This window comes from Neobacillus sp. D3-1R (assembly GCF_052180215.1).
Lineage (GTDB): Bacteria > Bacillota > Bacilli > Bacillales > Cytobacillaceae > Pseudoneobacillus.
In genome coordinates this window covers 3,919,981-4,150,666 of the sequence record NZ_CP197471.1, presented here as the reverse complement: position 1 = coordinate 4,150,666, position 230,686 = coordinate 3,919,981, and the positions used below count along the sequence as shown (strand labels likewise).

General features: G+C 37.2%; 187 protein-coding genes, 2 pseudogenes and 2 riboswitches (2 of these 191 running past the window's edge). Of the genes and pseudogenes, 121 read left to right on the top strand and 68 right to left on the bottom strand.

The window, feature by feature from the left end:
- Both ACSBPO_RS20940 and ACSBPO_RS20935 read left to right on the top strand, forming a co-directional pair.
- Positions 1-1,675: the final stretch of a S8 family serine peptidase gene (locus ACSBPO_RS20940; RefSeq protein WP_442596761.1), read on the top strand. The gene continues 2,933 nt to the left of window position 1, outside the view; 1,675 of the gene's 4,608 nt are visible here — the last part of the coding sequence; its start codon lies off the left edge, out of view; its stop codon occupies positions 1,673-1,675.
- 324 nt (positions 1,676-1,999) lie between these two features.
- Positions 2,000-3,790 (top strand): hypothetical protein, encoded by a 1,791-nt coding sequence (locus ACSBPO_RS20935; protein WP_442596759.1) that lies wholly within the window; start codon positions 2,000-2,002, stop codon positions 3,788-3,790.
- Between the two features lie 106 nt (positions 3,791-3,896).
- On the opposite strand, the gene ACSBPO_RS20930 is transcribed toward ACSBPO_RS20935, so the two are convergent.
- Positions 3,897-5,297, bottom strand: coding sequence for a DUF4179 domain-containing protein (locus ACSBPO_RS20930; protein ID WP_442596757.1), 1,401 nt, complete (start codon positions 5,295-5,297; stop codon positions 3,897-3,899).
- Positions 5,287-5,844 (bottom strand): sigma-70 family RNA polymerase sigma factor, encoded by a 558-nt coding sequence (locus ACSBPO_RS20925; RefSeq protein WP_442596755.1) that lies wholly within the window; start codon positions 5,842-5,844, stop codon positions 5,287-5,289. Before ACSBPO_RS20925 ends, ACSBPO_RS20930 begins: the two co-directional genes overlap by 11 nt.
- A 401-nt stretch (positions 5,845-6,245) precedes the next feature.
- Here ACSBPO_RS20925 and ACSBPO_RS20920 point away from each other — a divergent pair, with 401 nt between their 5' ends.
- Positions 6,246-6,884, top strand: coding sequence for a Spo0E family sporulation regulatory protein-aspartic acid phosphatase (locus ACSBPO_RS20920; protein ID WP_442596753.1), 639 nt, complete (start codon positions 6,246-6,248; stop codon positions 6,882-6,884).
- Positions 6,885-7,099: 215 nt separating this feature from the next.
- The gene (locus tag ACSBPO_RS20915; protein ID WP_442596751.1) at positions 7,100-9,160 is read left to right on the top strand and encodes a methyl-accepting chemotaxis protein; all 2,061 of its coding nucleotides are present in this window, start codon (positions 7,100-7,102) and stop codon (positions 9,158-9,160) included.
- Positions 9,161-9,485: 325 nt separating this feature from the next.
- On the opposite strand, the gene ACSBPO_RS20910 is transcribed toward ACSBPO_RS20915, so the two are convergent.
- Together ACSBPO_RS20910 and ACSBPO_RS20905 are read right to left on the bottom strand one after the other, a co-directional pair.
- Positions 9,486-12,080: a metallophosphoesterase gene (locus ACSBPO_RS20910; RefSeq protein WP_442596749.1), complete on the bottom strand. Its 2,595-nt coding sequence runs from the start codon at positions 12,078-12,080 to the stop codon at positions 9,486-9,488.
- 24 nt (positions 12,081-12,104) lie between these two features.
- Positions 12,105-13,376, bottom strand: coding sequence for a class I SAM-dependent methyltransferase (locus ACSBPO_RS20905; RefSeq protein WP_442596747.1), 1,272 nt, complete (start codon positions 13,374-13,376; stop codon positions 12,105-12,107).
- A 295-nt stretch (positions 13,377-13,671) separates the two neighbouring features.
- On the opposite strand from ACSBPO_RS20905, the gene ACSBPO_RS20900 reads away from it, so the two are divergent.
- The 24 genes from ACSBPO_RS20900 (at position 13,672) to ACSBPO_RS20785 (ending at position 40,723) form a co-directional block, all read left to right on the top strand.
- Complete coding sequence (locus tag ACSBPO_RS20900) at positions 13,672-14,415, top strand: YveK family protein (protein WP_442596745.1); 744 nt, start codon at positions 13,672-13,674, stop codon at positions 14,413-14,415.
- The gene (locus ACSBPO_RS20895; RefSeq protein WP_442596743.1) at positions 14,405-15,106 is read left to right on the top strand and encodes a CpsD/CapB family tyrosine-protein kinase; all 702 of its coding nucleotides are present in this window, start codon (positions 14,405-14,407) and stop codon (positions 15,104-15,106) included. Before ACSBPO_RS20900 ends, ACSBPO_RS20895 begins: the two co-directional genes overlap by 11 nt.
- A 95-nt stretch (positions 15,107-15,201) precedes the next feature.
- The gene (locus ACSBPO_RS20890) at positions 15,202-15,966 is read left to right on the top strand and encodes a tyrosine-protein phosphatase (RefSeq protein WP_442596741.1); all 765 of its coding nucleotides are present in this window, start codon (positions 15,202-15,204) and stop codon (positions 15,964-15,966) included.
- Positions 15,967-16,390: 424 nt separating this feature from the next.
- Positions 16,391-18,214, top strand: coding sequence for a polysaccharide biosynthesis protein (locus tag ACSBPO_RS20885; protein WP_442596739.1), 1,824 nt, complete (start codon positions 16,391-16,393; stop codon positions 18,212-18,214).
- A gap of 77 nt (positions 18,215-18,291) precedes the next feature.
- A complete protein-coding gene (gene galU, locus ACSBPO_RS20880; RefSeq protein WP_442596737.1) occupies positions 18,292-19,182 on the top strand; it encodes a UTP--glucose-1-phosphate uridylyltransferase GalU in 891 nt (296 codons plus the stop codon).
- Positions 19,183-19,962: 780 nt separating this feature from the next.
- Positions 19,963-20,592, top strand: a complete 630-nt coding sequence (locus tag ACSBPO_RS20875; protein WP_442596735.1) for a sugar transferase — start codon at positions 19,963-19,965, stop codon at positions 20,590-20,592.
- A gap of 28 nt (positions 20,593-20,620) precedes the next feature.
- The gene (locus tag ACSBPO_RS20870; RefSeq protein ID WP_442596733.1) at positions 20,621-21,520 is read left to right on the top strand and encodes an SDR family oxidoreductase; all 900 of its coding nucleotides are present in this window, start codon (positions 20,621-20,623) and stop codon (positions 21,518-21,520) included.
- A gap of 23 nt (positions 21,521-21,543) precedes the next feature.
- The gene (locus tag ACSBPO_RS20865) at positions 21,544-22,650 is read left to right on the top strand and encodes a glycosyltransferase family 4 protein (RefSeq protein ID WP_442596731.1); all 1,107 of its coding nucleotides are present in this window, start codon (positions 21,544-21,546) and stop codon (positions 22,648-22,650) included.
- A 17-nt stretch (positions 22,651-22,667) separates the two neighbouring features.
- A complete protein-coding gene (locus tag ACSBPO_RS20860) occupies positions 22,668-24,050 on the top strand; it encodes a nucleotide sugar dehydrogenase (RefSeq protein ID WP_442596729.1) in 1,383 nt (460 codons plus the stop codon).
- Positions 24,051-24,052: 2 nt separating this feature from the next.
- Entirely contained in the window at positions 24,053-25,027 is a 975-nt protein-coding gene (locus tag ACSBPO_RS20855; protein WP_442596727.1) for an SDR family oxidoreductase, read from the top strand.
- Between the two features lie 42 nt (positions 25,028-25,069).
- On the top strand, positions 25,070-25,585 hold the full coding sequence (locus ACSBPO_RS20850; RefSeq protein ID WP_442596725.1) for a DapH/DapD/GlmU-related protein: 516 nt from the start codon (positions 25,070-25,072) through the stop codon (positions 25,583-25,585).
- 17 nt (positions 25,586-25,602) lie between these two features.
- On the top strand, positions 25,603-26,697 hold the full coding sequence (locus ACSBPO_RS20845) for a glycosyltransferase (protein WP_442596723.1): 1,095 nt from the start codon (positions 25,603-25,605) through the stop codon (positions 26,695-26,697).
- A gap of 80 nt (positions 26,698-26,777) precedes the next feature.
- A complete protein-coding gene (locus ACSBPO_RS20840) occupies positions 26,778-27,953 on the top strand; it encodes a hypothetical protein (RefSeq protein ID WP_442596721.1) in 1,176 nt (391 codons plus the stop codon).
- Between the two features lie 42 nt (positions 27,954-27,995).
- Positions 27,996-29,048, top strand: a complete 1,053-nt coding sequence (locus ACSBPO_RS20835; protein WP_442596719.1) for a glycosyltransferase — start codon at positions 27,996-27,998, stop codon at positions 29,046-29,048.
- 92 nt (positions 29,049-29,140) lie between these two features.
- Positions 29,141-30,019 carry a glycosyltransferase family 2 protein gene (locus ACSBPO_RS20830; RefSeq protein ID WP_442596717.1) on the top strand — a complete coding sequence of 293 codons (879 nt, stop codon included), beginning with the start codon at positions 29,141-29,143 and terminating at the stop codon, positions 30,017-30,019.
- 53 nt (positions 30,020-30,072) lie between these two features.
- Positions 30,073-31,275, top strand: a complete 1,203-nt coding sequence (locus ACSBPO_RS20825; protein WP_442596715.1) for a glycosyltransferase — start codon at positions 30,073-30,075, stop codon at positions 31,273-31,275.
- 44 nt (positions 31,276-31,319) lie between these two features.
- Complete coding sequence (locus ACSBPO_RS20820) at positions 31,320-32,849, top strand: hypothetical protein (protein WP_442596713.1); 1,530 nt, start codon at positions 31,320-31,322, stop codon at positions 32,847-32,849.
- A 633-nt stretch (positions 32,850-33,482) separates the two neighbouring features.
- Entirely contained in the window at positions 33,483-33,905 is a 423-nt protein-coding gene (locus tag ACSBPO_RS20815) for a transposase (RefSeq protein ID WP_442596711.1), read from the top strand.
- A gap of 38 nt (positions 33,906-33,943) precedes the next feature.
- Positions 33,944-34,243 carry a hypothetical protein gene (locus ACSBPO_RS20810; protein WP_442596709.1) on the top strand — a complete coding sequence of 100 codons (300 nt, stop codon included), beginning with the start codon at positions 33,944-33,946 and terminating at the stop codon, positions 34,241-34,243.
- Positions 34,244-34,272: 29 nt separating this feature from the next.
- The gene (locus tag ACSBPO_RS20805; RefSeq protein WP_442596707.1) at positions 34,273-35,799 is read left to right on the top strand and encodes a YifB family Mg chelatase-like AAA ATPase; all 1,527 of its coding nucleotides are present in this window, start codon (positions 34,273-34,275) and stop codon (positions 35,797-35,799) included.
- A gap of 106 nt (positions 35,800-35,905) precedes the next feature.
- Positions 35,906-36,415 carry a hypothetical protein gene (locus ACSBPO_RS20800; protein ID WP_442596704.1) on the top strand — a complete coding sequence of 170 codons (510 nt, stop codon included), beginning with the start codon at positions 35,906-35,908 and terminating at the stop codon, positions 36,413-36,415.
- Positions 36,416-36,693: 278 nt separating this feature from the next.
- Positions 36,694-37,068, top strand: coding sequence for a hypothetical protein (locus ACSBPO_RS20795; RefSeq protein ID WP_442596702.1), 375 nt, complete (start codon positions 36,694-36,696; stop codon positions 37,066-37,068).
- A 312-nt stretch (positions 37,069-37,380) separates the two neighbouring features.
- Positions 37,381-39,225, top strand: coding sequence for a hypothetical protein (locus ACSBPO_RS20790; RefSeq protein WP_442596700.1), 1,845 nt, complete (start codon positions 37,381-37,383; stop codon positions 39,223-39,225).
- A gap of 235 nt (positions 39,226-39,460) precedes the next feature.
- Entirely contained in the window at positions 39,461-40,723 is a 1,263-nt protein-coding gene (locus ACSBPO_RS20785) for a hypothetical protein (protein WP_442596699.1), read from the top strand.
- A gap of 137 nt (positions 40,724-40,860) precedes the next feature.
- On the opposite strand, the gene ACSBPO_RS20780 is transcribed toward ACSBPO_RS20785, so the two are convergent.
- Entirely contained in the window at positions 40,861-42,195 is a 1,335-nt protein-coding gene (locus ACSBPO_RS20780) for a transglutaminase domain-containing protein (protein ID WP_442600421.1), read from the bottom strand.
- A gap of 469 nt (positions 42,196-42,664) precedes the next feature.
- Between ACSBPO_RS20780 and ACSBPO_RS20775 the strand changes: the two genes are divergently transcribed.
- From ACSBPO_RS20775 to ACSBPO_RS20765, 3 genes are all read left to right on the top strand, one after another.
- Entirely contained in the window at positions 42,665-43,261 is a 597-nt protein-coding gene (locus tag ACSBPO_RS20775) for a type IV toxin-antitoxin system AbiEi family antitoxin domain-containing protein (protein WP_442596697.1), read from the top strand.
- Between the two features lie 188 nt (positions 43,262-43,449).
- Positions 43,450-43,593 carry a hypothetical protein gene (locus ACSBPO_RS20770; protein ID WP_442596695.1) on the top strand — a complete coding sequence of 48 codons (144 nt, stop codon included), beginning with the start codon at positions 43,450-43,452 and terminating at the stop codon, positions 43,591-43,593.
- A gap of 277 nt (positions 43,594-43,870) precedes the next feature.
- A complete protein-coding gene (locus ACSBPO_RS20765) occupies positions 43,871-45,976 on the top strand; it encodes a DUF5050 domain-containing protein (protein ID WP_442596693.1) in 2,106 nt (701 codons plus the stop codon).
- A gap of 259 nt (positions 45,977-46,235) precedes the next feature.
- Here the strand turns inward: ACSBPO_RS20765 and ACSBPO_RS20760 are convergent, their stop codons facing one another.
- Complete coding sequence (locus tag ACSBPO_RS20760) at positions 46,236-46,568, bottom strand: hypothetical protein (RefSeq protein WP_442596691.1); 333 nt, start codon at positions 46,566-46,568, stop codon at positions 46,236-46,238.
- The gene (locus ACSBPO_RS20755; protein WP_442596689.1) at positions 46,549-47,187 is read right to left on the bottom strand and encodes a hypothetical protein; all 639 of its coding nucleotides are present in this window, start codon (positions 47,185-47,187) and stop codon (positions 46,549-46,551) included. The genes ACSBPO_RS20760 and ACSBPO_RS20755 overlap by 20 nt, the downstream gene beginning before the upstream one ends.
- Before the next feature lie 424 nt (positions 47,188-47,611).
- Between ACSBPO_RS20755 and ACSBPO_RS20750 the strand changes: the two genes are divergently transcribed.
- On the top strand, positions 47,612-47,761 hold the full coding sequence (locus ACSBPO_RS20750) for a hypothetical protein (protein WP_442596687.1): 150 nt from the start codon (positions 47,612-47,614) through the stop codon (positions 47,759-47,761).
- Between the two features lie 180 nt (positions 47,762-47,941).
- On the opposite strand, the gene ACSBPO_RS20745 is transcribed toward ACSBPO_RS20750, so the two are convergent.
- Positions 47,942-49,207 (bottom strand): outer membrane protein assembly factor BamB family protein, encoded by a 1,266-nt coding sequence (locus ACSBPO_RS20745; protein WP_442596685.1) that lies wholly within the window; start codon positions 49,205-49,207, stop codon positions 47,942-47,944.
- 328 nt (positions 49,208-49,535) lie between these two features.
- Between ACSBPO_RS20745 and ACSBPO_RS20740 the strand changes: the two genes are divergently transcribed.
- Positions 49,536-49,679 carry a hypothetical protein gene (locus ACSBPO_RS20740; RefSeq protein WP_442596683.1) on the top strand — a complete coding sequence of 48 codons (144 nt, stop codon included), beginning with the start codon at positions 49,536-49,538 and terminating at the stop codon, positions 49,677-49,679.
- Between the two features lie 195 nt (positions 49,680-49,874).
- On the opposite strand, the gene ACSBPO_RS20735 is transcribed toward ACSBPO_RS20740, so the two are convergent.
- On the bottom strand, positions 49,875-50,660 hold the full coding sequence (locus ACSBPO_RS20735) for an SDR family NAD(P)-dependent oxidoreductase (protein WP_442596681.1): 786 nt from the start codon (positions 50,658-50,660) through the stop codon (positions 49,875-49,877).
- A 237-nt stretch (positions 50,661-50,897) separates the two neighbouring features.
- On the opposite strand from ACSBPO_RS20735, the gene ACSBPO_RS20730 reads away from it, so the two are divergent.
- On the top strand, positions 50,898-51,041 hold the full coding sequence (locus ACSBPO_RS20730; RefSeq protein WP_442596679.1) for a hypothetical protein: 144 nt from the start codon (positions 50,898-50,900) through the stop codon (positions 51,039-51,041).
- A gap of 199 nt (positions 51,042-51,240) precedes the next feature.
- On the opposite strand, the gene ACSBPO_RS20725 is transcribed toward ACSBPO_RS20730, so the two are convergent.
- Positions 51,241-51,708 (bottom strand): phage tail protein, encoded by a 468-nt coding sequence (locus ACSBPO_RS20725; RefSeq protein ID WP_442596677.1) that lies wholly within the window; start codon positions 51,706-51,708, stop codon positions 51,241-51,243.
- A gap of 21 nt (positions 51,709-51,729) precedes the next feature.
- On the bottom strand, positions 51,730-52,209 hold the full coding sequence (locus ACSBPO_RS20720; protein ID WP_442596675.1) for a GyrI-like domain-containing protein: 480 nt from the start codon (positions 52,207-52,209) through the stop codon (positions 51,730-51,732).
- Between the two features lie 102 nt (positions 52,210-52,311).
- Between ACSBPO_RS20720 and ACSBPO_RS20715 the strand changes: the two genes are divergently transcribed.
- From ACSBPO_RS20715 to ACSBPO_RS20690, 6 genes are all read left to right on the top strand, one after another.
- Positions 52,312-53,274, top strand: a complete 963-nt coding sequence (locus ACSBPO_RS20715) for a helix-turn-helix transcriptional regulator (protein WP_442596673.1) — start codon at positions 52,312-52,314, stop codon at positions 53,272-53,274.
- A gap of 242 nt (positions 53,275-53,516) precedes the next feature.
- Positions 53,517-54,455, top strand: a complete 939-nt coding sequence (locus tag ACSBPO_RS20710; protein ID WP_442596670.1) for a hypothetical protein — start codon at positions 53,517-53,519, stop codon at positions 54,453-54,455.
- A gap of 248 nt (positions 54,456-54,703) precedes the next feature.
- Positions 54,704-55,735 carry an S-layer homology domain-containing protein gene (locus ACSBPO_RS20705; RefSeq protein ID WP_442596668.1) on the top strand — a complete coding sequence of 344 codons (1,032 nt, stop codon included), beginning with the start codon at positions 54,704-54,706 and terminating at the stop codon, positions 55,733-55,735.
- A gap of 162 nt (positions 55,736-55,897) precedes the next feature.
- Positions 55,898-56,233 (top strand): hypothetical protein, encoded by a 336-nt coding sequence (locus ACSBPO_RS20700; RefSeq protein WP_442596666.1) that lies wholly within the window; start codon positions 55,898-55,900, stop codon positions 56,231-56,233.
- 182 nt (positions 56,234-56,415) lie between these two features.
- A complete protein-coding gene (locus ACSBPO_RS20695) occupies positions 56,416-56,550 on the top strand; it encodes a BA3454 family stress response protein (protein WP_442596664.1) in 135 nt (44 codons plus the stop codon).
- 544 nt (positions 56,551-57,094) lie between these two features.
- Entirely contained in the window at positions 57,095-58,276 is a 1,182-nt protein-coding gene (locus ACSBPO_RS20690; protein ID WP_442596662.1) for a sulfite reductase subunit alpha, read from the top strand.
- A gap of 211 nt (positions 58,277-58,487) precedes the next feature.
- Here the strand turns inward: ACSBPO_RS20690 and ACSBPO_RS20685 are convergent, their stop codons facing one another.
- Positions 58,488-59,687: an aminotransferase class I/II-fold pyridoxal phosphate-dependent enzyme gene (locus ACSBPO_RS20685; RefSeq protein WP_442596660.1), complete on the bottom strand. Its 1,200-nt coding sequence runs from the start codon at positions 59,685-59,687 to the stop codon at positions 58,488-58,490.
- 251 nt (positions 59,688-59,938) lie between these two features.
- On the opposite strand from ACSBPO_RS20685, the gene ACSBPO_RS20680 reads away from it, so the two are divergent.
- Positions 59,939-60,463, top strand: coding sequence for a hypothetical protein (locus ACSBPO_RS20680; RefSeq protein WP_442596657.1), 525 nt, complete (start codon positions 59,939-59,941; stop codon positions 60,461-60,463).
- Positions 60,464-60,479: 16 nt separating this feature from the next.
- On the opposite strand, the gene ACSBPO_RS20675 is transcribed toward ACSBPO_RS20680, so the two are convergent.
- The gene (locus ACSBPO_RS20675; RefSeq protein ID WP_442596655.1) at positions 60,480-60,689 is read right to left on the bottom strand and encodes a hypothetical protein; all 210 of its coding nucleotides are present in this window, start codon (positions 60,687-60,689) and stop codon (positions 60,480-60,482) included.
- Positions 60,690-60,955: 266 nt separating this feature from the next.
- Here ACSBPO_RS20675 and ACSBPO_RS20670 point away from each other — a divergent pair, with 266 nt between their 5' ends.
- On the top strand, positions 60,956-61,138 hold the full coding sequence (locus tag ACSBPO_RS20670; RefSeq protein ID WP_442596653.1) for a hypothetical protein: 183 nt from the start codon (positions 60,956-60,958) through the stop codon (positions 61,136-61,138).
- Here ACSBPO_RS20670 and ACSBPO_RS20665 read toward each other — a convergent pair.
- The gene (locus tag ACSBPO_RS20665) at positions 61,116-61,547 is read right to left on the bottom strand and encodes a cupredoxin domain-containing protein (RefSeq protein WP_442596651.1); all 432 of its coding nucleotides are present in this window, start codon (positions 61,545-61,547) and stop codon (positions 61,116-61,118) included. The genes ACSBPO_RS20670 and ACSBPO_RS20665 overlap by 23 nt on opposite strands.
- 388 nt (positions 61,548-61,935) lie before the next feature.
- Between ACSBPO_RS20665 and ACSBPO_RS20660 the strand changes: the two genes are divergently transcribed.
- The 6 genes from ACSBPO_RS20660 (at position 61,936) to ACSBPO_RS20635 (ending at position 68,430) form a co-directional block, all read left to right on the top strand.
- On the top strand, positions 61,936-62,841 hold the full coding sequence (locus ACSBPO_RS20660) for a zinc metalloprotease HtpX (RefSeq protein WP_442596649.1): 906 nt from the start codon (positions 61,936-61,938) through the stop codon (positions 62,839-62,841).
- Positions 62,842-62,936: 95 nt separating this feature from the next.
- Positions 62,937-63,659: a CBS domain-containing protein gene (locus ACSBPO_RS20655; protein WP_442600420.1), complete on the top strand. Its 723-nt coding sequence runs from the start codon at positions 62,937-62,939 to the stop codon at positions 63,657-63,659.
- Between the two features lie 180 nt (positions 63,660-63,839).
- Complete coding sequence (locus ACSBPO_RS20650; RefSeq protein ID WP_442596647.1) at positions 63,840-64,424, top strand: DUF4145 domain-containing protein; 585 nt, start codon at positions 63,840-63,842, stop codon at positions 64,422-64,424.
- Positions 64,425-64,443: 19 nt separating this feature from the next.
- The gene (locus tag ACSBPO_RS20645) at positions 64,444-66,516 is read left to right on the top strand and encodes a hypothetical protein (protein WP_442596645.1); all 2,073 of its coding nucleotides are present in this window, start codon (positions 64,444-64,446) and stop codon (positions 66,514-66,516) included.
- A gap of 13 nt (positions 66,517-66,529) precedes the next feature.
- On the top strand, positions 66,530-67,660 hold the full coding sequence (locus tag ACSBPO_RS20640; RefSeq protein WP_442596643.1) for a hypothetical protein: 1,131 nt from the start codon (positions 66,530-66,532) through the stop codon (positions 67,658-67,660).
- 29 nt (positions 67,661-67,689) lie between these two features.
- Positions 67,690-68,430 (top strand): SH3 domain-containing protein, encoded by a 741-nt coding sequence (locus ACSBPO_RS20635; RefSeq protein ID WP_442596641.1) that lies wholly within the window; start codon positions 67,690-67,692, stop codon positions 68,428-68,430.
- Positions 68,431-68,465: 35 nt separating this feature from the next.
- On the opposite strand, the gene ACSBPO_RS20630 is transcribed toward ACSBPO_RS20635, so the two are convergent.
- Positions 68,466-69,815 (bottom strand): hypothetical protein, encoded by a 1,350-nt coding sequence (locus ACSBPO_RS20630; RefSeq protein ID WP_442596639.1) that lies wholly within the window; start codon positions 69,813-69,815, stop codon positions 68,466-68,468.
- A 21-nt stretch (positions 69,816-69,836) separates the two neighbouring features.
- Positions 69,837-70,835: a hypothetical protein gene (locus ACSBPO_RS20625; protein ID WP_442596637.1), complete on the bottom strand. Its 999-nt coding sequence runs from the start codon at positions 70,833-70,835 to the stop codon at positions 69,837-69,839.
- A gap of 214 nt (positions 70,836-71,049) precedes the next feature.
- On the opposite strand from ACSBPO_RS20625, the gene ACSBPO_RS20620 reads away from it, so the two are divergent.
- From ACSBPO_RS20620 to ACSBPO_RS20600, 5 genes are all read left to right on the top strand, one after another.
- Positions 71,050-71,601, top strand: a complete 552-nt coding sequence (locus ACSBPO_RS20620; protein ID WP_442596635.1) for a hypothetical protein — start codon at positions 71,050-71,052, stop codon at positions 71,599-71,601.
- A gap of 30 nt (positions 71,602-71,631) precedes the next feature.
- On the top strand, positions 71,632-72,969 hold the full coding sequence (locus tag ACSBPO_RS20615; RefSeq protein ID WP_442596633.1) for a hypothetical protein: 1,338 nt from the start codon (positions 71,632-71,634) through the stop codon (positions 72,967-72,969).
- A gap of 349 nt (positions 72,970-73,318) precedes the next feature.
- Complete coding sequence (locus ACSBPO_RS20610) at positions 73,319-74,566, top strand: hypothetical protein (protein ID WP_442596631.1); 1,248 nt, start codon at positions 73,319-73,321, stop codon at positions 74,564-74,566.
- 338 nt (positions 74,567-74,904) lie between these two features.
- On the top strand, positions 74,905-75,066 hold the full coding sequence (locus ACSBPO_RS20605; RefSeq protein ID WP_442596629.1) for a Spo0E family sporulation regulatory protein-aspartic acid phosphatase: 162 nt from the start codon (positions 74,905-74,907) through the stop codon (positions 75,064-75,066).
- Between the two features lie 129 nt (positions 75,067-75,195).
- On the top strand, positions 75,196-76,635 hold the full coding sequence (locus ACSBPO_RS20600; RefSeq protein WP_442596627.1) for a hypothetical protein: 1,440 nt from the start codon (positions 75,196-75,198) through the stop codon (positions 76,633-76,635).
- A gap of 101 nt (positions 76,636-76,736) precedes the next feature.
- Here the strand turns inward: ACSBPO_RS20600 and ACSBPO_RS20595 are convergent, their stop codons facing one another.
- From ACSBPO_RS20595 to ACSBPO_RS20585, 3 genes are all read right to left on the bottom strand, one after another.
- Positions 76,737-76,937: a cold-shock protein gene (locus ACSBPO_RS20595; protein ID WP_442596625.1), complete on the bottom strand. Its 201-nt coding sequence runs from the start codon at positions 76,935-76,937 to the stop codon at positions 76,737-76,739.
- A 259-nt stretch (positions 76,938-77,196) separates the two neighbouring features.
- Complete coding sequence (locus tag ACSBPO_RS20590) at positions 77,197-78,264, bottom strand: hypothetical protein (protein ID WP_442596623.1); 1,068 nt, start codon at positions 78,262-78,264, stop codon at positions 77,197-77,199.
- A 200-nt stretch (positions 78,265-78,464) separates the two neighbouring features.
- On the bottom strand, positions 78,465-81,194 hold the full coding sequence (locus ACSBPO_RS20585) for a tetratricopeptide repeat protein (RefSeq protein WP_442596621.1): 2,730 nt from the start codon (positions 81,192-81,194) through the stop codon (positions 78,465-78,467).
- A 469-nt stretch (positions 81,195-81,663) separates the two neighbouring features.
- Here ACSBPO_RS20585 and ACSBPO_RS20580 point away from each other — a divergent pair, with 469 nt between their 5' ends.
- Complete coding sequence (locus ACSBPO_RS20580) at positions 81,664-82,440, top strand: REP-associated tyrosine transposase (protein WP_442596619.1); 777 nt, start codon at positions 81,664-81,666, stop codon at positions 82,438-82,440.
- A 264-nt stretch (positions 82,441-82,704) separates the two neighbouring features.
- The gene (locus ACSBPO_RS20575; RefSeq protein WP_442596617.1) at positions 82,705-84,672 is read left to right on the top strand and encodes a DUF4855 domain-containing protein; all 1,968 of its coding nucleotides are present in this window, start codon (positions 82,705-82,707) and stop codon (positions 84,670-84,672) included.
- A 67-nt stretch (positions 84,673-84,739) separates the two neighbouring features.
- Here ACSBPO_RS20575 and ACSBPO_RS20570 read toward each other — a convergent pair whose 3' ends face one another.
- Entirely contained in the window at positions 84,740-85,681 is a 942-nt protein-coding gene (locus ACSBPO_RS20570; protein WP_442596615.1) for an aldo/keto reductase family protein, read from the bottom strand.
- A 546-nt stretch (positions 85,682-86,227) separates the two neighbouring features.
- Here ACSBPO_RS20570 and ACSBPO_RS20565 point away from each other — a divergent pair.
- The gene (locus ACSBPO_RS20565) at positions 86,228-87,253 is read left to right on the top strand and encodes an acyltransferase (RefSeq protein WP_442596613.1); all 1,026 of its coding nucleotides are present in this window, start codon (positions 86,228-86,230) and stop codon (positions 87,251-87,253) included.
- A 63-nt stretch (positions 87,254-87,316) separates the two neighbouring features.
- Here the strand turns inward: ACSBPO_RS20565 and ACSBPO_RS20560 are convergent, their stop codons facing one another.
- Positions 87,317-87,469 carry a hypothetical protein gene (locus ACSBPO_RS20560; RefSeq protein ID WP_442596611.1) on the bottom strand — a complete coding sequence of 51 codons (153 nt, stop codon included), beginning with the start codon at positions 87,467-87,469 and terminating at the stop codon, positions 87,317-87,319.
- Positions 87,470-87,716: 247 nt separating this feature from the next.
- Here ACSBPO_RS20560 and ACSBPO_RS20555 point away from each other — a divergent pair, with 247 nt between their 5' ends.
- The 5 genes from ACSBPO_RS20555 to ACSBPO_RS20535 all read left to right on the top strand — a co-directional run bounded on the left by ACSBPO_RS20555 (position 87,717) and on the right by ACSBPO_RS20535 (position 94,911).
- A complete protein-coding gene (locus tag ACSBPO_RS20555) occupies positions 87,717-89,069 on the top strand; it encodes a hypothetical protein (protein ID WP_442596609.1) in 1,353 nt (450 codons plus the stop codon).
- Positions 89,070-89,195: 126 nt separating this feature from the next.
- A complete protein-coding gene (locus tag ACSBPO_RS20550; RefSeq protein WP_442596607.1) occupies positions 89,196-91,091 on the top strand; it encodes an S-layer homology domain-containing protein in 1,896 nt (631 codons plus the stop codon).
- A gap of 91 nt (positions 91,092-91,182) precedes the next feature.
- The gene (locus ACSBPO_RS20545; protein ID WP_442596605.1) at positions 91,183-92,232 is read left to right on the top strand and encodes an LLM class flavin-dependent oxidoreductase; all 1,050 of its coding nucleotides are present in this window, start codon (positions 91,183-91,185) and stop codon (positions 92,230-92,232) included.
- Between the two features lie 202 nt (positions 92,233-92,434).
- Positions 92,435-93,487 carry an HD-GYP domain-containing protein gene (locus ACSBPO_RS20540; protein WP_442596603.1) on the top strand — a complete coding sequence of 351 codons (1,053 nt, stop codon included), beginning with the start codon at positions 92,435-92,437 and terminating at the stop codon, positions 93,485-93,487.
- A 704-nt stretch (positions 93,488-94,191) separates the two neighbouring features.
- Positions 94,192-94,911: a YwaF family protein gene (locus ACSBPO_RS20535; protein WP_442596601.1), complete on the top strand. Its 720-nt coding sequence runs from the start codon at positions 94,192-94,194 to the stop codon at positions 94,909-94,911.
- Between the two features lie 72 nt (positions 94,912-94,983).
- Here ACSBPO_RS20535 and ACSBPO_RS20530 read toward each other — a convergent pair whose 3' ends face one another.
- The 3 genes from ACSBPO_RS20530 to ACSBPO_RS20520 all read right to left on the bottom strand — a co-directional run bounded on the left by ACSBPO_RS20530 (position 94,984) and on the right by ACSBPO_RS20520 (position 104,584).
- Complete coding sequence (locus ACSBPO_RS20530) at positions 94,984-99,198, bottom strand: GGDEF domain-containing protein (RefSeq protein WP_442596599.1); 4,215 nt, start codon at positions 99,196-99,198, stop codon at positions 94,984-94,986.
- A 54-nt stretch (positions 99,199-99,252) separates the two neighbouring features.
- Positions 99,253-101,163 (bottom strand): EAL domain-containing protein, encoded by a 1,911-nt coding sequence (locus tag ACSBPO_RS20525; RefSeq protein ID WP_442596597.1) that lies wholly within the window; start codon positions 101,161-101,163, stop codon positions 99,253-99,255.
- 289 nt (positions 101,164-101,452) lie between these two features.
- Entirely contained in the window at positions 101,453-104,584 is a 3,132-nt protein-coding gene (locus tag ACSBPO_RS20520; RefSeq protein WP_442596595.1) for a S8 family serine peptidase, read from the bottom strand.
- Between the two features lie 807 nt (positions 104,585-105,391).
- Between ACSBPO_RS20520 and ACSBPO_RS20515 the strand changes: the two genes are divergently transcribed.
- On the top strand, positions 105,392-110,563 hold the full coding sequence (locus ACSBPO_RS20515) for a carboxypeptidase regulatory-like domain-containing protein (RefSeq protein WP_442596593.1): 5,172 nt from the start codon (positions 105,392-105,394) through the stop codon (positions 110,561-110,563).
- A 340-nt stretch (positions 110,564-110,903) separates the two neighbouring features.
- On the top strand, positions 110,904-112,127 hold the full coding sequence (locus tag ACSBPO_RS20510) for a M20 family metallopeptidase (RefSeq protein WP_442596591.1): 1,224 nt from the start codon (positions 110,904-110,906) through the stop codon (positions 112,125-112,127).
- A 77-nt stretch (positions 112,128-112,204) separates the two neighbouring features.
- On the opposite strand, the gene ACSBPO_RS20505 is transcribed toward ACSBPO_RS20510, so the two are convergent.
- Positions 112,205-118,042 carry an OmpL47-type beta-barrel domain-containing protein gene (locus ACSBPO_RS20505; RefSeq protein WP_442596590.1) on the bottom strand — a complete coding sequence of 1,946 codons (5,838 nt, stop codon included), beginning with the start codon at positions 118,040-118,042 and terminating at the stop codon, positions 112,205-112,207.
- A 237-nt stretch (positions 118,043-118,279) separates the two neighbouring features.
- Here ACSBPO_RS20505 and ACSBPO_RS20500 point away from each other — a divergent pair, with 237 nt between their 5' ends.
- Entirely contained in the window at positions 118,280-119,500 is a 1,221-nt protein-coding gene (locus tag ACSBPO_RS20500; RefSeq protein ID WP_442596588.1) for a HupE/UreJ family protein, read from the top strand.
- Between the two features lie 87 nt (positions 119,501-119,587).
- On the opposite strand, the gene ACSBPO_RS20495 is transcribed toward ACSBPO_RS20500, so the two are convergent.
- Positions 119,588-121,495, bottom strand: coding sequence for an alpha/beta fold hydrolase (locus ACSBPO_RS20495; RefSeq protein ID WP_442596586.1), 1,908 nt, complete (start codon positions 121,493-121,495; stop codon positions 119,588-119,590).
- A gap of 314 nt (positions 121,496-121,809) precedes the next feature.
- On the opposite strand from ACSBPO_RS20495, the gene ACSBPO_RS20490 reads away from it, so the two are divergent.
- The gene (locus ACSBPO_RS20490) at positions 121,810-123,222 is read left to right on the top strand and encodes an S-layer homology domain-containing protein (protein ID WP_442596584.1); all 1,413 of its coding nucleotides are present in this window, start codon (positions 121,810-121,812) and stop codon (positions 123,220-123,222) included.
- An 86-nt stretch (positions 123,223-123,308) separates the two neighbouring features.
- On the opposite strand, the gene ACSBPO_RS20485 is transcribed toward ACSBPO_RS20490, so the two are convergent.
- Positions 123,309-124,409, bottom strand: a complete 1,101-nt coding sequence (locus ACSBPO_RS20485) for a hypothetical protein (RefSeq protein WP_442596583.1) — start codon at positions 124,407-124,409, stop codon at positions 123,309-123,311.
- 467 nt (positions 124,410-124,876) lie between these two features.
- On the opposite strand from ACSBPO_RS20485, the gene ACSBPO_RS20480 reads away from it, so the two are divergent.
- From ACSBPO_RS20480 to ACSBPO_RS20470, 3 genes are all read left to right on the top strand, one after another.
- The gene (locus ACSBPO_RS20480) at positions 124,877-125,764 is read left to right on the top strand and encodes a hypothetical protein (protein WP_442596581.1); all 888 of its coding nucleotides are present in this window, start codon (positions 124,877-124,879) and stop codon (positions 125,762-125,764) included.
- A 38-nt stretch (positions 125,765-125,802) separates the two neighbouring features.
- Complete coding sequence (locus tag ACSBPO_RS20475; protein ID WP_442596579.1) at positions 125,803-127,311, top strand: hypothetical protein; 1,509 nt, start codon at positions 125,803-125,805, stop codon at positions 127,309-127,311.
- A 454-nt stretch (positions 127,312-127,765) separates the two neighbouring features.
- Positions 127,766-127,849, top strand: a riboswitch (cyclic di-GMP riboswitch).
- A 144-nt stretch (positions 127,850-127,993) separates the two neighbouring features.
- Complete coding sequence (locus tag ACSBPO_RS20470) at positions 127,994-129,088, top strand: S-layer homology domain-containing protein (protein WP_442596577.1); 1,095 nt, start codon at positions 127,994-127,996, stop codon at positions 129,086-129,088.
- A gap of 353 nt (positions 129,089-129,441) precedes the next feature.
- Here ACSBPO_RS20470 and ACSBPO_RS20465 read toward each other — a convergent pair whose 3' ends face one another.
- A complete protein-coding gene (locus ACSBPO_RS20465; RefSeq protein ID WP_442596575.1) occupies positions 129,442-130,467 on the bottom strand; it encodes an S-layer homology domain-containing protein in 1,026 nt (341 codons plus the stop codon).
- A 312-nt stretch (positions 130,468-130,779) separates the two neighbouring features.
- Between ACSBPO_RS20465 and ACSBPO_RS20460 the strand changes: the two genes are divergently transcribed.
- Positions 130,780-131,448, top strand: coding sequence for a C40 family peptidase (locus ACSBPO_RS20460; protein WP_442596573.1), 669 nt, complete (start codon positions 130,780-130,782; stop codon positions 131,446-131,448).
- Positions 131,449-131,563: 115 nt separating this feature from the next.
- Here ACSBPO_RS20460 and ACSBPO_RS20455 read toward each other — a convergent pair whose 3' ends face one another.
- Positions 131,564-133,192: a stalk domain-containing protein gene (locus ACSBPO_RS20455; RefSeq protein WP_442596571.1), complete on the bottom strand. Its 1,629-nt coding sequence runs from the start codon at positions 133,190-133,192 to the stop codon at positions 131,564-131,566.
- Between the two features lie 135 nt (positions 133,193-133,327).
- Between ACSBPO_RS20455 and ACSBPO_RS20450 the strand changes: the two genes are divergently transcribed.
- The 3 genes from ACSBPO_RS20450 (at position 133,328) to ACSBPO_RS20440 (ending at position 136,836) form a co-directional block, all read left to right on the top strand.
- A complete protein-coding gene (locus tag ACSBPO_RS20450) occupies positions 133,328-134,578 on the top strand; it encodes an outer membrane protein assembly factor BamB family protein (protein WP_442596569.1) in 1,251 nt (416 codons plus the stop codon).
- 412 nt (positions 134,579-134,990) lie between these two features.
- Complete coding sequence (locus ACSBPO_RS20445) at positions 134,991-135,896, top strand: ABC transporter ATP-binding protein (protein WP_442596567.1); 906 nt, start codon at positions 134,991-134,993, stop codon at positions 135,894-135,896.
- A 1-nt stretch (position 135,897) separates the two neighbouring features.
- On the top strand, positions 135,898-136,836 hold the full coding sequence (locus tag ACSBPO_RS20440) for an ABC transporter permease (protein ID WP_442600419.1): 939 nt from the start codon (positions 135,898-135,900) through the stop codon (positions 136,834-136,836).
- Between the two features lie 15 nt (positions 136,837-136,851).
- Here the strand turns inward: ACSBPO_RS20440 and ACSBPO_RS20435 are convergent, their stop codons facing one another.
- Together ACSBPO_RS20435 and ACSBPO_RS20430 are read right to left on the bottom strand one after the other, a co-directional pair.
- Positions 136,852-137,376 (bottom strand): hypothetical protein, encoded by a 525-nt coding sequence (locus ACSBPO_RS20435; RefSeq protein ID WP_442596565.1) that lies wholly within the window; start codon positions 137,374-137,376, stop codon positions 136,852-136,854.
- Positions 137,354-137,842 carry a hypothetical protein gene (locus tag ACSBPO_RS20430; protein WP_442596563.1) on the bottom strand — a complete coding sequence of 163 codons (489 nt, stop codon included), beginning with the start codon at positions 137,840-137,842 and terminating at the stop codon, positions 137,354-137,356. The genes ACSBPO_RS20435 and ACSBPO_RS20430 overlap by 23 nt, the downstream gene beginning before the upstream one ends.
- A gap of 192 nt (positions 137,843-138,034) precedes the next feature.
- On the opposite strand from ACSBPO_RS20430, the gene ACSBPO_RS20425 reads away from it, so the two are divergent.
- A complete protein-coding gene (locus ACSBPO_RS20425) occupies positions 138,035-138,952 on the top strand; it encodes an alpha/beta hydrolase (RefSeq protein WP_442596561.1) in 918 nt (305 codons plus the stop codon).
- A gap of 223 nt (positions 138,953-139,175) precedes the next feature.
- Here the strand turns inward: ACSBPO_RS20425 and ACSBPO_RS20420 are convergent, their stop codons facing one another.
- On the bottom strand, positions 139,176-139,520 hold the full coding sequence (locus ACSBPO_RS20420; RefSeq protein WP_442596559.1) for a hypothetical protein: 345 nt from the start codon (positions 139,518-139,520) through the stop codon (positions 139,176-139,178).
- 312 nt (positions 139,521-139,832) lie between these two features.
- Between ACSBPO_RS20420 and ACSBPO_RS20415 the strand changes: the two genes are divergently transcribed.
- The 4 genes from ACSBPO_RS20415 to ACSBPO_RS20400 all read left to right on the top strand — a co-directional run bounded on the left by ACSBPO_RS20415 (position 139,833) and on the right by ACSBPO_RS20400 (position 143,447).
- Entirely contained in the window at positions 139,833-140,675 is an 843-nt protein-coding gene (locus tag ACSBPO_RS20415) for an aldo/keto reductase (protein WP_442596557.1), read from the top strand.
- 676 nt (positions 140,676-141,351) lie between these two features.
- Positions 141,352-141,435, top strand: a riboswitch (cyclic di-GMP riboswitch).
- A gap of 27 nt (positions 141,436-141,462) precedes the next feature.
- A complete protein-coding gene (locus tag ACSBPO_RS20410; RefSeq protein ID WP_442596555.1) occupies positions 141,463-141,960 on the top strand; it encodes a hypothetical protein in 498 nt (165 codons plus the stop codon).
- 478 nt (positions 141,961-142,438) lie between these two features.
- Entirely contained in the window at positions 142,439-142,585 is a 147-nt protein-coding gene (locus ACSBPO_RS20405; RefSeq protein WP_442596554.1) for a hypothetical protein, read from the top strand.
- A gap of 187 nt (positions 142,586-142,772) precedes the next feature.
- Positions 142,773-143,447 carry a hypothetical protein gene (locus ACSBPO_RS20400; protein WP_442596553.1) on the top strand — a complete coding sequence of 225 codons (675 nt, stop codon included), beginning with the start codon at positions 142,773-142,775 and terminating at the stop codon, positions 143,445-143,447.
- Between the two features lie 574 nt (positions 143,448-144,021).
- On the opposite strand, the gene ACSBPO_RS20395 is transcribed toward ACSBPO_RS20400, so the two are convergent.
- Together ACSBPO_RS20395 and ACSBPO_RS20390 are read right to left on the bottom strand one after the other, a co-directional pair.
- On the bottom strand, positions 144,022-144,375 hold the full coding sequence (locus ACSBPO_RS20395; RefSeq protein ID WP_442596552.1) for a helix-turn-helix domain-containing protein: 354 nt from the start codon (positions 144,373-144,375) through the stop codon (positions 144,022-144,024).
- Positions 144,372-145,310, bottom strand: coding sequence for an ImmA/IrrE family metallo-endopeptidase (locus ACSBPO_RS20390; RefSeq protein WP_442596551.1), 939 nt, complete (start codon positions 145,308-145,310; stop codon positions 144,372-144,374). The genes ACSBPO_RS20395 and ACSBPO_RS20390 overlap by 4 nt, the downstream gene beginning before the upstream one ends.
- 213 nt (positions 145,311-145,523) lie before the next feature.
- Between ACSBPO_RS20390 and ACSBPO_RS20385 the strand changes: the two genes are divergently transcribed.
- A complete protein-coding gene (locus tag ACSBPO_RS20385) occupies positions 145,524-147,224 on the top strand; it encodes a methyl-accepting chemotaxis protein (RefSeq protein WP_442596549.1) in 1,701 nt (566 codons plus the stop codon).
- A gap of 140 nt (positions 147,225-147,364) precedes the next feature.
- Positions 147,365-148,822 carry an IS1182 family transposase gene (locus tag ACSBPO_RS20380; RefSeq protein ID WP_442595587.1) on the top strand — a complete coding sequence of 486 codons (1,458 nt, stop codon included), beginning with the start codon at positions 147,365-147,367 and terminating at the stop codon, positions 148,820-148,822.
- Positions 148,823-148,967: 145 nt separating this feature from the next.
- Here the strand turns inward: ACSBPO_RS20380 and ACSBPO_RS20375 are convergent, their stop codons facing one another.
- The 5 genes from ACSBPO_RS20375 to ACSBPO_RS20355 form a co-directional block, all read right to left on the bottom strand.
- Entirely contained in the window at positions 148,968-149,306 is a 339-nt protein-coding gene (locus ACSBPO_RS20375; protein ID WP_442596548.1) for a hypothetical protein, read from the bottom strand.
- Between the two features lie 240 nt (positions 149,307-149,546).
- Positions 149,547-150,074: a chromate transporter gene (locus tag ACSBPO_RS20370; RefSeq protein ID WP_442596547.1), complete on the bottom strand. Its 528-nt coding sequence runs from the start codon at positions 150,072-150,074 to the stop codon at positions 149,547-149,549.
- Positions 150,074-150,649, bottom strand: coding sequence for a chromate transporter (locus ACSBPO_RS20365; RefSeq protein ID WP_442596546.1), 576 nt, complete (start codon positions 150,647-150,649; stop codon positions 150,074-150,076). Before ACSBPO_RS20365 ends, ACSBPO_RS20370 begins: the two co-directional genes overlap by 1 nt.
- A gap of 877 nt (positions 150,650-151,526) precedes the next feature.
- Complete coding sequence (locus tag ACSBPO_RS20360; protein ID WP_442596544.1) at positions 151,527-153,125, bottom strand: glutathione ABC transporter substrate-binding protein; 1,599 nt, start codon at positions 153,123-153,125, stop codon at positions 151,527-151,529.
- A 286-nt stretch (positions 153,126-153,411) separates the two neighbouring features.
- On the bottom strand, positions 153,412-154,497 hold the full coding sequence (locus ACSBPO_RS20355) for a M24 family metallopeptidase (protein WP_442596542.1): 1,086 nt from the start codon (positions 154,495-154,497) through the stop codon (positions 153,412-153,414).
- A gap of 208 nt (positions 154,498-154,705) precedes the next feature.
- On the opposite strand from ACSBPO_RS20355, the gene nikC reads away from it, so the two are divergent.
- The 7 genes from nikC (at position 154,706) to ACSBPO_RS20320 (ending at position 161,552) form a co-directional block, all read left to right on the top strand.
- Positions 154,706-155,614, top strand: coding sequence for a nickel transporter permease (gene nikC, locus ACSBPO_RS20350; protein WP_442596540.1), 909 nt, complete (start codon positions 154,706-154,708; stop codon positions 155,612-155,614).
- A gap of 79 nt (positions 155,615-155,693) precedes the next feature.
- Entirely contained in the window at positions 155,694-156,614 is a 921-nt protein-coding gene (locus tag ACSBPO_RS20345) for an ABC transporter permease (RefSeq protein WP_442596538.1), read from the top strand.
- A gap of 17 nt (positions 156,615-156,631) precedes the next feature.
- Positions 156,632-157,663: an ABC transporter ATP-binding protein gene (locus tag ACSBPO_RS20340; RefSeq protein ID WP_442600418.1), complete on the top strand. Its 1,032-nt coding sequence runs from the start codon at positions 156,632-156,634 to the stop codon at positions 157,661-157,663.
- Positions 157,650-158,630 carry an ABC transporter ATP-binding protein gene (locus ACSBPO_RS20335; protein WP_442596536.1) on the top strand — a complete coding sequence of 327 codons (981 nt, stop codon included), beginning with the start codon at positions 157,650-157,652 and terminating at the stop codon, positions 158,628-158,630. The genes ACSBPO_RS20340 and ACSBPO_RS20335 overlap by 14 nt, the downstream gene beginning before the upstream one ends.
- 114 nt (positions 158,631-158,744) lie before the next feature.
- Positions 158,745-159,500, top strand: a complete 756-nt coding sequence (locus ACSBPO_RS20330) for a sensor histidine kinase (protein WP_442596534.1) — start codon at positions 158,745-158,747, stop codon at positions 159,498-159,500.
- Between the two features lie 95 nt (positions 159,501-159,595).
- Entirely contained in the window at positions 159,596-160,294 is a 699-nt protein-coding gene (locus tag ACSBPO_RS20325; RefSeq protein ID WP_442596533.1) for a response regulator transcription factor, read from the top strand.
- A gap of 1 nt (position 160,295) precedes the next feature.
- Complete coding sequence (locus ACSBPO_RS20320) at positions 160,296-161,552, top strand: hypothetical protein (protein ID WP_442596531.1); 1,257 nt, start codon at positions 160,296-160,298, stop codon at positions 161,550-161,552.
- 15 nt (positions 161,553-161,567) lie between these two features.
- Here ACSBPO_RS20320 and ACSBPO_RS20315 read toward each other — a convergent pair whose 3' ends face one another.
- Entirely contained in the window at positions 161,568-162,359 is a 792-nt protein-coding gene (locus tag ACSBPO_RS20315) for a 5'-nucleotidase, lipoprotein e(P4) family (protein WP_442596529.1), read from the bottom strand.
- 641 nt (positions 162,360-163,000) lie between these two features.
- Here ACSBPO_RS20315 and ACSBPO_RS20310 point away from each other — a divergent pair.
- Complete coding sequence (locus ACSBPO_RS20310) at positions 163,001-163,105, top strand: YjcZ family sporulation protein (RefSeq protein ID WP_442596528.1); 105 nt, start codon at positions 163,001-163,003, stop codon at positions 163,103-163,105.
- 243 nt (positions 163,106-163,348) lie between these two features.
- On the opposite strand, the gene ACSBPO_RS20305 is transcribed toward ACSBPO_RS20310, so the two are convergent.
- The 4 genes from ACSBPO_RS20305 to ACSBPO_RS20290 are packed head-to-tail and all read right to left on the bottom strand — an operon-like array spanning position 163,349 to position 167,402.
- Positions 163,349-163,507 carry a hypothetical protein gene (locus ACSBPO_RS20305; protein WP_442596527.1) on the bottom strand — a complete coding sequence of 53 codons (159 nt, stop codon included), beginning with the start codon at positions 163,505-163,507 and terminating at the stop codon, positions 163,349-163,351.
- Complete coding sequence (locus tag ACSBPO_RS20300; RefSeq protein ID WP_442596525.1) at positions 163,507-164,778, bottom strand: Ger(x)C family spore germination protein; 1,272 nt, start codon at positions 164,776-164,778, stop codon at positions 163,507-163,509. The genes ACSBPO_RS20305 and ACSBPO_RS20300 overlap by 1 nt, the downstream gene beginning before the upstream one ends.
- Entirely contained in the window at positions 164,775-165,869 is a 1,095-nt protein-coding gene (locus ACSBPO_RS20295) for a GerAB/ArcD/ProY family transporter (RefSeq protein WP_442596523.1), read from the bottom strand. The genes ACSBPO_RS20300 and ACSBPO_RS20295 overlap by 4 nt, the downstream gene beginning before the upstream one ends.
- Positions 165,870-165,878: 9 nt before the next feature.
- Positions 165,879-167,402: a spore germination protein gene (locus tag ACSBPO_RS20290; RefSeq protein WP_442596522.1), complete on the bottom strand. Its 1,524-nt coding sequence runs from the start codon at positions 167,400-167,402 to the stop codon at positions 165,879-165,881.
- A 254-nt stretch (positions 167,403-167,656) separates the two neighbouring features.
- On the opposite strand from ACSBPO_RS20290, the gene ACSBPO_RS20285 reads away from it, so the two are divergent.
- The 3 genes from ACSBPO_RS20285 to ACSBPO_RS20275 all read left to right on the top strand — a co-directional run bounded on the left by ACSBPO_RS20285 (position 167,657) and on the right by ACSBPO_RS20275 (position 169,765).
- Entirely contained in the window at positions 167,657-168,553 is an 897-nt protein-coding gene (locus ACSBPO_RS20285) for a multicopper oxidase family protein (protein WP_442596521.1), read from the top strand.
- Positions 168,554-168,643: 90 nt separating this feature from the next.
- Positions 168,644-169,555: a YIEGIA family protein gene (locus ACSBPO_RS20280; RefSeq protein ID WP_442596520.1), complete on the top strand. Its 912-nt coding sequence runs from the start codon at positions 168,644-168,646 to the stop codon at positions 169,553-169,555.
- Positions 169,556-169,558: 3 nt separating this feature from the next.
- A complete protein-coding gene (locus ACSBPO_RS20275) occupies positions 169,559-169,765 on the top strand; it encodes a capping complex subunit for YIEGIA (RefSeq protein WP_442596519.1) in 207 nt (68 codons plus the stop codon).
- Positions 169,766-170,542: 777 nt separating this feature from the next.
- On the opposite strand, the gene ACSBPO_RS20270 is transcribed toward ACSBPO_RS20275, so the two are convergent.
- Positions 170,543-172,036 carry a peptide MFS transporter gene (locus tag ACSBPO_RS20270; RefSeq protein WP_442596518.1) on the bottom strand — a complete coding sequence of 498 codons (1,494 nt, stop codon included), beginning with the start codon at positions 172,034-172,036 and terminating at the stop codon, positions 170,543-170,545.
- Between the two features lie 377 nt (positions 172,037-172,413).
- Here ACSBPO_RS20270 and ACSBPO_RS20265 point away from each other — a divergent pair, with 377 nt between their 5' ends.
- Positions 172,414-173,349, top strand: coding sequence for an ABC transporter permease subunit (locus tag ACSBPO_RS20265; RefSeq protein WP_442596516.1), 936 nt, complete (start codon positions 172,414-172,416; stop codon positions 173,347-173,349).
- Between the two features lie 2 nt (positions 173,350-173,351).
- Positions 173,352-174,332 (top strand): peptide ABC transporter permease, encoded by a 981-nt coding sequence (locus ACSBPO_RS20260; protein WP_442596512.1) that lies wholly within the window; start codon positions 173,352-173,354, stop codon positions 174,330-174,332.
- A 3-nt stretch (positions 174,333-174,335) separates the two neighbouring features.
- Here ACSBPO_RS20260 and ACSBPO_RS20255 read toward each other — a convergent pair whose 3' ends face one another.
- On the bottom strand, positions 174,336-174,458 hold the full coding sequence (locus ACSBPO_RS20255; RefSeq protein ID WP_442596511.1) for a hypothetical protein: 123 nt from the start codon (positions 174,456-174,458) through the stop codon (positions 174,336-174,338).
- Between the two features lie 144 nt (positions 174,459-174,602).
- On the opposite strand from ACSBPO_RS20255, the gene ACSBPO_RS20250 reads away from it, so the two are divergent.
- The gene (locus ACSBPO_RS20250; protein WP_442596509.1) at positions 174,603-174,857 is read left to right on the top strand and encodes a hypothetical protein; all 255 of its coding nucleotides are present in this window, start codon (positions 174,603-174,605) and stop codon (positions 174,855-174,857) included.
- A 344-nt stretch (positions 174,858-175,201) separates the two neighbouring features.
- Here ACSBPO_RS20250 and ACSBPO_RS20245 read toward each other — a convergent pair whose 3' ends face one another.
- Positions 175,202-175,792, bottom strand: coding sequence for a flavin reductase family protein (locus ACSBPO_RS20245; RefSeq protein WP_442596507.1), 591 nt, complete (start codon positions 175,790-175,792; stop codon positions 175,202-175,204).
- Between the two features lie 98 nt (positions 175,793-175,890).
- On the opposite strand from ACSBPO_RS20245, the gene ACSBPO_RS20240 reads away from it, so the two are divergent.
- Positions 175,891-176,568 carry an ArsR/SmtB family transcription factor gene (locus ACSBPO_RS20240; protein WP_442596505.1) on the top strand — a complete coding sequence of 226 codons (678 nt, stop codon included), beginning with the start codon at positions 175,891-175,893 and terminating at the stop codon, positions 176,566-176,568.
- Positions 176,569-176,617: 49 nt separating this feature from the next.
- Here ACSBPO_RS20240 and ACSBPO_RS20235 read toward each other — a convergent pair whose 3' ends face one another.
- On the bottom strand, positions 176,618-177,613 hold the full coding sequence (locus ACSBPO_RS20235) for a DUF3231 family protein (protein WP_442596503.1): 996 nt from the start codon (positions 177,611-177,613) through the stop codon (positions 176,618-176,620).
- A gap of 297 nt (positions 177,614-177,910) precedes the next feature.
- Between ACSBPO_RS20235 and ACSBPO_RS20230 the strand changes: the two genes are divergently transcribed.
- The 6 genes from ACSBPO_RS20230 (at position 177,911) to ACSBPO_RS20205 (ending at position 182,864) form a co-directional block, all read left to right on the top strand.
- Entirely contained in the window at positions 177,911-178,636 is a 726-nt protein-coding gene (locus ACSBPO_RS20230) for a hypothetical protein (protein WP_442596501.1), read from the top strand.
- A gap of 88 nt (positions 178,637-178,724) precedes the next feature.
- A complete protein-coding gene (locus tag ACSBPO_RS20225) occupies positions 178,725-179,297 on the top strand; it encodes a kinase (RefSeq protein ID WP_442596499.1) in 573 nt (190 codons plus the stop codon).
- Positions 179,298-179,460: 163 nt separating this feature from the next.
- Positions 179,461-180,363, top strand: coding sequence for an ABC transporter ATP-binding protein (locus tag ACSBPO_RS20220; protein WP_442596497.1), 903 nt, complete (start codon positions 179,461-179,463; stop codon positions 180,361-180,363).
- 3 nt (positions 180,364-180,366) lie between these two features.
- Positions 180,367-181,104: an ABC transporter permease gene (locus ACSBPO_RS20215; RefSeq protein ID WP_442596495.1), complete on the top strand. Its 738-nt coding sequence runs from the start codon at positions 180,367-180,369 to the stop codon at positions 181,102-181,104.
- Positions 181,105-181,110: 6 nt separating this feature from the next.
- On the top strand, positions 181,111-182,265 hold the full coding sequence (locus tag ACSBPO_RS20210) for a histidine kinase (protein ID WP_442596493.1): 1,155 nt from the start codon (positions 181,111-181,113) through the stop codon (positions 182,263-182,265).
- A complete protein-coding gene (locus ACSBPO_RS20205) occupies positions 182,262-182,864 on the top strand; it encodes a response regulator transcription factor (protein ID WP_442596491.1) in 603 nt (200 codons plus the stop codon). The genes ACSBPO_RS20210 and ACSBPO_RS20205 overlap by 4 nt, the downstream gene beginning before the upstream one ends.
- 61 nt (positions 182,865-182,925) lie before the next feature.
- Here the strand turns inward: ACSBPO_RS20205 and ACSBPO_RS20200 are convergent.
- The 4 genes and pseudogenes from ACSBPO_RS20200 to ACSBPO_RS20185 all read right to left on the bottom strand — a co-directional run.
- Positions 182,926-183,153, bottom strand: a pseudogene (locus ACSBPO_RS20200) (sensor histidine kinase); the annotation flags it as partial.
- Between the two features lie 113 nt (positions 183,154-183,266).
- On the bottom strand, positions 183,267-184,886 hold the full coding sequence (locus ACSBPO_RS20195) for a sensor domain-containing diguanylate cyclase (RefSeq protein ID WP_442596489.1): 1,620 nt from the start codon (positions 184,884-184,886) through the stop codon (positions 183,267-183,269).
- A gap of 719 nt (positions 184,887-185,605) precedes the next feature.
- On the bottom strand, positions 185,606-186,667 hold the full coding sequence (locus tag ACSBPO_RS20190) for a GGDEF domain-containing protein (protein WP_442596487.1): 1,062 nt from the start codon (positions 186,665-186,667) through the stop codon (positions 185,606-185,608).
- Between the two features lie 149 nt (positions 186,668-186,816).
- Entirely contained in the window at positions 186,817-187,344 is a 528-nt protein-coding gene (locus ACSBPO_RS20185; RefSeq protein ID WP_442596485.1) for an NUDIX domain-containing protein, read from the bottom strand.
- Positions 187,345-187,707: 363 nt separating this feature from the next.
- Between ACSBPO_RS20185 and ACSBPO_RS20180 the strand changes: the two genes are divergently transcribed.
- The 7 genes from ACSBPO_RS20180 to ACSBPO_RS20150 all read left to right on the top strand — a co-directional run bounded on the left by ACSBPO_RS20180 (position 187,708) and on the right by ACSBPO_RS20150 (position 195,642).
- Positions 187,708-188,160 carry an Lrp/AsnC family transcriptional regulator gene (locus ACSBPO_RS20180; RefSeq protein ID WP_442596483.1) on the top strand — a complete coding sequence of 151 codons (453 nt, stop codon included), beginning with the start codon at positions 187,708-187,710 and terminating at the stop codon, positions 188,158-188,160.
- Positions 188,161-188,242: 82 nt separating this feature from the next.
- On the top strand, positions 188,243-189,445 hold the full coding sequence (locus tag ACSBPO_RS20175) for a M20 family metallopeptidase (RefSeq protein WP_442596481.1): 1,203 nt from the start codon (positions 188,243-188,245) through the stop codon (positions 189,443-189,445).
- 21 nt (positions 189,446-189,466) lie between these two features.
- A complete protein-coding gene (locus tag ACSBPO_RS20170) occupies positions 189,467-190,486 on the top strand; it encodes an ABC transporter ATP-binding protein (protein ID WP_442596479.1) in 1,020 nt (339 codons plus the stop codon).
- The gene (locus tag ACSBPO_RS20165; protein ID WP_442596477.1) at positions 190,483-191,496 is read left to right on the top strand and encodes an ABC transporter ATP-binding protein; all 1,014 of its coding nucleotides are present in this window, start codon (positions 190,483-190,485) and stop codon (positions 191,494-191,496) included. Before ACSBPO_RS20170 ends, ACSBPO_RS20165 begins: the two co-directional genes overlap by 4 nt.
- Before the next feature lie 43 nt (positions 191,497-191,539).
- Entirely contained in the window at positions 191,540-192,490 is a 951-nt protein-coding gene (locus ACSBPO_RS20160) for an ABC transporter permease (RefSeq protein WP_442596475.1), read from the top strand.
- 75 nt (positions 192,491-192,565) lie between these two features.
- Positions 192,566-193,429 (top strand): oligopeptide ABC transporter permease, encoded by an 864-nt coding sequence (gene opp4C, locus ACSBPO_RS20155; protein WP_442600417.1) that lies wholly within the window; start codon positions 192,566-192,568, stop codon positions 193,427-193,429.
- A gap of 581 nt (positions 193,430-194,010) precedes the next feature.
- Complete coding sequence (locus tag ACSBPO_RS20150; protein ID WP_442596473.1) at positions 194,011-195,642, top strand: ABC transporter substrate-binding protein; 1,632 nt, start codon at positions 194,011-194,013, stop codon at positions 195,640-195,642.
- A gap of 236 nt (positions 195,643-195,878) precedes the next feature.
- Here the strand turns inward: ACSBPO_RS20150 and ACSBPO_RS20145 are convergent, their stop codons facing one another.
- From ACSBPO_RS20145 to ACSBPO_RS20135, 3 genes are all read right to left on the bottom strand, one after another.
- Entirely contained in the window at positions 195,879-196,022 is a 144-nt protein-coding gene (locus tag ACSBPO_RS20145; RefSeq protein WP_442596471.1) for a YvrJ family protein, read from the bottom strand.
- Between the two features lie 71 nt (positions 196,023-196,093).
- Positions 196,094-196,312: a DUF2922 domain-containing protein gene (locus ACSBPO_RS20140; protein WP_442596469.1), complete on the bottom strand. Its 219-nt coding sequence runs from the start codon at positions 196,310-196,312 to the stop codon at positions 196,094-196,096.
- A 39-nt stretch (positions 196,313-196,351) separates the two neighbouring features.
- On the bottom strand, positions 196,352-196,570 hold the full coding sequence (locus tag ACSBPO_RS20135) for a DUF1659 domain-containing protein (RefSeq protein WP_442596467.1): 219 nt from the start codon (positions 196,568-196,570) through the stop codon (positions 196,352-196,354).
- A gap of 111 nt (positions 196,571-196,681) precedes the next feature.
- Here ACSBPO_RS20135 and ACSBPO_RS20130 point away from each other — a divergent pair, with 111 nt between their 5' ends.
- The 3 genes from ACSBPO_RS20130 to ACSBPO_RS20120 all read left to right on the top strand — a co-directional run bounded on the left by ACSBPO_RS20130 (position 196,682) and on the right by ACSBPO_RS20120 (position 200,397).
- On the top strand, positions 196,682-197,245 hold the full coding sequence (locus ACSBPO_RS20130) for a hypothetical protein (RefSeq protein ID WP_442596465.1): 564 nt from the start codon (positions 196,682-196,684) through the stop codon (positions 197,243-197,245).
- 95 nt (positions 197,246-197,340) lie between these two features.
- A complete protein-coding gene (locus tag ACSBPO_RS20125) occupies positions 197,341-199,038 on the top strand; it encodes a M3 family oligoendopeptidase (RefSeq protein WP_442596463.1) in 1,698 nt (565 codons plus the stop codon).
- 594 nt (positions 199,039-199,632) lie between these two features.
- Positions 199,633-200,397, top strand: coding sequence for an alpha/beta hydrolase (locus tag ACSBPO_RS20120; RefSeq protein ID WP_442596461.1), 765 nt, complete (start codon positions 199,633-199,635; stop codon positions 200,395-200,397).
- Positions 200,398-200,438: 41 nt separating this feature from the next.
- Here ACSBPO_RS20120 and ACSBPO_RS20115 read toward each other — a convergent pair whose 3' ends face one another.
- The 4 genes from ACSBPO_RS20115 to ACSBPO_RS20100 form a co-directional block, all read right to left on the bottom strand.
- Positions 200,439-200,657, bottom strand: a complete 219-nt coding sequence (locus ACSBPO_RS20115) for a DUF2922 domain-containing protein (protein WP_442596460.1) — start codon at positions 200,655-200,657, stop codon at positions 200,439-200,441.
- Positions 200,658-200,697: 40 nt separating this feature from the next.
- Positions 200,698-200,916 carry a DUF1659 domain-containing protein gene (locus ACSBPO_RS20110; RefSeq protein ID WP_442596458.1) on the bottom strand — a complete coding sequence of 73 codons (219 nt, stop codon included), beginning with the start codon at positions 200,914-200,916 and terminating at the stop codon, positions 200,698-200,700.
- A gap of 352 nt (positions 200,917-201,268) precedes the next feature.
- The gene (locus ACSBPO_RS20105; protein WP_442595184.1) at positions 201,269-202,186 is read right to left on the bottom strand and encodes an IS3 family transposase; all 918 of its coding nucleotides are present in this window, start codon (positions 202,184-202,186) and stop codon (positions 201,269-201,271) included.
- Between the two features lie 23 nt (positions 202,187-202,209).
- The gene (locus tag ACSBPO_RS20100; protein ID WP_442596456.1) at positions 202,210-202,467 is read right to left on the bottom strand and encodes a helix-turn-helix domain-containing protein; all 258 of its coding nucleotides are present in this window, start codon (positions 202,465-202,467) and stop codon (positions 202,210-202,212) included.
- 389 nt (positions 202,468-202,856) lie between these two features.
- Between ACSBPO_RS20100 and galE the strand changes: the two genes are divergently transcribed.
- The 3 genes from galE to ACSBPO_RS20085 are packed head-to-tail and all read left to right on the top strand — an operon-like array spanning position 202,857 to position 204,977.
- Positions 202,857-203,846 (top strand): UDP-glucose 4-epimerase GalE, encoded by a 990-nt coding sequence (galE, locus tag ACSBPO_RS20095; RefSeq protein ID WP_442596454.1) that lies wholly within the window; start codon positions 202,857-202,859, stop codon positions 203,844-203,846.
- Positions 203,847-203,876: 30 nt separating this feature from the next.
- Positions 203,877-204,602: a CBS domain-containing protein gene (locus ACSBPO_RS20090; protein ID WP_442596452.1), complete on the top strand. Its 726-nt coding sequence runs from the start codon at positions 203,877-203,879 to the stop codon at positions 204,600-204,602.
- 27 nt (positions 204,603-204,629) lie between these two features.
- Positions 204,630-204,977 carry a YkgJ family cysteine cluster protein gene (locus ACSBPO_RS20085; protein WP_442596450.1) on the top strand — a complete coding sequence of 116 codons (348 nt, stop codon included), beginning with the start codon at positions 204,630-204,632 and terminating at the stop codon, positions 204,975-204,977.
- Positions 204,978-205,052: 75 nt separating this feature from the next.
- Here ACSBPO_RS20085 and ACSBPO_RS20080 read toward each other — a convergent pair.
- A pseudogene (locus tag ACSBPO_RS20080) lies at positions 205,053-205,118 on the bottom strand (YjcZ family sporulation protein); the annotation flags it as partial.
- A gap of 315 nt (positions 205,119-205,433) precedes the next feature.
- Between ACSBPO_RS20080 and ACSBPO_RS20075 the strand changes: the two are divergent.
- On the top strand, positions 205,434-206,432 hold the full coding sequence (locus tag ACSBPO_RS20075) for a C40 family peptidase (protein WP_442596448.1): 999 nt from the start codon (positions 205,434-205,436) through the stop codon (positions 206,430-206,432).
- A 38-nt stretch (positions 206,433-206,470) separates the two neighbouring features.
- On the opposite strand, the gene ACSBPO_RS20070 is transcribed toward ACSBPO_RS20075, so the two are convergent.
- Together ACSBPO_RS20070 and ACSBPO_RS20065 are read right to left on the bottom strand one after the other, a co-directional pair.
- Positions 206,471-206,917 (bottom strand): hypothetical protein, encoded by a 447-nt coding sequence (locus tag ACSBPO_RS20070; RefSeq protein ID WP_442596446.1) that lies wholly within the window; start codon positions 206,915-206,917, stop codon positions 206,471-206,473.
- A gap of 180 nt (positions 206,918-207,097) precedes the next feature.
- Complete coding sequence (locus ACSBPO_RS20065; RefSeq protein ID WP_442596444.1) at positions 207,098-207,304, bottom strand: small, acid-soluble spore protein, alpha/beta type; 207 nt, start codon at positions 207,302-207,304, stop codon at positions 207,098-207,100.
- Between the two features lie 310 nt (positions 207,305-207,614).
- Between ACSBPO_RS20065 and trhO the strand changes: the two genes are divergently transcribed.
- Positions 207,615-208,562, top strand: a complete 948-nt coding sequence (trhO, locus tag ACSBPO_RS20060; RefSeq protein WP_442596442.1) for an oxygen-dependent tRNA uridine(34) hydroxylase TrhO — start codon at positions 207,615-207,617, stop codon at positions 208,560-208,562.
- A gap of 157 nt (positions 208,563-208,719) precedes the next feature.
- On the opposite strand, the gene ACSBPO_RS20055 is transcribed toward trhO, so the two are convergent.
- Positions 208,720-209,268 (bottom strand): hypothetical protein, encoded by a 549-nt coding sequence (locus ACSBPO_RS20055; protein WP_442596440.1) that lies wholly within the window; start codon positions 209,266-209,268, stop codon positions 208,720-208,722.
- A gap of 280 nt (positions 209,269-209,548) precedes the next feature.
- Here ACSBPO_RS20055 and ACSBPO_RS20050 point away from each other — a divergent pair, with 280 nt between their 5' ends.
- Positions 209,549-209,968, top strand: coding sequence for a VanZ family protein (locus ACSBPO_RS20050; protein WP_442596438.1), 420 nt, complete (start codon positions 209,549-209,551; stop codon positions 209,966-209,968).
- 90 nt (positions 209,969-210,058) lie between these two features.
- On the opposite strand, the gene ACSBPO_RS20045 is transcribed toward ACSBPO_RS20050, so the two are convergent.
- Positions 210,059-211,897: a sensor domain-containing diguanylate cyclase gene (locus tag ACSBPO_RS20045; RefSeq protein ID WP_442596436.1), complete on the bottom strand. Its 1,839-nt coding sequence runs from the start codon at positions 211,895-211,897 to the stop codon at positions 210,059-210,061.
- 237 nt (positions 211,898-212,134) lie between these two features.
- Entirely contained in the window at positions 212,135-212,926 is a 792-nt protein-coding gene (locus tag ACSBPO_RS20040; protein ID WP_442596434.1) for a metal-dependent hydrolase, read from the bottom strand.
- A 271-nt stretch (positions 212,927-213,197) separates the two neighbouring features.
- Between ACSBPO_RS20040 and pulA the strand changes: the two genes are divergently transcribed.
- A complete protein-coding gene (pulA, locus tag ACSBPO_RS20035) occupies positions 213,198-219,596 on the top strand; it encodes a type I pullulanase (protein ID WP_442596432.1) in 6,399 nt (2,132 codons plus the stop codon).
- A gap of 267 nt (positions 219,597-219,863) precedes the next feature.
- Here pulA and ACSBPO_RS20030 read toward each other — a convergent pair whose 3' ends face one another.
- The 3 genes from ACSBPO_RS20030 to ACSBPO_RS20020 all read right to left on the bottom strand — a co-directional run bounded on the left by ACSBPO_RS20030 (position 219,864) and on the right by ACSBPO_RS20020 (position 224,829).
- On the bottom strand, positions 219,864-222,245 hold the full coding sequence (locus ACSBPO_RS20030) for an immune inhibitor A domain-containing protein (protein ID WP_442596430.1): 2,382 nt from the start codon (positions 222,243-222,245) through the stop codon (positions 219,864-219,866).
- 193 nt (positions 222,246-222,438) lie between these two features.
- Complete coding sequence (locus ACSBPO_RS20025) at positions 222,439-223,464, bottom strand: ATP-binding protein (RefSeq protein ID WP_442596428.1); 1,026 nt, start codon at positions 223,462-223,464, stop codon at positions 222,439-222,441.
- 162 nt (positions 223,465-223,626) lie between these two features.
- Positions 223,627-224,829, bottom strand: coding sequence for an AimR family lysis-lysogeny pheromone receptor (locus tag ACSBPO_RS20020; RefSeq protein ID WP_442596426.1), 1,203 nt, complete (start codon positions 224,827-224,829; stop codon positions 223,627-223,629).
- A gap of 526 nt (positions 224,830-225,355) precedes the next feature.
- On the opposite strand from ACSBPO_RS20020, the gene ACSBPO_RS20015 reads away from it, so the two are divergent.
- The 4 genes in view from ACSBPO_RS20015 to ACSBPO_RS20000 are tightly spaced (at most 21 nt apart) and all read left to right on the top strand, a layout consistent with a single transcriptional unit that may run on beyond the window.
- Entirely contained in the window at positions 225,356-228,325 is a 2,970-nt protein-coding gene (locus ACSBPO_RS20015) for a right-handed parallel beta-helix repeat-containing protein (protein ID WP_442596425.1), read from the top strand.
- A gap of 14 nt (positions 228,326-228,339) precedes the next feature.
- Positions 228,340-229,104 carry a Mov34/MPN/PAD-1 family protein gene (locus ACSBPO_RS20010; protein ID WP_442596423.1) on the top strand — a complete coding sequence of 255 codons (765 nt, stop codon included), beginning with the start codon at positions 228,340-228,342 and terminating at the stop codon, positions 229,102-229,104.
- A gap of 21 nt (positions 229,105-229,125) precedes the next feature.
- A complete protein-coding gene (locus tag ACSBPO_RS20005) occupies positions 229,126-229,689 on the top strand; it encodes a hypothetical protein (protein WP_442596421.1) in 564 nt (187 codons plus the stop codon).
- Positions 229,690-229,701: 12 nt separating this feature from the next.
- Positions 229,702-230,686: the 5' portion of a HesA/MoeB/ThiF family protein gene (locus tag ACSBPO_RS20000; protein ID WP_442596419.1), read on the top strand. It continues 29 nt past the right edge of the window; 985 of the gene's 1,014 nt are visible here — the first part of the coding sequence; its start codon is at positions 229,702-229,704; its stop codon lies off the right edge, out of view.

Sequence of the window (230,686 nt, the reverse complement as noted above, 5' to 3'; positions counted from 1 at the left end):
GGAAAGACATGTGGAGTTTTACCTGCCAGATAATATTTTTCCAAACGGCGAGAGCCGATTAGTAATCCGTGTGAAAGATAAAGCAGGCAATTCCAATGAGGAAAGCTATCAGGTGCAATATCTTCAAAATACAGCCGTTGAACTGATCGGCGGTAATGATGTGGAAGTAGGGAAATCATATGAAGTAGCCCTTCAGGCAAACCAAGTGAAGGATATGATTGGAGCAGAATATTTGGTTTCCTATCCATCTAAAGTTCTATCCCTTCCTAAAATACAGCCGGTTGCTGGGTTCCCAGCTGCTACCTTGGAGGTTGAAAAAGTGAAGACCTTTAAGGATGAAGCAGGAACGGAGTACACAACTGTAAAAGTGGTGACGGACTTACGAAAAAAACCTAAGGAACATATGAAACCGAAAAAAGATGAAATTCCTGTAACCGGAAATATTTCGACGGGCAAGCTCATATTTACAGCCAATGAAAATATCGAAAATATCGGAACCTATCAACTGAAAGCGGCCCCGTCCATTTACATCAACAAAGGCTTGGAGAAGAAACCATTAATGGCCAGTGAAAAAGCAGTAGAAATATATACGCAAGCCGGTAGTATCTCCGGATTCATCAAGCCAGAGGCACTTCTAGACGGAAATGGAAACCTCAGAAAAGATATCAACTACGGTGATAAATTGGGGACTGTATTAGAGGTATTCTATACAGACAAAGGCGGTTACAGCATTGGTGAAGCGGCAAGAGTAGGCATGTTAGATGGTTACAGAACCGACATCGGCTGGGCATTAGAAAGAGATGGCAGCTTTAACATTTACGGATTAAATCCAATGGTAAAATACGATATTGTGATTACTTTCCCATCACACTTTACAGGAGTGATGACAGGGGTTCAACCTGTGAAAAATGTTAACGGAAAACTAAGGCCTGCCGATTTACAAATGGACTTTGGGGAGTTAAAAGCAGGTGATGTAGAAAACTATAACCCATATGATGAGAAGATTACGATTATGGATGTTGTAAGAGTGGCGAGACACCAAGGTAAAAAAGCGGTTAATGGCTATTACGAAAGCTTCGGACTGGAAAATTATGATATGGATAAAGACGGACAAATCAATGAAAAAGATTTATCCTTCCCTATCAAAAATTTCGGTCTTGATAACGCAGCACAGGATGGTATCGAAACGACACCGCTGCCAGACAATCCTCCAAATGAGTTTGCACCTATTATCAAGTTCAATACTGAAAAAGCAACAGTGAAAAAGGGGGATATCATCCCAGTAACTGTGGATTTAGCGAATACACAACAAGTCTATGCCCTTCAATACGGATTCACCTATGATTCATCGGTCCTTCAATTAGTGGGAGCAGATGGAACAGAAGTACAAGGAGGTCAGGTGGGAGAACTATTTGGCGGCAACACCATCGTTCTGGCCAATAAAAACGGAGACAACCGTGTTGAATTTGCAGCAACACATAAAGGGGATGCAACAGCAGAACTAAAAGATACCGGAACAGCGGTAACCTACTACTTCAAAGTCCTAAACGACTCCGTAAGCAGCACATCACTCACATGGGATCGCTCATTTACAAAAATAATCAGAGAATCCTATGGAGATGCTTTGGAAGAATGGCAAAAAGCAACCGAAAATTTAGAAATAGTGATTGAATAAAGCAAAAGTGCTGGCTCTTTTGCATCACGGGGGCGGTTCAATGAAGCATGGGGACGGTTCTCATGCTTCATAAATGAAGCAGAAGAACCGTCCCCATGCTGCTTTTATTCGGATTGCGAATGTTTCATTATTTATTGCTACACCGAAAAACCCCTTATTTAGGGGTTTTTATTTTAGATGTAAAAGATACTAATGGAGCAAAGGAACCGTCCCCATGCTTCGCCCAAACCTCCTATCAATTGTCGACCGTTTTTTGTGTCCTGTTTGCACTCCTGCCATTTAGAATGAATAGGTAGATATTTACAATTTATTAGGAGGTAAGGCATGAATAAGAGCAAAGCATTTCTATTAGTAGCTCTCGTAATACTCTTTTCTACTTTCTTGGCAGGAAAGGATAGTTTTGCGAAGGATGGTTCCGATAAAGGAATTCCATCTCAAATAGAAGATTTACAAAAACAGATTAACACTCTATCAACAATGGTCTCAGAGCAACAGCAATTATTAAAAGATCTGACAACCAATCATAATCAGGAAATCACGCTATTAAATGAAAAAATTCAGAATCAAAGCACCGAGATTAATACTCTATCAACTAAAGTAACCGAACAGGAAAAAACACTCTCTCAACTAGAAACATCTTCAAAGGAACAAGATGACAATATAAAAAACATAAGCAGTCAACTTGCCTCATTAAATGAGTACATCACTCAATTCATCTCAGTTCAATTCAATACTTTTAAAACTACAATTGAAACGCAAATAAACCAAATTCTTAAGGATATTTCGGATTTGAAAAACAATCCACCTTCTGAAAATCAAAAATATAAGGTAACAGGAAGATTGCTAGATTCAGAAGGGAAAGCCTTCTATACTTATTTTTATTTAATGGATGAAAAGAATAATACGTTCCCTTCCTTTGGTACGCAAAATGGAGAGTATTATATTCCAGACCTTCCAAACGGTAAGTATAAGATTAGATTTTGGATAGAACCGTATCAGAGCTTACTTATTTCCGAAGATGAAATTGTGATTAGTGGCAGTAATATAGAAGAATTGGAATTAAAAATAAGTGAACCAACATTTACAGCTTCAGGTGTAGCTCTTGGTAGTAATGGATCGCCGTTAGGAAATCAAAGAATTCACATCTTTGACCCTAATAATACGGGATGGGGTGGTTATATAGAAGGAGGAAGACCGAAGACCGATTCGGATGGATCTTTCTCCGTAACAGGACTACCTAATGGAACTTACAGATTTAACGTGGGTTATGATTGGAAAAATCCATTAGCAACTGGTGTTATTACCATTAACAATGGTAATGCTGAAGGTATTATCCTAAAAGGGACGGAAGAGACAGGGACAGGTTATACCGTTACAGGAAAGGCTCAATTCAAAAATAATCAGGCACTAAGCTTTGCTAAAATTTATGTGATAAATCAAAATGGTCTAATGGCCCAATTTCAAACAGGTTGGCATGGGGATTTTACTTTAAGCAATTTACCGAATGGAGAGTATGTCATCAAATTTGGAAGTATGGAGAATCCATTAATCGAGCAATCGATAAACATTAATGGTCAAAATCAATCAGGTTTGATTTTAACTTCCAATGCTCCTTTATATGATGTTTCAGGAAATATGTATGATGTAAATGGGAAAGAAATTTATGCTGGAATCATTTTGGTTGATAAAAATACGGGAGTTACTTATTCAGAGTATCCAAGAAATTATCAATCCTATCATTTCCAGGTTCCAAATGGTACTTATGAAATTCGTTATCATGTACCTGGTTTTGATGTTTCAACACCAACTGAGTTTGTTGTAAATGGAGAAAATATAAATGAAGATATCCACCTTTCTGTTCCTACCTATTCTATAAAAGGAAAAGCGATTGATAAGGATGGAAATCCATTAGCACGGCAGCCGATATCAATGGGATACGGCAACGGAGGTTCTTTCGGATACAATTTCATGACGGATGAAAATGGGAATTTTGAGATAGATAGTTTAGTAGATGGTCAATATATCATTAAAATTGGTAATTTTGATAATCCTAGAGCAACTAAACCAATTACCATTTCTGGTTCAGACTTAACGGATTTAGTAGTATCAGAGTAAAGCACAGGGACGGTTCTCATGCTTCATGGCCCAGGGGGCCAATGAAGCAGAAGAACCGTCCCCATGCTTCTTCCCATGCTTCTTCCCATGCTTCTTCCCATGCTTCTTATTTTATTGGTACCGTTACTTCTAACTCCTTAATCTCTCGATAGTCGGTTTTCATTGTACCAATAAATAGTTGGTCAATCGGCTCATTATTCAGCATGGCCTTATCAAATTTAGCCACATGATTTCTATTATAATAATCCATTTCCAAATAGTTGGATGGTCGGATTTTTTGGTTATTCTTTTCACTTAAAAGATAGATAGAGTTCCTCATTAGATGTAAGTTTCCTTTAATCTCATAGTGTACTTGTATTTCATCCTTCAGATCCTCCACCTTTGTCACAAATAGTCCTGCATTTTCTTCTTGCTTAACCAAATATGGGGTAGGAGTGAGTAACAATTGCTTTTCTTCAAACGGATGTGGTTTTCCTTCAGTCGATGCTCCCCAAGCGCGATGAATAATGGTCTTGACTGTTAGCGTTTTAGGTAAATAGGAAAGGTCCTCATAGGGCATTACTTTAATAATAGGAGAACTAATCCAATTATCAGCTGCAATATAGGGTAAGACATATCCCTGGTCATCCATAACTTCAAATTCAATAACTGGGAATCCGTCTTGTATATCTCCTTTTGGTATCAAATTTTGAACCATTTCCGTCGAATATAAAGGATTCTTCACATTTGTCTTAATCGCAATGGCAGTAGGGGAGAAGTTAACCTCATTAACCGTCATTGTAGTACCTGTTTCATCATAGGTGGAGGAGATATTGGTCTTAACGGTATGCGTTAGTTTCTCATTCTTTACAACAGGTATTTGGAATTTCCAATCACCAGCTGTTTCACCAATATTCGAAAAAGATATGCCCAAATCGAACTGGTCCGGTAATGACTTACCAGGAATAATCTCAAGTAAAAGCTCTTCTTTATTTTCTGTGTTTTCCTGGTGCCCAGATGAACTAAGACGGTAATTTAAATCTTCTCCATTAATGGTCAAAAGCATATTACCAGGAGCAGCATTGTCACCGCTGACGTTTTTGGTGTTGGACTCAGCTGTATACCTGATGATAAAGCGACTTCCATCATATAATAACTCATTGACTGACACCGAAATACCATTGCTAGTGTTTTTTTCATTAAGCGAGTGAAATAAATCTTGTTGTTTAGCTTTTTGCACACCCTCATCGGCAAATAGAGTAAAAAGGTAATGTACCCCCGGAACCTTTGCTAATGCTACTTGTAATTGTGGATAAAAGAATATAGAGCATATAACAAATAGACTTGCTGCAATAGTTGGTATTGCTCTTTTACTATAAACGAAATTTTTCACAGGTCTCCTAACAACACTTTGATTTTGTCTAATGGATTGAATTACTTTTTCACGATCATTCTGATGAAAAGCTAGTGTCTTCCGAATCTCAGGTCTTTTCAACTCTCTCTTTAATTCCAAAAGTTTATTCTCCATGACTAAAACCCTCCTTATCTAAAATCCTATTTAAACGTGCCTTTGCTCGACTTAACCTTGTTTTTAACGTGTGACTGTTGATCGTAAGGGTTTCAATTATTTCTTGATGAGATAGATCCTGTATGTAAAACAATAAAATGACTTCACGGTACTTAGGTGGAAGTTGTAAAACATAGTTCAACATTTCTTGCTGCTCACTTTTTGCGAGTAAGTCTGTTTCGGGAGAGTGTGTTGATTGATGATGTTCTTCCCTTAATAACCCATTTGGAATAACCCTCCTAAAAAAGGCGGATCTTAAATAGTCTTTGCACTCATTAATGGTGATTCGGTATAGCCAAGTTTTGATAGAAGAATGCCCTTGAAACGAATGTAAATGTGTATAACATTTAATGAAGACGTTTTGGGTGATATCTTTTGCCGTCTCTATATTTTTTACATACGTGTAAGCTAAAAAACTAAGCTCCGTGCTATACTCAATCATGATGGCTTCTAATTGTGATTCCGTGTTTGTTTCTATCCAATCTTCTTCATTTAATGAAGTTTCCATATCGATTGCCCTCCTTATAAAGTCACTATTTAGACGTTAAGACTATTGATGAGGAATTCAAATTTAAAAATAAAAAATTAATCACTTAAAAAAAGAAATGATTCCACAAGTCATAAGCACGGGCATAAGCACGGGGACGGTTCTTCTGCTTCAAAATGAAGCAGAAGAACCGTCCCTCTGTTTCCCTCTGTTTCCCTCTGTTTCCCTCTGTTTCCCTCTGTTTCCCTCTGTTTCCCTCTGTTTCCCTCTGTTTCCCTCTGTTTCCCTCTGTTTCCCTCTGTTTCCCTCTTTTCTTGAAATTTTTGTCGAATAGATTCTCTTTGCTAACGTACTAAAGTATGTCATTATAGTAACAATCTATATAGTAATATTTTACTAGTGATTAAGGGGGAGACTTTAGCATGTTAAACCAATTAATCGAGAGAACACGCATTCAAATGTTTGAAGAAGCTAGAGTGAATGGCTTTACAGGAACTAAAACGGTTCAAATAAGTCAGGATCTGGATCGTTTACTCAATTGGTTCCAGAATAAATATATCAATCAGACCAATAGAATAATAGATGACTTTCAAGTACACGGAAGTATCATTCAGAATATTAATAGTGGTTTACAATATAATGGATTAAACCATGAATTACTAGAAAAAGACACTTCCCATTGGCATTCTTTAAACGACATCTATCAGGTGTTATTGAAGTTAGAAGAAGAATATGATGAGGGACTGATCAGGGATATAGGGAAGTTCGTACCGGAAAATAGCCTTTTCCCGGGCGAAATAGATTCCTTTGAAAAGGGACTTTTAACCTTGGATATGGCCTATAAATTGAACCACTCTGATGGTATAGAGGGTTATTATCAAGTGTATTTTCAAGGAAGAAGAGAAATTTATGTGATATGCAATACCCTTTACTATTCGGCTTCCTTTAATGAGGGAATCATTAAGGGATTGGCGGAAAAATTTAACCTGCCGATTCAGATTACAGTAATGGATCATAGAATGGGTGGAGAATTTAAGATTAGTTTATTGAGTACGTATTAAGCAACAAAAAACACGGTCAGAAGACTGTGTTTTTTTCGTGCAACAGGGGGACGGTTCTCGTACTTCATTAGCGGAGCTAATGAAGCATGAGAACCGTCCCTATGCTTCAAAAAAATGGTCCAATTTACCACTAGGAAAAAAGAAAAATCCCTATTTTCAGACAAAATTCGACATGGTATGCTTAGGATAAAATACCTAATAAAGGGAGTATTCTCATGTCGCTTAAAAGCCGCTTTATACTAATGTTTGTTGCCATGTTTCTTGTGTTTTTTGGGACAACGACGACCTCATTATTACTCTTCAAATCTAATCTTTCTAAAGACGTCAAACAATCTGATGTTCAAATGGCTGAGAATACGAATGTTTATGTAAAAAGTCAGTTATCTCAATTAGCTACTTCTATTGGCAACAATTTAGTAAAACAAGAAGAAGTGATTGATCAAAGTATGTTAAATGCGGCTTATGTCGTTCAGAATTTAGACCAACAAAAGCCACTTACAAACGAAGATTTAGCTAAGTTAGCAAAACAAACCAATATGACTGATATTTATCTAACTGACAAAGAGGGTATTTTTACAACGGCGACAGAACAAGTTTCGATTGGAACCAATTTATTTTCGATCTGGGACGGATATAAGATGCTTCTAAATGGAGAAGCTACGGTTCTTCCTTCTACGCTGAAGGTTAAAGTGGAAACCGGGGAAATCTTTAAATTTATGGCGATTCCACGATATGACCAAAAGGGAATTATCGAAACGGCTATAAATTCATCTGACATTGAACTTCTATTATCAAAATCCATTCAACCTGAAAGTGGAGTGAAACAAATCTATTTGGTTGATAATTTTAATACGGTTTTAACGGAATCATTGGCAGATGGGGAAAAAAGTGAATGGAAGAAAGGGTCCCAAATTGAGAACTCTACAATCAAGCAAGTGTTTGATTCTAAAAAGCCACAAATCTCTATAGATGGAAAGCAAGGGAAAATCTATTATCCGATTATCGATAAACAAAGCAATGTTCCCTATGTGTTATATATCAATTTAGATACAACACCATATGCTAAAAATAGTGATACTGGTAGAGACACATTACAGGACATTGAAGTCCATTTTACAGAAACGTTCTATATCATCTTAATTGTCCTTGTGGCGATGAGTGTTCTGATTATCGGTGGGACTGCGTGGTATGTGGGAAAACATATGAATAGATTAACGAGATTGAAGGACTCGGCGATTCGCATCTCTCAAGGTGATTTGTCATTTGCTGAGGCTGTGGAAAAAGAAAGCAAGGATGAAATTGGACAGTTAAGACAGGCTTTTCTTGTGATGAAAAATAACCTAGTGGATATGATAACGAGATTAAAAGAAACATCATCCCAGGTTGCTTCTTCCTCCGAGGAATTAATTGCAAGCTCTGAACAAACGAGTCAAGCAGCAGAGAGTATCACCGTTACGATACAGGAAGTAGCAACGGGCACAGAAAAACAAACAGTTAGTGTTTCTCAAGGTGTAGAAGTTATTCATCAAATGTCCCATGAGGTGGAACAGGTTTCGGCCAACGCTCAAATGACAGCTACATTGTCAGAGGAAGCATTCCGAAAAACTATAGATGGATCGCAAATCGTAAGCGAAGCACTAAAACAAATGGAATCCATCTTTAGCAAATTTGCAACCTTATCGAGTGCGATTGATCGAATGAATAACCGTTCGAAAGAAGTAGAAAAGATTATTGATGTGATTGGAAGTATTGCCGATCAAACCAATCTATTAGCTTTGAATGCGGCTATCGAAGCAGCAAGGGCGGGTGAACATGGAAAAGGTTTTGCCGTTGTTGCAGATGAGGTTCGTAAGTTAGCGGAACAATCCGGTGCTTCAACGAAACAAATTGCTCAGTTAATTACAACAATCCAAAGTGATACCGTTGAAGTCGTCAACGAAATGGATTCTGGTAAAGAGGAATTAAACAAAGGATTAACAGTGGTAGAACGAGCAAATGAACTATTCGTTGAGATTAAAAACGTTTTGCATGAGGTAAATGCAAAAATCGTGGATGTATCACAATCCTCGGCTCAAATCTCAACTAATACCAGAAAAGTAGTCGATTCCGTCACGACGATTGCGGAAATCTCAGGTGTCGTAGCAGAAGGAACACAAACCGTATCTGCAGCGACAGAAGAACAATTAGCTACAATGGAGGAAATCTCCGCATCTGCTGTTGCTCTATCAAAGTTAGCACTAGAATTAGAGGAAATGATTCAGGAGTTTAAACTATAAAAAAACAGATAGGATTGTTAATGAGCATTTCCGGCTCGCAAAGTCTCTTGCGAGCCTTTTTATATGAAAAGCACGCGGGCAGTTCTTCTGTTTCATGGCCAGGGGGTTATCTAGTATTTAAACTTATCCGACTTTTTGAAGCAGATATCCGGATTTTCCCCCTACTTATCCGTCTAAAATGGCCACTTATCCGACTTTCGGCACGATGTTTCCGACTTTGTCACAATTCAATGATGCATGGGGACGGTTCTCATGCTTCATTGCCCGTGGGCAAATGAAGCAGAAGAACCGTCCCTCTGCTTCAAAACCGCCCCCCACTCCTGCCTCACAATCTTGGGTCAATTTCACTTTTTTGGCTTTCTTCGAATAGTAGGTTAGCGATGGTTTGTTTGTAAGCTGTATTTTCTGGTCCAATTTCGTCCAATCTAGTTTGGAGCATTTCCATGCCCAATTTGTATTCAACTAACGACTTTTGGACTTTTTTCTTGATGCTTTTTTGCTTGATGAGCTTTGCGTATTTGTGCGGGAACCGGTAGTCATATCCGTAGACGAGCGTCAGGTATTCCGAGTTACGCACTTTCATAAATGGAAGCAGTCCATCTTGTTGCACCTCTGGCTTGATAACGACACCTTCCATGCCGTGTTCAAAAGTCAACTTTTTGAAAAACTCCAAAGCACCGTCATAGGTTTCCTCTAAATTCATAATCAAAAAATCATCTTCACTAATAAATGAGAACATTTCGGATGTTTTCATCTTCGGAATTTCTTCCTCTCCGTTAACATAAACCATCTTTAAAATTGAGAAGGGCTTAAACTCCAACTCGTTGTCCTTCGCATAGATTTCAAGCTGTTTCCGGTATACCTGATAAGCTTTGTCCTGCTCATCTAGGCTGTGTGTCGCCGCCAAAATATCCTTCAAATCTTTAAAGTTATGATAATTATTCAAACCATAGTGGGAGATGAGGTCCTTCTTGGAATGCCGCGACTTTTCTTCTTCAAAGCCACTCGAATCGTATCGGTTAGCTAACTCCTGTAAACTCTCTTCAAAGCCAAACTCCTTCAAAAAGCTAATTTCCGTTTCAAGCGCTTTGGTGACGACATCAAATTGGCTCTCAATCAAGCCTTTTCCTAGTGCCTGCCAGGGGAGAAGCTCGCCATCAAAAATAACGATATCGATCGCTTTTTCATCCATCCACGGAAGAAATTTTGCATGTAAACGACCAAACACTTCTGTTAAGTCAATATGATTCATTTTATAGCCATTCCGACTGACCGCATAGCACTGCTCCAAATCGCGTGACAAGTACAGATTGCAGCGGGAGCCCATATATTTAGGCTGCAGCACCACTTCACGGACGCCATTTTCTTTGAAAAAATCAAGCCCCTTCGTCAAACTTTCAAGCTCATTCTTTCTTACATCCTTATCGGCAGGGCTCATCGTTCCAGAGATAAAATTAACCTTATTATGGAGTATATAATCTAAACGCTTTTGGTCGCTTTCACTCAACTCAACGAGCTTTACTTCATTAGACTTGCGTAAGAAAGGTTGTGACAACTCCTCTACTGGTTGATCTGTTAGTTCCGGCTCACCCGCAGCCAATCCACTTGCAGGGACGCTCTTAAAAATAGGCTTTTGTGCATTCAAAGCTACACTCGTTAACGCATTTCCAGTCACACACCCTGTATCAATGCCAATTTTATTTTTCAAACGAATCACTTCACGAGTGGCGACATGCCCGAATACATGGTAGGGAAAATTGTTCCCACTTTCTTTTTCCAAAAATTGCAGCTGCTCTTGGAGATCCGCCTCAAAATCCGTGGCAAATCGGCGCTGATTTCGGCGCGAGGTCGTGTCCATTTTTCCGATATATGGATTGCGGCAAGGAGCGTGTGTAAGGTAGTAGCTATTATATTCCTTGCCGATGAAGCGGTAGAAATCGCGCGACAAATCCACAAGTGCTTGGAACTTTGTTTGTAACTCCAAATCAGCTGTCAAAACAGGAATCGAATCGAAAAAGGTCTCCAGCAAATGAGGATCAACATGGTCAATCTCATCCTTCAGATATTTGGAAACAAAGTTTTCGTGGTTGCCTTTTACAAAATAAAAGTAGTCTCGATTTTCATAGAGAAATTCAACGGTAGCCGCGGTGTTTTTTCCCTTATCGATAAAATCGCCAATTAGTACGAACTTTTTATCGCCACTTTTGGAGGTCCGCTCTATTTTGCCATCGACAATCTCAAAACCATGTATGGTAATCATCTTCTGCAAAGCATCTAGTGATTCATGGACATCCCCAATGATAATGTAAAAGTGGCCGTGCGGAAGAAGGTGATTCAAATATTCCTCTCGATTTTCGACCACAACCTCATACCCATCAGAACTCAGAAAGTTTTTCTCGCGAATACGATGAATATCATCAAAGTCGCTCCGTCTCAAGGTTGGCAGCACATCTCGACGCATGCGGTTGACGTGAGTGGCGATGACCTTTTTACTGCGCTTGGATGCGTAATAGTCTCTTATATTTTTATAATCAAACACAATGGCCTCTAACCGATAATGGTTTTCTTGGGCAATCGTGATCACTTTTTTTCGAAAATCCTCAGCAAGCCCAATCGTGTCGACAATAACAAAATCAGCATTAATCGGAAAACTTGTCACGGCCCGCAGCTTGTGAAAAAGCAGATCAAACGCCTGGACGGAGGATTCCATCATCATCGAATCATATTTATCGTATGGATAGCCAAGCAGCTCCTGGCGAATTTCATCACTGGAAAGGTACTGGACATTGCTGCGATAGTTTTTTTCATCATCATGAAACTGCAGTTGGGGGAGGAGGACATTCTTCGCAAACGTCGATTTCCCACATTCCGTCGGTCCAATCAGCATGTAAATCGTATGTAGTTTCGTCTCAATTATCATGAGTTACACCCTTCAGCAAAATAATCATGATCGCTGATCATCCTTTCTCGTAATGACTACTCCTTGAGTCGTGTGAATCCCATTGACCCTGTCGCCAATTCCTTGGTGAAAAATATCCCAGCCATCGGGAAAGATTTTATGAATCCAGCTTTTGAATTCCGCTTCATTCATTTCCCATTGATGATCCTCATGACGCCTTTCGATTTCGTAAAATTGGTTGAAATCACGGTTTGGGGTGGTGATGATCAGTTTATGAATAGGAATGTTTTGAATGATTTTTGCGATCAGTTCTTCAGCTGCTTTTTCACTCATGTGCTCGATGACCTCGGTTAGGAGGACGTCTGCTAATTCCCTAGAGTTATTTTTCAAAAAATGGTCAATGGACTCGTAAAGAATGATGTTTTCAATATCTTGACGTTCGGCTTTTTGAGCTACTTTTAAGCGTGCTGTTTCATCGATATCGATGGCATGGACAAAGTGAGGAGTGATCTTTTGACTAAACGGTATAGCATAAGCACCCTCGCCGCAGCCGACATCGATAATCGGATGCTTAAACGGAAGCTGACGGGTAATCCATTCCCTGCGCTGCTTTGCTGTGTTTCCGAAGGCAAAATCGATTTCGTATCTCGACGTGTCTTCCAACATGCTTTTGTAGCGACGAAACCAATCCATCTTAGTCAGCACATTCCGAGCAAATAAATAGCGAATGAAAAAAGGTGCATCAATGGCGTTCATGCTTCGGATATACTTCTCAATGGTATCGGGCGTCAAATCGAAATAGGAACGATTCATTAAAGATAAGAGCAAAAACAAGGTATTACTATAATTAAACAACTCAAAAAGTGTTTTCTTAGTTTTAATCGTCATCCGATAGTTTTGATGTGCGAGCTCCTCCCAAGCCAGCTCGAAGTCCTTAAAGTGGTGCTGGAAAAAGTGGAGATATCTAATAAGGTCAACTTGAACAAGATTCACGGTCATTTGGTGCTCATAGCCTTCTGTATCATCTTCTTGCAGCTTTTTTGAGGACGTCCCAAAATAATCCGCTACCACATTTAACGGGAAGATGGGAGTGTTATAACGCGAAACATTCAAATACTCAAACTGCTCCTCCCGATCTTTCGGGTAGGAGACCTCATTTTCAGCATCCTTGAAATACACATTGTACGTATAAGAATCCGAAAACCAACCAAACGACTTCCCCTTGCGTACACTCTTTACCAACATTCCAGAACTGGGATTTTTACCAACAACATAAGAAAGCCTTGGGTTCGAGGACCGTAATTGGAAAATTGCCAATATAGTACACCTCCAGAGATTCAGTTTTAATGGGATTAGTATAGCCATTTTTTGGGGTGGAAATAAGCATGGGGACGGTTCTCATGCTTCATTTGACTGGGGGCAAATGAAACAGAAGAACCGTCCCTAAGTTTCGCATGCTCTTGCGAGCCTTTTTTTGTTTCCAATGGAGAAGGGAATAGTTCGATAGGTGGTAGGTTCGACAAATAATTTAACAAATTTACAAAATAACGGAAAATTCGGGTCCCGAATATGGTATAATATCCTAGAAATTTAGCAATTTATGGAGGCAGCTATGGAAGAAACGATTAGTTTAAGAGAACTGTTTCAAACATTACGTAAGAGATTATGGTTAATTACGTCCATTACCTTGGTCGCGGCCATAGTGAGTGGGGTAATTAGTTTTTTTGTTTTAACACCTATTTATTCCTCATCTACTCAGCTATTGGTAAACCAAGCGAAGAATGATCAGCCGGTTTACAATATTGGGGAAATCCAAACAAACCTACAGTTAATCAACACATATAACGTCATTATTAAAAGTCCAGCGATACTAGAACTAGTGATTAAAGATTTGGACTTAGATGCTACAACCGAACAATTAAATTCAAAAATCACTGTTGGCAGTGAGAGGGATTCACAAGTCCTGGCCATTACCGTTCAAGATCCAGATCCGTATATGGCTGCAGATATTGCCAATACAACAGCTAATGTGTTTCAACGTGAAATTGTAAAAATAATGAATGTCGATAATGTTAGTATTCTAGCAAAAGCAGTTGTAAAAGAGGTACCATCACCAGTAAAACCGCAGCCAGTACTAAACATTGCGATCGCCATAGTGGTCGGATTAATGGCAGGTGTAGGTTTAGCGTTTTTACTAGAATACTTAGATAACACGATCAAAACAGAGCAGGATATTGAAAAGTTACTAGAGTTACCTGTATTAGGGGCCATTACCACGATAGAAGACAATTCAAAAAGTAAAAAATATGCTAGAAAAAGAAAGTCAGAAGTAAGAGGTGAGACGTATGGCGCTTAGTCGTGAACATAAGAAGATGGCAACCAACAGGAGAAATCTGATTACCCATAACGAACCACGCTCACCGATTTCCGAGCAATACCGAACAATCCGAACAAATATCCAGTTCTCTTCAATAGATGAAACGATTCAATCCTTAATGGTGACATCTGCAGGACCAGGGGATGGTAAATCAACGACGGTTGCGAACTTAGCCATCGTGTTTGCCCAACAAGGGAAAAAGGTCCTTTTAGTGGATGCGGATTTACGTAAACCAACCGTTCATTATACGTTTCTATTAGATAATAATAAGGGTTTAACCAATGTACTAACGAAGCAAGTCACTCTAGTAGATGCAGTTAATCAATCAGATATAGAAAACCTATATCTATTAACTTCAGGACCTATTCCGCCAAACCCAGCTGAACTCCTAGGCTCAAAATCGATGGAGGATCTATTAGAAGAAGCGCATCAGCAATTCGATCTTGTCTTATTTGATACGCCGCCAGTATTAGCCGTAACCGATGCGCAAATTTTGGCGAATAAATGCAGTGGCACGATTTTAGTTGTGAATAGCGGAAAGACAGAAATTGAAGGTGCGACTAAGGCGAAAGAACTACTTCTAAGTGCGAAAGGGAAGTTGCTTGGAGTAGTGTTAAATCAGAAAAAAGCAAAGGATAGCCAGTATTACTACTATTATGGAGGAAAATAGACGGGATTCGACAATTTTCCTCCCTTTACAACAAATGCTAGTCATATGTTACTATTAAAGAGGTAAGAATGTGGGAATAATAGGGGGTATTGGTAATGGTTGATATACATTGTCACATTTTGCCGAATGTAGATGACGGCTCACAAAGTTTAGCGGATAGTATCGCAATGGCAAAAATGGCAGTGAGCGAAGGCATTCATACCATCATTGCAACCCCTCATCATAAAAATGGAAAATATGAAAATACAAAAATGGGCATTCTTGAACAAGTTGCTCATTTAAGTGAAGAGCTTCAAAATGCTAATATCAATCTACGAATTTTGCCTGGTCAAGAGGTTCGAATATATGGTGATTTACTAGAGGATTTACAAAAGGATGAAATTCTTTCTTTAAACCATAGTAAATACCTATTTATCGAACTCCCATCTGGACATGTTCCTCGATATACCGAACAACTTCTCTTCGATATCCAAATGAAGGGTCTCGTACCGATTATCGTTCATCCAGAGAGAAATCAGGAATTAATCGAACAGCCTGAAAAACTCTATCAATTGGTGAAAAAGGGTGCATTAACCCAAATAACTGCTTCCAGTGTAGCGGGTTATTTCGGGAAAAACATTAAGAAGTTTTCCCTTCAATTAATAGACGCAAATCTTACCCATTTTGTTTCATCTGATGCACATAATATTTCCAATCGTTCCTTTAAAATGCTAGAAGCCTTTGAAACGATTGAAAAGAAATATGGAATGGATATGGTTTATCTGTTTCGAGAAAATGCAGAATTATTAGTTAGTGGGAAAAATGTATATAAAGAAATACCTGATAGGATAAAAAGAAAAAAAGTGCTGGGTATTTTTTAAAGTGATCTATTAACAAAAAATACTAGTTCCTTCTATATATATTGTTGCTGATAACAGATAGAGAACCTTTACAACAACAAGAAGAAGTCAGGCATCCGACCTGATCGGCAATGTCTCCTATCCGATATCGTTGGAGGCACTCGGCTATGCTGTGGGTATAGAACTTTTGTCATAGGTTTTATTCCTTAGACGCCAGTCGTCAATAGCATGGTGTGAGGATGGGTTAGATGCCCATAATAATTTATATATAGGAGAAATAGGAAAACGTTGTCCACAATAGTTTACTTTTGGGACTAAGAAAACAATACGATTTTAATAATAATCTAAATATCTAATGAAAGTATGTGTGTAAGACACATGTGTTTTCATTAGATATTTATTTTTGGATAAAAAGTGATTCGAAATAAATCTTGGGGGGAAATGGATGAGTTATCGAAGACGCTTGGCCTTTTTAGCAGGTTTGGATTCATTAATTGTTATAGTCGCCATGTATTTAAGTTATGGACCACTCAATCCATCTATTATTTTTCAGTTTGAAAGTCTAGTCATTAGTTCAGCTATTTTACTCATTAGTCACCATATATATGCTTCATTTTTTCATTTATATAAAAAGGCATGGGAATATGCAAGTATTGGTGAATTAGTTGCGATTGTAAAGGCTGTTACCTTTTCGATTGTGGTCACAGCATGTTTTCAATATTTTGTAGGGTTCGATCTTTATATGAGAGCATTAGTGACAGCTTGGATGCTGCATGTTCTCTGTATCGGTGGAACGAGATTCTCATGGCGAGTGTTCCGAGATCATTATGTAAAGCCCCATCGGGAAATGAAGAAGGTATTGATTGTTGGTGCTGGGAAAGCAGGAACGTTAATTGTTCGCCAACTATTAAATAATCGAGACTTAGGCTTAAAGCCAGTTGCGTTCATTGATGATGATAGAAAAAAAGTAAAGCTGCAGATATTAGGCATTCCGGTAGCGGGAACATCAAAGGAAATTGGGGGAATCGCTGGGAAGTATCAAGTCGATAAAATTGTGATTGCAATCCCTTCCTTAAATAAGACGGAAATGAGTCGGATTTTTAATGAATGCTTAAAAACTAATGTAAAAACGCAAATCATGCCAATGATGGAAGATATCATGCTGGGGAAAGTAGCGGTCAACCAGTTCCGTGATGTCGAAGTAGAGGATTTACTAGGACGAGAACCGGTCGAGTTGGATATTGAAAGTATTTCGGGGTATGTGACTGGGAAAACAGTGTTAGTAACGGGTGCAGGTGGTTCGATAGGTTCAGAGATTTGCAGGCAGATTGGCCGATTCTCACCTCAAAAAATTGTGTTGGTTGGGCATGGGGAGAATAGTATTTATCTAATAGACATGGAGCTGAGGAATACGTTTCAATCTTCAATTGAAATTATTCCGGTTATTGGAGATATTCAGGATCGGGCTCGGATGTTTGAAGTGATGGAGGAGCATAAGCCAGATGTCGTGTATCATGCCGCGGCGCATAAGCATGTGCCGTTGATGGAATATAACCCTCGTGAGAGTGTGAAAAATAATGTGTTTGGTACTAAGAATGTGGCTGAGGCAGCTGACACCTTCGGTGTGGATACGTTTGTTCTTGTTTCGTCTGATAAAGCAGTAAATCCTACGAATGTGATGGGGGCTACGAAACGAATTGCGGAGATGGTGATTCAGCAGTTATCAAAGGCAAGTAAAACGAAGTTTGTGGCAGTGCGGTTTGGGAATGTGTTAGGAAGTCGAGGGTCTGTTATACCGTTGTTTAAGAAGCAGATTTTGGCTGGGGGGCCAGTGACGGTGACGCATCCGGAGATGACTAGGTATTTTATGACGATTCCGGAAGCATCAAGGCTTGTGATTCAGGCGGGGTCTTTGGCTCGCGGTGGAGAGATTTTTGTTTTGGATATGGGTGAGCCAGTGAAGATTGTGGATTTGGCTAAAAACCTGATAACCCTTTCGGGTTATACGGAAGAGGAGATTGGGATTCAGTATTCTGGTATTCGACCTGGGGAGAAGATGTATGAGGAACTGCTAGGGCAGGATGAGGTATTTCCTGAAGAGGTGTTTCCGAAGATCTTTATTGGAAAGGCACGGTTTGAGCAGGAGGATGAAGTGCGGTACTTACTCAACCAGTTTGAAAGTTTGAAAGAGATAGAGTTGAAGGAATATGTGTTGGATTTGGCTAATCGGAGGGAGAATGGGGTTTATTTGATGGCTGGGAATCAGTGATTGGGTTGAGTTAGACTTGGGAAATGAATGAAACCTTCGGTTTGTAGGATGGATGGTAATAGATGGAGGGGATTGGATTGAAAAAGGTTCGGAAGGCGATTATTCCGGCGGCTGGTTTGGGGACGAGATTTTTACCAGCTACGAAGGCGATGCCAAAGGAAATGTTGCCGATTGTGGATAAACCGACTATTCAATATATAGTGGAGGAAGCAATTGCTTCAGGGATTGAGGATATTATTATTGTAACGGGTAAGGGGAAGCGTGCAATTGAGGATCATTTTGATTTTGCACCTGAGCTTGAGCAGAACTTGATGGAGAAAGGAAAGTTTGAGCTACTTGACAAGGTTCAGTATTCTACTAGGTTAGCAGATATTCATTATATTAGACAAAAGGAACCAAAAGGACTAGGGCATGCTGTGTGGTGTGCACGTAATTTTATTGGGGATGAGCCGTTTGCAGTGTTGCTTGGGGATGATATTGTTCAGAGCGACACCCCATGCTTGAAGCAATTAATTGATATATATGAAGGAACACGTTCATCAGTGATAGGGGTTCAAAGTGTTTCGGATGAAGAGACTCATCGTTATGGAATTATTGAACCTTCGGTTCAGGATGGACGTAAGTATCAGGTAGAGAATTTTGTGGAGAAGCCTGAACCAGGTAAAGCGCCTTCTAATTTGGCGATTATGGGTCGTTATATTTTGACTCCGGAGATTTTTATGTTTTTGGATCAGCAGGAAAAGGGTGCTGGTGGGGAAATCCAGCTGACGGATGCAATACAGAAATTAAATCAGATCCAACGAGTGTTTGCTTATGATTTTGAAGGTAAGCGATATGATGTTGGGGAGAAGTTGGGGTTTGTAAAGACGACGATTGAGTTTGCTTTGCAAAATGAGGAGATTAAGAGTGAGTTGTTGGCGTACTTAGAACGGACTGTTGAGGAGATGGGTGTTCGGAAGGGAAAATAATAGTGAGGGTTTGTAACTATTTTCTTTTTGAATAAAGACTAGTTTCTTCTGTTATATATGTCATTAATATAAGCTGTTATTTCTGTAGGTGCTTAATAAGGAAAATTAATATCATCTATTATAGTATTTTATTTGATACTCTTCGAGCATCTTATATTTTGGTGATTAATAGAGAAATAAGCGGAATAGCCCCTATTCATATGAATTTTGATATGAATAGGGGCTATTGTTTTGTTGGATTTTGTGTGTTGTAAGTTCAAAGGAAAATGAGCGCTCGCAACTTAGGGAAAGAGCACTGTCCTATACATGTGGTGATAAGTTATGTTGATGGAGAAGTTGGGTGTAGTGTGCATCCTAAGGATAGAGGGGGTGACGGTGAAGAAGGCGAGAATAATGGAATTCCTTATTTATGATCATGATATTGATAGACAGTGTTAGGTATTCGAGCTAGTTTTTTTGAGAGGTTGCCTCACTTTGCTTTTGATTGAGTGTGAAGGGGGATGGAATATCATAGCCAGATAAGATGCTGAAATCCTTGGTTTGAGGCATTTTTAGTGGAAATTATAGATTGATTGAATGGTATATATAATAGGAAGAAACTCGGTTTGAAGTGATTATGGATTGAATATCTATTTCGTATTTTTTAGGTAGATTGTTTCGATATTACGAGGTGACTATTTGAAGTAGATGGAGCTTAGTGGGTTAGTAGTTAGTTGGAAGATAGTGGTTTTCAATTAAGTCCTAACTTACTAAATAACTTATCAAGGAGTGTTACATGGCATGTATATGAAAATTAAAAGATTGATAGATATTATCCTTTCATTAATTGGACTTTTAGTATTAACACCGGTTTTTTTAATTCTAATTATTGCTATTAAGTTTGAATCAAAAGGTCCGGTTCTATTTAAGCAAAAGCGGGTTGGAATTAATAAGATTCATTTTAATATACTGAAATTCCGTACTATGAGAATAGATACGCCCAAGGACACTCCAACTCATTTATTAGAGAATCCAGAACAGTACATTACAAAGATAGGCAAGTTTCTAAGAAAGACCTCACTTGATGAGCTTCCTCAGATTTGGAACATTGTTATTGGACAGATGAGTATTATAGGGCCAAGACCGGCTTTGTGGAACCAGTATGATCTGATCTCTGAACGAGACAAATATGGTGCTAATGATGTACCACCTGGACTTACTGGATGGGCGCAAATTAATGGACGTGATGAGCTTCCAATTGAAGTAAAGGCTAAGTTAGATGGCGAGTATGTTGAAAAGATTAGTCTCTGGATGGATGTTAAGTGTTTCTTTGGAACCATCGTGAGTGTAGTGAAGAGTGATGGGGTTGTTGAAGGTGGTACTGGTGTTAAGAAGGAAGTTGCGAGTGTTAAGGAAACGGGATATTCATGAAAGTAAATAGAGTAATAGAGGTGTTGAAATGCTATTAGTCACCGGAATCACCGGTCATACGGGAAAATACTTTTTACAAGAACTTATTAATAATAAATATGAAGGCTCTATTCGCTGTATTGTTAGGGAAACATCCAATACTTCTCTTCTGGATAACAGCGGCTTAAATATTGAAAAGGTTGTAGGAGATTTAGATGATCCAGACTTTATTGATAGTGTGATGAATGGTGTTGATACGGTAATGCACATCTATAATATTCATCATTCACCAATGATAGTGCAATCTGCTATTAAGAATAAAGTGAAATGGGCTATATTAGTACACACTACAGGAATTTATTCTGAATTTAAGTATGCCTCAGAAGGATATAAAAAAATAGAACAAAAGATTAAAGCACTAAAAAGCGATACTAAATGTCTTACGAAAATTACAATCTTAAGGCCATCTATGATATATGGAGATCTCTGTGATAGAAATATGAGTAAGTTTATTAAAATGATAGATAAACTTAGAATCATGCCTGTTATTAACGGTGGAAATAGTTTAATTCAACCTGTGAATGCTAGAGATTTAGGAAAGGCATTTTTTACTGTGTTAATGTCTCCTGTAGTGTCAGATGGAGACGCTTATGATTTAACTGGTGAACGGCCTATTAAAATGATAGATGCTTTCAAGTTAATAAGCAAACAACTCAATAAAAAAACTGTCTTCATCAGCGTACCATTAAGTTTAGGTGTACTAATGGCAAGAGCTATTAAAACTATGACGTTAGGAAGAATCGATTATATAGAACGGGTTCAGAGAATGGGAGAAGATAGAAACTATTCCCATGAAAATGCAAATAGTGATTTCGGTTATAATCCCATGACTTTTGAAAAAGGAATACGAATAGAAGTGCAAGAGTACTTGGAGAAAAATAGAAATTAGTATATATGAGTAGGAGCATTTATATGAAAATAGCTGTACTTTCTAGTCATACATCATCATTGTTTTGGTTTCGTATGGATATGATGAAAGACTTTATAGAAAATGGCCATACCGTAATTGCATTAGGCTCTGAGCCTGAAGTGGAATGGAAGAATAAGTTTCAAGAGTACAATATTGATTATAGGCAGATATATGTTGAACGAAATGGTATGAATCCACTCAAAGATTTAAAAACTTTAAGGTTTCTTTTTACATTCATGAAAAAGGAAAGGCCAGATAAAGTGTTCGCATATCAAGCAAAAACTGTTGTTTATGGAAGTATAGCTGCAAAGTTAAATGGTGTTTCTGAAGTGTACCCTTTAATAGCTGGACTGGGCTCGGTATTTAGAGGGGAAGGTTTTAAAAACAGAATAGTAAAAACAATAATGAAAATAGAATACTGGGCTGCTTGCAAATGTAGCAAGAAAGTATTCTTTCAGAATCAAGATGATAAAAATGAGTTTATTCAAAATGGTTTAATAAATGATAATAAGACAGTAATAATTAATGGTTCAGGAGTTGATCTTGAAAAATTCAAACCAACAAAATTTCCGGAAGAACCAGCATTTCTTTATATTGGTAGGCTTATTAAAGATAAAGGAATAATGGAATATTTAGAAGCTTGTAGAGAGGTTAAAGAAAAACACCCTAAGGTTCGTTGTTTACTAGTAGGGCCATTTGACAGTAATCCTTCTGCCTTAAACCCAGATGAGTTAAAACCCTATATAGTAAATGGTATTATTGAGTATTTTGGAGAACAAACTGATGTGAGACAATTTATCTCGCAATGTAGCACCTATGTATTACCATCTTATCATGAAGGTACACCAAAAACGGTATTAGAAGCCATGGCAATGGGGAGGTCAATCATCACGAGTGATGCTCCCGGTTGCAGGGAGACGGTTATTGAAGGGCTAAATGGTTATTTAGTAAAGGTCAAGGATATCAAAGGGTTAATAAATAAGATGGAATACTTGATATCTAATCGTGAGATATGCAAAAACATGGGTCAAGAAAGCGAGAAGATTGCTAGAGAAAAATATGATGTGAAGGTTGTTAACCAATCAATTAGCCAGACTATGGGTTTATAAAAAAAGGAGAATTCAATATGAACTTATATGAGAAGATTGTTAAGAGAGAAGAGAAAATTTCATTAGTTGGACTTGGCTATGTGGGGATGCCAATCGCTGTTGCCTTTGCAAAAAAGGCTGACGTGATTGGCTTTGATGTAAATAAACAAAAAATTGAACTTTATAAGAATGGCATAGATCCTACAAAAGAAGTGGGAAATGAAGTAATAAAGAATACAACTGTTGAGTTTACCTCAGATGAGGCAAGAATTAGAGAAGCGAAGTTTCATATTGTTGCCGTGCCTACACCTGTAAAAGATGATCACACACCTGACTTAACACCGGTTGAATCAGCAAGTCGCACTTTAGGTAGAAATTTGACAAAAGGTTCAATAGTTGTCTTTGAATCTACAGTTTATCCTGGTGTAACTGAGGACATCTGTGTTCCAATTTTAGAAAAAGAATCAGGGTTAAAATGTGGTATAGACTTTAAAGTTGGTTATTCACCAGAAAGAATTAACCCTGGTGATAAAGTTCATAGACTAGAGACTATTATAAAAGTTGTGGCAGGCCAAGATGAAGAAACATTAGATAATGTAGCAAAGGTATATGAATTGGTCGTTGATGCTGGTGTTTATAAAGCAGCAAGTATTAAAGTGGCTGAGGCTGCAAAGGTCATAGAGAATTCACAACGTGATATTAATATTGCTTTCATGAATGAACTCTCTATCATATTTAATAAAATGGGAATTGATACAAAAGCAGTACTTGAAGCAGCGGGAACGAAATGGAACTTCCTTAATTTCTCTCCAGGATTAGTTGGTGGTCACTGTATAGGGGTTGACCCATACTATTTAACATATAAAGCAGAGCAAATGGGTTATCATTCCCAAATCATCCTTTCAGGAAGAAAAATAAACGATGATATGGGTAAATATGTAGCCGAAAGTACGGTAAAGAAAATGATTAAAGCAAATAAGCAAATAAATGGTGCGAAAGTAGCTATATTTGGTGTTACGTTTAAAGAGAACTGTCCCGATGTCAGAAATACAAAAGTAGTTGACGTAATAAAAGAATTAGAAGAATACGGAGTAGACGTTAAAGTTGTAGACCCTCAAGCAGACAAAGAAGATTTATGGCGTGAATATAGGATTAACCTTTGTGAAATAGAAGATATCAAAGAAATGGATGCAGTAATCTTTGCAGTTTCACACGATGAATTTAAAGATATTCAATTGGAAGATGTAAAAATGATGTTTGGGCCAACTGGATATGTAAATTTAGAAGCTATGAATGAAGTAGCAGCAACATCTGAGTTTGATATAGAAATTGATAGAAAAGATTGTGTACTAATGGACCTTAAAGGAATATTTAATAGAAAAGTAGCAGAGGATACTGGATTTGTATATTGGAGGTTGTAAAAATGGGATATGAAAATATTAAGTTTCCAGAGGGCAGTAAATTCTTAGTTACTGGCTCAGCAGGTTTTATTGGTTCCAATTTAGTAGAAGCCATACTTAAATTAGGCTATAAAGTTAGAGGGCTCGATAATTTTTCAACTGGAAAAAAAGAAAATGTAGAAGAGTTTTTAGGCAACCCTAATTACGAATTTATCGAAGGAGATATTCGTGATCTTGACACATGTATGAAAGCTTGTGAGGGAATCGATTTTGTTTTAAATCAAGCTGCATGGGGGAGTGTTCCAAGAAGTATTGAGATGCCTTTGTTTTATGAAGAGGTAAACATAAAAGGTACACTAAATATGATGGAAGCAGCAAGGCAAACTGGTGTAAAGAAATTTGTCTATGCTTCAAGTTCATCAGTTTACGGTGATGAGCTTAATCTTCCGAAAAAAGAAGGCGTAGAAGGAAATTTATTGTCACCTTATGCTCTTACTAAAATGGTAAATGAGGAGTATGGAAAATTATATAATAAGTTATATGGTCTTGATACCTATGGTCTACGATACTTTAATGTATTTGGTAGAAGGCAAAATCCAGATGGTGCATATGCCGCAGTAATTCCAAAATTCATAAAACAATTGCTTAATGATGATCAGCCAACTATTAATGGGGATGGTAAACAGAGTCGAGATTTTACCTATATAGAGAATGTTATTGAAGCTAATTTGAAAGCTTGTAAGGCATCTCATGAAGCTGCGGGTCAAGCATATAATATAGCATACGGTGGCAGAGAATATTTAATTGATATCTATTATGGTTTATGTAAAGCATTAGAGAAAGATACCAAGCCAATTTTTGGTCCCAACCGAAAAGGTGACATTAAGCATAGCAATGCGGATATTAGTAAGGCCAGGGATTTGATCGAATATAATCCCGAGTGGAGTTTTGATGAAGGAATAGTAGCTGCTATAGATTGGTATAAAGAAAATTTATAAAAGAGTATTTTTCACTTAAATAGGTGTACCGGGGGGACTTAGATGATAATAAGGATTATTAGAAAGCTAAAGAAATACTTTTTTGCCAAAAAAAATATCAAAGTTGGGCAGAATACTAGAATTTTAACTAAATTAAGTAATTTTGGCTCTGAGCCTTTCTTAGTTGAGATAGGAAATAATTGCACTATTACCCCCGGGGTGAATTTTGTTACCCATGACGCCTCTGTTGACATAGCTTTAAGATATATGAATAAAGACAGAATCGTTAATGGGGAGAAGTATGAGATGATGGCAAAAATAAAGGTTCACGATAATTGTTTAATTGGGCTTAATAGTATTGTTCTACCAGGAGTGAGTATTGGGCCGAATAGCATTGTTGGAGCTGGATCGGTTGTAACAGCAGACGTACCAGAAGGGGTTATAGTTGCTGGTAATCCTGCTAAGGTGATATGTACTCTTGAGGAATACATTTCAAAAAGTGAAAAAAAAATGGTTTTAATTCCTATAGAGAATAACTTGGAGAATAGAAAAAAGGCAATAATAAGTAATATAAAGTAGAGGTATTGGTGATTAGAGTGAAAAAAAAAATATTGTTTGTAGCCCCTAATCTTCAACATGGAGGAGCAGAAGCTGTATTAGTAAAAATACTAAATAATTTAGATTTATCTAAATATGATGTCAAATTAGCTTTGGTAAAAAAAGAAGGAGATCACCTATCCAAACTAACAAAGGCCATTGATGTAATTGATTTAAATTCAAGTAAATCAATCTTAGCAATACCCAAATTGATAAAATTGATAAAAAATATAAAACCTGATTTTGTTTTTTCCATTATAGGGCAAGTTAATATTATCCTAGCAACAATTAAAACTTTATTTTTTAAAAAAACGTGTTTTATAGGTAGAGAGAATGCGGTGTATAGTGAATGGCTTTTTAAAGACTTGACAATAAAAAAGAGGATCTTTTCAATTGTTTATAAAATTCTATTGAGAAAGTTAGATTATGTAATTGTACAATCAAACTTTATGGCAGGACAGGTCAAAGAATACTTTAATGTTAAGGATAATCAAGTTATCATTTTAAATAATCCTATAGAAGGCAGTAAAATATCGGATTTAAGCAATGAAACTAATTTAGGTAACATTTGGGATGAAAATAAAATAAATCTTATTGCAGTGGGAAGAATTGAACAGGTGAAAAATTATAGAGAAATGGTAGATATAGTAAGTATGTTACCAGAAAAATTTCATTTAAATATTCTCGGTGATGGAAGAGAGAGAGAGACTTTACAAGAATATATTAATCAAAAAGGATTATATAATCGTGTAACGATACATGGATTTATTGATAACCCTTATAAATATATGAAAAACTCTCTAGTTCTTCTAATAACATCTAAAAGGGAATCTTTTCCAAATGTTGTTTTGGAATCAAATGCTTGTGGTACTTATGTGGTTTCGTACAACATGCCAGGTGGGATTTCTGAAATTATTACAAACGGTAAAAATGGGGATTTAATTCCTGAAGGTGACAAAGCTTTGTTTGTACAAAAGTTAATAGGTATATATAAACGAGGTTACGATCCGAATATATTAATTAACTATAGTAGAAAATATTCTATAAAGGAATATATCAATAAACTTGATTTTATATTTGAAAGATCAAAATAGCTTATTGAAAAATAATATGGAAAGAGGTAGTTTTTTTTGTATTGGGTACTAAACTTTTTAGAATAAGAGAGGCTAATAAATTGCAAGCTGTAAAGGTAATTATAATATTTTTTGCACTATATGATCTAAGCTTTAAGATAGCTCCTTCACTTTCTTTGGGCAAAATTACAGTAATTTTATTAACTATTTACTATCTGTTTGGTTGTAAAAATAAAACAGTAATATTTAAAAGTGAAGCTAAAGTTTTTATTTTATACTTTTTTATACTTTTACACGTCATAGTTATTTATGTACTTAATGGAATGCCAGAAACCACAACTTTAGCAAGAGTAATATATTATTTTATTTATAGTATATGGCTTAGCATTATTTTCGCATCTATTTTTAAAAATAAAGATGAATTTTTAAAATTATTATCTATTGCAATTTTTATACAAAGTTGTTTTGTATTAATTTCATGGATATCAATTGACTATCGTATACTGATTGACAACTTACTTGTTCAGACTGGCAATATATCGTTGTTTAGTGGAGAGCGCCCACCTGGCCTAATGAATAGCGCAGGTGCCAAAGCATCAGTAATTTTAGGAATTGGAGCTTCGATTTGTCTTTACCAAATAACAGTTGCTCGTAATTTTAAAAGTGTAGTGATATATGCATTAATGCTTCTTGTTAATGCCATAGCAACTTTTATTATTGGAAGAACCGGTCTTTTAATATTAGCAGTTCTACTCTTATCTCTTCTTTTGCAGAAAAGTAAAAAATTATTACTTAATAAGAGATTTATATTCATTGTGCCTGCTATTTTCCTATGTAGTGTACTGGTTTCTCGAAATATTCCAGATGATATTCAAAATAAACTTGACTATAAGGTGAAATGGGTTCAGGATGAGTTCTCACAAGGGTTATTAAAATCTGATACAGTTATTATTTTAAGGGAGATGCCAATAAAAGAACTTGGATTAGATACTTTAATAGGTACATCCCAAATCAGACCACCTGGTTTTCAAAATGATTCTGGATATATTCAAAACTACCATTCTATAGGGTTTATTTTTACTATTATTTTCTATATCACCATAATTATCCACATTATTTCGTTTATGAAGTTAAAGAAAAATCGGGAATTTGTCCAAAAAAATATATTATTTATCATGACATTAATACTTGGTTTGTTTGTGGTAGAAATAAAAGAGCCGTTTATATTTTCATATTCCTATATGTTTATCATATTATCTATGTTGAGAATTAATTAATACCAACGTTACTATTAATAAGAAAGTGGGTTAATATATTCGATGATTAAAAATACCTTTAGCCAAGCTGATAATAATATTTTAATTTCAGTTGTTATACCCCTATATAATGTTGAAAAATACATGGAAAAGTGCATTGATTCTGTTTTGAATCAAACCCTCTCCTCTATTGAAGTAATTTTGGTAGATGATGGGTCACCAGACTCTTCTGGTGATATTGCGGATAGTTATTTAGAAAAAGATAGCAGAATCAAAGTTATTCATAAAGAAAACGGTGGTTTATCTTTAGCAAGAAACGAAGGTATTCAAGCTGCAACAGGAAAATATATCATCTTTATTGATAGTGATGATTGGGTTGATAAAAATTTATTAAAAAAAGCATATGATAGGATTGAAGAAACAAACTCAGAAATATGTGTTTTTAATGTAATTAGAATTCATGAAGACTCTAAAGAAACAATAGTACAAGGAAAGGATATGGACGAAGAAATAGATATAAATTCATATGGTGTTGAAAATTATATAAATAGCTTTATGCTAAATCCAAAATCACATAGATATTCTGCATGGAATAGGTTGTATAATTTGCAATTTTTAAGGGAAAATCGTTTGTTTTTTGAACCGAATAATGAAATTCATAGTGAAGACATGTTATTTAATTTAGAATGCTGTCTATATTTAGAAAAGGTATGTAGTATCAAAGATCCTTTGTATTTTCATCTTTTAAGATCTGGGACAATATCAAGTTCTAAAAAACCTGATATCACTAAAAAATTAATGAACCTTTGTAAAAGGTTTATTGAGAAAGCGCATCGAGAAGCAAAGTATAGTGAAGTAGAAGGTGTAGTTCCAAATATAGTTCAATATTTATTCTTTATGTCGATGGGATCCGAAATAAATTCTAATAAAGGTAACTTTAAAGCTGTTTATACATCATTAAATTGGTGTTATAACTATAATTTTTTTAAGCCTTCGATGAAATTGATGGGCAAAAAAAAATTAAATAAACGAAACTTTATTTCGTTTTTATTGGGAAATAGGCTTAAATTTATATCATCAGTAGTTGTTTATAATGTAATTAGATCCAAGTTGTAAGATGACGTAAATTTCAAAGACAAAATAATTCTTATAAGTTATAACAAAGGGTTGTTTTGTCAGAGTATATATATATGTCAAGGAGGCTTAATATGTCTAGTCTTACAATATTCACCCCAACTTATAATAGAGCAGATAAACTACATGTCTTATATGAAAGTTTAAAGTCTCAGACGAATAAAGATTTTATATGGTTAGTAGTAGATGATGGATCTACTGATTATACCACTGAATTATTTAATAAATGGCAAAATGAAAATAAAATTAAGATTAGATATGAATATCAGAAGAACCAAGGTAAGCATGTAGCACATAACTATGGAGTAAGTCTAACAAAATCAGAACTTTTTTTATGTGTAGATTCGGATGATTATTTAATAAAAGAAGCTGTCGAAACTATCATTAATCTATGGGGAAATAGAATCCATAAAGCAGATAGTTTATGTGGCATTGTAACACCCCGTGTTGAAAATAATAAAGTAGGTGAATTACCTAATATCCCCATATCAACTTTAGGTAATCTATACAAGAAATATGGATTTAAAGGAGAGACATGTTTAGTATACAAAACAAACATAATAAAAAAATTCCCTTTTCCAGTTTTTGAAGGTGAGAAGTTCTTAAGCGAAGTAGCAGCCTATGATTTAATAGATATAGAATATAAATATTTACTTTATTCTAAACCTCTTGCATATGGAGAATATTTAAATGATGGATATACAAAAAATGTTGAATTTCTAAAATATAAAAACCCTAAAGGATATGCATATATTCACAAGAATAAAAGTAAACTAGTAATTAATTTTAGGTTAAGAATATATCATTTAATTAGATATGGGGTTTTCTCTAGACTTTCAAATAATAATAGATATATAAAGCAAAGTCCATATCCACTTTTAACAGTCTTATTAATACCAGTTATATTTTTAAGGACCAAAAATTTTTCAAAAAAATGTAAGCAGGCAAATTAATAATAAATTATCCTATTGGATTAATAAATACAGCATTGGAGGATAGGACGTAAGTGGATAATAACACTACCAGAAGCAAAGTATTATTTGTAATGCGAAATTTAAATGGGGGAGGAGCAGAAAAAAGTCTTCTTACGGTCTTGTCATTATTTGATTATACTAAGTATGAAGTCGATTTATTTTTACTGCAACAAGAAGGTTTGTTTCTAGAGTTATTACCCAAAGAAGTGAATTTATTAAATTTACCAGATTACAATATACTGAAAACATTCAATAAATCGCTTAAAAAAGCATTACCTATATTTTTAAAAGGAAAAAAGTTTAAAGTTTTATACTATAGAACAAAAATGTTTTTAGATGATGTATTCTTTAAAAGGAAACATATATATGTTAGAAGATGGAAGAATATGAAAGAGGTAGTCCCCACCTTGCGAAAAGAGTATGATGTCGCAATAGGATATATGGAAGGGCTACCTACTTATTTTGTAATAGATAAAGTAATAGCAAAAAAGAAAATTGGTTTCGTTCATGTAGATTACAAAGGTGGGAAATTGCCAAGGCAATTTGATAATTATTATTTTGAACAGTTAGACCATATTGTTACTGTATCAGAACAATGTAAGAAAATTCTAAATGAATGTTTCCCGCAATATTCAAGAAAAACCACAATTATAAAAAATATTATATCGACAAAAAGTATCAAGTTTTTAGCTAATCAACACAAAGGATTCGAAGATAATTTTAATGGTGTAAAAATATTATCTGTAGGTAGACTCCATAAATCTAAGGGATTTGATTTGATAATACCTGTATTAGAAATGCTAAAAAAAGATAAATATAATATTAAATGGTATGTGATAGGTGATGGTGAACAAAGAGAAATGCTAACTGAACTAGCCAAAAAATACAAAGTATCAGACAGGGTAGTTTTTCTTGGGATAAAAGCGAATCCATATCCATATATAAATAATTGTGACATCTATTTACAACCGTCGAGGTGGGAAGGATATGGGATTGCAGTTGCTGAGGCTAGGGCATTAAATAAACCTGTTATTGTTTCTTCATTAGAAGTTTTTAGAGAGCAAATTCTTGATAAGGTAAATGGAATACTGGTAAAAGGTGATGTAGATGGTATTTTCAAGGGGATAAAAGAATTATTAGATAATACAGAGTTGTATAATCGGATAATAATAAATAGTAAAAAGGACATAATAGGAAACGAAAATGAAGTTAACAAAATATATAAGTTATTTTGATTTTTTTTATAAAGGCTTTCGTTAAACCTAATTAGGAGGCCGAAATGAGATCTAAAAAGGCAATTTTATCAATAATCACAGCACTATCCACAACTGTAATACGGACTGTTATGGGAATATGGTTTGCTAAATTATTTCTAGAAACATATGGATCTTCTATTAATGGATTGGATGCTACTATAACACAATTACTCTCTTATTTGCTACTTGTTGACGGGGGGATGGGAGCATCAATAATTTTTTCTTTATATAAACCTTTAGCGAACAAAGATTGGAAAGCAGTTAGTGAAATTCTTTCAGCGGCAAGAAAGATTTTTCGCTGGATCGCTTTAATTATTTTTATACTTAGTATTCTATTAGGATTTTTAATTCCTTATTTTATTCATGATAATACTATTCCATCAACTACAATGTTTTGGATCATGGCTCTTGCAGGGTTAAATGTTTCATTGGATTACTTAGGAGATTCACTTTATCGTCTCTTATTAATGGCTGATCAAAGATCATATATTATAAATTTGATAGCTGGGATATTACATGTTTTAATTCCTTTAGTTTCAATAATCTTTATAAAACATGGTGCAAGCGTGATAGTAATAAAAATGATAATACCTATATTTACCATCCTTAGAATTATAATGGTATTATCTTTTGTTAAAAGGAAATATACTATGCTTGATTTTAATGTTTCCCCAAATTGGGCAGCTGTAAAAAAGACAAAAGATGTATTAGTTCATAAGATTAGTGGTTTAGTTGTATACAACACTGATATTGTAGTGATAAGTGTATTTCTAGGATTGAAAGAAAGTAGTATTTATGCTGTCTATAATATGGTTTTTACTATGTTAAAAAAGTTTATTACCCCGATTTTTAGAACAGTTGAGCATACGTTCGGTAACATGATGGTTGGAGAGTTAGATGACAATTTTCAGAAAACTTATTCTTCGTATGAAATAATGGTTTTGATGATGATTACAATTACTATGACAGTATCTTATATAATGGTATTACCCTTTATAAAACTTTATACTAGTCGTTTGGGTGATCCAAGTTATATAAGTACAACATATGCAATGCTTTTTGTGTTAATAAACATACTTGATTATACTCGTATGGCCCCAGGTAATTTAATATCTGCAACTGGTCAATATAAAGAAACGAAACTATACTCTATGATTGAAGCTGCGATAAATATAACTGTAACCCTAATTCTAGTTAAAATATTAGGGATTACGGGCGTACTAATAGGAACAATATGTTCATTTGCGTATAGAACAACGCAGATAGTACACTATACTTATAAAAAAATATTAAATCAACCTCTGCGTAGGTTTGTTTATAGATTTATTTGGAATTCATTGATAGGTATTATTTTGTCTCTATCTTTTCATGCATTACCTTTTAAAATTGATAATTTTATTGAGTGGTTATTAATTTCAATTTTAGTTTCATTATCAGTCTTTAGCATAGTTTTAGTATTGAATATGCCGTTTGAAAAGGAAAATATAAACTATATTTTTAATAGAATAAAACCTGTTTTTTTAAAGTTCGTCACCAAGGGGAAATTTGAATAATATTATTAAGGGACAAGGGGACAGGTCCCTCGTCCCAATTCGAATTGGTCCAAGCAACCTGTCCCTCCGTCTCTTCTAGGATTAATTAGAAGGGACAAGGGGACAGGTACCTTGTCCCGATTTGGGTGTCATTTATGTCAAATTAGGTAATTCTTAAAAATATTTATCAAATCAATATAGTTAATAGGAAGGATTTCTAGTTTTCTTGCAGTATAATTTAATATGTAAACTCTTATATATGAACTGCCTCTATTTTCTAAAAGCTATAATGTATTACCAGTTATGGCTTAATGATTTTCTTCTATTTTTTTTCATCCTTCAAATTCTACTCAATTGTTCATTATCCATTTGTTTGATACCTCCATTATTACTACTAAAACCTAATGACATTCGTATCGTTATATCTACGCGCTAGTTCTTCAAATGAATTTTAAACCTCCTCCATCTTTTTTACACCATAAAGGTAAGTATACTTTTCCGTATCGATAGAACTATTTTCTCCAATCGACCATCATCATTACCATGTACTCTCCATACTAAATCAGTAACAATTCAATAAATTCTTAGATTCAGATTAGATAACCTGTTTAGTTTGTTAGTTAAATAGAAATTAAACCTTGAGGTGAATGCTTTATGTCAAGGAAAGGCAGAAGGAAAAGCCAAAGTGGAGTGTATCATATTATGTTGAGAGGGATTAACCGACAAACCATCTTTGAGGACGATGAGGATAGGCAAAAGTTTTTAGAGACGTTAAAAAAATATAAAGATATCAGCCAATTCCAGCTATACAGTTACTGTTTAATGGATAATCATGTGCATTTATTGGTAAGGGAAATGGAGGAAACGTTATCAGATGCTATAAAACGAGTTAGTTCTAGCTATGTTTATTGGTACAATTTTAAATATGAACGGGTTGGCCATTTGTTTCAGGAACGTTTTAAGAGTGAAAATGTCGAAAATACTTCCTATTTTTTAACGGTGCTTAGATATATTCATCAAAATCCAGTAAGGCAGGGCTGGCGAATAGTGTATGGGAATGTAAATGGACAAGTATAAATGAATATATCCAGAAAGAAGATATGGTGGATACTGATTTGGGGTTAAGGCTATTCTCCGAAGATAGAATGATAGCTATATCATTATTTATCGAATATATGCAGCAACAAAATCATGATCAATGTTTAGATGATGAGTTAAAAGTTAAAATGTCCGATCGTGAAGTAAGGGAGCACCTAAATAAAATGGGAATCAGTAACAGCAGTATATTACAACAATTAGAAAAGGATGAAAGAGACCAAGTGTTAAAGAAGCTTACTCAATTAAAGGGTGTGAACTTACGGCAACTATCTAGAGTCACTGGGATATCCAAAAGTGTGATTCATCGAGTTTATTAATAGGGCAAAATAATAAGGAGAATGATGGTATGGTAACAAAAATCATGAGTATTGGTTTAAAGGGAGTAGAAGGTTACCGTGTCCAAGTTGAAGTACAAGCATTAGAGGGAATGGAGACTTTTGTCATCGTTGGTTTGCCGGATGCGTCTGTAAAAGAGTCAAAGGAACGAGTGGCATCTGCTCTGTACTCTTTAGGTTATCCGTTGGTAGATCAAAAAATTATTGTGAATTTATCACCAGCAGAACAGAAAAAGAATGGCCCACTATTTGATTTGCCAATGGCTATTGGTATATTAAAGAGCCAGGGCTTTATAAAGGAGAGAATATTACCTAACGCGTGCTTTATAGGTGCCTTATCATTAGATGGTTCCATTCTTCCATTTGAAGGAATGCTAGCTGCAGCCTTGTCTGCAAAAAGACTAGGGTTTGCTGTTTTATATATGCCATTTTACGAAGATTTGCCAGAAGTTAAGATGGATGGATTTGAGATTATTTTTGTTTCTTCCTTACATGAAGTTCTTCAACATTTGTCAGGACAAACCATTCTTCCCTTTTTTGTGAAAAAGCCATTGAATGATAAAGAAATCATTTTTGAAAAAGATTTTAACCAGATTATTGGTCATTCCTTTGCAAAAAGAGCCCTGGAAATTGCAGCTGCAGGAGGGCATCATGTGTTTATGACAGGACCGCCTGGCTGTGGAAAAAGCATGTTAGCAGAAACTTTTCCTTCCATTCTTCCTCCATTATCGAACGAAGCCCAGCTTGAAAAAATTAGCTTGTATCAACTAGCTGGCGTTGAGTTTGAAAATATTCATCTTCCTTCCATTCGTAACCGGCACCATTCAGCCTCTAGTGTCTCTATTATTGGAGGAGGACAAAATCCAAAACCCGGAGAAATATCATTAGCCCATCATGGAGTTTTGTTTTTAGATGAGATGGCTGAGTTCTCTAAGAAGACATTGGATATGTTAAGACAGCCTATTGAAACTGGAAAAGTCACGATTAGTCGTGCGAGATCCATTGTTACGTATCCTGCTTCATTCCATCTCATTGGTGCGATGAATCCATGCCCTTGTGGATACCTGGGATCAAGCACACATTACTGTACATGCTCACCAAAACAAATTCAATCCTATCAAAATCGTATTTCCGGACCAATCCGTGATAGGTTTGATATCTCCCTTCCTATTCAACACGTTAATATTGAAACTTATAATGACTATAAAAGTGAGTCATCCGCAGAAATTAGAAAACGAGTCATTAAAGCTCGAGAACGACAAACACAAAGATACAGCGTAGAAATGAGTAATGGCAGAGTGTCCTATGAAACTCTGATGTTGACCAACAGCATACCAGAAAAAGTTAAGCAACTGATCACACAAATGACGATGAAAAAGAAATGGAGTAATCGTGTCCAAATCAAAATAATTCGATTAGCACGAACGATTTCAGACTTAAAAGATGAAGAACAAATAACAGAAGAATCGCTATGGGAAGCCATGTCATTAAGTAGAGCACATGATGACCAGAGGGTAGGGATGAGGAAGCGGGGGTGAATAGCCGGGACAGGGGACCTGTATCCTTGTCCTCATTTTGGTAATAAAATGTTTGCAAGAGTGAATTTGAAACTATGATATAATCTAAAAATAAGGAGTGGGAACGGTGGAAGAACTACTAAAACAGTTATTGGAAGGGCAGGAAAGAACAGAGAAGCAACTATTGGAAGGGCAAGAAAAAACAGAAAAGCGACTATTGGAAGTGCAGGGAAAAACAGAGAAGCGACTATTGGAAGTGCAGGGAAAAACAGAGAAGCGACTATTGGAAGTGCAGGAAAAAACAGAAAAGCGACTATTGGAAGTGCAGGAAAGAATAGAGAAGCAACTATTGGAAGGGCAGGAAAGAACAGAAAAGCAACTATTGGAAGGGCAAGCAAAAACAGAAAAGCGACTATGGGAAGTGCAGGAAAGAACAGAGAAGCAACTAAGTATGATGCATAATGATATTCAAGATATTAAGAAAACGGTTTATCGTATTGAACATCACCAAGAAGAAACCATTATGAGTATATTGCATCATATTAAAAAGCAATCAGAAAAAAAGGATTACCAAATTCAAGTCTTAAACAAAAGGCTCTTTGAAGTAGAATCTAAAACAGAACAGGGACAACAATGATAAGAGATATACAAACGCGTCTCCCATGAGTGGACGCGTTTTTTTTATTATTCTTCTGACAGAATCCCCCTTGAAGACAAAATGGAGCAGCAACCTATGCAATACAGAATATAGGTTGATACAGCCGAAATATCGGGACAGGGGACCTGTCCCTTTGTCTCGTCCTATTTTTGTTAAAACTTACGTAGGTATTTAAAATCTGGATAAAAATATTATAATAGTTCTAAAGTCTCGATTGTAAAATTAAAAATAATCGACGTATTAAGGGAGGAAGTTCAATGGGATCCAATCCATTGGTAGTATCTGAGTTAAGTAAAATCGCAACAGAATCAATCAAAGTATTTGGTGATTATATGAAATGTCGTGAAGTCGAGATTACAGAAAGAACTAGAATCCGTGCAACGTTGACTGCGATTAACAAAAAAATAGAAGCAGAAAAAGAAATTTTTTTAAGATTTATTGAATCTAGCTTTGCTGACAGAGAGAAACTTTACCAGCGTGCAGACATTGTCTTAAAAACAGCCGTTGAAAATGGAGACGTAGAAATGGTAAGGGTTACCCTTAACTATCTGGCAGTTGTTTCTAGTAGAAATCCATTAGAGGGCTTTAATCAAGTGGACATGTTATCGCATGGGATGAAATCCTTAGTTTAGTCAGGGGAATGTGACGATGAATTATGACCAACACTTAAAAAAAGTGAAGAAGGAATACTCGGTTCGGTAATCCAATAATCATTGGTTAGAGGGTATTAAGGCCATGAAAGATTTTGTTGTGCAGACCATTGAAGAGGATAAGAGCGCACGATAGATAGCCGTGGAGAAGAAAGAGCAAAGTAAGAATATAAAACTGGTAGAATTTGATCAACATTTAGATGCTGCTATAAAGTCTTATGATCAGGTGAAGGTTGCCGGAGCCCTCCAATTATTGATCAACACACTATATCAGTTGAAGGCAGGGGAGACAAGGTGGGATTTAGATCAAGTAGGTTCATTCAATTTGTTAAGGACTTAGGAGAAATCGCTAGTGACGCTAAAAATATTGTCAAAGAAGGTCGACAAGAATTTACCGAAATCATGACTGATGGGTTTAAAGAAATGGTCATTAAAAATAATAATGATTACAAAACTTCATTTGAAAAAAAAGATCAGGCACATGCAATCATGCAAGGCGCAAAAAGCCGTCTTAATGCTAAGTTTGAAGAAGTCGATACATACGCTAGGGAAACTGAGGCCATAATTACTAAATTTTATGATTATAAATTAAAAATCACAAATGACGCGATTCATTCCGCTAAAATAACTATGGATAACTTCAAACAAAATGATTGGCAGCGCAAAATCATTCTAGAGGCAACGTTTTTACAGACTCCAATTAATGGGTTGTCTGTGTCTAAAAATATCACTAAAATAGGATTATTAAATCTTGTTGACGATTTGTTTGTGCAGTCACGTCGCGTCCAAGCGGCCAATGAGTATTTGGAGGACGCTAAGGATTTCAAAACCCAAGTTGATTTAGAAATTGCGAGATTGGATTCTCTGAAGGCGAGAATGACCTACATCCGAAACGTGGTAAAGGATGAACAAAGAGTGCTTGACTTAGTGAATCGGGAGCTTGAAAAAGTTACGAATCTATTAAACGGTTTAATTAGTAGGGATACGTTGTCAGAGGATGATGCCAAGACAGCGAACCAGTTTTTTCTGATTACGGAGATGTTATATCAGTTTGTTAACGAAAAATTTGTCTCAAAAGATCTTGAAGTGGCAGCCAAGTATCTTCAAGATCTGGCTAAATTGGAACGTTTAATCCTTAATTCAAATGATTCTCAAAGCCATGGGTCCGTCAGCCCGGCAAAGTATGAAAAGCAGAGTCCCGTTCTTTTTAAGGATATACCCAATCAAGCTTCAGTGTTAGAAACAGATATAGGAACTGTAGACGTTTTGAATTTGAATTTAGTCCATACAGTGAAAGAATACGAGGACAAATCTACTTTTATAAGAAAATGGTTCACAGATATACGAGTTTTGGATGATGAAAGGTTGGTCGCTATATATGGCATTGATCTGATCCTTCTTGATATAGTGAAAAATCGGAAGTTCATAATTGGCCAAATTAAAACGAACAACGGACCATATGTTCTAGAATCTTCTGAGCCACTGGACTTATATAAGAATATACTCGCATATTATAACAATAGTAACTACCAATTCCATTTATACGATTTAGCAAACAATCGTAATATTATTAGTTTTCGGACTAAGAGCGATGCTCCGAACCTAATTAGACTAACGGAAGAGTACATTTATTCTATTCATTACTTACAAAACACATATGGGAAATTCTCCGTGTCCATTATTATTTATGATTATAAGGGGAACGTTATTTCGAATGTACTTAATGACCCTATATATGTGAAACTTCGTAATAAATACAACCGATTGTTGTCTCTCGAAGAGACCTTTTCGGTTGGAAGGATCACAACGTCCGAAGCAGGTGATTTGTTAGCGGGAATACGTAAGATGGGGAGTAATTCATTCCGAACCAACAGTATGTTGAAGGACAATGAGGTGGTTATTTCAACTAAGGATAGAAATACCCAAAGAATTGCTTTAACACGTACTGCAGAGTGTATTCAAATAATCGGTAAGAATTTGTTTGTAGCTACTCGAGAGTCCCTCTTTATTTATGACGCCCAGACGCTAAGGCTTCTTAAAAATATTAGGCTTCCGCAAAACGACTATGTTTCAAATATTTTAGTAAAGAACCATCGATTATATGTTGTACAAGGTGATCAAATTCATATTTACGAATAATTTTGTTTGCTATATATTTGTTATCGGTACCAGTGCTATTAAAAAGAGAATAACAACAAACTGTAATAAGGAGTCTCAAAAGTATATGCTTTTGAGACTTTCTCTTTACTATTTGTACAGTATTTTTAACACGTACCTTTTTACTGATTTGTCCTTTGTCGGTACCTGACACCGATGCTTTCTAACAAAAGTGGAAGGCAGCACATACAATAAAATAGCTTAATGGAGTATGGAGGTGTGTCGTATAGAAATCAACTATAAGTCTTTGTACAAAAATATGAAAAAGGAAAATGAAAAATTAAAAAAAGCCTTAAACCAACAAAAGAATAAAGAAAAGATGGAGCAAAATGATTCCCTATCTCTCCTACAAGAACTTTCCAATAAAAAACAACAATTATTTGAAACTCAGTCTTTACTAACAGAACAAAACAAAAAAATGGTGGAAATGGAACTGGTTATCCAACAGCAAATGGCGCAATTGGATAAACAAACGATCCAAATAGAAAAATGGAGAGTAGAAAAATCGAAGTTGAGCGCTAGTATTACGAAAATGAAACAACTTAAAAGTCTTGCTACTGCTGATAAATTAGCCGCTCAAAAACAATCGAATCTTCTTAAGGAAAGCCAAAAGCTTTTACAAGAAGAGCTCAGTAAATGTCAACAAACGATTCAAAAACAAGAAACAAAATTAATAGAAATGGAAACAATGCTTAATCGTTTTCTTTTACTGGAACCCTCTCATCTGATAAATCATCTAACTAATCAATTAAATATAACCTCGTTTAACCAATTTGAAGACTTACCATCTCTCTACAAACAGTATGTTCAATACCATTCACTGAAAAAAGTAAGTCCAAGTTCTAATAAGTCTTCATCGGAAAATAAAGTGGAGTACGGCTTTCTTGTTAAGAATCCACTTTTACCACAAGGTAAATGGCAGTTTGTTACAACGAATTCTCTTTCCTATGAAGTGGCGGGAAAAGTCAAAGGGAAAATGAAGATAGGCACTCCTGTTTCTGCGGTTGTCAATGAAGCTAAAAAGAAGGCATATATCTGTTGGTTTTATCAGACAGAAAGTGAAATGGAGCATGACAGAAAAACAACTAATCCACAAAACCTTTTAACTCCTCACTATAAAGACGATAAGGTGTATCTCCCAATAGCACCCATCAGCGTTCTGATTGTAACGAGTAAAAACGGCGTCCAATATCGCGACCGACTAACCAAACATGGTGTTCAAGCAGATTGGGTGAACCCTTATGAAAAAAGTCTTACACATATTCGAAACCTGTCACACTCTTATGATATTGTTCTTTTACTCGAAGATGCGATCCCACACGAAATGAGGCATCTAATTAAGGATTTTGAAGAAGATCATCCTGATAAAATCCAAACTATTTATAAACACAATGAGGACATCATTGTTGCAAGAGTTCGATATTTCGCTATAAACAATGGTTTGTTATCCTTAACGAACATTGAAACAGGAAAGGAATAACTGCCGCCAATTAAATGGAACAAGAACCCTCCGATAACTTTCTTTCTATAAACTAAAAATGGAGTCTCAGAAGCGTATGCTTTTGAGACTTTGTTTTATAGGAACAATATCGGTACGGCAAAGGCCAATTAATATTTTTATTTGAACTTAATATTTATTGTGAGTTCTAAGTTCCAGAGTCCCTCATCAAATGAACGAAAATTAAGTTCGTAGCTTACATTAGAATTTACTTTTTCTTTTATCTTTTTAGATAGATTATTAGTAATTAAAATATTCATTTTATCTTCAAGTGTTTTATTGAGATTTGGAAGTTTGGTAGATGAAAGTTTTTCTGATACTTCCTTAACAAATGAAAGGTAATTTTCATCAAAATTAGCTTCGTTTGAAAAAGGAATATTTAGTACACTCTCGCTTACATATTCCTCAAAACTAAAACTTAATTTTTTTTCATTGTCAGACACAATATATGATCGATATCCATTTTTATCCTCAAGTGCATTTGGCTTAATGGAAAAATTATATTTTTTTGCAACTTGACTAAAAACACTGGCGTTTTTTTCTAAGATGCTTTTATCAACTTGTTCTTGAAAATTGACATATTTAGTACTTACAGCTTTAGGATATTGGGCAACCACCCAGTAATGATCCTTAGAAAGCATATTTTGAGGGACTAAAAAATAATTATAATTAAAATTATGATCGTTTTCATCATCAAAAGTAGCATCTAAATAATAGAATTCACCATCTAAGTAAATTAAATTCCAAGAATGCGCAATCCCATCCCCAGCTTTTCCCTCAACTTCAAGAGTGGGGATATTTAACTTATTTAATAGAAGAGACATGGTCGTAGAGTAACCGTCACAAACAGCTGTACCATAAAGTAAAGGACCATTAGGAGTATGGGATGATTTAGGGACAGTTTTCTTATAATAGTTATCTAAATCATATTTGGTATGGTTCATTATGTAATCATGTACATATTTTATTTTTTCTAAATTTGTAGGTTGTTTCTTTGCCTCTTTAAGTATACTATTCTGGTGATTTACCAAACGTTTTAAATCATTTTTTGATATCATATTTTTTATTTCTTTATCTATTTCTCTTTTTTGATCTATGATACTTAAAAAGAAATCTTGATTTACTACTGGTTGTTTTATTATTTTCTTAAGTTCAGTTTTATTAACCATATAATGAAATTTAACCGTTTTACGACTCTCAACATCCTCAATATATACATATTTATACATAGGATAATGGTCATCTATTACTTGGTTGGCAATCCCGAATAATTCATTTTTTTCCTTTTCCTTATAATTAGTTAAAGTAACCTTATCTTGTAAATTATTTATAGCTTTTAAAATCCCCTGATAGGCTTCTTTTTTTGTCATAGATTTAGCTGCAGCAGTTGTGTTGCTAGTAGGTGTTAAAATAAAATTTAAAACGAAAATAATCATAATTACATATCTAATCATCTTGATCAAAATAATTTCTCCTTTAGATTTTAAATATTTATAAGATAAGTATACTTTATTAACGTATGAACATGATACCAGAAAGTGGAAATATGTTGGCCTGAAAATTGGTGTTGGAGGAGAAAAGGAAATTAAATGCTCTTAGCGTCATGATATCAAAATTTCAAGGTATAAACTCATGGTCACAGTGATGCCCCGATAAAACTAGTTTCACAGATATGTTCCGACACAATTAAGAATTAAATAGAGAGAGCGTCATTAAAGAAGACGCTTTCTCTTGATATTACACATAGATTATTAAATGGGCTTGATGACTATATTAAGAATCATAGTAGTTAACAGTTTACGGGGATAACGGAGCCGAAGCAGGAAATTATTGATGTTGTTATTCCAGTGAGATTATAAATATTTTGCGTTTATGCTCAAATAATATATAATTAAAGCACAAATGCAAAAAGAGGTCGAAAATATGAATTATCGAGAACAATTAGAGAATTTAATTGCAGATAACAATGGAATCGTAGTAACGAATGAGGTGGAAGAACAAGGTATCCCACGTCATTATCTAACTCTTTTTTTGAGAGAAGGAAAGTTGAATCGAGTATCGCATGGAGTTTATGTAGCACCTGATGCGTTTGAAGATAAAATGTATATGCTTCAGATGAAAAGTCCTAGAGTGGTAATTTCTAATGAAACCGCTTTATTCTTCCACGATTTAACGGATAGAGATCCACTAGAATGGTCCGTCACCGTACCTTCTGGGTACAATGCTTCAAAATTAAGGGGCTTAGGTATTCAAGTATATTCTGTTAAAAAACAGCTACATTTAATGGGAACTACTGAGGTTGAAACTTTGTTTGGAAGAAAGGTTACAGCCTATAACAAGGAAAGAACTATTTGTGATATTATTCGAAACCGAAATAATATGGATATCGCTATCTTAAATGATGCATTGAAGAGATACCTCGCAAGTAAAGATAAGAATATTTCCTTATTAATGAAATATGCGAAAGAGTTACGAGTCCAAAAAATTCTAAGAAGTTATATGGAGATTCTACTAACTTAATCCTTATTAAGTGGTCTGTACGATTAGTACGTAGTTTGTAGTGATTCACTATTTGAAATATGTCATGATTTTGTCGAAGTGTGTTCGTCTTTTCAATTTGAATGAAATGATAGAATAGAGTTGCAACTGAAATTGTGAGGGTGGTTGGTTGTCACTCTTCTTTCTTTTTTAGAAAGGAGGTGATAATCATGGAAACATTTCTGGAATTTCTGAAAGAAGTTTTGAAGGGGATTGTACGTGAAATAAGTGCGTATTATTTTCGGAAAAGCCTTTTAGAAACTAGAAAACCACCCCGCCGTCGTAAGGTTAAGGGTGGTTCTCGTAAAAAGTAACTAAACTTGACAACCACCACCCTGACGGTAGAGGTTGCAGGGAGAAGTGTTAGTAGCACTTCTCTTTTTTATTATATGTCTATTATACACAATAAAATTCATTTTTAGAAGTGACAAATCTGTATCAGGTGAAGCATGGTGAAGCATGGGGACGGTTCTTGTGCTTCATGAATTACTGCTGGAGAAGCAGAAGAACCGTCCCCATGCATCATACCCATGCATCATAATTTAATGGTAAAATGTACCTATCAAATATTTTAGTAGCTTTGGAGGAAAAATGAAATATAAGAATAGTAAGGTTTTCATTAAATCACTAATACTAGCAACTTCTGTACTTTTTACAAGTAATATCCTTATGGCGGAAGCAACGGAAGTAAAACAAGAGGATGCAATACAAAAGACTTATAATGACTTCGAAGAAAACCAATACTGGACAAACGATATGTTGTGGGCTATGGATAAGGGGTTAATAAGTGGCTACCTTAATAGTAAACATCCGGTAACAGGGAAACTAGGAAACTGGTTAAACCCATATGGTAACTTAACAGAGGGACAACTTCTCACGATCTTATTTCGTTACAAGAGTCCTGACGAATTAAACAACACAAAAGCAGAGAGTAACTTTTGGGCATCCGTACCTTATCAACTAGCCAAAAAATATAAACTACCTGTAAAGGGTAGCTTAACAAACCAATCTCCAGCAGGTAAAGCTGTTACGAGAGGGACAATGGCGAAGGTAATTGCTTCTTTATATTTCGGTAAAGAGGTAACGGAAGAACAAGCGATAAACTTCATGTACCAAGGGAAGCTATCTAATGGGTACAAAGACAAGAACGGTAACTATCCAATGACGGTAGAATCTTTCGGCTCGAAGGATCCTTTAAAGCGAGCTCATATTGTGACATTTATTAAACATTATGACGACCTTATTCAATCGGGGGATAAAATAAACTATGAAGATATTATACAGCTGAAAGATACATTATTATATGACGCTATATTAAACGCATTGCTAAAAGCTGAGAGTGTGTTGGACTATAGCAGATTTACACAAGATTTTAACGAGGTATATGATACTGTTTATGAAGTTTTAAAAGATCACCCAGAAATTATTTATTTTAAATCTATACCTTTGGGCACTGATTCGAGTGTAGGATTTAACTATTCATACCCAAAATCAGAAATCATTGAAATGAACAATAAGTTAGAGAAACTAACAGACGAGATTATTGCTGAACAGATTCAACCCGGTATGAATGAATTTGAAAAGGTAAAGGCCATTCATGATTATGTCGTTTTAAATTCTGCATATGATTATGAAAACTATAAAAACAATACTATTCCTAAGCTGTCCTACACGGTCTACGGATTGTTAGTGAATGGCACTGCCGTTTGTGATGGGTATGCCAAAACGATGTTTTATTTACTAAATAAGATTGGAATTGAAACTTTATATGTTGTTGGAAAGGGACATGGTGAAGACCATGCTTGGAATAAAGTGAAAATCGATGGACTTTGGTATAATCTCGATGCTACTTGGGATGATCCAGTGCCGAATCTAGAAGGGTATGTCAGATACAAGTATTTTCTAATATCTGATAGTAAACTACGAGAAGACCATATATGGGATAATTCTGAACTTCCTGACGCATCTAATTCTACTTATAGTTATATCCCTGAATTTTTTAGTCCATCTGATTTATTTGGAGATAAAAATAGAAACATAGTCTTACATGAGGGTTATTTTTATTTCATTAACCAAACAAATATTTTTAAAATGAAAACAGATGGGACGAATAAAAAGAGTTTACTATCAGTGAAAAATGGTTATTTAAGTAACTTTGTCATAAACGAGGGTTGGATTTATTCTTTAACCAGTGAAGATAACGGGCCTAAGTATATTACCAAGATGAAGACAGATGGTTCGGACAAACAAACTATCTATTCTATAGAAAAAGGTACGATAAGTAAATTTAGTATAAATGAGGATTGGCTACTCATTGTTACCTCTAACGGCCTTATTAAAATGAAGTCAGATGGAACTAGTAAAGAATTATATGAGAATGTTCAGGCATATAATGTTATCTTATATAACCAGGGCATTTATTATAATGATCTATCTAATAATAGACAACTTACTAGAATAAATATGGATGGAACAAACAAACAGATGCTTGGAGATATTGCCATGGATTTCGTCATTTATGAGGATTGGATTTATTATCTCGGAGAATCTTATCATTTGTTTAAAATAAAATTGGACGGAACACAAAAAACAAAATTAACTAATTTTAATACAGAAAATTTAAGATTATCGGGCTCAACACTATTCTATATGGAAACTTATCCGGAATTCAAAATGCATAGGTTGGAGTTGGAGTAGTTACCAGTACAATGGACAAAATCAGTTTCGGTTGGACAGAGGGAGAAAGGTCTCTCTGTCCGATTTTATTTTTTTATGAAAAATGTAGGTCAAGATTTACTATTGGTGGAGTATCCAACGATTAGTGCGACTTGCACAAAAAAGGAGTGCGCCAAAGTTCTACTGTTGGGACATCCCCTTTCTTTTATATTTAAGAGAAAAATAAGTTTTTCAATACATAACAAACTGTTATGAATCTCCATATTTTTATCAAAAATTATCATTTTTCCTTTTGATTTACTCTACTTTTATTTGCCCAGTCTTGGATCCATTTATCTAATAGAACTATGTACTTTTTAAAAATCGTGAGGCCAAGTAATAGTAATATAACGACAAATATACTAAAAAAATGAAATGTCCCATATTTTAAAAAGTCTAAAATAAGTAATGTAATATGGGGGAAGTACCCCGTTATGATCGCAACGGTTCCCCAAATGATAAATTGGGTTTTGGATTGCAGCCAATATCTTGCAAAGCACATATAGATAGTAGCTAACCAAGCAATTATTTCAGAAAGTAATAATATCCACCATTTATATTCCATTAAAAACAAGATCATTTTTCACCTTTGGCTGAGTTAGATTTCGATTATGGATTAATAGATCAAGACAATTAGGGCAGGATACTTGGTTGAAATTATGTATTCCTTTATGGGTTGATTTTTGGCTCCAAGCAATCCTTTCTGTTTTGGCTACTTCCTTGTTACAGTATGAGCATGTTAGTAGGGGGGAAGATTGATAATAATTAGACAGCCATTTGTAATTGTCTAAATTTGATAGAGTGTGATGGACATCAATAATGATGGGGACCAAGTTGGTTTTTCTATAAGGTATGCTTTTATGTAATTGATAAATGGCAGAAGGATAAAATTTATTCATCGCTCTGAATAAACCATAATCAATAGTAGCTATGTAATATTTAAAATTATGCGTTCTTATATATTCAAAAACAGTTAGAAGAACTCTAACTAAATTCTTTAACCCCCTAAATTCCTTCAGGATAGCGAGATTTTCAATTTCTGCAATACTTCCTATGTTATTTTTAATCATTTCGTTTTGTTTAAACGGAAAGACATGATCAATGGTAGAATCATAGTTGTATGGACGGAAAGATACGGACCCTATAAACTGATTTTCATCATTTCGTACAAGGTAACGTTCAACTGGCCCCAATAATCATTCTAAATCAAACCCTTTTTCTTGCCACGCAGGCATCCAAATCGAATCGAATATTCTTAACTCTTCTTCTGTTTCTACTCTTTTGTACATAGTTCCCCCTTGATTTTTAAAACATAATCATATTTTACTATTAATTACCATATTTTTGGGAGATATTAAGACGACAATATTTGCAGGTGCTTGTTTTATGATATCTGTCTAGATAGCTCCAAAAGGGTTATTAGCATTTTGTACAATCCATTTACAAGAGTATTCCAATAGATAAGTATTATTAAATGATTTTAGAAATTTAGTCATAACTTTGTCGAATTAGAATGGGTAATTTTATATTTATGAAATGATAGAATAGAGTTGCAGCTGAATTGTGAGGGTGGTTGGTTGTTGCTCTTCTTTCCGTTCTGGAAAGGAGGTGATAATCATGGAAACATTTCTGGATTTTCTGAAGGAAGTTTTGAAGGGAATTATACGTGAAATAAGTGCGTATCATTTTCGGAAAAGACTTTTAGAAACTAGAAAACCACCCCGCCGTAGAAAGCTAAAGGGTGGTTCTCGAAAAACTAAAAAGTAATTTGACAACCACCACCCTGACGGTAGAGGTTGCAGGGAGAAGTGTGGGTAGCACTTCTCTTTTTTATTATATGTCTATTATACACATTCAAATACATTTTTTGAAGTGACAAAACTGGAAGCAGGGGGACGGTTCTCGTGCTTCATAAATGAAGCAGAAGAACCGCCCCTATGCATCGCACTATTTTTTTAATTTATACTGAATAATATTTATATATGGACCAGGCGCTTCGTACGGAGTAGTTGTACCATCGTCATTTTTTATTTTCATGATTTTTGAGCTCTCTGCCATGATGCTGCCGTTCCGTAAGGTATCTGGCAGTAAGCTTAGGATTTGTGGATTGGTGTTGGCATAAAGGATTTTACCGTTCAATGTATCTAATAAATATAATTCACTTGTTTCTTTTACTCCATTTCGATGCAGAAAATACATTATTCCATTGGTATCTATAATCGGTTCATTGCTTGAAAGTAGTTCTGCATTTTGGAAAACGGTTTTCCAAATTTCTTTCCCTTCTTTATATCCTTTGAGCATAAGTAGTGCTTTAAAGTTACCGTTTGGATACACCCCTTTCAATTCTCTAATCGTTTTGACAATGGGTGTGTCGTTTAAGCCTAAACTTAAACGGAGATAAGAATTTGGAGTGTCATAGATTCTTTTTTTCCATTTAAGATTACCATTCAAATCTAATGCATATAAGTTTTCACCCGTTATAAAATAGACTGTATTTTTAGAAACGACAGGTACATCAAAGATGATTTCATCTGTTGAATATCTCCATTTTTCTTCCCCATTTGGTGTTAAGGCAATTAACCCTGTACCGTTCACATTCTGATAAATGGTCTCATCTTGATAGACAGGGTGTCCATAGGTCACATAATCTAAATGGTATTCCCATACTTTCTTTCCATTGAAATCGATCTTAGTGATTATACCGTGAGCATTCCACTTTGTATTTTTCGGCACAGTAAACAAAATCCCATCTTTTAGCATAACTAATTTATCTGGTCTAGATGGTAATGAATATTTCCATAATACGTTTCCATCATATGTGTATTTGATGATGTAATTTTCATTCTCTAATGCATACTCATAATTCTCATATATCACTTTCTTCTGTGGGTCTAACAAATCTGGTTGAATGGAATTAAATCTCCCATCCACCAATACTTTCTTTTTCCATAAAAATTTATTTTTTTGGAAACGACCATAAAAATCTAAATTCAAATTTCGTACATGGTTGGCTTTAACCATATATGTTCCGTCATTCAACGGAGTTGCTTTACATTCAAAGTTGGCAGGACAGATGCTTTTTGCATTGAATCCTACTTTTTTGATTACCTCTAATTTCTTAACAGGTTGGTTTGCCTGAGAATGTACGGGATTGATGGTACCATTTAATAATAAAATAACAACTAATAGAATAACCGAGATTAATTTATTCATGATTTCCCCCTAATCATTTTATCCAGGTGCCTGGCCTCCGGAACTTTAAAGAGTATATCTTATAGTATTCTTCAGAAATATACCAAATTCCTTTAGGAGGTGAAGCATGGGGACGGTTCTTGTGCTTCATGAAACATTTAGCTGCTGAAGTGTAAAGGGACGCTCCTACGAATCACATCTTTAGTCCCTATTGTCGTAATATTGTCATATTTTGTTGAAGTGGTAGCCTTTTGTATTTCTATAAAATGATAGAATAAAGTTGCAACTGAAATTGTGAGGGTGGTAGGTTGTCGCTCTTCTTTCCTTTCATGGGAAGGAGGTGATAATCATGGAAGCATTTCTGGAATTTTCAAAAGAAGTTTTGAAGGGGATTGTACGTGAAGTAAGTGCGTATATAACTCGGCAAGCTCTTTTAAAAACTAGAAAACCACCCCGCAGTCGTAAGCAAAAGGGTGGTTCTCATAGCAAATAACTTTAATTGACAACCACCACCCTAATGGTAGAGGTTGCAGGGAGGAGTGTTACCAGCACTTCTCTCTTTATTATATTCCCATTATACAACAAAAGATTCCTAGGACGCTAGAAATATGTAGAGAGTTAGATGTAACATCATATGTTTGTAAACTTTACAAAGTTTATTAAACAAACCAAACTATAAGGGTTTTTTCTAAAGTGTTTTAATCTTTTTAGCAATAATGTCCGTTGCCTTTTTCGGATTTAGTCGATATAGAAAGTCCATTATTTTTGCATCGTTTCCAGCTAATACCCGGTATTTTTTATTTTCCATCCCATTAATAATGGTTGAAGCTGCTTCAGTTGGGCTGATCATCTTATAGGAGTGGTTGTTGGCGCCTTCTAGTTCAATTCCAGCATTTTTGACGAGGTTCGTGTCGACTCCACCAGGAAAGACGACCGTTACGCCCACATTAGTATTTCTAAGTTCTAAATGTAGGCCCTCCGTTAACATTTTGACGGCTGCTTTGGAAGCGGAGTAAATCGATTGGAGTGGTACAGGAAGAAATCCACCCATACTTGATACATTGGTAATATGAGCTTCTGGTCGATTTAATAGGTGTGGTAAAAACGCTTTACACATATAGAGCGTCCCGTAAAAGTTGACATCCATCACCCTTTGGATTTGTTCATAATCAAGGTCATTCACGCTGCGAAAATTTTGTAGAATTCCAGCATTATTAATGATTCCGTCAATGCATCCGTGAACGGCGAGGATCTCTTCTGGAAGCTTTTCCACATCCTCTTTATTAGCGATATTCGCCCTGTGGGCCGAAATCTTGTCACCATAGACGGGTGTTAATGACTTGATGTCCTCTAGACCGGATTTGTGGATGATGGCTGCGACTCTTGCTCCTTTTTCTAGAAGTTGGCGAACAAGCTCTTTTCCAATCCCGCCGCCAGCACCGGTTACGACAATGACTTTACCCAATACCTTCATACGATTCCCCCATATTTTTGGAATGAAAAAAGAACCTATTCACTATACATATGTGGGATTGGTGTATGAAATTCTACCTATATGATGTACTTTTAATAAATGCCAAATTTGTCAACATTTTGTCGAAATGTGGTAGCCATCTGGGATTAAATAAAATGATAGAATGAGGTTGCAACTGAAATTGTGAGGGTGGTTGGTTGTCGCTCTTCTTTCCGTTCTGGAAAGGAGGTGATAATCATGGAAACATTTCTGGAATTTCTGAAAGAAGTTTTGAAGGGGATTATACGTGAAGTAAGTGCGTATGTAACTCGGAAAACTCTTTTGAAAACGAGAAAACCACCCCGCCGTCGAAAGCATAAGGGTGGTTCTCATAAAAAATAACTAAACTTGACAACCACCACCCTGACGGTAGAGGTTGCGGGAGAGAAGTGCGTCAACACTTCCCTCTTTTATTATATGTCTATTATAAACAAAAAAATTCGTAAATAAAAGAATCAAAAAATGAACTTTTTGGAGCATGGGGACGGTTCTCATGCTTCATCAGCCATACCTGTTGAAGCACAAGAACCGTCCCTATGTTTCAATATGCTCCCCTAATGACAAAGAATGAGCCTCGAATGGTTCCAGCTAGTTTAGACTTCTGTCTAGCAAACTTAAACTTTCCTTCTAGCTCTTTTGGTACTTCCATTCCTTCAGAGAGCTTAAAACCAACGGCCCGCTTCGGCTTATCTCCATCAACTGTATACAGGACGTTGACCGCTAGACCATCCTCAAAAAAGACGAAAGCCCAATTGATATTTTCCACTTGAAAACGTGATGTTTCTAAAGGTTTGGCCGCAAACTCAATACCGCGTTCTTCTTTCAAAATACGGTTCACATAATCAAGAGTATCTTGACTTTCGCTCGCCGGTACAACCGTAAATTCATGCTTGTATTTGTTCATAAAGTAGCGAGCTTCATTCGCACGTAAACCAGCAAGCGCATCGGTTACAGGTGAAGACTCTAAACCAACCGTAGATACATTTTTAAAATCTACTAAATAGGACAATTTCAACCCTCCAGTTCTTCTTTATTTCCTAACAACAGGAATCCACATTTCACCAAAAACTAAGCCGTTGTGATGCCCCATCTCAACCGATGTATTTGGCCCGCCAACATAGGCGAAGTTCTTTGCTTCTGGCAAGACTTGACCAAAGGCAATACCAGTAAGCATATTACTCAACGCATCAGACGTCTCTGCTTCTCCTTTTACAACCAGGTATTCTCCCTTAGGAAACTGAATGACTCTGGTTGCTTCTGGTAATGTTTCCTCTGTCATGACGCCAGCATAATGCATCATCTTGTGATTCACCGCTTCGTTCACGGCAAAAATGTAGTCGTTTTTGGCTACGGCTATTAAAGTGTCAAGTCTTCCATCTTGTTTGACTTCTTGCCAAAAGTCTAGTTTTTCCTTGTTGATGCCAGCGTAATCTGTATAATCGCTCTTAAGCTCCGTTCCAATACCTAAAACAGTAAAGCTTTCTTTTTCTTCTAAAGTATAATTTGCCATATTCATACCTTCCTTTTTAAAAAAATATGATTGTCTTCTCACTTACTAAGTTTATAATAATCTTTAATCATGTCAAAAAATGATACTGTTTAGGAGACTCAGATGAAAAAAGTTGAACGGATTAATATCATCATGCGGTATATCAATAACCGCTCCCATTTTACCATTTCTGAGATCATGCAGGAATTCAACATTTCTCGTTCGACCGCGATTCGAGATATTAGAGAAATTGAAGCCATGGGGATGCCGCTCGTCGCTGAAGTAGGACGGGATGGGGGTTATTTTGTTATGAACAATTCGGTCCTGCCCACCGTTCGTTTTACCGATAATGAGATTAAAGCTCTTTTTATAGCCTTTATGGCGACAAGAAATCAACAACTCCCTTATTTAAAAAGCCGTCAGTCTTTAGCGGAGAAATTACTAGGACTCATTTCAGAAAACCAGCAGGATGACCTAGTTCTATTAAATCAACTCTTGCTTTTTGAAGGGACCAACCCGAATAATCCCGATTTGCTTGAACTGTCAGACCTACCACATCCTATATTAGAAAAACTGATCCAGATCCTTCTATTAGATAGCTATTTATTGATTACCATTGAAGAAGGGGAGGACATCAAGTCTTATCCCATCTATCTTTTGCATCTTTATCGTGAAAAAAGCCTTTGGCTGATTGAAGGCTTTGATTTAAGGGAGGAAAAGAGACAGATTTTTCCCGTCGACAACCTCATCGATATTGAACCATACTCCACGAAAAAAAGATTAAGTAAGAAAAAGATTATGGAAAAACTAAGTAAGCAGGAAGAAGTAGTCAACCTTGTCCTTGAACTTGGCCCAAAGGCGATTGCCCAGTTCAAAAAATACCATCCTTTAAACGTTTCCATATCCTACACTAATCCTTACCAAACCACAGCCATTCTAAAAACGTTTATCAATATTCATCATTCAGAAGAACTAACCGAAATGATCAATTGGCTGCTTTTCCTAGGGAAGGATATCAAAATAAAGGAAGCTCCGGAAGAAGTCTTAGAAGGTTTAAAGGAGAGATTATTTCTATATTGCCCATGAAGCAAGGGGACGGTTCTCGTGCTTCATCAGCCGTAGCTGATGAAGCAGAAGAACCGTCCCTATGTTTCATATCAAATTCGTCCAACTTTTCAAAAAAACGCTTCAAATTTGGTTTTTGAAGCCATTTTTCGTAAAGTTGGCCAAATTTGGACGATGAAAACGATTTTGGTTCATTCGCCCAAATTTTGGCTTGTTCGGTATCGTAGAGTCAGAACTTTTTCCTAGAAAGAAGGAAGTTGCGAATGACCTATATACCGAAATTAGCACTCGAATTACAATCCTTTTCTTCCATTGAGGAGATGAACCATCATATGAATCTACATTATGTCGCTTGGAAGGGTCAGCTAACGAAAAGCAGCGATTCCATTTTTCATTTAATAAAGAAGTTCTCTTGTAAGGTAGCGGGAGTGTGCTGGCTAAAGCAAGAGAATCTATCAGAGTATGCACGGGTTTCGATTAAAACTGTGGAACGGGCGATTCATTTTTTAAAAGAAAAGGGAATTCTCAAAATCTATCATACGAAACGGAGCAACGGGTTAAATGGGAATTGCTATTACGTGCTGCAGCCGTTTCAAGGGGAACTGGTGACCGATGTAGAAGAAATCATTTCAGTCGAAGAGGGAAATGTCGGAGCGGTGGGGGGTGCTGGAACCGTTGATACAACTGGTGTGGTTGGAGGTCAAAACAAGGACAAACTCTTTTTAAGCTCTAATCAAGCTCTTGAAAACTCTTTTAAAGCATCTGAAGAAGAAAAAATAAATAATAGTGCGCGTGTAGGTTTAAAAGAAAATAGAGTAAAAGCAGACGTGCGAGAAGACCTAGTTCAATTTTTAATAACAAATCACTTTTCAAAAGAGGCGGCCAGGGACATTACTAATAGAGTTTTACAATCATGTACGAACATGAATCCATACACCATTTTGAAATCATACCCTTGTGCTTTGGCAAAATTCCGGAAGCGGTTAGCCTACTCCCAACCTATCATTTCCGTCGTGGACTACTATGTGAGATTAGTGTTGGAGGAGATTCAGCCAAGTTATCATGGAGAACGAAATGAAGGGAATCTACCCATGGTAGACTTGGTGGAAAGAAATGCGCGTAAGGAAAAAGCTATAAAACATTTGATGGAATTTAAGGAGTGGTTGGAGGAAAAGTCTAGTAAAAGTTTCGGGAGGGGATAATAGGATTTACTATAAAAGAATGAATTCCTAAAAATGTTTGGATCCTTTCCCTTTGTCCCTTGGGGTTTTTTGGTTCATCCAGGGGGACGGTTCTCGTGCTTCATCAGCCCCATGGCTGATGAAGCAGAAGAACCGTCCCTATGCTTCCCTATGCTTCATTACTGGTATTTTCCAATATAAATTTAGCATTACACTAGATATAATTTAGAGGGTAAAGATTTATTTAAAGAAGGGGCGATATTGACAACATGAGATTGATTCGACTTTTATTCGTTCTGATTTTAACAATCGCCACTTTTCCTGTTTCAGCCTTTGCTGATCAGAAGACAAGTTGGGATTATGTTCCTGATGATATTGATGAGAAATTTTGGGCATATAATGAAATAACAGATTTTATGAGTGCGGATATTATGGATGGCATTCAGCAGTATGATCCAATCGAGAATTATAAATATATATGGGCCAATCCAAATGCGAATATTACTCGTGCTCAATTTACTAAAATGATGGTAAACGCGATGAATTTAAAACAGGTAGGAGAGCCGAAAGAATTTATCGATGTGAAACCATCTGATTGGTACGTTGATTATGTAAATATTGCTAGTAGCAATGGGGTTGTCAAAGGTGTTGGCAATAAGTTTAATCCGAATGCGAAAATTACACGGGACCAAATGGCACTTATGATTTATCGAGCGTTTAAGGATTCCATTGAATTTGGCCCTTATACAACCTATTATACCGATATTGCAACAGGTATCGAATCAGAACAAGCGATTAACTATTTAACGGTAAATCGAATTATGAAAGGGTTTGGGGCGAGTACGTTTGGTCCCAAAAATTTTTCAACAAGAGCGCAGGCCATTGTGACTATTCATCGTGCGATTCATCAAGAAACAAGTCATTTGCCAACGGATGAAGAGGTAATCGGTTTTATGACTGAATATTTAACAAAGGAAAGAGAACTATTTTTATCTGGTAATTGGCAGGAATTAGCACCTTTGTATAAACAATATGAAACAGGTTACTCACTTGCGGCTTCACTCGAACAATTCAATGATGGAGAATTCATTGGTGGTGCCACTTTTAAATCAGTCGGCGACTTTACCATATCTGTTGTTTCCAAAAACAATAACTATGCCGAAGTTCAAATCGATAACCTAGTTTATCAACTTTCCAATATCAATGGTGAAGCGGGTGCTACCCAAACTCTTGATTTATCTAGCAAAGTAATGTTAAGAAGAGATACTAATGGCAATTGGAAAGCTTATGATTACAAATAAAATGTGAAACAAGGGGACGGTTCTTGTGCTTCATTAGCAATGAAGCACAAGAACCGTCCCTATGCTTCAAAAACCTTCTCGAAAAATTCCTGAAAAGGAGAACCAATTCCATTCGCTTGGAATATTTTACAATTGCAGTTAATTAGAGGAGGTATTATAGATATGACACAACCGTATGTTAATCAGAATACTTATGCCCCAAGGGATCATCACCACCATGAACATCACCACCATCATGAAAAGTGCCGTAAACATTTGTACCAATTTATCCAATTGGAGATGAATGATGGTACTGTTTATCAAGGAATTCTTCATAGCTATGATCATGACAAAATGTATATTATTATGCCGAGTATGAATCAAACCACCACAACCATGCACACTCACGATGAAAGCAGCGAAAGCCGATTCTTCCCTTTCTTTGGACCATTTGGATTATTTGGGTTCCCTTTCTTTGGCATTAGAGCCTTTGGTCCGTTTTTTCCGTTCTTCTGGTAGGAATTATAATAGAAGGGCTATCTATTATCCTTTCATGATTAAACGCCAAGATATATCACAGACTTTATGACAATTTTTATCAAATAGCTTAATAGAGTGTCGAAATTTTTAGATAACTTTAACATGTAACTACTATTCATAGAGGGTACAATAGATAAAAAGGGCGTAAGGAGAAAAATAGAATGTTTCAGTACACGATTTCAGTTACCCTAAACGGGATCAACTATCTTACAAATGTCATTGTAGATAAACATGCCACGGAGGAAGAAATTCTTCAACTTGCTAAGGAGCAAGTTGAAAAACAATGGCTTCATTAAATGAGAATGGTAGTGGGGGATGAGTGTTCTTTCAACTCATCCCTTTTTTTGTAGAAGAGGACCTTATCGCTTTTTCGAGGGAAGAGTCAGCAATAATCCATTTTATATGTTTATATCGAAGAACAACATATCAACTTAAATGGTGAAATCTTGCTATATAGGGCGATGAATTTGAAAAAATAAAATAAAGTACCCAATGAGAGTTTAAACTCACTCCTGTTGGGTATTTTATTTTTGCAAAAATAACCATTCACCATAGAAGGCTTTTAGGATAAACTAAATCATTCCTTGTTGTTGCTTCATATACCTATAATAGGAGAAAAACAATAACCTTCTTGTCCCAATTTTTATTTATGATAAACTAGTAAAGGGTAAGAAAAAACCATTAAACTAAGGCAATCAATAAGGTGTGGAAAAATACACAAGGCTAAATAAAATGGGTGTTCTTGGAATCAAAATTATTTTAATCTTGCGATAAAATTCACATCTTAATACGGTTTTCAATGTTACTATATTTATATATAACTTTTGGAGGTCAACAAACATGCAAAGTACTATGGATAATTCAAACAATGTCCAAAAGGATCAGCTTGTTCCAACTTATTCAAGAACGAATCCGTTTCAAGCCAAAATCCTTAAAAATGTTAATTTAAACGGAGAAGGCTCTAGCAAAGAAACACGCCATATTGAATTGTCACTTGAAGGCTCAGGCCTTTCATATGTGCCGGGGGATGCGCTTGGTATTATGCCATCCAATGATCCAGAACTTGTCGATGCCATTCTGGAGGAAATGGATTGGGATGGAATTGTGGCTGTTACAGTTGGTAAAGGAGACGAAGTTCTTCCTTTAAGGGAAGCGCTAACAAATTATTTTGAAATTACGCTTCTTACGAAAAAGATTTTACAAGGCGCAGCTGCGTTTACAGAAAATGAAGAGCTTCAAAGACTGCTGTTGGTAGAAAATGCAGCTGAAGTGAAAGAATATTGCAATGGCCGTGACTTACTTGATATGTTACGTGAATTCGGTCCATGGAAAATGACACCGCAGGAATTCGTAACTCTTTTAAGAAAAATGACAGCTCGTCTTTACTCGATTGCAAGCAGTATTGCAGCTAATCCAGGTGAAGTTCACTTAACAATCGGTGCTGTACGCTACACTGCTCATGACCGTGAACGCAAAGGGGTTTGTTCGGTACAATGTGCGGAACGTGTAACAGAAGGAGATACGCTTCCTGTCTTTGTTCAAGCGAATAAACATTTCCATCTGCCAGAGACTCATGATACAGATATCATCATGGTTGGTCCTGGAACAGGGATTGCACCATTCCGTTCCTTTATTCAGGAACGTGCTGTGAATAAAGCAACAGGTCAGGCTTGGTTATTCTTTGGGGATCAGCATGAAGCTTGCGATTTCCTTTATCGAGATGAGTTGGAAAAATACCAACAAGATGGAGTACTAACAAAGTTAGACACAGCCTTCTCCCGCGACGGAGATCGAAAAGTCTATGTTCAACATAAAATGCTTGAACACGGCAAAGAATTATACGAATGGCTAGAAAAAGGCGCCTACTTCTTCGTTTGTGGAGATAAAGAGCATATGGCAAAAGACGTTAACGAAGCGTTAATTACCATCATTGAAAAAGAAGGCGGGCTAAGCCGCGAAGATGCAGAAGCACATCTAAAAGACTTACAAAAACAAGGCCGTTATCTACGTGATGTTTATTAAGAAAGAAATGAAGCAGGGGAGCAGATCTCCTGCTTCTTTTTTTATGGAGCATGGGTGCGGTTCTTTTGTGAAGCATGGGGACGGTTCCTATGCTTCATTGAATTTTTTTGTAAGGTTTATTCAAAGTTTGTTTTTACCGAAAGGTGCAATAGAAGAGAATGTCAGGTTCTTCTCAACCTGTATTTTTCAATATGTTGGATTGAGCACTTATTTAGCTTACTAAGATACTATTCTTAACCTTTGAGAATGCCTCTAGTATACTGTCAATATGCTCTTCCTCGTGCGTAGACATGAGACATATACGAAGTAGTTGGTGTCCTTCAGGTACGCCCGGGCTGACAGCAGCGTTGGTAAACACTCCATGTTCCATAAGTGCTCCCCATGTTTTAAACACGAGCATATCATCACCTAAAATGACAGGAATAATTGGAACGAATCCTTCAGGTACGCGGTAACCGAGTGATTGAAGGCCCTTTCGAAGTCTATTGGCAAGAGTTTGGAGTTTTTCCATACGTTCCGGTTCAGCAAGTAGAATGTCGATTGACGCCATCGTTGCTGCAGCTTGGGCTGCTGGTAGGCTAGCAGAGAAAATATGAGCTGGACTTGTATATTTTAAATAATGAATTAGCTCCTTACTTCCTGCCACAAAGCCTCCGATGGATCCGAAGCTTTTGGAAAACGTCCCCATAATCATATCAACCTCATCGTCTAGACCATAATGACTGGCTGTTCCGGCACCACTTTTTCCAATAATTCCAATGGAATGAGCATCATCCAACATAATCCTCGCTCCAACTTCCTTTGCAGCCCGCACCATGTTGGGAAGGTCGACAATTGCGCCAGACATGGAAAATACACCATCGGAAACAATCAATTTCCCCGCATCCATTGGCGCCTGTCTTAAACAACGGGTGAGGTGATTCATATCATTATGTTTGTATCTGACGATTTGATTCTTGTTTAAAAACATTCCACGGGAGATGAGAGTGGCCTGAACAATACTGTTATGATTGTCTCGATCACTGAATATGAGATCTTTTCGACCAATCAAAGGAACAATGGCGCCTTGGTTGGTTTGATAACCAGTTGTGTATGTTAGTGCCGCTTCTTTTCCAACGAACTTGGCTAATTTTTCTTCCAATTGTTCATGAAGATCTAAGGTACCATTATGTAAACGGCAGCCGTTGTTACTGACTCCATATTTTTTTATGGCTGTGGTGGCTGCTTCTATCACTCTTTCATCATGAGACAGACCATGATAATTATTGGAACCAGCCATAATGACCGTTTTCCCATCCATTTTTACAATAGGTCCGTTATTCTCCTCAATGGCCCGATAATAGGGAAAGAGCGAAGTGTTTAAAATCTCCTTACCCCTCGAATAATTCCTTACCTTCTCAAATAAATCCATAACCCATCCTCCGTATTTTTTTGTTTATTTTTCCTAATAATTCTATTTAAAGGTCTTTGATTCCTTCTGGAGCATGTGGTGTGTGAAGCATGGGGACGGTTCTTGTGCTTCATGAAGTGAAAGGGACTGTTTTCTTGTTTTTACAAGGGGAAAATGCAGGCAAATTGGATAGCACCATACTTTACGCTTATTGAAAATCAGTAGGATGGATATACTAACCAAAAATTGGTTTTTCGTTTAGGGGATGTGTGATGAGTAAGGAAAAAAGTAATCATAAGAGTCGTTTAGTTTTTCTACTTTTTCTTCTATTTGTGATGATAATGGGTGCTTGCTCAATAAGCGATAAAGAAAATAGCAAGAAAGAAGAAGGCCAAGAGAGTCAGAAGTTGGATTGGCAAAAAAAAGTAAAGAGTACCGCTGCATCCAAAAAGACAAAATCTGAAAAGGCTGATGAAGTTTCTTTATTGGCAAGCAGTTATCAGCCAAGTGAAGAAGAGTTACATGCATTTGAGGAGGATATTATAGAAGAGTTTTCTAAGGACCGATATTTAAGTGACATCAATAATCACGAATATATGTTAACGAATATGTTTAAATGTAGAGTTATAGATAATTTTTATGATGACCAAGAGCAGCAACCGATGGATAAGTTCGCTTATGATTTCTTTCAAAATACAAACTACACATATCGGGGGTCGATGAAAGTAGAGAGTGGAGAAATCAAAAGAAACGAAGACAAAATGAACAAATCGTTATCAGAAATGGAGAATGAATGAAGCATGGGGACGGTTCTCATGCTTCATTTTTAGGGGCTGATGAAGCAGAAGAACCGTCCCTTTGCTTCTTTTCAAAGTATTGATCAATAAGGACATTATGCTTAACACTGAGTGAGATGTAGTCTGAACTATTTGGTCCTTTTTCATTATATAGGTCTTTTAGTAGTTCTCTGGTCGTAAGGATTTCGATTAATAGATTTTTAGATTCGGTTTCATGTATTTGCATCGTACACCTCATATATTACTTTAATGATTCTAAACCTTTCTGATAATAGCATTTTATAGGATGGATGAGTAGGCACAAATAAAAAGTTAAATAATTTAAAAAAGTTATAAATGATACTACTATATTAAATATTTAAACGTAATCGCTTTAAATAGGTATCACTATTAAATTGCTTGTTATCTTCTAAAAGTATTAAAAGAAAAAGTAAAACTATTTTCAAAAATGCAAATAAAAAATTACGAGAGTTAGAGCAGGGGGATATGGGATTGGAGCATGGGGACGGTTCTCTTGCTTCATTTATTGGTGGGTGGGGTGATGAAGCAGAAGAACCGTCCCTTTGCTTCAACACTGCTGAAGCAAAAGAACCGCCACTTTGCTTCAGCAAAAAGCCAGAGGTTCCCCTCTGGCTACTGTTGATGATATTGATTAGTCTACAACTTTTAGAGTGATTTTCATTCCTTCATGGTCTTTCATCGCACCACAAATTTGATTACACTTCAACTCGAATTCCCCAGTTTTATCTGCAGTAAATTCAGCAGGTGCATCTGCAGTTAGATTAATTCCAAAATCATCGTTTAAAATGGTATGAACGCCCTCTGCGTTCACTAAATTCAATTTAACGGTTGTTCCTTTTTTAACTGTTAACTCTTTATCTGCAGAAAATTCCCAGTTTTTTGCTGTGATTGTAAATTCTTGTGCATCTGTTGATGTTGTGGCTGCTGTTGTTCCTTCATCTTGCTGAGTGGTTGTTGTATCTGCGCTAGTGTCTTCCGACTTTGACGCTTCATCTGATCCTCCGCAAGCAGTTAAACCTAATGTTAATGCACCTGCTAATAAAAATAATCCTAGTTTTTTCATATTGTATTTCCCCTTTCTGTTTTTTCTTCTTTATTTTAAAGGGGATTTTTTTGACTTTCCTTGATTCAGGTCAAGGAAAAAAATATTTTCGTGTTGGAAACCTAAAAGGAAAGGAAATTTTTACATTTTTGAGAGTCTCCATTGTGGTCGTTGTTGCACTGATTAAAAGTTTGATTATCTTTTTTTCATATTTTTATGATTAATAACTAATAGATTGATATGAAGCAAGAGAACCGTCCCTATGCTTCATAGTTCCTTTTTCTTATGTAAATTTACAATATTTTAAATAAAAAGTCCTATTTTCGATATTTTTCGACAATAAGTTTGTCGAAAGTATGATAAATTAGGGCTAATTTAATTGTTATGTAAATTGAAAAGGAGGTTAATTATGACATATATTGTCGATTTTGCAGGTAGGCTTAAAAGTAAGAGCAATATTGGAATTGTCGTATATCTTATTATTAACATTTTAATTGTCATGTGGTTATTTCAAAATGTCTTACTTGGTTTAGCAATTTATGTTGCATCTCTAGTCATTGCCCTATCACCGATTGGGGAATGGATATTAAGGGTTCAAAATGGGTGTAAACCAGTTGTACGAAAGGATCATATTGCTCGATTGAAGCCACTATTTGATGAAGTTTATACAAAAGCAAAAGAGCTTGATCCTTCACTACCTGAAGATGTAAAGTTGTTTATCTCCAATGATAAATTTCCTAATGCCTTTGCTACTGGTAGGAAGACGATTTGTTTAACCAAAGGGTTTCTGGAGTATGATGATGAAGAGATTAAAGCAACATTAGCTCATGAATTTGGGCATTTGTCTAACAAAGATACGGATTTAATCCTTGTAGTGACTGTAGGAAACTTAATTGTCTCATTATTATTTATCTTGTATCGCTTTTTCTTTTTAATTGCGGCTGCTTTCGTTGGAGGTGCAACTAAAGGTCTAGGTGGATTTGTTGTTTCCTTTTTTGTTGATCTTATTTTAGTTGGAATGATGTGGCTTTGGACAAAATTAGGTACAGCCTTAGTCATGCACTCAAGTAGACAGAACGAATACCAAGCAGATGCCTTTGCTTTTAAAGCCGGATATGGTCATAAATTAATTAAGGTATTAGATAGCTTTAATGAATTTGAAGGAATACATACTAAAGGATTATGGGCAAACCTTATGTCTAGTCATCCAGAACCTGACATTCGTATTGCAAAATTACAAGAACTGATGGATCAACTCGAAGAAGAATCAAGTGCCTTGATTGTGAAGTCAACTGAAAAGGCAGAAATTTTATAAAGCATGGGGACGGTTCTCCTGCTTCATTAATAGTTGGCTGATGAAGCAAGAGAACCGTCCCTTTGCTTCATAGGGAGAGAATCGTTTTGGAAGATGTGATGACGAGAACACCTCTGGCTGAGAGGTTTGAAGCGGCGTTTAATCGTATTCATAAATGTTTAGTGAGAATGGTTCCGAATGCTAGAAGTGATGCTTTTAAAGAGTTATTAAATAGTGGAAGTGCCCATGCGATTATTCGTACCTATAGGCAGGACCTCTCGCAATATGCGAAGCTTCGAAACTCTCTTGTTCACGAGAAAGTAAAGGCTAAATTTTATATCGCAGAACCGCATAAAGAAATTGTCCTCCATATTGAAAAACTTGCTATGTTGTTTGAACAACCAAAAAAGGCTCTGCAAATTGCTAGTAAACCGGTCCTCTATTACAAAGAGGAAACGTCATTGAAGGATATGATGAAAGTGATAGATAAGCTTTCTTACACAATGTTCCCCATTTATGATGCTTCAGGCTATAAGTGGTTATTAACTTCTGAAGGTATTATCCGGTGGCTGTCAAAACAACCTTTATCAGCCAATACTCTTGAAAAAGCACCTGTCTCTGCCGTTTACCCATTTGAACGGACACATATAGTTCTATACGTTAATAGAGAAATAGATATATATGAAGTGGAAGAAATGTTTGAAGATTATCATTTAGCGCATAAGAAGCTGGAAGCCGTCATTATTACGGAAAATGGACTTGAAAGTGAAAAACCGTTGGGGATCATCTCCGCATGGGATTTGGTTGAAATCGATGCTATGGAGCAGGAATTGGAATGATTAGAATCATATTAAATTCAAGCACTTCACCGATAATAGGTTGAAGTTTTTTTAGAAAGAACTCCTTCCTGAATTATCCACAAATTCTAACAAAATGGTTACAAAGTAGTCACAATATACTAAAATAAAAGAGAAATTAACCACTTATTCATCATATTTACCTAGAAGCGAGGTGGGCGAATGACCCAGTTTTTATTTCGGCAGATAGAACGGTTCGAACAACAACTTGAGCTGTTAAAGGGAGAAATGAAGCAAGCCTATCATTATTTAGAAGACGATCCAATGGCGGCTTTGCAAAAGACGAGAACGATTTTAGAAAGAATTCTAAAAGATGTGTATGAAAAGGAAATGGGCAAACCCCCTAAAGCAAATGCCATGATCGGAACATTAATTGATAAGGGTAATCCTAAAAATATGGAGTTTATTCGTAAAATTGATGTACCCATTTTTAATCAAGTTGAGTTTATTCAGAAAATGGGCAACTTTGCTTCTCATGACCAGGGAGACAAGACAGAACAATTGAAAATTACTCATGTTGTCTCGACCCTTACAACCCTATGCGATATTCTCGATTGGTATGCCGAAAAATATATAGGTGAAACTACTCCCCAATCGAATCTCTCTACAGCCTCTTTTGTTAATAGAGAAAGCACAAAGGTGATAAAAAATATACATAATGTTCAAACCGATATTAGTGGACCCATGACAGGAAATTTCCACTTAGGTATTGGAAATCAAATTGTGAATAAAGAAGTAAAAAAATAAAGAGTAGGAGGTTAATTGGATGGAAAATCATTCACCGGTTGAAGAACAGGAAGAAACCGTTGAAGAACAAAAAGATGATGAAGTAGAATCAGCTTTTTCTATAGACGAGGAAGAAGAAGAAATTCTCCAACTAGCTGAGCAAACGGATCGGAATATTAACCTTTATAAAATGTATTACAACTTTAACGGGGAAATCAATGGTTCCATTCAAACCGGAAAAGGAGATCAATATGTTACAGGAGGAAGCGGTGGGCAGAGCAGTGATATTAGCTTATATGAAATAAAAGCGGAAGAACTTGAATTTATACGATTCGTATATGAAAAAGTCCCTGCCTACAGTGAGAAGCTATCAACATTATCGATCCATCATTTATTGATTTTAACAGGTGAAAATGGTGTGGGGAAATTTTCTACAGGGATCCATCTTCTCCTTCAAAATGGTGTTGAAAAGATCTTTGAAATATTTCCCGAAGTCACCCTAGAGGATCTTATCCATTTTCCTTTTAAAGAAAATACCGGCTATATCATTGACCATTATATGACATTATCTATTCAGTCAACCGTTGAACACCAGTTAAAAGTTTTGGCTCAAAAGTTAGCGAATTTAAATAGTTTTTTCATATTTACACATGCCAATCCATTACATTTACATATGGCATCTAGCTGTGAAATACCTGAAAAAAGACATAAGATTTTTATCAATCACTTAAATTATCATTTTCATCATGATCATGAGTTGCTGGGTAGTTATCTAGAAGTGGCTAATGATTTACATTTTAGAGAACAGCTTAACCAATATCTTATCCCTAAAGAATCTGATTTGCTCATAGAACAGGTAGTGAAATATAAGCAAAATCAAATTACCTTTGATGATATTTTTTCTTCTCTTCGGTCTCATGTTGATCGTCAAATTGAAAATTGGTTTTCTAAAAGGCCAAGCTTAGAGAATCTATCTTTTTTTATCACGATTGCGCTTTTTAATAAAATGCCTTTGGATACCGTTTTACATGAGAAAAAACACGTTGAGGGTATATTGGGTCCATTTATGACAACGGATGATGAAACCGTAGACGAATTTTATGAAGATGAACGTGCCAAATTGAAGGGGTTACATGCGTACTTATACGATGAACTTAAGCAAATGGAATATGGGGCGGATACCATTAAACATATTTCCTTTCACCATGATACTTACTCAAAATCGATCCTCCACTATGTATGGAATTCCTTTCCGCGAATTCGCAGGCCTTTGCTAGATTTGCTCCGCTCTTACGGAGAAAGTTCAGAACCTTTGATTTTAAAATCAATAGAACGAACCATTGTAGATTTAGCACCCCTTGATTTTAAAACCTTTAAAGACGATGTTATTCAAATCTGGGCTACCCATCCACATCCTAAAGTACGATATCTTGCGGTGGAAACATTAGTGAAGCTTGCTATGAATGAGGCTACTTTACCAAGAGTTCGTGGACTTATTCATCATTGGTCCAGATTGAATCATTCCTTTTTAACCTGGACGGCTCTAGCGGTCTATGGAAAAATTGGTCCAATGCTCCCAGACTTTGCATTTGAGGATTTATCCTTTGTCATTGAAAAGCAAAATCGATCCTTGCATCCTATTATACGTTCTACCGCATTATCACTTTATCGTTCTGGGCATGAATTCCCAGTTATGTTTGAAAAAAGCTTAGCCTTTATCATGAACCTAATGATCAAGATGGAAAATTCAGATTTTCCTTTCTTCTTATTTTTACAATTCATGGAGCAAAAGGAAGCCCAATATCCCATTGCCTTGCATTACCTTGAAGAGATACGTGTAAGGAAGGAATATCTCGTTGTTCTTTTTAAAAAAGGAATGGAAAAACAATCGACTAGAAAAAGCACCATGGAGCTTATTTATAAGTGGCTTGATATCGCATCTTATCACCAACAATGGTTGAAACCAACTGGTATTTTCATTCTGGAGATTCGCCAGGAATTGAGCATTTCTTATCGTGAAAAGCTTTACAATCAATTAAAAAAATGGTCATTGAATCCTAGAAAAACAAATAGTGCGATACAAAAGATCATTCATATTATCGATAATCAATAAAGGGGAGTAGTAAATGAATACATATCCAATCGAACATGATGAAAAGTTAGGAAAAATGGGGTTATTTTCACGTAATGTGCCTACAGCTCCTAGTGGTAAATCGCTTGTACTTGTAGGAAATAGTGAAAAAACAGTGCTTTACCCCAATCAAAAACCTACCCGTGGTGAGATTCGTTGGGGAAATTACCATACTGCTTATACGGTAGATATGGCTACCAAATTTTTAGAAAAAACCTTTGAAGTGGATTCGAAAGATCCTTTAGAAAAATATAAGGTATCGCTTGAATGTTCAATAGTAGTAAATTCACCTATTAAGATTATTGAAAACTATGTCACAGATGCAGAAAGTCTCATTTTTAATATTGTTTCTAAAAGAGTAGAAAGAGTCACATCTCTTTATTCGATTGATCAGGTCGAAGAAGCAAAAGAGGCTGTTTTGAAATTAACTGCTGACTCATCCTTGATAGACCGAATTGAATCTCAAGGGTTTGAAGTTCAGGATATTTATTTGAAACTAAACTTAAGTGATAGTGCTCTACTTTTACAAAAAAATCGAAGAGAAGAAAAAGAGCGTATGGCATTTGAGCGTGAACGCGAAAAAATGAAACAAGAGTTTGAGAGAGAACTAGAGCTTCAACGTAACGAAGAAGAAAGAGAACGTCAACGCATGCGTCAACAATTTGAAAAAGAGTTAGAGATGAATCGATTGAAAAATGAGCAAGAATTAGAAAGAGAAAGAGCAACCCTAGGCAAAATCAAGGTTGAGACAGAGCTTTCGGAGAAAGAAATGAAAGCAAATCACATGAAGAAGCTTATTTCTGAAAGTAATGATAAAACTGAGCTTATGATGATCTTTAGCGAAAACAAAGAAGATATCTTAGATGTATTAAAAACAGTTCGTCAAGAGAATAAAGAGGACCGAAAAGAAATCCTTGATATGTATGTGAAATTAAAACAATTAGATATGCTTGATGAAGACTCTGAGATTGTTGAATTTTTCAAAAATATGGCCGTCAGTCAAACATTCCAAAATAGTGGTGTTCTACAGATAGCAGCAACCACAGCAGATGATTCCAAACATTTATTAAATGAGCCAAAGCATGTAAAGGAAATTGATATTGATAATGTCGAATGGGAAGATTAATGATTTCGAAATGATAAGAGGGGGATGGAATGGAATTTATTAAAGAGATATTGGCCACCATTTGGGTTGTGTTTGTTGGGTGGCCACTTTTCGCTCGTGTTACCTTATTTTTATTAATCATTGGCTATTTTGCATTGCGTCTAGTTAATCGTTTTTTTCCAAGTCTTATTCTTTTTCTATTAAAAGTATTAACGAAAGTACTAGACATTGTATTTTCTATTTTATTATATCATGAGTTTTTGCTGACCCGTTTTTTAAGAAAGAAAAATGAAAATCCAATTGGTTTTGCTTACTCAGTTGGAGAAGGCTTCCATAAAATTTTGGTGATTTTTACAGATTTAAAAATGTTTCCAATAAAATGGTTGGAAAATCGCAAACTCATTTTTAGCCGGTCGAGAAATACTTTCATCGCTATTACGCTACTTTTGGCAGTTTTGCTTTGGATTAACCCCAATGGAAACAATGGAATCGTAAAAAAATGGAGTGACTTTGAAGGTTGGTTCATGTCCTATCATGATGGGAATTACAAGGTTAATGCTGCGGGCATTTGGAAAGAAACGACCTATTATCGATTAATAGAAAAGTATAATGAAGTGCCGCTAAGAGATACACCAAGTATAAAAGGTAAAACGGTGATCATTGTCAAACAAGGTGAAAAGCTGGAATATATGAATGAAGATACCTTTGATAATGGGAAAGTATGGTATAAGGTGAGGAATCCACAAGGGAAAATTGGGTGGATTGGCGATCACGCGATACAGAAATATTAAAAAAATGAGAAGGTGCTCTTTGCACCTTCTTATTTTTATCGATCTTTTCGCCTTTCTTTATATAGAAGAAAGGCTAGCACGCATGGAAAGTAAAATAATATTAAGGCATAAAAAAAGTGTAGATTCGTTGAGTGCTGTGTTATGAAGGGAATATTCATTCCAAATATTCCTGATAATACTGATATCGGTAAAAATACAAGTGTAATTAATTGAATCATTAAATTGGTGCTGGCTTCTTTTTTCCTATGTTCGCGATCTTCCTTAATGTCTATGAAGCTTGAAAGTGCTTCAAGTTCATTATGTAATTCTTCCAATAGCTCATCGATACCTAATCGTTGTCTGATGATTTTGTATAGATCGGCATGATGAGTGATATAAGAAGCCTGTCTATAATTACCTCTTACTATAAAACGAATGACTCTTTCTTTAAAGTTGTTTACCGTTTCACTCTGTTCTGAAACTGTCAATTTTGATATATGCTCATGAAGGCTGCCAGCTTCAATCGATAGTTTCAATAGAGTGTATTTCTGTTGAAGAACTAATAGGTAAAGATAGAAATAAGTTTGTTCTAGATTATCAAAGAAACTTTTTTCAAAAAACTGATCTGTCTCTTTATCCCCTGTTAAAAAGGCTATATTCGATAATCCTTCTAATGAGACGCCCCAATAGCTATTTTCAAAGGCTTGAAAAATATCAGGATTGTTCTCTGTATCTAAATCCCATTTGCTAGGAAGATAGTTTTGTGTAAATGATTTTCTCATCTCATATAAATAGGTTGGAAGTGCTTTTTGATTAGCTTCATTTTTATCAAGAAGAATAGAAGAGAACATTAATGCATGATGGGGTTTATCCACTTTTTCAAAAAAGGATTGTACATTCAGTTCCTTCGTTATTTGGTTAATTAATACTTTCAAATCCACTTTTTGATTCTCATAGCCTAACGTATTTTTACCATAATAAAATCTTTTTAATTGGTAACTTGTGTTTATAAATTCCTTTATCGTTGGGGCTTCCGAGTTTTCATTTCCTTTAATGGTCAGTTTTATCGAGATAAAGCCTATTTGTGTTTCAAAAAGATAGACATCGATATCTTCTAACGTAATAAAATGGGATTCTTCCTTTCTTTCAAAGCTGAGTATCTGATTTATATGATCCGTAAGTCCAAATTCCCCTCTTCGATTGGTATGGAGGGAAAAGGCCTTTCCTATTTTCCCCTTCGCATCATCATTATTGGAGATTAAGTTGGAAACATGATCAAATACCTTACTTTTCTTCACCTTTTTTTCGTGAAAGTGTTTCATCCTATTAATAGATTGATAGTCTTTCCCATAAACGAAAGGAAAAATCATATACGTAAGTTGTTGCTTGATCAATGGCTGGTCCATAAGTCCTCCTGGTCTTGATTTTTAAGCATTTAATGATTCTTTTGTTCGTGTAACCCAATTATTTAATTTTTTAAAGAAAACCGCTAATTGTCCTGTTTCTTCAAACATACTCGTAATGGCATCAATATCACGGTTACCAAAATCAATCTCAATTACTGGATAGGTATTCCATGAACGATCAAATACCCCATCACTACATATATCATTTTGGGCAATAACAAAAATATCTTTTTGTAAGGCGTTGGCGATTCCGGCTTCTAAGTGCAACCAACCTGATGTATATTTCGTATGGATTTTATCTTCCTCTTTGGACCCACCTACTCGGTCTCTTAAGAAGTAGGCGTGACTTCTTTCTAGACCAATGACAATCATAGCCTCTGTTTCTGCAACAAATTGCCGAATTTTTCCGATAGGATCATTTTTATCATAATCATCTAGATCAGCCCTAATCGGTTTAATTCCCATTTTCTTGAGGTGATACATAAATAATTCTAGAAAAAATTTATGATATTCCGTGTCTGGGTTAATGGTACTAATAAATACAGGTATGTGACCCTCTTCATTTGTGGGTTCTTGGTCATTCTGATTGTTTACTGTTTTTGGAGGGAATTTAGTTATGTACCAATCTAAGATCACTCTTAAATATTCCACAATAGACTGTGCATCTAATTGCAAAGTTTCTTTACCATGGCCTGTAGCATGAACTAAGCGATTCCGTTTCTGACGGATTTCATCACATCTCTTAGCAATTTCATCTGGAACCGTTAATTCTGGATTGTTGGCAATCTTATCGTATTTGTAGAGGGCGGTGATGTACTCATTTAAGTCTTTAAAATCATGCTTTTTTACATCAAGCTCTTTTACAAGATCCACCAGAAATCCCTCTAGAAATACCGCACCCCAAACAGCAGATGATAGATACTGCTTTTCTCTAAATGAAACAACACAATGCTGCAGATTATAAAAATTTATCTCTGATAAATAAGGCTCATATTTGAAAATATTTATTTTAAGTTCCATTACTAAACTCCTTCTAGGCTAACTTACATTTCTTCCTATATAAATTTTACATTTAACGACAATACGAGGCAAGAAGAAGCATGGGGACGGTTCTTCTGCTTCACTAAAGTGAAGCAAGAGAACCGTCCCCATGCTCCAAAATTTTTACTATACTGGTATAAAAGTCTAGTAAAATAGAAGTAGAAGATTGTGTTTTTTTTAGGAGGAAGGATGAATGGCGAAAATGATTTTTAAGGATGAAAAGAGTCTGCAGAGCATTGATGAGGTGTTTCGTTTTGCTAGTCAAGCGTTAGGAACGAATCGTCCTGTGTTTTTAGACGGTAAAACGATTCCTCCTGCAATTGGGATAGCCCTTGGAGGAACCATTGGTGCAGGAATAGGAGTGGCAGGGTTAGGAGCAGGTGTAGCGGGTGTAGCTGGAACCGCTAGTTTTATCGGTGGTGCTTCAGCAGCTATTGGTACGGCAGCGTTGTTACCTTTTGTAGCTCCAGTTGCCATCTTAAGTGGAATTGGCTATTTCATTTTTAAAGGAAAAAGACAAAAAGATTTACATAGAAAGAAACTGACCAGGTATAAAGAAGCGATTAGTAAACAAAATGACGTGATTAAAAAATACCAAGAAATCGATAAGCAAAGGGTAGAATCCGAGGAAAAGCTTAACAAGGTCAATGAAGAGCTTAGGGCTAAAATTAATGAATTATTAGCCATTAATGAAGCTTTGCTTAAAATTATCAGTGAACTAGGAAGCGACTTGCAGGTTGCCTAATGGATAGGTGATAGATTGGGGAATATGAGGATGGATGAGGATCAACAGATATTAAATTTATTAAAATTTAATCAAGATCAATTAAATAAGCTCACTAGTGATACAAAAGACAACATTGTCCATATGGAAGGTTTAGTGAAAAAAGGCCATGACCAAATGATGGAGATGGATGAATCTATCTCTAAATCAATGACTCTTTTAAAAAAATATGGTTTAGGTCATATTGAAGTGAAGAAAACAACGAACGAAGTGGAAGAGGACAATCCAACCGTAGGTGTAGATGTAATGACGGAGGCCCCTTCCTGGGAAGAGTTAGTCCTTCAAGCAAATCAAGCTGGATATGAACATACCCTCATTGAGGACATTTTGACTCCAGAAGAAATAGCCAAAGCGGATCAAAGGTATGAAGAAATTGAGCAGGAATTTGCCAGAAAGACGAAACTAAATAAGGTAGATATTTCGTTTTTATTATTAGCAACTGCTTTACAGTGTGCCAGACAATATATTTTTTCAAATGAAAAATTTAGATTTAATAAAGCTGAAGATGCCGATAAAGCGATAAAGGATCCTTTGAAAAAAAGAGTACCAAAAGATTGGCAAGATATTCTATTTGGCAGTGTTCCCTATGATGCTGTTAAAAGACTTGATAAAAGTAAGGATACAGGAATAAGTGCCAATACCCACAGATACCGAACGTTAGGACATGATCCTATCCTTGGATGGTTTTTTGGACCGGTGAATATTTTATCCGATTCCTTAACGAAAAGTGATTTTTTTACAACCTATGAAGTAACCAATTATCAAATCGGCGATCCTTTTCCGAATGGTACATGGGGTGCAATCACGACCGCACAGGAGGTTGCTCAAGAAAATAAATATAATCTGCCGGCGGCTGTTATCAAACAAGCGATTCATTTTGGCACCGATTATTTTACCAAACAAGGTCTGCCTATTCCTTTTGTAAGTACGCTAGATAATGATTTATCCAAGGTGCTCATTAATCAATTTAATATAGACACTTATAGTGTCACAAGAGGCGCAACCCTTTCCGTTCTAATTAATACCATTATTAGTTTCATACACAGGTTATTTTACGACGAAAAGAAATATGGAAGTCTTGAAGCTTTTGAAGTCAAAACAAGAAAAATTCTACTATTATCTAACGCCATTGCCACCACTAGCAATGTCATTTATGTTGCTCTGTCAAAAGACTTAAAGAAACTTGATGCAGGTGGAATACTAGTCACCATCTACCGCCTCATCAGCGACACCCGATTTATAAGCAGAGTCAAAGAAGAATTCTTTCAAACCAAACTCCAACAAGACCTCCAACACGAACTAGATTACTTGGATCGTGTTTTGGGGTGAAGCGTGGGGGCGGTTCTTCTGCTTCACTTTTTTTAGAATATTTTAGGGGAATTTAAAGTAATGGAGAAGCCATGTTGTTTCTCTATTTTTTTTTACATATTTTATAAATGATTAAATTTTGAGTGTTTAACATTTTCTAACAAAATACTAGCTTCATAGTATCGAAGAATAAAGATGTAATAAATAATGATTTGGTATAATATTACATTTATAATTTGTGTTTTATGGAGTGAGTTTATGGGCATTATCCGTAGAGGAGATCTAAAAAAGTAAAACGAAGTAAAAACAGACCTATAAAGTAAAAAGAAAAAAGATGTTTCTTTTTGTTTTTTAGTAAGGAGGGAATAAATTGAAAAAGAATTGGTTAATAACCCTAATAGTAGTTTTTCTTATTTTTTCAATAGCAACACCACCCGTCTTGGGGGCGACGAAAGGTTCAACAATGGCAGAGGTACAAAAGAAAATAACTTCTTTAACTAAACAAGTAAAGGATTTAAAGAACAAACTGGGTTTGAAAATAAAAGAAACCGATAAGCTAAAGAAAGAAAAATCTGCATTGCAAAATCAAATTAAAACTAAAGATTTAAGCAATAAAAATAAAGATATTCAGATAGTTAATTTAAATAAAGCAATTAAAGAGAAGGATATCAATCTATTAGATTTAACCGAATCTATTAATGATAAAAATATTGAGATATCAGATTTAAGTGAATCTATTGTAGAAAAGGATGAGACAATAGAAGAACTACATAAAAAAATTAAACAGCTTGAACAATTAAGTAGTGTAAATTTTATTTATACAGATGAAAAAGGAAACTTACTATCAAGTAACTCAAAGAATGCTATAAAATGGTATGAATTTAGAACAGATCAAATAACTATTTATCTAACGGCAAAAGCATTTAATGAATTTGGATATATAATTGATATTTCAGATGAAGTTGTAACGGACATTTGCCAATATTTTAATGGTAATCAATTACCACAAAATATGGCTGTTTTTATCTCTTTTAATGATACGGTATCAAAAGCAACATCTGGGGAGTATTTTGCAGGCGAGAAGAGAGCTTTTATTAGAGGGGAAAGTTTCTATCCACATAACAGATATACACAAGAAAGCTTGGTTGATGTATATGTCCATGAACTTACACATGCATTTCAAGATGCTTTAGCGCCAAACCTATTTAATGCAAACGTATCAAGTGGTGGATTATATTGGTTAACTGAAGGAATGGCTAGCTATGTAGAACACCAATTCATACCATATGAAAACTACGCTATTCCTGAGGGACATTTAACATCCGAGCATAAATATAATAAAGAAGAATATAGAGCAAAGATTTTAAGAAGTATAAAGGAAAACAACATAGATATGGACAGCTTCACGAAGCTTCCAGAAAGAATGAAAATGTACAAAAGCTATGAAATATATGAGTCTTTAATATATTTTATTGAAAACAAATATAACCATAATACATTACTTACCTATACCAAATCTCTCGAAACACAAGATCCAATCAACTCCTTTATGCCTACTTTCAAAACTACCGAAGAACAATTCATTAATGATTGGAAAGAATATTACTCACTGAAATAGTGAAGCATGCTAGCGGTTCTCATGCTTCAACATTCTTAATATCTTCATATTTCATAAACTCTCGGGTAAAGTATTCAAACATTTTAATACTTTACCCGAGAGTTTTTTATTCTATTAAAGCTTAGTAAAGAAGAGTAAGGTTTTAATATAAAGATAATAGAATTAGTGAAGCAAGAGAACCGTCCCTATGCACCAATCCCCACCATCCACCATCGAAAATTGTAATATACTTAGAGTGTTTGTCGAATCTCTTTTCTTCTTGTAAATAATTGTTCATAATATTCTCAGGAATAAAGGATTTAAATAAAGAAAATGAAATAGAAGAAAGAGTGAAACTAGTGAACCAAAGTGAATGTTTAAATCAAATCAATCAGATTAGGAAAAGAATGATTGAAATTGGACTTCATAAAGGTCTGAATAGTACAGAAACCATAAGTATTAGTAAACAACTGGATCAATTATTATTTAATTATCAGTTACTTATGTTAGGAAAAAGATAAGACTTTCCTCTTAAACATCTTTGATATAAACCTCTAGTACGTGCCACTTTATAGAAGTAATTCTCTCAGAAAAAACGACTTCCTATAGAATTTAACGAAATTCAGAAAATAATAAAGGAGGTAGGAGCAATGGGCTGTTCAGCGGATACCATAAAAAGACGGACATTCTTCATTTTTAAAAAGGCAATTAGAACTGGAATCATCGCAGCTGCTTTTTTTACATCAAGTTCCGCGTTTGCAGATGAACCGGATGCCGTAGAAAAAACGACTGCTACTCCAGTTGTAAGTATGGAGGAATCAGATTCCTCAGAAACGCTAGAGGGAACCAATGCAGAATTGCCTTTATTAGAGGAATACGCCGACTCAAAGGAAATGTCAGAAAAAGAAAATCCAGTTAACGAAGAAAACGATTTAGAAGTAGAAGAAGAAAACCCAGTTAACGAAGAAAACGGTTTAGAAGTAGAAAAAGAAAAACCAGTTAACGAAGAAAACGATTTAGAAGTAGAAGAAGAAAAACCAGTTAACGAAGAAAACGATTTAGAAGTAGAAAAGGAAAAACCAGCTAACGAAGAAAACGGTTTAGAAGTAGAAGAAGAAAAACCAGTTAACGAAGAAAACGGTTTAGAAGTAAAAGAAGAAAAACCAGCTAACGAAGAAAACGGTTTAGAAGTAGAAGAAGAAAAACCAGTTAACGAAGAAAACGGTTTAGAAGTAGAAGAAGAAAAGCAAACTAACGAAAAAAGCGACTCAGAGTTAGAAAAAGAAAAACAAGCTAACGAAGTAAGCCATGATGGTGTAACAAAACTTATAGGAGATAGCGAGAATTCAACACAAGATGAATCCATAATAATGCCGGAAGATCATTTTTTTATAGAAGCTGTACCAACAGAAAGTGACACAACTACGATAATGGAAGAGAATCCGAAAGAGGAAAAAGTGCAAAAAGCAACACCGAAGCAAGCCGAAAAGGAAGAAGCGAAGGTCCAAAAAAGGACGAGTATAGAAGTAGAAGTGGAGTCACAAATCAAAGAGTTAATCAGTGCAAAAGTAAATGCACAAATTGAAGCCGAACGAAAAGAGCAATTAAACCTCTTTATTAAGAAAGTATCTACTGCTCAAATCCAGATGGATAAAAAGCTTAAGGACTGGTCAGTAGCTATCAAACAACTAGTGTATGTAAATAAAGCAGCTAAAGCCATAAAAGTCAAAAATGGAAAGCCAGACATGAATCAAGTTGCTATAATCATTGGTCAATATCAAGCAATAGCCAATAAATTAGCAGCTGCTGATAGAGATCCTGACTTCGTAAACATGGTAACCATTGCAGTAGAAATATTGAAGAAAAAAAAGGTTGAAGCAAACATCACCGTCCAATTTGTGAAAGAAACCATTCGCACCTCTAATGATCTAAATATTCTTGTGAAAAACTTAAATAAACAACATTTAGTCTTGAGCGAGTTAGTAGAATATCAAAAAGAATTAAAGGAAAAGGAAGAACTCCTTAAGGAAATTGATAGCAGTTCAAGATTACCCCTGTATAAAATAGCATTATTGCACTTTGGGGAATGAAGCATGGGGACGGTTCTCTTGCTTCATTCTGAAGCAAAAGAACCGTCCCTGTGCACCACAACAAAAAAGGACTCTAAAATTAGAGTCCTTTTACGCGCTTATTAAGCTTTTTTAACGTTAGTAGCTTGAAGTCCACGTTGACCTTGTTCTGTGTCAAATGTAACTTTTTGGCCTTCGTCTAAAGATTTAAATCCTTCGCCTTGGATAGCTGAGAAATGTACGAATACGTCTTCTCCACCTGCAGTTTCGATGAAACCGAAGCCTTTTTCTGCGTTAAACCATTTTACTGTACCTTGTTGCATGTGTGTTTCCTCCTGTGTGGATTAATTCCACGTTTTATTACTATTGTTGCTCAATTAGATATCAAAGGCGAAAAATTTAAATACTTATTCATTCCTTACATATCGAACAAAAATAATTCTTTTTAAGAATAACAGATATAACATATAAAAGCAAGGGGACGGTTCTCATATGACCCCCAAAAGTTAGATTTTACTCTAACTTTTGAGGTGCAGTACATTCTCATGCTTCATTTTGAAGCATGAGAACCGTCCCTGTGCATCACTGAATTTTGTAGGAGACTAGTTTTCCGTTTACTAGGTTAAGCAAGATTCGGTTTTTTACTTTTACGATGGAGAATATTCGATCTGGGATTGGATTTTTTAAGATCGTTTTTCCATTTTTATCGATGATGATTAGATATGCTTTGTAGTCTTCAATATTTTTAGGATTGAGAACCGCCGTACCCATATAGCTAATGCCATTTTCAACAAATAGATCGTCTGCATGCCCAAGTTTATTAACTTCGATTAATTTTTTCCCATTTGAGGAGAAGGCAAACAACGTTGAGTCACTGTATTGAAGCCCTGATTTAGAAACGATTTTATCATTTTGAAGATAATATAACGTTTTCGGCTCATAGAAAAAGTGACCACTTGTCATCGACCAATACCCATTATATTTTTTAGCCCTTTCCCGGTAATCCTTAGGGTTAATCTGACCTTGATCATCCATGTGAGGGTCTAAATATGAATAAGCTTCATTTGGGACCACACCATCAAGATTAAAATGCTTTTCCATTTGAATGAGTTTGTCCAGTTCTTCTTGACCTGTCATCCATTTTTTCTCTTTTGTGGTTAGATTGATGGATAGCATTTTTTCATAATCATTTGAGACATAATAAACAGTATTCGTTTGATCATAAAACAGTGGAGATAAATTTTGAACCTCTTTATCCGTTACTTTAATCTTCTTTTTTACCTTCCCATCCTTCATACCAATAATTTCTATTTCTTTAGAGTTTGGCATCAAATAAAAAGCATCTTCAGAATAATAGCCAAATTGGTATCCATATTTTAATAGTTCCTTTGTTTTGTATTGCCATTTCAATTTTCCGGTGCTAGAAATTAATTTGAATCCTGATAGAGTATCATACATGGATCCTAACGCAACTAAAACCGAACCATCGCTTGTTATGTGTAAAATCTCCTTTAACTGAGAATGTGTTAGATAAGGAGTTTTATATTCAAACTCCTTTTTAATTGAAACTCCTGCCGCCGATGCCTGCTCTACGCCTCCAAAAAGACCAAATAGCACCGACATTATTGTAAGTACAATTCCAAACCTCATTTAATAACCTCCAAAAAGTAAATAATCATGGGGACGGTTCTCCTGCTTCATTTATGAAGCAGGAGAACCGTCCCTCAGCATCCCTCAGCATCCCTCAGCATCCCTCAGCATCCCTCAGCATCCCTCAGCATCCCTCAGCATCCCTCAGCATCCCTCAGCATCCCTCAGCATCCCTCAGCATCCCTCAGCATCCCTCAGCATCACAACTGACTAATTAATATTTTGATTTCTTCCTTGTATCGCAGAGCTAATTTAGAATGTGGTGATTTTACTAAGGAAGTTTCAAAGCAGGATTGTGCTTCTTTATAATATTTCCGTGCATTTGCAGTGTCTTGAATTTCTGAATAGCAATCTCCCATTTCTTTATAGAGCTTCCCTCTACTATTATGGGCATAGATATATTCAGGGGCATTGATTAGAACCTGGTCACTTTTTTGTACGGCTAATTCATAATTTTCTAGAGCTAACGAATAATTTTTTTGTTTCCGATATAATTTTCCAAGCAGTCGATAGGAGGAACTCAATCGATTAAGAGAGCTGCCCTGTTTATTTGATAAGGCAATAGCCCCCTCAAAGGACTGAACCGCTAGTTGAAAGCTTTCCATCCCTTCTGAAAAAAGCTCTAACTCTATTTGAAGTCTAAGCAAGTCTGCAGCAGCATGGCCCCTCATTTCATGTCCATTGACATAATCCGGCGCAAGCCTAATCACTTCATTATAAATCTCTATGGCTTTATGAAAATGATCTAGTTTTTCCTTTGCCTGTGTGTCTTTTGAAAAATATTCAGCTAACCTTTTATGAGCGAGTCCTTTGTGAGCGAGAATCGGAATATAATCGACCATGTCTTTATCTTGTAAGGCCACGTCATATGCCTTTATCGCTTCAACTAAATAGTTAATCGAGTTGGCATCTTTCTCTTTTTCCTCGTCACTTATCATTTCAGCTAATTTTTCATAGGATTCGCCTAAAATAGCATAGATCGCAGACGGGGCATTATTGGACAGAATGAGTGGGTTACAAAGCTCAAGAGCATTCTCATAATATCTCTTTGCTTGGACATAGTCAGATAGCAATTTATAAATTTTTCCTAAACGGATGGAGATATAACCCATATCTTGAACGGCTCTGATATCGTCTCTAAATTTTTCAAGATTCAGTAATGCCCCTTTAAATGCTTGAATCGACTTTTCGTACTTGCTTGTATTTCGATATAAATCACCCAGCCTCTTTTGGATTTGGGCTATATTTTTAAAACGATGGGTTTCTAAACCATCTTCATGGAGTTTAATCGCTTCCATAAAGTGGTTTTCTGCCAAATCATATTGACCTCTAAGTGTAAGAATCTCTCCAATATTTTGCAGGCAATAGGCGTGAAGCTTTTTGCTCGGATGATGTTTTAGAAGTTTCTCTAATTCATGTATCAGGCTAGCCCATTTACCATGGTTGATTAATATAATCGTATATTTAGCGAGCCATTCTACCAATTCTTCTTCCTTTAAAACCATCTCCCCGTGATACAACCCTTCCGCAAAAAAAGTGACGAGTTGGTTTGATGATGGATTCGGTTTGTCCAATTGTTTCGTATAATATTTATATAAAAAGAAATGGACTTGTTCAAAGATTTGAGGAGATTCCTTTATTAGTTGATCCTGCAGGCCAACCCGCATAAGTTTATGCATGGACCAGTAGTCATTTTCGTTATGTTCATCGATGAATGAAAATTGACAGAGATCATGAAACGCCGTGATAGGATAAAAGGTATTGAACTCCGTCACTAAATCGGCAAACAAATCCTCTGACCAAAATCGAGTGAAGGATAAGATTTTTAACGTTTCTTGTTCGGGTCGATCCAGATATTTTAAGAAGCGGTTCAGAACCTCTTCCGGTCTTTTGGAAAAGTCATCGATAACCGGTGTCCGCGTTCGTTGGATAAGCTGATAGGTGTCTACCATTAAATCTAAATAGTAGGGAAGCCCTTCGCTTCCTTTAATAATCGTATCTTGGATAAGCTCGTCTGTAATCCCGCATGAATTAAGGAAACTTTTACAATCCTTGATAGATAGTTCTCCTATGAGATGTTGTTCGACATATTGGTCCCATTCCGGATTGTATTTACCCCAATTAATTTTTTCCCTACCGCAAATGATATTTAAAACGTTTACCTCTTCGAATTGAAGGATAAGGTCTCTGATCCATTCATCTTTTTCGCTATAAGAGCCAACTGTCCGATTTTTTTCCCAAAGTGCTTCGTATGTATCAAAAAAGAAAATGGCCTTCCGATTATTCTGTTTGAGCCATTCGATTAAGTCGGACGCCCAATACACTAAGAGCATATCCTCGATGTCCTTAGGATGCATATCTTTTAAATCGTTTAAGACATTTTTTCCTATACCACTCCACCATTGAATCATTTCTTTGTATTGAGATAACCCGTTGATAAATTTAAGCGTTTTCGGTATCCACTGAACCACTGGAAGATGTTCCAGCTGGTTAATGAGCTCCCCGATAAAATCGCCTTCTTCTAAAAATGGGATATTTTTTTGCTCTGATTTTAATGTAAGTTGAGGTTTAATTTTGCTCCAATACACCCCGTAAGCTAGATCAAAGGTTGTAAATTTAATCTTGTACTCTTGTGTTAATTGTTGTCTAAGCCATATAAGAGCTTCCGAAGGTTCGCGGTGCTTCTCATCACGAAAATCAATGGAAACTTTGATGGCCGTTTCATCTAAGCTGCTTGTTAACGTTTGCAATTCTTTTAATAACCTCGATTTTCCTATTCCCCCAACTCCATAGAAAACGAGTACTTTAAATCTGTCTTCCTGTATCGAGTGAAACGCCTTTAAAAAAGACTGCTTCGGCGCCTCCCGATCCGTAAACTGCCTCGAAGCCGTCTCCTTAAACCTCTGCAATGAACGTTTAGCCCGTAACAAAACATCCCCTCCCCAAGAAATACCAATATCTGGCTCTATTTTACTATTAAATAGTAGTCATGGAAAGAGTGGGGGCGGTTCTCGTGCTTGAAGCATAGGGACGGTTCTCATGCTTCATCAGTGGAGCATGAGAACCGTCCCTATGCTTCATTCCTATGCTTCATCTTTTGCAAAAAGTGGTGTATGATAGATTTGTAAAACACATTGTTAACAAAGGAGGTAATTTTTATAAAGAAAGGTTTACTAAGAAAATTCTGCGTTTATATTCCACATTTCTATCTTTTCGCTACACTCCCTCGTTTTCCTAAAAACATCATTTAACTACCAGCAATATAAACCATTTATCAGACCCTATTAAAAAATCCACTAATTTTGCTACTAAATGTCTTCTATTCTTCTACTAAAATTTCTGCAAGTCCATTCTTATTTTTTCTAAAAAAAAACTAAATATCGCTTAGAGGTGTTGATTATGCCACGCAGAGCTAGGCTTAAAGGCAATAGCGGAATATACCACGTTATATCAAGAGGTGCGAACAAACAGGAAATTTTTCACGATGATGAGGATTGTATGCAGTTTCTTGATATCGTTGAAAAATATAAAAAGAAAGCGAACGTTAGCATCTATGCATGGTGCTTGATGAATAATCATGTGCATCTTTTGTTGAAGGAAGGAACAGAGGAACTTTCTATTACAATGAAACGGATAGGCGTAAGTTACGTCTCATATTATAACTGGAAGTATCAGACAACGGGCCATCTTTTTCAGGATCGATTTACAAGTGAAAATGTTGAATCGAATCGGCGTTTGTTTACCGTGATTCGATATATTCACCAAAATCCAGTAAAGGCTGGGATGGTAAGAAGAGTGAATGAATGGAAGTGGAGCAGCTGCCGGGGCTATTATGGGGAAAACAGTTATCTTAAGAAGTTGGTGGATGCTGAATTTATTTTAAAGAAAATTTCACCAGAGAGTGCAAAGGCAATTTACCTTTTCAAAGAGTTTAATGAGAGAAGTCATCAGGATCAATGCTTGGATGTCCACTTACCTAGAAGAAGACTATTGGATGGAGAGGCGAGTCAGGAGATTAAGAAATTACTTGGAGTAAATGAGATTGCCCAAGTCAAGAGCTTACCGAGGCTGGAAAGAGATGAAGTCCTTCGAAAAGTAAAAGAAATCGACGGACTATCACAACGACAAGCGGCAAGAATATTAGGGATTTCTGCTAGTTTGATCTTCCGGGCGTAAAGGTGGAATATGGGCACGAGTGTGGTGCATGGGGACGGTTCTCGTGCTTCATCACCAAAGAGTGATGAAGCAGAAGAACCGTCCCCATGCTTCACTAAAGCGTGGGAACCGCCCCATGTTTCAAGCAGGTGAACGGCTCCATGCTTCAGTGAAGCAACCTCAACCCATGCCCCAGCCCGCGCTTCCCCCCGTGACTTTTTCCCCTCGACTTGATTCCAGTTTATGGTATAATAACCGAATGTTAGCGGAGAGGATGGGTTTGTTTTGTTTAGATTTGCTTCAAGGTCGATACTTGTTATGTTTACGCTGGTTTTAATGATGAATGTTATCACGATGAAACCGGCATTGGCTGCGGCTGCGGCGGCGACTGATTCCAACGCCAGTTTATCAGAGTCGCAGTTTCTGACTTTATTTTTAAAAGAGTTCGCGGCGGAAGAGTTGGCAACGATGCCGACGGACGGTACGTATACGAAAGCAATAAAAGAATATCATCTTGCCAAACGCCTTGGTCTTCCTGTTATAGGGACAAGCTATACTCCGTTTGGGGATGACAAAATTACTCGAAAAAAAGCGGCCCAAATCATGGCACAAGGGTTTACGGGCAAATTATATACAGAGAAAGAATCGGTGGATTGGCTGTACACCCAATTTTTTGCGAAAAATAGCTATTTTAAATATGAAGACTTCGCACCAAATGATTTTTTAACAAAAGAAGACGCCCAACTATATATCAACCTATTAAAAAACTTTGGCCATATAAAACTAGTAAAAACGCCAAATAAAAAGGTAGGACAGTATCGCGTTGATTCTTTTTCAACACCGGTTGCTTCCTATACTACTTACGAACAGGCTTACAATCATGCCAAGAAGTATTCCTACACAAAGGTAGTGGATACAGCGAATGGCATGGTCCTGTGGTATCCACCAACCAACCCGAAAATTCTTTTCCATCTATATGTAGAAGGTAAGCGAGTAGCAGGTTTTGATACAAAAGAGAATGCCATTGCCTATGCGAATAAGCTGGAAAACTATCAATCCCGCATTATGGAGGGGAACAGGAATATATCTGTTTGGGAAAATTACAATCATTATGTTGTAAAAAATGGTGCTGGGAAAACAGTCCCATTCAAAACGTGGGATGAAGCCTCTCAATACGCATTGGATAATGATAGACAAAGAAGTTATATCCAATCCATTGATGATGATGTGAACAAATATAAGAATGCCTTTCAGACAAAGGACTCAGCGAATATTGGAAATGGTGTATTAATATACAACGGTTATGAAATTGACCGAAAGAACCAAGATAGCTATGAGTTAGGAACGCATGGAATATTTCCGCAAGACTTTTTCAATCCTTATATTGCTTATAAAAAAAATGGAGAGTATGTCGATTCGTTTTTTGACACTTTTATTATATTAGGGCGTTTTTACTCAGATACAGGTAGGTTTGAGGAAACCGTTATGAATCAAGCAAACTATCAGGAGTGGAATTGGTATAAAGAACGAACGCTTCAACCTGGCGGAGTGATCGATAGTTTAAATCTCGATGTTTCCTCTATCCCGGTTGTGGACAAAATTAAGGTATATATCGGGATTCCGTATCCAAAAGCAAGAGGCGAAATCATCAAGCTTGATGGAACCTCTGTTGCGGCCGATTATGATAACCGATTTGAGCTTGTAAAATGGTATGTGAACGATATTGCAGAAGTTTTTGAAAGTGGAAAGTTTGATAATATTCAATTCGAAGGCTTTTACTGGATCAACGAAACGGTCAGAAGCAAAGATGATGAGAGACTTGTAACGGAAACGGCGAATCTCATTCATTCGAAACAGAAAAAGTTTATCTTCTCGCCCCATTCAAAAGCAACCAATTATAAAAATTGGAGCCAATACGGATTTGATGCTGCCTACTTCCAGCCAAATGCAAGGAGCGTAACCGATCCGTTAGAACTTAAAAAGAGATTACATTGGGGCTACACGAATGCTTACCAATACGGAATGGGAGTCAATCTAGAGATGGAGGATATCTCTTTTTCTAGTATTGATTCACTAAAAAGAAGCTTTGATCAGTATATGGAAATCGGTGATCGTTACGGCATCCAAAAAAGCAGCACAATCATGTACCAAGGCACCGTCATGATCCACCGCCTCGGCGACGGAAACACACCAAAATTCGAAGAACAATACCGGGATTACTACGACCGGGTTTATCAGTTTTTGAAAAAATGAAACAAGGGGACGGTTCTCCTGCTTCATCAACTTTCAGTTGACGAAGCAAGAGAACCGTCCCTATGCTTTATCCATTCAATATCTCATCTATTTTCTCAAGTGTGCTGCCAGATAATTTTACGCCAGAGGCTTTTACGGTTTCTTTTAATTGGTCTGGGCGGCTTGCTCCAACAAGGGCACTGGATACATTGGATTGTCTTAAAATCCAAGCAAGGGCAAGCTGGCTCATGGTTAGATTTTCTTCAGCGGCAATTCCTTTTAACTGTTCTACTTTAACAAGGTTTTGGTCCGTTAGTTGCGAAATTTTTAAATGATTTTGGGCTGCACGTGTTCCTTCAGGAGCGGCCTCACCCTTTTGATATTTTCCTGTTAGAACCCCTTGTGCTAATGGGGAAAAGACCACTTGGCCAATCCCATGTTTTTCACTGACAGGAATGATTTCACTTTCAATTTTTCGATGAAGCATGCTGTAGTTAGGCTGATTTACAATGATGCGGTCTAGAAGTTTTTTATCGGCAAGATGTACGGCTTCTGTTATTTGCTCTGCGGTCCATTCACTTACCCCGAGGTAAAGAACCTTTCCTTGTCGTACTAAATCATCTAAAGCACGTAAAGTTTCTTCTAATGGTGTTTCCTGGTGGTATCTGTGGCAATAGTAAACATCGATATAATCCATACCAAGTCGCTTTAGGCTCGCGTCACATTGCTCCATAATGTGCTTGCGTGATAAACCTTGGTCATTCGGTCCATCCCCCATTTTTCCAAAAACCTTTGTTGCCAGTACATAAGATTCTCTCGGATATTTGCTTAATGCCTTCCCAACCACTTTTTCAGCTTCACCACGTATGTATACATTGGCTGTATCGAAAAAATTGATTCCTAACTCATAGGCTTGATCAATGGAAGATACCGCATTTTGTTCCTCTACATAGCCACCGTATGTAAGCCAGCTTCCAAGACTGATTTCACTTACCTTCAAACCAGAATTCCCTAAGCGACGATATTGCATAATCATTACCCTCCTCCATTTGGTTTTAATTTGAGATTTTCTATTTTAGAAATAACCTTAATATTCAAACTATACTATAAATTTTGGATGACGGCTATATCGTAAACCATCATTTATAAACATATAAATTAATAGTATAAAAGACTATAAATTAGCCAATACTTATACTACTTGGATTACCTAAGTGATGGTGAAACACGAAACCAACCCCAAAAAGAAAAGGGATGATCTTGATGTGGAGCATGAAAACACTATTCCTATTACCCGTAATCATCATCTGTGCGATATTAGAAGTTTTTAAGTTATTAAAAAAGAGGATAATGAAGCAGGGGGACGGTTCTCGTGTTTCGTAAACGAAATGTTGACGAAGCAAAAGAACCGTCCCCTTGCTTCAACCCTTGTTTCATCATAATAGATACGCTAAACTAAATGAAGATTATAAAAATAGAGAGCACGAAGCAGAGGGACGGTTCTCGTGCATCATCACAAATAAGTAAAATGAAGCAGAAGAACCGTCCCCATGCTTCTTCCAAGGGGTTTTATAAAGTGCAAGGAAGAGAGCAGATTGTTTATATTGATTTTTTGAGGATTTTTGCGGCGTTTGCGGTTGTGATGCTGCATACTTCCGCGCCTTTGCTTTTAAAAATGGGGCAGGGGGATACGGTTCAATTTTTGCAGGGGAATTTAATAGATAGCGCCACGAGATGGAGTGTACCGATTTTCTTTATGATAAGTGGAGCCTTACTTCTTAATTCAAAAAGAGATTTTGATTTAGGCTTTTTCCTAAAGAAGAGATTCAATAAAATATTAATTCCCTTTTTATTTTTTAGTGTCTTTTATTTTATTGTGGAACATAAAGGGTTTGCTCTTGTTCCTTTCCTTTTAGACTTAGCCAACAATAAGATTACGGTACATTTGTGGTTTTTTTATGCACTAATAGCGGTTTACTTATTTTCACCGGTTTTAATCTTATTTGTGAAACAGTCTAACCAAAAACTGAATATCTTCATCCTGATTGTTTGGTTTCTCTTTTGTTCACTGGTTCCATTTCTAAATGGGACGTTTCCTACCGTTTTTAAAATTAATTTTTTCAAACCGTTTGGAACTTACTTAGGTTATTTTCTATTAGGCTATGTTTTATTCCGCCAATCTTTTTCGAAAAAGCAACAATTCCTCATCTATTTTTTAGGAGCTTTGAGCTATTTCATCACTTTTTACGGGACCTATATATTCACTAGACGACAGGATGGCCAATTCTTCGGTATGTTTTACGAGTATAATTCACCGAATGTACTCATGATGTCCATCGCCATTTTTGTCTTTTTTAAATACGTCGTCAATTTTAAAATGAAAAATACCAGTATCCTAACTAAAATAAGTTCCTTAACCTTTGGTATCTTTTTATTACATCCGTATATTCTGAAGCTGATGAAATCAAAAAGTGCCTTACTTTCATTATTCAACCAAAATGTTTTAATCAACATCCCATTAATATGTCTCGCCATCTTTATCATTTGCCTAATCTTATCCTTAATTATTTCATGGATTCCAGTATTAAAAAAAGTCATTTAATGAAGCAGGGGGACGGTTCTCCTGCTTCATTCCATTTCTCACGGTTAATTCCATTTTTCACGGTTATCCAAAGAGTTTATTTAATTTTGGAATCATCACCGATGTTTTTCCTGCAACTATATGCAATAGACGCTGATTTATAAATATTGCCACGGTTAATATCTCCTTTGCATCGGCTATGACTTTGTAAGAAACCTCTACTTTCCGCTCATCCATGTTGATCTCTCCCTGTCCGTCAAGATACTTGTAACCTATATTATGCTGATTAACGAATAATATTTCCGAAAGGGAGAGTTCTTTGTAAAAGAGAAAGGTTTTTGTGAAGCATGAGAACCGTCCCTCTGCATCTGCTCCTGCTTCTGCAAGAAGATGGATTGGTGAAGCAAAAGAACCGTCCCCATGCTTCACTTTTGTTATAATATGGAATAGGTATTTTATTTATAATGGAAAAAGGGGTTTCGTAATGCAGGAGTTAAAAGATTATCTGGCTTCACAGGCTGTGGTTGGGCCGATTTTAAAGCAATTGGTGGAACAACCGGTCATTGGTGTTATAACATTGATTATTTTATTGTTATTGGTGGTAAACTCAGCCATTAAACGCGTATTAGATGTGAATTTATTAAGAATAGTAGTTTTGTATTTTCAAGGGAAAGATAAGGAGGAACGATATAAAAAGGCTAGGGAGGCGTTTTATAAGCATTCAACGGAAAAGAAATTTGTAAAATGGCAGCATCAAATTCTTAAAAAAATATATGCTGATCTACCTTTAGTTCATTTGTTTCATGATACCCATTTGGTAATCGTACATAAAGCAGCAAATAAAATCCTATATCCCTTCAAAGAAAATATGAAAGAATTTGGGGAACTATTAGACTTGAATGTGCCTGATTTGAAGTTGGATCGCAGGCAGAAACATTATTTTAAAATTATGAGAGGTACAATTAGAAGACCTAATTTAGTTGGATTTGAGTTAGATGAATATGTACTCAATGATAAGAACGAGATTACAGGCTTTAAGGCGAACGTCTGCCAATATAAACACACCGTTTTAACTAGTCATATTTTAGAATATGAACTCTTTAAAACGTACAAAAAAACCAAAATGAAATTAACCCATCTTTCAAAAGATGAAATTGTAAAAAAGTTACCCTACCGAAATCAAATTCACAAGGGACAGACCAATAATGACCTCATTATAAAGGGGCATAATCGTCATTCACTCCTAAGCGTTCAAATGATGGTAGTCGGTTTTCATGAAAAATATAATCAATACTGTACGTTAATTTTTAAAAGATCAAAGGAAGTAGCTATTAAACCTAACTACTGGCATATTATTCCTGCCGGTGGCTTTGAAATTTTTGAAAAAGAAGGAACGGTCAATAAATATATCATCAAACAAAATTTTGATGTCGAACTTGCCTTGTTTCGGGAATTGATTGAAGAAGTTTTTAATGGGAAAGATTATGAAGCTAACGAGACTGGTGAAGTCAATGAAATCATTCATCGTCATCCGGATATTGTAGACCTGGAAGCAATGTTACAAAATGGTGAGGCAAAACTGGAGTTTCTCGGGAATGTGACTGACCTCCTATCCTTACGACCAGAACTTTCGTTTTTATTAGTCGTTGATAATCCAGCCTTCTTTAAGAAAAATTTTAAAATAAACTTTGAAGGAATTGACCTCCAAGTAGTCCCTGTCAATGATCTCCAAAACTTACTGGAAGACGAACTTCTCTATCCAAGCAGCGCCGGCCTTCTTGCCTTAGCCAAAGAATCCGAATTAATGAAAGAAAGAAACTTACTGCAGTCACTATAATGGAGCAGAGGGACGGTTCTTTTGCTTCATTCATCCAATTCTTAAAACCGCTTATTTTGAGTTTACGAGTTTACTAAATGAATAGTGAGGCAAGAGAACCGTCCCCATGCCTCAAAGGAGCCAAATATGAAAAAATTGACCATGCGTATGATTGTTGTTTTAGTTTTAGGATTTTTAGTTTCTAGCTTTACAACGGCTCAGGCTTCTACAAGGTTTATTGATGTTCCTGAGAACTATTGGGCGAAGATGGAGATTGAGTACTTGGTGGATACGGAGATTATTAAGGGCTATAGTGATGGGACCTTTAAGCCAGAGCGCCTAGTTACTCGTTTACAGGCGGCCATTATGGTAGTTCGCGCTTTACAGTTAGATACTACTAATCGACCTGATCCTGGATTTTTAGATATGAAAAAAGGTCAGTATGGGTACGAGTATGTAGCAGCGGTCACTGATTCTAGCATTTTCTCCTTCAAAGGGAAATTCAATCCTAATCAAACGTTGACGCGTGGAGAAATGGCAGGAATTTTAGTAAAAGCTTTTGAAGTAAAAGGAAGCTATGATGGAAAAATTAGTGATGTTTCTGGTGAACTGTTAAGCTATGTCAGTGCCTTAGCATCGACTGGGATTACGAAAATTTACGCCGATCATACGTTTAAACCGAATGACCCTATCAAAAGATCGTCATTCGCTGTTTTTTTCGCTAGAGCCAAAGACCCTTCGTTTAGAGTTGTCAATGAAATGAAAGCAACGACTGAATTTTTACAAGGAGAAGGTTATTTAAAGGGAAAGTATGATTTAATGGCCATTCAGCCAACCTCTAGTAACTGGACGCGCCAATCCAGATTTGTCGGCCCTGAAAATTCTACTGTGAATTGGACATTTGATGGTTATGGTTTTCATGGAGGGTTATCCATGGGGCGGGATGGGACGATTTATGTCGGAGATAGCCTGGCTCGTCAAATCATTGCCCTGCATCCAAATGGAAGAGAAAAATGGGCTTATTTATTAGATGATGAGGTAGAAATCTGGACATCACCTGTTATTGCAGAGGATGGGACGATTTATGTAGGAGTTTCCTTACAATTTGCAACAAAAGATACAAGTATATGTAAATTAAATACTTGCAAAGGCGCTTTATTGGCTTTAAACCCTGATGGAACTTTGAAGTGGCAGGCCACTTTTGCAAAGGATATCTCCGGATCCCATCCGGTTATTGATGATAAAGGAAATATTTATGTGGGTACGGGAAATTATTTTGATGAAGGCGGCATCCTTTATGCTATCGATTCTGCTGGTAAAATCCTTTGGAATTTTGATACTTTAAATTATGGCGGTGAAGGTATCTATACTTCGCCTGCTCTCACAAAAAGCGGCTATATGTTTGCACATAACCTCTATTTTAAAGAGCGTAACTTTTTAAAACCATATTACATGACTCAAACTAGCTTTTCTTCCCCTGCCATTGGTTCGGATGAAACGATTTATTTTGGAACCTATACAGGACTTCTTGGAGCGATGAATCCAAATGGAACACCAAAGTGGCGCTTAAGGTTAAATACCACTGTATCTGATTACACTCAAGATGATGGCAGTACCGTCATCGTTACTTCCGGTGCCAATATTTCCGCCTCACCTGTGATAAGCGAAAAGGGAATCCTGTACATCGGTGATGAAGAAGGAAACTTGTTTTCTATCAAGTTGAAGGATGTCGAAAATGCACCCAAGTATGAAGAAACCTTTAATGGTGAAAAGCTTTATGACGAGTTGGCGTTTAGTGATATCACAAAGAATGACGAGAATTGGATTGTCAAAACAGGTGGATGGATTACATCAGCCCTAATCGGTAAAGACGGCACGATTTATGCAGGAGACATGGAAGGGAATATGAATGCCTACAGACCGGATGGCAGTTCTATCTTTAGTGAAAAATTAAATTCTGGTGTCATCGATATGGCTATTGGCAGCGATGGAAAGCTTTACGTCTTAACGACATATGCCGTCTATAGTCTTGGAAGTAATTAATTATAATCTCCCCATTCTGAACGGTTGGGGAGATTCAATAAGAAGTGAAGCATGAGAACCGTCCCCCATGCTTCATAGGGAGGATTAATGAATGGAGATAGGAATAAGTACGTTTGTTGAGACTACGCCTGATGTGAAGACGGGGGAAGTGGTTAGCCATGCGCAGAGGTTGCGTGAGGTTGTGGAGGAGATTGTTTTAGCCGATCAAGTTGGTTTGGATGTTTTTGGTGTTGGTGAGCATCACCGCCAGGATTTTGCGGCTTCTTCACCAGCGATGGTGTTGGCGGCAGCTGCCTCACAGACAAAACATATACGGCTAACGAGTGCGGTTACGGTGCTTTCTTCCGCCGACCCGGTACGTGTGTTTCAGGATTTTGCGACGCTTGATGGTATTTCGAATGGACGAGCGGAAATTATGGCGGGGCGCGGTTCATTTATCGAATCCTTTCCGCTGTTTGGTTATGATTTACAAGATTATGATGAGCTATTTGATGAAAAGCTTGAGCTTTTGTTAAAAATTCGAGAGTCAGAGAAGGTAACATGGAGAGGTGGCCATCGTCCCGCTATCCATAACTTAGGCGTCTACCCAAGACCAGTCCAGAACCCTTTACCTGTATGGATTGGCAGTGGGGGTAACCCTCAATCGGCCATTCGTGCTGGTGTCCTTGGCTTGCCAATCGTTCTAGCGATTATCGGTGGAAGTCCGTTGCAGTTTGCATCCATTGTAAAATTATATAAAAGAGCGGCTGCTCAAGCGGGTCATGATCCAGCCAAGCTGCCGGTAGCTTCGCATTCACACGGTTTTATTTGGGATGATACCCAAACGGCAGCGGATAAATTTTTCCCGTCGACCCAGCAAGTGATGAATGTGCTTGGTCGAGAGCGAGGCTGGTCTCATTACGACCGAAATAGCTTTGATATGGCTCGAAGCTTTGAGGGAGCCCTATATGTGGGCGACCCAGAAACCGTTGCTCAGAAAATCATTCATCTTCGAAAAAATGTTGGTATTACAAGATTTATGCTGCACGTTCCAGTTGGCTCGATGCCGCATGACGAGGTGATGAGAGCCATCGAGTTGTTGGGAAAAGAGGTAGCTCCAAGGGTAAGAGATGAAATCACCAAATGGGAAGCAGCACAATAAACAAATGCCTTCTGTGTAGGGGAATAGCCCTTATACCGAGGGCATTTTTTTAAAAAAAGATATGTCAATTTGGTGAAAAATAAATTTGATTACCATAATCATCAATAAACGTGCAATTTCCTATTTAAAAAATAGTCCCCAATCACTATAATTAAACTAGTTTGATAAAAGGTTATTTTAATAATAGTAGAGGGTGGGCATCGTGAGACTAGTTTCGATACATAATTGTGAAGAAGGCTTGATCCTAGCGAAGCCCATTCTTGATTCAACCGGTAGAATTCTATTAAATCAAGGCAGCACCCTTTCATCTACCTTTATTGCTAGATTAAAGATGATGAATATTCCTTTTTTATATGTTCAATCGGAATTGACGTCCGATATTGAAGTGAATAAAACGATTTCGCCGCAAATACGACTAAATACATCCTCAAAGCTAAAAGAGGTCTTCTCCTCCATTACCGATCAAAAAGCATCTAAAAAAGAGGCGATTGGGCGAGTAAGGTTAATCAAAGATTTATCCACGGTGTTCGAACAGATGATGAAAGATTTAAATTCATCGGACAGTTTACTAGACTTACTGAGCGACATGCAAACGCCTGGAAATGCCATATTTGAACATTCTATTAATACGTGTCTCTACTCTATTTCAATGGGAAAACAGTTGAAAATGAAAGAAAATGAGCTGCATCTACTTGGAATGGGCGCTCTATTTCATGATATCGGTAAGCTTAGCCTTCCTGAGGACAGCGATCAAAGTGAATTAAGAAAGCATCCTGAAGTTGGGTTCGATATGTTAAGAAAACAAGATATGCACCTACTAACTGCTCATTGTGCCTACCAGCATCACGAAAATGTGGATGGTACGGGATTTCCTAGAGGCCTAAAAGGAAACCAAATACATATCTTTGCCAAAATTATTTCTGTGGCGGAGGCATTTGATCATTTAGTGATGAAAAAATCCTTTTTGCCTCACGAAGCAATGGAGATGATTCTAGCAAGATGTTACACCCGTTTCGACCCCGAAGTCGTAGAGGCGTTTAAAAATTCCATTGCCATCTATCCTATTGGATTAACGGTCCTACTAAACACCGGGGAAACGGGAGTGGTAATTGGGAATAACGCGAACTTCCCACAGCGACCTAAAGTTCGTCTCTTTAAAGATAAATCTGGCCAAAAACTGAAGGAGTTCATCGATATCAATCTAATGACCTCTTTAAGTACGATGATTGTGAGATGTGACGCGATTATTGCTTAGGTAATAAGGATGGTATTTCCCTTTAGCAGTGGAAATAGAATCTTCAACAATTATCTAGTATCGGAAAAAATTAGTTTGCTGAAAAAACTGGGTGATTTGCATTCCGATAAATGTTTCTACAATTTTTATCGGACACAGGATACGCTATGTGTGTCAAATACGCTCTTTTGGAAGGGCTATCGGACACAGGGTACGCTATTGGCTTATTATCACGCAAAATTGGGCACCTTTTACCTCGATAGCGGAACGTGTGTCCTATAAGAGTGTGAAAACACCCATATTTTTAAAAATAACGGATTGTAGGTCCGATACATGTTTCTTCTAATTTTTATCGGACACAGGATACGCTATTTGTGTCAATTAAGCTATTTTGGAGGAGTTATCGGACACAGGGTATGCTATTAGCTAATAATAGAGCAGGTATGGGCACCTTTTACCTCGATAACGGATCGTGTGTCCTATACGAGCTTGAAAACACCCATATTTTTAAAAATAACGGATTGTGTGTCCTATAAATGCTATTCTCCCTCTCACCGAACCTATTATGTTTCCCACCCCGTTATTTTGTCGCCAGACAGCTTCATTTTTTCCGTACCACCCAACTATCTGTCTCCAAAACTACCCACCAATGAACGGAGTCACACTCATGTATGTTGCTTCCCCCCAATAGGGAATAATGACAAAAAAAATAGTTGGTGATGAAAATGGAAAAGTATTTTCAGCAAGATGGTGAAGCTTCCTTTGTTTTATTTTCTCTTGTTCATTTAATAACTCTTGCTGCACTTCTATTAAGCATCGTTTGCATCTATCTTTTTCGAAAAACGTTAAGGAAAGAACGTATCAATTTAATGGTACGGGTCGCGATAGCTGCCATTCTCATCTTATCTGAAATTTCCTTACATGTTTGGTTGTGGAGGATTAAAGAATGGACGATTCAATATTCCTTGCCGTTTCATTTAAGCAGTATTTCGGTTATCCTTTCAGCGGCAGCAATACTAACGCGAAGCTTTCCTTTATTTGAATTTACCTACTTTGCAGGAGTAGGAAGTGCCTTACAGGCGATGATTACACCGGATATTAGTGCGTATACCTTCCCACACTTTCGCTATGTCCATTTTTTTATCTCACATGGTGGAATTGTGGTTGCTAATTTGTTTCTCGTTTTGGTGGAAAAATATCGCCCCACCCTTCAAAGTTTGTGGAGAGCCTTTTTGTATCTCAACATTTATACCCTGTTTGTCTTTATCTTGAATGATTTTATTAAGGGAAACTATATGTATATCTCGGCAAAACCAGTTAACCCATCGATATTGGATTATTTAGGTCCATGGCCGTATTATATTTTTTCATTGGAACTCATTGCTCTTATGACCTTTTTTATTCTGTATCTTCCTTTTTGGCTCATTAAAGGTAGACAAAAGTGACCGCTCCACCAAGAAAAGGTCAGACTCACAAAGGTCCTAAGAAAACCTTATGAGTCTGACCTATTTATTTTCCTAAAACATCCACGAAGCGACGACCTTGTTTTTACCTGTGGTTTTCGCTTGGATTTCCGCGTTGTCCGCATAACTGATTAAATCCTCAACCGTCTCTACCTTACATAATTCTAGAGAGGAAACTCCCACACTAACCGTAACTGTATAAGGGCGTCCAACCGAAAATTCTTGTTCGATTTGCTCTCGGATTTTATGGGCAACTTGTAAAGCGGCTTGTCCATCCGTTTTCGGCAGGATTAATAAAATTTCCTCACCGCCGTATCTTCCTGGGATATCATTTTTACGTAAGTTAGACTGGATGATCTCTGCTACCTCTTGTAAAACTCGATCGCCTTCTTGGTGACCAAATTCATTCACTTTTCGGAAGTCATCAATATCGATCATGATCAAGCTAAGGTCTAACCCATATCGTTTGGATATTTCCAGTTCCTCTTTAATTTTTTCGATAAAATACCTTTTTAAGTAATAGCCGGTTAAATCATCGACCACCATTTCTCTGTACAATAACGCATTTCCGAAATGCGGTTTAATAAAGGAAAGGAAGTGATCCATATGCTGTAATTTGATTGGGTCTGTATCCTTTATATAGACATCCATGAATACAGATTGATTCCCTTGTTGATAAAGCGAGTATTCCTTCTTCATCATTTGATTATCAGTTGATTGATAATAAAGTAGTTCCGTATTATCGACCAGCCCTGAATTTGAGAAGAATTTTTTTTCTTTATGATGAGAAAGATTAAATGTGACCACAATCTGAGACACTGGAAAATAATCGAAAAGAGCTTGGGATAAACGATGAACCGTCTCGGATAGTTCAAGCTTCTCGGTAATTTGTTCACTTAAAAGGATAATGACTTGCAATTCAAGTGCTTGCTGGAGCCAGTATTGTCTGTCATGTAACAAGCTATCCACGATAAGCGGATCTTTTATATCCGTCATCGTCTGCATGATTTCCGGTGCAATCGTTTCTTCTAATTTTTCTGACATAAAATCTTGCCATCTCTTTTTGTCGATGAGCTGATAACCATTCACAGATCGTCGAGCGAAAAGAAGGGTATTTTTAAGGTCTCCATTCATTTTGGCCCATAGTGCCGAAAAGCGATAATAGTCTGGCCAAAACACATCATACGAAAACTTTTTCAAATAGGTTTTAAATTCCCCGAGCCAATAGGCAATCTCGTTTTGTTTATATTTAAATTGTAAGTTCAGAATCTCTCGATAAGACCAGCCTGCAATCATACCAGCCTGATTTTTATCGATACTGGCCTGGAATAAGCGACAGGCAGATTCCACAAATCCTTTTTCCGCCTCATAAAGAGCATTTAAAAATAAAGACTCTTCATTCTCAATCTCCAAATGAATCGGATCGGGAAGTGGTTCCTTTTTACGGTAGGCTGCGTAGCGTTTGTATACCTCCCATAAGGATTGATTGGTTGTGGTGACGGGCTGACTAGATAAATGGGTATTTTCCTCTTCGAATAAATCCCATCTTTCCCATTCACAAGCAAGCAATAAGTGATGAAGAATGTATCCTTCCGCTAAATCTTTCCGCTTGATTTCATCGACTGCCACCACTTGTTCATTATGATAGTGGTAGCTAGCCAGATCCCCTTGATATAAGGAAACTTCCATCCCGTTTAGATGGCCAACTTGTTCCTTTAGGGTAAAGCCTCTTCGTTTAGACCCTTCAATTCCAAGATGAATATATTTGAAAACGAGCTTCATATTGCTTTGGAAGCTATAGGCATCGTATAAACGTAACTTTAAATCTTGATGAAAAGATGTCTCTAAAATAGATTCTGTTTTTTCAAGTAAGGATACGCCCCATTCCTCTTTTTCAGGAAAGTATTTAAAAATGATCAGACAAATCACAATCGTCAGTTCACAGAAATATCGGGGAGTGATGCTGCTGCGATTAAAATAAGCATTCAGGATATAAAAATTTAATACTCTTTCGGCTTCTTCTCGCTGCAAAGGGATATAAAAATTACTCCATGAGATAAAATAAGCAGCCCTAACCTTATCGTCTAAATGATGGTCACTTTCCAACATCTCAAACATTTCCTTGCGAGTGGAAAGAAGATCAATTTCATTTCGATTCATTAAAATTAATAGCCACTCGATCCGATCGGCTTGTCTGCCAGTTCGATGAAAGACGGACGAAGCTAACTCCGCTGCAGGAGCAAATTGATTCAACCATTGATTTAAACGGCAAATCATTCGATCTAGCCATATACTAGGTCGGCGATTTAGCTTTTGGTGTAATACCTTAATTCTTTCTAATAATGATTTTCTTTTTTCATAGGTCAGAAAAGCATTGATCGGTCTATAATATCGAAGCAATAAATAATATTCCACCCGTTCCATTTTTGCTTTTTGAGCAAGAACAATTAACGGAGGAAGTACATTTGGCTGATGATGATATTGGAGCGTAAGGGCTTTTTGATAGAAAGCCCTTTGCTCTTCTTCCGATAAAAGGAGTTGGATTTGTGTAACCACTTCTTTAGGGACAAACATGCATTCATCATTACATACAAATAATAAGCCTAATTTTGAAAGCTTTCTTAAAAATGTAGGCAGGATTTTTAAATCCATATGGTTAGCGATAAATAGAGAACGAATCGAAATAGGCATAGGTAGACAAGCCAACACATTTAGTAATTCTAAATCTTCGTTTTCTAACTCTTTTAATCTATTCGCAATGATTTTTTCCGGAGATAGTGAATCCCAGTCTAATAAAAGAGAAGGGGAGCTATTCCAGTAGTTTTGATTAAAAATTAACTGTTCCTTTTGAATTAATTCCTCTAAAATCATTGAGCAATTGCTATAATTCACTTCCTTTTGATTTAACCAATCAGAAAGTTCAAAAAGAAGGGAAGGATGGGCTCTGCCAAGTTGATAGCTTAATAAATTTTCATAGATATCAGGCTTTTTTTCATCCAGATTAAGAATCGATTGTAAGCTCTCCGTTAATTCAATCGGGAGTGTCTTTCCGCTGAAAAAGAAATGCAAGCCAGGTATATCCTGATGATATTGTTTCCAAAAGGACTGTAAAATGAGCTGTGAGTCGTTATCAAAGTCCTCACATTTTTCAAAGGCATAATAAAGCTCTTGTAAAGGAAGCTTAGGTGTCACTTCTTTGAAAAAATGAAATAACCAATCGGTTAGGGAATAAAAAATATCATTCCCTTCAAAATGTCTTTTTAAAAGTTGGTCAAATTTCCGATTTAGTGTTCTTAAAAGTGTATGTGAATCGGGTGAATACTTTAGGACCACTCTTGTCGTATTTGAAATAAGATCACGTAAGGTAGCAAAAGCACGGTCCTTACAAATCAATCTAAAAAAGATATTATGCTCTAATACTTCATTAAAGCTTTGACTATAAATATCATAGAGAATTGTTTCATCCTCACAAATCAGTCCAATAAATCGGAATTCATCAGAACGTAAAAATGAGCTCAACACCTTATGATTCTCACCTGAAATAGGGAGAGGGGCTGGATGCAGCCAATTTGGTGTAGGTTCCATTCCTATTAATGGTGACTGGGCTGACATATTTAATGATTTCCGTAAATCCGCAGCAATTTCTTCCGCAAATAGGTACATATTGGGAGTATGAATTAACTGATGGAAAATGGACTCGATATGAGTTGGAATGGTTGGAAATAACCATTCTAAAAGCAAACCAACCGCATAATAATCGGAAATTCGAGCCATCGAATAACTACGGGAATAGGTAGACAAAAACTGATAAGAATAGACATCTGTCAGTTTATTAACAAACGGAAACGAAGTAGGAAATGGCTGAATATCGATTAAAATAGACCCATTTTCCGGGTGGAAATAAATCGATTCCGGCAAGATAAAGCCTAAAATAAAGTCATTTTTATGCAAAATACTTAATGCATCACATAACTCAACCAATAATTGTATTTTTTCGTTCTCTTCTATTGGTTGGGTATGAATCTCTGAGATAGGTATATAGCCTTTAGGTAGAGGTGGGAAATAAACATACAATTCATTTTGCTTCATTTCCCATTCTACAGGTAAACGGAACCTATCACCCTTTGCCGCATCTAACCAAGCTACCAATCTTTCTTCAATCTCTGAATGATGAAAAAAATCCCATAATCCATCATGGAAGCGGATCTCAGAAAATAAGGAGTGGTTAAACGCCGTTTTATATGAATTAGATTTTAATTGAATACTCATAATGTCCTCCAACAAGCTCCGACTCTTTTTGTAGCTCAAAGATGCAAAAATGATTTATGTAAGTTCTTTGATACAAAACGATTTTATCCGATCTTCCTTTGTCATCGTCTCTTGAAGCCAAAGCATAAAATCTCGTTCAGGCAATGGACGGCTCAACAGATATCCTTGTATTTCATCACAATGATGTTCGGTAAGGAAACGAAGTTGCTCCTGATCTTCCACACCTTCTGCGATCACGTTCAACTTTAAGCTGTGTCCTAAGTTAATGAGAGCTGTGGCAATCGCCGCATCTGTCGAATCTTGAGCAATATCACGAATAAATGGTTGAGCAATTTTTAATGTATCTAATGGGAAATTTTTTAGATACATTAAGGTCGAATATCCTGTTCCAAAATCATCTATTGAAATTTTAATTCCTTTTTCTCGCAAACTATTTAAAATCACAATAATGGATTCTTCTTTCAGCATCAGAATGCTTTCGGTAATTTCAAGCTCTAACCATTGGCCATCTAGGCCTGTCTCCTTCAGAATCGTATTGACGGTATTCGTTAGGTCATGTCGAAATTGTAAAGCCGATAAATTGACCGAAACCATAAAAGGCGGGATCCCAGCATCCTGCCAAGCTTTATTTTGACGGCACGCTTCTCTTAATACCCATTCGCCCATCGGGACAATTAAGCCCGTTTCTTCAGCTAACGGGATAAATTCGGCTGGTGAGATCATTCCTAGTTCAGGATGATTCCAGCGAATGAGTGCTTCTACACCTATGAGTTTTCCTGTTTGGAGATTCATTTTTGGCTGGAAGAATAATAGAAACTCTTCATTATCTATCGCTTTTCGAAGCTGATGTTCAAGCATTAACCGCTTAGATGTTGTTAATTTTTGTTCGGGCTTATAAAAGCGATAGGTATTTTTTCCTTGATCCTTTGCTATATACATAGCGGTGTCTGCTTGTTGGACAAGTTTTTCCGCAGTGGCACCATCATAAGGATATACGCTAATCCCAATACTAGGAGTAATCACAAATTCATGGCCTTCTATAAAAAGAGGTTTAGCTAGTTCGTCAATTACTTTTATCGCGACTAATTCGGCTACATCATAGTCTCCATTGGGAAGAATAATCGTAAACTCATCCCCAGCAAGACGGTAGAGTTCATAGGTAGAATCTAAGCATTCCCTTAAACGAACCGAAACCTCTATTAATAAAGTGTCACCAATACTATGTCCAAGTGTATCATTAATCAGTTTAAATCGATCTAAGTCGATAAAAAGTAAGGACACATTTAGGTTGTTATTTTCAGCTTTCTCTAAGTGCCCCTTTAAGGCACTATAAAATTTCAATCGATTAGGCAGTCCAGTTAGTCCGTCATAATGGGCTTGCTGATACACGATTTCCTCATGCTGCCTTCTTTCGGTAATATCCGTTGCTACGCCAAGCAGATACTTGTTTCCCTTATGAATAATCGGTAATTTGATCACATGAAGCCAACGGTCTTCTCCTTTAGAATTTTGAAAAGCACACTCGTAAACTATTTTATCTTTCGTGCCATTCATTATTTCTCTATCTTCATCCAACCGTTCCTCTATATCTGGAGCATTGGAGTTAAAATCCTTTTCGGACTTACCGATAATATCCTTTGCTGTCACACCGAACGCCTCGGCAAAGGAAGCATTCGCTAAATAATAATGGCCGTCCCAGTCTTTTGCATAAATCATACATGGATTTTTTTCGATGATTTTTTCACTGATTTCTGTGCGAAAAAGCAAATCTTCCATTTGGTGTTTTAACAAACTCAGTTTACGAGATTGTCTTAGACTATTTATCGCAAAAAGAACCGTTGGGATCAAAAGAAGGAGGAGACTAAAACTCCAGTTCATAGGGTTTATGGAAACACTTACAACCGTAAAGCCAACTGATAAAATGGAAAGAAAAAGTAGTATACCGTGTTCTCTATGAACCTTCATCGTTGTTTTCCCCCTGGAATGTTATTCAATAAATAATATTTTAAATGAAATTTATAAGAGTAAATTTTAAAAAATGGTATATTTTACACTAGAATTTTCATTTTTTAGAACTATTTTAATTATTTTTTAATTATAAAAAAATGTCGGATTTTGTTATATAGTACAAAAGTACTATATTCAACGTAAATAAGCTACAATATATTCGAAAGGTTTCTCCTAGGGGAGATTAGATGATTATTAAAAAGGCTAGTAATCAAGAAAGATTACTAGCCTTTTTGTTACTATTCTATTATTTTCTCTGATTTCCCGTTGTTCCGTTGTTACCTTCACTGCCAATTTTTACAGTATTAGTAGATGTGTTACCTGCGTTGTCGACTGCAACGACGGTTACGGTTTCACCTTCTGTAGCCGGCTGAGCAAGCACGTAGGCTGTTTCGCCGTGGACATACGGAGTTTCAGTTGCGGGTTGTCCGTCAACTAATACATACCAGTAAGCAACACCACTTGTTTTATCGGAAACATCTACGGTTACGGTTTTACCGTCTGTTCCTAATGTAGTTTTTAATTTAGGTGTTGTTACGTCAAGCTTCACTGGGAATTTATAGCTTTGGGCTTTTGCACCATCAAAGTCAAGAGTAGCATCGACTTCCATGTAGTATTGGCCCTCTGGTGCCATCTTACCGTTATGCATTGTACCATCCCATGTCCAGTTGGAGAATAGGTAGTACATAGCTCCTCTTCCGCCATCATAGTAGTTTTTAGGTACATCTTCTTCGGTCATAATTTCTTTTACAACCTTACCTTCTTCATTCACCACTTTTAACGTTAATTCTTTTGCGTTACGAAGTAGGGATAGTAGGTAAGTGGCGCTGTCGTTATTGCCATCACCATTTGGTGAAATGGCGATTAATTCTGGATCTAGGTCGCCAGTTGCCTGGTCAACTCCCAACCAATCGTAGCTTCCTCCACCCATATGGGTAAGAAGACCTGTCATTCCGTAATATGACATCGGATCCCAAGCTGGAGTGTCTAGGATTGGTGCTGCATTCCAATCACCTTTAAATCCAACGTAAGGGACAACCAAATCTGGATTTGTATCAGTAGGGTCCGTTAGTTTTACAAAACCTTCTAACCAATAACCATTCGTGAAATAAGATTTTAAAACTACATCCAAATCGCTAACATCAACTGAAACATCAAATGATGTTTGACCCTTAGCAGGAACTTCGATCGTGCTAACTGCTTCACCATTCACTTTTGTTATTGCTCCTAAATCAATAGCACCAAACATGTTAGGCGCCGATACCCATACACCGCCACCGTTTACAGGACTATCTGTTTGAGCACTTGCACTTACTTGATAGGTTGCTGCTTTGTCAGAGTAGTTTTCTGCTGTTAAGGTGAATGTTACAACATTGCCCTTTACTTCTTTAAGTGCCACTTTTGCTTCTCCAGTCACTGAGTCTGATACTGTTACCGGTGTTGAGAGTGCTGCATGAAGCTGCATTAAACCTGAACCTTCACGGCGAGGAGATACAGGTGCACCATCAAATTCAACTGGTTTAGCTGTGTTTAATAAGAATTTTTTCGCAAGTTTAGATCTTGCTGCTCCATCTAGACCAAATTCTTCATCAACTCGCTCTAGTACTAATGCTGATCCACCTGACACGTGTGGAGCTGCCATGGATGTACCACTTTTCATACCATATTCGTTGTGATTAAGGGTAGAGTAAATTTGTCCACCTGGTGCTGTGAGTTCTGGTTTGAAATCAAGGTTAGGAGTAATCCCCCAAGAAGAGAAAGAACTCATTTTACCTGCTTCAACGTTTGGAATCGTCATTTTTTCGCCACCGAAGGTAACCTGAACAGATTTACCTGTGTTTAGTGCAGAAGCAAAACGGTCCCCATCTGCTTTTAACATGAACAATTGCGGAATAGTGATTTTAGCATCCGTTGCCATATTAACGGTTCCATCTGTACTATTGTAGATAATGACTCCAGCTACTCCAGCGTTTTGAGCATTTAGTGCTTTATCAACAAACCCTATGGTACCGCGTTTAACTAAAGCAAATTTGCCGTTGAAGTCCTTACCTTCAAAATCAGCAGGGTATCCTAACCCGGCAGGAACCAACTCAAAACTAGTTCCCACTGTTGGAGCATTCTGACCAGCCGATAAGAACATCACTTGGTCTGCCTCGCCGCCATCAATAGAAACCCCAGCTGCATCTACATCCATGAAGGAGTTTTCATAGGATGCGACGGAAATAGAATCATAGGCAACACCTGGTGAACCGACTACTCCATAGTCAGGATTCGATGCATATGGATAGAAATAGCCGTTTCCAAAGTACGTAGAGTTACCTGCGGAAATGGACATGACCACTCCGTTATCAACGGCACGTTTAATGGCTTGTTGTTCAGGTGAATCCGCATCAACGAATCCCGCAGTAGAACCAAGGCTCATGTTCAGAACATCCGCCCCAAGCTTCATTGCATCATCAATGGCTTTGATATAAATATCGCCATATGTAGTGGCTTCATTTTCACCGAATACACGTAGAGCTAATAACTGCGCTTCAGGAGCAACCCCTTTAATACCGCCGTTTTCTTCGTCACCGTTAGCTGCAACAGTTCCAGCTACGTGCATCCCATGCATTCCCGTGTCTACATTGTCATCAACAACGTCATCGTTATTATCATAATAGTTCCAACCGTAAGGAACTTTTTCAGTTAGAAAATGCCCTGGCAGTTCAAACTCAGTAATGGCACTATTTACCTCATCCGCAGATAATTCAGCGGAATCACTATCTGTTAATTGAAAATCTTTATGTGAAGAATCAATACCAGAGTCAATGATCCCAACAACCATACCTTCCCCTTCATAGCCAAAATCGCGCCATGCTTGTTGTGCTTGAACTAATTCTTTGCTGTACTTCATATCTGGTTCTTCGGTTGGAAGTTCATATTCGGTTGCTAGGTAAACATCTTTTACTTCTGCTACTTCCTTAATTTTTTCAATATCGCCATATTTTACAGTGGCACTAAAGCCATTTACAATAGCTTCAAAATCTTGATGGAATTCAATGTTAATGTTTTTTCCTTTGATTTTATCCTTTGTTGTTTTTTGTTTGCTTTTAGCTGCGTTTTCAAGTTGTTTTCGTTCTGCTTTGGATAGCTTGTCGTACTTTACACCCTTCATTGTTGCGGTTTCAACCGGTGTACTGCCGTCCAACTCCACGACAACGCGAACTTCTTTATTTGGATCTATCTTTTGTAGATCCGTAGCTAAAAAGTTCTTGATTGGAAGCTGCGGTTTTTGGGCATCTAATGGCAGTGGAGTGATTCCTCCTGTTACAGCAGAGCCGCTACTGCCAAATGCTAATAAAGAAACTAGTGAAATTGCCGTAATTCTTTTTAACATGCCTTTCCTCCCCAAAAAAAATATTTAAAAAGAAACAAAGAATAATAGATCTAATCCCCCCTTTGAATATACTGAAAAATTATAACTTTCAGTATATTCATACTATACTAAATTACTTATAGAGGGACTAGCACATCCAACCTAGGAACGAAACAGTAGAATTGCTCGAAAAAGTAGATTTATGTCTTTTTCTTTAGCTGAAAATGGGGCGATTTATGTAAGGAAATGTTGAAACGGCATGATATTTGACTGAAAATCAAATATTTTAGGAGAAAAAAGTATATGAAATAGATCGAACTTTATCGAAAAGTTTTGTAGTACAAAAGGTTTATTGGTTTGAGTGCGTGGTAGAATTTGTGAATTTCACTAGCTGTTTTTCAGCCTTGATTCCTATTTTTAAAAAAGGAATGTTTCTGAAAAGAGGATATCAACCGTTTTATAACATTTATCAACCGATTTAAAAATTTATCAACTTCTATGGATATAGGTATGAGTTTAACTCTATTTAAAAAATGGAATTTAATTCCTCTTTTATATTTTTTAGATAGACTTCTAGAAAATAATTGCTTAAAAAATAAATCTACTAAAAATCCTCATCTTATCCTCGAATCCTCACACTCTGTAACTCGAAAAATTCTCATCTTTCAACAGCTAATTTCGACAGTTTCTACATATCTATATAGGGATAATTAACTACGAAATGTAAAAATTTTACTATGTATAACAAGGGGGAGCTTACCGGCCATTCTTAGACTTTTTAAATTTATAAAGCACGGGAAAATTCATTAAGAGGAGAAAAGGATATTAATGAAAAAGATTTTAAGTAAAAAGATATTATCTATTCTATTAATCGTTCTACTAATTGGAAATGGCTTTACATCGTTTCAATTAACGGCCCAAGCTGAGAAACTAGTATCATCTATTCAGCTTTCAACTAGTGGTAAGGTAGTGAATCATGCTTTTGGGGATAGAAGTTATGATTCAGATTACTATGAAAAACTATCCTTGCAGGTGACGGCTGCTTTTTCAGATGGAACATCAAGTAACATCTCAAATGAAGCAATTAAAACCAGCACTGATAATGGGATTGAAGTTAGCCAAGATGGAACCCTCACAGGGAATTCCGATACATCCGGCTATGTTACGGTCACTTATCAGAATAAGCAAGCTACATTATTCGTTAACTCGAATTGGGATTATGTTAGTGGGTCCTATGTATTAAACGTGTTGAGTGAACCTGAATATGGCGATGTAACCAAAACTAATGTAGGTTTTAAAGATTCAAATTTGGAAAAAGTGGTTCGTGAACAATTAAATAAGCAAGCAGGGACCATTACAGAAGAAGATATGAAGCTATTAACCACACTGGATGCTGATTATGAAAATATCCGAGATTTAACAGGAATGGAGTTTGCTGTTAATCTGGAGGACTTACATCTAGAAGGAAATCAAATTAACGATCTCATTCCGTTACGGAAACTAAATAATCTTAAAAAAATATGGTTAAGTCATAATGACATTAATAATTTGGAACCTTTAGGTGGTTATACTCATTTGACAGAACTTTACGCTGCTGAAAACCAGATTTCTCATTTAAAAGGGTTAGAGAAACTTTCAAACCTTCAAATCTTAGATCTACATAATAATGATATCAGAAATATTGACTCTCTTAAGGGGGGAGCCTCGTTATCAGAACTTAATTTGAATCAAAATCAAATTACAAGTATAACTCCTTTATCTAAGTTAACTTCTCTAGAAAACGTACAACTAAATCATAACCAAATACCTAACTTAGATGCGTTAGATCATTTGAGTCATTTGCAATGGGTGGATGTAAAATGGAATCCTCTTAATGCAAAGTCTGTTAAATCCATAGAGGAATTAGAAACAAAAGATGTTTATGTAGATTTTACGGATTATAATAGAACACCAATTAAATTTGCAGATTCTAAATTAGAGCAAGCTATTAGTGAAGTTTTAAACTTATCCATTCCTATTAAAAAGGGAGATTTGGAAGATGTTCAGAATTTAGACTTGAGTAATAGAGGGATAACCAATTTAAAGGGATTAGAATATGCTACAAGCCTTCATTCCATTGATCTTAGCTCAAACTTTCTTAAAAATATAGATGTCCTTTTACCACTAAAGGAACTGGATTGGGTCGAGGTTAGTAGAAATCCACTTACGGCCGATGCCATGAACACTATCCAGAGTCTAGAGGATAATGGTTCCTATATTGAATACCATCTAAATTACGACTCAACGCCGGTAAAATTTGCAGATGCTAACTTAGAAAATGCGATCAGTGATTTTTATGAAATTCCTAAACCTATTACCAAAGGCGATATGAGTCAGTTTGATTATTTAACTTTAACTAGCAAGAATATTTCTAGTTTGAAAGGTTTAGAAAATGCAACTAATTTAAATGAGCTATCTATTTGGGATAATAAACTTACTAGCATTAGTGAGTTGGAGCAATTAGAGCATTTAACATCTGTTGATATAACAAGGAATCCTTTGGATACGAATGAGGGGTCAGAAGTATCTCAGGTTATCAAAGGATTAGAAGCGAGAGGTATAACGGTTTCCTATGACCAAGGCGATTCAACTTCTATTGATTTTGCTGACCCAAAATTAGAATATCGTATAAAAGAAATTCTTAATATAGGAACAACCATAACCAAAGGTGAATTTAGTCAGCTTGAATCCTTATATTTAAATAGATATCCTTCTGGTGAGATTATTCGTTTGAATGGAATGGAAGAGGCAGTTAGTCTAAAAACGTTATTTTTAAATGATCATTTAATAACAGATCTTTCTCCTCTATCGGGTATGGAGAAACTTACAGAATTGCATTTAAAAAATAATGAAATAACGGATCTATCCCCTTTATTGGCACTGCCAAATCTACAGTACTTAGATGTTAGAAACAATTTTTTTGAAGCTGATTTAGATTCTCCTGCTAGAAAAATTCTTTCTTCACTTGAGGAAAGAGGAGTGAAGGTCGAGTATAATCTGAGACCTGATACGATGGTTAAAGGTTATGTGTTGGATGAAACGGGAAGTAAACCTGAAAAGTATTCCTATCTGACGATCAATGATGAGAAAAATACGTATCAAACCGCATGGAATCCTCACGGTGAATTTACTTTAAAATTAGGTGATGGTTCTTATCATGTAACTAGCTATTCAACAAGGGTGTTAGAAAATATGGAGATTATTTCTCTAAACATGGATTTTGAAATCAAAGAAGGTCAATTATTTGTCAATGGAAGCCCAAAAGAAACGTTGGAAGTGAAAATACCACCTATTTCTTTAAAAGGTAACGTTCTGGATGAAAACAGCAATCCAGTAGCGAATGCCAGTGTGACTATAGAGAGTAATACGAATAGATTTGAGATTAATACGGATTCATATGGAGACTTTAGCTCTCGATTGCAGGATGGGGCTTATTCGATTTCTCATATTTGGACGGGTCAAGAAGGTATCCCGTTACAGATTTCATTTGAAATAAAAGAAGGAAAACTTTATGTTGATGGGCAGTTAAAAGACCTCCTTGAAATAAAACTACCGCCAGTCACCTTAAGAGGCAGTGTATTAGACGAGAATGGTATACCTGTAGCTAATGCAAATGTGCAATTAGAGAGTAAAAATGAAAGATATTATACCAATACAGATGACCTAGGTAATTTTAAATTCCGCTTGATAGATGGAGTTTATAGACTAACCCAAGTTACAATGGGCAATGAAGGAGCCCCATTAGATATTTCTTTTGAAATTAAGGAAGGCAAGGTTTATATCAATGGAGCCCTTAAAGAAACCCTTGAAATAAAACTTCCGCCTATTACGTTAAAGGGTACTTTAAAAGATGAAAATGGATCCTTGATATCAAATGCTGATATTTCCATTGATGTAAATAACAGAGGATACGGAGTAAGAACGGATAGTCAGGGTAACTTTAGTTTTCGATTAATGGATGGAATGTATCGAGTATCCTATCTCTGGAAAGATAATGAAGGCATACAGCTTCATATTCCGTTTGAAATCAAAGATGGAAAACTAATGATCAATGGAGAACAAAGGGAAAACCTAGAGGTGGCCTTACAACCTATAACGTTAATCGGTAGTATAGTTGATGAAAATGGAACATCTGTGATGAATGCAAATGTGCAGGTTTTGGATAATAAGCTATGGTACAATTCGAACACAGATTCGAAAGGTCATTTCACCTACAGATTGGTTGATGGAACGTATCGAATTTCCCGTGTTTCGGTGAATAATGAAACAGTTCCTCTAGATATCCCATTTGAAATTAAAGATGGCAAGCTTTATATGAATGGGGAATTAAAAGAAGAGTTAGATATTCAATTACCACCTGTCACTTTAAAAGGTAATCTAAAAGATGAAAATGGGACACAAATATCAAATGTTGACCTTTTTATAGATATGAATGGTCAGGGTTACGGCGTTAGAACGGATAGTCAAGGTAAGTTTAGCTTTAGGCTAAATGATGGAATGTACAGAGTGACTTATTTAAGGAATGGGGAAGAGGGAACACCATTAGATATCCCATTTGAAATTAAAGATGGGAAACTATTAATCAATGGAGAGCCAAGGGATAACCTAGAAATAAAGTTACAACCTCAAACCTTAACCGGTAGTTTGGTTGATGAAAATGGATCACCTTTGTCGAATGCATATATACAAGTTGAGGGAAATAACCAGTGGTATAATCCTAACACAGATGCACAAGGTCATTTTACCTCCAGATTGGTTGATGGAACCTATCGAATTTCCCAGGCTTCGATGGATCATGAAACAGCCCCTCTAGACATACCATTCGAAATTAAAGATGGCAAGCTTTATATAAAAGGTGAACTTAAAGAAAAGTTGGACATTCAATTACCACCTGTCACCTTAAAAGGCAGTCTAAAGGATGAAAATGAAGTACTTATATCAAATGCTGAGATTTTTATAGAAATGAATGGTCGGGGTTACGGGGTCAGAACGGATAGTCAAGGTAACTTCATTTATCGGTTAAATGATGGAATGTATCGAGTATCCTATCTCTGGAAGGAAAATGAGGGCATACAACTTAATATCCCATTTGAAATTAGAGAGGGAAAACTATATGTAAATGAAGAGCAAAAAGAGAGCCTTGATATTAATCTACTTCCAATAACGTTAAATGGTAGCTTATTAGACGAAAATGGGTTGCCCGTCGCAAATGCTAGTGTTCAAATTGAGGGTAGTGATGGGTGGAAGGTCATTAACACAGATTCACATGGTCACTTTGTCTATAGATTAGTAGATGGATTCTATAAAATAAAACATGTATTTATAGGAAATGAAGGGGAATTCTTTGATACTCCATTTGAAATCAAAGAAGGAAAATTGTATGTCAATGGAGAGCCAATGGAGCAATTAGTTATAAACTTATTGCCCATCGCACTTCAAGGAACTGTAGTAGACGAAAATGGAGTAATAGTTTCTAATGGGGTTGTATATGTTCAATATGAAAATATGGAGCAGCAAAGCAATTTGGATAACCAAGGTAATTTTAAGTATCGATTAGCTGATGGCGAGTATAATTTGACATATATTTGGATGGGAAAAGAGGGTGCATCGATAAATATTCCCTTTCAAATTGTGGATGGAAAACTCTATGTGAATGGAGAAAGGAAAGAAAAATGGGATATTCAGCTATTGCCGGTTACCTTTAATGGGAAATTAGTAGATGCAAATGGGCAACCCATTTCAAACGCTGATGTCTTTATTGAAATTAATAATAGAGGATATATTGCTCGTACAGATGCGCAAGGAAACTTTAGTTACAGATTACCTGAGGGAACCTTCCACATAACTTATATCTGGAAAGACCAAATTGGTAAACCAGTCTATATTCCTTTTGAGATTAAAGAAGGTAAACTTTATGTGGATGGTGACCTTAAAGAACAATTAGAAGTCTTGTACAACTAACCATACGTTAAAATTAAATTTTAAAAGGATTACAGGTCAACTGATCTGTAGTCCTTTTTTTAAATCACCTGTTTAAACTTGTGGATATCAACCGGGTTTAAGTGTTTATCAACCGAATTGGGGCATTTATCAACCGAAACGAACTATTTATCAACCGCTTATAAAATTTATCAACATCTAGCGTTTTAAGAAGCCCTCTCCTGAAAAAAATATTTCTACTCCCGAAACATTTTGGTTGACTATCTTCTGAAAAGTCATAATATTAAATAATAGTTTGGTTATAGCCAGTCCTAAAAATAATCCAAGCTGTAAAAAATTAATCAAATAGAGGAGTGGAAGTATGAAGGACTTTTTAAATGAACTTTTTAGATCAATTGATGAACTAGAAGAAGAGATGATTGACATTAGAAGGGACCTTCATCGCCATCCAGAACTTGCCTTTCAAGAGGTGAGAACGCCTGAGTTTATTGCGGATTATCTTGAGAATTTAGGCGTAGAAGTGAGACGAAATGTGGGAGGACGAGGGGTTGTCGGAACACTGATAGGTGGATTACCTGGAAAGACCGTGGCTTTAAGAGCAGATTTTGATGCCTTGCCAATCCAGGACGAAAAAGAGGTAGATTACAAGTCTACCGTACCAGGTATCATGCATGCCTGTGGACATGATGGGCATACAACGGCTTTACTGGCAACGGCAAAAGTTCTATCAAAGCACCGTAACCGATTACCGGGAACAGTCGTATTCATCCATCAATTTGCGGAGGAATTAGCGCCTGGTGGAGCTAGACCAATGATTGAAGATGGATGCTTAGACGGAGTGGATGCCGTTTTTGGCTGCCATCTTCAAAGTACCATGCCATTAGGAAATGTTTATTACCGTAGCGGATATATTCAGGCAGCTGCTGACAAGTTCACGATTAAAATTGTAGGAAAAGGCGGACATGGGGCCGTTCCTCAAGAAACGATTGACCCTATTATTATTGGTTCTCAAGTCGCGTTGAATCTGCAAACCATTGCCAGCCGAAGAGTGGACCCATTAAAGGAACTGGTTGTTTCGATTGGAGCGTTTCATTCAGGCAAAGCCTTTAACGTCATTCCTGAATCGGCTGAACTGATCGGAACTGTTCGATCATACGATCCAGAGGTAAGAAATATGGCCGAACGTTCTCTTATCAAAATTGCTACTTCGGTTGCGGAGGCAAATGACGCTAGTGCAGAGGTTGACTATGAAAGAGGATATGATGCCGTCTACAATCATCCTGAAGAAACAGAGCTTGTCAAAAATGCCCTTCAGGATGTACCTGGTGTTCATTCGGTATTGGAGACACCTCCAGTAATGCCTGGTGAAGATTTTACCTACTATACGCAAAAGGTACCTGGCTCCTTCTTCTTCACAGGTGCTCAAATGGAAAATCCAAAAGATGTATTCCCGCATCATCATGAAAAATTTGATTTTGATGAGCGCGCAATGGCGGTTACAGCTAAGAGCTTTTGTTCTATTATTCTATCTTATCAAAAACAACATAATGGCAATTTAGAAGCAGTAGGAACATCACAGGAATAAATACTTAACAATTCCATATCTATGAAAAAGGACTGCCCCGAAGGAATATTTTCATCCCTTTGAAGCAGTCCTTTTTATTATTTATTCCCTTTTGGAACGGTTACAGTTGCTGTAGCTTTTGTCTTGTTTCCTGCTTTATCTGTTACCGTATAGGTAATTGTATAGATACGTCCATCACCATATCCATTTCTTTCAGCACGAAGACTAAATTCTGTATCCTGTGTTCCATAAGCTGCACCTTCGATATCGCTAGGTAAACCATTGACTTCATTGATTGTAATAGATTCTAATACGACAGATTCTATTTCAGAAGTGACATCGCTGAAATCTAGTATTGCCTTAATATCCACCATCTTATGGTTTGGTACAGGAAGGATTGGCTTATCAACCGAAACCTTTAATGTTGGTGCTGTCTTATCGATTTTCACTTCGATAGACTTGATTTCTTCGATATTACCTTTTTGATCGATACTTTGATATTCAATCGTATAGACGCCATCTTCAGTCAATTGAATTGGTTCTTTATACGTTACCCAATCTTGACCGCCCATTCGGTATTGTGTTGATTTTACTCCAGTCATATCATCTGATGCTGTGAAAGTGATTGTTACATCGGAAGTATACCAACCGTTTTTACCTGTCGAGTCAGTTGGATTCGCAACTGCTGTTGTTACTGGAGCAGTCGTATCTTTTATTCCAATCAGTTCCTTTGTGTCTCTAACACGGATTCGTTCACCCTGTGCAAAGGCACCGGAAATACCAACCGCTTCTAAAATATCTCCAGGTTCTAATGCTGGTAGTGGGCCACTTTGGTTAACGATGTATCCGTCCGTAAATACTAACACATCACCAGATCCATCATTGATGATATAGGAGTTTTCATCAAACTTCGACACCACGGTTCCTTTTACCTTCACTAGAAGACCTTGGTTGGCTGTAGAAGTAGCTTCACCAGTCGGAACTAGCTTAGGTTGTAGCGGTTCACCTGAACCGATTTTAATGACATCTTTTGCGTAGCTTGTAAACTCTAACTCTATATTGTTATCAAATTTCTTAATATGGCCATACACGCGCACTTTATCACCAGGTTTTAGGGACGGATCTGTCACTTCTTGGAATGCCATAATACCGCCGGTTTCATCCTGCAGATTGAAGGCATCGAAGAAGACGCCAGCTCCAGTTGTGATGGTACCTTCTACTACTACATCTGTACCTTCTGGAAGTTTACGTGCATCGGCGATATCCGTCACCTTGGTTTCACGATGCGCTAACCAGTTTAACGCATTTAAGGAGAATTCATCATTTCCTTTTGGCTCGTATGACTCATCCATTTGTTTATCGTTAAAGATGTTCATACCGGATACAATGATACGTCCGTTGTCACCAATTTTTTCAGATGCGATCATCGGAATCGCTGAACCACCGGTTTCATCTGAAACTGTATCGTAAGTGTAGCCGCCTTTAACGCTTCCTTGGTAAGTCGTTTCGTTACCTTTTGCCAGGATTACCACGTTATCTTCTGAACCTGTTAGAGGTTGATCGTTCGCTCCAGATAAACTGGTTCCACTGTAGTAATCAATAAACGATACGCGATCCGTGATATAGTTTGAAACTAATCCAGGATGCAATCTTACTGCATATGGGCTAACTTTCGGATCTGACCAGAAATTACCTGTCTTACTATCATCAAATACTCCATCATTACCCATTCGGATAGCTGATCCAATATCTGCAAGAAGCGGGTTGTTAATGGTCGGATCATTATTGTAATTGCTCTTTCCAGCCATTAATAACGAACCGCCATTTTTTACAAATTTAGCAACGGCTGCTCGTTCTGAATCTGTCAGTGGTTTTGTTCCATCTGTGATCATAACGATTTTCACATTGCTTAATACTTCATCTGTAAATGCTGATTTATTTTCTGATACAGTGTAGCCTTCTTTTTGTAAAAGAAGAGTGAATGCTTTTAAGTTATCTTTATACGAACCACTGTCCCCACTTGTATTTTCGTTTCCATGGTAAGCGTCGATTAAGACTTTAATTCCGAGCGGCTCTTTAATTTTAACTGGTAAAGTAAATTTCACATCACCGATATCAAGACCGTCTAAAGAGGTGACAACGGCCATAATCGTATGGTCGCCATTTAGTGGGCTCTCCCATGTAGCCGTAGCGGTTGCCGAGCTCTTTGTTAAAATCGATGAAATGCTGTTTGTACCAATAAAGTGATCTTGGTTGATTTCATCATAATAGAAGTCAACTTTCAGGTTTTTAATGACTTGAGTACCATTGTTCGCAATCGTTGCCTTTAATGTAGCAGGGTTACCGCCAACGATCACACCACCATCTACTTCAATGCCACTTACTTTTACATCAACGGATTCCTCTTTTGACCAAATAGGGGAGGAGTAGATCTGCTCGCCATCCATTTGAGTTACTTTCACGACAAACCATTGCTGACCGCCAGTGACCGTAACAGAAGGAGACCATGTAAATTCTTTTTCCATTGGTTCCGTAGACTGAACCACTTTTCCACCATTGCTGATTAATTCAACCTTTGCAATTCTGTCATCAGACTTGTAGGTAGTTGGCAGATAGCTATAATCACTGTCATTATGTGTTTCTGCTACAAAGTCACTACCAGAGATGTCAAAGTTTAACGTTTTGCTGTCAACCGTTGAACCCATATAGTAACCATTTGCTTTCACATCTAATGTAAAGTTTGGATCCTCTTCCATATAGACACGCATATTACGCATTGAGTGAAGAAGGGATTCTTGTGTTAAATCATCCGCTACAATAACGGTACGAGCATTGACTTGACCCCATGTTCCTTCATGGTTGTCTTCACCATAAGTTGGAGCCACATGCCAGCCTAAGTCTAATGCAGCAAAATACTTACTTTGAGCATTTGCATAGCCATAATGACCAGAACCGTTACCTACTTCTAACATCGTAAATAATTGATCTACTTCTTTGTTGTATGGCTTAAAGTTGTTAAATGCATTATTAGACATATCAGGGTGGTTAAATTGACCAACGATATCATCGTATGTCATAACCCACGCATAATACTGATTTAAATCTTGGTATTGCTTTCCATTAATATTTCGGTCGATAAAATTATCTGTACCAAAGATATTAGAGTGACCCCATGTTGTCGAAGTCATTTCAAAAGCAGGGAAGACCACATAATCTTCATTGGTATATTGTTTTGCTAGATCTTTGGTTAATTGCCAATCCGATCCGCCTGTACGTTCCTGCATACCATCACGAACGACTGTATCTGTTCCCAATTTTTCTGGGTCGATATCATGTGAGTGATCAGAGAACGCAAACCAATCATAATGATGGGCTTTCCCAGCTTTTAAGGCATCTTCTGGTGTACCAGCTCCATCATGTGAAATATTCGTATGGTTATGTGTTGTACCACGGTAATGGTTTCCACCGTCAAAACGAGGAACCACTTCAAATGTCCATTCCTTTTCAGTCGTGTTACCATTTACGTCTTTTGCGGAAACCTTCACCGTATGAGTTCCAAGTACAAGGTCACTTGTTGGAATATATTTGACCTGTGTTTTGCTGATGGATGCAGCTGGTGCTGTTAGCTCTTGGCCATCCAGCCACATTTGAACCGACGTTTCGTTCACACCACTTGGATCTTCAATAAGAGCTGAAATCTCAGGTGTTGGGCTTTCTACTTTTGTTCCGTTTTGCGGTGTTTCACCTGAAATTTCAGGTCCAAAAGAGTCATTAATTAAAGTAACGGCGTAAGGAACCGTGCTTGTTCCTGCTGTTTGAGTTTGAGTGCCAGCTTTTGCTTCGATATAGTACTCGAAGCCGTTTTGTGGTACATTAGCTGCCTCTAGTGTCGCCGTGTAACGTCCTTGGCTGCCTTTTACCATTGGTATAGCCGTATAGTCAGTGGTACCAGTTGCTCTGTAGTATACCGTTACAGATTCTGCACCATCTGCCATCGCCTCAAATTCAACGTTAGCATCCTTATATACTTCCGTTAAAGCTGTATGCGTAATACCAAGGATTGGAGCGATATCTTTTACATCTCGCGGATAAATTTGATATCCAGATGTCAGTTGAGTTTTATTCGTTGTATATTGACCTAGAATTCCGGTAACGGTGTAGCTTTTTCCAATAACTAAGTCTGTATCAGGGTTAATGCCTGTTGCTCCCATTACCCTTAATGTTGTGGCTTTATTATTTTCATCAACGAATGTAACATTGTAGTTTGCACCAGTAGCGGTTGTTGCTGAAACTTTACCTGTTACAGTAACAAGACTGCCTTCAAGTGGTTCAGCTGTTGCGAAGGTAGTTGATTCAACAATTGTTAAATTTTTGGATGCAGGCAATGCACTACCTTCACCAATCTTTTCAATAGAAGTAGGTTCAAATTCCATTAAGCCATTGTAAATGAGAACCTTACCAGTAATTCTTAATTTATCGCCTTTCGTCACTTTAAAAGGTGTTTCATAATCGTAGCTGAAAATGTCAATTCCAGCTGTATCGTCTTGAAGGAAAAAGTATTGCTTTTGAGTTCCTAAAATTTGATTATCAACGGTTGCGACACCTTCGATGGTAAAATATTTGTTTAGATTTAAAGGTTGACCGTTTGAATCATAGGAGCGAACCTCGCTAATTTTTGTAACCTGAGAGGTATCCGCTTTTGTCACGGATACGGAAGCACTTTCCAACATCATCCCTTTAGGAGAGCTTGAAGTTTGTGTAACATAAACGGTGTCTGGTGCATTAGAGATGGTTGCAGAGAAATCTCCTGATGTACCGGCTTTTATTTCTTCGTTTGTTAAATTAGTTGCAGTTGTTTCATCACCGTAAACATGAATGATGGCATTTGCGTAAGCAGCCCCTGCACTTCCAATTAATGTACCAACACCATCCGCTACTACATAGCTTAATTTGGTTTGAGTAACTTCTGCACTTGGAACGGCTAGGTTTACTTGAATGGCAGCACTTTCATCTAAACCATCCTGTTTTGCAGCAACATAAACACTTGTAAATGTTTTATCAGTTGTAAAAGAAATGTCAAAGGATCCATCAGCTCCAGCAGTACCACTAGCAAGGGCAGTACCTTTAGAGGATGTCTCATAAATAGAAATAATAGAATTTGCTTCGGAAGCTTCGGTTTGACCTGTTACCTTAACGGAAGTTCCTTCTTGTGTAAATTGAATATTCATTCCTTTAGGTTGTAGACTTGTTACCGGAACCATAGGGGCTTCCGTTGGGCTTTCTGTGTTTCTTGGAACCGGAGCTGCAGCTACAAAATCTGCTTTATTATCATCCGTATCCCAAGCATTCCCTTTGCCAGGTGCCGGGTCAACGTTGGCATATGGTCGGCGTTGAACGCTTTTTGTATTGGAAGGCGCACTAGTTCCACCAGAGCCTTCATAGGCATTTGCACTACCAAAGCCTACGAAATCTACAGTACCATCCGGCTTTGCACCAGATGCAGCAGTCGTTTTGTCGTTGAATAATGCTATTTTTCCAGAAGAAGCAGACATGGAGATTGCCCCAGAAGCATCTGGAGTAGGTAGATCCACACCTGTTGCACCGCCGCCTTCTGAAATGAGGTAGTATCCGTGAGCTTTAATGGTGCCGGCTAAAGGTGTTACCGACCATGTACTTCCACCAGAGGAAGCATACTGAACGGACCAGCCATCTAGTGCAATATCCTGTTCAGTAGGATTATATAACTCAATAAAGTCCTTATTGTACGGAGCTCCTGAGTTACCTCCACCACCATATACTTGAGAAATAACGACATGATCAGCTTGTTCTGCATGAGCATTGCCAATGAAACTGCTTGGCAAGAAGGTGCTGATCAATAGAAGAGCTGCCATGAACGTGCTTGTCCATCGCTTAAACTTCTTATTTCTAGCTATCATTTCTTCTACCACCCCTTTAGGATTTTTAAAAATCTACTACTCTTTTATTCTATAGACCTGTAAGCAATAAGACATGTGCCAAATTATTCAAATTATTATATGATTAGTTCAATTGAAATATGATGTACTGTATAAAAAAGTAGATGAATTGTGCTATATTAAAGTAAATTACTTACAGGTAATGATGGAGTAATGGTGTAGTTATTATACTGATATAATAAAAACAGGAGGGGTATATTGGATATTAGTACTTGTAAAATAAGAAAAAAACCTTTTTCTTCAACATATCGTTTTCTTTTGGTTATGCTTCTTATTGTTGGAATTTCCTATCCTAGAGTAGCCCAAGCTCATGCTTATAGTGCAAGCTACACCCAAATAACAATGGATCATGAAAAGACAGAAATCGTGTTTTCAATCGATACATTATCCATCCTAGAACTACTTCCGAAAATAGATAAAAATGAAAATTGGGTACTTGAAGAATCAGAAATTAAAGCAGAGGAACACCATCTAGAAGAGTTGATTACGGAAGGGCTTACTCTTGATAAAGATAATCGAGAACAAACGCCTGAAATAGAAAAAATGGAAATCGTGAAGAAGGAAAATAAAATTTTTCTTTCTACTTATATGAAGTTTCCAGCTTTTTCTCCAGGTGACACGATTGTCTTTAACGATGGTTTTTATGCCAATGATATCGGAACGAATTATGTTGATCTGATTACTGCGTCTTTTTTTGGACAAACAAGCGAGGGAGTTTTACAAGGTAACGAGCGGACATGGACTGTTCTTTTAACGGAAGTGCAACAGGAACAGGGAGCAGAAAATCCTGAAAACGGACAAGCTTCTCAGCCTGAAACTAATCAAGTCCAGCCAGACCAGTCCCAATCAAAACAGGTTGCAGCACCATCTACTACTTCATCGTGGTATTCTTTTTTCAAACTTGGAATGTTTCATATCTTAACTGGTTACGATCATCTCTTATTTCTATTTGCTTTATTATTTAGAAAACAAACCTTTAAACAATATGCAGTCATCATCACAGCTTTTACCATTGCACACAGTATCACCCTTACTTTGGCTGTTTTAGGTTGGGTAACCTTGCCTTCTCGTTTTGTGGAAGCGGCCATCGCGTTCAGTATTTGTTATGTTGCTTTGGAGAATATTTTTAAAAAGGAAATCCGTTATCGCTGGGGGATAACCTTTTTATTTGGGTTAATCCACGGACTTGGCTTTGCGACGATTTTAAAAGAAATGGCTATTCCCAAAAGCCATCTTGCAGTAGCGCTTCTTAATTTCAATCTTGGAATTGAGTTTGTTCAACTAGTTATTGTTTTACTACTACTACCGATACTTTCTTATCTATTTAAACAAAAATCCTCTGGGAAAATCGTTCAATACGGATCTTTTGTGATTGCAGGATTAGGAGCTATTTGGTTGGTGCAACGTATTTTCTTTTGATTTGGATATTTTAGATTTTTTTCCGGACACCTGGAAATGAATAAAAAAGGAGAGCCAAACGTTTGGCGCTCCTTTTTAAAACGATATTTAGAAATGGCTAAAACCTTTTTCATTCAAATGCTTGAATAGCATGACTACCTCACCTCTAGAGATAGATGCCTCTGGCTTAAAAGATTCTAAAGTTTTTGGATAATTTCCGTCTTTATCCGGATAACCATGCGAGATGCCGTTATCATATAACCATTGAACGGCTTCTTCAACTGACATCTTTTTCTTTGTTTTAATCAAACAATTCACAAGTAGTTGTGCAGCTTCTCCTCTTGATAGGGAGGCATTTGCTTTTCCTGTGACAGCAAGGCCCCTTTCTTTTGCGAGTTGGTAGATCAATTTTGTGAATTCATCTTTTAACTCTTCGCCTAACGTATAACGGAAAAAGACTTTTAAGAATTGACTTTCGCTCATAGCAGCCTCTGGCTTTAATACTTTCTCTGTTGCAAACCCTTTAATGATTCCTTTTTCAAGAGCCCAAACAAATGCATCCGACCAAGCTTGATTTGGTTTGTAATCTTTATAAATAGTTGGGTCGACTAATGCACCAAATTTCACCCAGTTTGAAAGATCGGAAATGAATTCTTCAGAAACATTTCCTGGTGTCATATATTCGGACAAGCCATCTGGTTGACCTTGATAATCAACTAATAGATGGAACATATTTGGATACAGTTTATAATCGACATTTTTTCGATTCTGTAAGGCATCCTTCCAAAGTTCAAACTCCGTTACTGGTACTTGTACATCTTTACCACCTTGAATAAGGAGTAAAGGTATCTCTTGATTTTTTGCCAGTTCAGTAGGTTGATAGTCTCGTAAATCATACCACCAATAAGGATTACCTAGCAGGAAGTTTGGTGGAAGGTGATCTTTCGAATAGGTAGGATCATTAATTAACGCTACCTGTTGCCGGATAAGTTCCACATTGGCTTCAAGAGCTTGAATTTGCTCAGCAGGTGTTCCCATATCTTTCATTCTTTTTAAAATTTGTTCCATTTGCCATAAATACAATTCATGAAATTTGCTAGCATTTCCGGCAATGCCGACAGCCCCTTTGATATCATGGGTTTTGTCATCATTTAAGATAAGGGGGAGGGCATAGGCACCCTGACTATGACCGACAACATATATATTTTTTGTATCAATCTCGGACATGTTTTTCAATGCTGTTACCGCTAAATTAGCATCCATTACGGTCTCTTCTTGTATAGAAAAATTTGGAGTGGAACTAACCTTTAAGGGGTGAGTGTTGGTTCTTTTGTCATAACGAAGAACCGCAATCCCTTTATTGGCAAGACCTACTGCGATATCTCTAAACGGTTTAAAGGCATATGCCGTTTCATCCATATCATTTGGACCAGAGCCATGAACTAACACCACCACAGGGAAAGGTCCTTCTCCTTTAGGGACCGTTAAAACCCCTGGTAAAGCGAAAGTTCCTTCACCAATCACTACTTGTTTTTCAGTATAATTTTCAGTATGTTGATAGGAAGGATTTAAAAAGTGATTTGGCGGATAAACTTGATTGACATTCAAATCATCTAATTGCCCTACATGGTTAAATAATAAAACCACTTCCAATGGACCTTTTTCCGTTGTAAAAAGATAAGGTACCTTCGTATGTACTCCGTTAAAAGTGATATCCCCTTGCTTCATATCGATCACTTTCCCGTATGGGGCACTAATACTAGCCCAAATGACAGATAGCGACTCCTTTGTAACCAATGGCTGCAGATTGGTACTTAGCATGGCATAAGCCTGATCCCACTTATTTTCTTTCGTAAAAGAAATGAACTGATCCCCAAGCTTATGAAACTCTACTTCCTTTGTTAAATCCTCTGCATGAACAAGGTATGATGAAACTGGAAAGTTAGCACCAATAGTAGTGAAGCCGATGGACCCTGCTAATACCATTTTTCCAAGTGATTTAGAAAAAATATTCATTTATCTTTCCTCCTAAACTAAATAACTACTTATAATACGGATGAAATAAGGAAATGGTTCATTTTGGAAATATTTAATATAAACATTTTTAAACCTCACATTTTTTTATGAATTATTGTCAAAAAACGAAAAAAGAAGCCGAGGAAATCCCCGGCTCCAAAATCATCAATTGTTATAGTATTATTGCCTATTATTGAATTAAATCATGCGTGAAAGAATGAAAAAGTGAAACTAAAATTTAAATAGGAAAAAAGAGGGAAATCCATAATTATACAGAATAATATATATTTGCACTATATCTTTAGGAGGAAAGTATGAAAAAGTTATTAACGTATTTTACTAGTTTTATGCTGTTGTTTTCATTTGTTGCAACCTTTGAAAAATCAGTAACTGCAGCTGAGAACAAAGAGATTTGGGAAAAGGAATCTAATAACTCAACTGTAAATGCCACCGTAGTAGATTATGATTATCAGACAACGATAAGAGGTCAAATTTCAGATTTAAATGATTATGATTATTTTAAAGTGAAGGTAAAGCATGGAGTATTAAACATTAAAACGAAAGGTTGGGATAACGTTAAATACCCTATGGGTTTCAAAATGAATATTATAAAACAGGAGGATAACGCTTTTACTTTATACAGTAGTAAAGATGATTTTGGATCATCCATGGTAACTGGGGAGGAAGCTTATTCGATTTCACTTGAAAAGGGAGATTATTACTTAGAAGTACACCCAATGAGTTACCCAGGGGTGAATTATTCTATTTCGATAACAGATCATGAGGATTCGGAATTTGAATTAGAAAATAATAATAGTGAAGCAAAAGCAAATATTATTTCAAAAATTAACCAAAAAACATCTGGATATATTCATTATGGTGATGTGGATTATTTTACTTTCACTTCACCTAGTTCAGCTAAATCTAATATGATTGAACTTTCTTTTATGGAAAATTTACCTGATGGTACGAATTTAGAAATCTATGATAAAGAAGGTTATGAATATACCTATTCAAAATTTGAAGGAAAATCAAGTGATGGAGATCTTAATATCTATTCTATAGATCTTCCTGAAGACACAGATTTCTATATTAAGGTTAGTGGAACTCCCTATATAGGGCCAACTTATTTTTACCAATTTGGTCTGTTTGAAAAGAGCTTTCGTGACCTTGCTCCAAAGCATTGGGCTTATATGGATATCGAAAAGTTAAGTAGCCTTGGAGTCATTAAAGGTATGGCAAATGGAACATTTAAAGCAGAGATGAATGTGAAGCGTTCACAAGCGGCGGTGATGATTGCAAGACAGCTTAAGTTAAATCTCAATAATCGACCAAACCCAAATTTCAAGGATGTACCATCTACGTATTGGGCTTATAAAGAGATTGCTGCTTTAGTGGATGAAGGGATATTACCTAAACAAACAAGATTTAATCCAGATAGCCCATTAACTAGAGAGGGTATGGCACAAATATTAGTTCGTGCTTACCATTTAAAGGACTACACTGAAAAAATAGCTATACCCAAGGACTATACGGATGTTGCTAAAACTAATGCCTATTATCAAGACATTAAAATTATTTCAACTTTAGGTATTACCTCTGGGTACGCAGATGGAAGTTTTAAACCTAAAAAGGCAGTAACAAGAGCTCAATTTTCCGCCTTTATTTCACGTACACTTTTTTACGTAGATAGAGACTTTGTTATAAAGCAAGTATTAAAGCAATAATAAGGAATACTAAAATCCTGATAATATTAAATAATATCTATCTAAAATAAGAAAATGGATGGTGCAAAGGCACCATCCATTTGTAACTATTTAAATAAAGTAACTTTGTAGATTAGATTTTGTTTTGAGACCATCACAGTTCCATTAGGAAGAATCGTATATTCATAGAAATCAGAATCAAGTTGTTTGCTTAATTTCACTTTTCCACTTTTTTCATCTAACACTTTAATAAGCATATTTCCAGAGAATTTATCCACGATGAATAACCCTTTTTGGTGATAGTTAAAATCCCCCATCGCTTTAACTTTCCAATTTAATTTACCTTTTGAAATCGATAATATATTTCCGCCACTTGAAAGAAACACCGTACCAGTGGATGTGACATATTCAATGGAGGTATCTTCTGTCACTTTATATGACCAGAGTGTTTTTCCTTTTTTGTCTAAAGCTTTTAATGTGGAAGTTTCTACATCAATGAAATAATCACTCCATACTTTATTGGAGTAACTAAAAGTTTCTTTAGAGGATAGTACTTTTCCAGCCTTTGATATAGTATAGTTCCAAACTAATTCATCATTTGTACTAGGGAAAACAAGGTTTTGATTTTTATCAAATTGGATTGTACCAAAAATGCTATCACCATTGATGTTAACACTCCAAAGCTTCTTCCCTTTAGGTGAAACAGCATAGAAATTACTTTTACCAAATGGTCCTACACTATCAGTAGGATTACCTGATCCAAAATAAACATTTCCTACTTTATCAATAATAGGAGCTCCTGGACCATAAGGATTGTCTAATTTATATGCCCACGTTAAACCACCTTTTGAGTTCAACTTAGCTAAATAATATTGACTGTTTTTTTCAAAGCCAAAATAGAGATTTCCCTTTGAATCTATCGTTCCCCCTGTTTTATAGGACAAATATGATGTTTTTGGAAGTTTATAAGTCCATAATTTTTTGCCTGAAGAGGAAATAGCGTTAATTTTAGAAGAATCATATAAATATTGATAAACAACTCCATTTGGTGCTGAAGCTAGCTGGGAGCCACAGCGGTCACAATTGACTGGATCTTTAAAAAAAATAGGGAGTTTTGTTGCAGCCGCTTCAGCCGAGATAGAGAAAAACAAGAGAAAGACAAGAGAAAAAAAGAAAAATCTACTAAAACCCTTTTTTGACATCTTCATAAATTACTCCTTCATAAAAAATAGTAAGCACTTTCTTTCGTGCCTATAAAATTATACCATTTTTTACATACTTTTCCATTAAAATCTTTGAAGCGTGCGGTTCTTGTGCTTCATTCGTTGAAGCATGGGGACGGTTCTTATGCTTCATTGATAATAGTAAGTTGAAATTTTCAGGGAGGTGTAGCAATCCCTTATATAGTCATTGGCTCTATTAAAAAGTAATGTTGAGTTTCTATTACAATTAGCAATTAGATAGCTATTTCTTTTCTTGCCATTTAATTATTTCTCAAAAAGAGGACCTCTATTGGACAGTTTGGAGTGAAACCGAAGTCAGGGCCAAATGTATCAAAATACTCTAGGCGAAAAGAAGGGTTTCTTTCAGAAAAAGTACAAACACGGTCACAAAAATGGAGAACATCACGAATCCTGTCCACAGATGATTCTAAATAATGGAAGGAGGTGAAAACGTGCAATTTAGGCATTTTCTTCTATCAGGTCTAATGGTTGGGGCAGCCCTATTATTACCGAACAATGCCTTTGCTGAAAAGAATGATCATAGTGGACAGGAGAATTCTCAAAAAACTTCCGTATTAACTGAGGTATCAGAAAAAATGGAAGAGGTCCAAACTAAAGTTCAGACAAAAGCTGAAAATGCAAAATCTATGAAAAATACACCAGTTGAACCTGCCTCAAAGCCTAAAGCTGAGATAAAGGAGCAGCCGATAAAAGCTTCCTCTCACAAAGCGGCTGAAACTCTCGAAAATTTACCCGAGAAAGCGAAAGGGAACCTTCAATCTGTGATAAAAAAGACTGTAAAAGACATTAAGTCTCCTGGGCTTGAACAAGTTGAAGTGGTAAAGAAGCATGTTAAAGGGGTAATAAAGAATAAAAAAGCTTCCCAAAAGAAAGCTGGAAATTCTACCTTAGATTCTTTACACAACACGGATACAGTTGGAACTAATATTCAAACAGAGGATGTCGTTCAACAGACAAAATCTCAAGGCAAATCCCTTTTGGCATCTCAAAAAGAAAGCAAACCTAAGACTCTTGTATCAGAAGAGGATCATGAGAAAAAGGTTCCAACTAGTAAAAGAGAGGTACCAGAGGCCGATCAAGCACCAACTCCTACCCAACGTACGAACAGTACGGGGGGAACGTCGCATGATCGAGCAGGTCATGGATTGAGCACAGTTAGCTTTTTTGATAAATGGTTCGAATGGAATAAGTTTTATGAAATAGAGCTTATTCAGCCTTTTCTTTCTCGAAAGGCGTTCATGAATAATCAATGGGTTAATGCACCACCTGCACCGCCACCAAAAGAAGCTCCTTTTTATAAAAATGTAAACCGCTGCTAACGCCGCTGGAACATAACCTAAAAGGAGCGAATTAAATCATGAAACATTACTTAAACACAAATAAAGTTGCTAAATCCCTTGTTGTTGCTGGAGCATTATCAATCGGAGTATTAGTTGGAGGACATTTTACGCAAGCTGCTGGTCTTGATAAAGCTAATGTTGAACATAACAATCATGTGAAAACTGAAATTAGCGTAAAAGCAAATGTTAAGGCGAAGCCAATCGTAAAAAACCAAACTGAAGAAACGGTTCAAGCAAAAGATGAAGTGGAAGTAACGGTAGATCTTAAAGAAGAAAAAGTAAGCAAGTCACAGGCTTATTTACATGCCAGTGAAACAGCAAAAAAACATGCTGCACCTAATGCTGCTGTTCATGGAACAAAAGCAGAAGTGGTTACGGATAAAGTAGAAACTGAAGAACCAGTAGTTGTAGAGGAAGAAGCGACAACTCAACAACCTGCAACAGAAGAAGCTGCGGTTGAAGCAGAAGTGACTACTGAACAAGCAGCAGATGTAGAAGCAACTACCGAAACCGAAGAAACAGCGGAAGTTGCTGGTGATGTAGTGGCACAAACAGAAGAAGTAGAAGCAGCTGATGAAGTAGAAGCTGCAACAAATGTTGAAACAGATGCAACAGTAGAAGTAGAAGATAATCAAGCTACCAACGAAGATTCAGAATCTGATTCTGATTCAGAGAAGAAAGTAAACCTTGATACAAATGCCGTTGTAAAAACAAAAGATGATGAAGAAGCAGCTGTTTCTGAAGAAAAAGAGGACGATGCTGAGAAAATAAATCCATCTGCGGCTAACAAGGCGAAATCTCAAGCTAGTGTACATGCAAGTGCAAATGCAAAAGCACATGCTGCAGCAAACTCTGCCGTATTAGCAAGTGAAGTTGTAACGGAAGAGGCTCCTGAGGTAACACCAGAAGTTGAAACAGAAGTTGGGACAGACGTAGCTGTAGAACCAGTAACTGAACAAACTACTGATACAGTAACTGAAGTAACACCAGAAGTAGAGGCAGACGATGCGACTGAAGTAGTAACAGAAGGAACTACTGAAGTAGAAGTTGAGGCACCAACAGAAGAAGAAGCTGCAGTAGAAGCTACAGATGCAGCGGCTGAAGTAACAACACAAGCAGACAATACTGTTGAAGTATCTACAGATGAAGAAACTGCAACATCAGATGGAGTACCAGCACCAACAGAAGAAGAAGCAGCAACAACAGAAGAAGTAACAGCAACAACTGAAGTAGAAACAACAACTGAAGTAGAGACAGCTACAGAAGGTACTGTTGAAGCATCAGATGTAGTTGTTGAAGATGCAACTGAAGAAGTTGTAGCTTTAGACGAAGAAAGCACTGAAGAGGTAAATCCTTCTACAGCTAACAAAGTAAAAGCTCAGGCTAGTGTAAAAGCTAACGTACAAGCAACAACTCATGCAGCTGCAAACTCTGCAGTATTAGCTAAGGCTGAAGTAACAGAAGAAGTTACAGCAGAACCAACAACTGAAGAAAAAGCTGTTGATACTATTACTACACAAGAATAATTCAACCTTGTGTAAAGAGAAGAAACCGAGGAATAACGTCCTCGGTTTTTCTTTTTCAAAAATAACAAAAAAAGTCCTTCCTTAAAAGAAAGGAAGGAAATAAATTTTGGGCTTACCAACCCTATATTAATAAGAAAATAAAACGATACAAAATAATACTTCAAAATCCCTGCTAGTCCTTTTCGTACGATCATTCCTATAGGACTCATAAAAGGACCTTCCTTATATAAATGAAAGTAAGGAATAAAGTAGGCTTACCAGACCTACTATATGAATACGTCGCACCACTCCAATATTTGAGGATAAAAGAGTTTTGTAATATAAATGATATATTTGAAATATAAAAACTATCCCCATAAAACAGTTTGAAAGTTTTATTTTAGATAATAAAAAACCATTGTCATATTTTGTTAGACAACTATATAATGAAATAAACTTAATCTTCTTTTATTTACAACGATAACGGCAAACCCAATGAAAGTTGGGGACGCAAAGTCACAGATCTAAGGCTAAATGCTATGATGGCTGGATTACCGAACTGAAAGCAAGTTAGCATGGCCTATCTAACTCCTTTTTTCACGTTATGTTGAAAAGAGGAGTTTTTTATTTTTAAACACCCAAAGGAGGGAAGAGGTAATCTCAAGTAACCTGAAAAAAATCCCATTATCAAAAAGGAGAAATTATGAAAAAGTCACTTTCGATTGTTGTCATTTTAGGAATCATCGTCTCATTCTTACTTCCAACTCCATCTGCGTTTGCCAAAACTTCTTTTATCGATGTTCAAGAACAATTTTGGGCTTCTGCAGAAATTGAATATCTTAAAGATTTTCAAATCATTAACGGCTATCCAGATGGATCATTCAAACCTAACAATACCATTACACGAGCACAAGCTGCGATTATGCTCAAGAGAGCTTTTCAATTAGATACATCATCCGTTGAAAATCCAAATTTTGAGGATGTCAAAACCACTTATCATGCTTATAAGGAAATTGCAGCCGTTGTCGAAGCTGGTTTTATCGAAAAAGGTGAATTTTTCAGACCTAATGATAATTTAACTCGTGGGGAAATGGCTAAAATTTTGGTCAATGCTTATCAGTTAAAAGGTACATACACGCAAGAAATTAAAGATGTATCAACAGACTTATTACCTTATGTCAGTGCCTTAGCTGCAAATGGAATAACGGATATTTATGATGACCAGACCTTTAAACCAAACGATCCAGTGAAAAGAGCCCATTTCTCGGTATTTTTTTCAAGAGCTCTTAACCCTAACTTTAGAGCTGAGTATTCCGTTTTAAAACTGATTCTTCCACAGTTACAATTTGATATGGGTGTCGATGAGGTAAAGCAGCTAATGAAAGATTATACATTAGTAAATGAAACAGAGCTCCCATTCGAATTTACTGATTATCAGCTTACCTACTCAGCCAACGTTTCGGGTTATTCTGAAAATGAACAATTTGTTTTAAGCTTTAAAAATAATCAATTTCATAGTCTACTTATCAATATTGATAATAGGAATCTGAAAAACAAGCCAACAGCAGAACAGTTGGATGCAGAGTTTACTAAGTATTCTACTTTTTACAAGGCTTATGTTGGTTCTCCATTAAAGGTAGACGTAACGACACCGGATCCAATCGTTTTTTATAGTAAATTAGCAACTTACGAAGGTAAATACACTGAGGAATGCAAATTGTACGTTCAAGGCTATGATTTTAGAGAAGATCAAGAAGGTTATATGACTTCATATATGTTTCTTGTTAAGAAAAAATAAATAAGAAAAGAGTCAGGTAAAAACATAGGACGGGTAATGGAATAAGCATCATTTAAAACAAAAAGCTCAGAGCGTATAATCTCTGAGCTTTTTGTTTTTTATTTAGGCTGTTTTCGTATAGTTTGTGGTTTTCGTAAAAATCCCTAAAGCCGGATTTTTACAGGCTCTCTTAAAAAGAGATTAGCTCTTTTCTTCATTTTCTATGAGTTTCAACACCCTATATAGTGAAATGCCTATTTATTAGTTAGAAAAAGCAACAAAGTTTCAGAAAAGAGCCTTTATTTATTTAGTTTATGCCTGTAAATTCAGACTTCTCTTCAATAACTGGACTATTTAATAAAGCTGTCACTATCTTAATAGCCGCCTTTTTTCTGTATATAAGCAACAAAGTTATCCATATTTTTTTGTGTGTATCCATTAAATGTTGTTATAATTTCCATGTTAATCGTGTAAGAACCATATGTTAAGGATTTTTTAGTAGGATCCTTCTTTGTTGAGAAATTATATATTTCATTCATTAATGTTGATACATCTTCTTTTATCCCAAATTGAATCAGTGTTTGGCTAACTAGTTCGATAGATGGTTGATAAGTTGGAGTTAAGTTGCCTATAAATAACTGATCACCAGTATTTTCAATGGTTATACGTGGAGAAAAAGGCATTCCTTCCACCATAGCTTTTGATCGTGCAGTGATAACCCCATTCGATGATTTTTCTAGTGTAAATTCTTTCTCCTGAAATAAAGGTAATAACGCATTAAATAGAGCATCCCCTCTTAATTCATCTTTCCCTATTTCACTAGCCATAATGTTAAACTTCAGACGGTCCATCTTGGCAAAAAAGGCACTAACATGGGCACGTTTTAATCCATCTTGGCCACCAAAATCTATATATTTATCCTCACTTACACCTTTACCGGCTGTAATATGATTTTCATACATCCAATCGATTACATCTTTATCAGAACCGGTTAACCCTCTCGATTTAAAAAATGCCTTCGCGAGTTCTAATCTAGTAAACACTTTATTTTTATGAGAAATATCAGTATGACCGGGCAATAACACACCGCTCTTTTTTAAATAGTCATAATGAGCATTGGACCATTGAGTTGGATCTAATCCTTCCTCGATAGTTGGGTTAAAATATCTACTCATAATGGCTGCAAATTGAGATTCTGTCAGAACATTATTCGGTTTAAATGTACCATCTGGGTATCCTTTTACCAAATTCTTTTCAACCGCCCAACTTATGGTTTCATAAATTGGACTCTCTTTTTTTACATCGTTAAATTGAATATCTTCAGCGTGCCCATTACTTGCAAAGCTAAAGAGACTTAATGCCAGAGCACCTGTAATGAATAAACTCGTTTTGAATTTCATATCCTTACTCCTTTTAAAATGTATAGTTCATTTTACTCGTATTTCCATTTTTTACTATACCACTCTCTACTTTTATTTCAATAAAGAAAGATGAACTCTATAAATTTCACATTTTTGTCATAGATTTAAGCTGCTATTACAAAAATAAAAAGGCCACTAATATCAAGGGTTCGACAGCGTTTGTAACATATTTGCTCGAAAAAAGGCGATATTTTTAGAAAATTGTAATAAAACTGTAATGTAGATTGACCTTTTTTGTAATATTCATCCGTTATAGTAGGTTTAGAGAGTAACAACAGGGGGAAAGATATCATGTTGAAAAAACTAATAGCTGTACTATCTTTTTCATTTACGATAGCTCTTGCTGCACCATTAATGAGTGAAGCAGCTACTAATTCTACTAATACTAATACAATACAATATGTTGATATAAAATCAGGTACCTTAAATGTGAGAGAAAGTGCATCTGAAACTAGTGCCATTGTAACGGAAATACCAATGGGAAAAAAGGTTTATGTATATTCCGAGGCAAATGGTTGGGCACATGTCAAAGTTGGTGAATATAAGGGCTATGTAAGTGCCCAATTCCTATCTGCTAAAACGAGTGCTAAAAAAACAGATTCTGTACATAAGAAAGTTATCTCTGCTGCTAAAAGTACTCTAGGTGTTAAGTATAAATTTGGTGGGACAAGCACGAAAGGTTTTGATTGTTCAGGTTTTGTAGGATATTCCTTTAAAAAGGCAGGAATCACTTTACCTCGAACAGCTGCAGATATGCAAAACGAAGGAACCAAGGTTTCCTCTTTAAAACCTGGAGATTTACTTTTCTATTCAGAGTATAAAGGTGCAAAAGCCACACATGTTTCTATTTATTTAGGAAATGGCAAGATGATTCATTCCGCAACATCAAAGGGTGTATCAATTACAAGTATTGATAACTCTTATTGGAAAAAACGTTTTATTGGGGCAAAAAGAGTTTAATATACTAGTAGAAGCCTAAGTTCAATCGACTTGAACTTAGGCTTTTTAAAATAGAATGATATAATAAAGCCTTTAAAAAACAGCTTAAACTAATGATTAAGCTGTTTTTTACTCATTATTTTGTTGAGATCTCGATTACTTTATATTTTGGGTCATAAGAGAACTTGGTATTTAAGGCATCACTTATAAATCGAACTGGAACCATGGTTGTTTTCTTATTTAGAATAATAGGTGCAGCATCTAATTTCACGGGTTTCTTATTAACGTATGCCACTTTACTACCAATTTTTAAGGTAACAGTAGTGTTCCCTTTTTTTGCATATACGGATTTGGTTTTACTCTCCCATGTGACCTTTGCACCAAGTTCTTCAAAAATACTGCGCATTGGAACCATTGTGCGTCCTTCACTAATAACAGGAGGTTGAATATATTTTTGTTCTTGATTATCTATGACCACAGTAATCTCATCCAAATCGAATAAATGAACATCGTAGGTAAGAGATGATGGGGAACCGTCACTTTTTCTAATTCCTTCTACTAAAACGGTTAAAGTATCTCCTTCTTGATAATCAAGGTTATTTGGTTTAAAAGTTAGTAAATAGGGATTAGCGTAGAAATAGCCATTGTTTACATAACCAACAGGGTTTGTTAGAACCCACTTATTCTTCGTTCTTTGATTTGTAATGGTTAGTTTGACTTTCTTCTTATCAATTTCTTCATATCTATTCTCATTTAAAGCTAACGACCAAACACTAGCCCCTTCTGCAAAAGAAATGGGAAAGTTCCCTTTACTTGGCCAAGCGATATAGTCGTAATGGTATCCTAATTCTATAGGATCTGAGGAGCTCATATGCATTAAAGAAAAATAACCAGAATACCCGAATCCTACACTCGTGAGATTAGGTGATAAAATAGATGTTCGATGCCCAGCTCTTTGCAAATTGTGCTCACCGGGATCATCCATAAAGCCTGTTACGGCATTTGCTAAGGAGAACTGACCAAAATGTAGGTTTTCCCAACCGGGATTAGCAGTTTCGTAGAATTCTTCAGACATATCTTTCGGTTTAGGTGGATTATGTGGGCTATTAGAATCATAACTCACTTCTAGTAATGCAGCCTTATGCTGGGCAGAATTTACTAAACTATTATTTAATTTTATATTCGAATTCATATTGGCTATATATCTTACAAAGTTTGTCATGTTTAAAGCATCATTTAAAAAAGAGGCTTTGAGCTTGCCAGCTTTATATGGTGCTTTTAACAAGGGCTCTTCCATAAACATTTGTCCTTTATGCTTAGGATTTATTTCCTTCCATTTCTTTTTAATGGCTACTTTTGTTTTTTTTTCTTCTAGAAGTTCTGCTGTCACCATTTTCTTACTAACTAACATATACTCATCGTAAAAATAATTTTCACCACCAACATACAAAATTCTGTATGTAAATCCCTGTAAAGGTGCTGTCGTGATGGTAAAATGGCCATCTGACCCAATGGTTGTTTCATAGTTCTGACTGTCATCAGAATTATCCAGATTTTCAACATTAATGACGGCCATTTGTATCGATGAATCCTTGGTGATTCCCTTTACCGTAATGGAACCATCCGCATTAAAAAAGGCTTTTGATTGCTTTCCTTCATCGTAACCTAATAGGACATCCTCTTCGGCAAATGTAGGTATACTGGAACATATGAAAAATAAACTTACCATTAAAATAAAACTAAATTGTATCTTTCTAAACTTCAAATCTACTTCCTCCTTAAACGTATCTTCTAATCGATAAAATCTCACTTGCTGTATAATTTCTTGATAGTATTGTATATTTATATTATAAATTTTGGAAAAAATTATCAATATACTAAGAATAAAGGCGGGAATACAATGAATCATTTTCTTAAAAGAGTGGCTATCATGATACTGCTATTTACCCTAATTGGTACAACCCAAATGGCATCAGCTGCTGGAATTAAAAAAGTATCGATTACAAATCCCAAGAATCATCCGTTATTAAAGGAATATTTTATCCCTGAGAACCAGAAATATGATAAGACTGACAATGGCGTTCAAGTCTATTTTCAATCAAAAGGAACTGGGTATGCTCAGTACTATCAGCTTATTGCAAAGAAGGCTGGAAAGACTTTATGGAAAAAGGACTTTCATGTAGGTGTAAGTCTATTAGGTGTCGAAAGGAATCTTATTTTTCTATATGAAAATAATCAAAATACGGCTATTAATGGACCTTCTACCCTTATTGTATTAAATACACAAGGGAAAACGATTTATCGTTCAGGTCTAAATGGAGCGGTTGTAAATGACGCCTATACATATATTCGCGATGGGGATGCTATCTATTTTGTGACGGACCGTTTCTATGATCGACTCAATGAAGGTGGAACAACACCAGGTAAACTATACTCTAGAATGGTTGCTGTATCAGTGAAAACAGGGAAAATTCTTTGGACAAAAGGGTTGGGTGTCGCGAATCGGCCCCCTTTACTTTATAAAGGAAAAATTTATGTAACGGATAATAATGAAGGATTATTTTCTTTTGATGCAAAAGGAAACAAAACCCTGCTTTTGAAGGATGACAATATTGATGGCCAAGCTGTTTTTTCACCAAAAGGGTATATTTATTTAACCTTTTTCACTGATTCGAACCAAGACGTTTTAAGAGCCTATGATCCAGAATTTCGTTTATTATGGTCTCAACCATATGATGGTTTTGACGTTAACCTATTAGTAGATGATGACCTTATCTTTCTATCCACCTATGAATACGAGGGTGATGTAGGAAGACTCTATACGATAAACGAAAAAGGTAAAGTCCTTTGGACCTATAAATATAAGGGATATGATTCACAAGGTGTTGTGACTTCGGGGAACAATGTCTTTTTCATTAGTCGAACGGACGAATCGGAAGTCATTCAATTACACAATAATTTAGTAGCGATTGATAATCGAATTTTTGGATTTAATAAAAGAACAGGTGCCTTACTCTATAGTACGAATTTAGGTAGTTATTCTTTCGCTACTAATGAATATCCGGTTTCTCGAGTATTTACAAAAAACATCCAGCCGATAATAGAAGAAACCTCTAGAACAGGGAAGACCAGTTATTATTTTTTGAAGTAGTGTTTTTAAAGTCTCTGTAAATTTTGATAATATACTGAAATAATTGTCAAAAACCTTGGTAAATGAAAAAGCTGTCAAGCCCTCTTTCTATTATAAAATATGGAAGGAATTCAAAAAAATGATAGAATTCCAAAGTAGACACCATCTTTTTATCGGGATTGGCTATGTAGCAGACGGGAACTATTGGACTCAGGAGTTTATTGGGAAATAATACTAGATGGACTGTCGATAATATCGGCAGTCTTCTTTAATATTTATAATTAATTCCTATTAAGTTAGTATTTTCAAGGTGAGGTTGTTTTTTAAAAACTAAGACCTGAGCCCTAATTACATATACTTCTCGGTCCCAATGCGGGTTTGGTGTTCTTTTAGGATAATAGAGGAAACTAGTGAGTTAAATAGGAGGTTATTCATGGAAACGGTATTGCAAATCTCGAATCTGAAAAAAAGAATCGGGAAAAAAACGATTATTCACGACTTAACGTTGGATGTCTATAAAGGTGAGGTATTCGGTTTTCTCGGACCGAATGGAGCAGGGAAAACAACGACGATTCGGATGATTGTCGGCTTAATGTCGATTACAGAAGGGCAAGTACTCATAAATGGAAAAAGTGTTTCCAAGGATTTTGAGAGTGCAGTCCGCCATGTGGGAGCCATTGTCGAGAATCCGGAGTTATATAAATTTCTAACAGGCTATCAAAATTTGGTGCACTATAGCCGGATGATGAAGGGGATTAGTCAGGAACGTATTCAAGAGGTGGTTAAATTAGTTGGTTTGGAAAATCGGATTCATGATAAGGTAAAAACCTATTCATTAGGAATGCGTCAACGTCTTGGGCTAGCCCAAGCTTTACTGCATCGACCATCTCTACTAATCTTGGATGAACCGACAAATGGACTAGATCCAGCTGGGATTCGTGAAATCCGTGATTACTTGCGAAAACTAGCAAAAGAGGAAGGATTAGCGGTTTTTGTATCCAGTCACTTGTTGTCTGAAATGGAACTCATGTGTGACCGGATTGGGATTCTCCAGAATGGAAAACTAATTGATGTTCAAAGTGTGAAGGGCTTTACACATGATAAAGAAATGCGGAAGGTTGTTTTTACAGTAGACAGTGCTTCTATGGTTCAAGACTTGCTTAGTGCAGGGGAGGTTCTTTCTGGGGTTCAAATTGAACTAACCCTTGAAAAAGAAGATATTCCTGCCGTTGTCGCTAAATTAGTAGAGAAGGATATCAAAATTTTTGGCATTGAAACAAAAGAGAAATCTCTTGAAGATAAATTTTTAGAAATAACAGGAGGTGAGCAAATTGTCTAGCATGTGGGCATTAATTCAAAATGAAAATATGAAAATATTTAGGCGTATCGGAACGTGGACTATGATTGCGTTACTGATGGTGATTGTCATCGCTGGTGGGATTATTGAAAAAGTGACCTCTAAGGACGACCAAGCAAATTGGAAAACATCTTTACAACAGCAGACCCAACAAATGGAGCAATCGTTGAAAGATGGTCATGTCCCTAAAATGATGGTGGAAACCATTAAGAAGGATATCGCCATTAACCAGTATCGTATTGAACATGATTTAGATCCGTTTGGCCATGGAGCCTGGGAAAATGTTGTTGATGATGCGGCTATTGTGGGTGTTGTTACCCTTTTTACGATTATTATTGCTGGAGGAAGTGTGGCTTCTGAGTTTTCTTGGGGAACGATTAAGCTTTTGCTGATTCGACCAGTTAATCGAGCGAAAATCTTATTCTCGAAATATATCGCAACTTTTATTTTTGCGTTAATACTGCTGTTAATTTTATTTGTTTTATCCTTTATCGTTGGTGGAGCATTGTTTGGTTTTGATACTTTAAGTAATCCGCATTTATCGTACCAGGCTGGTAAGGTGGTCGAGTCGAATATGTTTATACATGCGATTCAGGTTTATGGATTAGCTTGTGTGAATCTGTTAATGATGGTCACGTTTGCGTTTATGATCTCGACCATTTTTAGAAGCAGTTCGTTATCGATTGGACTAGCGATTTTCCTCATGTTCACCGGTGTACAAGTGACTGGTATTTTAGCAACCAAGTTTGATTGGGCAAAGTATATTTTATTTGCTAATGTGGATTTAACACGCTATATCGATGGCGTTCCATTTGTCGAAGGGATGACCATGACCTTCTCGGTTGTGATGCTAATTGTTTATTTTATTGTGTTTAATGGGTTGACTTGGTTTATTTTTAAAAAGAGAGATGTAGCGGCATAAACAAAAGGATGGTGTTCAGGCACCATCCTTTTTTTCACTTGAATTAGGCAAAGGATATTTCTTTTTTACATACTGAAAAAACAAGATTGTACAATACTGAACAAGTAGATATACCGTGAAAGAATAATAAAGATTCCATTTTTTATAAGTGAAAATATGTAATTTGTATGCGATCCATTCAAAACCAACTCCAAAAAGCGAGAATCCTAAGATGTATAGAGCAGTATAAATCCCATTTATGTTCAAACGGTCATAAATATAGATGAAAAGATAGGCAAAAGGTGCATACATAAAATAAGTAAGAACACCAAAGAACTCATATTTAGGAGAATCCATCACATCGTATAAATCCATAAATGGCGATGCTAGGATATGATCAAATGTTCTGGAATAAAAAGATGAAAAAATCATAACTAGGAATGACAAAGAATGCGGAAATCTTTTCGGTAAAAATAAGTATAGTAACACCCCGAAAATAAGTGTTCCAATCAGCATCCATTCATTTTCGTCAAATTTTTCAGGTAGCGGAAGAATCGTCAAAATATCCCTCCTTTGCAAGTAGCTTGCCTATTATCAAATGAATCAAGAGAGCTATCAGATAGAAGAAAAACCAAACGATCATGGTTTGAAATACATCCCATTTTATAAAATCAATAATTTTTAAATAAATTAACCATTTTTCAAAGAAAATAGGGAGAAAAATGAATGATAGGAAGATGAAACATTGGTATAGTTTGTTTTTACTAAAATAAAACAATTCAATAAACCACAAGGTTAACATCGGAAATAAAATGATTTCAGCCATACGAAATGGGACATAGGCAGTCACTTTTTCTTTGACTTTCCATAGTTCTAAATTATCAACAATGATCGAAATGAAAGATGAGTAAATAAAAACAAGAGTAAGAAAAACAAATAGATATTGCACGATATGGAAATGCTTCTTTTTCAATAGAAACAAGATAGAAATGAAAATGATAAAATCAATAAAAAGAGAGATTTTCATGTGTTTTCCTTCCCTAATGAACGGCTTATAAGAAACATCGTTTATAGATTTTCCTATATCGTCTACTATTTCCTTTTAATCCTAAATTTATAAAAAATCGGTCTTTAAAATGGTAAAATAATACAAACCACTTTTTGTAGGAGATGCTCCGAAATGGATGAGTGAAATTAGAGAGTTTGGGGGAGAAAAGTATTGAAGAGGATATGGATATTAGGTCTTCTTTTTCTACTGCTAGTTGGCTGCAACAGTGAAAAGGTTACGAAAAAGGAAGAATCTAAATTAACAGATTCAGAGAAAGAACAAGAAATAGAGTTAGTTGAGGGATCGAAGCTTTTGGTTGCTAATGAAAAGGCTTTAACCGGGGATATTAAGGTGCTCCCGAAATTTAAGATAAAAAGCTTAAATCGTGAGCGTAATATCTGGATTTACTTTCCTCCGAGCTATCAGGCATTCGATAAAGAATATCCGGTTCTTTATATGCAAGATGGCCAAAGTATTTTCAAGTCAGCTGATACGGAGTGGAAGGTTGATGAAGCGCTAAAAGATATTTTTAAACGTAACCAGGCAGAGGAAACGATCGTAGTCGGAATCGAAAGTGACCCTGAAACAAGATTTGATGAATATGCTCCTTGGAAAAATGGAGCAGGTGACGGCGGGGAAGGCGACTTATACGTTGATTTTATTGTGAAAGAGTTAAAACCCTACATCGATGACCATTTCCGCACACTGAAGGATCGAGAAAATACGTTGATTGCTGGCGCTTCCATGGGTGGTTATATTTCTTTATATGCTGCTGTAAAATATCAGGATGTATTTGGAAAAGTAGCTGCCTTTTCACCGATCATTGGTTTTAATAAAGCTTCCTATGTCCAGTTTATTAATAAAGAAAAGAAGAAACAGGACATGATCATTTATCTAGACTCTGGTGAGAAAGAAGAAGAATTTATTAATGCAGACGAAGATGTTAAAGAAATGAAAGAACTTCTCATAAATGTTGGATTCCAAGACAGTCAGATGAAAATGGTCATTGACCCCAACGGAATTCACCGAAAAGAATCATGGCAGCAACGATTTCCTGAAGCCTTTGTTTGGTTGATGAATGCAAAGTGATTAATTGGGTGCTTGTCATGATACCTATTTGGGTATTTGGTAAAATTGAATTTTCAGAATTGGTTCCAGTGTCCGAAATATTATAAATGGTGTCCGAAAAACGTCGGCATCTGTCCGATAAGTAGAAAAAGTTGTCCAATAAACACCAAATTTTGTCCGAATGGAATAGGTTTAAGAGAAAATACCAGAAAAGCCATCCAGCACCCTGGATGGCTTAGGTAATTTAATAAGGATATGGATAGCCGCCTGGAAAACCACCGTAACCTCCATACCCTCCGTATGGAGCATATGGCACCGGGTATGGATAGGCATATCCAGGTGAAGCAGCCATTCCAGCTACTGTTCCTAATGCTAATCCTGTTGCAAGTCCTCCGAGTCCACCGCCGTAGCCCCAGCCGCCGCCGTAACCACCATAACCGCCGTGTCCCCAGCCGCCACCATGATGGCCCCAGCCACCGCCATGTCCCCAGCTTCCTCCGTGATGGCCCCAGCCACCGCCATGTCCACCTCCGTGACCTCCATGTCCATGTCCGCCTCCACCATGTGGTGGTCTCATAAATTGATTCATTTTGATCATCCTCCCTTTCTTTTTTCAGCTGTTTTCGGATAGTTTGTGGTTTTAAGGCTCTCTTAATAAGAGCTCAGCTCTTTTCTTCATTTTCATAAGTGTTTAACACCCTATATTGTGAAATGTTAATTATTAGTTACAAATAGCAACAATGTTTCAGAAAAGAGCCTTTCTCATTTATCATATGTACGAAAGCCTAAGAGGGGACTGAAATTTTTAAAAATCAACGATTGAGTAAGTTTCGATTATTTGATTTGTGATAAATTCAGGTGTTATAAATAGGAGGTAATTCATATTTAAGGAGGAAACCAAATGCCAACAAGCTTGCAAGATTCAACAACGTTACATAATGGTGTGAAAATGCCATGGTTTGGTTTAGGTGTATTTAAAGTACAAGAAGGTTCTGAAGTCATTGAATCGGTGAAAGCTGCGATTAAAAATGGTTATAAGAGCATTGATACAGCAGCGATTTATCAAAATGAAGAAGGCGTTGGACAGGCTATTAAAGAATCAGGAGTTTCCCGTGAGGAATTGTTTATTACAACTAAGGTTTGGAACTCTGACCAAGGGTATGAATCGACACTTCAAGCTTTTGAAACAAGCTTAGAAAAACTTGGTTTAGATTATTTAGATTTATATTTAATCCATTGGCCTGGAAAAACTAAATATAAAGAAACGTGGAAGGCGCTTGAAAAACTTTATAAAGACGGCCGCGTGCGTGCGATTGGGGTAAGTAATTTCAAAGTACACCATTTAGAAGATTTAATCAGTGATGCTGAGATTAAGCCAATGGTCAATCAAGTAGAATACCATCCACACTTAACACAAAAGGATCTTTTAGCGTATTGCCAAAAAGAAGGGATACAACTTGAAGCGTGGTCACCATTGAAGCAAGGTCAGCTTTTAAATGATCCGACCTTAATGGAAATTGCCGAAAAATACGGCAAATCTACCGCTCAAGTGATCCTTCGTTGGGATCTGCAAACTAAAGTGGTTACCATTCCGAAATCTATTAAAGAACAACGCATTATCGAAAATGCGAATATCTTTGATTTTGAGCTATCAGCTGAAGATATGGCTAAGATTGATGGACTGAACAAGGATGAGCGTGTAGGACCGGACCCAGATGTGATGAATAATGGCTTTGAAAGCTAAAAAGTAAACCCGCATTTAATAAGTTCAAAAGTAACTAACAAGAAAAATCATAAACTGTTAGCATGAAAAAAGCTTGGATTAACTATAATCCAAGCTTTTTTTAGTATGTTTTTTTGTAGATGGTTTTTTAGCGGACACAGGATCCCTTATTTTCCTAAAAAGTATGAATTCTGTAATGTTAGAGGACACAGAATCCTTTATTATCAAAAATAGCGCGAAAAAAGGTTGCTCTTTATGGAATAACGGAATGCGAGTCCTTTAGTCCTTCTAAAATGGCGTTTTTTGCACAAATAACGGAATGTGAGTCCTTTACATGAAAATTCTTCTTTACCATTTGATTTTTTCTCGACAAAATTCCACCTTACTTAGTCACTTTTTCCATAACTTCTATAATGAGCATAACCCTTATTGGAGAAACCAATTTTGGATTCGATAACTGAAATGCTTAATCGAAAACAACCCTCCCTTTTTATAAAATTTATTAGAAAAAAGTAATTTTCCCGAAAAGTGTCGATAGGTATTTATACCTGTAAACAGTAGTTTACCCTATAATAAGACTTACAGGTACAAATGACAAATATATGAAGTGGCCACAGAATATATGTCAACTACAGTTAATATTGAAAATTACTTTAGGAGCCAGATAATTCTGGTGATGAGGAACTTTATTTGAAGTTCCACCTAGGGAAGCTATGAAATATAGCCTTTAATTGGACACTTTGGCTATATGGAGCTAGTAGTGTAACCGGCCCTCTTATAAACTATTTATTAAGAGGAGAGATTCGAAATGAAAAAGACAATTTTTTCAAGTGTAGCAGCAGGAGCATTAGCTCTTGGAATCATGGCAAGTTCAGCATTTGCATCAGTGACAATTGACGGTGATACAGGTACAGGATTTGTTGGGAAAGGTGATGTTCAGACAGCTCTAGGGTTAAATAATGCTCAAATGCAAAATCAAGCTGAGAGTTTGAAATTTACTTATGAGACTGTTGAAACATATGAAGTTACGGTACAATTCATAACTGGTGAAGGAACAAAAGGGGAAAAAACCCATATAGTTGAACATAAAAGATCTTCTTCGGTAAACAGTGATGTTCTATATGATGCAAGAAAAGCGAAGCAGTATACAGGATTTAATTTAAATGGTTTCACTAATACAACTTCAGAAGGTGTAATTCCAGCCATTGGTGACGAATTCCCAGGTGAATCAGACCATACCGTAACAAGTGTTGAACTTGTTTCTTCCCAAAGTACTTTATATGTTAATGATGTTGCGCTCCAATAGTTTTAAAAAAGGGTTAGCACTAAGGTTAAGTAGTTCCGTTTTGGAGTACAAAAATAGAAAAAGCAGTCCAAAACGGACTGCTTTTTTACTATGTATTCACTGATATATTCACTGTTAAAATCGCAGGCTTTTCGTAGATGTCCATTTTTATAAGATTATTCTGTAAAAATGTTATTCTATAAACAGAGCTTCTTCAACTAACGGGGCAGTTTACTTCCATAAGAAGGGAAATTTCTATTAATGTTGAATATACTCATTAGCACGTTTTTAATAAAGGGCAAGGTAAAATCTAGCCCTAAAGATGGGTTGCAATTTGTTTTATAATGAATTTTACGAAGAAGAACTTATGTTAAATATGGGACGGTTGCAGCGCCACCTGTACAAAATTGTTCTTATTCAATGTTTCGAATAATTCTGGCTGATTATATGAGAGGATTATTTTGCTTAAACCGAAATTTATTGGAGTTTTTTTGTTGCTATGTTTATTTTACTTGGATGCCAAGATGGTTTAAATCAAAATTCTGTTGACAATCACGGCGTAATAATTGATGTGAATAAAGAAAACAAAGAAATTTTAGTCGATGATAAAGAAATGGACTCATTTGAGTTAATTTATCTAAAATAAAAAATTGGGACGATTATCACACTCCATTAGAAGTTAATGTTTGGTTGGAGGATGGAATAAATGAGAGTGATCCTCATAGAGTTAAGACTGTTAAGGTTCAAATAGTTAAATAATGTGAATCCTAAATGAACTATGGCTTTTTCAATGAAATCAAAATTTGGTAGATTAAAGAATTGGATGGGATAAAATGAAATACAGAAATGTGGTCTTATTTTTATTTATATTACTGTTATCAGGATGCACTTCAAAAAATGAATTAGCAGATACTCAAAAAGAACTAGAGTCAGTAAAAAAAGAATTAATTTATTCGAATGAAAAATTAAATAGTATTGAAAATCAAAATCTAGAACTCAATGAAGAGTTGGTAAATCTGAACAAGCTCACCGATGCAGATATAGATTCAAATGCTATAGCAGTTAAATTGTTAACCAGCAATTTTTCATCAAACCATGCAAACGGTGATAAACTCCCAATACTTCACGCCTTAGTATTCGCAGAACACATTTCTACCTATTTTGCCTATAATAAGAATGGTGAAATACAGGATACCGATAGTAGTATTAGCAGTTATCTTGGAAACGTACATGATCTTAATGTAAATAACTATTTTTTAAATATTGTTTTTTCGGAAAGTGTTGAAATACCATTAACAGTTAGAAACGATACCAACAAAATTGTTACCAATAATATTCTGCTTGTTATTGACCCAGAAAAAAAGTTGCCAAGATTATATATTAAAACTACTAAGAATACTTACAGTATCTATGAATGTGATGTACGAGGTATGTTCCCTTACGATCCTGATCTTTCGATTAATCAATTAATCGAGCATTATCAATTGGAAATGTTTAATCAGGAATAGAATTAATGGCTAGTTGTTCCTTCTGTATTACCCACAGTTTCAAATAATCGTTATTATTTCCATCAACTTTTTTGAACTATGTTATTTCTCACAAATATTGATTTTTACCAGACTGCAAAATACTGAACTTTAACTAAACCAGCTTTAATAGTAGCTTAAATCCATAAGGAAGTAACGTAAGGCTTTAGTTGAAGAAAAAGTCACTTTTAAAACAGTGAACTTATTATGAATTTAATCACTATAAGAGAATGAATTAACCATAATGGATAAAAATTCGTTATGGTTTTTTGCTGCCATTCCGCATGTGAAATCGCTATATAAATCGCAAGACCACAATATTTATTTCAGTGTTTTGAAAAGGTATGTGAATTATGGTGTGAAAACACCATTAAAATTGAATAAAACGTTATTATATCAACAAAAAATAGCATACGAAATGTGTTGCGAATTCGTATGCTAAAAGTATTGTTTTTTCTTATTTTGTACTCCAAAACGGAACTACTTACACTAAGGTGCTAGCCCTTTTTTTAATTAAGCAAAAAAAGAACCCACCAAAGTGAGCTCCATTCTCTAACTATTTCTTCCCATTCCCCTGAAAAAATTGAAACAGGCTTTTGATGGAATTTCCCTTTTTAAAATAAACTTCCTCTTTCACTTGATTGTTGATAATACTCCAGAGTTCAAGTTCTTTTTCCGATAAAGGCGTAACTGGACCATCTGTTTCGGAGAAATTGGATAAGTAATCCAATGGAATTTGATAGCATCTTGCTATGTTTGTCATAATATCGAATGAAACGGATTTTCGATGGCCATTTTCGACCATGCTTAAATATTGTTTCGTGATGCCAATTTCGTTAGCAGCCTGCTCTAGGCTCATACCGCGTTCCATTCTTAAACGCCTTAGCTCTTCACCTAAGAAATTACTCATAGATTTGCTCCTTTCTTTACCTGTAAAATGAATATCCAACTGACGATACCTTCTAAAATCATGACGAAAAATTCTTCTATTAAAAATTTGTATTTTAGTTTTTTATTAAGAAGATGATGAAGATACTCATGAATAATCGTTTGTAATTGTTCCGGGTAATCAAGCTTTTCATCAATGGCAATGATTTTCTTTTTCGGATAGTAAACCCCTTTGATCGACCCAAGCTCCATAAAAAAGATATCGAGCTGATGCTTTTGCTTAATGCTGTCAATTAAGTTTTGAACATGATGATCGGAAATCGATAACAGCTTACCTCGACAAAAGTTTAGAAACGACAGATAAATCGTTAGCATCAAGGTAATGATAAAAAAGTTGAAGTAATGATAGAGTGATAGAACAGGAAAAATGACCAATACTTTAAATAAAATAGGTAGGAACATACTAATGAAAAAAGAACTAGATTTCCGATACTCTAAATAAGAATATAGCTTCGTTAAAAATAGGCTTAAGATTAGTAAAAAAATAAAAGTCATATATCTGTAGAAAAAGGTTTGATAGGCAAAATGACCATAATACTCGTTCCCTATAATGATTCCAATAATTCCAATGGAGGTAGCCGGGAGGAGATTGGTGATATTTTTGCCTTTATTCTTAATCGTGTTGAAAATTAACCCTGTTGCAAAGTAAAACAAACTGTAAAAAATTGAATTTTCATCAAAGATGAGTAAACCCAATACGACAATAAAAAAGGAAAACCATAATGGGGTATAAAACTTGATGAGAATTCTCTCGAGTAATGCAATGAAACATAAAAATAAGGCTAATTCTCCGTTAAATTCAGAAATGGTTGCTGGTATATTCATATACTTGAACATTAAAAAGATAGCTACTAATGGTAATAAAAGGGCTGGATTCTTTAGATTTGATATCCTCATTCGCTACTCTCCTTCTTTAATGTCAATATGTAGACCTATTATACTACATACCTTCCCAACATGTTTTTATTTTCAGAATAAAGTTAGAATTTTTCTATCCTGTGATATTTGTCATATTCAAAAGCGGATTTTTTCGATTATATGGTAAATAGAATAAGCGTGACTTTTGTCCTAGTTCCCGGAATATTTGACTCAATACAGGAGTGGATGCCTTTGAAAAAATCGATTATTACTAAATTATCATGGCTTGTTATCATTGTAACGCTTATTAGTTTAACTGTTATTTCATTTGCTAACTATCAGATGACGTATAACAAGGTAAAAGAAGCAGCGGGGTTAGAGCTTATTGGCTGTGCGAACATTACGACCGGATTGTTAACGAAGGAAGATATTGATAGCCTACAAAGTCTTTCCCCAACAAAAGCGGAGGAATTAGGAAGAAAGATTAATTGGACCATTGAACATAAACCCATTTTTGAAAATCAGTATTTATTATCATTAGAAGGGAAAGTACTTGTAGCCGATGAATCGTTGCAAAAGCAAGGAATAAAAGCGGGAGATTCTTTTCAAGTGGATCCAGATATTTTAAAAACATTAATGGATGAAAAGAAGCCTGTTTTCTCGAAGGTTTATACGTTTGGCGGAATGAAACGTTTAACAGGCTATGCCCCTATTTTTAAGGAGCATCATTCTAATGGGGAAATCATTGCAATCAGTGCGATTGATTTTAATGCGGAGATTTTAACAGAAAGAACATGGAGTATGGTTTCCTCTACCATCATTGTAGGAATTATTTCTTTGTTATTAGCTGGAACCCTTATCATTCTTTATGTTCGCAAAACCATCTTACCATTAAGAGAGTTAACACAATATACACAACAAATTGCTGAGGGAGATCTTTCTCTTAAACCGCAAAGGTTAAAAGCCTCTGGTGAAATTCTGCTGCTTCATGAAAACTTCAATTTAATGGTAGAAAAATTGAAACAGGCTCTTTTACAGACATCCTCAACATCCAAAGAATTAGCTGCATCGACCGAAGAACTTTCGGTTAACACCTCAGAAGTTACACATATTGTTGAAGAAGTTTCTACCACTTTTAAAAGCGTGGCTGAATCGGCGAATCACCAAGCCAATGATGCAGAGAAAATCGTACTGGTGTTCCAACAGATTACCGAGCAGATGAAACGGATGACCGAAAAAATCCAAGAAACCGCTAAAGATTCCAATGAAGTATCTTCAAAGGCATTATACGGTAATGATTTAATCCAAGAGTCCGTGAAACAAATGAATCAGATTCAGTCTAGTACAACAGACATCTTTCATTCCATGATGGAATTAAAAGAAAAATCGAATAAAGTTCATGAAATATTAGCGATCATCATGAACATCTCCAAGCAAACCAATTTGTTAGCCCTAAATGCTTCCATTGAAAGTGCAAGGGCAGGGGAACATGGAAAAGGCTTTGCGGTTGTCGCTGAGGAAATTCGTAAATTAGCAGAAGAGACTTCGAAAAGTATTACCAACATCAATCAAATCATTAATGAAATGGAAAATAAAACAATCGAAGCAGTAGAGCTTACGGAAGTTGGAAAAAATACCGTTGAGGTTGGACTTGAAAAAGTACAAACCGCTGGCACTTCGTTTCATGAAATTAAAGAGTCTACTCAAAAAGTCAGTGAAGAGGTTACCGATATACACTCGACGATTGTCCATATTCAGCAAGAAATTGATGTTGCCAATCAACAAATCTTTGATATCACAACGATTTCTAGAGAGATATCCTCACAAATGCAACAAGTAGCCGCATCTTCTGAACACCAAACAGCTTCAATGGAGGAAATTTCATCCTCTATTCAAATGCTTGTCCATCTCGCGAATGAAATGGAAGACCTATCGAATCAATTTAAGATGTAAAAAAGACAAGGATATATACGAGGGCACTGAAAAAGTCTCTCAAATATTTTAAAAGTACCCCTTCCTTCAAATTTTTTTGAAGAAAGGGGTACTTTTTTGTCGTATAATTGATGTACTAATATAAAGCGGGTGTGTTATAGATGATTCCAAACCAACAGTCTTTGAGTTTTAGTCCATACATGGCACTTTACGATATTATCGTGCCAAAAGATAATATGCTTCGAAAAGTGAATGAACTCATTGATTTTTCCTTTGTGTATGAGGAACTCAAGGACAATTATTGTCACGATAATGGAAGAAATGCCATTCACCCAATACGTATGTTTAAATATCTATTTTTAAAATCTATACACGACTTATCGGATGTTGATATTGTAGAACGTTCAAAGTACGATATGTCGTTTAAATATTTTCTAGACATGTCTCCTGAAGAAGAAGTCATTGACCCGAGTTCTTTGACAAAATTTCGAAAAATACGTTTAAAAGATGTTAATCTTTTAGATTTACTTATTAATAAAACGGTAGAAATAGCGATTGAAAAGGAAATTATCAAAAGTAATTCTGTTATTGTGGATGCCACTCACTCGAAAGCTCGTTATAATCAAAAGTCTCCTAAAGAAATATTGATGGATAAATCAAAGCTTCTTCGAAAAGCAATCTATCAAATTGATGAAAGTATTAAGAATCAGTTTCCACCAAAATCCTCCACAGATGTATTAGAAGATGAAATCGAGTATTGCCAAAAGCTAATGGATGTAGCCAAAAATAATGAGGTAATCCGTGAATACCCAAAAGTGAAAGAAAAAATGAACTTACTAAAAGAAACCCTTGAAGATATGAATGAACAGCTTCAGATGTCCAATGATCCAGATGCGCGAGTGGGTCATAAGACAGCTGATTCTTCCTTTTTTGGCTATAAAACACATCTGGCAATGAGTGAAGAAAGGATTATCACTGCCGCAGTGATTACAACAGGCGAAAAGAATGATGGAAAACAATTAGAAACATTAGTCGAGAAAAGTAAAAAAGCTGGGATGGAAGTAAAAACGATAATCGGTGATACTGCTTATTCTGAAAAGGGAAATATCGAGTACGCAAATACAAATGAAATAAATTTAGTAGCTAAATTAAACCCTTCTGTTACTCAAGGATATCGTAAAAAAGAAGAAGAGTTTGAATTTAATAAAGACGCTGGGATGTACGTTTGTAAAGCTGGACATCTGGCAATAAGGAAAGCTAGACAAGGAAAAAAAGATGTAGCTGTCAATCAAGTAGACACTTATTATTTTGATGTAGAAAAATGTAGAGTTTGTCCATTTAAAGACGGATGTTATAAGGAAGGTGCTAAAAGTAAGAGTTACTCTGTAAGCATTAAATCAAATGTGCATACAGAACAAATAAAATTTCAAGAAAGCGACTATTTTAAAGAGAAATCGATGGAGCGATATAAAATAGAAGCTAAGAATAGCGAATTGAAACATAGACACGGGTATGATGTTGCAGATTCCTCGGGTCTAATTGGCATGCATTTGCAAGGGGCAATGGCTATCTTCACAGTGAATGTGAAAAGAATATTGACGCTAATGAACCAAAAATAGGGAATAGAATAACTACTCAAAACACAAAAAGACAGTTCGGAATCCAAAAAAATGGATGTGAACTGTCTTTTTTACTTTAATGGTTCAAGCACACTTTTGAAAAACGAAAGTTTTTCAGTGCCCTCGATATATACCTTGTCTTTTTTTAACTGCATTTTATTTTAGAGATAGATCTTGTCCACTCAAATCCATAGCTAGGGAGTGGTTTTCTTTTATAAATAACCTCATTTTCGTGAACTAATTTAATGTTATTAATCATAGAACTTGTATTCTCTTGTTCTTTAATTTCCAAATATCCTGAATCGTATTTAAAATATACTGTGTAGAGCTTACCTTCATATACTACTTCTTCTATATTTCGCATACACTCACCCTTTTTTAGAATACTTGATAAGGTTATTATAATCGAAACAAAAAAAGCATGTTTTCGCCAAATAACGCCATTTTTGAGGGGAAATGAATCATTATCTGTGCTTTTTAACATTCTCTCATCGAAAATATAACTATAAGAATATTTTGAGGGTGGGGGTTGGGAAAATTTTCAGAATAGTTTCCGATGTCCGATATATTTTAAAAAGTGTCCGATAAACTAGAACGAGTGTCCGATAAAGAAAATTTAGTGTCCGATAAACAAAAAAACCTGTCCCATAAATCGGTGTAAACAATAAAAAAGGTATCAAGACATCTCTTGAGATTGTCTTAATACCTTTCTTTTTCCTTAAATCTACAATAATAGCGCACCATATCCAAGAGCACCGACAATCACATAGGCAGGGTGAACTTTCCATTTTTCTAATAAAAGAAAGCCAACAACCACCAAGATCACTGTTTGTATCCAACCAGTGTCTTCTATAGAAGTAGAAAAGAAACTAAACGTCATGATTCCTAGTAAAACGGCAATAGTTGGTCGAATGTAATTGGTCATTCGTTTGACCTTTGGAGAATCTTTAAATTTATATAAAAGTCCTAATAAAACAATCATTAGAATAAGAGAGGGAGCGACCGTTGCAAAAATTCCGACAATCGAGCCCAAGATTCCACCTTGCTGGTAGCCGATATAACCAGCCATTTTGGTCGCAATTGGTCCAGGCAAGGCGTTTCCTAATGCCAGCACTTCACTAAACTCCGAAACGGTTAACCAGCCGTATCGATTCACTACCTCGTTTTGTACGAGTGGAATCGAAGCGGGACCACCGCCATACCCGACAATCCCTGGAATGAAAAAGGCAAGAAAGATATGCCAATAAGTCATCAGCTGACACCTCTTTCACTAGAAGGATGGGTTTCTTTCTGTTTATCCTTTTTAAAAATAGCAAAAAGAAGCAAAGCAGCAATTAAGATGGCAGGATGGAACCCAGCAAATTGAATGAGTATAAAGCTGGCAGCGATAATGCCCAACGCTATTTTCCAGCCCAAGGATTCCTTTGATTTTTTGAAAAAGTCCCAAGTTAAAGATGCCAGCATCACACCAACCACTGGAACAACGGCTTTGGTCATTCCCATCACCCATGGCTGATCCTTAAAAGATGATAAAAACGTTAATAAGACAATCATTAAGACAATGGTAGGGATAATCGTGGCAGCGAGGGCGATGATTAATCCTAAAATTCCGGCGACTCGATACCCTATATAGCCGGACATCTTAGTGGCAATGGGGCCGGGGAGGGTGTTTCCTAATGCTAATACATCAGAAAATTCATCATCATTCATCCATTTGTATCTTTCCACGACCTCTTTATGTACGAGAGGAATGGATGACGGTCCGCCGCCATAACCCAGCATTCCGACACGGAAAAAGGCTAAAAATAACTGAAGCTGTGTTTTCATAATATACTCCTTTTATTTTGTGTATAATCCCTTAATAGGGGAGTAATCTAGGTGTTGAAATTGAGGAAAATACGAATCTATTACTTTTAATAAAAGACTTTGTTAAACATGACTAGTGATTTCCTCTCCAATCAACATTGTTAAAAATCAACACTACTCTTTAACAGAGCCAAAAAAGGTTAAATTCGTTTTTTTTCAGGCAGTTACCAAGAGTTGATTGCGCCGTCCGTTCTAGATTCTTTACCCTACTGATAGTACACCTGTTTTTGGATTTTTCCAAATAATTTGTCCGCGACTGAAACCTCTACTATCAAGAGCAACAACCGTTAAGCAAGCAGCAGTTGCGATGGCTGCATCAATCGCAGTTCAACCTTTTTTTAAGAATATCTAATCCAGGTTGAGACGCCAATGGTTAAGAAATGGAAACCATCCCATTTTTTTGCAAATGCCGCCATTCACTGGGAAGGATAAGGGTAATTTAAATAATCTAGATTCATATAGAAACTGAACTTCCTCTTTTTTAGTAGTTTTAGAAGGTTAGAGACACAGTTTTCGTATAATAAGGACAAAAATTGGCATGCTACCTATTGTTTCTTCATAAATAGAAGTAGTGAATGAACACCTTTTTAGTAAAATGATATTTTATCTGACTGTTTTCACGTTTTTTCCGCCTAAAATGGGAATATATCTGCCCAAATTGGAAATATATCTGCCCAAAATTTAATTATTTCTAACTTTGTCACATTCCCACCGCAATCTTATCGCGTTTTCACCATATTCTAAACCTCATCTCACCACCATCTCACCCACTTCAACAAGTAAGCCCATTCAGCAACTAGCTGGACGGGCTTACCTTTGAACCTGTAATAGGGGGTTCTTATTTAATGGTTACATCGTTAATCATATAGATACCTGCTGGATGAATCCAGAAACCATTGACATTTTTGCCTGCTGCCATTAGATTTTCATCGTTGCGTAAGAACACCATTGGAGCATCTTCCATTTCGATTTCTTGTGCTTCATTATATATTTCTTGACGCTTATTAGGGTCAGCTTCTTGACGTCCTTGGTTGATTAGCTCATCCACTTTTGGATTGCTGTAGAAGGAACGGTTTCCAGCTTCCCCTTTAGCATCAGAGTGGAATAAGAAGAATTGGTTATAGTCGGCATCACCTGTCATATTAGACCAGCCTAGGATAAACATATCGTGTTCTCCTTTTGATGTAGCATCCAGGTAAGCGCCCCATTCCATGACTTTGATTTCAACATCAATACCGATGCCTTTTAACTGGGATTGAACAACCTCAGCTACGTCCACACGCTCTTTGTTGTCATTCGTCCAGATCGTTGTTTTAAAGCCATTTGGATATCCAGCTTCTTTAAGTAGAGCTTTTGCTTTTTCTACATCATAGTCCCAACCAGTTAAGTTTGGATTATGACCCCAAACCCCAGGGCCCATTGGAGCGGTTGCTTTTGTACCTACATTATTAAAGACACCTTGGACAATCATATCTGTATCAATGGCTAAGCTAATCGCTTGGCGAACCTTTACATTATCGAAAGGTTTCTTTTGTGTATTGAAGCCAATATAGTCAATACCTAACGCCTCACTGCGGATTAACTTCATCGTTTGACTATTTTCAATGCGCTCTACTTCGGTAACCGGAACTGGTTCAGCTAGGTGTGCTTGGCCTGTTTCTACCATGGCAATACGTGTAGCATCCTCAGGTACTACCTTGTAAACAACGCTATCAACTTTTGGCTTATCGCCCCAATAATCTTCATTCTTTACTAATTTAAGCTCGGATCCTGGAGTCCATGAATCTAGTTTGAAAGGACCTGTTCCAGCTGGATGTTGTCCTAATTTGTCTCCTTGCTCCTCAATCGCTTTCGGGCTAATGATTCCGCCAGAATAATGGGCAAGATTAGATAGAAGTGGGGAGAACGGATACGCTGTCTTTAATTGAATCGTATAATCATCGACAATTTTGATTTCGGTAATCATATCAAATAATTTCGCGCGTGGAGAGGCTACCTCTGGATCTACCACACGTTCAAGCGTTTTCTTTACCGCTTCAGCATTAAAATCAGTACCGTCATGGAACTTAACACCTTGACGAAGCTTGAATTCCCATGTAAGGTCATCTAATTTATTCCACTCTGTGGCTAAACCAGGTTGGATGTCCATATTTTTATCTTGGATGACAAGTCCTTCATAAATCTTTCCATGATAGACGTTAGCAGAAGGAATGTCTGTTCCTTTATGCGGGTCAAGCTGGGTAGCGTCAGACAATACAGCAATTACAAGCTCACCGCCGTCAGATCCTCCACTTTCTTGTTTGTCACCATCACCTTTATTACTTGATTGTGGTTCATTAGATGCATTTTCAGAAGGGGCACTCGTACAGCCGGTTAATGCGGCTCCGATAAGAAGCATGAACATTAACACCAAAAACGTAAACTTTTTCGTCTTCATCTTTTTCCCAACTCCTTTTTATTTTTTAGCCATTATGAATGGTCTACATCATGACGTTATTTTTTATAGGACAGAGAATCCCTTATTTGGATATTTACAGCCCTTTTTTGTAGAGTATCGGACAGAGAATCCTTTATTTATGAATAAATCCACAATAAATGCCTTTTTTGGCAAAATAACGGATTCAGGGTCCTATATATCCATCAAAATGGGGTATTTTTCACAAATAGCGGAACTAGAGTCCTATAAATCACTTCTTATTTGGAAAAATCAACAACAAACCATTTTATGATGTATACACAGATAAAACTTGAAGTTCTTTGGTTGCGGTGGTTAAGTTTCGATAACCATTTTCGGTTATCACAACAAAGTCTTCAATTCGGACTCCGCCAAAGCCTGGTATATAAATGCCTGGCTCTACTGTAATGACCATTCCTGGTTGTAAAACCGTTTGGTCGCCATAACGCATGGCTGGTTTCTCATGGACGGCTAATCCGATGGAATGCCCTAAGCTATGACCAAAATTATCACCATAACCAGCATCACGGATAATGGATCTTGCTACTTCATCGAGCTCGGAACATACTTTTCCTGGACCGATTTCTTTTAAAGCAGCCAGCTGTGCTTTTTTGACAATGTTATAGATTTCGAGTTGCTTTTCCGAAGGCTCGCCGACTACGACAGTTCTTGTAAAATCAGAATAGTAGCCTTTCACTCTTGCCCCGATATCCATTTTGACAAAGTCGCCCACTTGAATAACTCTATCGGTTGCTTGTCCGTGGGGAAGGGAAGAGCGCTCACCGGATGCTATGACATGATTCGCTTTGATTCCTTCTGCTCCAGCTTTTCTCATGAAAAACTCCAGCTCCAGACCAACCTCCATTTCGGTCATGCCCGGACGGATAAACGATAGGATATGTTCGAAAGCTTGGTCACAATAGGAAACACCTTGTCTCAAATACTCAATTTCCTGTTCGTCCTTAATCATCCGAATGTCATAGTATAGGTGATCCACCTTTTCTAGGCTAACGGACGGAACAGCTTCTTTTACTGCTAAAAACTCTTCGACTGGAAGCGACTCATATTCGATCCCTAGTGTTTGGACATGATGGGTTTCTACTAATCTCTTTACATATGAAAATAACTCTCTGTTGTGGTTGATGACTTCGAATAAGGAAGCTTCTTTTTTGGCTTGGTCGACATATCGGAAGTCTGTTAAAAGGATTGCATGATTTTCTGTTATGAATAATGCTCCTGCAGACCCCCGAAAGTTGGAAAAGTAGTAACGGTTTTCGACGGATGAGACAAAAACCGCATCTACTCCTGTCTCTTGCATTTTTTTACGCAGCTTTTCTAGTCGCTTTTGTTGCATGCGTTTTACCACCCCCACATTAGAATAAAAATGCATATGAAAATGATTCACCTTGCCCAATCATTAACTTGTTTCCATTATAGAAAAATTCAGAAAATAATATTTTCAAAATCATTACCTACATTTACAGAATATTTACTTAATTTTAAAAATAATGTAAAAAGTATTTATTTTCTGATAATTTAATAGAAAAAGGAGGGCATGTTGCATGAGTCAACCGATTGTAAATGTAAATGAAAAAACGATTTCTCATAGTGAGATTCACAAAAATCCTAGACTAGAACGTTTTTTATCTTTTTATAAGCAGTTAAAGAAAAATAAAATGGCCATGGTAGGGGGAGGAATTATTATCTTCTATCTATTAGTAGCCATTTTTGGAAAACTGGTCGCTCCGTATGATCCATTAGAAATTGACTTAATGAACAAGCTCCAGCCCCCATCATGGGAACATTGGATGGGAACAGATGATAAAGGAAGAGATGTACTAAGTAGAATCATTTACGGTTCACAGCTTTCTCTGACGGTAGGGGTTGTATCCGTTGCGATTGGAGCCTTTTTTGGGATTATTTTAGGTCTTGTATCTGGTTATTATGGAAAAATGGTGGATACGGTCATTATGCGCTTCATTGATATTTTACTCGCTTTTCCAGGGTTGCTATTAGCTCTAGCCATTATCAGTGCCTTAGGCCCAAGCTTAATCAATGTTATGATTGCTGTCGGGATTTTCTCGATTCCAACGTTTGCGCGAATCGTCAGAGGCTCTACTCTCGCAACCAAAAAGCTCGAATATATTGATGCAATTCGAGCATTGGGAGCGAAAGATTTTAAGATTATCTTTGTTCATATATTACCGAATATTTTATCGCCGATTATTGTACAAGGTACCTTACGCCTTGCCACTGCCATCCTTACAGCAGCCGGTCTTTCCTTTTTAGGAATGGGGGCACAGCCGCCTTCACCGGAATGGGGAGCCATGTTAAGTAGCGGACGCAATTTCTTATGGAATGCTCCTCATATGGCTACCTTCCCAGGTATTGCTATTGCCATTATCGTCATGGGTCTAAACCTATTCGGGGACGGTTTACGTGATGCTCTTGATCCGCGCATGAAAAAATAAGCAACAAAGTTTTAGAAAAGAGCCTTACAAAAAGCAACAAAGTTTCAGAAAAGAGCCCAAATAAAAAAGGAGTGAGACCATGTTTATTTTTATCCTAAGACGTTTAATTCAAATGATTCCTGTATTACTAGGAGTTGTGTTAGTTGTTTTTTTAATCATGCAAATGGTACCTGGTGATCCTGCGGTTTTGCTCGCTGGGGAAAGTGCGTCTCCTGAGCAGGTAGCTCAAATTAGACATCAGCTTGGATTAGACCGCCCAGTAATCGTTCAATATTTTTCCTACTTAAAGGACATTGTATCAGGGGATTTTGGAACTTCGATTCGTTCAAACCGTCCTGTTTTGGATGAAATCCTCGTTCGATTACCGGTCACGTTTGAACTGGCTTTCTGGAGTATACTGGTCACGATTGTACTTGGTCTATTAGCAGGTATTATCTCTGCTACAAAGCAATATTCCTTTTCTGATATTTCCTTAATGATCGTCGCATTACTCGGTGTATCATTACCAAACTTCTGGTTCGGTTTAATGCTCATTCTTTATTTTGGAGTGAAAATTCCACTATTCCCTGTAGCGGGTTGGGGAACCTTTATGCATGTGATTCTCCCTGCTATAACCCTTGGAACTGGCGGGGCGGCGATTGTTGCTCGTATGACACGATCTAGCATGCTTGAAGTCATCAGACAGGATTATATTCGTACAGCGAAAGCCAAAGGGGTAAAGGAACAAATTATCGTCTATAAGCATGCCTTGAAAAATGCAATGATTCCGGTTATTACCGTTGTAGGCTTACAGTTTGGTGCCCTTTTAGGTGGAACGGTGTTAACGGAAACCGTATTTGCCATTAACGGATTAGGTCGTTTTATTATTGATTCGATTCGAATGAGAGATCTGCCATCGGTTCAAGGGTCGATCTTAGTCGTTTCCATCATTTTTGTGGTCGTTAATATGGGAGTGGATATTTCCTATCGATTATTGAATAAACGGGTTGATTTAAATTAGAAAGAGGTGAACGAATGATGCAGCAAAAGCGGGAGGGTATTTTAGAAGTAAAAAATTTGCAAACCCATTTTTCTACAGACAGAGGTGTAGTAAAAGCGGTTGACGGTGTGGATTTTAAAGTTGAAAAAGGACAGACTTTAGGGATTGTAGGAGAATCTGGGTGTGGAAAAAGTATCACCTCTTTATCGATTATGAGATTAATTGATTCAGGAAAAATTGCCGGTGGAGAGGTTCTTTTTAAAGGAGAGAATCTATTAAACTATTCCGATGAAAAAATGAGAAGCATTCGTGGTAATGAAATTTCGATGATCTTTCAGGAGCCCATGACTTCTCTCAATCCGGTCTACTCAGTAGGTGAACAAATTGCCGAAGCGATTCGAATTCATCAAAAACTAAATAGAAAACAAGCTTGGGAAAAGGCCGTTGATATGCTTAAGCTTGTCGGAATCCCCTCTCCTGAAAAAAGAGCGAAACAAGAACCCCATGAGTTGAGTGGGGGGATGCGTCAGCGGGTCATGATTGCCATGGCGCTCGCTTGTAATCCAGAATTATTGATTGCGGATGAACCGACAACGGCTTTGGATGTGACGATTCAAGCGCAAATCTTAGATTTATTAAAAAAGTTACAAGAAGACTTTGGTTCAGCTGTGATTATGATTACCCATGACCTCGGAGTGGTGGCGGAGACATGCGATATGGTCGCTGTTATGTATGCAGGGAAGGTCGTCGAATATACCGATACGGATTCCTTATTTGAGCAGCCGAAACACCCTTATACAGAAGGGCTATTAAACTCCATTCCCCGTGTGGATGAAGATGTAGAGGAATTAATCGCGATTAAAGGCAGTGTACCGAGCCCAACGGATATGCCAATCGGGTGTCGATTTGCTCCTCGTTGTCCCTATGCGACTACCTTATGTCATGAAAAACTGCCAGACTTAGTTTCTTTGGAAAAAAACGAGCAAGTTCGCTGTTGGATTTATACAGATGAATGGCAAGGAGAAAAGCCATTGGTTGGAAAGGGGGCACTGTCAAATGTTAACGGTTAAAACAAAGAATCCATTATTAGAGGTAAAGGATTTAAAGCAATACTTTCCCATTAAAGGCGGTGTCTTCGGCCGAACCGTGAATCACGTTAAAGCAGTAGACGGAATCAGCTTTGAAATTTTTGAAGGAGAGACGGTCAGTATTGTTGGGGAGTCAGGCTGTGGGAAATCGACCACTGGTCGGGCGATACTGCGACTAGATGAGCCAACTTCAGGTCAGATCCTTTTTAAAGGAGAAAACCTGCTAAGTCTTTCAAAAAATAAAATGAGAGAAAAACGAAGAGATCTACAGGTTATCTTCCAAGATCCTTATGCTTCCTTAAATCCACGACAAACGGTTGGGCGAATGATTGAAGAGGCCATGGGAATCTTGAATGTCGTACCAAAGGCAGAGCGAAGACAGCGTACCATCGAATTGCTTGAACAGGTTGGTTTAAGAGCCGATATGATTCACCGTTATCCCCATGAATTTAGTGGTGGACAGCGTCAGCGTATTGGCATTGCTCGTGCTCTTGCGGTTAAGCCGAAGCTATTAATCTGTGATGAAGCCGTATCTGCCTTAGATGTATCCGTACAGGCACAGGTGCTTAATCTTTTGAAAAAACTGCAAAAAGAATATCAATTAACCTACTTATTTATCTCCCATGATCTTGGTGTAGTTCGTCATATTTCGGATCGGGTGATTGTCATGTATTTAGGAAATATTGTAGAAATCGCTGATAAGAAATCTTTATTTGAAAATCCGCAGCACCCGTATACGAAAGCGTTATTATCGGCCATCCCAGAGCCAACTCGTAAACGAAATAAAGAAAGAATGATTCTAACGGGGGATGTTCCGTCACCGATCAATCCACCTTCAGGCTGCCGCTTTCATACACGTTGTCCAATGGCAACGGAACAATGCCGGGAGAATACCCAAAGCTTACGCCAGGTTGGACCAGGGCACTTTGTGGCCTGTGACATCGTTTAAAGTTTAAAGGAAATGGTGCCACTAAAGCTTGTCTTTAGTGGCACTAATCTTTATTCTAAGGGTAAAGATCCTTGTTTTAGTCATTTTCTACATTAAAAAAATAGGTGGATGTCGATGATTTCATTTAATGTCTATACTGCACTTATTACATTAGCATTGTTAGGTCCTGTCGTAGGCTCCATTGCTTTGTTTTCGATTCTCGCTTTTGAACGGGAGATTGATGTGTTAAAGCATGAAAATGTAAAGGTCCGTTTAGAAAAGGAATTAAAGCAAAGTGAATACATGCAATTAAATCAGCAAATTCATCCTCATTTTCTGTTTAATACCATGAATTTGATCTTAGGTCTAGCTAGACTAAAGAAAAATGAACAACTCATTGAAGTGTTAGAGCATCTATCCTTATTTTTAAAGTTTAAATATCGAGAAAAGGAACAATTAATTTCTTTTTCCGATGAGCTAGAATACACGAAGCATTACTTATCCATTCAACAAATACGAATGGGTAGCCGACTAACGATTTTTTACGAACTAGCGCCTTCTAGTAATGTGGCAGTCTTTATTCCCCCGTATATGCTCCAAACCTTAACAGAAAATGCCTTTAAGCATAGCCTTGAGAAAAAATCAGGGATGATTGAGCTTCATATACGATTCAGAACAGATGAAACGACGGCTACTCTGGAAGTAATAGATAATGGAATTGGGGTCATAGACGACGATTTTGATATCGATCAAACAAGTGGTCATGGATTAAAGAATATTAAAAAACGCCTTTCTTTATTGTTCGGTCATCAGGCTTCGATTCATTTGGAGCAAGTGCCAACTGGAGGAGTAAAGGTGATTGCGAGTTGGCCTATTAAGAAGGAATTTTAGAGATTTTTGAAAAATCAGATAAAAATTTTATCGAAACATGGTACTATATTAATAAAAGCAGCTTTATTTTAGGACTTCATAAAGGTGGAATAGTGATGAATGTCTTACTAGTCGATGATGAACCGATTGTATTAGAGCAGCTTGAATATTTCATAAAACCTCTTTGCCCGATGTGGAACCTTTATACAACGATGGATGGTAGTCAAGCCTTACATTTATCCAAACAGCATCACTTTCATTTAGCTTTCCTTGATATTGAGATGCCTGGGAAGTCGGGCCTGGAACTGGCAAAAGAGTTAAAAGAAAAGTTTGAAGGAATTTCGATTGTGATCATTACAGCCCATCAAGAATTTGATTATGCCAAAAGAGCCATCCAAATAGGGGTCAATGATTTCCTGACCAAACCGATTATTGAGAGTGAACTGAAAGAAGTCATTCAAAAGTATGCTAGGGAAATCGATTACTTAGATTGTTCCAAAATTGTTTCTGATGCCATCAGGGTTATTCATCAAAAATATCATGAGAAATTAAATCTATCCTCCGTAGCAACGGACATCCATGTTAACTCTTCTTATTTGAGTCGTAAATTTAGTGAAGAAGTAGGAAAATCCTTTTCCGATTACCTTATTGATTACAGAATCGAAATCGCAAAAAATTTACTAACCAACGACCATTTAACCATTTCCCAGATCGCCGAAAAGGTTGGATTCAATAGTCTCCATTATTTTAGTTCGATTTTTAAACTTAAAACGGGTTTTACCGCCAAAAATTATCGAGAAATGAGGATACACTAGCTTGCGTACGAATGAAAAGGAAGAGTTAGGTTTAGGAATATCCTCTATATTAATGATTTCAAGATGGATGTCGGCTAATGCTATGTTTACAGCCTCATTAGTCACAATGACGTATGGTATTTTAGCTGGCGTATTATACGGAATTACCGGAGCTTTTGCATTTTCTTTATTTGGTGTAATAGGGAAAAGACTACAAAGAAAAGGAAGTGTAGAAGTCCCTATTCCTTTATGGAAGGGAAAGGTTGGAGAAAAAACGATCAAAACATTCTTTTTGCTCATCGGAGTAGGGTATGTATTTGATTTTCTGCTATTAGCTATTGGTTCTAGTATTATCTTTTATGCCGTCTTCCATTTACCAGCTAAAATGGGTGTCTTCTTATTTATGCTGATTAGTGTACCCTTCCTCTTTTTTCGCCGACTTCGGAATATTAGAAGATATACGATTTATAAATTTGGCCTCTTCCAAGCTGTTATCATCATCGTATTTGTGTATCTATTTCTGAGCAAAAACCTAGAGCAAATGTATTTTGGTATGAGATTATACCATCCCTATTTATTTAGTATACAGTTAAAGGAATTATCTTTATTAGTACTGTCTGTTTTTCTTATATTTTTAGGGAAATTAGTGACTGACCCTGGTTCATGGAGCTTGCTGTTTCGTATTAAAAAAGAAAAAGTAAGACGAAGCCTACTATTTACTGGCTTTATCTGGGCGACCATTCCGGTTACTTTTTCTATTATTATTTTTCCAGTCCTAGGTTTAGGTGGATTTCACAGTCTCAGAACCGTTTTTTATGATCTTTTGCACTTATTTGATTCATCGATTTTACTTATGATTACCTCTGCGACTTTGCTGGGCACGTTAATTTCTACCTACTTTGTCAGAATACAAGATTTCTTCATTTTATTCGAAACAGAAAGATTTTCAAAAAAGAAGAAGAGTTTTTCTTTCATCATCATTTCTATTATTGGGACCTTGTATTTGGCTTATTTCTTCATTCAGCCATCTATTTTAGAATTGTTTTTTTTCATTGGTATTTTATATTCCGCGCTGTTGCTGCCGGTGTTATCTGTTCTTTATTTAAAAACGATACATAATCAAGTAGTCGTGGTTGCTTCGGTTATAAGCTTGGGTATGGGGTATGGATCGATGATGTTCCTTGATCGTCTTTTGAGTGTGGTGGTAGCCTTTATTACTTCCGCTTTCATCCTAAGCCTCTATTTATTTTTTAGGAAAAAAGAAGAGACACCCGTTTAGGGGTGTCTCTTTCATTTAATCTTGTATTGGCGGCTGCAAAGCCTTTTTACGAAGCTTCTGATATTCTTCTTCTGTTCTTTTTCCATCATAATTGTAGAGAGCATCTTCCCAATCCCCATACATAGGGTTCGGGAATACAATGAACTTTTTACCAAATTCTTCTTTGTATCGATCGACGGCTTTCACTCTTTCTGCAGGAGGTAATTGATCAAACCCTTGAAAATCTCCCAAATTATCACCGAATAAGAGAACAATTTCATGAGTTTTCGCCACTTGTTGTCTCCGCGTTTCCTTGCCTTTTTCCATCGGTTGTTTTAATAGAACGTGCTCTGTATTGGCTTGCGGTGCTCCAACCAGCTGCAGGTTTCGTATCGTTGCTCCCGTTTGGGTGTAATGGCGATTTGATATGTAAAAAATGTCTACACCCTTGGAATCTGCATATTGTAAAAATTCGACCGCCCCGGGAAGAGCCTGATCATTGGCCTGATTAAACCAATTAAAAAAATCATTCGTGTTCCCTTTTCCTGTTAAAATGGCGTTCGCGAAAAAAGGGCTGTTATCTAAAATCGTTTCATCAATATCCAGAACAACGGCAGGTTTCTTTCCTTTTTTCTTTTGACTCAAATATTCGTCTAATCTCATTTTCCCAATATTATAACCTTGATAATAAAGCGCTTTTGCTTCCCCGGAAGTTTGAAACCACAATACAGACATCATGTTTTGGTTATGAATCGGTTCTGCTTTCACGTATGTAGTACCAAGAATGAAAGAAAAAGTTAAAACCGCCATAGCGACTAATTTTTTCATGATGATTCCTCCTTCGTTTATTCGAAGTTAGTATGTCCTATGTAAAAGCAAAATAAAAAAACGACTCAACATGAGTCGTTCTTAAAACCATGGCCACCATTCTGTATATGGTGAAAAATGAGTGGTGTGAGGCTTTATCGTATAACCGCCTTTATGCATGACAAGATGTTTTTGCTCGCCTCCCATCATACCGCAAAAAGTATGAGGTTCGTGCGGGATTGGCTTGAACCCGCTGGGTGGGTGACCGTGGGATTGACCATAGGATATTGGACTTTGTGGATAATAAGGACTTTGAAACGGATAACTCGGATACTGACGTTCTATTTTTCATTCCCCCTTTCCATTTTCCATATCATATGAAAAGTTGTCCGAGACCGAATGGTCCCTAGTCTACTTTTCCAAAAAAAATCACCCTCTGAAAAGGAGGGTGTAAAAAAAGGGGGATAATACACTTGTATCTTTAGGATGGCCAGAAGAAAAAGTAATTATTCATAGATTAAAAAATTTTCTTCTGAATTATCTAATTTACTGGGATCCAGTTTTATAATGTGTTTGTATAGGTATGAAAATATAAGAAAGTCCACACCGACTTAAACTCCTTAACATAAGATGTTAAGAATTGTTTATAGGAGGTGGATAGAATGAGTGGAGGAGCAGGCTTTTTTGGAGCAGGATTTGCCTTGATCGTAGTACTCTTCATTCTGTTAGTCATCGTTGGTGCTGGTGGATTCGGAGGATACTATTAAGGATGAGTAGTGAACTGGCTTGAAGGGTTGAAAAACCTTTTAGGCCAGTTTTTTTCATGTTTTTCAATTGGCTGAGGATGTTAACCCTTGAAAGAGATCAACATTTTACGTTGGCCTCTTTTCTTTTAAAATAAATAAGTATCGTATTTTTCTAGCTCAAACCGGGCAGAAAGACGTTTATTTCTTTAGCCTCACCAAGTGATCTTCGCTCCCCTCCCTACACTGGAAAGAGAGCAGTCCATTCTATTTCATCCTTACCAGGAAAGGACAGATCAATATGATTACTCCTACTAGGCTAATTCCGATAGCGCCGAATTTATTTTTATCCTTTATAAGATAAAAGGCATGGCCAAAACTATAAAACGCACCAAATAATACAACTGTCCACATCACTAGATTCATTAATCCTTCACCTCATCCATCTCTCGCTCTTTGATTTGTTTTCCGTATCCAATAACAGCAACATCTACCTTTACATTTATGTCCGCATCGGGAAATCTTTTATTCATCCAATCCCATTTTTCATATTCTTTTGTCGAACTGAAAAGAGGGCGAATTTCCAATGACCAATAAAACGGTTCTGCTTTGAATTCTTCTTGTACTTTGTGAATTAATTCCTTAAATTCCTTCTCCTTTAATTCTTCTATACTCTTCTTTAAAATTTCTTGTTTTTTTATATCTGCACCATAATCTATATTGCTTGGAACTGAGATAAGTTCTATTTCAAGAGGGACAAACACGTCTATTTTGGGTGGGCCGTTTCTCAATTTAAGCTTTACATCGGTTTCTAGTTTTTTTCTTATCCTTACGCTAATTTTGAACTTTTCTTTTAATGGATCAGGATACACAGCAAACATATCTTTAATTTGGGATGTATTATCCAGTAACAGGGAACGCCTCGTTTCTTCGCCATTTAGTGTACCTATCATACGCCCCTCTTTGAAGACTGCTGACCCAATTAACTGTGCTGGATTTCCTCCTTTTTTGGGTACCTCTCCTGCTTTATATCGATCCTCTTCACCGAATGGTCCCTTTTGTTTTACATCTTTTACAGAGCCATAAATCGCTAAAAAGAGGTCAGCGTCACCATCGGTAATATTGGCAAAGCGGTTAAGGGTTGAATTTGGCACCATTCCGGTCTCAATCGAACGCTGGATGATGAATTGATAATATTTATGTGGCTGAATCCCCATTTCAGGCTTGTTTTTTTCGATAAAATCCGATGCTTTTCCGTGTGTAATTAACAGATTCGTTTCTCTCCTTATTTCTCGTTCTTTAAAGGCAGAGGTAATAAAATGAAAAAACATATCTGTTTTTGCGAGTTCTTCGGAAGCAATCATTACGACGGTATGATTAAAGGTGACCTGCCTTGTGACAAAAGCATTAGCTGTATTTTTTGCGGTAATAAAATCAGGTGCCGTAATGGTAATAAAATCTTGTTCTTCTTGACCTGGTTTCTCACCACCTTGAGTTTGACTGGCCGTCCCTTTTGGGTTTGAGAACTGAAAAGTCACATCGATCGCTTGCTCCTTTTCCAGGTCAATATCCTTCGGTAAATCCAATCCAATGGCCACCACATAAGACATTTGTTCGACTTCCTTTCTATCCCAACAGCCCGTTAAAGCTAGGGATAGCAGAGAGATATTTAGCAAGATGAAAAATAGTTTTTTCACCGATTTAAAACCTCCTTTAGCTTAACAGTCATCCAAAGCAGGGGCGGAAAACCTAAAAAGAAGTATTTTGAATACGTAAGCATGTTATCTCTTAGGATAAAAATATTTTCTAATTGATTGTCAGGCAGCATTCCAAGTAAAAGCACCAGGATGGTTAACGGAATTAAGGTGTGTTCAAACTCACCAATCTTAAAAATAGCCCCAAATATTTTGCTTAAAGCATAAAGGTATATAGAAAACTTTACAAATATCGCAAGCAGCCAAAATGTAAGATAGATGGTTTCAATATTTCTAATCGACTGCCCAAGCGAAACAAATCGGGTTGCATCATTAAATGGATAAGTGATCTTATCGATGCTTTGATAATCAAATACAAATGTGTATAAACAATAAAAGATGGCCATTTGGATGGCGGTGAAGCTAAGACCAAGGAAGATTCCTCGCGAATACGTTTTATGACTTTTGACAAGAGGATAAAACATTGCAAGGACAAATGCATCACCGTAAATAGCTGAGTACTGAAAGCTTGTTTTAGCTACTTCCCATTTCCCTGGGCCAAATAAAGGAAAAAGCCGTTTCCATTCTCCTTGGGTAAATAACAAAACCGCCAATAAAATTAGTACTAGTGAAATGTATGGAAAAATCATCCAAGCAATAGATGAAATAGCTTCCCACCCCTTTTTAGCAACCCATAGAGAAATCCCAAGAAAAACAGCATAAAGGGCAAAAATAGGTGTTTTGGGAAAATTCATCGTAATCAATTGGTCAGTATAACTTCTTGTATCGATGGATGTAGCAATGAGTACGATTAGGAAAAGGAGAAATCCAATCATAAACCCTACATATTTTCCAAACGCAGAAAAAGTAACCTCCATTAGATCGTTTGTTTGATATTTTTTTAAGACTTGAACGAGAAGCCACATGGAAGGCAGGATCATCAGAAACGATATCATGATCACCATCCATGCGGCATTTTGAGCTTTTTCGTATAGTAGTGTGGTGGTCATATCACCAGCTTTTGTTCCCATTAATAATGTGATGACGGCAAAAAACTCTTTGCCACCGATTTGGTCTTTTTCGTGTGTTCTCAAGGTATCACCTTATTCCCCGTTTTCATCAGTGTCTTTCGTTATATCTTTTGTTTTTACATAGGCAGGTCTAAGATTTTCACTTATGAGCACTTTTCTAAAAATCGTATCGTTCGAGGACCGATAATTAGGTGTAAGTGGAGCTAAATAGGGAACTCCGAATGACTTAATAACCGTTAAATAAGCAAGAACTAATATAAAACAACCGACCATTCCAAAAATACCAAATAAGCTCGAGGCTAATAAAAAAATGAATCGGGCTATGCGAATCGCATAGTTAAGATTGATATCCCCAATCGCAAAGGAAGATAGACCGGTTAACGCCACTACAATCACGACAATAGGGCTTACAATATTCGCTTCAACGGCAGCTTGACCCAAGATAAGTGCTCCAACAATGCCAATAGTCGGGCCTATAGGGGTCGGGACTCTCACTCCCGCTTCCCTAATTAACTCAAAGGATAATTCCATAATTAACAATTCTACAATAGCTGGAAAAGGCACTTGTTCCCTTGCTCCGGCAATCGCTAATAATAAATCCGTCGGGATCATTTCGACATGATAATTCGTAATCGCAATATAAATAGAAGGAATAAATAGTGTAATAAACATGGCAATCATTCTTAAAACCCGTGTGAAATTTCCGTAAAAAAATCGTAAATAATGATCATCCGCAGAATGATAAAAGGACCAAAACGTCGCTGGTAATATTAAAGAGGATGGTGAATTATTCATCAGTACAGTGATATAGCCATCTTCTATAAAAGATGCCGCCCGATCAGGTCTCTCGGTTTCCAAGATGGTTGGTAAAAGGCTTGAATTTCGATCCTCTATGTATTGAGTTAATAGACTCAAGTTTTGGACAGCATCTTTTTCAATCGCACCAATCCTTTGTTTTACTTCGGCGAGTACCTGTTCTCCAACTAATTCACGATTATAAACAAGATAGACTTCATTAAAAGAACGCTTGCCTATAACCATTTTTTCTACCATGAAATCTTCGGTTCGAATCCTTTTTCGAATCAAAGAAATATTGGTCTCTGCCTTTTCATTAAATGCCTCTTTTGGTCCCATCAAGGTTGTTTCATTTTGCGGCTTTTCTACATTGCGGCCAGCTACTTCTGCGGTTTTAATAATATAAGGTGCCTTTTCTCCCTCAAGAAACAGAACAGTATCTCCTGCATTAATCTCTTTTATGGCATTGCTGATTACTTTTTCTTCCTTTACGGCACTGCCGGTTAATAAAGAAGGAATGTCCCGAACCGCTTTATCACCCATAATTAAGGGTTTTAGGATTTCCTCATCTATGATATTGGAATTAGATATGGAAGGAACATAAAATAATGCCCCTTTTTTTCGTAAAGGATAAAGGGTAAACTCTCTTACCATAAAGTCTTTATTGTCTGGATAGGCATACCGCTTCATTAAAATACATTTATCTATTTCAAAATTTCCGGAAAATTCGGCTTGGTCCTCAGGCTGTGGCGGTTTTTCTTTTTTGTTATCTTTTTCCTTATGAAAAAATGGTATCTTCATTGAAATCCTCAACCTTTATATTTTAGTAATGGATGTACCTTCTCAAACAAGGCCGAATGATGACCATAGAATATTCAGGCATTGAAATTCATTTTTAAAAATGTATTTTTTTAGTATTGGGAAAAAATTAGTGAAAAATGCAATTAAAGGATGGAATGTCTAAGAAATGATGGAACTTCTATCTTTATGGTCCGCTCATACTCAAGATTTTCCTAACATATTATCAAACATAGAAGGTTAGGAGGGGGGATTTTATGAGTTGGGAAGATAGACTTGTCATGCCTAATGGAACAAAAGGGGAGTACCAATTAGCAGGAAATACTCGTTATTATAAATTGATTGCCCAACCAGCTAAGCATCAGATTGTGGATGATGTGAATATAGAGGGTTTAGGTTTTAACGGAATGATTCCTGGACCATTGCTTGTTTTTCGGCAAGGGGAAATGGTGCAAATCGAGGTGGAAAATCGATTAGATAAACCTACAGCCATGCATGTACATGGTCTATCAAAGCCTGTTTCACAAGACGGTGTCCCTGAAATTGAACCTACTCCTTCGATCAAGCCAGGTCAGTCCTATGTGTATCAATTTAAAGCCTGGCAGGCAGGAACCTTTTTTTACCACGCCTCAGATCCTGCACAAATTGCTCAGGGGTTATCGGGACCATTTGTCGTTTTACCTAAAGAAGATAGCCCGGAAAATCAGTTCATGCCTTATCGAGATTATGTTCTATTTTTACAGCAGTGGGAGATTCCTCAAGATAAGCTGGGTGAGATAACTCCTGGAACATTCAAGCCTAAAAAATTCGATATAAACCCCAATTTTTTCACGATTAATGGGAAATCCTTGCCTGACACAGAGCCATTACGGACCAAATACGGGGAAAAAATCCGGATCCGATTTATTAATAAATCAAGTGGATCCCATTCGATGCATGTTCATGGACATGATTTTCAGGTAGTTCATGTGAACGGATTCCCGCGGTATAACTGGTATGATGATACAATCAATGTTGCTTCGGGACAAAGAATGGATATTGAATTTATGTCGATGAACCCTGGTATATTCCCGATCAATGGTGCCAAAACCTTTCATCAAACTAATAATGGAAAAACACCAGGCGGTATGATCACAAAGTTAATGTATACGTAATCTATAAAACCATTGCGAACTGCAATGGTTTTTTATACTTTTACAGCCAATTGCCAATACTAGTAAAAATAAAGGAAAAGGAGGCGGAATATGAAGGGTGGAGCCATTTCTACGGAACATATTGTCATGATTGTAACAGCGATTATCATTGGAACATTGGCACGTTTTTTAACGATTAAAGAAGATTTTCGCCAGTATCCCAGTTATCCAAATGGATATTTAATTCATCTAATTACGGGGTTTGTTGCAGCTGCTCTAGGGGCGGTAGCCATTCCAGCCTTAATGACGAAAAACTTTGTGGCCGTCACTTTTCTAACATTAGCCATTCAACAGTTTAGAGATGTTCGAAAGTCAGAGAGAGAAAGTCTTAAAGACTTAGAAAATACGGAATACGCCTATCAAGGGGACGCTTATATTGATGGCATTGCTAAAACCTTCGAGGCAAGAAATTATTTTTCACTTATTGTCTCTTTAGCAACTGCTTTAACCATTCAACTTGTCGATAACGATCGTCAATGGGTCAATGTCATCGCTGGTGCCATCGTTGGATTGATTGTTCTTTATCTTTTAAAAAGATTTTCAAAAGGAAAAACAATCGGGGACATTGCCCAAGTGAAACCTGGAAAGGTAGAGGTAAAAGGGTCGGAGTTATTTGTGGACGGGCTATATGTCTCCAATCAACTAGGCTCAGAGAACGCCCAAAAGCTTTATCAGAATGAAGGGATTGCCGTCGTCATTTATCCGAATGAAGTGCATTTTCGAATTTCACTTGATAACTATGGACAGCGGCAAGCAGCCTTATTTGAAGCAACAAGAGCGATCGGCGTTAAACGTTATCATTTTTCCCGTAAAGATTATGAAAAGGGAAGAGTCGTCATTACGCTTGTCCCGATAATAAATGATATCGACCGGTTAATAGAAGCGGTGAAAAAGACCCCACTGCTTGAAAGTACGAAAAAAAGCCATAAGGTGATGGATACAAATCTAGTGGGGAGGGAGTAACAGATGGGACGTGAATCATCGATCAAACCAGCTTACGAAATCCTTGCCTATGTTACGTTAAAAAAGGGGCGATATTTAGGAGGGAACGCTCTTGCCTTATTAGCGGAAAATGAAGAAGAACAAAAGCTAATGGTCCAAGATATCGCCAAAGCGATGAAAGCTGATACGGTTCAATTGAAAAATGGTGATTATATCGTGATTAGGTCGTGAAAAAGGGGCAGAACTATCTGCATGTATTAAAGGAGTAAGTGCTAAGACTGCAAAACTACATTTGTAGCCCAGTACTTTAGCTGAAAGTTTTAGACGCTTTCAGCTTTTATTTATTTTAAGGGGGGGTTGGTAAATATTTGGAATGCTTTACATGAATCTTTTGTGCTGCTGTTCAAGTTCACTTACCTTCTTTTCGATGAAATATATTTTTTTTTGAATTTGGTCCAAATTCAAAAGGATTCTACTCACTTGATCTGAAGTTGAAGCTCTATCTTTATAAATGATATTTCTTTGACTTTGCTTGGGTTCTATAGGATAAAAATAAAGGGATGGTACATAAAAGTGCATACAGAAATCTCCTTTTTAGTTATTTTTCCTATACTATTCTCTGATTCTAAGAAGGGTCTAGATGAATGCCTAATCCATTATATTTAGAAAATTTATGGTTAGAAAATAAAATTAGCATAAATAATTTAACCAAAGATAAAGCTATCGATAGTATGGATACATACAGATAAAAAGGAAGCCTTCGAATATCGAAGGCTCTTTTTTCGTTGACCAAAATAGCGTACCCTGTGTCCGATAAATATAAGAGAAAACATTTATCCGACCTACCATCTATATTTAGATAATAGACATCTCTTTTTCTAGCCCCAAAAAAGAGCCGTGATTTCCAACATGAAATCGACGGCTCTTTTAATTTGGATTTAAGTTGTTATTTCAAGTGCGAATTATCATTTTCAACACCATAAACATACGGGTCTAGAGCGCCATATATTAGCGAATCCCTTTCATATAGGATTGAATTTTTGGAGATAAGGCCAATAAAATAATCCCTAATACGATGGATGCTCCACCAATGATACCGAAGTAGGCTGTTTCGGTTTCTGGTGTGTAGAATTTCACGACTTGTGCGTTCAGTGCTTGTGCTGCTGCACTTGATAAGAACCATAAGCTCATTGTTTGTGCAGAGAATGCTGCTGGTGCTAATTTTGTTGTAGCTGATAGACCAACAGGTGATAATAACAACTCACCAAATACACAAATTAAATAACTAAGAACTAACCATAATGGGTTTACCAATGAATCTGTTCCACCAAGGTACCCTGGTAATAGAATCACTAGGAAGGAAACCCCTGAGAATAATAAAGATAATGAGAACTTTTGTGGAATCGTCGGCTGACGTTTTCCTAATTTTACCCACACCCATGCAAAAATTGGAGCAAAGATGATAATGAATAATGGGTTTAAGGATTGGAACCAAGCTGGTGAAATATGAAGACCAGCAAAGTCTAATTGTGTACGCTTGTCCGCGTAGCTTGCAAGAATGGTTGAACCTTGCTCTTGAATCGCCCAGAACATCACTGATGCAATAAATAATGGAATATAAGCGATAATACGTGAACGTTCCACAGCCGTTGTTTTCGGACTGCGATACATCACGATAAAATACATAGTCGGAATGACAAGAGCAAGAATGGTAACAATGTTAATAAAGCTAGCAAATGTTAATAGCCCTGCTGGAATTAGAACAGCACATAGAATGGCTACTGCTGCAATTCCTAAACCTATCCAAGTGAAGGTTTTTTTCTTTTCAGATGGTGATAATGGATTTGGAACGGTCGCTCCAGCTAGACCTAAGTTCTTTTTCTTTGTTAAAACGAACATCACAAGTCCTAAGAACATACCGATAGCCGCAATAGCAAATCCATAATGGAAATTATAGTTGTCCGAAATAGAACCAACAATTAATGGTGCTAAGAATCCGCCTAAGTTGATACCCATGTAGAAAATCGTAAATCCTGCGTCACGACGATTATCTTCTTCGCTGTACATTTCACCTACTATAGTCGAAACGTTAGGTTTCAATAACCCGGTTCCGAGAACGATCAGAACCATGGAAATGAAGAACATGGAAACGCTTCCGGGAATTGCCAACGCAATATGACCAAGCATGATTAAGATACCACCGTAGAACACGGCTTTGGATGTCCCGAAAATACGGTCCGCTAACCAACCACCAATAATACCGGACATATAAACCAATGATCCGTAAATAGACATGATGGAAAGAGCTAACGTTTCATCGATGCCTAATCCGCCATCTTTAACCTTATAATACATGTAGAATACAAGGATTGCTCTCATTCCATAGTAAGAGAAACGCTCCCAAAATTCAGTGAAGAAAAGAGTAAATAATCCCTTTGGATGTCCAAAGAATCCTTTTTGAGGGACACTTTCTACAATTTTCTGTTTATTTAAGTCAGTCATCAGACAACCTCCTTTTATTCTTCTACTATAATAATAAGAAAGTCGAATATTGTCAAAATATTTTTGTAGAATAACTTATAGTTCCGTGGTAGTATTATTGGTTATTTTGTATAGGTCTATTCGTGTAGAAATATTAGCAGAAAAGAGGCTAATCTAAACTTTTTTACCTATATATCATAATGTTTTTGGAATAATTTTATAAAAGTTATTCTAGGAATTACCATAAGAAATGACAAAGATATTTTTTAAAAAAATAGTAAAATAACTTTTGTAAGAAAATTGGGAATAGTGTAACCTTTTAGTAAGCAAATAAGTCTATTATATATCGATTAGGACTTTACTCCATTAACAAAAGAGAGACTCGGAGGTTACTAGAAATGAAGATTCTACTAAATCTAGTCGGAAGTTTTATCATCTGGCTACTCGTCACATTGATTTTAATCGCTATTGTCCTCATTCCAAGAGAGGTCAGTTATAAAAGAGTGGGGAGTACGGATGCAGCGACATTTACTTTTTCGTGGGATTCGTATGAAAATAATATAAAAAACTATGCGACTCAAGTTTGGGAAACGAAGAGTTTTGGCATCTCAAAAATTGAAGTCCCTGTTGAACAAGAGCTCGTCCATTATATGAAGAGATCTCTTTCGATCATTTTTCCAGCCTTATTTCTTTCCTACCTTTTGGGGGTTTTGAAAGGGATTTATGATTATCAACATTCCCGTGGGATAAAAAATTTTATCGGAAATGGATCAACCTGGTTTATGCAATCCATTCCAGAATTCTTTTTCATTATTACGGTACAATTGGGGATTTTGTATCTGATCAGACAAGGCTTTCCATATATCGACCTTTATGGGTATGACAAATGGTATAATGTCCTGCTACCGATCTTTTTCCTATCTCTGTACCCTTTATCTTATATTGCCCGGATTACCTCATCTGCGATTGCAGAGCAAGAGGGGAGAGATTACATTCGAACGGCTCATGCAAAAGGGATCTCGAGCCGGGTTATTTTGTATGTACATATTTTAAAAAATTGTTGGCCCAAAATATTAAGTCAGTTTTTAACCGTGATGCTCACGATTATATCAAGCTCAATCATTGTAGAGTACTTAACGTTCTATCGGGGGGCAGGAAAAAGATTGATGGATGCCCTTCAAATTAAAACGATTTATTCGGCCGGCTCTCATTTTCCCGTCGAAATCCCGACCATTATAGGCTTTTCATTTGGATTTATGTCTTTAATCCTTGTCAGCTTATGGATTCATCAACTTCTTAACTATTTTCTCATCCCTATGAAGAGGGGAGAATAACGATGCGAAATAAAACATTAATCATTGGTATGACGATGTTCTTGAGTTTACTATTTATCACAATCGTTGGTCCGTATCTACCATTTGTCGATCATGACTTGGAGGGAATTCCCTTTTTGAAAAATCAAAAGGAGATTTTGGCACCGCCCTTTCCGCCATCTGATGATTTTTTATTAGGTTCGGATCGTAAGGGAAGAGATTATGTAAGCGTCCTTATTATTGGGGCGAAAGAGACGATGGTTACGATTTTGATTATTACTTGTTTTTGTTTCCTGCTGGCTGTTCCGTTTGGGGTAGGGGCAACGAAAAGTAGAATCGTGTATCAAGTATTGGTAGCTTGGAACTATTTATTTTCACGTGTTCCTAATTTGTTTGTTATTATTCTCATTACCAATATTCCGCTCTTTATGTTTTCGAGTCACCGTTCTATCTATTTTGTCGTTATTATTGCGATTTTAGAGATTGGGAAAATTGCTGATATTTTTAAACAGCAAATTGACATTTATAATCAATCACCGGTTGTTCATTCTGGTATTGTTTCGGGGAACTCAGGTTTTGGCATGTTCAAACGCTATTATTTACCGGAACTGATGCCACAAATCATCTTAACCTTTGTGTTGCATTTTGGGAAAATTCTCTTTCTCATCGGTCAGCTTGGAATTTTTTCTATTTTTGTTTCTCAGGAATTTGTTCAGATTGAAGGAGGGATCCCAGGTCATGCGTATTACGAAATTAGGAATACCTCTCTGATCTGGTCAGCTCATCTTTCCAATATTTTAGATGACATACGCGATGCCCCTTGGATTCCGTTTTATGCAGCCGGCTTAATTACCTATACACTAATGACCTTTAATCTTTTAGGTGAGGGCTTGAGGGCCTATTTTCAAACGAGGCACCTAGGAATGGTCAGCAAAGAAAAAGTTGGGATTTTTCGATTGTTTTCGAAAAATCAATCTGGAAAAAATGAAATGATGGGGGCATAAGCTTTAAGCATTCTCGGGACTTTGCGGTTCAACCGTATCACCGCATGCACATTTTTTGTAATGTGGCAGCTCCGAGCAACCACTTAAAAGTAATACGATTGCCATCATGGAGAATAAGAACTTCATATACATGACCTCCTTTTTTAACATTAGACGTGTGAATTTGAGGGTAGGTTACAAAAAAAGGGAAGCCTTATTGAGTGGCTTCCCTTTTTGATTATATACTAGTTAAGTTTTGGGAAGAATAAGTTCTAGAAGGGAAGTGGTAGGTTGTTTACTCTTTTACAAATCATTATCTTTATTTTAATTGTAGGGATATTAGTACTTCCTTTTACTGTAGTAAAAGCTTCTCCTAGAACAAAATACATTGTCTATTTACTTTTACCAATTGGACTATTCATTATCATCTTAATTACTCATAGCTACAATATCCTCCTCATCGCAGCCATTATTATTATGATCGCAGGAATAGGGAGAAAGTTAATACAGGTCTTTTTTAATAACAAGTCACTTCCACGGGGGTAGTGCTTCAAAAATAGGTGGTAAATGTGACAAAGTCGGAAACAATCCGGTTTTAGACGGATATCTCTCCAAAAAAGTCGGATAACTCGGTGACAAAGTCGGAAACACGGCTCAAAAAGTCGGATAACTCAATCGCGTGTGTAGTCCTGAATGAATTTTTGGAAGAATATAGGGTGTAATTTGTGACAAAGTTAGTAATATCTTCATTTTAGTCAGATATATTGTTAAAAAGGTCAGATATATTCTAGAAACAGTCAGATATATAACGAAATTAGTCAGATATCTTAAGTGTATAAACCAAAGCTACCTCTTTTTGGAAGCAAAAAAGGCAGGAAATCCTGCCTTTTTTACGTTTCAGACCGAAATGTTTTCCCTAATTCAGGTCCCAGACCAAAATAATGACGGAAATTATAGATGAGTGGGCTCCATTTTTGCGGATTTATGTGATTTTCGTTCAAAACGATCTCCTCATGCGCATGAACAAGAACCGATTGAACCTCAACGATTCCAAAAAAAGGTGAATAATCAGGAATTCGAATATGTTGCACGCGCGCTTCAATTTGTATCGGACATTCCTCGATCCTGCAAGGCGCGACCTCCAGAGAATCTACAGGTGTCAGCTGGCCTGCCGCATATTTATCCTTCGTAAACGTAAATCCTAGTTGCTTTTTATAATCAGGCACCTCTTCCTTACCTGTAAAGGAAGCTAACCTTTCTACATTTTCCCATAAAGAGGAATCCGGAATATTGATGACACATTCCGGGTGCCGTTCCAAATTCTCCATCGCTTTGCCGCCAAGACCGATTCCTAAAACTAAAACATCGCCTAAACTCCACGAGGAAGACAGTGGACTGATATTCGTACTGCCATCCTCATTTAGGGTAGTAAGTAAAATAACAGGTGTACCGTAGTACAGAATTTTTGGTTGGATTAACATTTAAATACTCTCCTTTAGCCGTTTTCTAACTTTATTGTAAAATATAAACATTTCCACTATCATCGAAGTATGGATTACAAATAAAGGAGGCATATAAAATGAGCATCGGTCAACAGGTGGCAAATACGGCTTTATTAATTGGTGACCCGTCCAGGGCGGCTATTTTAACGGTTCTCCTAGACGGAAGATTTCATACGGCGAGTGAGTTATCTATGTTAATAGGGGTTAAACCACAAACCACCAGCTACCATCTTAGTAAGCTAATGGAGCAGAATATCATTGTCGCTGAAAAACAAGGGAGACACCGATACTTCGGGATCGAGAATCAAGAGGTTGCGAAAGCAATGGAAACCTTATTAACTCTTTCTCCACCAGCAAAAATTAAATCCCTCAGACAGTCTAGGGAGGATGCGGCAGTAAGATATGCAAGAACCTGCTATGACCATATTGCGGGTTTCGTTGGTGTTCAAATAGCAGATGCCTTCATCCAAAAGGGCTATCTGGATCGTGAATTTTCACTCACTACTAAAGGAGAAAAATTTTTAGAAAAGTTTAGTGTAAACCTAAAAGAAATAAAGAAGAAGAGACGGTCTTTTTGCCATAAATGTTTAGATTGGAGTGAAAGACGTCATCATATCGCGGGTTCACTGGGACTTGCCATCCTTGAAAGGTTCATAGACTTAGGGTGGGTTGCTCGCCAGCCAAAGACACGAGCATTATCGGTTACGGAAAAGGGGAAAATGGGAATGCGGGATTGGTTATCCATTGACATTTAGGCAAACAAAAAGGTGCACGCCACCAGCTTATGCACCTTAAAAACTGTCCTTATTCACTTAACTTATCCCGGTCGCTTGCTTGTGGAGGTCTTTCCATCCATCCGTTTTCAATCATCAAGTCTGCACCATCTTTTGCATATAATAAAAGTTCTGAAGCGAGACGAGAATAAGATACCGTTTCATCCATTCTCAAACTGGTTGAAATGGCGGCACCATAATCAGCAATAGCAATCGCCGTAACGGCTCCAATATGAAACATCATTAATTTATCTGAAAAAGGAGCTACCGTTGAATCTGTTACCGTGTCGTTCCAAGTCAATGGGGCTTTTAAGTGACTTTCATCTAAAATGTTCTGTAATAGATCCAGATGTTTACTGGCAATATCTCGGCCGCGAACCATATATTGACGAATTTCCTTAGACTTTGCCACCTGGCTGAACGCAATTGTAAGTGCCTTACGTAATGAATTAGCTTGCATATTCCCATATAAATGGGTGACTTCCAAAGCTAATAACGGACGTTGTTTTCCAAAGAGTGTCCCTAAGAATTTTTTATCGTCTACAAAGTCTACTTCTTTTAATTTTTCAATATGAGGCGCTCGTATATACAAACCTTTCTTTAACAATGTATTGGTTACAAGGTTATCTAACTGGATGGCTTCATGAACGTTTTCTTCGTATAACTTTCTAACATCATCCCTTACGGCAAGTGTAAGGCCAAGGCCATGGGCGGTTAATCCAGTTCGACAAACCTGCTTGATATAGTCTAAATAAAAAGTATCTGCAAATAACGCTGGTGCATCCATGACCACATCTTCTTCACCAAATCCCTGTGGAATAGCCATATTTTCTTTTTCAAAAATATTTTTGATTTTATCTATATGATTTTTAGCGATTTCGATACCAGTTTCGAGGACAGTCTTAATTTCCGTATCTTTCACCTTATGATTAAAATACGAAAGGACATATAGAGCTAATTCATCATTAATATATGTATTCCAAAGGTTTGAAATTTCAGCAGCTGTAAGTAATTTAGGTTGTTCCAATGATACTCCTCCTATCAAGAAATATTATTCCATATTATGATGGGATATTATGCAAACTATAAAGAGTAAATTGGAAATTTTTTTACAAATGAAATGATTGTGAAGCATGGGGACGGTTCTCGTGCTTCATTTTCACATAAGGTGTTTACTCCTTGTTGTATAAGGAAAACAAATCATCTTTCCACATTTGGGCTAAAAACTTCCCCGAAAATTGATACCAATTTCGTTATCTTTCGACTAATGGTTTAGTAGCGTATGTTCGAGCGCTGCTAAATATCATTAAGAGGTGAGTCACAAATGAAATGGAAACTTATCATTGCCACTCTCATGATGCTTTTTATAACAGCAGGGTGTGGAAACGAGAATGATGTATCTAAACAAGTTGATCCAGGTAATGAAAGTACTAATACAAACTCAAATAAAACAGATCCAATTAAAAGTGAAAATGGAAGTATCGATATAAACTCTAACGAAGTAGAATCAACCCAAACTGAAAACGAAAACACGAATACAACTTCTAAAGAAGACGAAGATGTCAATCCTGCTGATGAAGCTGAAACGAAAGATATTATCTATATGGATAATGGGGAACAAAGGACATATCCTGGTACTTTGTATAAAAGTGATCTACAAAACTTGCAATTGTATTTGTTGCCAGGGTTTGGAGCCAATTCGGACTCTGTAAAGGGGCTGGATGTTGTTTGGAATGCTGACTCTGATGAAGAAAAGATGGAGATTAAAAATCACGGGAAAGAGGATCAGCAACCAATTGTTGATAAGGGAAAAGATGATTTTGTGAAAATCTATGGAAGTGTGAAGGAGGACAAATCAAGATTAAATGATAAATTTTATCAAAATGCGGTCATTCTCCAAGCGTCAAACGAACAAGAAAAAATAGTGAAAATCATTGTGCCGATCCAAGGGGATTTGTTTGAAATCACTTTTCGTCAATCAGAGAAAATCGCAAATGATGAGTATCTTTTTGCGATGATTAAAACAATCCTTCCTGCCACGACAGAATAACAAAGTGAGAGTAAGGAAGGAACGGGTCATATTTCATCTTTCCGAAGAAGGGGATACCGGGGCTCAATAATTGAAAGAGGTAAGAAAAGTGGATATAGTAACTAAAATTCCTAAGTTTGAAAAAGGAAAACGTCTCATACTAGCTATCGACGGCTTAAGCCGTTCGGGAAAAACCACTCTCGTCAAAGAGCTAGGTAAATATTGGGATGAAACAAATACTCCCTATCATATTTTTCATATCGACGACCATATCGAAGAGCGAAGCAAACGTTATCATACCGGGTATGAAGAGTGGTTCGAATATTATTCACTACAGTGGGATGTGAACGGGTTACGTGAGTGCTTTTTTGAAAAATTAAGCTCCCATGCTGAACTGTCACTGCCCTTTTACCAAGCCGACACGGATACGCAAACGATACAAACGGTTCAGTTACCAAAAGAAGGTATCATTGTGATCGAAGGGGTGTTCCTTCAACGTAAAGAGTGGAGGGATTACTTTGATTTTGTGGTTTATCTCGATTGCCCGAGAGACTCAAGGTTTCTACGTGAATCCAAGGAAACTCAACAAAACCTAACCAAGTTTCAAAACAGATACTGGAAAGCGGAAGATTACTATTTAAAAACAGAAGAGCCTATAGGAAAGGCAGATTTGGTTCTGTGAAACAGAGGGACGGTTCTCATGCTTCATGAAGCATGAGAACCGTCCCTCTGCTTTACCCCTAATATATGACAAATGTCACCTCGAACTCATGACACTCCTTATTAAAAATGGAAACTTCTAGATTATAAAATGAACTTAAGAAATCAGGAGGTGTTGAGTGATAATGACTGAAGTGGTGAGTGTTAAGAACGTAACGAAAACGTTTAAAGATAAAATAGCCGTAAAAAATATAAGCTTTTCAATTCAAAAAGGCGAGGTTGTCGCGATTCTTGGACCAAATGGGGCAGGAAAGACAACGATGATTTCGATGATTTTAGGATTGTTAAAACCTAGCCAGGGTAATGTCACTTTATTTGGGAGACTCCCCCATGAAAAAAGTGTCCGCGAAAAGGTGGGAACGATGCTTCAGGAAGTGAGTGTCATGCCCGGATTAACGGTAAAGGAATTGCTCCATATGATTCGTAATTACTACCCCGATCCATTACCTTTAGAAGATCTCATTGAAATAACAAGATTGACGCCACAGGACATGAAGTCAATGGCTGAAAAATTGTCTGGAGGGCAAAAACGGCGCTTAAGCTTTGCTTTAGCATTGGCGGGTAATCCGGATTTGATTATTTTTGATGAGCCGACGGTCGGAATGGATCTGCACTCGCGCAATCGTTTCTGGCAAACGGTCCATTTGCTTGCGGAACAAGGGAAAACGATTATCTTTACGACTCATTATATCCAGGAAGCAGATGATGTCGCCGAACGCGTTCTTCTTTTTAAAAATGGAGAAATCATTGAAGACGGTACACCGGCTGAAATCAAAAAGAGAATCAGCAAGAAGTCGGTAACGTTCACGGTATCACCTGAAAAGTCGTTGGAAAACTTATACCGTCATCCAATGATTGACTCGATTTATCGAAAAAATGATCGTGTGGTCGTTCATACTGAAAACACGGATAAGGTACTAGAGGTTTTGTTTAGTGAAAAGCTAGGTGTCAGTGACATTCGGGTTGAAGGTGGAAAATTAGAAGAAGCCTTTGAACAATTGTTTGTTGAGCATAAGGAGGTTATGTAAGCTATGAAAATATTTTTGATGCAGTGCAAATACGAGATTCTTAGGGTATTACGAAATCGCTATTTTGTTTTTTGGTCAGTGATGATGCCCATTCTTTTCTATTATATTTTTACCAATGTGGTCAATGGAGATTTGCCGGACAAAGCTCTATGGCAAGCGCACTATTTAATGTCGATGACGACTTTTAGTGTAATGGGTTCCTCGATTATGACCCTTGGTATTCGTAAAGTGCAAGAAAGTTCACAAGGATGGTCAAAGTTTATGAGAATCACTCCGCTTTCTGATACCGTCTATTTTGTGGCGCAAATGGTCGGGCAAAGTCTGGTCCATGTGCTATCGATTATCGTTATTTTTTCAGCAGGGGCTATCATCAATGATGTTTCGCTCACTCCTGTTCAATGGATGGAGAGCGGACTGTGGATTTTACTTGGTTCGATTCCTTTTCTTGCGCTTGGTACTGTGATCGGGACGATGAGAAAAGTGGAGACCGCTTCTGGGGTGAGTAATTTGATTTACATGATGCTGGCGATTGCAGGTGGCATGTGGATGCCGCTAGAAGTGATGCCAATTTTTATGCAAAATGTCGGAAAGTGGCTGCCATCCTTTAACTATGGAAATGGTGCTTGGCAGATTATTAGTGGAGGAGCTCCAGATTGGAAAAATTTTCTCATTCTATTCTTCTTTTTTATCGTATTCATGCTACTATCTAAATATATTAGAAGAAAACAAGAAGCGGTGTGATCGTAAATGGTTCTATTTAAAGGGAAAGAATTCGTTGTTTTTCCAAGGCGTTTCGGATTCTTTCCATATATCTTTCTCCTTTATGTGACGTTCCCGATATACTCTCTCACGAAAGAAACGGGGATCAAACAACTATTGGGTTTCGCGATGATCCTATTATTTCTCGTCACGTATCGGCAGTTATACACGGTGACTAGTCATAAAAGTTTTTCGATATGGCTTGCTATACAGCTCTCAATCATTTTTATTTATTGCCTATTGTATGACATCAATTACTTATTTTTAGGTTTTTTTCCAGCGAACTTTATAGGTTGGTTTCCTAATAAGAAATTATTCAAGTTGGGATTCGCGGGATTGCTATTTGTAGAATTAGTCCCATTTTTCTATCATGTTCTGCTCGGTCAAGTGCAGTTAACTTCTAGTGAATTGTTGTATTTTGTTCCGTTTATGATCATCATGTTCATTTCTCCTTTTGGCATTCGTTCGATGAATAAACGAATGGATTTGGAGAAACAGCTAGATCAAGCCAATCAACAAATTAAAGAATTGGTGAAGCGTGAGGAGCGGGTAAGGATTGCGCGTGATCTTCATGATACGTTGGGCCATACTCTTTCTTTATTTACCTTAAAAGCGCAGTTGGTTCAAAGATTAATAGAGGTTGATTCTGAACGTGCAAAAATGGAAGCAAAAGAAATGGAACAAACGTCGAGAGCGGCATTAAAGCAAGTGCGTGAGTTAGTGACCGATATGCGTGCGGCAACAATAGCCGAGGAATTACTCGATATTCAGCAAATTCTTCAGGCGGCCGGGATTCGTTATCATATCAGTGGGACAGAAGATAGCGCGGGTACGATGTCTACTTTTACCGAAAACGTTCTGTGTATGTGTATGAAGGAAGCGGCCACTAATATTGTGAAACATAGTAAAGCAAAGAATTGCTTTCTATCGATTCAGAAGGAAGTCGATCAGTTTAAGGTGATCATTCGGGACGATGGAATGGGTTTAAAGGATGTTACAGAGTATGGGAACGGGTTAAATGGTATGAAAGAGAGGCTTGATTTGATTGAAGGAAGCCTTTCTCTTACCAATTATAATGGAGCGATCGTCGAATTGACCGTACCAATTGTTGAAAAAGTAAAAAAGGAAGGTATAGCCTTATGATTACCTTATTTATTGCAGAAGACCAAAAAATGCTTTTAGGGGCACTGGGTTCCTTGCTGGACCTTGAGGCTGATATGGAGGTAATCGGTCAGGCCCAGAATGGGGAGGAAGCGCTCAAGTTGATAACGGAGCTTCAGCCTGATGTTTGTTTAATGGATATCGAAATGCCGTTAAAAAATGGTCTAGACGTAGCAGAGGAAATCATCCAAAGCGGTTTGAATAGTAAAATCATCATTTTGACGACATTCGCGCGTCCCGGTTATTTTGAGCGGGCTGTAAAAATTGGGGTTCATGGCTATTTATTAAAGGATGGTTCTATTGAAGAGTTAAGCGATGCGATTCGGAAGGTGATCACTGGAAAACGAGTATTTAGCCCAGAACTCACTTTTCAAGTTATTAGAGAAGAAAATCCACTTTCATCAAGAGAACAAGAGATTTTAAAGTTAGCCGAAGAAGGGAAAACAACGAAAGAAATCACCGCCACCCTATATTTATCATCCGGCACCGTACGAAACTACATCTCCGAAATCATCCAAAAACTCAACGCCAAAAATCGCAACGAGGCCGTGAAAATGGCCAAACAAAAAGGGTGGATTTAGATGCATAGATGCAGAGGGACGGTTCTCATGCTTCATGAAGCATGAGAACCGTCCCTCTGTTTCAACCACCCATTTGTTTCAAAACCACGCTGAACGTAGATCCTTCTCCAACTTTACTTTCAACCAAAACAGATCCGCCATGAGCTTCGATAATGGATTTTGTAATTGAAAGTCCAAGACCGGCACCTCCAGATTGCCGTGATCTGGATTCGTCAATTCGGTAAAAGCGGTCAAATAAATGGGAAAGGAATTCTTCTCTTATTCCTGGGCCATTATCGGAAATGCTTAGTGTAGATTAATCATCGAAAAATAAACGACTAACCCTGCGGCAAAAGCAATAATTGAGAGGATTACTTTATCTTGTAGGGAATTCACTAGTCCTGTCGTGCGATTCCGCTGTCCTTATTGAAACGTCACCTTATTTTTCCCCGTACGTTTTGATTTGTATAGTGCTTCATCAGCGTAACGGATCACGGCAATTGGCTCGATATCATCTTTTGGCCACACCGCACCGCCAATACTGCAGCCTACGTGAATCTTTTCGTTGCTAAGATGAAACGGTTTATTGAGGCTGTGAATGATTTTTTCAGCGGCTTTCAATGCTTCCTGTTTATCATTGACAGAAGAAGTGATCAAGCCCACTAAAAATTCATCTCCACCGAGTCGAAACACTTCATCCCCATGAACGCAATTTTTCAATCGGTTCGCCACCTCCTGCAACATTAAATCACCCGTGTGATGACCGTATGTGTCATTGACACCTTTAAAACCATCTAAATCAAGATAAAGGAAGGTAATCGTGTTATTCATGCTCTTAGCCTTTTCCATTGTCTCTTCGAAAAAATGATCCAAGGCCATTCGGTTACGCAGCCCAGTTAATTTGTCATGATGAGCGATAGTTTCCATTTTATCAAGATCTGAGGTTGTCTTAACTAGAGAATCTACCAATTCACGCAAGGACGCCGATAGAATTTCAATATCCTTTATCCCCTTATAAGAAGGGATTTCTACCTTTCTGCCTGCTCGTAATAGATTAGCAGAATGGGTGATGTCTCGCAGTGGATTCGTAATAAATCCAGCTAAAAACCAGCCGATGATGGCAAAAATAACGGATGATGTGACTCCGATTATAAAAATAGATTTCTGTAATTCCTTTACGGGTACAAAGGCTTTCTCAACCGGAACTCGAACCAATGTCGTCCATCCTAAGCCAGGATAATCTTGATAACCTTTTCCGAATGCATAGCCAGTTAAGTATTCCTTTCCATCAGGCCATATTTCTAATGACCAATTGGAATCGCCTTTACGAGCTAATTCAATACTATCTAATTGTAATGGCTGTCCAACCAGCTCTTTTGGACCTAAAACGACCGTATTATGGTCTGCACTTACCACAAATAATTCGGCATCTTGCATTTCCTCTTTCAAGGGCTTGACGATTTCATCCTGTACTTGACGTGACCATTCCCAGCTTAGATGAGCTGCTAATACTCCGATAGGATGACCGTTTTCATCCACAATCGCTTTACTAATATCGACAAACTGTAAGGGCTCGCCACTAGGATTTGGAAGCAATTTTGCTAAAAGAACAGCGTTATGGACATCGCCGATAAAATTTCCTTTTATGCCTTCTGTAAAAACGGGACGCTCAGAAATATCTTCCCCTTTTAAAATATCATTTGTTGCGACAAGAACTTTCCCGTTGGCATCCGTTAGTCCTACCCACGAAAAGGATGGGAAGCTTTTTTGAAGTTGATTTAATAGGTTTTGTACATGTTGTTGATCACTTGGATTTTGAATATCCTTTAGTTGGCTAAGTATATCCATTTCTGCTGACCTTGACCACATAAAAAAATCAAGTTTATCGGCCATTTGATAAGCAGTGGTTGATAAGGCATGGCCAATTTCGTTCTTTACTTTTTCACTAGATTGCTTGCCAATGGAGAAGCTCAATACAATCGTTAGACCAAAAATAACGATGGCAAAAATGGCTGCAAAGTATGTTCTAAGTTTAATATTCATTTATATACCTCAAATAATAGTTATGAAAAATTCGACATAAACTGACAATCATTAAGACTTATTTTAATATAATAGGACGTATTTTGATAGCGGTTTATTACTTTTGGAAGGAAAAGGCTCCCGCAGTCTGATTATGAAGTGGACGAAAAGGGCTTTGACTTTGAATAGTACGATGAACACTGTCATTATTGGGATTACGACCGAATTTATTTGGAAATCCATCTGCCAATAAAGGTAAGAGGGTGAGTGTTTAAGGAAACATTTCATTAAAGGACACACGGTCCGCTATTTAACAAAAACGTATCGTTTTTAGAGGGTTATCGGACTATGGTTCCGTTATTGCCCCAAAAGTATACCTTTTTACAATGAAATAAGGGGAATAGCGGATCCTGAGTCCGTAAAGCTATGAAAAAACATCTATTTTTGGGTAATAACGAATAACGGATCCTGTGTCCTATTTGAAAAAGCAAAGCCTATTAACGATAAGATAATCACGGTGCTACCTAAAAAGAGCCCAATGTAATTCTGGGTTAAATGTTGATGAATTACCCTTCGATTCTAATTCCTAACGGTGATCGCTTCGCAGGTCCTATGGGGAATGGTTTTCTTTTCCAAATTCACGATTTAGGGGAACATACGTATTAATCAAACGTTTGATTGAATTTTTACTTAAACCAAAAAGGGCAGCCAAAAGAGGTTCTCCCTGGCCACCCTACTATTTACGCCTGACAAACTCGATTTCTTCCAGATTGTTTCGCGTCATATAATGCTTTATCCGCATCCTCAATTAATGAAGTAGCATCCTTGGTTGTTTCGTTGTACGTTGCCACTCCAATGGATATGGTTATATGAATGGTTTTCCCAGAACTAAGTAAAAAGGAATGTTTCTCCACGTTTCTTCGAATGCCTTCGGCGATTTCCCTGGCTCTATCCAGCGGGCAGTCCAATAACAGGACCGTAAATTCCTCGCCACCATTTCGACTGACGACATCAAAGGTTCTTGTGCTATTTTTCAAAATCATACTAAGCTCTCTTAATACCCCATCGCCCTCTAAGTGACCATAAGTATCATTAACCTTTTTGAAAAAGTCGATATCGATATAAAGGAGTGATAGTTTTTCATTCGTTGTTTTCAAATTCCCAATGCATATATTAAAAATTTCATCAAACTTTCTCACATTATTTAATCCAGTCAGTCCGTCTGTTGCCGATTCAAATTTGTACTTTTTTAATAACTGTTGATTTCGTACCATGAACTCAATCATATAAAAAGCGACAAATGCACCTAAATAGGAAACACTCCAGTAAACAGGTAAAATGACCATTAGGGTTGACCAATCTTGGATGAGATAAGTAAGAATTACGGTAGAAATAAGGTTGGATAAAGTTAAAATGGAAACTACTTTCCATTTCCTTGATAAGGTTGTTTTTGAAACTAATAGAGTCATAATTGTAATTGGAACGACAAGAAAAATTGATGCATAGGCAGATAGATTAATGCCGATTAGGAATCGACCCAAAATAATGAGGATCATCGCTATATAGGCTGGGATAGACCCGCTATAAAAGGCTAGTGTAATAATGGGTATATGTCTTAAATCTATAATAGTGGAACCAATATGCATGCTATACTGCATAAGAATATTACCTAATATTCCTCCTAATAGACCAAATAGGATTTTACCTTTTAGGTTTTGAGTAACATCCTTCGTTATTTGGGTATAGAGAAACAATAAAGATATAAGGATGGCTAAATTTGCAAAAAGCTCTTTTATTATCATTAAAAATCACCTAGTCTAAGATAACATGTTTTGCCATTTTAGTTAACTAGTATTTTTAGGAAAAGAATGATAAATAAGTGAACTTTAACACTGTGACAATAATAATAAAAGCACGAATTCCTATTTTGGAAATCGTGCTTTATTTAAATCTATTCAATGGCATACTTATATTTTATGATAGCTGCAAGACCGGCTCCATGCTTGAATTCTCCGTTTTTAATCATCACTTTCAAATCTTCCATACTCATTTTATGTACTTCCAATTGTTCGGAGCTTTCTAGGTTTTGTTCGGTAGGTGTTAGTCCTGCTGCGGCAAATAAATAGATTTCCTCACTTGTCGAGCCTGGTGATGGAAAAAAGCTGCCTAATTCAAGCCAATGTTCAGCCACATAACCAGTTTCTTCCTCTAATTCACGTTTGGCTGTTTCCAGTGGGTCTAAATCAATTCCATCTATCGCACCCGCTGGCAGCTCCCATTGCCAATCCTTAATGGAGTGACGGTATTGCTTTAAAACTAATACTTCGTGATCCTCCGTAATTGGAAGGACACAAACCCCTTTAGCAAAATCGACAAAGGAAAACGTTTTTTCTTCACCATTTGGCAGACTTACTTTATCGGATGTGATTTCAAAACGATCTACTTTTAATTTGAGTGAATGGTTTATTTTCCACGCCATATTTATTCTCCTCTCAAAAGACCTACTACCAATATTTAGTAGAAGGACTTTGGTGCTATAAAATTCTACTACCTTCCTTCAATTCTTTTAGTATAACCGTATTTATTTTAGGAGAAAAGTTTCAGTTGATTTTTTATTAAGGTAAAGCGTTACCATGTAAAATCCTTATTTCTCAACAGTGCAAGCGGTTACTAACATTTAAAATATTCTAAATATTTAAAATAGTCCTTTTTACTCTTAAAAAGATTGGTCCGTTTCTAGATAATAAAAACTAAATATTTATTCCTTTTCAAGCTTTTTCATTTGAAAAAAAGTCGAATTACATAAGCGATTATGCGAATCCAAGACGAATGGAGGGGTTGAATGTATGGAAAGCACCAGCTAGACCAACTTGATAAAAAAATTATCCACCTTCTTTCCAAAGATGGAAGAAGACCTTTCACCGAACTAGCCGAGGAATTGAATGTCACAGAAAAGACCATTCGAACCCGTTTCAAAAATTTAACCGAAAATGAAATTCTCAATGTTACTGGTGTCGTGAATCCGGTGGCCATTGGAATTAAAGCAGGAGCGATCATTCTCGTTAAAGTTCAATTATCCCACTTAGATCAAGTCATTGAACATGTCAAAAAGGTAAAAGAAGTTCGATTCATTAGCCTTATTTCAGGACCCTATCCATTAATTATCCAAATCAACGTCCCCGAGCAAGAAGATTTAAAAGACAGCCTTAAACGTATCAAAAAAATCGATGGCATATTAGAAATAAATAGCTTTATTCAACTCGAAGTGTATAAAAATACATTTGAGTATTTTTAAATACAACCCTCATTAAATTTTTCTAATTATTAATTTGAGTAAACCGATAGAAATTTACAAAATTACACAGGGGGAATGTCCAATGTTACAAACCTGGTTCCAGCAGTTAGAAGAGATGTATGACCAAATGGTGGAATGGAGACGGCATATGCACCAGCATCCGGAGCTAAGCTTCCAGGAAGTTGAGACACCGAAAATGGTTGCCTCGATTTTAGAAAGCTTTGGTGTGGAGGTACGGACGAATGTAGGGGGCAGAGGGGTAGTCGGAACGATTCAAGGTGCCAAACCTGGGAAAACCATTGCACTAAGAGCCGATTTTGACGCTCTGCCCATCCCAGACGAAAAGGATGTTCCGTATAAATCAAAGGTTCCTGGTGTGATGCATGCCTGTGGACATGATGGTCACACGGCTACTCTTTTAGCGGTAGCAAAGGTGTTAAGTGAAAATCGTGACCAGTTAGCAGGAAAAGTTGTTTTACTTCATCAGCACGCGGAAGAGCTGGCTCCCGGTGGTGCGATTGCGATGATTGAGGATGGCTGCTTAGACGGAGTGGATGTGGTATTTGGAACTCATCTAACTTCCGGTATGCCAACAGGCGGCTACGGTTATAGATCGGGTTATCTGATGGCAGCAGCAGACCGCTTTGAAATTAAGGTTCAAGGAAAAGGCGGGCACGGTGCTTCCCCGCATCAAACGATTGATGCCGTTGCGATTGGGGCACAGGTGATTAACCAGCTTCAGCATATTGTCAGCCGTCAGGTCGATCCACAAAAGTCAGCTGTCCTAACAGTAGGGTCGTTCCACGCTGGAAATGCATCCAATGTTATTGCTGATTCCGCCGTGATGACGGGAACAGTTCGAACATTTGATGAAGAGGTTCGTGATCATATTGAAAAAGAAATTAAAGTGTTAGCAAACGGAATTTGCTCCGCCTTCCATGCCACTTGCGAAGTCGATTATGGACGTGGCTATCCAGCTGTCTATAACCATCCGGAGGAAACGCAGGTTTTTGTAGAGGCTATTTCTAAAAATGTAGGTAAGGAAGTCCTGGTTGAAATGCCAGCGATGATGGGTAGTGAGGATTTCTCTTATTATCTAAAAGAAAAGCCAGGGATGTTCTTCTTTACAGGTGCTGGTAATACCGAAATCGGAGCGGACTTCCCGCACCATCACCCGAAATTTGATTTTGATGAAAAAGCGATGGTAAACGCAGGCAAAGGGTTATTAAGCCTTGTTTATCAATATGTGTCAGCAAAGGAACCACAAGTGGCCGAAACAAGGTAATGACTCACAGGAGGTGAAACGATGAAGGAGTTTTTAGAAGTTGAAAAATTGCAAACTGCTTTTAAAACAGATAAAGGAGAGGTGACCTCGGTAGAAGAGGTTTCCTTCTCCCTGAAGCCTGGTGAAACGATTGGGATTGTAGGTGAATCAGGTTGCGGAAAAAGTGTCACCTCCCTATCGATCATGAGGCTGTTGGGTAGACAGGGATTTATCAGGAAAGGTGCAGTGAAGTTAAATGGGAAGGACTTAACTCAACTCACAGAAGAAGAGATGAGACAAATTCGCGGGAATGAAATCGCGATGATTTTTCAGGAACCGATGACATCGTTGAACCCTGTTTTTACCATCGGAAATCAGATGATGGAAGGCCTTCGCTTACATTTAAAAATGGATCCAAAGGAAGCAAAGCTATATGCGATTGACATGTTAGGGAAAGTTGGGATTCCAAGACCAGAAGCAATTTTTCACGAATATCCGCATGCCTTATCAGGCGGGATGCGGCAAAGGGTCATGATTGCGATGGCGTTATCATGCAACCCAAAACTATTAATTGCGGACGAGCCTACTACCGCCTTAGATGTCACGATTCAAGCGCAAATCTTGAATTTGATGAAAGAACTCCGCGAAACGTCGGAAACCGCGATTATGCTTATTACCCATGATTTAGGGGTCATTGCGGAAATGGCAGATAAGGTGTTGGTCATGTATGCGGGACAAGTGGTGGAGGAAGCGGATGTGTTCACGTTGTTCGATCATCCCAAACATCCTTATACAAAAGGATTAATCGAGTCGATTCCTCATTTGGAATTTGATAGCCACAATCGTTTGTATTCCATTCCGGGGACAGTGCCAACGTTGCAGCATATGCCTGAGGGTTGCCGTTTTCATACAAGATGTCCGTATGCAACCGATAAGTGTTTATCGAATAAACCACAGCTTCTTCCAGTCGACAAGGGGAGCGACCATAAAGTTAGGTGCTGGTTATATGAAGCCGAGAAGCAAGAGGCTGCACACCTTAGTGGGAAGGGGGTACGAGTATGACGGTCATCGTAGAGAAATTTTCAAAAGATGTTGATGCTAAGGCGCAAGACACTCTCTTAGAAGTTAAGAATCTAAAAAAATATTATCCGATTAAAAAAGGGATTATCTCGCGAACAGTCGGGCATGTCAAAGCGGTAGATGGCTTAAATTTTTCGATTAAAAAAGGGGAAACTCTTGGTCTAGTAGGAGAATCGGGCTGCGGTAAATCGACAACTGGACGAGCCATCATCCATCTAGAACAGCCAACAGACGGCAGTATCATCTTTGATGGAAAGGACCTATCGACGCTTGGAAATAAGGAGTTACGCAAGGTTCGAACGAATCTGCAGATTATTTTCCAAGATCCTTACTCCTCCCTTAATCCAAGAAAACGGGTCGGTGACTTGCTTGCGGAACCGTTATTGGCTCATAAGCTAGCGACACCTGAGGAAGTGAAAAAGAAGGTAGACGATATTCTTGAAATCGTCGGGTTAACCAAATTCCACCAAAGTCGTTATCCACATGAGTTTTCAGGCGGACAACGCCAACGGATTGGAATTGCGAGGGCCCTAATCTTAAATCCGAAACTGGTGGTCTGTGATGAGCCTGTTTCCGCTTTGGACGTATCGATTCAAGCCCAGGTTTTAAATCTATTAAAAGATTTACAGAAGGAATTTCAATTAACCTACTTATTTATTGCCCATGGGCTTGGAGCCGTGAAGTATATCAGTGACCGAATCGCCGTGATGTATTTGGGAAAAATTGTTGAGCTTGCCAAGACTGAGGATATCTTTAAGCGACCGAAACATCCTTATACACAAGTCCTTCTCAACGCCTATCCGATTCCGAATCCGCATTTGCGGAACCGAGAACGATTTGTCATCGAAGGCGATGTTCCAAACCCGGCCAATCCGCCAAAGGGGTGCAGCTTCCATACAAGATGCCCATTTGCTAAGGCGATTTGTCAGGAGCAAACGCCACAGCTTACTGGTGGAGAGCACTCATTCGCTTGCCATTTTCCATTATCGTAGGCTGGCGCGAAGCATTTTTTTAAAAAAGAAGGGGGGAGAAACAGTGTTTCAATATATCGTTCGAAGGTTACTCATTGCCTTGCCAGTTCTATTAGGAGTCACGATTTTTAACTTCTTCATTATTAATCTAGCACCTGGGAATCCAGTAGAAATGCAGTTGAATCCATATGCGACGGAAGCAGATTTAGCGATTAAGAAGGAAGCCCTTGGGTTAAATGATCCGATCATCGTTCAGTATTTTCATTGGTTGGGATCGTTGCTGAAAGGTGAATTTGGTTATTCTTTTTCTACCTATGAGCCGGTTGTTGACATGATTGCAGGAAGAATCGGGCCAACGGTGATGTTAATGGGGACAGCCCTATTAATTGCTTATCTGATTGCCATTCCAGTCGGAATTTTAAGTGCAACGAAGCAATATTCCTGGCTTGATTACTTGACCACATCGGTATCCTTTTTAGGAATATCCGTTCCGAACTTCTTTTTAGGATTAGGAGCGATTTATGTCTTTGCGATTTCGTTCCGTATCTTTCCAACAGGGGGGATGAATACACTCGGGGGAACAGTTGGCTTTGGGGATACCCTGATGCATATGGTCCTTCCGGCTATGGTGTTAGGAACCGCAATTGCCGGAAACGTTGTCCGATATGTCCGATCCAGTATGCTTGAGGTCCTTGGTCAGGATTACCTGAGAACCGCACGGGCTAAAGGTTTAAAGGAATTTATCGTGACGAACAAGCATGCTTTACGAAACGCGTTAATTCCGATTATTACTGTTATTGGGTTGGAAATCCCGATGCTCATTGGGGGAGCGGTCATCACGGAGCAAATTTTTCAATGGCCAGGGTTAGGGCAATTAACGATTCAGTCCATTGGCTCACGGGATTATCCAACTTTAATGGCGCTAAACTTTATGGCTGCATTAGCCGTTCTGTTTTCTAACTTATTAACCGATATTATGTATTCCGTAGCAGATCCGAGAATTAAATACAACTAAAAAGGGGGGAGAAGGATGTCGCTGCCGACACTAGATACGACAAGGGATATTCCATTAAAACAGAATATTGGCGTCATGGAGGTCTTTGGGGAAGAGGAGAGTTACCTCAAGTTAATCAGGAGAAAGTTTTTCAAACATAAATTAGCGGTAGTAGGACTCGTGATCTTTTGCTTATTCATCTTGATGGCGATTTTTGCACCGTGGTTCGCACCAAATGATCCGTACGCGGTGAATGCCGAGTTTGAGGCAAAGCCATCAGCGGCTCACCCTCTGGGAACCGATTCCGTTGGCCGTGATATCTTAAGCCGACTCATTTATGCCTCTCGCGTTTCCTTGTCTGTTGGAATTGGTGCCGTCGCCATTTATGTCGCCATCGGAACGGTTCTTGGTGCGGTTGCCGGATACTTTGGCAAATGGGTGGATATGGTGATCATGCGTCTAACAGATGTGTTTATGTCCTTCCCTTACTTAATGGTCATCCTTGTATTGGTTAGTATCATGGGGCCAAGCTTATCCAACATCATTTTAGTACTCGGTGTATTAGGCTGGCCGGCGATTGCCCGGATTGTCCGTGGGAGTGTTCTTTCTATTAAAGAGATGGACTACGTCAAAGCGGGAGTGGCTCTAGGATATTCGACTCCAAGAGTCCTGTTCCAGCATATTTTACCGAACTGTTTAGCTCCGATTTTGGTTAATGCCACATTCGGAATTGCCTTCGCGATCATTATGGAAGCATCCTTGAGCTTTTTAGGAATGGGAGTGCAGCCGCCAACGGCAAGCTGGGGCAACATGCTAACGGAAGCTCAATCGTTAACGGTTCTTGCTTCACAACCGTGGTTATGGGTTCCGCCAGGTGTGATGATTTTGTTGGCCGTGTTAGCGATTAACTTCATGGGTGACGGTCTGAGAGATGCGATGGATCCGAAGAGTTTGAAGTAGATTTTGGGTGGCGCGGGATTCATTTTAAAGAAAATGCTCTTGGAATTGATGGTTTTTTCTAAAAAAGAGGTAACTTTGAAAGGGTTTTTGTTTAAATTGGCATCCCTTTTTAGGGATTTAACCAAGTTCCTGTGATTAAATGATTGAGTCACCGGGAGTTATGCTCGACTATCCCAGGAAATGCTCGAGTTTCAAAAAATATGCTCGACTTTTCGAAGGAAATGCTCGAGTTTCAAAAAATATGCTCGACTTTTCGAAGGAAATGCTCGAGTTTCAAAAAATATGCTCGACTTTTCGAAGGAAATGCTCGAGTTTCAAAAAATATGCTCGACTTTTCGAAGGAAATGCTCGAGTTTCAAAAAATATGCTCGACTTTCCGAGGGGAATGCTCGAGTTTGAAAAAATATGCTCGACTTTCTGAGGGCAATGCTCGAGTTCCAAAAAATATGCTCGACTCTCCGAAGGAATGCTCGAGTTCCAAACAAAAAAGCTCTACTACTTAAGGGATCAACCTACACTTCAAACTCAACTTTTCAACACCAAGCTTCTAATCAATCAAACTAATATCTAGGAGGGAATTTATGAAAAAATCTTTTAAGCAAGTCATCTCTTTCATGGCCATTTTATCGCTGCTGCTACTTGCTGCATGCAGCGGCGGGGCATCGCAAACATCATCTGACGGCAAGTCCGCAGCGGGGAAATCTAAAGACACCTTATTTTTAGGAATGGTGAATCCGCCGATTCTTTTTAACCCAATCAACTCATCTGATGTGGCCTCCGGATTTGTAGAAAAATTTATGTTTGAATCTTTACTAGAAATGGACGGACCACTGAATTTCGTTCCAAAACTAGCGGATTCCTTCGAAACAACGGATAACCAAACGTATACGATCAAGTTAAACCAAAAAGCGAATTGGTCTGACGGCAAGCCAGTTACCGCAGAAGACTTTGCGTTCACAGTGAATCTTGTTGCCAACCCTAAAGTAGAAACAACTGTTGGTGGCTACATCTCCACATTAGAAGGCTTAGATGCAAATGGGAAATTACCTGAAGGGACAACAGAGCTTTCATCTGTCAAAGTGATGGATGAAAAAACCATCGAATTAAAGACTAGCAAACCAGTTGATCCTAACATGTTAAAAGAACAGTTAGGTGTTAAATTTATGATTCTTCCAAAGCATGTTTTGAAGGATGTGGATCCTACTAAACTATCACAGCATCCATTTTTCCAGAAACCGACTGTCACCAATGGTGCTTACAAATTTGTTCAATATAAGAAGGACCAATTTGTTGAACTTGAAGGAAATGACAACTACTATTTCGGTAAGCCAGAAACGAAAAAAATCTTTATTAAAATTATGCCCGCTCCTAACTTAGTCGCTCAGCTTCAAACTGGCGAGTTAGATATGAACGTTGGGATCGGAATTGGAAAAATTGCCGTTCAAGATTACGAGACCGTTGAAAAAATGAAAAACATTCGTACAAAAGTTGAACCGACGATCGGATTCCAAACAATGGAATTTAATACGAAAACCATTAAAGATCCGAAAGTTCGTCAAGCCATCGCCTATGCACTGGACCGTAATGTTTTAGTGGACAAGCTACTCAAAGGCTACGGAGAAGTAGTGGATGGACCATATACTTCCTTAAATCCATACTTGAATAAAGATATGGAACATTATAAGTATGATCCTGAAAAAGCAAAGAAATTATTAGAGGAAGCTGGTTGGGACTTTAATAAGAAATTACGTTTAGTCGTGCCAATTGGAAACAAAATTCGTGAACAGTCCGCACCGATTATTGCGCAACAGCTACAACAAATTGGAGTAAAAGTAGAGGTAACCACTTACGACTTCCCAACTCTTTTACAAAAAGGGAAAGCTGGGGACTTTGACTTACTATTAATTGGTTTTACCTTTACACTTGATCCAGATGTTTCAAGCCTTTACGGTTCCAATGCTCCTTATAACTTCTCAGGCTACAGCAATGCGAAGTCTGATGAGCTATTAAGCGCAGGTAAAACAGAACCAAATCAAGATAATCGTAAACAAATTTACAGCGATCTACAAGAAATCTGGAACGAAGACATGCCAATTTTAACGCTTTACTCTGACCACGATTTCGATGGAATTAACAAAGAGGTTAAATACGGCGAACCAAAGGTATTCGGCTTCCACCACAACATTCACAAGTGGGGCTATGGAGCACAGTAATACTTTTTGAGGTAAAAGCTCTTATATAGAGGAAAATAGTAGTATAATAACCAAAAATATCTTATCGACAAACTTCGACAAAATTTTATATTATGTTAGTATGTAAGGTTTTGATTGGTAAACCATAACTATTTTCTTTCATTATATTTTTAGCATCGAATACATCCTATTCGGTGCCTTTTTTTTTGAAAAAAAAACACCCCAACCGAACAGGCTGAGTGTGTCTTTCATACCTATTATGTCCTTTCCTTCAATCGGTCGGGTAAACTTTGAATCGATTGCACCACCATATCAAGCTTTGACTCAATCCGATAAAGCAAGTATAAGGTAACGACTATCGGAAAGCCTACCTCACTAATGAGAGGTACGAACTGCTCCATCTCTTACCCCTCCTTTCTACTATTATTTGTCGAAAAAGACCGACTTCAGTTCAGAAGCCGGCCCTCGGAGATTAAACAATTTCATAATCCGTCACATTGCGTTCCACGATGCGTGCTCCTTTAATCGCAACAAGGTCACCGGTTGTCGAGAAAAATACTCCAGCAGCTAGAATTTGATCCATTGCTTGCTTAACGGCAGCAGAATCAATCGGTTCCTTTGGATTGTCTACAGACACACGGGCCGTTCCGCCGAATTCCGTACTAAACTGTAACTCTAGTGTTTTTGCCATCCTTTTTCACCTCCTCCTTTTTTAAAATTTTCCTTACCATTAAGCGATAATGTCATGACGATCAGAACGTTCAACGGTGTTAATTGGATCATTGCAAAGAGTTCCGATTGCTTGGGCTACCTGAAAAAGTTGGTCAACGGTTGATTCCTTTTTCACATTGTTAAACGTTTTTGCTTTGTAAGTTGGCTCGCCTTTTTCATTCATGCCTGTTTCAAATACTAAACGTAAATTGGATTCTAGTAACATTGCTTGTGCCATTTTTGTATCACCTCCTTCCACCTTTTATATATAGAGAAAGGGAGGAGAATGGACATGGTGTAAGGAATAATATTTTTCTACGATAAAAATATTTGAGAGGGAGTCTATTATATGGGGATTACTTTTTTTCTATTAATAGTTGTCATTTTTTTAGTGATCATGTTGATCGTTGGAGGAATCATGCTGGTGAAAAAGCGCTGGAAGCGAGGGTTGGCGCTGATTTCCTTGCCTGTATTAGCAGGGGGCCTAGTTGCGATCACGTATTTTTATTTCTTTCAACCTACTGATGCGGATTCGCTTAAACTTTCAGTAAAGAACAAACCAAATGATACATACGAGCTATCCGGTAAATGGCAGGAACGAATGGACTATTACAGCTATGGAACGGACTTTGTGGCTATTTGTAGTAAAGATAATATCCACGCGGAAATGATCGATTATCAGAAAGGGGATTGGAAACCGAATGAATATCGTTGGGGAGAAGATATTCCAACCGAAATTAGCAAAAATTTCAGCTTACCAGAAGGCTGTGTTCCACAGCTTTTTGATATACACGTTCAAAAGGAATTTTCGATGACCTTTCATGTAAAGGAACCACGATCTCTCTATTATGTCCATATCAAAATCGATCCGATGAGCTCTCCAAGTTATTGGATCAAACAAGTGCAATTTTAAAAATAATTAGAAAAATCATACAATTCACTTGATTTATGAAAATATTGGAATTAAAATAAACTATACAGTCGGTTTAGTTTAAAGGGGGATTAACAATGAAATTTAGTGAGTTCCAATATGTAAGACCTGACATCGAACAAGTCAAACAGGATATGGAGCAGTTCATCCAGGAATTTAAGGATGCCACGTCAGCTGCAGAGCAGATAACGATTATTGGAAAAATAAATGAGATCCGAAAAGAATTCGAATCTACCCAGACGATTGCCCAAATTCGTACGACATTAGATACGACAGATCCTTTTTATGAAAAAGAACAGGACTTTTTTAATGAAAAAACGCCGGAATACGAACATGTCGACTCCCAATTTTACGCTGCTTTGTTAGAAACACCATTTCGTGCGGAGTTAGAACAATCTTTAGGAAAACAGCTTTTTCGATTTGCCGAATCAAAGGTGAAAATTTTTTCACCTGAAGTCATGGACCTTTTAACAGAAGAAAGCCGATTAACAAGTGAATACCAAAAACTGATTGCGACTGCCAAAGTGCCATTCGATGGTGCGGAAAGAACCCTTTCCCAACTGGATAAGTTTATCTTAAATCCTAATCGTGACGTCCGAAAACGTGCCGCTGAAGCAAAGTACGAATTTTTTGCCCGCCAGGAACAGGTGTTAGATGAGTTATACGATAAGTTAGTAAAAGTTAGAGACAGCATTGCCAAGAAGCTAGGTTTTACGAATTTTATAGAGTTAGCTTACCTTAGATGGAATCGGACATGGGATGCCAATTCTGCTGCGCTTTTTCGTGAAAATGTCGTCAAACATATCGTTCCACTTGCATCCAATCTTGTGGAAAAACAGCGTCAGCGTTTAGGCGTAAATAAGATGAAAATCTACGACGAAAGATTCCAGTTTCCAAGTGGAAATCCGACTCCAAAGGGCGATCCTGATTGGATTGTGGAGCAGGGAAGAAGGCTGTACAGCGAGTTATCGGTGGAAACAAAGAATTTTTACGAGGAAATGATGGAAAGGGAGCTATTTGACTTAGTCAACAAGGATGGAAAAGCCAATGTTGGATACTGTACGGTCCTATGGAAGCAACAGGCACCATTTGTTTTTGCAAACTTCAATGGTACAGCGAATGATATCAGAGTATTGGTTCATGAAGCAGGTCATGCGTTCCAAGTCTATCAATCGTTGAAAGAGCAAGAGCTTCCGGAATACTTTTTTCCAACGATGGAAGCAGCCGAGATTTTCTCGATGAGCATGGAGTTTTTCGTATTCCCATGGTCGGAGTTATTTTTCAAGGAAGATACGGATAAACATAAGTTTGCTCACTTGCATGATGCCCTTGTCAAAATTCCAAGACTGTGTGCGGGGGATCACTTCCAACATGAAGTTTATGCAAACCCTCATCTAACAGCTCAAGAACGTAAGCAATTATGGTTGGAATTAGAGAAAAAGTACATGCCTGAGCGCGACAATGACCAAATTCCATTCTTGAATGCGGGTGGATTCTGGCAGGAAGTCATCCATATCTACGAGGTTCCTTTCTATCTTATTGATTACACGCTTGCACAAGTTTGCGCTTTGGAGTTTTGGCGCATGTCCAATGAAAATTGGGAAGCCGCTTGGGAAACGTATGTCAAACTTAGTCGTTTAGGTGGCAGCAAGTCATTTTCTGAGTTACTAGAAGAAGGAAATCTAAGATCCCCATTTGAAGAACACACATTGCTAGAATTGAAGAAATTCGTGGGTGAGCAGCTGGAAGAGTTAGGGGCGAAGGAGTTCGAGTAGATACATCTTAGAAATGTGTGGCGTTAAATAGTAGAGGGGAAATCTGATAGACTCGAGCATAACCTCGAAAAGTCGAGCACAAAATCTAGAACTCGAGCATACGCCAAGAGAAGTCGAGCACAAAATCTAGAACTCGAGCATACGCCAAGAGAAGTCGAGCACAAAATCTAGAACTCGAGCATACGCCAAGAGAAGTCGAGCATAAAATTTAAAACTCGAGCATAAGTCAGGGAAAGTCGAGCATAAAATTTAAAACTCGAGCATAAGTCAGGGAAAGTCAAGCATAAAATTTAGAACTCGAGCATAAGTCGGGAAAAGTCGAGCATAAAATTCAGAACTCGATCATAAGTCAGATCAACTCGAGCATATCCTCAGGAACTTGATTATATATCCAAAAAGTTGAGCAAATGATATATTGGTATCACTACAAAATGCATCATTTTTTCTATGAAACTTGATTTCTAGACAAGAAACTAGTGATTTTCATAAAAAATGGAGCCTTTTTTAGAAAAAACACAATAAGAAGCCACAGGAAAAACTCCTGTGGCTTCTATATAATTGAAATAACTATACATAATTAGGAGTGCGTCAGATATGATAGAATTCTTAACTCTCCCTTTGTTTCATGAAGACAGAAAAATCCGAGTGTATTTACCTGTAGACTATGATTCTACCTCTAAAACTTATCCCGTTTTGTATATGCATGATGGTCAAAATGTGTTAACAGATGATGAAGCGATTGGTGGAGTTTCTTTAGGACTTCAGGAATACTTAGATGAAGAAAAAGTCGATTTGATTGTTGTAGCGATTGATCAAAACACAACGGGGGATGAGCGATTCCATGAGTATTGCCCTTGGGTGAACGGAGAATTTTGTAAAGAGGTTTTAGGTTATGAAAGTAAATTAGGCGGTAAGGGAGAAGAGTATACGTCCTTTATTGTTCATGAATTAAAGCCTTTTATTGACCGGAAGTACCGAACTCAAAGTGACCAGTCGTACATGGCAGGGATCTCCTTAGGTGGGTTAATTTCCACATATGCCGCTTGCCGTTATCCCCATTTGTTTAAAAGAGTGGCGATTCTTTCATCTGCTTTTTACCGAAACCAAGAGGAAATCGAAAATCTATTAAAAAAATCAGACTTATCGAACCTTGAGAAATTTTATATGGACTGCGGTACGGAAGAAGCTGGTGAAAACACCACTTTAAGCAAGCAATTTTATCAATCCAATCAAGCCATCTATGAGATTCTCAAGGATAAAATAGAGGATATTCAATTTGAGACCATTGAAGGTGCTGGGCACTCTTATTCCTTTTTTAAAAAGAGATTTCCAGAATTTTTGCAATTCCTTTGCTCATAAAAAAGAACCGGTTCCTGCCATTGGAACCGGCTCCTCTAAAATTAAATCAATTCATAATCCGTCACATTTCGCTCAATCACACGAGCACCTTTTACCGCTACTAAATTTCCAGTAGTCGAATAAAAAACGCCAGCAGATAAGATTTGATTCATCGCTAATTTGACTGCTGCAGGATCAATCGGTTCCTTAGGGTTATCCAGTGAAACTCGAGCGGTTCCTCCTAATTCTGTACTAAACTGCAATTCTAGTGTTTTTGCCATCCTTATTCACCTCCTCTATTAAAAATTTCCCGTCTAATTATTAGGCCATAATATCATGTCGATCCGAACGTTCGACGGTGTTGATTGGATCATTGCTGAGGGTTCCAATTGCTTGAGCTACCTGAAAAAGCTGGTCAACCGTCGCCTCTTTTTTCACATTGTTAAAGGTCTTCGCCTTATAAATGGGTTCCCCTTTTTCATTCATGCCTGTTTCGAAAAATAAACGCAAATTAGATTCTACTAACATCGCTTGTGCCATTTTGTATCACCTCCTTTCACCCTTTATATATAGGGGGAGGGGAGGAAAAGGACATGCATAAGAATGAAATAATTTATTGATCTGGTGAATTTGCAAACTGGATGAGTAATTGTCCCTCATACGTTAAACATCGGACACAGGTTCCGCTATTTTTGCCAAATGTATGATTTTTAGCGGATTATCGGACTACAGATCCGTTATTGCCTCAAAAGCGGTCCAACCCCCTAAGTTTGGACACATACTCTTATTATCTCTTTTAAACGAAGTATTTCATTTTTTCTAGCGCGCTTCGCTTACTGGCCTCGTGATAGAGAATAACAGGGAACCTGTTATTCTCTATCACGAGGAATCATCACATTGATTGCTTCACTGACTTTATTTCACCAGCTAGCCATTTATTGTAATACTCTGTTGGAGAATAGTCATCTAGACTGCCATGATAGCGCTCTTCATTGTAAAATTGAATATATTCATCAACACACTTAAAAGCTTGATCAAACGTTATGAATTCATTACGTTGAAAACACTCCCGTTCCAACACACTATGAAAAGACTCAATATATGCATTCATATTAGGTGATTTAGGCGGAATCCGTTCGTGTTGTACTTGCGGTGCCAAACAAAACTCTTCAAACTTATTACTTATGAATTGAGGGCCGTTATCAGTCCTTATAATAAGGGACTGATCCTCTTCTAATTCGTAAATTCCTCTTTTCAATAAGGCTTTTTGAAGCATATTTGTAACATCTTTAGCTTCACATGTAGTACCACGGTAATGACCAACAATAGTTCGATCATGAACGTCTATTGCACTAGCTACATAAAAAAAACGACGAGATGATGAGACATAGCCATATTTAATGTCTAGTTGCCATAATTGGTTTGAACCGGTGATTACATGATTCTTAGCCAATCGACGAGGATATTTCTGCTTTTTTTCACGTTGTGGCATTAAAATATCTAATTCTTTGCATAGGCGATATACTTTTTTCTTATTTATGATTAACTTATACTGGCGTTGTAAACACCGAGTTAATTTTCGGTAGCCATATACCTCAGCCTTACTACTAATCAACTCAAGTAAATACTCTTTAATTGTTTCATCTTTGATCTTTTTTCCTTGTCTATTTCTAGAAAAACCAGGGATAGGTCGTCCCCCAGTATTTGTCTTTTGAATCGGAGGGTGGGACAATCTATAGTAATAGGTTGAACGGTGTACTTGAGCAATTCTTAAAACGCGTTTAGCTGGAAAACCAGAATCAATCCACAAACTAGCATATTCGATTCGCTCATCTAATCCGACAACTTTTTTTTTAACATGTCACGAAGCATGGCAACTTCAAGTTCTTTTTCTCCTAAGAGTTTCATGGCCTTGTCATATTTCTTTTGTAGATCATCCGATGTGGAAGACTCAGTTAAAGGGCTTACACCTTCTTCTCTCATCTCACTGTCAACTTCTTCACGATAGATCTTCATCCATCCTCCTAAAGTAGAAGTACTCACACCTACTTTACGAGCAATATGTGCAGCATTCCCTGATTCAATTGCCATACGAACATATTGTTCTTTACATCTTCTATAGGCCCCATTTTTCTTTTCATTTTAGCTCCTCCTCTATAACTATTTATATTTTAATATTTTATATAGTAGGTGTCCAAATGAGTTAGGGGGCTAAATAGAAAGTATGCCTTTCTCTATGGAAATAAGGTGAATAACGGAACCTGTGTCCGCTAAACTAGGAAAGTATGGCTATTTTACACAAATAACGGATTCAGGGTCCTATAAAATGACAACAACTATTAAAAGCATTAGACCATATCACAATGCCTTTAAAAATACTATAGAAAGATTACCCAAAAATATGGGAAAATAGGCAGGAATCTCTTAATCTATATCGAAAGTTAGAGTTAATTATATTCGAACCCTACGGAGGTTAAAAAATGAGCATTTTAGTGCTAGGCGGGGCCGGTTATATTGGGTCCCATGCTGTGTACCAATTAATAGAGCAAAACTATCAGGTTGTAGTCGTTGATAATCTCCAAACAGGCCATGAACAGGCGATCCATCCGAAGGCGACTTTTTATAAAGGAGATATTCGCGAACGCGAATTTTTAAAAGAGGTTTTTTCAAAAGAAGAGATTACGGGTGTACTCCATTTTGCAGCTAACTCTCTGGTTGGGGAGTCGATGGTAAAACCGTTAGAATACTTTCACAATAATGTTTATGGAACACAGGTTTTATTAGAAGTGATGGAGGAATTTGGTGTCAAGCATATCGTTTTCTCCTCCACGGCGGCAACTTACGGGGAACAAGAGGTAATGCCGATAACAGAGGAAATGCCTACTCTTCCAACAAATGCTTACGGTGAAACGAAGCTGACCATGGAAAAGCTGATGAAATGGTGTGACAGCGCCTACGGAATGAAGTATGTTGCCCTGCGCTATTTTAATGTAGCCGGTGCACGTTCCACAGGTGAAATTGGTGAAGATCATCATCCTGAATCCCATCTCATTCCGCTTGTCCTTCAGGTTGCGTTAGGACAACGCGAGTTTATTTCGATTTTTGGAGAGGACTATCCAACCCTAGATGGCACTTGTATTCGTGATTATATTCATGTGGAGGATTTGATCGATGCTCATATTCTCGCCCTTCGCTATTTACAAAATGGCGGAGAGAGTAATATTTTTAACCTCGGAAGTAGCAAAGGTTTTTCCGTAAAAGAAATGGTTGAAGCCGCTCGAATTGTAACGGGACATTCGATTCCAGCAAAAGTAGTGGAACGAAGAGCGGGTGACCCGAGTGAGCTCATCGCTTCATCTGAAAAAGCAAAACAAGTTCTGGGCTGGAATCCAAAGCGAACATCGGTCCATCAAATGATTCAAGACGCCTGGAATTGGCATCAATCTCATCCAAATGGGTATAACGAATAATCTGAGGCATTTTTAAAAGGAGAGATTGATTTGGAAAAAACGACTCCATTAGCTGCACGATTTGAATCAGCGTTTAACCGTATCCATAAAAGCTTAATTCGTATTGTCCGTGATGCAAAACATGATCATTTTAAAGGTTTGCTAGATGAAGGCGATTCTTATGCCATCATTCGGATGTATCGAGATGATCTCTATCAATATGGAAAGCTGCGAAATGCCATTGTCCATGATAAGGTCAAACAGGATTATTATATCGCTGAACCTCATGAAGAAATTGTTCTCCAAATTGAAAAGATTGCAGAAGAACTAGAAAAACCAAAAAAGGCATTAGAAATAGCCAGTTCTCCAGTCCTTTATTATAAGGAAGAAACACCATTAAAAGATATTTTGAAGGTAGTCGATCGTTTATCCTATTCGCAATATCCAATTGTTGATACAAAAGGGATCTATAAGTGGCTACTGACAACAGAAGGAATTATTCGTTGGTTAAACAAACAGCCTTTAACCGGGCTTTCATTGAAAAATGTCGTAGTAAAGGATTTGTTACCGTACGAAAAATTACATCAAGTCGTTTATGTCAACAGTGAAGCTGATATTTATGAAGTGGAAGCGATTTTTGAGGAACATCATCTTGCTAAGAAAAAATTAAAAGCCGTTATTGTGACGCAAAACGGAAAAACCGATGAGAAACCTTTAGGGATTATTACCGCCTGGGACTTAGTCGAAATTGATGCAATCGATCAAGAACTAGAATAAATAGAGAAGCGAAAAGAAGGGGAGGAAATGGGAACTCTACCATGTCAAGGCTGCAGGGGATTGTGCTGTGGTCCTGTTCCAATCACAGAGCAGGAATTTAAAAAGATTAAAAAGAAAGTAAAATCGATGCCAACTAAGCTGCGTAATGAGCTTGAAAATCAACATCGCCATTTTGGAACCTGCATCTTTTATGACTTGAAAAATGATAAATGCGGGATCCATTCAGCAAGACCTGATATTTGTCGGATGTTCGGCTATCATCAGGAATTGGTGTGTTTTCGTAAGCCAAAACTCGCAACCGATCAAACACCGATTCAAAGAAGAGAAACCATTGGCACCTTGAGTATCGATTTGAAATGGGAGCATTTTAAGTAAAAAAAGGTGCCAGGCACCATCCTTTTTAGGGATGATGCTGGCACCTTTTTTATGGGAGCACTTCCACTTTTCTAATTAGAATGAAGCTCCAACGATAATGAGTAGGATAAATAACACAACAATTAACACGAATGAACTACCGTAGCCACCGCCATATCCGTAGCCACCGCCGTATCCGCCGTAACCCCAGCCGAAACAACCCATCATCAATCATCCTTTCTTTTATTAATTTGAGTGTAATCACTACACTATAGATTATGTCCTTGTGCCCGATATGGTATGGACATTTGTACGAGGGTAACAGCGGAAATTATTTACCACGTAAAAGCTCCAGCAAACGTCATTTTCAGACTATTCCCGTAATTTTGTTACAAAACTGTAAAATTATGATTCTACAAAATGTGATATTCTTTTACATAGAGATAACCGTGTACGATTGGAGTTGGAGAATCTACTATGTTAAAGCGACTTTTTATGACCATTTTTCTACTATCCATCCTATTTTCTGTAGATAAATCTGCTTTTGCTAAATCGGGTGATGAGCCGATTAATTATGATCAATTATTACCGATTGCAAAAAAATACATAGGAATACCATATGCATGGGGTGGAACGGCACCAAGCGGCTTTGACTGTTCGGGATACATACAGTTTGTTTTTAAACAACTCGACATCGCTTTACCAAGAACGACAAGTGATATGGCGGTAATGGGAGAGCCAGTCAAAAAATCAGATTTACGAATTGGAGATCTTGTTTTCTTTAATACATATGGAAGTGGTGTTTCTCACGCAGGTATTTACATTGGAGATGACCGATTTATTCATGCTTCCACTTCAAAAGGTGTCATGATTTCTCCTTTAAATGATCCTTACTATTGGGGTCCAAGATATCTAAGTGCTAGAAGAGTTCTTAATTATCAGTTAGATGTTGGACAATATAATGATGTAAACTCCAATTATTGGGCATATAAAGAAGTGAATACATTAAGTAAAAAAGAAATTTTAGTAGGGTATGAAAAAAGTTATTTCTTACCGGAAGAGAAGATTACTAGGGCAGAAGTGGCTGCCTATATGGCAGAGGCTTTGCAGTTAAATGTTGCGGATCGTAAGCAAATTTTTAATGATGTACCTTCTGATCACTGGGCGGTTGGAGCGATTAATGCATTATATAAAGAAGGTATTATTAAAGGGGATCCAAACAATAATTTTAATCCAGATGCGGAACTTAAGCGGGAGCATGTCGCGATCATCTTTTCAAATGCTTTCGATTTGGGGCAAGCTGAAAATGCAGAGAATTTTGTAGATGTATCACAAGAGAATCCAGCTTATGAAGCCATCCAGAAGCTCGCAGCCTCTGGGATTGCGAAGGGCTATCCGGATCAAACCTTTAAACCAAGGGATAATGTAAAAAGATCTCAATATGTGGCTTTCTTATACCGAGCGTTATATCAATAAATAATAAAAGTGGTCTTCCGATAAGGAAAGGCCACTTTTTATTTGGAAATTTTCTCATCTGAAAGGCTAAAGGAATTTGAAAAATCGGAGTCCGTACATAAGGTGAATTCTAAGTTGAATGAGGTTTTCCAGGCATCATAAATAATTTTAGCATCTTGAGTTAACCATTTTTGAGCCAATGGCTTTTCTAACAAAGCATGATGTTCAGACATAATTTGCCGGGCATATCTAAATTGAGCCTGTTTAACGGATTCATTAATGACATTTAGCGTGCGCTTATCCGCGTGGGATAGAACTTCAAACCTGCCATCTTCTTTTTCGCTATTGATAATTTTAATAAACTCCTGAGCACTAGTATTTAATAAGTGATAGTTTCTCGATTCCGTCAGTCGTTTCCATTCGTTTATGATAATGGGACGTGCTTTGGAAAAACTATTACTTTTACACAGAGTATTTATAATTGAAATGATTCCTTCAATCTTCATCGTTATCCTCCACACAAACTCCTGGGTAATTAGAACTATTATCTATTTTATGGAAAATACTAAGAATGGTCAAGAGTGTTGATGGAAATTTCAGAATATTAAACTATATGTAGATGGTTGTATAATAAAAGCTCCCCAACGTTCATTGAGGAGCATTTCATTATTATACATACTCATTACTTAACGGCGGAATCCGCCACCTAATTGTTGTTCTGCCATTTGAACTAGGCGCTTTGTGATTTCTCCGCCAACTGAACCATTTGCACGAGATGTTGTTTCTGGGCCAAGATTTACTCCAAATTCACTTGCAATTTCAGCTTTCATTTGATCAAGAGCTTGTTGAACTTGCGGTACTAATAATTGATTAGAGTTGTTGTTTCTTGCCATTTTTTATTTCATCTCCTTGGTGTAATGTTGAGTATGTGTTAACACATTTTTATTTTTAATAGGTATAAAAAATATTATTCATTAATAAATATGGTAATTTTTTACATGTTATTATCTATTATTGGTTAAAGTGGATATCTGAATCCTAAAAAGTCAATAATAGAATCAATTGGAAGTGAATCCTCAGGCAGTATCATGATTTTTTTATCAATCTTCTGGTATAATATTTCGGTAAGATTTATTTGTATACCCGAAATATCCCTATATACATTTATATCTTGTAAATATAAATCGATAGGTGGCAGAAAAAATGACTCAAAAACCTTATAGAGTTTTGTTGTATTACATGTATGTTCCAATTGAGAATCCAGAGGAGTTTGCTAAGGAGCACAAGGAATTTTGTGTGGAGCTTGGACTTAAAGGCCGCATCCTGATTGCCAATGAAGGAATGAACGGTACCGTTTCTGGAACAATGGAACAAACGAATCAATATATGGAAAAAATGAAGCAGGACCCACGTTTTGCGGAGATGATTTTTAAAATAGATGAAGCCGATGAACACGCTTTTGCTAAAATGAAGGTGCGTCATCGTCCAGAGCTTGTGACTCTTCGGTTAGAAGATGATGTGAATCCAAACGAAGTAACGGGAACCTATTTAAACCCAAAAGAATTTTATGAAAGATTACAAGACCCCGATACGATCGTCTTAGATGCGAGAAATGATTACGAATATGATCTAGGTCATTTTAGAGGAGCTATAAAACCAGATATCCTCAATTTCCGTGACTTACCGCAATGGGTTAGAGATAACAAAGAAATGTTTGCCGACAAGAAAATCATCACGTACTGCACTGGCGGTATCCGTTGTGAAAAATTCTCCGGCTGGTTACTAAAAGAAGGTTTTCAAGATGTTGCTCAGCTCCATGGCGGAATTGTCACCTACGGAAAGGATTCCGAAGTGCAAGGTGAGTTATGGGATGGTCAGCTTTACGTGTTTGATGAAAGAATTGGAGTTCCTGTTAATCAGAAGGAACATGTGATTGTCGGAAAGGATTATTTCACTGGTGAGCCATGCGAACGCTATGTTAACTGTGCAAACCCAGAATGTAACAAAAAAATCCTTTGCTCAGAAGAAAATGAACATCAATATCTGCGCAGCTGTTCTCATGAGTGTCGTACACATTCTAGAAACCGTTACATTGCTCAACACGGGTTAACGGAGGAAGAAGTGGCGGAGAGATTAGAAGCTATTAAATAATATAAAAATCTAGCAGTCGGGGTTAGAAGCTAACTGGATCTCTTATGGGAGGGAAAGTTAATTTTTAGACTCAAAATAGCCTATTAGCCAATCAATTAGCACCATAAATAACACTTTAAATAGTAAAAACGTTTGGGATTTTAACCCCAAGCGTTTTTTATTTAATCATTTGATTAGCCATCTGTATTATTTCCTCTTTATGTTGTTCTACGGGAATGTTTTTATTAACATAAACAACATCATATGCTACATTATCCAGTTGGAAAGACACAGTATTTTTTAGATATTTGCCAACGACACCATTTTTTAATTCGACTTCTTCAGCGTTTGGTACTTGCATGTCGGAAACTGGATAGTCAACTTTTATCATTAAAATAATGTTGTTATCTTTGTATTTTGTTGAGGTTCTAAACTCCACCATTAGTTTCTTGCCATCATGTGTCATATCATTAATGACAGGAGGATGAAAAGGTTGAGCATCAAATGGTAATTCTTCGGGTAAGTACATTTCAAACGGTAGTGCATCTAGACCAACCTTTACAGATTGTGCTTCATAAGTAATAGGTATTTTTTTTGCTTGTTCCTCTGTAACATCCTTCATTTCTACCTTTGTTAATTTTGATGTATCAAGAGCTCCGTTTTTAGCGGTTTGACAACCAGCAAGTAAAAGTAAAAGAAGTGCTAAAACTGATACTATTCTTTTCACCTGTATACCTCCTTGAAGTTGTTTGTATGTTCTACGTTTTTATATTTAAAAGGTTTCATCTAACCCTTATTTTGACATTTAATTTGAAATCCCTGTAAATAAATATTTTTCTCTCGCAAAAGGGAACCCGTTGGTTAAAATCCAGGCTGTTTTTATTTTACTTTCATTTCCAATTAATGCAAAATGGAGGTGAACCTGTAAAATTGGAAAGACCTGTATATCTCTTTTCTTTCTCGTATATAATGGTTTAAAGTCTAAACTTTTAGTAAGGAGCCCGTTTATGAGAATTGTTTTAATCATGGTTTGGGCAGGGTTCATTTTTTTATCTACTTGTAACTCTAGCTTTCCTGATTTATTGGAACATCAGCAAATTAGCTTTCATTGGACCTTTACCCCTTCTTTTGAAGAACTGCTATATCCATTGCCTACGGAAGATAATCCGTATTTTACCCTACAAAAAATCGGTCACGCCCTGTCTTTTTTTATTCTAGCACTTTTAGTTATGGCTAGATTTCCTTCAAAGATTCAAGCATTCATTCTTTGTTTTTCCTATGCTGTTTTAACCGAAATTCTCCAATTATTTTTCATGCGAGATGGAAGATTATTTGATATTGGATTTGATTCGATCGGAATACTTTCAGCCATTATCCTGATGCATTTAGTCTGGAAGATAACAAAGAAAAAATCCTGGCCCATTTGATTTCTATCCTTTCGGTGGGGAACTTTAGCGGACTAACATTCCGTTAAGTGTGTCAACAAAAAAAACGCATGGTTCGCAATGACCCATGCGTTAGTAACTCCCCGACATGATAACGAGATTTCTTCCTTCTTCCTTGGCAAAATAAAGTGCCTCATCTGCCCGTCTTATTAGATTGCGTGGTGAAAAGTTTTGGTCAGGGACGGTTGTTGCGACACCGATACTAATGGTTACATAAGGTGAAGTGTACGAACCTTTGTGGGAAATTTGTAGTTCCTTCACTGCATTTCTGCATTCCTCGGCGATTTCGTTCATTTGTTCTGATGTCCTGCTTGAAATGAGGGCAATGAACTCTTCGCCACCCATTCGGGCAACTGTTCCATTATATTTTTCTAATGTTTCCTTTAAACAGGCTGCCACTTGAATCAATGTTTTATCGCCTTGTTCATGACCGTAAGCATCGTTGTAAGATTTAAAATGATCAATATCAATGTAAAGAATCGATAACATGGTGTGATTGTGAATCGCTTTTTCCCATTCTGTTTCATAGACATTGTCAAACAAGCGTCGATTCGGAAGCTTTGTTAGCTGATCTTGATAGGATATTTCGGTTAAAGCTGCATTTACACGCTGCAGTTCCTGCTTAGAGAGCTCTAAAGACTTGGTTCGTTCATAAATCTTTTCTTCTAATGTTTGATTCAATTCAGTTAATTCCTGTGAATATTCCTCTACCTTCTGAAAAGCAATGGTCACGCGCTTAGCTAATATATAACTTTGTGAAAATATAAAGATAAAAAGTCCAAAGCTAGAAAGGTTCATCGACACAATGGTTCCATTGATAAAAAGGATATCATTAATTACGGTAAGTGCATAAAAGGCGGCGCATATAGCTACAACCAAAGAACCTTCTCGTTTTCTGTAAAGGGCTAAGCTCAAAGAAAAAATGAGGTAAATGAGCGTGATGATTGTAATAGCTTGGTACAAGAATAAACTTCTAGTGTAAATAATGGCAGGTGTAACTATAACTAGTAAAGCAAATAAAGAGCTGAGGATGGAAAGGAATTTGCAATACTTTCTTGAAACTTCCTCTTTATATAAATAGTGTAAAAACCATGTAAACAGAGGCACCACTGAGTAAAAAGTCAAGTACTCTATTTTTACCAATAGCTCCCATGGGAACCTCTCAAAGAATTCAATTAAAACCTGTTCCCCAATCACGAGCGTTCGTAAACTAATGACAAGATTCACAATTCCAAATAATAGTAAGACTTTTTCCCTTTTCCGGTACATATATAAAACAATATGATACAAACCTGAAAGAATTAAGCTTCCTATTAACATCGATTCAAATGCAAAGTTTTTCTTCGTCGCATCCATGATTTGTTCGGGTGTTCCCAATACTAAGCTTCCCCATAAACCACCGCTACGATAATGGAAGTTTGATATCGCTATGTAAAGATTTACCGTATCATTTTTAGCGGTGAAAAATACTTCTTGCGGTTTATAAAAAGGAGTTGTTGTCTTTTTGGTGTTTCCTGGGTTCCCGTTGGTCATCATCAATTGATCGTCAATCCATAGCCGGTAAGAATTCGAAAGGGTAGGAATCTTTAATCCGTAGCTTTTTCCCGCTTGAAGTCCTTTGATTTGTAAGTGATATAAGCCGTAACCAGTAGAGGGAAATCTATTATTATCATTCCATACCGAAGGAATGCTAAGTATAGAAGGTTGATGGGAGGAAAGGTGACCAGGATCCATCGTTTCCCAATAAAATTCCCATTCACCATCAAGCATAACTGTTCCATTTTTATCAAAATTCCAATTGCTTAGAGTAGCTATTCCATTTTCAGCTATCGTACTAGGTGGTTTCATCCAACCTACTAAACAGAACAAAACGAAGACTAGGGTCATAGAATGAATGATTTTTATTTTCATAGAGATTAATCTCACCTGATTTGATTGGGTATTTTTAACACAACTATAGATTAATCATATAGGTAAATAGTCACAAGGTAAATTCGTAATATTCGACAAAGTTCGAGTATTTCCATCCTTTGTACTAAAAAAATAGGGGTAAAAGGAACGGAACAATTCCTTATACCCCTATTTTTTATTTTTTAAACTTGTCTGTATATTTCTGATCCAATTAATATGGTGCCCAACAAACCATTTTTAAATATCAAACTTTTTAAACTCTTTTTCTTCCCCATAACCTAAGGTAATCACTTCAGTTTTCTTGTAATCTCCTAATAATTCTTTTAAATCTTTATCCTTATCGATCATGAATCCAACTACAGGGAAAGCTTGTAATAATTGCTCCAACGATTCTGGGGAAGCCGCTGTTTCGTTAGATGGAAAGGTGTGGCTAGGAATGACGTATTGAACGTCTAATAAATGTTTCACCGCATAGGCTGCTTCTTTAGGACCCATTGTAAAATGACCTGATGAAGAAAGAATCGCAATGTCAGGTTGATAGACTTCCTGTATTAATTTCATATCAGACATGATCGCGGTATCGCCAGAATGGTAGAGGGTATGGTCGTTAGTAAAATCAAAAATATAACCAGCAGCTTCTCCTGCATAAATAGGAGTGCCTTCCGTTTCTCCATAAGAGGAGGTATGCCTTGCTTGAACCATCGTAACATCGACATCATCCATCGAGACAGATCCGCCGATGTTAATAGGCATGACATTTTTCATCCTTTTTTGAAGGAGGATAAGAGCTAATTCGTATTGTGCGACAATCATAATATCTGGGTTGTGTTCCACTAGCTTAGCAAGACCACTAGTATGGTCAAAATGCCCGTGTGTTAGAAAAACACCATCAATAGATTGATAGAAATCAGTCTGATTTAAATGAGCAGGAAATCCTGGGTTTAAATCAAAGAAAGGATCAATTAAGTAGTTCTTCCCAGCATTACTTTTTAATACATACATGGCATGACCTAAACGTTGAATCTTCATTCTATGCCCTCCAGAAAAAAATAATATTAATAGCTTCAAAATATTGTATTTAACTCTATAAAAAATAAGAACTAAATCCGTCATACTTTGTCTTATATTCTTTATTGATTAACTTAATAGGAGGTGCTATTCTTGGTTTAGTAGGTTTATGAAAGCGTTTGCATAATTTGTAGATTAATAGGGAATATTTCTCTTTTTTTGTCGAAAAAGGCAAACGTTTGCACTATTTTGTAAGAAGAAAAGTCATAAAGGTATAGGAGGAGAGAACTAGTTGAAAAAATCGAGAATAAGAGCGTTTTCGATTGCCATGGTCATAGCCTTAATGATGCAATTATTGACAGGTATTGCCCCATATGCAAACGTTAGCGCTGAAACCCAAAGTCCTATCATTCATGATGATGGCACGGTCACGTTTAATTATGTAAGTCAGGGTGAGTCTGCCGTCTATGTAGTGGGTTCATTTACCGATTGGGATTTGAGTAAAGCTTTAGAGATGACACTGCAAAACGGCATATTTACAGTGACAAGTGGTAGTTTACCAGAAGGGGACTATGAATATAAGTTTGTATTAAATAATCGGAGCTGGGATCAAAATACGACGGATCCACTAAATCCTGAGAACCGAAATAATAATTCCTATTTCCATATCGGTGCTCCTGCCCCAGTAGCGCAAAGTCCGATCATCAATGCCGACAACACGGTCACCTTTCAATATGTTGGGGACGGGGATCGAGTTCGGGTAGCGGGCAGCTTCACGGATTGGCAAAACGGTGCTATTGATATGGTGAAAAATGCAGAAGGAGTTTGGCAGCTAACGAAAGCATTAGCACCTGGTACCTATCAGTATAAATTCATTATTGGAGAAAATAATTGGATCACAGATCCAGGGAATAACAAATACTTAGATAGTAACTCTGCTCTATACGTACCAGGCATTACGATTCAGTCACCTAATGAGATTCAAAAAGGGAATACCGTTGAATTAACAGCGAAATTTTTAAATGAAAACGGTGAGGAATCCTCGATCACTCCTGAGTGGAGTCTAAAAGAGAGTAGAGAGGGTATTTCCTTAACGAATAACACTTTAACGATTGCCTCTTCTTATGCTGTACAGCCAAATGACAGTGTGACCATTGTGGCTGCCTACGATGGCAAGACGGCTGAAAAAAACATCAACATTCTAGACAGTTTATTTACGTATACCATTCATTACTATCGATTTGATGGGAATCAATCAAATTGGGATATGTGGTTATGGGAGGATGGGAAGGATGGAGCGGCTTATCCATTTACCGAAGTAACCGAAGATGGATATGCAAAAGCAACGGTTCAATTTCCATCTAATACATTAAACATCATCACAAGACCAGGAGATTGGTCTACACAGGAAGTCACGCGAAAAATAGAAATAAAAGATGGCCATTCTGTAGACGTATGGATTGTCCAAGATGTAGCGGATGTTTACTATACGAAACCAGATGTGTCCCCATCGATTCAAGCAGCCTTAATGGATTCTAAAAATGAAATCAATGTAAAGGTGAATAAAGAGTTAGCGGACGATGTGGTCTTTACGTTAGAGGATGAAGAGGCTAATGAGGAGATTCCGGTCACTGTCACCAAGATTTCTTCCAATAAAGTGAAGTTAACGGTTCAAGATCCATCTCGAATCGATATAAGAAAGGTTTATCTTGTTCGAGCCACAGGATTTGCCAGTAGAAACGTGATCATACGAAATGTCTTAAATGATGATTCCTTCTATTATGATGGAAATGATTTAGGGTATACCTATACAGCTGATGAAACCACGTTTAAATTATGGGCACCAACGGCAACGAAAGTAAGCGTAGCCCTTTACAACGATGAAGGTACATACGATGGGGCTTTTGTAAAAGATAACAGTGGCGGCCAAGAAACAGAAATGACGAGAGCCGATAATGGTGTTTGGTCGTTATCCGTTCAAGAGAACCTGGTCAATAAGTTTTACCTTTATAAAGTAGAATTTGCTGATGGTTCGGTAAACTACGCGGTCGACCCTTATGCGAGATCTACCTCTGCCAATGGGCAACGAACAGCCATTGTCGACTTAAATAGTACTAATCCAGCTAACTTTAATCCAGCAAATAAGCCAGCTCTTGTGTCACCAACAGATGCGGTTCTTTATGAATTACATGTAAGAGATTTCTCCATTGATGAAAATTCTGGCATGACCAACAAAGGAAAGTACAAAGCTTTTACGGAAACAGGAACAACGGGACCGAATGGTGTTAAAACTGGAGTAGACTCTCTTAAGGAATTAGGGGTTACCCATGTCCACCTTTTACCAGTCTATGATTTTGGTTCAGTTAATGAATTAACGGTTGATGACTCGAACTCTACTGATCCAAAATTCAATTGGGGATATGATCCGATACACTTTAATGTACCAGAAGGATCGTATTCTTCAGATCCACATAACCCAACATCACGGGTCATGGAATTTAAAGAAATGGTTCAATCTCTACACGATAATGGAATACGTGTTGTCATGGATGTGGTGTATAACCATACGTACAATCCAGAAAGCACCCAGCTTTTAGGAGGGGCACCATTTGATAAAATTATTCCAGGCTATTTTTACAGAACAGACGACGCTGGAAAAATAACAAACGGTTCTGGAACTGGGAATGAAGTCGCATCCGAAAGACCAATGGTGCGTAAGTACATTAAAGATTCCGTTAAATATTGGGCCACGGAGTATGGTGTCGATGGTTTCCGTTTTGACTTAATGGGCTTAATTGACCGCCAAACGATGTCCGAATTAACAAAGGAATTGAAGGAAGAAGTCGATCCTTCCATATTAGTATACGGGGAGCCGTGGACAGGTGGTTCTACTAGCTTAGACCCTGCGTTACAAAACGTTAAAGGTACACAAAAGGATCAAGGCTATGCCGTTTTCAACGACAACATCCGCGGTGCCATCAAAGGTGGCAGCGATGATGCAACGACTGGATTCGCCACAGGGGCAACCGGTAAAGAAAACGACATTGTTACGGGTGTGAAGGGTGCGATTACTGATTTTACGAATCGTCCATCCGAGAGCATCAACTATGTAACCGCCCATGATAATTTAAATCTTTGGGATAAGCTGATGAAGGTGGCTGGTCAGGATATTACGACTGAACCGCACGCTATCATTACAGAAGCAGATGTTCTAGATAATGAATGGATAAAACGTGATTTATTAGCCAATGGAGTGGTTTTAACTTCACAAGGGATTCCTTTCCTTCATGCTGGGGAAGAAATGCTAAGAAGTAAATACGGTGAACACAACAGCTATAAGAGCCCAGATAGTATCAATAAAATTCGTTGGGAACTAAAAGATCGATTCAAACCGGTATTTGATTATTACCAAGGTTTAATCAAGTTAAGAAAAACTCACCCTGCTTTTAAAATGAACACCAAAACAGCGATAGAGCAAAATCTTCAAGTATTCAAGTCTGACGATAATATCGTTGCGTTTGAGTTAAAGAATTTTGCTAACAACGATTCTTGGAAAAATATCGTGGTCATCTATAATGCCAACAAGGCAGCTAAAGAAGTGGCCTTACCAGCTAGTGCAGACTGGAATGTAGTGGTTAACGACAAAAAAGCTGGAACAGAGGTACTGAGCACGTTTAATGGAGATAAAGTAACCATTGCACCGCTTTCGATGATGGTGTTATACGACCAAAAAGAAGCGAATTATACTCCAGAAGTGACTAGTATTGAAACCAATGTCAGCACATTCGCTTTAGATCCTGGCACTTCTAAAACGATTACGGCTTACGCAAAAGACCAAAAAGGCCGTTATATGTTAGATCAGACCATTGAATGGACTTCTTCTAATGAGCAGGTTGCAACAGTGGTAAATGGCAAAGTGACAGCTGTTGGAAATGGAACAGCTGAGATTACTGCTGCTGCAGGCGGAGTAAGTGAAACAGTTACAGTAACAGTGGCTGATCTCGTTCCAGCAAAAGTGACGATTTCTGGTGAGAAGTCTGTATTTGAAACGTACTCCACACAGCTCACAGCAAAAGTAAAAGATCAGTTCGACCAAGAAATGTTAGGACAAAAAGTCACTTGGACATCTTCTAACTCTTCTGTTGCGATGGTAGATGGAAGCGGTAAAGTATCTGGATTAACTCCAGGGCAAGTTACCATAACGGCCACCGCTGGAAACGTCTCTGCTTCCATGGACATGGTTGTAAAACAAAATGTTCAACGGTTTGTCAAACTGAAATATGTTCGTCCTGATAAAGATTTCACCGATTGGAATGTTTGGGTTTGGAATACGGGAGTCAAAAATGATCAAATTGATTTTACAGAATTTGATGGCGACACCGCGATTGCCAATATTGAAATCGCCCCAACAACGAAGTCAATCGGATTTTTAATCCGTAAAGGAACTGATTGGAGCACGGCGAAAATTGGTCCAGAAAGTGATGATCATACTATTCAAATTGGTGCTGATGAAGTCATCACGAAAGTAAGGGTTGTTTCAGGAATTCCGGGTCAAGAAATGGTGCCTTCTGTTAAGGGTCCAATTTTACAAGATGGAAATGTTACCTTCTTCTATCGAGATGAAGCCTTGTATCAAGCGGATGAAATGAATACAATTGATGCTGTTAACGTGAAGGTTGAGGGTAAGGAATATCCAATGGTCTATGATGAAAAGAATGAATATTTCTCTTATACATTGGAAGGGATAGAGCCTGGCCATTATGAATATTCATTCCTCGTGAAAAAGGATGGGGAAACGAAGGAAGTAACCGATCCTAAGAACACGAAGAATGGAAAATCAGTTATCACCTATACGATTCCGAAATTGGATATCGAGGCACAAGTGAAGCCTGGAAAAATTTCTTACAATGAAAATGCTGTTTTATCTCTAAATGTTACTTCTGAAGAAGATGTAGCTATCAAGGAAATGTTTGTCGATGTCACTCCGTTGGGCGGAACAGCGAAGCTGATGATTGACCCAGCATTGAATGCTGTAACAATTGCTGTAAAGGATTCTGTTACGGCTGGAGTGAAAGAACTGCTTGTGACCGTTATTGATGAGTTTGGGAATAAGCATCAGCAAAAAGTAAATGTTGAGGTAAAGCCAAGAATTTCCCAAGGTCCGTTAGATTTTGATTGGGATGAGGCTCGAATCTACTTTATGCTGACAGACCGTTTTAACGACGGAGACAAGAGTAATAATGGTCTTGGCTATGATCCGAATCATGATGAAGCTTACCATGGTGGAGATTTCCGAGGCATTATTAATAAGCTCGATTATTTAGATGAGCTTGGTATCAATACGATTTGGATTTCACCTATTGTAGACAATATTGATTTCAATCAAGGGGCCAATTTTTCAACAAGTGAAAATCTTGCGGCAAAACAATATGCCTACCATGGCTACTGGGCGAAGGACTTTACAAGCTTAGATGAGCATCTTGGTGATATCGAGACCTTTAAGGAACTGATTGAAAAAGCGCATCAGCGTGGCATCAAGATTATGGTCGATGTGGTGCTCAATCATGCTGGTTATGGTATGAAGGTTATGGATCCAGCGTTTGCAGATGAAGAGGGGTACCCAACTGATGCTGACAGAGGCGAGTTTAAAGATATGTTACGCACGGAAAATGATGGTTCAGAGGTTCGCGGTGAGCTGTCCGGACTTCCTGATTTTAAAACAGAAGATCCAGCCGTTCGTGCCAAGCTGATTGAATGGCAAACCGCCTGGTTGGAAAAAGCAAAAACGGACAGTGGTGAAACGATTGACTATTTCCGCGTAGATACTGTCAAGCATGTCGAGAATACCACTTGGATGGCATTCAAAAATGCGTTAACAGAGATTAATCCTAACTTTAAGATGATTGGTGAATATTGGGGAGCGGGAGTGAATCAGGATGGAGGTTACTTACGTTCTGGTCAAATGGATTCTCTATTAGACTTTGATTTTAGAGATAAAGCTAGAGACTTTGTAAATGGAAATATGGAAGAGGTTGAAGCTTATTTACAAGATCGTAATGGTAGAATGGATAACACTTCGATGCTGGGCCAATTTTTAAGCAGTCATGATATGGATGGTTTCTTAACGGAATCGGTTGGTGGTGATGTAGGCAAGCTAAAGGTAGCGGCTGCTTTACAAATTACCTCCAAAGGTCAGCCTGTCATTTATTACGGTGAGGAGCTTGGCAATTCGGGTAAATCATCCTGGGAGTCAAAAGACGGTGTGATTACTCAATTCGGCCAAAACCGTGACAGCATGCCATGGGATAAGTGGGAAAGTAAAGATCCTGCAACCGTTGACTTACATGATCACTATGCAAAACTATTAAATATTCGTGGAGCGTATTCGAAAGTATTTTCAAAAGGTACTAGAACAAAGGTAGCTGGAAGCAACACGGACGGATATCTAGTGACGAAACGTGAATATCAAGGTGAGTCTGTTTTTGTTGGGCTAAACGTTACGGATAAGGATAAAAAAGTCACTATCTCAGTAGATTATAAACCAGGAACGGTTTTAGTAGATTTATATACTGGGAAGCAGTATGGGGTAGGAGCTAATAAGAAGATTAATGTGAAATTGGATTCTCGTGTGAACGGTGGAACCTTTATTTTGGTGGAAAAATCGTTGAAGAGACCTGACAAAAAGAAGTAATAGGAATGGACAGAGAGTTTTCAGACTCTCTGTTTTTTGGGGGTAAGGTGCCTAGGTTGAATATTCTGAATTGTTTCGAGTGTCCGATAAATATTAAAAAGTGTCCGATAAATCTAATATGCTGTCCGATAAATGAAATAACTTGTCCGATATCCTAAGTAGATTGTCCGATAAGATTAAATCAGGTCGGCCATTTTTTAAAAAATATACCCGATTTGCAGAAAAAACCTACCTTCAAAGGAGTGAAGGCAGGTTTTTTCAATTATTTTACTTGAAAATTAACACTTTCCCAACTGTTCCATCTGCACTTTGACCTACTACACGGAATTTTAATCCGTAAGTAGTTAGATTACGACCAGCATCAGCCATACCAGAGTTTGTAAAGCTTGCACTGTCATCGAAAAGTGGGTTTCGTTGTGTAAAGTTATCGGTTAAAGTAAATAAGCCTGGATAGTTTAAGTACATGCTATCCGTTTTATCTAAACCAAACGTTGCATCATGCACTTGATAACGTGTGGAAGCAACAGTTTGGTCACTCCAAGACAACGTATGTTGATCTGCGTCGACTACTCCTAAGAAACCATCTCCAGGATGAACGCCTGTCCAGTTATCATCATAAGATTCATCTACATACCACACGAGTAAACCTGAGTCATAAGACATTAGGCTTGCACCACGACGAAGGTGAGCTAAACCAGCATCCACTCCGTTATGAGATCTCCATTCTAATAGGTAGTAGTGTGGTGTTGTATATTTACCTTCATGCTTTTCAAAACCGTTAAGAGTGAATTTTGCCGTACCTTCAGCACCATCAAATAATACTTCATTTGAGCCTGCTGTTACTTTTACATTATCAACAAAGAATCCGTTTAAGTTGGTGCCCCAATCTGTCATATAACGGAATTGAAGTTGAATTTGTTGTCCTGCATAGGCACTTAAATCAATACTTTCGTGAACCCAGCCATTACTAGAACCAGTATAACCCGGCAGATTGGCAGCTATTGCAGGATATCCATTTGGATCAAGCTTACTAGTCGTTCTATTACTTGATAAAGATGTCCATGTCGCACCATTATCGGTTGAAACTTGAACCATCGCATAATCCCATTCTTCTTCAATATCATACCAAGCATCAAAATCAAGTGTTGCAGTTGCAGCGGTTGTTAGATCAACATTTGCTACCATTTGATGATCCACTTCATCGCCTTTACCACCATAGTATTCGTATGCACCCGATTTTGGAGTGTTTAATGCTGTTACTTTATCTGGTAAATCGATTCTTACAGCATCATTGTTTGTCCCTTTTGAATTTGCTTGGTCCAGCAATACTTCTGTTCCTACAGAAGTCACTTCATTCGCTTTAATCGTTGTACCTGTTAACCAATTGCCATATGGCATCGTTGCTTGTAAAAATTCTTTTGACCATGCGCTAAAGCCAGTTGGCTCTGTTCCAGGAATGTCTCCAGCCCAGCTTCCGCTCGCCATGATAGACCAATAAGCAACGGCCTCCCCGGCACCGCTATAAATTGTATCATATTCATCAGGTAGACCTAAATCATGACCGTATTCATGGGCGAATACCCCAGCTGCACCGTCTGCTGGCTCTATCGTATAGTCGTAAGCAGCCATATTGCCGCCCCAATAGCGCACATCGGCTTTTGTACGAGGAAGAGTTGTAACGCCTCCAAGATTCCAACGATGTGACCAAATAGCATCGGCACCTAAAGAACCTCCGCCAGCTTCTTCACCAACACTGGAATGAACGACCATTAAGTGGTCAATTAAACCATCTGGCTCACGATAGTTTCCGTCTCCATCCAAATCATAACGATCTTCTTGGTCATACATTTTTAAGTCAACACTTTTATCCTTTGCCACTGCATAAAGCGCTTCTTTTACAAGTCCCCGAGCATTTCGGTCATTATCACTGGAATCATTTCCGCCATAATACGCTGCAGGTTGAGATGCTTTATACCAGCCAGCCACTTGACCGCCAATCGTGTAACTGCCGCCCGATTGTTGTTCATAATATTGCTTCACTGATACCAATGTTTCGCCATTAGGACCTTTATAGCCTTTATCACCGAAAATCATATCCTGATAATGCTGTTTGGTATAATCGGCATAATACATGTCCGTATCACTGGATGTAATCTTAGAAGCAGGGAAATCTGGATATTCAATTAATAAAACTAGAACATTATCTTTACGTTGAGTACCGTTCCAGCTTTCTTCTTTGACTGAACCAACTGTTGTGGCTTGTCCTAATTTATTCCCTTTCCCACTAACAAGACCGGTATTGGTTAGGTTACCATTTAAATTACTTTGTAATTCCTTTTCATGTTCATGAAGCTCACCAACCTCTTTTGAGGAACCAGCAGCTTTGTTTTTTAAGAATTTTTGCAATGCTTTTTCCGCATCTGCAGGTGTTGCGTTTTGTGGAATCGTTCCATTTTTCTTAAGCATTTCTATCAATCTCTCATCATTTGCAATAGCTAAGTCAACAGGAGAGGATTTCGTAGTTGCAGCTGAAGCGGACAATGGTGTAGGGGTGTTCACTGCTAGAGTTCCAGCAAATAGGCTGCTAGCTACAATAGCACTTGCTGTAATACTAGAAAAAACCTTTAAGGCATGCTTTGTTTTTGCCAATCTTTATTCCTCCTTAAGTCATATGAATAGTACACAATGATTATCATACATACTATTCTGATTATTGTAAATATTAAGTTAAAATATATGTCGAAAGTACTAGTAATTTAATAGAATTTGTATATTGAACGATTAAACTAATAAAAAGGTGCTAGGCATCATCCAAAATACTTGGATGGTACCTAGCACCTTTTTATCTAATTGGTAAACAAATATGGAAGGTCGTTCCTTTTCCTACTTCACTTTCAATGGAGACACGACCGTTATGGTTATGAATCGTCGTAAAGACTTGGGTTAAGCCCATTCCCGTTCCATCCATTTTAGTAGAGAAAAACGGAGTTCCCAGCATCGTCAAGCTTTCATCGGGAATACCGACTCCGTTATCCGTTATTTTGATATGGACCATACTATCCTCTACATATTGTTTAATGATAATTTTACCATGAGTTTTGATTGCTTCAATTGCATTTTTGATTAAGTTAAAAAAGGCTTTGATTAGTAAATTTCGTTTTCCTACAATCATCACAGCTTCGTCTGCATAATTTTTTTCTATTTTTATATTAAATAATCTTTCATGAAACAAATAGGCGATGGAATCTAGTTCTTGACAAAGATTAATAGGAAACGATGGTTCATCTTGAAAATCAGGTTTGGTGACATGCAGCAAGTTATTTAAAGTTGATAAGGCTTTATCTAGTTCTACTTCCATTGTATGTAAATATTTTGGGTTATTTTCTTCTTTTAATAAATGGAGGAATCCCTTAACGGCTGATAAGGGGTTTCGAACTTCATGAACGATTCCAGCAGTCAACTGTTTAATAGATGCAATTTTATCAAAATGGGCAATCGGCTGAGTACTTTGATGCATAGGCAGTTCTCTTATAAAAAGACTAATATATTCTTTTTTCGAATAATGGGGTGCCATTTTAATTTCCGCATACATGAGTTGTCCTAATGATGAACGGACTTGATAAGTATACTTGCAAGGAACTTTATGACTTAACAGTTGGTGTATCTCATCTTTAAAAATTTCTTTAAATTCAGGTATGATAAAATGCGAAAAATCCGACTGAATGAAATCTTGCATGGTGCAATCAAACAAGGACAAACAAGACTGATTCGCATAATGAATTTTAGTATTCTGGTCAATGACTACTATCCCATTTGAACTTTGCTCAACTAATAAACTGTAATCTACATATCTATTTTCATCTATCATATTATCCCTCTATTAATCATAGTGAATGTGCTTGCAAAAATGATAAAAATCAAAAATGTACTATTATTATACAAAGATAAACACGAAACAATTTGAAATCAAAAAAGGTTGTGCCATTCTTTCCACTTTTGGAAAATTTGGCACAACCTTATATAAACGATATTAATTAACAAACACTTTATTATTTCCTAAACGGGCATTAATCATCGAATCGATAATCGTTTTATCGCATCCTAATTTTATTAATTCGCGAATAGGTAATTCGGCTTCGTTGATGAGGTACTTTTCAATAAACTTAGATAAAGATTTCATTAAAAGAGGGATACTTTTTTCAATCATTCCTGCACAAAGTAAAAAATACTCATCTTCTTTTTCTTCTTCTGTCAGCTCATTTAGTAAGTATCTAGCTTTTTCAAGATTATTGATTTTAATATTATACATGATTTTACTTTGTGGATATAATAAATCCTCTTCTTTGATATCAGCAAAATCATTAGCGATAATTTTATTGAGTGGTATGGTCTCTTTTAAAAGATAGTCAGCAAGTGCCTGTAAACTAGGATCAAAACAGGAAAGGTCCCTCATAATCGATTGACCTTTCATTATTAAGTCAATAGACTTCTTGTGGTTTGTGTATTGATAGATCACACCAATATTATAAAGATTAAAGCCTTTTAATAAGTATGAAATAACATATTGATTCGATTTCTCTAAATAAAAGATGGTATCTTCGAGATTATTTGCCCTCATCAGAATTTGACCATAGTAATTATAATAACGTGCTAAGTAACTATTACGAAGCAAACTAGGTGGAAGCTCATCAATGATTTGTTTAGCCTTTTCGCAATATTCTAAGGCGATTTCAGGTTGACTTGAAATGGAATAATGATAGAAACAAAGAGATAGGTACTTAAAAGCTTTAAGTTCCTTTGAATGTATAGAAGCGGATAAAAGAGATTCTAAATATTGAGCCTTATCCATTTTACCTGCACGATAATTCTGCCAAAGCAAATAATAGTCGGCCCATTCTCTATCTTTTTGCTTAGAAGTATGCTTAATGATTTCAGCTGCTTTAGTAACCGTTGCTTCATCACGATTTAGTCTAGCAATATCAAGAATGACCTTTAATGGGTAGATGGTCTTAAAGCTCGGTACTAAGTCTCTTAAAATAAGGTAACGGTCCATCTCTTTTGGAAATAAAAAATCCAATACCTTCATAATGACTTCAATATTAGGAATCCGCTGTCCATTGACAAACTTATTCAGCACCGTTCGATCAATTTCTAGCTGTTCACTCATTTGGCTAATTGAAAGTTCTTTATTTGCAATGGCTCTATTAAGTTTCTCAATGATTTTTTTACGCATCCCATAAACTCCCATACTTACCAATCTATTTTCTCTATTATACTAAAGAATTGAATTATGGGCATCTGTAAAATTTTTGAAGTCAGACCTTTAGTGAAATATATTCTTTAGCATCTTCATCCAACCAAATATCGATAGCCAAAGCGGTATGCTTAAAACCGCTCCCCATAGGAAACCCTTGAAAAAACCACTCGATTTATTTGTATCATTCATCCATTTTCACCCTAATAGTTTTTTTATCAGCATTGCCAGATATCAGACTGCTTATAACTATCATTTTAAAAAGTAGTTTTCGTATAGTTTGTGGTTTTCGTAAAAATCCCTAAAGCCGGATTTTTACAGGGGCTCTTAATAAGTGCTAAGCTCTTTTCTTCATTTTCATATGAGTTTAACACCCTATAATGTGAAATGCCTATTTATAGTTACAATAAGCAACAAAGTTTCAGAAAAGAGCCTAAAAAATAGGAATGGATTGGGAAATCTAGCATATCTATGAACTATAACTATTTAGATAGAGGGAGATGTCATGGGTATTCTAACCGTATCTCAAACCAATCCTACTGCCTTGTTTTCAACTATTTCCGAAGCCATACAAGTAGCCAAACCCAAAACGAGGATCCTTGTTGATCCAGGGACATATCGAGAAGCCCTTTTGATAGAAAAAGAGATTGACCTTGTTGGAAACGGTTCATCAGAACAGATCGTGATTGAAAGTAATGAAACGACCTGTGTTCGTTTGAAAAGTGATTGTGGCAGCTTTTCAAACCTAACGATTAGGGGAATAGGTGAAGACAACCAGTACGCAGTATTTATCAATCAAGGTGGCTGGCACTTTCAACAATGTCGTTTTTCTTCTTCTGGGACAAGTGTTCATGTCATGAATGAAGGAGCTGCTCCGACATTTGAAGCATGCACCTTTCATTCTAGTAAAATGGGTCTCACCTTATCGGAGGGAACCACTAGTAAACTAAAAGACTGTACCGTTGAGGGAAATTCCCAAATTGGCATAAAGGTGGAGAAACGGGCAAATCCACTTATTCGCCATACAAGGATCGTTGAAAACGAAGTAGGGGCCAGCTTTTTGGAAGAGGCTCATGGAACATTTGAGAGCTGTGAGTTTTTCGAGAATGACCATGGGGTGTTGGTCACAACGAAGGCTGCACCCATTTTTGATAGCTGTCATTTTGGCGATAACACCCAACATTTTAAGTTGGAGGACCAAGGGGTTTGCATTGTTCATCGCTGTTCCGTTAAAGGCGGAACAGTCGGCATGGAAGTGTTGGGGCAAAGCTATGCCACGATTATGGAATCTACTTTTGAACAGAACGAAGAACATCAGATTTGGGTGGAGGAAAGCAGTGTCCAGTTGAAAGATAGTGAGCTAAAGGAGTCCCAGATTGGTGTGTATGTGAAAGACGTGTTTCGAAGTCAGATTGAAAATACGAGTTTTGTGGGGCATTCCGTAGCTGGAATTACACTAGAACGAGAAAATGATATTTTTATTCATAAAAGTAAGGTTGAGGGTGCAGATTGTGGCGTTTGTTTTCAAAAGAAAGCGACGGGTGCGGTGCAGGAATGTGAAATTGTTTCGAGCGTCCTGACTGGAATTGCGGTGTTAGATAAAAGTGAACCGAAGATTGTGGATTGTCAGGTGAAGCAGGGCCAGAATGTTGGCTTATTTTTACAACAAGGAAAGGGAAAAGTGATCAACAGCCGATTCAGTGAAAATGCTTATCTCGACCTGCTTGGCGAAGGGGAAAATGAGACGGTCTTGGAGAACTGCTCTTTCGATAAAAAGAGAATGTTTACTCAAGAAGAGGTAAGTACTCCTACTGAATCGCTGTTTCAGGTCCTTGACGAGCTTCATTCCTATATCGGTCTTGAAGAAGTAAAGGAACGAATTTCGGACTTGATCGATTTTATCACCTATACGAAGGAAAGACAGAAGGCGGGGATTTCGACTCAAACTTCTATCAGTCATCATTGTCTGTTTCTAGGTAAGCCAGGGACCGGGAAAACGACGATTGCCAGATTGATGAGTAAAATCTTTTACCACCTTGGACTTGTAAAAAAAGGGCATTGTGTGGAAGTGGATCGAAAGGATTTAGTCGGTGAGTACATTGGGCAAACGTCGATGAAAACGAATAAGGTTCTGAAAAAAGCGGTTGGTGGCGTGCTGTTTATTGATGAAGCTTATACATTGGTTAAGCCTGATACACCGAATGATTTTGGGCGGGAAGCTTTGGATTTAATTTTGAAAAAGATGGAGGACGATCCGTCGTTTATTGTGATTGCAGCGGGCTATCCAGAGGAAATGCAACCCTTTATCGAGGCTAATCCTGGTTTAAAGGACCGGTTTAAAAGTCATTACCACTTTGAAGATTATACGCCTGAGCAGCTTGTTCAGATTTTAGAAAAAATGCTGGGGGAAGAAGAATACTGGATGGCGCCTGAAGCGGTAGAGCTGATTCGAAGTGAGTTTTTAGAGCTTTATCGAAAGCGCGACCGAACCTTTGGAAATGCCCGCATGGTCCGCAAGTTTTTTGAAGAATTGAAAATGAACCATGCGAAACGTTGCACGCGATACCAGCAATTTGAAAAAGCAGCATTAACATCGATTACAGTTGAAGATGTGAAGCCCTTGCTTCGAGTAAATCAAGAGCAAGCAAGTGAACCAATTCCGGTTAATGAAGATCGATTAACAGAGTTGCTGGCACATCTTGATGGTTTCATTGGGTTGGAGAAGGTGAAGAGGGAAATCAGAGAAATCGTGAAACTCGTGAAATATTACCAGGAAGAGGGCAAGGATTACACAGGAAAATTTGCGCCGCACACCGTCTTTCTTGGAAATCCAGGGACAGGAAAAACTACCATCGCTAGACTGTTAAGCCAAATCTATGAGGCACTGGGGATTCTACCGGTTGGCAATCTAGTGGAAACCTCTCGGGATGATTTCGTTGCCGGTTATGTTGGACAAACGGCATTAAAGACGACAGAAGTGTTGAATCGAGCGATGGGCAGCACGCTTTTTATTGATGAAGCCTATGCCTTAACAAAGCAATCTGATTTCGGCCAAGAGGCCATTGATACGATTTTAAAAAGAATGGAAGATGACCGTGGCAAGTTTAGCTTGATTGTAGCTGGATATACACAGGAAATGAAGAAGTTTTTAAAATCGAATCCTGGGCTCGCTTCCAGGTTTGGACGAGCCATTCAATTTGAAGACTACTCACCAGCGGAAATGGTCCAAATTGCCAAAAAGATGGTGAAGGACGAAGGCTTCCGAATGGAAACAGAAGTAGTTGAACGATTACAAGGGTATTTTGAGGAATGTTATCAAAATCGTGATCGCTATTTTAGTAATGCACGGTTAGTACGAAATGTGGTCGAAAGAATGATTCGTTCGGCTACCCTTCGTTTGGCTGATTTGGACAAAGAAGACCGGAAAGGCAAGAATATCCTTACCACGACCGATTTTATTGGGATTTTTGTGTGAGGGGAGGGAAGAGCTTGTTATATATCTACGACGATGTACTGGAGTTAATCAAAAAGGAAATTGGGGACCATGAGCCCGAAAGAGGGGGAGCGCTGTTAGGTGAACCTGGAGAACTAGTAGTTACTAGGTTTATTTTTGATCCTTCAGCGGAGACGACTTCCTCGAGCTATTCTCCATCTCGGGAATTAAATTTGATGGTTAAAAAGGCAGAAGAATTGGAGGGACTTGAGTTTAAGGGGATTATCCACTCCCATCCTGGCAGGTTGGACCACCCCTCTCAACAAGATTTGTTGGAGTTAGAAACAGGCTTGGAGATTAATCCACATATGCCGTATTATTTACTGCCAATCGTGACAGGTGAGTATGAAGGAGATTTAGAGGCACATGAACTGGTGCTTGGTGGAATGAAAATCTCTTTTTATGCAGGGGTATTAGATGAGGATTCTGGGGTTCGTGTCAAAACAATGGATGTGAATCTTGTTCCCTTTGGACTTTTTCAAAAGGAGTTAGAGTCGTTGTGCCGAGTTATTCCAGGTCTACGAAACCCGGAAGTCTATAAAGTCAATCATGATGGACAACCCTTGCTGGCTGGGAAAATCGAGATAGAAGAGTTATTTGATTTATTGCTGTTAGTAGATGTAAATTATCCGAGTTGTCAAACTAGTATTCTTGTTACCCACATAGATGGAGAACAGGAAGAGTGCTTTATGGAGTCGGCAGTGGAGTTAGAGAAGTTTGTTTTGGAAATGATTGAACGGTGTACGGAAACATTTCAATAATTTTAAAGGAGGACGTAAGAGATGTCATCCCCAGTTGATTTAAATAAATTACGAAATACGATTCTTTCAAGTCAAGCGCGTAATCAGAGTTTACCATCCGATCCTGAACGGAAAATCATGGTATCGAAGGAAGGGAAAATCCTTGATGCGAATAGCAGTCAAATTGAAAATCCAAAGCAATTATCAGAGGTTCATCAAGGTGTGTTTGCAGCGGTTTCACGATTGGAATATGAACGAAAAATCGTACAAGATAAATTTCCGAAAAATACTAGAATGATAGAGGTTGATGGGATTAGAGGTTGGTACTACTCCTTTCGTGATGAATTTGAGCAGCATTATGAAATGTATGCTTATTTCGATGGTAATGCCTATCAAGTTAAGGTCGTTCATCCAGAAGTGGAAGGGAAGTATAACAGCGTTCATGAATGCCACTTGTACCGGGATGGGCGAATTTGCTTTGGCAATCAATACGCAGGCGGATTACCTTCATTAGAGATTGCGTTTGCTAAGTCGGTATTATGGGCAAATGGATTTACGGCTTTTGAGCATACGAAAAAATATCCGTTTTCTACTAATAACTTGTAGGGGGAGCGGAAAGTGAGCAGACGGTTTATCAAGTATAGAACTTCGGATGGGTTTGTGTTGGGGGAAGGTTTTAAGAATAGGGGAGTTATTCGTGAAGTTCAAGAGGGCATTTCGTCGCGGACTTTGGGTGTACTGTCTACGGATATTTTTTCAAAAAAAATTCTTGTTGTCGGTGTGGGATCGGTGGGGAGCTATATAGCGGAACAGTTAGTTCGTAGTGGCGTTGGAGCAATGATTATTATGGACCCTGATGTTGTGGAATATGCGAATCTATCACGTACGGTTTATATGGCTTATGATGTCGGTAAATCAAAAGTTAATAGACTGGCAAAACGTCTAAAAAGGATTAATCCAGGTCTAGAAGTAGAGTGTTGGAGACGCGATATTCAAACTTGTAGTTCTGAAGAATTAGTGGGGATTTTTTCAAAATGTGATGTCATTGTAGCCACAACGGATGACCCGCAAGCTCAACGGGTAATCAACCGCTTTGCTTATGGACTTGGAAAACCTGCAGTATTCGTCGGACTATATGAAGGGGCTGAAGGCGGAGAGGTGATTATAAGTATTCCTGGTGAAACTCCTTGTTACCAGTGTGCCACCTCTGTAAGGCATGAGATGGAGCAGACGACAGGTGAAGTAGGAGTTAAGACGGATTATGGCACAGGGAAGCTTGAGGGTGTGGTCGCTCTGGGTGTGGATATTCAGCATGTGGCAAGTGCGTCTGTAAAGATCATTTTATCGTTACTAGTACCTTCAGAAAGTAACGTCAAGCTAAAGGGGTTTCTTGCACCTGCCATTGAAAAAGGGTTTAGCTATTTAACGTTTTCCATGAAGGACCAATACTGGTTTTACCCATATATTTTTGAAGGAACCCCAGGACAGTATGCGTACCAAAGTGTATGGCTATCGCCACTTAGAAATGAAGAGTGTGTGGTTTGTGGGAAAATAGAGCAGGATATCGATAGTCTTATGATGACACCAGTGAAAATGCCAACTC

Coding starts and splice junctions, on each gene's coding strand:
- ACSBPO_RS20935 (WP_442596759.1), top strand. CDS start 2,000: ATGAATAAGAGCAAAGCATTTCTATTAGTAGCTCTCGTAATACTCTTT.
- ACSBPO_RS20930 (WP_442596757.1), bottom strand. CDS start 5,297: ATGGAGAATAAACTTTTGGAATTAAAGAGAGAGTTGAAAAGACCTGAG.
- ACSBPO_RS20925 (WP_442596755.1), bottom strand. CDS start 5,844: ATGGAAACTTCATTAAATGAAGAAGATTGGATAGAAACAAACACGGAA.
- ACSBPO_RS20920 (WP_442596753.1), top strand. CDS start 6,246: ATGTTAAACCAATTAATCGAGAGAACACGCATTCAAATGTTTGAAGAA.
- ACSBPO_RS20915 (WP_442596751.1), top strand. CDS start 7,100: ATGTCGCTTAAAAGCCGCTTTATACTAATGTTTGTTGCCATGTTTCTT.
- ACSBPO_RS20910 (WP_442596749.1), bottom strand. CDS start 12,080: ATGATAATTGAGACGAAACTACATACGATTTACATGCTGATTGGACCG.
- ACSBPO_RS20900 (WP_442596745.1), top strand. CDS start 13,672: ATGGAAGAAACGATTAGTTTAAGAGAACTGTTTCAAACATTACGTAAG.
- ACSBPO_RS20895 (WP_442596743.1), top strand. CDS start 14,405: ATGGCGCTTAGTCGTGAACATAAGAAGATGGCAACCAACAGGAGAAAT.
- ACSBPO_RS20890 (WP_442596741.1), top strand. CDS start 15,202: ATGGTTGATATACATTGTCACATTTTGCCGAATGTAGATGACGGCTCA.
- ACSBPO_RS20885 (WP_442596739.1), top strand. CDS start 16,391: ATGAGTTATCGAAGACGCTTGGCCTTTTTAGCAGGTTTGGATTCATTA.
- ACSBPO_RS20875 (WP_442596735.1), top strand. CDS start 19,963: ATGTATATGAAAATTAAAAGATTGATAGATATTATCCTTTCATTAATT.
- ACSBPO_RS20870 (WP_442596733.1), top strand. CDS start 20,621: ATGCTATTAGTCACCGGAATCACCGGTCATACGGGAAAATACTTTTTA.
- ACSBPO_RS20865 (WP_442596731.1), top strand. CDS start 21,544: ATGAAAATAGCTGTACTTTCTAGTCATACATCATCATTGTTTTGGTTT.
- ACSBPO_RS20860 (WP_442596729.1), top strand. CDS start 22,668: ATGAACTTATATGAGAAGATTGTTAAGAGAGAAGAGAAAATTTCATTA.
- ACSBPO_RS20855 (WP_442596727.1), top strand. CDS start 24,053: ATGGGATATGAAAATATTAAGTTTCCAGAGGGCAGTAAATTCTTAGTT.
- ACSBPO_RS20850 (WP_442596725.1), top strand. CDS start 25,070: ATGATAATAAGGATTATTAGAAAGCTAAAGAAATACTTTTTTGCCAAA.
- ACSBPO_RS20835 (WP_442596719.1), top strand. CDS start 27,996: ATGATTAAAAATACCTTTAGCCAAGCTGATAATAATATTTTAATTTCA.
- ACSBPO_RS20830 (WP_442596717.1), top strand. CDS start 29,141: ATGTCTAGTCTTACAATATTCACCCCAACTTATAATAGAGCAGATAAA.
- ACSBPO_RS20820 (WP_442596713.1), top strand. CDS start 31,320: ATGAGATCTAAAAAGGCAATTTTATCAATAATCACAGCACTATCCACA.
- ACSBPO_RS20815 (WP_442596711.1), top strand. CDS start 33,483: ATGTCAAGGAAAGGCAGAAGGAAAAGCCAAAGTGGAGTGTATCATATT.
- ACSBPO_RS20805 (WP_442596707.1), top strand. CDS start 34,273: ATGGTAACAAAAATCATGAGTATTGGTTTAAAGGGAGTAGAAGGTTAC.
- ACSBPO_RS20795 (WP_442596702.1), top strand. CDS start 36,694: ATGGGATCCAATCCATTGGTAGTATCTGAGTTAAGTAAAATCGCAACA.
- ACSBPO_RS20780 (WP_442600421.1), bottom strand. CDS start 42,195: ATGATTAGATATGTAATTATGATTATTTTCGTTTTAAATTTTATTTTA.
- ACSBPO_RS20775 (WP_442596697.1), top strand. CDS start 42,665: ATGAATTATCGAGAACAATTAGAGAATTTAATTGCAGATAACAATGGA.
- ACSBPO_RS20770 (WP_442596695.1), top strand. CDS start 43,450: ATGGAAACATTTCTGGAATTTCTGAAAGAAGTTTTGAAGGGGATTGTA.
- ACSBPO_RS20765 (WP_442596693.1), top strand. CDS start 43,871: ATGAAATATAAGAATAGTAAGGTTTTCATTAAATCACTAATACTAGCA.
- ACSBPO_RS20750 (WP_442596687.1), top strand. CDS start 47,612: ATGGAAACATTTCTGGATTTTCTGAAGGAAGTTTTGAAGGGAATTATA.
- ACSBPO_RS20745 (WP_442596685.1), bottom strand. CDS start 49,207: ATGAATAAATTAATCTCGGTTATTCTATTAGTTGTTATTTTATTATTA.
- ACSBPO_RS20740 (WP_442596683.1), top strand. CDS start 49,536: ATGGAAGCATTTCTGGAATTTTCAAAAGAAGTTTTGAAGGGGATTGTA.
- ACSBPO_RS20735 (WP_442596681.1), bottom strand. CDS start 50,660: ATGAAGGTATTGGGTAAAGTCATTGTCGTAACCGGTGCTGGCGGCGGG.
- ACSBPO_RS20730 (WP_442596679.1), top strand. CDS start 50,898: ATGGAAACATTTCTGGAATTTCTGAAAGAAGTTTTGAAGGGGATTATA.
- ACSBPO_RS20720 (WP_442596675.1), bottom strand. CDS start 52,209: ATGGCAAATTATACTTTAGAAGAAAAAGAAAGCTTTACTGTTTTAGGT.
- ACSBPO_RS20715 (WP_442596673.1), top strand. CDS start 52,312: ATGAAAAAAGTTGAACGGATTAATATCATCATGCGGTATATCAATAAC.
- ACSBPO_RS20710 (WP_442596670.1), top strand. CDS start 53,517: ATGACCTATATACCGAAATTAGCACTCGAATTACAATCCTTTTCTTCC.
- ACSBPO_RS20705 (WP_442596668.1), top strand. CDS start 54,704: ATGAGATTGATTCGACTTTTATTCGTTCTGATTTTAACAATCGCCACT.
- ACSBPO_RS20700 (WP_442596666.1), top strand. CDS start 55,898: ATGACACAACCGTATGTTAATCAGAATACTTATGCCCCAAGGGATCAT.
- ACSBPO_RS20695 (WP_442596664.1), top strand. CDS start 56,416: ATGTTTCAGTACACGATTTCAGTTACCCTAAACGGGATCAACTATCTT.
- ACSBPO_RS20690 (WP_442596662.1), top strand. CDS start 57,095: ATGCAAAGTACTATGGATAATTCAAACAATGTCCAAAAGGATCAGCTT.
- ACSBPO_RS20685 (WP_442596660.1), bottom strand. CDS start 59,687: ATGGATTTATTTGAGAAGGTAAGGAATTATTCGAGGGGTAAGGAGATT.
- ACSBPO_RS20680 (WP_442596657.1), top strand. CDS start 59,939: ATGAGTAAGGAAAAAAGTAATCATAAGAGTCGTTTAGTTTTTCTACTT.
- ACSBPO_RS20675 (WP_442596655.1), bottom strand. CDS start 60,689: ATGCAAATACATGAAACCGAATCTAAAAATCTATTAATCGAAATCCTT.
- ACSBPO_RS20665 (WP_442596651.1), bottom strand. CDS start 61,547: ATGAAAAAACTAGGATTATTTTTATTAGCAGGTGCATTAACATTAGGT.
- ACSBPO_RS20660 (WP_442596649.1), top strand. CDS start 61,936: ATGACATATATTGTCGATTTTGCAGGTAGGCTTAAAAGTAAGAGCAAT.
- ACSBPO_RS20650 (WP_442596647.1), top strand. CDS start 63,840: ATGACCCAGTTTTTATTTCGGCAGATAGAACGGTTCGAACAACAACTT.
- ACSBPO_RS20645 (WP_442596645.1), top strand. CDS start 64,444: ATGGAAAATCATTCACCGGTTGAAGAACAGGAAGAAACCGTTGAAGAA.
- ACSBPO_RS20640 (WP_442596643.1), top strand. CDS start 66,530: ATGAATACATATCCAATCGAACATGATGAAAAGTTAGGAAAAATGGGG.
- ACSBPO_RS20635 (WP_442596641.1), top strand. CDS start 67,690: ATGGAATTTATTAAAGAGATATTGGCCACCATTTGGGTTGTGTTTGTT.
- ACSBPO_RS20630 (WP_442596639.1), bottom strand. CDS start 69,815: ATGGACCAGCCATTGATCAAGCAACAACTTACGTATATGATTTTTCCT.
- ACSBPO_RS20625 (WP_442596637.1), bottom strand. CDS start 70,835: ATGGAACTTAAAATAAATATTTTCAAATATGAGCCTTATTTATCAGAG.
- ACSBPO_RS20620 (WP_442596635.1), top strand. CDS start 71,050: ATGGCGAAAATGATTTTTAAGGATGAAAAGAGTCTGCAGAGCATTGAT.
- ACSBPO_RS20615 (WP_442596633.1), top strand. CDS start 71,632: ATGGATGAGGATCAACAGATATTAAATTTATTAAAATTTAATCAAGAT.
- ACSBPO_RS20600 (WP_442596627.1), top strand. CDS start 75,196: ATGGGCTGTTCAGCGGATACCATAAAAAGACGGACATTCTTCATTTTT.
- ACSBPO_RS20595 (WP_442596625.1), bottom strand. CDS start 76,937: ATGCAACAAGGTACAGTAAAATGGTTTAACGCAGAAAAAGGCTTCGGT.
- ACSBPO_RS20590 (WP_442596623.1), bottom strand. CDS start 78,264: ATGAGGTTTGGAATTGTACTTACAATAATGTCGGTGCTATTTGGTCTT.
- ACSBPO_RS20580 (WP_442596619.1), top strand. CDS start 81,664: ATGCCACGCAGAGCTAGGCTTAAAGGCAATAGCGGAATATACCACGTT.
- ACSBPO_RS20570 (WP_442596615.1), bottom strand. CDS start 85,681: ATGCAATATCGTCGCTTAGGGAATTCTGGTTTGAAGGTAAGTGAAATC.
- ACSBPO_RS20560 (WP_442596611.1), bottom strand. CDS start 87,469: ATGGATGAGCGGAAAGTAGAGGTTTCTTACAAAGTCATAGCCGATGCA.
- ACSBPO_RS20555 (WP_442596609.1), top strand. CDS start 87,717: ATGCAGGAGTTAAAAGATTATCTGGCTTCACAGGCTGTGGTTGGGCCG.
- ACSBPO_RS20550 (WP_442596607.1), top strand. CDS start 89,196: ATGAAAAAATTGACCATGCGTATGATTGTTGTTTTAGTTTTAGGATTT.
- ACSBPO_RS20545 (WP_442596605.1), top strand. CDS start 91,183: ATGGAGATAGGAATAAGTACGTTTGTTGAGACTACGCCTGATGTGAAG.
- ACSBPO_RS20535 (WP_442596601.1), top strand. CDS start 94,192: ATGGAAAAGTATTTTCAGCAAGATGGTGAAGCTTCCTTTGTTTTATTT.
- ACSBPO_RS20530 (WP_442596599.1), bottom strand. CDS start 99,198: ATGAGTATTCAATTAAAATCTAATTCATATAAAACGGCGTTTAACCAC.
- ACSBPO_RS20525 (WP_442596597.1), bottom strand. CDS start 101,163: ATGAAGGTTCATAGAGAACACGGTATACTACTTTTTCTTTCCATTTTA.
- ACSBPO_RS20520 (WP_442596595.1), bottom strand. CDS start 104,584: ATGTTAAAAAGAATTACGGCAATTTCACTAGTTTCTTTATTAGCATTT.
- ACSBPO_RS20515 (WP_442596593.1), top strand. CDS start 105,392: ATGAAAAAGATTTTAAGTAAAAAGATATTATCTATTCTATTAATCGTT.
- ACSBPO_RS20510 (WP_442596591.1), top strand. CDS start 110,904: ATGAAGGACTTTTTAAATGAACTTTTTAGATCAATTGATGAACTAGAA.
- ACSBPO_RS20505 (WP_442596590.1), bottom strand. CDS start 118,042: ATGATAGCTAGAAATAAGAAGTTTAAGCGATGGACAAGCACGTTCATG.
- ACSBPO_RS20495 (WP_442596586.1), bottom strand. CDS start 121,495: ATGAATATTTTTTCTAAATCACTTGGAAAAATGGTATTAGCAGGGTCC.
- ACSBPO_RS20490 (WP_442596584.1), top strand. CDS start 121,810: ATGAAAAAGTTATTAACGTATTTTACTAGTTTTATGCTGTTGTTTTCA.
- ACSBPO_RS20485 (WP_442596583.1), bottom strand. CDS start 124,409: ATGAAGATGTCAAAAAAGGGTTTTAGTAGATTTTTCTTTTTTTCTCTT.
- ACSBPO_RS20475 (WP_442596579.1), top strand. CDS start 125,803: ATGAAACATTACTTAAACACAAATAAAGTTGCTAAATCCCTTGTTGTT.
- ACSBPO_RS20470 (WP_442596577.1), top strand. CDS start 127,994: ATGAAAAAGTCACTTTCGATTGTTGTCATTTTAGGAATCATCGTCTCA.
- ACSBPO_RS20465 (WP_442596575.1), bottom strand. CDS start 130,467: ATGAAATTCAAAACGAGTTTATTCATTACAGGTGCTCTGGCATTAAGT.
- ACSBPO_RS20460 (WP_442596573.1), top strand. CDS start 130,780: ATGTTGAAAAAACTAATAGCTGTACTATCTTTTTCATTTACGATAGCT.
- ACSBPO_RS20450 (WP_442596569.1), top strand. CDS start 133,328: ATGAATCATTTTCTTAAAAGAGTGGCTATCATGATACTGCTATTTACC.
- ACSBPO_RS20445 (WP_442596567.1), top strand. CDS start 134,991: ATGGAAACGGTATTGCAAATCTCGAATCTGAAAAAAAGAATCGGGAAA.
- ACSBPO_RS20440 (WP_442600419.1), top strand. CDS start 135,898: ATGTGGGCATTAATTCAAAATGAAAATATGAAAATATTTAGGCGTATC.
- ACSBPO_RS20430 (WP_442596563.1), bottom strand. CDS start 137,842: ATGAAAATCTCTCTTTTTATTGATTTTATCATTTTCATTTCTATCTTG.
- ACSBPO_RS20420 (WP_442596559.1), bottom strand. CDS start 139,520: ATGAATCAATTTATGAGACCACCACATGGTGGAGGCGGACATGGACAT.
- ACSBPO_RS20415 (WP_442596557.1), top strand. CDS start 139,833: ATGCCAACAAGCTTGCAAGATTCAACAACGTTACATAATGGTGTGAAA.
- ACSBPO_RS20410 (WP_442596555.1), top strand. CDS start 141,463: ATGAAAAAGACAATTTTTTCAAGTGTAGCAGCAGGAGCATTAGCTCTT.
- ACSBPO_RS20405 (WP_442596554.1), top strand. CDS start 142,439: ATGTTTATTTTACTTGGATGCCAAGATGGTTTAAATCAAAATTCTGTT.
- ACSBPO_RS20400 (WP_442596553.1), top strand. CDS start 142,773: ATGAAATACAGAAATGTGGTCTTATTTTTATTTATATTACTGTTATCA.
- ACSBPO_RS20395 (WP_442596552.1), bottom strand. CDS start 144,375: ATGAGTAATTTCTTAGGTGAAGAGCTAAGGCGTTTAAGAATGGAACGC.
- ACSBPO_RS20390 (WP_442596551.1), bottom strand. CDS start 145,310: ATGAGGATATCAAATCTAAAGAATCCAGCCCTTTTATTACCATTAGTA.
- ACSBPO_RS20380 (WP_442595587.1), top strand. CDS start 147,365: ATGATTCCAAACCAACAGTCTTTGAGTTTTAGTCCATACATGGCACTT.
- ACSBPO_RS20375 (WP_442596548.1), bottom strand. CDS start 149,306: ATGTTAAAAAGCACAGATAATGATTCATTTCCCCTCAAAAATGGCGTT.
- ACSBPO_RS20370 (WP_442596547.1), bottom strand. CDS start 150,074: ATGACTTATTGGCATATCTTTCTTGCCTTTTTCATTCCAGGGATTGTC.
- ACSBPO_RS20365 (WP_442596546.1), bottom strand. CDS start 150,649: ATGAAAACACAGCTTCAGTTATTTTTAGCCTTTTTCCGTGTCGGAATG.
- ACSBPO_RS20360 (WP_442596544.1), bottom strand. CDS start 153,125: ATGAAGACGAAAAAGTTTACGTTTTTGGTGTTAATGTTCATGCTTCTT.
- ACSBPO_RS20355 (WP_442596542.1), bottom strand. CDS start 154,497: ATGCAACAAAAGCGACTAGAAAAGCTGCGTAAAAAAATGCAAGAGACA.
- nikC (WP_442596540.1), top strand. CDS start 154,706: ATGAGTCAACCGATTGTAAATGTAAATGAAAAAACGATTTCTCATAGT.
- ACSBPO_RS20345 (WP_442596538.1), top strand. CDS start 155,694: ATGTTTATTTTTATCCTAAGACGTTTAATTCAAATGATTCCTGTATTA.
- ACSBPO_RS20340 (WP_442600418.1), top strand. CDS start 156,632: ATGCAGCAAAAGCGGGAGGGTATTTTAGAAGTAAAAAATTTGCAAACC.
- ACSBPO_RS20335 (WP_442596536.1), top strand. CDS start 157,650: ATGTTAACGGTTAAAACAAAGAATCCATTATTAGAGGTAAAGGATTTA.
- ACSBPO_RS20330 (WP_442596534.1), top strand. CDS start 158,745: ATGATTTCATTTAATGTCTATACTGCACTTATTACATTAGCATTGTTA.
- ACSBPO_RS20325 (WP_442596533.1), top strand. CDS start 159,596: ATGAATGTCTTACTAGTCGATGATGAACCGATTGTATTAGAGCAGCTT.
- ACSBPO_RS20315 (WP_442596529.1), bottom strand. CDS start 162,359: ATGAAAAAATTAGTCGCTATGGCGGTTTTAACTTTTTCTTTCATTCTT.
- ACSBPO_RS20310 (WP_442596528.1), top strand. CDS start 163,001: ATGAGTGGAGGAGCAGGCTTTTTTGGAGCAGGATTTGCCTTGATCGTA.
- ACSBPO_RS20305 (WP_442596527.1), bottom strand. CDS start 163,507: ATGAATCTAGTGATGTGGACAGTTGTATTATTTGGTGCGTTTTATAGT.
- ACSBPO_RS20290 (WP_442596522.1), bottom strand. CDS start 167,402: ATGAAGATACCATTTTTTCATAAGGAAAAAGATAACAAAAAAGAAAAA.
- ACSBPO_RS20285 (WP_442596521.1), top strand. CDS start 167,657: ATGAGTTGGGAAGATAGACTTGTCATGCCTAATGGAACAAAAGGGGAG.
- ACSBPO_RS20280 (WP_442596520.1), top strand. CDS start 168,644: ATGAAGGGTGGAGCCATTTCTACGGAACATATTGTCATGATTGTAACA.
- ACSBPO_RS20275 (WP_442596519.1), top strand. CDS start 169,559: ATGGGACGTGAATCATCGATCAAACCAGCTTACGAAATCCTTGCCTAT.
- ACSBPO_RS20270 (WP_442596518.1), bottom strand. CDS start 172,036: ATGACTGACTTAAATAAACAGAAAATTGTAGAAAGTGTCCCTCAAAAA.
- ACSBPO_RS20265 (WP_442596516.1), top strand. CDS start 172,414: ATGAAGATTCTACTAAATCTAGTCGGAAGTTTTATCATCTGGCTACTC.
- ACSBPO_RS20260 (WP_442596512.1), top strand. CDS start 173,352: ATGCGAAATAAAACATTAATCATTGGTATGACGATGTTCTTGAGTTTA.
- ACSBPO_RS20255 (WP_442596511.1), bottom strand. CDS start 174,458: ATGAAGTTCTTATTCTCCATGATGGCAATCGTATTACTTTTAAGTGGT.
- ACSBPO_RS20245 (WP_442596507.1), bottom strand. CDS start 175,792: ATGTTAATCCAACCAAAAATTCTGTACTACGGTACACCTGTTATTTTA.
- ACSBPO_RS20240 (WP_442596505.1), top strand. CDS start 175,891: ATGAGCATCGGTCAACAGGTGGCAAATACGGCTTTATTAATTGGTGAC.
- ACSBPO_RS20230 (WP_442596501.1), top strand. CDS start 177,911: ATGAAATGGAAACTTATCATTGCCACTCTCATGATGCTTTTTATAACA.
- ACSBPO_RS20220 (WP_442596497.1), top strand. CDS start 179,461: ATGACTGAAGTGGTGAGTGTTAAGAACGTAACGAAAACGTTTAAAGAT.
- ACSBPO_RS20215 (WP_442596495.1), top strand. CDS start 180,367: ATGAAAATATTTTTGATGCAGTGCAAATACGAGATTCTTAGGGTATTA.
- ACSBPO_RS20210 (WP_442596493.1), top strand. CDS start 181,111: ATGGTTCTATTTAAAGGGAAAGAATTCGTTGTTTTTCCAAGGCGTTTC.
- ACSBPO_RS20205 (WP_442596491.1), top strand. CDS start 182,262: ATGATTACCTTATTTATTGCAGAAGACCAAAAAATGCTTTTAGGGGCA.
- ACSBPO_RS20195 (WP_442596489.1), bottom strand. CDS start 184,886: ATGAATATTAAACTTAGAACATACTTTGCAGCCATTTTTGCCATCGTT.
- ACSBPO_RS20190 (WP_442596487.1), bottom strand. CDS start 186,667: ATGATAATAAAAGAGCTTTTTGCAAATTTAGCCATCCTTATATCTTTA.
- ACSBPO_RS20185 (WP_442596485.1), bottom strand. CDS start 187,344: ATGGCGTGGAAAATAAACCATTCACTCAAATTAAAAGTAGATCGTTTT.
- ACSBPO_RS20180 (WP_442596483.1), top strand. CDS start 187,708: ATGTATGGAAAGCACCAGCTAGACCAACTTGATAAAAAAATTATCCAC.
- ACSBPO_RS20175 (WP_442596481.1), top strand. CDS start 188,243: ATGTTACAAACCTGGTTCCAGCAGTTAGAAGAGATGTATGACCAAATG.
- ACSBPO_RS20170 (WP_442596479.1), top strand. CDS start 189,467: ATGAAGGAGTTTTTAGAAGTTGAAAAATTGCAAACTGCTTTTAAAACA.
- ACSBPO_RS20165 (WP_442596477.1), top strand. CDS start 190,483: ATGACGGTCATCGTAGAGAAATTTTCAAAAGATGTTGATGCTAAGGCG.
- opp4C (WP_442600417.1), top strand. CDS start 192,566: ATGGAGGTCTTTGGGGAAGAGGAGAGTTACCTCAAGTTAATCAGGAGA.
- ACSBPO_RS20150 (WP_442596473.1), top strand. CDS start 194,011: ATGAAAAAATCTTTTAAGCAAGTCATCTCTTTCATGGCCATTTTATCG.
- ACSBPO_RS20145 (WP_442596471.1), bottom strand. CDS start 196,022: ATGGAGCAGTTCGTACCTCTCATTAGTGAGGTAGGCTTTCCGATAGTC.
- ACSBPO_RS20140 (WP_442596469.1), bottom strand. CDS start 196,312: ATGGCAAAAACACTAGAGTTACAGTTTAGTACGGAATTCGGCGGAACG.
- ACSBPO_RS20135 (WP_442596467.1), bottom strand. CDS start 196,570: ATGGCACAAGCAATGTTACTAGAATCCAATTTACGTTTAGTATTTGAA.
- ACSBPO_RS20130 (WP_442596465.1), top strand. CDS start 196,682: ATGGGGATTACTTTTTTTCTATTAATAGTTGTCATTTTTTTAGTGATC.
- ACSBPO_RS20125 (WP_442596463.1), top strand. CDS start 197,341: ATGAAATTTAGTGAGTTCCAATATGTAAGACCTGACATCGAACAAGTC.
- ACSBPO_RS20120 (WP_442596461.1), top strand. CDS start 199,633: ATGATAGAATTCTTAACTCTCCCTTTGTTTCATGAAGACAGAAAAATC.
- ACSBPO_RS20115 (WP_442596460.1), bottom strand. CDS start 200,657: ATGGCAAAAACACTAGAATTGCAGTTTAGTACAGAATTAGGAGGAACC.
- ACSBPO_RS20110 (WP_442596458.1), bottom strand. CDS start 200,916: ATGGCACAAGCGATGTTAGTAGAATCTAATTTGCGTTTATTTTTCGAA.
- ACSBPO_RS20100 (WP_442596456.1), bottom strand. CDS start 202,467: ATGGCAATTGAATCAGGGAATGCTGCACATATTGCTCGTAAAGTAGGT.
- galE (WP_442596454.1), top strand. CDS start 202,857: ATGAGCATTTTAGTGCTAGGCGGGGCCGGTTATATTGGGTCCCATGCT.
- ACSBPO_RS20085 (WP_442596450.1), top strand. CDS start 204,630: ATGGGAACTCTACCATGTCAAGGCTGCAGGGGATTGTGCTGTGGTCCT.
- ACSBPO_RS20075 (WP_442596448.1), top strand. CDS start 205,434: ATGTTAAAGCGACTTTTTATGACCATTTTTCTACTATCCATCCTATTT.
- ACSBPO_RS20070 (WP_442596446.1), bottom strand. CDS start 206,917: ATGAAGATTGAAGGAATCATTTCAATTATAAATACTCTGTGTAAAAGT.
- ACSBPO_RS20065 (WP_442596444.1), bottom strand. CDS start 207,304: ATGGCAAGAAACAACAACTCTAATCAATTATTAGTACCGCAAGTTCAA.
- trhO (WP_442596442.1), top strand. CDS start 207,615: ATGACTCAAAAACCTTATAGAGTTTTGTTGTATTACATGTATGTTCCA.
- ACSBPO_RS20050 (WP_442596438.1), top strand. CDS start 209,549: ATGAGAATTGTTTTAATCATGGTTTGGGCAGGGTTCATTTTTTTATCT.
- ACSBPO_RS20045 (WP_442596436.1), bottom strand. CDS start 211,897: ATGAAAATAAAAATCATTCATTCTATGACCCTAGTCTTCGTTTTGTTC.
- ACSBPO_RS20040 (WP_442596434.1), bottom strand. CDS start 212,926: ATGAAGATTCAACGTTTAGGTCATGCCATGTATGTATTAAAAAGTAAT.
- ACSBPO_RS20025 (WP_442596428.1), bottom strand. CDS start 223,464: ATGATAGATGAAAATAGATATGTAGATTACAGTTTATTAGTTGAGCAA.
- ACSBPO_RS20020 (WP_442596426.1), bottom strand. CDS start 224,829: ATGCGTAAAAAAATCATTGAGAAACTTAATAGAGCCATTGCAAATAAA.
- ACSBPO_RS20015 (WP_442596425.1), top strand. CDS start 225,356: ATGGGTATTCTAACCGTATCTCAAACCAATCCTACTGCCTTGTTTTCA.
- ACSBPO_RS20005 (WP_442596421.1), top strand. CDS start 229,126: ATGTCATCCCCAGTTGATTTAAATAAATTACGAAATACGATTCTTTCA.